Below are 224,519 nucleotides of genomic sequence, written 5' to 3'. Positions count from 1 at the left end.
CCAGGGGCTCGCGCGTGCCGCCCGCGCTGACGACCACATGGCGGCCCGCGAGGTCCGGGGCGGCCACGCCGCGGGCAAGTACCCGGCGGCAGACCTCGAAGATCTCGTCCGGCTCGGGCAGCCGCCCCTTGCCGGTGTCTACGCCGGTGAGCCGGCCGACGGCGGGCTCGATGACGACGGCCCCGCGGCGGCGCAGGGTCGCGACGTTCTCCTGGGTGGCGGGGTGCTCCCACATCTCGGTGTGCATCGCGGGCGCGAAGACCACCGGACAGCGTGCGGTGAGGAGGGTGTTGGTCAGCAGGTCGTCGGCGAGGCCGTGGGCCGCCTTGGCGAGCATGTCGGCGGTGGCCGGCGCTACGACGACCAGATCGGCGCCCTGCCCGATCCGTACGTGCGGAACCTCGTGGACGTCGGACCAGACCTCGGTCGAGACGGCGTGTCCGGAGAGCGCCGACCAGGTCGCGGCGCCGACGAAGTGCAGCGCGGACTCGGTGGGCACGACGCGTACGTCATGGTCCGACTCCGTCAGCCTCCGCAGCAGCTCGCACGCCTTGTACGCGGCGATGCCTCCACTGACCCCCAGAACGACCTTCGGCTTGTCCACTGCTGCGTCTCCCCGCACTCGGATGCGTACCTCCCCATGACACACCACAGGCCCGGCAGTCGCGCCGCCAGGCCTGTGGTGAAGAACGCAAAACGCTGAAGAACGTAAATCGCTACTGAGCCGGGCCCTCGATGGCCTCCGAGGTCAGCAGACCCGCGTTGATCTCCCGCAGGGCGATCGAGAGCGGCTTCTCGTGGACATGGGTGTCCACAAGCGGGCCGACGTACTCGAGCAGACCCTCACCGAGCTGCGAGTAGTACGCATTGATCTGACGCGCGCGCTTGGCCGCGTAGATCACGAGGCTGTACTTCGAGTCAGTCGCCTCGAGCAGCTCGTCGATCGGCGGGTTGATGATGCCCTCGGGCGCAGTGATGGAAGAGGACACGCTCTAGCCTTCCGAAGAAACTTCAGGGAAAAACAGAAAAAGATCAAACAACTTGCATCAAGGCTAGCAGCTCACGTGCTACGTCCTCGACGGAGGTGTTGACCAGGGTCGTATCGAACTCCGACTCGGCCGCCAGCTCCACCTTGGCCGCCTCCAGCCGGCGCTCGATGACCTCGGGCGGCTCGGTGCCCCGGCCGGTGAGACGGCGCACCAGCTCCTCCCAGCTCGGCGGGGCCAGGAAGACCAGCAGCGCCTCCGGCATGGACTCCTTGACCTGCCGGGCGCCCTGGAGGTCGATCTCCAGCAGGACGGGCTCGCCCGCCTCCAGGTGATCGAGGACCGCGCGGCGCGGCGTGCCGTAGCGGTGGCCCGCGAACTCCGCCCATTCCAGCAGCTCGCCATTGGCAATCAGCTTGTCGAATTCCTCGTCGGTGACGAAGAAGTACTCGACGCCGTGACGCTCGCCGGGGCGCGGCTTTCTTGTAGTGGCCGACACCGAGAGCCATACCTCGGGGTGGACCTTGCGCATATGGGCGACGACCGTGCTCTTGCCGACCCCGGAGGGGCCGGAGAGCACGGTCAGCCGCGGACGTACCTCTGCTGCCATGCAGCGATTATCCAGGTTCTCGGGAGTGCCCGAGAACGTCAGGCGGCGCCGCCGCCGAACTCGCGCTCGAGAGACGCGATCTGGTTCGAGCCGAGACCGCGCACGCGACGGCTCTCGGAGATGCCGAGCCTCTCCATGATCTGCTTGGCGCGGACCTTGCCCACGCCTGGCAGGGACTCAAGGAGAGCGGAGACCTTCATCTTGCCGATGACGTCGTTCTCCTGGCCCTGCTTGATGACCTCATGGAGCGAGGCGCCGGAGTGCTTGAGTCGATTTTTGACCTCGGCCCGCTCCCGGCGAGCCGCGGCGGCCTTTTCGAGCGCGGCTGCGCGCTGTTCAGGGGTAAGGGGCGGAAGAGCCACGCCTACGTCACCTCGGATGTCGAACTGTCGGATACGGACCGGTGAGGAACCTAGTCGCCCCACACCAGGCGAGCAACGAGCAACGCAGTGCACGTTCGCTCTTCGACGGAGACTAGCGGGCATGACCGCTCCAGTCAGCGAGAACAGACGAAAAGTCCTGGTCAGCATCGACCGACCAGGACATTTCTGACATATCGACCCGCTTTTTTGGCCGAGATTCTGCCAATGCGGCCGCTGCGGAGGTTTTCGAGGCCCCTCTGCGGAAGCGCTAGGCCCCCGAAACGGCCGATCGCACCTCGTCCGCGAAACGCGCCGCCGACTCCCGCAGCGCCGCCACGTCCGGACCGTGCCGCAGCACGCCGCGGCTCACGCTCGGCACGACATTGCCGACCGCCGCGCCGAAGACTCCGGGAAGGTCCGCCGGGGTCGCGCCCTGCGCGCCGATGCCCGGGGCCAGCAGCGGCCCGTTGATGTCGAGGTTCACACCCGCGTCGCCCAGCGTCGCGCCGACCACCGCGCCGACCGAGCCGAGCGGCTGCGCACCGGCGTTCTCCACGGTCATGTGGTCCAGCATCACCTGCGCGAGGGATCGCCCGTCCGCGGCGGTGGAGCGCTGCACCTCCGCGCCCTCCGGGTTCGAGGTGAGGGCGAGTACGAACACGCCCGCGCCGGAGACCGCGGCCGCGTCCAGCGCCGGACGCAGCGAGCCGAAGCCCAGGTACGGCGAGAGGGTCACCGCGTCCGAGAAGAGCGGCGAGTCCTTGTCGAGGAAGGTCGCGGCGTACGCGCCCATCGTCGAGCCGATGTCCCCCCGCTTGGCGTCCATCAGCACCAGCGCGCCCGCCGCCCGCGCCTCCTCGACCGTCTTTTCCAGGACGGCGATGCCGCGCGAGCCGAAGCGCTCGAAGAACGCCGACTGGGGCTTCAGGACGGCGACCCGGTCGGCCAAGGCCTCCACGGTCGTACGCGTGAAGCGCTCCAGGCCGGCGATGTCGTCGTTCAGGCCCCAGGCGGTCAGCAGGGACGCGTGCGGGTCGATGCCGACGCAGAGCGGGCCACGGGTGTCCATGGCGTGGCGCAGGCGTGCGCCGAACGGTTCGAGGGTCACTTGGCTGCCTTCCGGGTCTCGGCGCCGACGGCCTCGGCGAGGGTGGGGTACGGGGAGGCCTTGAGCCGGGCGGCCAGGCCCTTGTGGATGGCGCGGGCGTAGAAGGGGCCCTCGTAGATGAAGGCGCTGTAGCCCTGCACAAGCGTGGCGCCCGCGAGGATGCGCTGCCAGGCGTCCTCTGCGTTCTCGATGCCCCCGACGCCGATGAGCGTGATCCGGTCGCCCACGCGCGCGTACAGGCGGCTCAGCACCTCCAGGGAGCGCGCCTTGACCGGCGCTCCGGACAGCCCGCCGGTCTCCTTGGTCAGCGCCGGATCGGACTTCAGGCCGAGGCCTTCGCGCGCGATGGTCGTGTTGGTGGCGATGATGCCGTCCAGGCCGAGCTCGAGGGCCAGGTCCGCGACCGCGTCCACGTCTTCGTCCGCGAGGTCCGGCGCGATCTTGACCAGGAGGGGGACGCGGCGGTCTTCGACGCTGCGATCGGCCGCCTCGCGTACGGCCGTCAGCAGCGGGCGCAGCGATTCGGTCGCCTGGAGGTTGCGCAGGCCGGGCGTGTTCGGCGACGAGACATTGACGACCAGGTAGTCGGCGTGGCGCGCCAGGCGCTCGGTCGACGTCACGTAGTCGGCCGCCGCCTCCGCCTCGGGCACGACCTTCGTCTTGCCGATGTTGACGCCCACGACGGTCCTGAAGACCGCCTTCCGGGAGGCCAGCCGCTCGGCGACGGCCGCCGAGCCCTCGTTGTTGAAGCCCATGCGGTTGATCAGCGCACGGTCCGGTACGAGCCGGAACAGCCGCTGCTTGGGGTTGCCCGGCTGCGGCTGTGCCGTGACCGTGCCGATCTCGATGTGGTCGAAGCCGAGCATCGACATGCCGTCGATGGCGACGGCGTTCTTGTCGAATCCTGCGGCGAGGCCGAACGGGCCGTGCATGCGCAGACCGAGCGCCTCGGTGCGCAGCTCCTTGTAGCGGGGCGCGAGCACTGCCGCGATGAACGTACGCAGGACGGGGATGCGGACCGCGAGCCGGATCCAGCGGAAGGCCAGGTAGTGGGCCTGCTCCGGGTCCATCCGCTTGAAGAGGAGCTTGAAGATGAACTTGTACATGGTGGTGTCCTCACAAAGAGGGGGACACCGTTTCCGGTGTCCCCCTCCCCGATTGCTAGTCGCGGGCCGCGGTCAGGTGTTCTGCGTGTTCCTGGAGTGAACGCACACCCACATCCCCGCGGTTGAGCGCGTCGATGCCCTGGACAGCGGCAGCGAGCGCCTGGACCGTCGTCAGGCAGGGCACGGAGCGCGCCACCGCCGCCGTACGGATGTCGTAGCCGTCGAGACGGCCGCCGGTGCCGTACGGGGTGTTGACGATGAGGTCGACATCGCCGTCGTGGATGAGCTGGACGATGGTCCGCTCGCCGTTCGGGCCCAGGCCCTCGCTCTGCTTGCGCACGATGGTGGCGTTGATGCCGTTGCGCTTGAGCACCTCGGCCGTGCCGGACGTGGCGAGCAGCTCGAAGCCGTGCGCGACCAGCTCACGGGCCGGGAAGATCATCGAGCGCTTGTCGCGGTTGGCGACGGAGATGAACGCGCGGCCCTTGGTGGGCAGCGGACCGTACGCGCCCGCCTGGGACTTGGCGTACGCGGTGCCGAACACCGTGTCGATGCCCATGACTTCACCGGTGGAGCGCATCTCCGGGCCGAGGACGGTGTCAACGCCGCGGCCGTGGATGTCGCGGAAGCGCGACCACGGCATCACGGCCTCCTTGACGGAGATCGGCGCGTCCATCGGGAGCGTCCCGCCGTCGCCGTTCGATGGCAGCAGGCCCTCGGTGCGCAGCTCGGCGATGGTCGCGCCGAGCGAGATGCGGGCGGCGGCCTTCGCCAGCGGCACGGCGGTCGCCTTCGAGGTGAAGGGGACGGTGCGCGAGGCACGCGGGTTGGCCTCGAGGACGTACAGGATGTCCCCGGCCATCGCGAACTGGATGTTGATCAGTCCGCGCACCCCGACGCCGCGCGCGATGGCCTCGGTCGAGGCCCGCAGCCGCTTGATGTCGAAACCGCCGAGCGTGATCGGGGGCAGTGCACAGGCCGAGTCGCCGGAGTGGATGCCGGCCTCCTCGATGTGCTCCATCACGCCGCCGAGGTAGAGCTCGGTGCCGTCGTAGAGCGCGTCGACGTCGATCTCGATCGCGTCGTCGAGGAAACGGTCGACCAGCACCGGACGGGTGGGGCTGATCTCGGTGGACTGGGCGATGTACGACTCGAGGCGGGCCTCGTCGTACACGATCTCCATGCCGCGCCCGCCGAGCACGTACGACGGGCGTACGAGGACGGGGTAGCCGATCTCGTCGGCGATGGCCTTGGCCCCGGCGAAGGTGGTCGCGGTGCCGTGCTTGGGGGCCGGGAGACCGGCTTCGGCGAGCACCTGGCCGAAGGCGCCGCGGTCCTCGGCGGAGTGGATGGCCTCGGGCGAGGTGCCGACGATCGGCACGCCGTTGTCCTTGAGCGCCTGCGCGAGACCCAGCGGGGTCTGGCCGCCCAGCTGGACGATCACACCGGCGATCGGGCCGGCCTGCGACTCGGCGTGGACGATCTCCAGGACGTCCTCCAGGGTGAGCGGCTCGAAGTAGAGCCGGTCGGAGGTGTCGTAGTCGGTGGAGACGGTCTCGGGGTTGCAGTTGACCATCACGGTCTCGTAGCCGGCGTCGCTGAGCGCGAAGGAGGCGTGGACGCAGGAGTAGTCGAACTCGATGCCCTGGCCGATGCGGTTGGGCCCCGAGCCGAGGATGATCACGGCGGGCTTCTCGCGCGGCGCGACCTCGCTCTCCTCGTCGTAGGAGGAGTAGAAGTACGGGGTCTTCGCGGCGAATTCGGCGGCGCAGGTGTCGACCGTCTTGTAGACCGGGCGAATGCCCAGCGCGTGCCGGACCTCGCGTACGACGTCCTCGCGCAGCCCGCGGATCTCGGCGATCTGGACGTCGGAGAAGCCGTGGTGCTTTGCGTCCGCGAGCAGCTCGGGGTCGAGCTTCTCGGCGGAGGCGAGCTCGTCGGCGTACTCCTTGATCAGGAAGAGCTGGTCGACGAACCAGGGGTCGATCTTCGTCGCTTCGAAGACCTCTTCGGGGGTGGCGCCCGCGCGGATGGCCTGCATGACGGTGTTGATCCGGCCGTCGGTGGGGACCTTGGCGGCCAGCAGCAGCCCGCCCTTGTCGCCGGGATCGCCGGTGAAGGAGAACTGCGAGCCCTTCTTCTCCAGCGAGCGCAGGGCCTTGTTGAGCGCCTCGGTGAAGTTCCGGCCGATCGCCATGGCCTCGCCCACCGACTTCATGGTGGTGGTGAGGGTGGCGTCGGCGGACGGGAACTTCTCGAAGGCGAAGCGCGGCACCTTGACGACGACGTAGTCGAGCGTGGGCTCGAAGGACGCCGGGGTCTTCTCGGTGATGTCGTTGGGGATCTCGTCGAGGGTGTAGCCGACGGCGAGACGGGCGGCGATCTTGGCGATCGGGAAGCCGGTGGCCTTCGACGCCAGCGCCGAGGACCGCGACACCCGCGGGTTCATCTCGATGACGATGATCCGGCCGTCGTCGGGGTTGACGGCGAACTGGATGTTGCAGCCGCCGGTGTCCACGCCGACCTCGCGGATGATCGCGATACCGACGTCGCGCAGCCGCTGGTACTCACGGTCCGTCAGCGTCATCGCGGGCGCGACGGTGATCGAGTCGCCGGTGTGCACGCCCATGGGGTCGAAGTTCTCGATGGAGCAGACGACCACGACGTTGTCGTGCTTGTCGCGCATCAGCTCCAGCTCGTACTCCTTCCAGCCGAGGATGGACTCCTCCAGGAGCACCTCGGTGGTCGGCGAGAGTGTGAGGCCCTGTCCCGCGATACGGCGCAGCTCGTCCTCGTCGTGCGCGAAGCCGGAGCCGGCGCCGCCCATGGTGAAGGAGGGGCGGACGACGACCGGGTAGCCGCCCAGCTCGTCGACGCCCGCCAGGACGTCGTCCATGGAGTGACAGATGACCGAGCGGGCGGACTCGCCGTGGCCGATCTTGGTGCGGACCGCCTCGACGACGCCCTTGAACAGGTCGCGGTCCTCGCCCTTGTTGATCGCCTCGACATTGGCGCCGATGAGCTCGACGCCGTACTTCTCGAGCACACCCTGCTCGTGCATGGAGATCGCGGTGTTGAGCGCGGTCTGGCCGCCGAGGGTGGGCAGCAGCGCGTCGGGGCGCTCCTTGGCGATGATCTTCTCGACGAACTCCGGGGTGATCGGCTCGACGTACGTGGCGTCGGCGATCTCCGGGTCGGTCATGATCGTCGCCGGGTTGGAGTTCACCAGGATGACGCGCAGGCCCTCGGACTTGAGGACGCGGCAGGCCTGGGTGCCGGAGTAGTCGAACTCGGCGGCCTGGCCGATGACGATCGGGCCGGAGCCGATGACCAGGACGGACTGGATATCGGAGCGCTTAGGCACGCTGGCCCTCCATCAGGGATACGAAGCGGTCGAAGAGGTACGCGGCGTCGTGCGGGCCCGCGGCCGCCTCGGGGTGGTACTGGACGCTGAAGGCCGGCTGGTCGAGCAGCTTCAGGCCCTCCACCACGTTGTCATTGAGGCAGACGTGGGAGACCTCGGCGCGGCCGTAGGGGGTCTCGGAGACCTTGTCGAGCGGCGCGTCGACGGCGAACCCGTGGTTGTGGGCGGTGACCTCGACCTTGCCGGTGGAGCGGTCCTGCACGGGCTGGTTGATGCCGCGGTGGCCGTACTTCAGCTTGTACGTGCCGAAGCCGAGCGAGCGGCCGAGCAGCTGGTTGCCGAAGCAGATGCCGAAAAGGGGGGTCTTGCGCTCCAGTACGCCCTTGACCACGGTCAGGTCGGCGGTCGCCGGGTCGCCGGGACCGTTGGAGAGGAACACGCCGTCGGGGTTCACGGCGTACACGTCATCGACCGTGGCGGTGGCGGGCAGGACGTGCACCTCGATGCCGCGCTCGGCCATCCGGTGCGGGGTCATGCCCTTGATGCCGAGGTCTATGGCGGCGACGGTGAAGCGCTTGGTCCCGATCGCCGGGACGACGTACGCCTCGGTGGTGGCCACCTCGGCGGAGAGGTTCGCGCCCTTCATCCGGGGCGCTTCCTGCACCCGCGCGAGCAGCGTGGCCTGGTCGGCGAGCGCATCGCCGGAAAAGATGCCGACGCGCATCGCGCCGCGCTCACGCAGATGGCGGGTGAGCGCACGGGTGTCGATGCCGCTGATGCCCACCACGCCCTGGGATACGAGCTCGTCGTCCAGGGAGCGCTGGGAGCGCCAGTTGGAGGGCACCCGCGCGGGGTCGCGGACGACATAGCCGGCGACCCAGATCCGCTTGGACTCGTCGTCCTCGTCGTTGACGCCGGTGTTGCCGACGTGCGGGGCGGTCATCACGACGACCTGGCGGTGGTACGAGGGGTCGGTGAGCGTCTCCTGGTAACCGGTCATGCCGGTGTTGAACACCGCCTCGCCGAAGGTCTCCCCCACGGCCCCGTAGGCGCGGCCGCGGAAGGTGCGGCCGTCCTCCAGGACGAGTACGGCGGGAGACGCCCCTTGCCTCTTCGAGGCGTGCCCCGGATTGGAGGTCGTCATCGTGCGGTGCCTTCCGTCGTGCTGTTCAGAGTGCTCATGGTGTTGATCGCCTCGACCCAGGCGGCCTGCTCGGCCGCGTGGTCGGAGCGGAAGCCGGAGTCGATCAGCTTGTCGCCGTGCGCCCAGGTGACGATCAGCAGTCCGCCCTCGGCGAGGACCTTGCCCGCGATGCCCTTGTCCAGCCTGGCCTCGCGCAGGGCCGCCTGCGGGACGAAGAAGTCCCGCGCCCCGGGGCGTACGACCTCGAGGCCCGCGTCCGTGAGCCTGAGCTCGACCCGGCTGCGTGCGCCCAGGCCGTGGGCGACGATCCGGTCCAGCCACTGCCCTGCGGTCGTGGAGCCGTGGTAGCGGCCGGTCAGCTCAAGTTTCGCCTCGCCCGGCGCCTCGGGCACGGCAGGCAGCTCGGGCAGGTCGGACTGGAGGCTGCCGCGCCACTTCCATCCCTGGCGCATCAGCCAGTAGACGAACGCGATGAACAGCAGCAGTCCGACGACCCAGCCGATGCGGGCGGCCCAGTCGGTCACATCCGCCGACTTCTGCTCGGCGGCGATTTGGATGAGAGATGTCACGCGAGCTTCCCGTCGACGACCGTGGCCCGGCCCCGCAGGAAGGTGTGGGTCACGCGTCCCGGCAGCTCACGGCCCTGGTAGGGGGTGTTGCGGCTGCGGGAGGCGAAGCCCGCGGGGTCCACGAGTCCACGGTATGCCGGATCGACGAGCGTGAGGTTCGCGGGCTCACCTGCCGAGACGGGGCGGCCGTGGCCGTCCAGACGGCCGATCTGCGCCGGGCGGAAGGACATCCGGTCGGCGACCGCGGCCCAGTCGAGCAGCCCGGTCTCGACCATCGTCTGCTGGACGACGGAGAGCGCGGTCTCCAGGCCCACCATGCCCATGGCGGCCGCGGCCCACTCGCAGTCCTTGTCCTCGTGCGGGTGCGGGGCGTGGTCGGTGGCGACGCAGTCGATGGTGCCGTCGGCGAGGGCCTCGCGCAGGGCCAGGACGTCCGCCTCTGTGCGCAGCGGCGGGTTCACTTTGTAGACCGGGTTGTACGTACGTACCAGCTCGTCGGTGAGCAGCAGGTGGTGCGGGGTGACCTCGGCGGTGACGTTCCAGCCCTTGGACTTGGCCCAGCGGACGATCTCGACCGAGCCTGCCGTCGAGAGGTGGCAGATGTGGACACGGGAACCGACGTGGGCGGCGAGGAGGACATCGCGGGCGATGATCGACTCCTCGGCGACGGCCGGCCAGCCGCCGAGTCCGAGCTCGGAGGAGACGATGCCCTCGTTCATCTGGGCGCCCTCGGTGAGGCGGGGCTCCTGGGCGTGCTGGGCGACGACGCCGTCGAAGGCCTTCACATACTCCAGCGCACGGCGCATGATCACGGCGTCGTCGACGCACTTGCCGTCGTCGGAGAAGACCTTCACGCCGGCGGCGGAGTCGTGCATCGCGCCGAGCTCGGCGAGCTGCTTGCCCTCCAGGCCCACGGTGACGGCGCCGACGGGCTGCACGTCGCAGTAGCCGGACTCCTTGCCGAGGCGGTAGACCTGCTCGACGACGCCTGCGGTGTCGGCGACGGGGAAGGTGTTCGCCATGGCGTGTACGGCGGTGAAACCGCCGACAGCGGCCGCCTTGGTGCCGGTGAGGACGGTCTCGGAGTCCTCGCGGCCGGGCTCGCGCAGGTGGGTGTGCAGGTCGACGAGACCGGGCAGCAGGATCTGTCCCTCGGCCTCGACGACGGTCGCGTCGCCGGCCTCGATTCCCGTACCGACCTCAGCGATGGTCTCGCCGTCGATCAGGACGTCCTGCGCCTCGCCGCCCAGCACCTTCGCGCCACGAATAAGGATCTTGCTCATGGTTACTTCTTCTCCTCGGTGCGGGTGGGGCTGACGGCGGGCTCGTTGCCGCCCAGAAGCAGATACAGGACGGCCATGCGGGTCGAGACGCCGTTGGCGACCTGCTCGACGGCCGTGCAGCGGTCGGAGTCGGCGACCTCGGCGGTGATCTCCATGCCGCGGTTCATCGGGCCGGGGTGCATGATGATGGCGTGCTCCGGCATCCGGGCCATGCGGTCGCCGTCCAGGCCGTAGCGGCGCGAGTACTCACGCTCGGTCGGGAAGAAGGCGGCGTTCATCCGCTCGCTCTGCACACGCAGCATCATCACCGCGTCGGACTTCGGCAGCACCTCGTCGAGTGCGAACGACACCTCGCACGGCCAGTTCTCGACGCCGATCGGCACCAGGGTGGGCGGAGCGACCAGCGTGACCTCGGCGCCGAGGGTGTGCAGCAGCAGGACGTTGGAGCGGGCCACCCGGCTGTGCAGCACATCGCCGACGATCGTGATCCGCCGCCCGTCCAGGCCACGCCCTATCCCGGCGTCCGCGCCGACCAGCCGGCGGCGCATGGTGAAGGCGTCGAGCAGCGCCTGCGTGGGGTGCTCGTGGGTGCCGTCCCCGGCGTTGACGACCGCGCCGTCGATCCAGCCGGAGGTGGCGAGCCGGTAGGGGGCTCCGGACGCACCGTGCCGGATGACGACGGCGTCCGCGCCCATCGCCTCCAGGGTCAGCGCGGTGTCCTTGAGGGACTCGCCCTTGGAGACCGAAGACCCTTTGGCGGAGAAGTTGATGACGTCGGCGGAGAGCCGCTTGGCGGCGGCCTCGAAGGAGATCCGGGTCCGCGTCGAGTCCTCGAAGAAGAGGTTGACCACGGTGCGGCCGCGCAGGGTCGGCAGTTTCTTGATCGGCCGGTCGGCGACCCGGGCCATCTCCTCGGCGGTGTCGAGGATCAGCACGGCGTCGTCGCGGGTGAGGTCGGCGGCCGAGATGAGGTGGCGCTTCATCTGGGTGTGCTCCGTTGTCTGGAGTTCGGGCGTCCGGGGTTGTCACCCGGACAGCACGGCGGCATGCGGGCGCGCAGGTGGCACGTCCGTACGGAATTCGGAGGCGTACGGAGGAGTGCTACTGCTCGCCGGCCGGGGCGGTCTCGCGGACACCGAGCAGCACGGTGTCGCGACCGTCCTCCTCGGCGAGCTGGACCTTGACCGTCTCCCGCAGCGACGTGGGGAGGTTCTTGCCGACATAGTCGGCGCGGATCGGGAGTTCGCGGTGGCCGCGGTCGACCAGGACGGCGAGCTGCACGGCGCGCGGCCTGCCGATGTCGCCGAGGGCGTCGAGCGCGGCGCGGATGGTGCGACCGGAGAAGAGCACGTCGTCGACGAGGACGACCAGCCGGCCGTCGACGCCGTCACCGGGGATCTCGGTGCGGGCCAGCGTGCGGGCGGGCCGCAGGCGCAGGTCGTCGCGGTACATGGTGATGTCGAGCGAGCCGACCGGGATCTTGCGGCCGGTGATCTCTTCGAGCTTGTCGGCCAGCCGGCGGGCGAGGTAGACACCGCGGGTCGGAATGCCGAGAAGCACCACGTCGTCGGCGCCCTTGGCACGTTCGACGATCTCGTGGGCGATGCGGGTCAGTACCCGCGCGATGTCGGGGGCCTCGAGAACGGGGCGTGCCGCATCGGAGCTGTTGTGCGTGTCCATATGAAACGGACCTCCTTCTCCGCCTCACGGGACGGACGTTAAAGGACGTCTAAATTGCGCCACCCACGTTACCAGGGCCTTGCGGGGCCCCGGTCGCGGACCCCGGTCCCGCCGCAGGCGGAGACCGTACGGACCTTTTCGGCTTGACGCACCCAAGTAACGCTGCGTAACCTCACAGTGAGTGACCAGCCGCGCGGCGGAGCCGCACGTCGACACAGTGTCCGGGGAGCTATATGTCCAGCGAATACGCAAAACAGCTCGGGGCCAAGCTCCGCGCCATCCGCACCCAGCAGGGGCTTTCCCTCCACGGCGTGGAAGAGAAGTCCCAGGGCCGCTGGAAGGCCGTTGTAGTCGGTTCGTACGAGCGTGGCGACCGTGCAGTGACCGTGCAGCGCCTCGCCGAGCTGGCGGACTTCTACGGCGTCCCGGTGCAGGAACTGCTTCCTGGCACCACGCCGGGCGGGGCCGCCGAGCCGCCGCCGAAGCTCGTCCTGGATCTGGAGCGGCTGGCCCACGTGCCGCAGGAGAAGGCGGGCCCGCTGCAGCGCTACGCCGCCACGATCCAGTCCCAGCGCGGCGACTACAACGGCAAGGTGCTGTCGATCCGCCAGGACGACCTGCGCACCCTTGCCGTCATCTACGACCAGTCGCCGTCGGTCCTGACCGAGCAGCTCATCAGCTGGGGCGTGCTCGACGCGGACGCGCGGCGCGCGGTCACCCACGAAGAGGGCTGACGCCACTTCAGGAGAAACGTCACGTCGGAGGGCGAACCCGCTATGTGCAGGTTCGCCCTCCGTTGCGTCCGGCCCGGACATGCACCAGGCCCGAAGCGGAAGATTGTTCGTCTTCCGCTTCGGGCCTGGTGGAGCCGGGTGCGCGCTAGTCGCGACGCAGGCTCGGCTTGAGGTCCTTGAAGCGGCCGAGCATGCCGTTCACGAACGACGGGGACTCGTCGGTGGAGAACTCCTTGGCGAGCTGCACCGCCTCGTCGATCACCACCGCGTCCGGGGTCTCGTCCACCCACACCAGCTCGTACGCGCCGAGCCGGATGATGTTGCGGTCGACGACCGGCATCCGGTCGAGGGTCCAGCCGACCGCGTAGGTGGCGATGAGGTCGTCGATCCGGTCCGCGTACTGCGCGTACCCCTCGACGAGCTGCATCGTGTACTCGCCGACCGGCGGCTGCCGGTCGTCGGTCCGCGCGTGCCGCACCCAGTCCGCGAGGACCGTCTGCACGGACGCACCGCGCTGGTCGGCCTCGAAGAGGATCTGAAAGGCGCGCTTACGGGCCTTGTTCCGGGCAGCCACGGTTAGCTGTTCACCCGGCCGAGGTACTCACCGGAGCGGGTGTCGACCTTGATCTTCTCACCGGTGGTGATGAAGAGCGGGACACCGATCTCGTAGCCGGTCTCCAGCGTGGCGGGCTTGGTGCCACCGGTGGAGCGGTCGCCCTGGACGCCGGGGTCGGTGTGCTGGATGGTCAGCTCGACGGCGGCGGGCAGCTCGACATAGAGCACCTCGCCCTCGTGCTGGGCGACGCTGGCGGTGAAGCCCTCGATCAGGAAGTTCGCGGCGTCACCGACGGCCTTGCGGTCGATGTGCAGCTGGTCGTATGTCTGCATGTCCATGAAGACGAAGTAGTCGCCGTCCATGTACGAGAACTGCATGTCGCGGCGGTCGACGGTGGCCGTCTCGACCTTCACGCCGGCGTTGAAGGTCTTGTCGACGACCTTGCCGGAGAGCACGTTCTTGAGCTTGGTGCGCACAAAGGCAGGGCCCTTGCCGGGCTTGACGTGCTGGAACTCGACGACGGACCAGAGCTGGCCTCCGTCGAGCTTGAGCACCATGCCGTTCTTGAGGTCGTTCGTGGAAGCCACGGTTGCGGAATCTCCTGGACTGACGCTGGTGGACGACCGAGGACGCGCGCTCAGCTGAGCTAGAGCGCGAGCAGCTCCTTGGTCGTGATGGTGAGTAGCTCGGGTCCGCCGTCCGCCTCCTGGCGCACGACGAGCGTGTCATCGATCCGGACACCGCCCCGGCCCGGGAGGTGGACCCCCGGTTCGACGGTGACCGGCACACAAGCGTCCAGTTTACCCATGGCCGCAGGGGCAAGCTGCGGGTCCTCGTCGATTTCGAGCCCGACACCGTGCCCGGTGAGCGGCGGGAGGCCTTCGCCATGGCCCGCGGCGTCCAGGATCTGGCGGGCCGCATGGTCCACATCGCGATACGCGGCGCCCGGTGAGAGAGACTCCCGGGCGGCCCGCTGAGCGGTGAAGACAATGTCGTACAGCTCGATCTGCCAGTCCGCCGGGGTCGTCCCGATCACAAACGTACGGCCGATCTCGCAGCGGTAGCCGCGGTAGTTGGCACCCACGCAGACGGCGAGGAAATCCCCCTCCTCGACCCGGCGGTCGGTGGGACGGTGGTCGCCGCGGCCCGAGTTGGGTCCGGTGGCGACCGAGGTCGGGAAGGCGGGCCCGTCGGCGCCGTGGTCGACGAGCCGGCGCTCCAGCTCCAGGGCGAGATGCCGTTCGGTGCGGCCCACCAGGATCGACTCCAGCAGTTCACCGAGGGCCTGGTCGGTGATCTCGGCCGCGATCCGCAGACAGGCGATCTCCTCCTCGTCCTTGACGATCCGCTGCTGCTCGACGGCGAGGCCGAGGTCGGCGAGACGCAGCCGGGGCGCGACCGAGCCGACCGCCCGGTGCCTCGCGACGGTCAGATGATGCTCCTCGACGGCGAGGCACTCGACGCCTACGGTCCGCGCGAGTTCGGCTGCCGCGACCGCCGGGTCGCCGGCCGAGGTCGGCAGGACGGTCAGCCGCAGCTGCTCGTCGGTGTGGCCGTCGGCGGGGTCGTCGGTGGGTGTACTGGGGCAGAGAAGGTTGTCTTCGCCGGGGCCGAGCAGCAGCACGGCGCCGGGCGGCACGCCGCCCGCGAGATAGCGGACGTTGGCGGGACGGGAGACCAGGACCCCGGCGCTGCCGGTGGCCGCGCACCGGTCGCGCAGCCGGTCGCGGCGGATCCCATACACCTCTGACATGTCACGAGCCTACGAGCGTGGGCGCGGCTCGGCCTGGTCAGCGCGTCCGACCGGGGGTGCGCACGGGGGGGGTCGGGCAGGTGCCTGGCACGGGTGTGCCCGGGCTACCAGTTCGGCGGGCTCGCGATGGACCGGGCCAGTACGTCGTCGAGCACCCGGGCCGTGGTCTCCACGTCGTACTTGGAGTTGTCGATTATCGGCAGCCCGGATCCGTACCAGCCGGCCATCCGGCCGTGGATGCTGGCGACTTCCTCGTCCGACAGGCGGCGGTTGCCGCTGCGCTCGGCGTTGCGCTCCAGCACGATCTCGAGACCGGGGAGCAGGACGACGGGCAGCAGGCCCGGGCCGACATGGCGCTTCCAGCCGCCGAGGCCGACGACCGGCCGGTCCGGGAAGACCGCGTCGTCCAGGATGCAGGAGATGCCGTTCGCCAGGAAGTTGCGGGCGGCGAAGCCGCAGGTGCGGCGGGCGAGGCGGTACTGCGCCTCGGAGTGCTCGTTCCAGCCGGACTGGGGGTCGGCGAAGCCGGAGCAGACCCATTCGCGTACGTCGTCGAGGCTGATGTGCGCGGTGGGGACGCGGCGGCTGGTGGCCCAGTGCCGGGCCACGGTCGTCTTGCCCGCGCCTGCCGGGCCGATCAGCAGGACGGCGAGGGTGGTCACGCCGGTGCCGCTGTCGGCGGGCGGCGGGGCGGGTATGGGAACCGGGCCGCCGGGCGGCAGCTGGATGTGCCCGGTCGTCTCACGGGATGCCGGCGCGGAGGCGTGCTGGGATGCGGGACCTGACCAGCCGGGGGCGGGATGCCCGCCGTGCGGACGACTCTGCGGGGGCGGAGGGCCCGCGGGAGCCGCGGGCAGCTGTCCCTGCGGCGGATGCCCGGGAGGCGGTCCGGCAGGCGGCCGGCCCTGCGGCGGAGGTCCGGCGGGCCGGCCCTGCGGGTGCCGAGGCTCGGCGGGAGCGGCGGGAGGCGGTCCGGCGGGCGGCCGGCCCTGCGGCGACGGTCCGGCAGGCGGCCGGTCCTGAAGCGGAGGACCGGCGGGAGCCGCGGGAGGCGGTCCGGCGGGAGCACCCGGCGGCGGCCCCGGGTGCTGGGCGCTGTGTGTCCATCCGGCCGGTCCGTGCCCCGGTCCGTGGGGCGGCGGCAGCGGAGCCCCCACTGCGTGCTGCATCCGGTGCCACTCCGTCTCGTACGACTGACGCTGGTCAGGCGGCACTCGGCCGCCTTGCTACCGAACGGTACCTTTCCGTCCGCCCCCCGTGGGAACGGCCGGGGAAGGTCCAAAGTGCCCTGTCAGTCAGTCAATTCCTCGGCCAGGGCGCGCAGAGCGAGACGGTACGAGCCGATGCCGAAGCCTGCGACCGTGCCGCTGGCGACCGCCGCGACCACCGACGTGTGCCGGAATGCCTCACGCGTGTACGGATTCGAGATGTGCACCTCGATCAGCGGAGCGGTCCGCTGGGCGGCCGCATCGCGCATCGCGTACGAGTAGTGCGTGAAAGCACCGGGGTTGAGAACGACCGGAATTGAGCCGTCTGCGGCCTCGTGCAGCCAGCGGATCATCTCGCCCTCGTCGTTCGTCTCGCGTACGTCGACGTCGAAGCCGAGCTCCTTGCCGAGCTGCTGGCAGGTCTCCACCAGACCCGCATAGGAGGTCGCGCCGTAGACGTCGGGCTCGCGGGAGCCGAGCCGCCCGAGGTTGGGGCCGTTGAGGACGAGCACCCGGCGGGTCATGCGGACACCTCTCCGTACGCGGCGAGCAGCACCGCCGGGTCCGGACCCTCCAGCACGGTCGGCTTGGCGAGGCCGTCGAGAACGATGAAGCGCAGCAGATTGCCGCGGGACTTCTTGTCGACCTTCATGGTCTCCAAGAGCTTCGGCCACTGGTCGCCGCGGTAGGTGAGCGGCAGTCCGACGGACTCCAGGACGGAGCGGTGCCGGTCCGCGGTCGCGTCGTCCAACCGGCCTGCCAGACGGCCCAGTTCGGCGGCGAAGACCATGCCGACCGAGACGGCCGCGCCGTGCCGCCACTTGTAGCGCTCGTTCTTCTCGATGGCATGGGCGAGCGTGTGCCCGTAGTTGAGGATCTCGCGCAGCCCGGACTCCTTGAGGTCGTTGGAGACGACCTCGGCCTTCACCCGGATCGAGCGCTCGATCAGCTCGGCGGTGTGCGGACCGGCGGGAGTGCGCGCGCCCTGCGGGTCGGCCTCGACCAGGTCGAGGATCGCCGGGTCGGCGATGAAACCCGCCTTGATGATCTCGGCCATACCGCTGACGTAGTCGTTGACGGGCAGCGAGTCCAGCGCGGCGAGATCGCACAGCACCCCGGCGGGTGGGTGGAAGGCGCCCACGAGGTTCTTGCCCTCGGCGGTGTTGATGCCGGTCTTGCCACCGACGGCCGCGTCGACCATGCCGAGCACGGTCGTCGGCAGAGCGATCCACCGCACGCCCCGCAGCCAGGTCGCTGCCACGAAGCCCGCGACGTCGGTGGTGGCGCCGCCGCCGACGCCGACGATGACGTCGCTACGGGTGAAGCCGGTCTGGCCGAGTGCCTTCCAGCAGTACGCGGCGACCTCGACGGTCTTGGCCTCCTCGGCGTTCGGCAGCTGGATCGCGATCGCCTCGTACCCCTGGGAAGCCAGGTCCTCGCGGATCGCGTCGCCGGTGCCGGCCAGCGCCTCGGGGTGCAGCACGGCGACCCTCTGGGCGCGGCCGATCAGCCCGGGGAGCTCGCCGAGCAGCTGCCGGCCGACCAGCACCTCGTACGGATCGGAGCCTTCCGTACCGCCGACCTGAATACGGGTCACAGCCTGGTCCGTCATGCCTGCTTCTCCAGCTTCAGGGCGTCGAGGACCGCTTGGGCGACCTCTTCGGGGGTGCGGTCGTCCGTGGCGACGACAACGCGGGCGACTTCGGTGTACAGGTGGCGGCGTGCGTCCATCAGCTCCCGCCACTGGCGGCGCGGATTGACGGCGAGCAGCGGCCGCGCCTGGTTGAGGCCGACCCGCCTGACCGCCTCCTCCACGTCCAGCGAGAGATAGACGACGGGCAGCCCGGCCAGCAGCTCACGGGTCGAGTCGTCGAGGATCGCGCCGCCGCCGAGGGCGAGCACGCCCGGGTGCTCGGCGACCGCGGCTCGTACGGCCTGCCGTTCGAGCTCACGGAAGTACAGTTCGCCCTCGTCGACGAAGATGTCCGCGATCTCCCGGCCCTGGGCCGCGACGATGTCGGCGTCGGTGTCCCGGTAGGGCACGCCGAGCCGCTCGGCGAGCAGCTCGCCGACGGTGGACTTGCCCGAGCCCATGGGCCCGACCAGGACGATCAGCGGCGTCAGCGGCGCGTTCACCGGATGTGCAGGCTGTCGAGGTAGGACCGCACATTGCGGCTGGTCTCGGTCACGCTGTCGCCGCCGAACTTCTCGGCGACCGCGTCCGCGAGCACGAGCGCGACCATCGCTTCGGCGACGATCCCCGCGGCCGGGACGGCACACACGTCGGAACGCTGGTGATGGGCGGCCGCGACCTCGCCGGTGGCGACGTCGATGGTGGCCAGCGCGCGCGGCACGGTCGCGATCGGCTTCATCGCCGCCCGTACACGCAGCAGCTCGCCCGTCGACATGCCGCCCTCCGTACCGCCGGAGTGGCCGGAGGTGCGGCGGATCCCGTCCGCGGTCGGCACGATCTCGTCGTGCGCCTTCGACCCGGGCACCCGCGCGAGCTCGAAGCCGTCGCCGACCTCGACGCCCTTGATCGCCTGGATGCCCATGAGCGCGGCGGCGAGGCGGGCGTCCAGCCTGCGGTCCCAGTGCACGTGCGAGCCGAGGCCGACCGGCACTCCGTACGCCAGCACCTCGACCACACCACCAAGGGTGTCGCCGTCCTTGTGAGCCTGGTCGATCTCCGCGACCATCGCCTTCGACGCGTCCGCGTCCAGGCAGCGCACCGGGTCGGCGTCGAGCTTCGCCTCGTCGGAGGGCTTGGGGTAGACGCCGTACGGAGCCTTCGCCGCGGCCAGCTCGACGACATGGGAGACGATCTCGATGCCCGTCGTCTCCTTGAGGTACGAGCGGGCGACCGCGCCCAGCGCGACGCGCGCGGCGGTCTCGCGGGCGCTGGCCCGCTCCAGGATCGGCCGGGCCTCGTCGAGTGCGTACTTCTGCATGCCCGCCAGGTCGGCGTGACCGGGCCGCGGGCGGGTCAGCGGGGCGTTACGGGCCAGCTGCGCGAGCTCGTCGGGGTCGACCGGGTCGGCCGCCATGACCTTCTCCCACTTCGGCCACTCGGTGTTGCCCACCATCACCGCGACCGGCGACCCCATGGTCAGCCCGTGCCGTACGCCGCCGAGGAAGGTCACCTCGTCACGCTCGAACTTCATCCGCGCACCGCGCCCATAGCCGAGGCGTCGCCGGGCAAGGTGATCCGCCACCATCTCCGTGGTGATCGGCACACCGGCGGGAAGACCCTCCAGCGTCGCCACCAGTGCGGGTCCGTGCGACTCCCCCGCCGTCAGCCAACGCAACCTGCTCAACGGTAATCCTCCTGCTCGCGCCTGGAACTGCCACGGCGCGACCGGGTGCGCGGCCCTGGCACGCCTGACTCGATCCTCCCACGTCCGGAGCCGTGACCTGGTCTCCGGTCCATCAGCCGGACGTCCGGGCCCGCCTCAGCCTCAGCCTCGCCAGCAGCACGATCACGACAATGCCGACGGCCGGTCCGGCGTACACCTGGAGGGTCACCATGCGCAGAAGGAACCTGACGATGATCTCCAGGGCGTCCCCGGCGAGATTCACGCGGTTCCGCTGCTGGTCAGCGCCTTCTCGCCGGCCGCCCGCATGGCCGCGAGCGGCGCGGGAGTCCGCCCCGTCATCTGCTCGACCTGGAGTACCGCCTGGTGGACCAGGAGGTCGAGGCCGCCGACGACGTCCCCGTCGTGCCGCGACCAGGCGGCGGCGAGTGCGGTCGGCCAGGGGTCGTACAGCACGTCGAAGAGCGTCCCGGCGCGGTCCGGTACGGCGTGCGCCAGATCGTCGGTGACACCGGCCGGAGTGGTGGCGATGACCAGCGGCGCCCTCAGCGCCACGTCGGCCTCCGCCCAGTCGGCGATGTGCACCTCGACGCCGAGCCGCTCGCCCCAGCCCCGCATCTCGCCCGCCCGGGCGGCACTGCGTACATAGGCGGTGACAGGCCCCGTACAGATCCGCGAGAGCGCGGCGAGAGCGGACGAAGCTGTCGCGCCCGCGCCCAGCACAGCGGCCGATTCGACCTTGTCGACGCCCCGCTCGCGCAGTGCGGCGATCATGCCGGGGATGTCGGTGTTGTCGCCGATGCGGCGGCCGTCCTCGGTGAAGACGACGGTGTTGACGGCTTCGACCGAGGAGGCGGTGTCGCTGATGGCGTCGAGCAGCGGAAGGATCGCGCGCTTGAGCGGCATCGTCAGCGACAGCCCGGCCCAGGAGCTGTCGAGCCCCGCCAGGAACCCCGGGAGCCCTGCCTCGTCCACCTCGAAACGGTCGTACGACCAGTGGGTGAGGCCGAGTTCCGCGTAGGCCGCGCGGTGCAGCACCGGGGAGAGCGAGTGGACGATCGGCGATCCCAGGACCGCCGCCCGCCGCTTCGGAGTGCTCACTGGCCGTTCTTCTCCTGCTGTTCTTCGTACTTCCTACGGTTGCGCTCGTGGTCCTCGTTGGTGACCGCGAAGAGCGTCTCGTCCTCGGTGATCGACACGAAGTAGTACCAGGGGCCGGACGCCGGCTTGAGAGCCGAGCTGAATGCGGACTGACCCGGGTTCCCGATCGGACCTGGCGGCAGACCCTTGATGTCGTACGTGTTGTACGGATCCTTTATCTTCCGCAGATCGTCGACCGCGCCGAGGTCGAGCTTGCTGTCGCTCTTGATGTAGTTGATCGTGGAGTCGAATTCGAGCCGGCCGACCGTCTCGGCGTTGTTCGGCTTGAGGCGGTTGTAGACGACCCGCGACACCTTGTCGAAGTCGTGCTTGTACTTGCCTTCGGCCTGTACGAGGCTCGCGACGGTGAGCACCTGGAGCGGCGACTCGAGGCCCAGCCTGTCGGCCTCCGCCTTGAGGTCCTTCCTGCCGAACTCATCGTTGGCCCGGGCCACCATCTTCTGCAGGACGGCTTCCGGTTTCATGCCCTTGACGACGGGATAGCTCGCGGGGAACAGGAAGCCTTCGAGCGGATCCTTGATGTCCCGGTTGTCGGCGGCCCAGTCCGGCAGACCGAGCCGCTTCGCATTCGCCTTGGCGGCGGCCTTGGTGGTCCCTGCCTTGACCTCCAGGCGCTTGTCGATCTGCTCGTAGACCCAGACGTTCCGCTTGCCCTCGGGGATGATCAAGTTGTTGCGGCTGGCCGGATTGAGCATCAGTTCGACGGCGCTCGCTCCCGACATCCCCTTCTTCAGGATGTAGACGCCCGCCTGGATGGACTTGCCCTTCGGGTCGTCGTTGGCCGCCGAGACGAAGGCGCCCGAGCTTTTGACGACACCAGCCTCCTTGAGGATGGTGCCGATCTCCCCGAGGCCCGCGCCCTTGGGGATCTCGACCTGGGCCGAGCCGCTTCCGGCGCCGGTGAAGTCCTCGGGCGCGCCGAACTGGCCCTGCCAGAACTGGTAGCCGAAATAGCCGACGCCACCGAGGCCGCCGGCGAGCACCAGTGCGACGACCAGGCACGCGCAGCCGTTCTTGCTCTTCTTCTTGGTCTTGCCGCGGCGCTCACGGCCGCCGCCCCGGCGCGTCTCGCGCGGGTCGTCGTCGTACTCACCGTCGTCGTCCCGGCCGTCGTCGCCGGTGAAGAAGGGGTGGGTCTCCTCCTGGGACGCCTCGGCATCCCAGTCGGTGGTGGGCTCGGGCTCCGGCCGGCGGCGGCCGGGGGGCTGCGGCGGCGGGTAGGCCTCGGGCGTGGCGTAGTAGTCGCCGTTCCGGCCGCCATAGCCGGGCTGCTGACCGCCGTAGGTGTCGGCCGGATCGGCTCCGTACGGCATGGCCGCCTGCTGGCCGGTGTCCCAGCCGCCGTCGTACTGCTGCTGGCTGTACTGCTGCTGGTTGTACTGCTGCTGTTGTTGCTGGTTGTATTGCTGCTGTTGCTGGCTGTACTGCTGCTGTTGCTGCTGGTTGTACTGCTGGTACGGGTCGGGCTGGGTGCCGTACTGCTGCGGCTGCTGCGGGTACTGCTGCTGCGGCTGGCCGCCGTACGGAGTGTCGCCGGCTGCGGCCTGCTGTCCTCCCCATCCCTGGTCCCCGTACAAAGGGTCCTCGGGATGCCACGGTTCGGAGCCGGGGCCCCGGCCATACTCAGTCATCGATCCCCTAGGGCCGCGAGGCAGACGCTGCACGGTGCCGGCCTCTTTGCTGTGCGGCAGCTGTTCGAACACCGCCGCATCGCGCGGAACGTTACCGTATCGCGATCAGACAACCACTTCGACGCCCTCGCCCGGAGCAGCACCTGACGCCCGTTCGGACTCCAGAGCGTTCTGAAGGATCACCACAGCGGCAGCCTGATCGATGACAGATCGGCCCTTTTTGGACTTCACGCCCGAAGCGCGCAGGCCCTGACTGGCCGTCACTGTGGTCATCCTCTCGTCGACCAGTCGGACCGGAATGGGGGCGATGCCGCGCGCGAACTCCTGGGCGAAGCCGCGGATCTTGACCGCGGCCGGGCCTTCCCCGCCGCTGAGCGAGCGGGGCAGGCCGACGACAACTTCGATCGGTTCGTACTCCTCGACGAGCTGCTTCAGCCGCCGGTGAGCGGCCGGGACGTCGCGCCCCGGCACGGTCTCGACCGGAGTGGCGAGGACCCCGTCGGGGTCGCACGAGGCGACCCCGATCCGGGCGTCCCCGACATCGAGCGCGAGGCGGCGTCCGCGGCGCACAGCGTCAGGCCGTCTCAGCGACGAGACGCTCGACGGCGGCGGCAGCGTCGCCGATGGCGTCCGGGTTCTGGCCGCCGCCCTGGGCGACGTCCGGCTTGCCGCCACCGCCGCCGCCGAGGGTCTTGGCAGCGGTACGGACCAGGTCGCCGGCCTTGAGACCGCGCTCGCGGGCGGCCTCGTTGGTGGCAATGACGGTCAGCGGGCGGCCATTCGCCACGGTGAACAGGGCCACGACCGCCGGGCGGTCGCTGGGGATGCGGCCACGGACGTCGAGGACCAGCTTGCGCAGGTCGTCGGCGGAGGTGCCGTCCGGCACCTGGCCGGTGACCAGGGCCACGCCCCGTACATCCTTGGCGCCCGAGGCGAGACCGGCGGCGGCGGCGAGCACCTTCTCCGCGCGGAACTTCTCGATCTCCTTCTCGGCGTCCTTCAGCTTGGCGAGCATGCCGGAGATCTTCTCGGGGAGCTCCTCGGGACGGCCCTTGACCAGCTCCTGGAGCTGGGCGACGACCGTGTGCTCCCTGGCGAGGAAGTTGTAGGCGTCGACGCCGACGAGGGCTTCGATACGGCGCACCCCGGAGCCGATCGAGGACTCGCCGAGCAGCTTCACCAGGCCCAGCTGGGCGGTGTTGTGCACATGCGTGCCGCCGCAGAGCTCCTTGGAGAAGTCGCCGATGGTGACGACACGCACCCGCTCGCCGTACTTCTCCCCGAACTCGGCGATGGCGCCCTGCTTCTTGGCCTCGTCGATGCTCATGATCTCGGCCTGGACGTCGAGCTCCCGGGTGAGGACTTCGTTGATCTTCTGCTCGACGTCGGTGAGGACCGTGCCGGGTACGGCGGCGGGCGAGCCGAAGTCGAAGCGGAAGCGGCCGGGTGAGTTCTCCGAGCCGGCCTGCGCGGCCGTCGGGCCGAGAGCGTCGCGCAGCGCCTGGTGGGTGAGGTGCGTGGCGCTGTGGGCGCGGGCGATGGCGCGGCGGCGCTTGATGTCGATGGCGGCGTAGGCGGAAGCGCCGACGGTCACCTCGCCGACCTGTACCGAGCCCTTGTGGACGGAGACGCCCGGGACCGGCTGCTGCACATCGCGGACGTTGATGACGGCGCCCGTGTCGAGCTTGATGCGGCCCTGGTCGGCGAGCTGGCCGCCGCCCTCGGCGTAGAAGGGGGTGCGGTCGAGGACGACCTCGACCTCGTCGCCCTCGGAGGCGGCCGGCGACGGCATACCGTCGACCAGCAGGCCGACGATGGTCGACTCGCCCTCGGTGTGGGTGTAGCCCGTGAACTCCGTGGTGCCGGACTGGTCGGCGACGAGCCGGTAGGCGGACACGTCGGCGTGACCGGTCTTCTTGGCCCTGGCGTCGGCCTTGGCCTGCTCCCGCTGCTGCTTCATCAGGCGGCGGAAGCCGTCCTCGTCCACCGAGAGGCCCTGCTCGGCGGCCATCTCCAGGGTGAGGTCGATCGGGAAGCCCCAGGTGTCGTGGAGCAGGAAGGCCTTGTCGCCGGCGAGTACCCTGCCGCCGCCGGACTTGGTCTCGGTGATGGCGCTGTCGAGGATGTTGGTGCCGGCCTTCAGCGTCTTGAGGAACGCGGCCTCCTCGGCGAGGGCCACGGCCTCGATCCGCTTGCGATCGGTGATCAGCTCCGGGTACTGCTCGCCCATGGTCTTGATGACCACGTCGGCCAGCTCGGCGACGACGGGCTCGGTGGCGCCCAGGAGGCGCATATTGCGGATGGCGCGGCGCATGATGCGGCGCAGCACGTAGCCACGGCCCTCGTTGCCGGGGGTGACGCCGTCGCCGATGAGCATCACGGACGTACGGATGTGGTCGGCGACCACGCGCAGGGAGACGTCCGAGCCGTGCTCGGCGCCGTAGCGCACGCCGGTCAGCTCGGTGGCCTTGTCCATGACGACGCGCAAGGTGTCGGTCTCGTACATGTTCTGTACGCCCTGCAGGATCATCGCGAGGCGCTCGAGGCCGAGGCCGGTGTCGATGTTCTTGGACGGCAGCTCGCCGAGGATCGGGAAGTCCTCCTTGCCCTCGCCGGCGCCGCGCTCGTACTGCATGAAGACCAGGTTCCAGATCTCCACGTAGCGCTCGTCGTTGACGGCCGGGCCGCCCTCTTCGCCGAATTCCGGGCCGCGGTCGTAATTGATCTCGGAGCAGGGTCCGCAGGGTCCGGGGACGCCCATCGACCAGAAGTTGGGGCCCATGCCCAGGCGCTGGATGCGCTCGGCGGGCACGCCGATCACGTCGCGCCAGATCTGCTCGGCCTCGTCGTCCTCCTTGTAGACCGTGATCCACAGGCGCTCGGGGTCGAGGCCGTAGCCACCGTCCGCCACGGAGCTGGTGAGCAGCTCCCAGGCGTACTTGATGGCGCCTTCCTTGAAGTAGTCCCCGAAGGAGAAGTTGCCGCACATCTGGAAGAACGTGCCGTGCCGGGTGGTCTTGCCGACCTCTTCGATGTCCGGCGTACGCACGCACTTCTGCACGCTGGTGGCGCGCGGGGACGGCGGCTTGGCCTCGCCGAGGAAGTACGGCTTGAACGGCACCATGCCCGCAGGGACCAGCAGCAGAGTCGGGTCGTCCGCGATGAGCGACGCCGAAGGCACGACGGTGTGCCCGCGCTCCTCGAAGAAGCTCAGCCAGCGGCGGCGGATTTCAGCCGACTCCATCAGTGGTCCTCATTCCGGTTGTACGAGTTGTAGGAGTGCTTGTTGTCGGGGTGCTTGGGGTAGTCGATCGCGGCCGGGCGTCGCTGCGCGGGCAGTTCGGGGTCGGCGGATGCCTGCAGGCCGAGCGCTTCACCCAGTTCGGCCTCGCGCTTGACCATGCCGGACCTGACGTCGAGTGCGAAGTCCTTGAGCTTGTGGCCCGCATCGATCGCCTTGTTCGCGGCCTGCGCGGCGAGGCTCTCGGGGGTCAGCTGCTTCAGCTTGCGGTTGACCTTGGTGGTGGCCCAGACACCGGCTGCGGCGCCCGCGGTGAACCAGAACGTGCGGCGGAACATCGTGCCTCAGCCTTTCCGCTTCTTGCGTCGGGGAGCCGGCACCGTGCGGCCGACGACCACCGTGCGACGGGACGGCGCGGGCGCGTCCTCGCTTTTGCGGCTCATGGCCCGGCGTACGCCATAGCCGAAGGCGGCGACCTTGACCAGTGGGCCGCCGAAGGTCGAGGCGACCGTCGTGGAGAGGGCGGAGGCGTTGGAGGTGACCTCCTGGACGTCCGTCGCGATGGCGTCGACCCGGTCGAGCTGGGTCTGTGCGGAGCGCACCGTCGCGGAGGCGTCGGCAAGCAGCGGCACTGCCTGCTCGGTGACCTCCGCCACGAGTTTGGTGGTCGCCCTGAGCGTCTGTGCCAACCTCACCAGCACCACGGCGAGGAAGGAGACCAAGATCGCCCAGAACACGGCCACCAGGATCCCGGCAACCTCTCCACCGGTCACTCTGCACCGCTCTCTGCTCGTCGATGGATACGTCGAAAATCGTCCTCCGACCCTATCGCGCCCAGGGTCGCACCCCATACCGCATTAGGGCCGGGGACGACGGGAGTTACGCAAGGCGATTGTACGGAGTGCTTACGAGTAGGCACGCTGCGTGTCTCATGCGAAGCGGTCATCGCTGCAGAGCTGAACCGGTTCGTGGGCAGGGCCGAAGAACTGGCGAGCTCGGCCGCCTTCTCGACGACTCCCGTCTGGTCACCGTCGCCGGAGCGGGCGGCGTCGGCAGATCTCGGTGTGTGGGAACGCGGTCGGCATGCCGCTCTTCGGCTCCGGCTACTTCAGCGCCCCGCGCGCCTGTGCGAGCAGCAGGCGGGCGAAGTACTGGGGGCCGAGCGCTATGCGGCATGTGCACGGGAGGGGCGCGAGCTCTCCCTCGACGCGGCGGTGAGACGCGCGCCTGCCACGCAGGACCGGCCGAGTCCGCAGCCGGGACGGCAGCGCTCGGTCCGCCCGGCGGCCCTGGAAACGCGAGAGCCCGCCGACTCCCCCACCGGTAAGGGCGGGGAAGCGGCGGGCTGAAGCGCTGTGAGCTACGCCTTGATCAGCGGGCGTAGTACTCGACGACCAGCTGCTCGTCGCAGATGACCGGAACTTCCTTGCGGTTCGGGTCGCGGTCCAGGCGGAACGCCAGGGCCTTCAGGTTGACCTGCAGGTAGCGCGGGGTCTCGCCGTCGGCGGCGAAGCCACCCTCACGCGCGACCTGGAAGAGAGCCTTCTCGCGGGAGCGCTCGCGGACCATCACGACGTCGTCGGGACGGACGCGGAAGGACGGCTTGTCGACCTTGCCGCCGTTGACCTCGATGTGGCCGTGGACGACCATCTGACGGGCCTGGTAGATGGTGCGGGCGATGCCCGAACGCAGGACCAGGGCGTCGAGACGGCGCTCGAGCTCGACGACCAGCGCCTCGCCCGTCTTGCCCTCGGCCTTCTTGGCGCGGTCGTAGGCGCGCGCCATCTGGCGCTCGCTGATGTCGTACTGCGCGCGCAGGCGCTGCTTCTCGAGCAGACGGACCTTGTAGTCCGAGTTCTGCTTGCGGCCACGGCCGTGCTCGCCCGGCGGGTAGGGGCGGGCTTCGAAGTACTTGACGGCCTTCGGCGTCAGTGCGATACCGAGCGCACGAGACTTCTTGACCTTGGGACGCGACTGGTTAGGCACGTTCTCCAGACCTCCGTTGTAGGTTAGGTTAGGCTCACCTTACTCAAGGAGATCGCATGTCTCGCCCTGGGAACACCAAGCGCATCACGGACAGCACAAAGAACGTCGACGCTGCACAGAGCATCGAGGCGACGGAGGTCCGATCAGCTCATGGTCAGCCGCGTCCCAGCGGGCTTGAAATCACTCGGATGCCGTCAGCAGCCGAGCGCACACGAACTCTCGTACAGAGTACATCCTCCGCGGTACTGCTCATCCCGGGGGTGGAGGCGGCACGTCCCGAGCAGCTGACACCGCAGGCCCGGGACGTGGGTCCGGACGGAGAGGTGTTCCTGCTCTTCCCCGCGGACTCACCGGCCGTACGCGCCGCCACGCACGCGCAGGACGACGAGCTGTCCGCTGTGCTGGAGATCACCGATGTCGCGCCGGTCTCTGTGCCCAATCGTATCCGCGGCCGCGCCTGGGTCTCCGGCTGGCTGACCTGCGTGCCCGGCCTGGCCGAGCCCGGCCGGATGATGGTGCGCCTCGAGGTCGGCGAGGCATGTGTGGACGATCTGTGGGGCGCCGACGAGGTCGAGCCGGAGGAGTTCGCGCGGGCGTCCGTCGACCCTCTCGTCGCGCACGAGACGGAGCTGCTGCAGCATCTGGACTCCGTGCACAGCGACCAGGTGCGGGGGCTGTGCGGACTGCTCGGCGAGAGGGCGGACGAGGCGTACGCGAAGGATCGGCGGGCGGTGCCGCTGGCGCTGGACCGGTTCGGGCTGCGGGTGCGGTTCGTCGGCGAGCGGTGCTTCGACGCGCGCTTTGACTTCCCCACGCCGGTGCGCGACATCACCGGACTGCGCCGGGCCATGCACACGCTCTTCGAGGCCGCCTCCCACACATCCGGCCCGTCCGGCGATTGAGGAGGACCGGCGTCCGGGGCCGAGCTACTCTCCGCGCAGCCGCTCACGGACCTTCTCGACCACATCGGCGTACCGCGCCTCGGCGCCATAGCGCGTGGGCTCGTAGTAGTGCTTGCCGTGCACCGCGTCGGGGGCGTACTGCTGGGCGGCGATCGCACCGGGCACGTCGTGGGGATAGACGTACCCCTGGGCGTGACCGAGCTTGGCCGCGCCCTTGTAGTGGCCGTCGCGCAGGTGCGGCGGGACGGGGCCTGCCAGCCCGGCCCGCACATCGGCGAGCGCCGCGCCTATCGCTGTGGTCGCGGCGTTCGACTTGGGCGCGAGCGCGAGCGCGATGGTGGCGTGGCTGAGGGTGAGCGCGGCCTCGGGGAAGCCGATCATGGCCACGGCCTGGGCGGCGGCGACCGCGGTGGGCAGCGCCGTCGGGTCGGCGAGGCCGATGTCCTCGCTCGCCGAGATCATCAGCCGGCGCGCGATGAACCGCGGGTCCTCCCCCGCCTCGATCATGCGGGCCAGATAGTGCAGCGCGGCGTCCACGTCGGAGCCGCGGATGGACTTGATCAGGGCGCTCGCCACGTCGTAGTGCTGATCGCCGTCGCGGTCGTACTTCACCGCCGCGCGGTCGACGGTCTCCTCCAGGGTCTGGAGGCTGATCTCCTTCTCGCTCTTGTCCATCGCGGCTCCCGCGGCCGCCTCCAGGGCGGTCAGCGCCCGGCGGGCGTCGCCTCCCGCGATCCGCAGCAGATGCGCCTCGGAGTCCTCGGGGAGGGTGACGGCGCCGCCGAGGCCCCGCTCCTCGGTGAGCGCCCGGCGGAGCAGTCCGCTCAGGTCCTCGTCGGTCAGCGACTCCAGCGTGAGCAGCAGGGAGCGCGAGAGGAGTGGGGAGATGATCGAGAAGTACGGATTCTCGGTGGTGGCGGCGATCAGCGTCACCCAGCGGTTCTCCACGGCGGGCAGCAGCGAGTCCTGCTGGGCCTTGGAGAAGCGGTGGATCTCGTCGAGGAAGAGGACGGTCTCCTTGCCGAAGCCGCCCGCGGCCCGGCGGGCGCCGTCGATGACCGCCCGGACCTCCTTGACGCCCGCGGTGATCGCGGAGAGCTCCACGAAGCGTTTGTTGGTCGCTTTGGAGACGACGTACGCGAGGGTCGTCTTGCCGATGCCGGGCGGGCCCCAGAGGATCATCGAGGAGGGTCCGGCGGGGCCGCCGCCGCCCTCGCCGACGAGTCGGCGAAGCGGCGATCCGGGCTTCAGCAGATGCTGCTGGCCGACGACTTCATTGAGGGTGCGCGGGCGCATCCGGACGGCCAGGGGGCTGGCGGACGGGTCCTTCTCCTGGCGTTCTTCCGCGGCGGCGGTAAAGAGGTCGGGCTCCACGTCATGAAGCCTAAGTCAGAGCACTGACAACGCCCTCGGGGCCCGTCAGCCGGTCCAGAAGTCCCACCAGCGGGTCAGGATGAGCATCCCGATGATGCCGGTCCACAGCACCGGCGGCATCCAGTGGAACTCCAGCAGCCCCTTGCGCAGGCCTTCGGGGACCTTGATGATCCGGTGCTTGATGTTGTGCAGGGTGACGTAGCAGAACATCACGATGGTGGCGACCCAGGCCAGCGAGCACCACAGGCACAGCGCGTTGATGCTGTACAGCGACTGGTACTGGAGCCAGGTGCAGAAGCCGACGCCGAAGAGGGTGCCGGCGTTGAGGCCGAGCCAGTACCAGCGCCGGTAACGCGCACCCGCGAGAAGCGCGACACCGATGGCGATCACCATCGCGTACGTGACAAGCCCGAGCATCGGATTCGGGAACCCGAACGCCGACGCCTGCTCGCTCTTCATGATGTTCCCGCAGGACACCACCGGATTCAGACTGCACCCCGGCGTGAAGGACGGGTCCTCAAGCAGCTTGAACTTGTCGATCGTGATGACCCACGAAGCCAGCAGCCCGGCCGCACCCGTGATCACCAGAAGCCACGCGAGGCCACGACTGCCGCCGATCGTGCCCTTGGAGCCGTTGTCGCGCTCGGAGGAGACGTCGTCCACTGCTGCAGTCGTCATATCGCCGTTCCATCGCTCAGTAGCCTGCTGTGGCACGGTCATTCTGCCGCACCCGCACCCGTGTCCACCGTTCGATGGACATAAGGATGTACGGACGGTCGTCCCGCTGGACTCAGCCCGCAAGCAGGCTGACGACCATGACAGAACTCGCGGTGAACGTACGCGGACTTCGCAAGCGGTACGGCGAAGTGACGGCGGTGGACGATCTCGACCTGGGCATCCGCCGGGGAGAGGTCTTCGGCATTCTCGGCCCCAACGGAGCGGGCAAGAGCACGACAGTGGAGATCCTTCAGGGGCATCGCACCCGGGACGCGGGCGAAGTGACCGTCCTGGGAGCGGATCCCGCGACCGGAAACCGCCTCTGGCGGTCCCGGATCGGCATCGTCTGGCAGGACGAATCCGCGCCCGCGGAGTTGACGGTGCAGGAGATGGTGTCCCATTTCTCCCGCTACTACCCGAATCCGCGTGATCCCGAAGAGGTCATCGCGCTGGTGGGTCTGGAGAAGAAGGCGACGAGCCGGATCAAGGCGCTCTCCGGCGGGCAGCGGCGCCGGCTGGACGTGGCGCTCGGTGTGATCGGCGGCCCCGAACTGCTGCTGCTCGACGAGCCGACGACCGGCTTCGACCCGGCCGCCCGCCGCCAGTTCTGGGAGCTGATCCGCAATCTCGCGGACGAAGGCACCACGATCGTCCTCACCACGCACTACCTGGAGGAGGCAGAGGTCCTCTCCGACCGGCTCGCGGTGATCGCGGCGGGCAAGGTGGTGGCCGGGGGCACCCCTGCCGGTCTGCGCGAGGAGTACGGGACACACGCCACGGTGGCGTGGACAGAGCCGGACGGCTCGCCCCGCAGCGAGCGGACGGCGACCCCGACCCGTACCGTCGCCGAACTCATCCACCGTTTCGACGGCGAGATCCCGGGGCTGCTGATCACCCGGCCCACCCTTGAGGACGTCTATCTGCGGCTCACCGGACAGGAGGCGGCGAAATGACCACGGTCACGGACCGGCACAGCGACGTACGCGGTGCATCGGCGCAGCTTCCGGGCGCCTGGCGGCTGGGTCTGCTGCGCGGCGGCCTCGAGGTGCGGGCGTTCTTCCGCCGGCGCGAACAGGCCATTTTCACGTTCGCGTTCCCCATCGTGTTCCTCTTCCTCTTCGCGTCGATCTTCAGCGACGACGTGGAGGGCGCGGGCATCACCGCGTCACAGCTCTATGTGCCGGCGATGATCGCGGCGGGCATCATGTCGACGAGTTTCCAGTCGCTGGGCATCTCCATCGCGATCGAGCGGGACGAGAAGCAGTTGCGGCGGCTGCGCGGCACTCCGATGCCGCCCGCCGCGTACTTCCTCGGCAAGGTGTGGCTGGTGCTGGTCACCGGCCTGCTGGAGACGGCGGCACTGCTGCTGGTGGGAGTGGTGTTCTACGATGTGGATCTCCCGGCCGGCGCCGGTGACTGGCTCACCTTCGGCTGGATATTCGTCCTCGGGCTCACCGGATGCGCGCTGCTCGGGATCGCGATCAGCAGTGTGCCGAAGTCCGGGCAGAGTGCCACCTCCGTCGTCGTACTGCCGTTCCTGGTGCTGCAGTTCATCTCCGGGGTGTACATCGCGATCGGCACCATCCCTGACTGGATGCTGAACATCGGCGCGCTGTTCCCGCTGAAGTGGATGTGCCAGGGCCTTCGCGGGGTGTTCCTGCCGGAGTCGGCCGCCGTGCTGGAACAGGCGGGCGGCTGGGAATACGGCCGAATCGCGCTGATACTGAGCGCCTGGTGCATCGGAGGACTGGTTCTGTGTCTGCTGACCTTCCGCTGGAAGAGCCGGCGCGACGGCTGAGCGAGCTGGACGGGTTGACTGAGTTGGGCGAGCGGGCCGGGGCGCGAGACGCACACGTGTGGGACCGCAGTTTCCTGCCCTGGGACCTGTACTTCGCGTTCGTGTGGACGGCGACGCTGATCTTCACGCTTGGCGCGCCGAGCTTCAGCGATCCCGTCCGTACGACAGCGGCCGCGCTCTTTGTGCTGCTCGCGCCCTGGTACGTGTGGGCCGGGCGCCCCGAACTGGTTGGGCAGGGCGAGGACGAGCGGCGCTCGACGCGCTACATCGCCGGGGCGGTGCTGCTCTTCCTGCCGCCCGCCATCCTGGTGGGTGAGATGCGGCTCGCGACCTTCGCCCTCGCCCCGCAGTGCTTCATGCTGCTTCGGATGCGGCCCGCTCTGACGGCGGTTGCGGTGATCAACATTGTCCCGGTGGCGGGGTGGGTCGCGCTCTGGCGGCCCGACGGCCCGTCCGTCTTCTTCAACTCCCTGTTCGCCGTGGTCACTCTGGTCTTCTCAGCGGTCTTCGGCAGCTGGATCATCCAGATCATCGAGCAGAGCAAGGAACGGGCCGCGCTGATCGCCGAGTTGGAGGCCAGCCGGGAGGAGATCGCGCGGCTCTCGGCCGAGCGGGGCCGGCTGGCCGAGCGGGAGCGGATGTCCCGGGAGATCCATGACACGCTCGCCCAGGGGTTCACCAGTCTGCTGATGCTGGTTCAGGTGGTCGACTTGGAGCTGGAGCGCGATCTGCCGCAGGCGCGCCGCCATCTGGATCTGATGGCCGGCACGGCCCGGCAGAACCTCGCCGAGGCGCGCGCCCTGGTCGCCGGCGGCGCACCCGTCGATCTGAACGGCAGCTCGCTGCCGGACGCGCTGCGCAGGCTGGCCGCGCGCCATGCCGCAGCCGCGTCCGTAGAGGTCACAGGCGCGGCACGGCCGCTGGCGCCGGGGATTGAGGTGGTGGCGCTGCGCACCTGCCAGGAGGCCCTCGCCAACGCCGCGAAGCACGCGGGCCCCAAGGCCGCGGTGGCCATCGCGCTCGCGTATGACGATGCCGCGCTGCACGTGTCGGTACGGGACACCGGCTGCGGCTTCGACGATTCCGTGTCGCGGCGGGGGTACGGGCTCAACGGGGTGCGGGCCCGCGCGGCGGAGGTGGGCGGCAGCGCGGAGGTGCGCAGCGCGCCCGGCCGCGGCACGACCGTCTCCGTACGGCTCCCACTGCCGCAGCCATCGCCGCAGCCCGACAGGAGCCGCACGTGATCCGCATTCTGCTCGCCGACGACCATCCCGTCGTACGGGAGGGCCTGCGCGGGATGCTCGGCGCAGAGCCCGATCTGACAGTCGTCGGCGAGGCGTCGAGCGGACCGCAGGCCGAGGCGCTCAGCGCCGAACTACGCCCGGACATCGTGCTGATGGACCTGCGGATGCCGGGCGGCGGAGGCGTCGAGTCGATCAACCGGATGCGGCTGGCGGGCCTGCCCTGCCGGGTGATCGTCCTGACGACGTACGAGACGGACACCGACATCCTGCGCGCTGTCGAGGCGGGCGCGGCGGGCTATCTGCTCAAGGATCTGGCCCGCGGGGAACTGGCCGACGCGGTACGGGCGGCGGCGCGCGGCGAGACCGTACTGGCCCCTTCGGTGGCCGCGCGCCTGGTCGACCAGCTGCGCAGCCACCCGGAGCGGCCGCGGCTGTCGGAGCGCGAGAAGGCGGTGCTGCGGCTGGTTGCGGAGGGGTGCACGAACGCGGAGATCGGGCGGCGGCTGTACATCGGCGAGTCGACGGTGAAGACGCATCTGCTGCGTGTCTTCGGAAAGCTGGGGGTGGACGACCGCACGGCGGCGGTGACGAGCGCGATGCGGGAGGGGTTGCTGTGACAGGGGGCGGGTCGCCTGCGGCGGGCCTGTTCCCCACCCGGCCCCTTCCCGAACTGGGGGCAAGCCCCCAGACCCCCGCACGCCCTTCGGGCGTTGTCCTCAATCTCCCCCAGACTTCGTCCGGGGGGGGACCCCCGACGGGCTGCATGTGCAGCCCCTCCGGCGATTGAGGAGCGGGGGTCCGGGGGCAGCGCCCCCGGAATGGACGTCAGGCCAGGCGGTCGCGGATCGCGGTCACCGCGTCCGCCAGCGCCACCGGCGACTGCTCGCCGGACTCCATGTCCTTGAGCTGGACGACGCCTTCGGCGAGGTCGCGCTCACCGGCGACGATCGCGTACCGCGCCCCCGAGCGGTTCGCGCTCTTCATCGCGCCCTTGAGGCCCTTCCCGCCGTAGCTGAAGTCGGCGGCGACCCCCGCCCGGCGCAGCTCGGTGACCACGCCGAACAGCACACGCCTCGCCTCCTCGCCCAGCGGCACCGCGAACACGCTTGTCGTGGCGGGGAGTTCGAGCTCGATGCCCTCCGCCTCCAGCGCCAGGACCGTGCGGTCCACGCCGAGCGCCCAGCCGACCGACGGCAGCGCCGGGCCGCCGATCATCTCGGAGAGGCCGTCGTAGCGGCCGCCGCCGCCCACCGCCGACTGCGAGCCGAGACCGTCGTGGACGAACTCGAAGGTGGTACGGGTGTAGTAGTCGAGGCCGCGCACCAGCTTCTCGTCGTCCTCGTACGCGACGCCCGCCGCGGTCAGCAGCTCACGAACTTCCTCGTGGTACGCCTTGCACGCGTCGCACAGGTAGTCGCGCAGCATCGGCGCGCCCGCCAGCTGCTTCTGGACCTCCGGGCGCTTGTCGTCGAGGACCCGCAGCGGGTTGATCTCGGTCCGGCGCCGGGTGTCGTCGTCCAGCTCGAGCCCGCGCAGAAAGCCCTGCAGCGCGTCCCGGTAGACAGGGCGGCACTCCTTGTCGCCCAGGGAGTTCAGCAGGATGCGGAACTGGCGCAGCCCGAGCGAGCGGTACGCCTGGTCGGCCAGGATGATCAGCTCGGCGTCGAGGGCGGGGTCCTCCGCGCCGATCGCCTCGGCGCCGACCTGCGAGAAGTGCCTGTAGCGGCCCTTCTGCGGACGCTCGTAGCGGTAGTACGAGCCCGAGTACCAGAGCTTGACCGGCAGATTGCCGGCCTTGTGGAGGTTGGCCTCCAGCGCCGCGCGGAGCACGGACGCGGTGCCTTCGGGGCGCAGCGCGAGCTTGTCGCCGCCCTTGGTCTCAAAGGCGTACATCTCCTTGGAGACGATGTCGGTGGACTCGCCGACGCCGCGCGAGAACAGCTCGACGTTCTCGAAGCCGGGCGTCTCGATGTAGCCGTAGCCGGAGTTCTTCAGCGGCGCGGAGATCGCATCGCGCACCGCCAGGTACTTCGCGGACGCCGGCGGGATCAGGTCGTACGTGCCCTTGGGGGCCTGAAAGGTGCTCACGGGAAACTCTCGTCACATTCCTCGTCGGGGAGCTTCGACGCTCCCGAGGCCGGCGGCCACATCGCGTAGATACGGATTGGCGGCGCGCTCGCGGCCGATGGTCGTCTGGGGGCCGTGGCCGGACAGCACCACGGTCGAGTCGTCGAGCGGCAGGCACACACGCGCCAGCGACTCGAGCATCTCGGCCATGTCGCCGCCGGGCAGGTCCGTGCGTCCGATGGAGCCGGCGAACAGCAGGTCGCCCGAGAAGAACACGGACGGCACGTCCGCGGACTCGGGCATCCGGAAGGTCACCGACCCCTTCGTATGGCCGGGCGCATGGGCGACCGAGAAGTCGAGACCGGCGAGGCGCAGCTCAACGCCGTCGGTCAGTTCCTTGACGTCGTCCGGCTCCCCCACGGTCAGCTCGCCCATCAGCGGCATCCCGATCGACCGGCCCAGCGACTTCTCCGGGTCGCTCATCATGTACCGGTCGGCGGGGTGGATCCACGCCGGTACGTCATGGGCTCCGCACACCGGAACGACGGAGGCGACGTGGTCGATGTGGCCATGGGTGAGGACGACGGCGACGGGCTTGAGCCGATGCTTCTTGAGCGCTTCCTCGACGCCTTCGGTGGCCTGGTGGCCCGGGTCGATAATCACGCACTCCTCGCCTGCGGCAGGGGCGACCAGGTAACAGTTGGTCCCCCAGGCCCCGGCGGGGAACCCGGCAATAAGCACGATCGTCCTCTGTGTGGTCGTCGAGAGGGAATTGCTGCATCGAATTGCAGCAGATCAGAGCCTACCGGCGCTGCTCGTCCCACAGCCAACCCGTATACGGTACGGGGCACACTCGGCCGTACGACGTACAAGGAGAAGACCCGGTGGTCAGCAGCGATCAGCGGCGGCGGCAGCTCGCCAGGGAGAAGTTCGAGCGCCAGCAGCAGCGTCGGCAGCAGTCACGTAAGAGGAAGCAGCGGAACACGATCATCGCGGCCGCGCTCGCCGTGGTGCTCGCCGCGGGCGCCGCGGCCTATGCCTCGGTCGGGCTGTCCGACGGGGACAAGGCCGACGGCTCGGCGGCGGGCGACAGCCAGTCCCCCAGCGCCACGCCGTCCCAGAGCGAGAGCACCGCGCCCGAGCCCGCCATGTCGATCGACAAGAAGGCGAAGTACTCGATGGCGCTGACGACGAACCACGGCGACATCAAGATCACGATGGACGCGGCGAAGACCCCGCGCACCGTGAACTCCTTCAAGTCTCTGGCGGACAAGGGCTTCTTCAACGGCACGAAGTGCCACCGGCTGACCACGCAGGGCATCTTCGTGCTGCAGTGCGGCGACCCGAAGGGCGACGGCACCGGCGGGCCCGGCTACACGATCCCCGACGAGAATCTGACCGCGCTGGGCAAGGCGGGCGCCGACGGCACCGTGACGTATCCGGCCGGGACCGTGGCGATGGCCAATACCGGTCAGCCGCACTCCGGCGGCAGCCAGTTCTTCCTCGTCTACAAGGCCACCAAGCTGCCGCCCAGCTACACGCCGTTCGGAACCATGGACGCGGCGGGCCTGAAGGTCGTCGAGGGCGTGGCTAAGGGCGGCGTCTCGGGCGGGGCGCAGGACGGGGCTCCGAAGAAGGCCGTCACCATTGAGAAGGCGGCCGTACCGAAGGTGTGAGCGGGGGAATTCGGCCGTGCTGAGTGCGGACAGCCGGGCAGCCGGTCGCCTAGATTGGCGTTGTGCAGCGCGGGCCTCGATTCGCGCTGTGGAAGGCGGGCGAGGCCCGTCCAGGAAACTGTGGACGATGCCCGGGGGGCGAACCCCCTCGCAGGCATCAGGTGGAGGAGGCGCTGTGAGCAGCGACCCGTGGGGCCGTGTCGATGAGACGGGCACCGTGTACGTGCGTACTGCCGATGGCGAGAAGGTCGTCGGATCGTGGCAGGCCGGTTCTCCCGAGGAGGCTCTGGCCTATTTCGAGCGCAAGTACGAGGGCTTGGTGGTCGAGATCGGCCTCCTCGAGCGGCGGGTGAAGACCACCGATCTCTCGGCCAAGGACGCCCAGACCGCCATCGACCATCTGCGCCAGCAGGTGGACGAGCATCACGCCGTGGGTGACCTCGACGCGCTGGGCAAGCGCCTCGACGCGCTTGTCGCGACGGTCGAGAAGCGCCGCGAGGAGCGCAAGGTCCAGAAGGCGAAGCAGAACGACGAGGCGCGGCACGCCAAGGAGGCCCTGGTCACCGAGGCCGAGGGCCTGGCCCAGAGCGAGCAGTGGCGCGCGGCCGGTGAGCGGCTGCGGGCGCTGGTGGACACCTGGAAGGGCCTTCCCCGGCTCGACCGGAAGTCCGACGACGAGCTGTGGCACCGCTTCTCGCACGCCCGCTCGGCGTTCTCCAAGCGCCGCAAGGCGCACTTCGCCTCGCTGGACGCGCAGCGCGAGGAGGCCCGTAAGGCCAAGGAGAAGCTGGTTGCCGAGGCCGAGTCGCTCTCCGGCTCCACCGACTGGGGCACGACGGCCGCCCGCTACCGCGAGCTGATGGCGGAGTGGAAGGCCGCGGGCCGTGCCCAGCGCGAGTCCGAGGACGATCTGTGGAACCGTTTCCGCGGTGCGCAGGACGTCTTCTTCGCCGCGCGCAGCGGCGTCTTCGCGGAGCGCGACGCCGAGCAGGGCGAGAACCTCAAGCTCAAGGAGGAGCTCGCCGCCGAGGCCGAGAAGCTGGTGCCGGTGACGGATCTGAAGGCGGCGCGTGCCGCCTTCCGTTCGATCAACGAGCGCTGGGAGGCCATCGGCCATGTGCCGCGGGACGCGCGTCCCAAGGTCGAGGGCCGGATGCATGCGGTGGAGCGGGCGCTGCAGGAGTCCGAGGAGAACGAGTGGCGCCGGACGAACCCGGAGGCGCGTGCGCGTGCCGAAGGTCTGACGGGCCAGCTGCAGGCGGCCGTGGACAAGCTGCGCGGGCAGATCGACGCGGCGCGCGCGGCGGGCAACAACACCAAGGCGGACAAGCTCGCCAAGGAGCTCGAGGGCCGGCAGGCGCTGCTCGATCAGGCGCTGAAGGGCCTTGAGGAGTTCGGCGGCTGACAGCCACGTGAAAGGGCCCCCTGTACGTCGCGTACAGGGGGCCCTTTCGTACGTCCGCTGCGGGCGGCGCGTCGTACGTCGGCTACGGGCGGCGCGCCGAGGTCACCCGGTACACGTCGTAGACGCCCTCCACGCCCCGTACCGCCTTCAGTACGTGCCCGAGGTGCTTCGGGTCGCCCATCTCGAAGGTGAAGCGCGAGGTGGCCACCCGGTCGCGGGAGGTCTGGACGGCCGCCGAGAGGATGTTGACGTGCTGGTCGGACAGCACGCGCGTGACGTCCGAGAGGAGCCTGGACCGGTCGAGCGCCTCGACCTGGATGGCGACCAGGAAGACCGAGGACTGGGTCGGCGCCCACTCGACGTCGAGGATGCGTTCCGGCTGCTGCGAGAGCGAGTCGACGTTCACGCAGTCCGCGCGGTGAACCGATACGCCACTGCCGCGCGTGACAAAGCCGATGATGGGGTCGCCGGGGACGGGCGTACAACAGCGGGCGAGCTTGACCCAGACGTCCTCGACGCCCTTGACGACCACGCCGGGGTCGGCGTTGGCACGCCGCTTGCGGCCGCGCGCGGGCGGTGCGCTCTCGGCGATGTCCTCGTTGGCCGCCTCCTCGCCGCCGAGGGCCTGCACCAGCTTCTGGACGACGCCCTGCGCGGCCACATGGCCCTCGCCGATCGCCGCGTACAGGGACGAGATGTCGGGGTAGCGCATTTCGTGCGCGAGCGTGACGAGCGAGTCGCCGGTGAGGATGCGCTGGATCGGCAGGTTCTGTTTGCGCATCGCCCGCGCGATGGCGTCCTTGCCCTGCTCGATCGCCTCGTCGCGGCGCTCCTTGGAGAACCAGGCGCGGATCTTGTTGCGTGCCCGGGGCGACTTGACGAAGCCCAGCCAGTCGCGCGAGGGGCCCGCGCCCTCGGCCTTGGAGGTGAAAACCTCCACCAGGTCGCCGTTGTCGAGGGTCGATTCGAGCGGTACGAGCCGCCCGTTGACCCGCGCCCCTATGGTCCGGTGGCCGACTTCCGTATGGACGGCGTACGCGAAGTCGACGGGCGTCGCGCCTGCCGGAAGCGCTATGACGTCGCCCTTCGGCGTGAAGACGAAGACCTCGTTGCGGGAGAGGTCGAAGCGCAGGGACTCCAGGAACTCGCTGGGGTCCTCGGTCTCCTTCTGCCAGTCCAGCAACTGGCGCAGCCACGCCATGTCATTGACGGCATCGTCCTTGCCGGCCCGCTTCGGCACGTCCGTACGCACCTTGGAGGCGCCGGCAGAGGGCTCCTGCTTGTACTTCCAGTGCGCTGCGATGCCGTACTCGGCGCGGCGGTGCATGTCGAAGGTGCGGATCTGCAGCTCGACGGGCTTGCCGTTGGGACCGATCACCGTGGTGTGCAGCGACTGGTACATGTTGAACTTGGGCATCGCGATGTAGTCCTTGAACCGGCCGGGGACCGGATTCCATCGCGCATGGACGGTGCCGAGCGCCGCGTAGCAGTCGCGGACGGTGTCGACGAGGACGCGGATGCCCACCAGGTCGTAGATCTCCGCGAAGTCGCGGCCGCGGACGATCATCTTCTGGTAGACGCTGTAGTAGTGCTTGGGCCGTCCGGTGACGGTGGCCTTGATACGGGCGGCGCGCAGATCGGACTGGACCTCGTCGGTCACTATGGCCAGATACTCGTCGCGCTTGGGCGCGCGCTCGGCGACGAGCCGCACGATCTCGTCGTACATCTTGGGGTAGAGGATCGCGAAGGCGAGGTCCTCCAGCTCCCACTTGATGGTGTTCATGCCCAGCCGGTGGGCCAGCGGCGCGTAGATCTCGAGGGTCTCGCGGGCCTTCTTCTCCTGCTTCTCCCGCTTGAGATAGCGCATGGTGCGCATGTTGTGCAGCCGGTCGGCGAGCTTGATGACCAGGACGCGCGGGTCCTTGGCCATGGCGACGACCATCTTGCGTACGGTCTCGGCCTGCGCGGCCTCGCCGAACTTGACCTTGTCCAGCTTGGTGACGCCGTCGACGAGGAGGGCGACCTGGTCGCCGAAGTCGCGGCGCAGGGTGTCCAGGCCGTACTCGGTGTCCTCGACGGTGTCGTGCAGCAGCCCGGCCATCAGGGTCGCCGGGTCCATGCCTAGCTCGGCGAGGATGGTGGTGACGGCGAGCGGGTGCGTGATGTACGGGTCACCGCTCTTGCGCTTCTGGCCGCGGTGCCAGCGTTCGGCGACCTGGTAGGCGCGCTCGATCTGGCGGAGCGTGGAGGTCTCGATCTTGGGGTCGTTGCTGCGCACTATCCGCAGCAGCGGCTCCAGGACGGGGTTGTACGGCGAGGAGCGCTGGACGCCGAGGCGGGCGAGGCGGGCGCGCACACGGTTCGACGAGCCGCCGGTCCTGGGCACGGCCGCGGGCGTGGGCCGGGGGGCGGGCGTGGGAGCAGGAGTAGGGGCGGGAGTGGGAGCGGAGACGGGGGCCGCACCGTTCGCACGCTCCGGGGCCGCACCGTTCGCACTCCCCCTGGGGGCACCTCCCAGCGGTAGCTGGGGGACCTCGGCCGGGGGGACCCCCGTCTCGCTACGCTCGGGCGCCGCCGGCTTCGGCTTCTCGGCCGGCCTCTTCTCGGGCGTGACAGGGGCTGCCGCGGCCTTTTCGGCCATCTGGTCGGGCTGCGCGGCGGCGCGGTGGGCCTCGTCTGGCAAGAGCGCTCCTCGTGCGGTTCCGGGTCCCCCGGTCAGGTCCGGAGAAGCCATGGTATCGACCTCGGCGTCCCGGTGCTCATGAGGCCGTGGGTCCGGACATGACAGGTGAGACACACGAGCCTCTTCTGACGCCCTCTCGTCACTGCGCGCGACCGTCCGATCGCAGCGGACGGGGCGCCGCGTGATCGCAGCCGGAGAGAACGATGGGCGCCCCCGGGAAGATTCCCCGGGGGCGCCCATCGGTACAACGACGCGTGGCGTCAGAGCGTGATCAGAGCCTCCAGCGGGGCCCCGCGCAGCGCCGGCTCCAGGCGCGCCCGGCCGCCGAGGAAGCCGAGCTCCATCAGGACCGCGACGCCCGCGACATCGGCTCCGGCGCGCCGGATCAGCTCCAGCGACGCCTCGGCGGTGCCTCCGGTGGCAAGCACATCGTCGATGACCATGATGCGGTCGCCCGCCCGCAGGTCCTCGGCGTGCACCTCGATCTCGGCTTGGCCGTACTCCAGCTCGTACGCCTGCGAGAGCGTCGCTCCGGGGAGCTTGCCCGCCTTGCGTACGGGAATGAAGCCGAGCCCGGCGCGGACGGCGACCGGAGCGCCCAGGATGAAGCCGCGCGCCTCCAGACCGACGATCTTCGTGGCCTCATGGCGCGCGCACAGCCCGGCGAGCACGTCGGTGAGGGCCCCGAAGGCCTCCGGGTCCGCGAGCAGGGGCGTGATGTCCTTGAACATCACCCCCGGCTTCGGATAGTCGGCGACGTCCCGGATACGGCTGAGCAGCAGCTCCTGCGTGCCGACCGTCATCGGCGCCTGCCCGAGGGGCGGCCGCGGCCGCGGCCACGCGGGGCCACGACGGCGCCGGCCGTCGCGGCGTCGTCCGGCACCACGTCCTGCGGCTGACCGGAGTCGTCCGCCGACTCGCCCTTCGCGGCGGCCGCCGCGCGCTTGGCGAGCACCCGCTTCCTCAGGGCCTTCATCTGCGGCTCGCGCTCCTTGAGGTCGGCGACGAGCGGAGTGGCGATGAAGATCGAGGAGTACGCACCGGCCGCCAGGCCGACGAACAGCGACAGCGAGATGTCGTTCAGCATGCCGGCGCCGAGGACACCGCCACCGATGAACAGCAGGCCCGCCACCGGCAGCAGCGCGACGACCGTGGTGTTGATGGAACGCACCAGGGTGCTGTTGATGCTGCGGTTGGCGACGTCGCTGTAGGTCCAGCGGGTCTGCTTGGTGATGTCCTTCGAGCCCTCCTTGAGGGAGTCGAAGACGACAACCGTGTCGTAGAGCGAGTAACCGAGGATCGTGAGCAGACCGATCACGGTGCCCGGCGTGACCTCGAAACCGACCAGCGCGTACACACCGACGGTGATCGTGATGTCGTGGATCAGGGCGATCAGGGCCGCGACCGCCATGCGCCACTCGAACGCGATCGCGAGATAGATCACGACGAGGAACATGAAGATCCCGAGGCCGGTCCATGCCTTGTTGGCGATCTGCTCGCCCCAGCTGGGTCCGACGAGCTCGGCGTTGATCTTCTCCGAGTCGACCTTGAGGCTCTCGGAGAGCTCGGTCTTGACCTTGTCGGCCTGCTGGGTGTCGAGCTCGCTGACCTGGATGCGCAGTCCGCCGTTGCCGAGCTTCTGGACGATCGCAGGGTGCCCGGAGGCCTCCTCCGCGGCGTTCTGTGCCTGGGAGACCGAGGCACTCGTCTTCGGGGTGTTGAAGACGGCACCGCCCTTGAACTCGATGCCCATGTTCAGGCCTTGCACCGCCAGGCCGAGGATGGCGGTGATGGTGATCAGGATCGAGAGGCCGTACCAGATCTTCCGCTTGCCGATGAAGTCGTAGCCGACCTCACCGCGGTAGAGCCGGGCGCCGAGATTGCCGAGTCGCGACATCTCACGCCTCCTTCGGGTCGGTGGGGGCGGAGGCGCGGCGGGAGCGGCGCAGCGGGGGCTTGGCACCGAGCCGCTTCGGGTCCAGTCCGGACCACGGGTGGCCGTTCGCAAAGAACCTCTTGCGGGCGAGGAGCGTCATCACCGGCTTGGTGAAGAGGAACACCACGACGACATCGAGCAGGGTGGTCAGACCCAGCGTGAACGCGAAGCCCTGGACCTTGCCGACGGTGACGATGAACAGCACCGCGGCGGCCAGGAACGACACGAAGTCGGAGACCAGGATGGTGCGCCGGGCGCGCGGCCAGGCACGCTCGACGGCGGGCCGCAGCGTACGGCCCTCGCGGATCTCGTCCCGGATGCGTTCGAAGTACACGATGAACGAGTCCGCTGTGATGCCGATCGCGACGATCGCACCGCAGACCGCCGGCAGGTTCAGCGCGAAGCCGATGGCCGGGCCGAGCAGCGCCATGATCGTGTACGTCAGGATCGCGGAGACCATGAGGCTGAGGATCGCGATCAGGGCCAGGCCGCGGTAGTACGCCACCAGGTAGATGATGACCAGCGCGAGGCCGATCGCACCGGCGATCAGACCCGCCTTGAGCTGCTCGCCGCCGAGCGCGGCCGTGACGGTGGTGACGCTCTGCTCCTCGAAGGAGAGCGGGAGCGCGCCGTACGACAGGATGTTGCCCAGGTCCTGCGCGGACTCCTGGGTGAAGTTTCCGGAGATCTCGGCGTTGGCGCTCAGCGCTGTGCGCACCGAGGGCGCTGAGACCACTTCGCCGTCGAGGACGATGGCGAACTGGTTCATCGGCGCCTGCTGCTGCGAGAGCCTGCTGGTGATCTTCTGGAACTTCTTGGCACCGCTGCTGGTGAAGTCCATCGTGACGATCCACATGCCACGCTGCTGGTCCAGCTGGCCCTTGGCGTCGTCGACGTCCTTGCCGTCGACCTCGGCCGGACCGAGGAGGTACTTCTCCCACTGGCCGTCCGAGTTCTGGCCGCAGCCGAGGGTCGGCTGGCTGGGCTTGACGTTCTCACCGACCTCGACGCGGGCCTTCTTGTTCGTGCAGTCGAGGGCCAGGAACGCCTTCTGCAGCTTGTCGGCGGCCGCCGTGTCGCCGGAGGGGGGCGGCTTCGGGGTCTCGGAGGACTTCGGCTTGCCCGACCCGGAGGCGGTCGGCGTGGGTGTCGGTGCCTTCAGGGCGTCGGTCACCGCGCGGCCCTGCGCGGTCGCAGTCGGCGAAGGGGTGCCGGACGGCGGGTCGGCCGTCTGCTTGCCGTCCTTGGCCTTGTCCTTGGCCTTGTCCGATGCCGAGGGGCTCGGGGAGGGCTGCGGAGAGGTGGGGCCGCCGGGGGCGACGGTCAGCACGGGCCGGAAGAAGAGCTGGGCGGTGGTGCCGACCTGCTCGCGGGCCTGCTGGGAATTCGTCCCCTTGGGGATGTTGACGATGATGTTGTCATCGCCCTGAGTCTGGACCTCGGCCTCGGAGACGCCCAGACCATTGACGCGGCGCTCGATGATGCCGACCGCGGTGTTCATGTTGGTCTCGTTGACGCCGTTCACTTGGCCGGGCTGGTTCTTCGCCTTGAGCGTGATGGTCGTACCGCCCGCCAGGTCGATGCCCAGACGCGGCTTGAGCTGACCCGCCCAGAACATCCCGCCCGTGAGCGCGACCATGGCGATCAGAATCAGTACCAGGGTGCGCCCCGGCCTGCTCTGAGCCCCCGCGGGCCGTCGGCCCCTATTCGGTGCTGCCACCTTCTCGTTTCTCCCTGTCCAACCGCCCCGCGCCGGGTGTGCGCCGAAGCGGCCACGAAGTGTTGTGGGGACCTGCCCCCGCAGAAATCAACACGACCGAGGGACCGCCGGGGCGCCGGTGGGCGCCCTTGCGGTCCCCTCGCATGGCTACTTCGCGTCGGTCTCGCCGTCGGCCTTGCCGTCCTTGGGCTCGACGTCGTCCTTGGGCTCGACGTCGTCCTTGGGCTCGACGTCGTCCTTCGGCTCGGCTTTGTCCTTAGGCTCGGCGACGTCGGCCGCGGGAGCCTCGGGCTTCTTGCCCAGGTCGATCTTGGCGTCGTCCGAGGAGTCGGCGGTCTCGGTCAGCGAGGAAGCGTCGTCCGGCACGACGGGGCCGTCGACCTTGAGGTGGCCGTCGCCGTGCACGATGCGGTTGTACTCCGCGTCGTCGAGGACCGCTCCGATGGAGTTCTTGGCGTAGACGGCGTGGACGCCGGGAGCCACCTCAAGGAGGACGGTGTCGTCGTGAAGCTCCTTGACGGTGGCGTACATGCCTCCGATCGTCCGGACGCCGGTGCCCGGCTGCATCTGGTCACGCATCTGGGCGGCCTGCTGCTGCTTCTTCTTGGCCGACCGGGTCATCAGGAACATGGCCCCGATGAGCACAATGAAGGGGAGGAGGGTCACGAGACTCACGGGACGGAACTTCCTTCGCACGACCGCACTGACGAGGCGGCCTTATCTACGGGGGTGGGTACGCCGACCTGTAGGGGCGGCATCGGCGGAGTCTAAGCGAGTCCGCATCATTGGAACAACGCCCAGCATCCCACCGTGGTTCCTGGCCCGGCGACACTCCTCGCCGTCACGTCCCGAACAGCCCCTGTTGTCCCCTTGCGCCGGGGGCCTGCTGCGGCGGTACGAGTCCGAGGTGGGCCCAGGCGGCAGGGGTGGCGACCCTGCCACGGGGGGTCCGGGCCAGCAGTCCCTCCCGTACCAGGAAGGGCTCGGCCACCTCCTCGACCGTCTCGCGCTCCTCCCCGACGGCCACCGCGAGGGTGGACAGACCCACCGGGCCACCGCCGAACAGCCCCAGCAGCGCCTGGAGCACGGCACGGTCGAGGCGGTCGAGTCCGCGGGCGTCGACCTCGTACACCTTCAGGGCTGCGGCGGCCACCTCGCGCGTGATCAGGCCGTCCAGCTTGACCTGGGCGTAGTCGCGGACGCGGCGCAGCAGACGGTTGGCGATGCGGGGCGTGCCCCGGGAGCGGCCGGCGATCTCGGCGGCGCCGTCGGCCTCTATGTCGACTTCGAGGAGCTGGGCGGAGCGGTGGATGACGCGCTCCAGCTCGGCGGGGTCGTAGAACTCCATGTGCGCGGTGAAGCCGAAGCGGTCGCGCAGCGGGGGCGGCAGCAGCCCGGCCCTGGTGGTGGCGCCGACCAGGGTGAACGGAGGGAGCTCGAGCGGGATGGCGGTGGCCCCCGGGCCCTTGCCGACGATCACGTCGACCCGGAAGTCCTCCATGGCCATGTAGAGCATCTCCTCGGCGGGCCGGGACATCCGGTGGATCTCGTCGAGAAAGAGCACCTCGCCCTCCTGGAGGGAGGAGAGGATCGCGGCCAGGTCGCCGGCGTGCTGGATGGCGGGGCCCGAGGTGATGCGGATCGGGGCGTTCATCTCCGCCGCGATGATCATGGAGAGGGTGGTCTTGCCGAGGCCGGGTGCGCCGGAGAGCAGGACGTGGTCGGCGGTGGCGCCGCGCGCGAGGGCCGCTTTCAGGACAAGGTCCAGCTGCTCGCGGACCCGCTCCTGGCCGACGAACTCGTCGAGCGACTTCGGCCGCAGCGCCGCCTCGACCGCCTGGTCCTCGCCGTCGGCTGACCCGCCGACGAGCCGCTCGGCGGCGATGTCGTCGGTCGGCGGTGCGGTGTCGTCCCAGTTCACAGTCGATTGCCTCGCGAGTTCGGCGGTCAGAGCGGTCAGGCGGTCAGGCGGTCAGGCGGTCAGAGCGGTCAGAGCGGTCAGAGGGGTCGCAGGTCAGCGGGTGCGGTTCAGAGTCTGGAGGGCGGCCTTGAGGAGCTGGCCCACATGCGGTGTGCTCTCGGCGGCCTCGGCCTGTGGCGCGACCGCGGCGACCGCCTCGTCGGCCTCACGGGTGGCATAGCCGAGGCCGATCAGCGCGGCGTGCAGCTGATCGCGCCAGGTCATCGGGGCTGCGGCCGCTGTGCCCATGCCCTGCCTGCCGATGTGCGCGCCGACCGGCTCGCCGAGCCGGTCCTTCAGCTCGAGCAGCAGCTTCTGCGCGCCCTTCTTGCCGATGCCTGGGACGGCGGTCAGCGCCTTCTCGTCGCCGGTCGCGACGGCGACGCGCAGGGCGTCCGGGGTGTGTACGGCGAGCATGGCCTGGGCCAGCCGGGGCCCGACGCCGCTCGCGGTCTGCAGCAGCTCGAAGGCCTGGCGCTCGTCGTCGTCCGCGAAGCCGTAGAGCGTGAGCGAGTCCTCCCGTACGACCAGGGAGGTGGCGAGCTTGGCCTCCTTGCCGATACGGAGCTCGGAGAGGGTGTTCGGCGTGCACTGGACGGCCATACCGACGCCGCCGACCTCGATGACAGCGGTCGTGGGGGCGAGGGCGGCGACCGGGCCGCTCACAAAGGCGATCATGCGGTACGGCCTTTCGATGCGTGCAGGGCGACGGCTTGCTGGAGGCGGTTTTGCGCGGGGGCGCGCCAGATGTGACAGATGGCGAGGGCGAGGGCGTCCGCCGCGTCGGCCGGCCTGGGCGGGGCATCGAGCCGCAGCAGCCTGGTGACCATCGCCCCGACCTGTGCCTTGTCGGCCCGGCCGCTGCCGGTGACGGCGGCCTTGACCTCGCTCGGGGTGTGCAGGGCGACGGGGATGCCCCGGCGGGAGGCGCAGAGCATGGCGACCGCGCTGGCCTGGGCGGTGCCCATGACCGTACGCACATTGTGCTGGCTGAACACCCGCTCCACCGCGACGACTTCGGGCCGGTGCTCGTCCAGCCACTGCTCCATGCCCTGCTCGATGGCGACCAGCCGGCGGCCCAACTCGGCGTCCGCCGGGGTCCGTACGACACCTACGCCGAGCATGGTCAGGGGACGGCCCGCGACGCCCTCGACCACGCCGACGCCGCACCGCGTCAGCCCTGGGTCCACGCCCAGTACCCGCATTGTGCCCCCTCCCCCCTTTGCGGCTAAACCGCCGCCGCTCTCGCGGAGGGGGCTGCTCGCCATCGTGGTTTCTCAATTGATGGTTTCGGCCCTCAGGCTAACCGGCGCCTCTGACAACGACGGCGGGCCGACGGGGTGTGTCCCGTCGGCCCGTTCACGCATCGAGGGTCAGGCGTCGACCTTCTCCATGACCTCGTCCGAGACGTCGAAGTTGGCGAAGACGTTCTGCACGTCGTCGCTGTCCTCAAGCGCGTCGATCAGCTTGAAGATCTTGCGCGCGCCCTCTTCGTCGAGCTCGACCTGCATCGTCGGAAGGAAGTTGGCCTCGGCCGAGTCGTAGTCAATGCCCGCCTCCTGGAGCGCGGTGCGGACCGCGACCATGTCGGTGGCCTCGCTGACGACCTCGTACGACTCACCCAGGTCGTTGACCTCTTCGGCACCCGCGTCAAGGACCGCGCCAAGGACGTCGTCCTCGGTCAGCTCGCCCTTGGGGACGATCACGACGCCCTTGCGGTTGAAGAGGTAAGAGACGGAGCCCGGGTCGGCCATCGAGCCGCCGTTGCGGGTCATCGCGACACGTACGTCGGAGGCGGCACGGTTGCGGTTGTCGGTGAGGCACTCGATGAGCACCGCGACGCCGTTCGGGCCGTAACCCTCGTACATGATCGTCTGGTAGTCGACACCGCCCGCTTCAAGACCGGCGCCGCGCTTGACCGCGGAGTCGATGTTCTTGTTGGGGACGGAGCTCTTCTTCGCCTTCTGGATGGCGTCGACGAGCGTCGGGTTGCCCTCGGGGTCGGCGCCGCCCGTGCGGGCGGCGACCTCGACGTTCTTGATCAGCTTCGCGAAGAGCTTGCCGCGCTTGGCATCGATCACGGCCTTCTTGTGCTTCGTCGTAGCCCATTTAGAGTGGCCGGACATCTGCCTGTCTCCTTCGCGTAACCCACTACTGCTGCGTTCGGCAGAGATCCTACCGGGATCACGTCACCCGGCCGCGCGCACCATGTCCACGAAGAGGCCGTGCACCCGGTGGTCGCCGGTGAGTTCCGGGTGGAAGGAGGTCGCCAGGGCATTGCCCTGCCGTACGGCGACGATGTGGCCGTCGTGCTCGGCGAGCACCTCGACCTCGGCGCCCACGGACTCGACCCAGGGGGCGCGGATGAAGACGCCGTCGACCGGTCCATCGGTCACGCCGGCGACCTCGACGGCCGCCTCGAAGGACTCGTTCTGCCGGCCGAAGGCATTGCGGCGGACGATCATGTCGATGCCACCGAGCGTCTCCTGGCCCGAGCGCGGGTCGAGGATCTTGTCGGCGAGCATGATCAGGCCGGCGCAGGTTCCGTAGACGGGCAGGCCCGCCGCGATCCGCTCGCGCAGCGGCTCCATCATGTCGAACAGCACCGCGAGCTTGGACATGGTGGTGGACTCGCCGCCGGGGATGACGAGGCCGTCGACCTCGGCGAGCTCCTCGGGGCGCCGGACCGGCCTGGCCACGGCGTCAGCCGCGGCCAGGGCGATCAGGTGCTCCCGTACATCGCCCTGCAGGGCGAGAACCCCGATGACAGGGGTGCCGGGAGTGGTCATTACCAGCCCCGGTTCGCGTAGCGCTCGGCCTCGGGAAGGGTGTCGCAGTTGATGCCGACCATGGCCTCGCCGAGGTTGCGGGAAGCGTCCGCGATGATCTTGGGGTCGTCGTAGAAGGTGGTGGCCTTCACGATGGCCGCGGCGCGCTTGGCCGGGTCGCCCGACTTGAAGATGCCGGAGCCGACGAAGACACCCTCGGCGCCGAGCTGGCGCATCAGCGCCGCGTCGGCCGGGGTGGCCACACCACCGGCGGAGAACAGCACGACCGGCAGCTTGCCGAGCTCGGAGACCTCCTTGACGATCTCGTACGGGGCGCGGAGCTCCTTGGCGGCGGCGTACAGCTCGTTGTTGTCGAAGCCGCGCAGCTTGGCGATCTCGTTCTTGATCTGGCGCAGGTGACGGACGGCCTCGACGACGTTGCCGGTGCCGGCCTCGCCCTTGGAGCGGATCATGGCCGCGCCCTCGGCGATACGGCGCAGCGCCTCACCGAGGTTGGTGGCACCGCACACGAAGGGAGTCGTGAAAGCCCACTTGTCGCTGTGGTTGACCTCGTCGGCCGGGGTCAGCACCTCGGACTCGTCGATGTAGTCGACACCCAGCGACTGGAGGACCTGGGCCTCGACGAAGTGGCCGATACGGGACTTGGCCATGACCGGGATGGAGACGGCGTCGATGATCTCTTCGATCATGTTCGGGTCGGACATCCGGGCCACGCCGCCGTCCTTGCGGATGTCGGCGGGGACCCGCTCCAGGGCCATGACGGCCACGGCGCCCGCGTCCTCGGCGATCTTCGCCTGCTCGGCGTTGACCACATCCATGATCACACCGCCCTTGAGCTGCTCGGCCATGCCGCGCTTGACGCGCGCGGTGCCGGTCTCGGGGGCCTGCGGGGTGGTGGGGAGCGTGCTGGACACGGATGGACCTCACTCGATGACGACGTTGTGATGCGTCCCCGATCGAACAGCCGGGGACCAGTCCACTGCAAGGGCCAATGAACAGCCGGTGGATCGTTTTGAACCCCCAGATACCGAGCGTCAGGAAACCGAAGGTCAGGTACGAGCGTCAGGAACCGAAGGTCAGGTGCCCGGGCGGTCGGCGAGGGCGGTCGGCGGTTCGTCGTCCATCTCGAAGGCCAGCGGGAAGGGCGCGTGCCCCGCCAGCCGGAACCAGCGGACCTTGCGGTGGCGGCGCAGGGCGCGGGCCGCGCGCACCGAGTCGTTGTGGAACCGGCGCGCCATCGGGACCCGGCGCACCGCCTGCGCGAGCTCACCCGCGGCCTCCTCGCCGCCCGGCACCTCGCGTACGGCCTCGACCTGCGCCGGCTCCCCGAAGACGGCCCGCAGCGCCGCGCTGAGCTCGCTCTCGGCGACCTCGCGCTGCTCCTCCTCGGCCTGGCGGGCGGCGTGGGCGGCCTCGTACAGCACGATCGACGCGGCTGGATCGAGCACGCCGGAGGTGGCTAGTTCCTGGGTGACCGAGGCGCGGCGCAGGAGTTGGGCGTCGAGCGCGGCGCGGGCGGCGTCGATACGGGAGTGCAGCCGGTCGAGCCGGCCTGCGGTCCAGCTCAGATACAGGCCGATCGCGACGAGGGCGACGACGATCCAGATGAGGGTTTCGGTCACGGGCGGCAAGGCTACCGGGGACGGGGCGGCGGCCTGCGTGGGGCGTCGCGCCCGAGTCGGCGATCAACGCGGACCACCAGGGGCGCTCCCCCGCGGCTCCCCGGGCAACCCGCGCCCCCCGGGCACCCGCGAGCACTCCGTACCCAGCGAAGCCCGGCTCAGTCCCGCGCGAGCCCGAACCGTGCCCTGAACCCCTGCGTCCGGTCGTCCGCCGCCACCACAGCCGCGCCGTGCGTCACCGTTTCGTACACCGCCAGGATGTCCGCCCCCACCGTCGACCAGTCGAAGCGCCGCACATGCGCGCTCCCCCGCGCCCGCAGCTCCGCCCGCCTCTCCGGGTCTCCCAGCAGCCGTACAGCCGCCACCGCCAGCGCGTCCGCGTCCTCGTTGGCGAACAGCTCGCCCGCCGCGCCCTGGTCCAGGACCTGCGCGAACGCGTCCAGGTCGGAGGCGAGCACCGGCGCGCCCGCCGACATCGCCTCGACCAGGATGATGCCGAAGCTCTCACCCCCGGTGTTGGGTGCGACGTACACATCGACGCTGCGCAGCAGCAGCGCCTTGTCCTCGTCGCTGACCATGCCGAGGAACTCGACCCGCGAGCGCATCTCCTTCGGCAGCGAGGCGACCGCCTCCTCCTCGTCGCCGCGCCCCGCGACCAGCAGCCGCACGTCCGGGCAGGCCTCGACGATCTTCGGGAAGGCCGCCATCAGCACAGGCAGACCCTTGCGGGGCTCGTCGATGCGCCCTATGAAGCCGATCGTGTTGCCCTGCCACTCCGCCTTCGGCTCGGCCTTGTCGAAGAAGCCGACGTCGACGCCGTTCGGGATGACGACCGCGTCGCCGCCCAGGTGCTCGACGAGCGTCCGGCGGGCGTATTCGCTGACCGCGATCCGGGCGCTGATCTTCTCCAGCGCGGGCTGCAGGATCGGATACGCGGCGATCATCGCGCGGGAGCGCGGATTCGACGTGTGGAACGTCGCGACGATCGGCCCCTGCGCCGCCCAGCAGGCCAGCAGCCCCAGCGACGGCGAGGTCGGCTCATGGATGTGGATCACGTCGAACATGCCGTCGTGCAGCCAGCGCCGCACCCGCGCGGCCGACAGGAAGCCGAAGTTGAGCCGGGCGACCGAGCCATTGTACGGGACCGGAACGGCCCGGCCCGCCGAGACGACGTACGGCGGCAGCGGCGTCTCGTCGTCCGCCGGCGCAAGGACCGACACCTCGTGGCCGAGCCGGATCAAATGCTCCGCAAGGTCTCTGATGTGGAATTGGACGCCGCCCGGTACATCCCAGGAGTACGGGCAGACGATGCCGATCTTCACAGCGGCCGCTCCTCAAGGTCGGCGAGCCACAGCCGCTGCAGCATGTGCCAGTCCTCCGGGTGCTCGGTGATTCCCGTGGCGAAGGCATCGGCCAGCGCCTGTGTCATGGAGGACGCCTTCTCGGCCCGGGTACCTGTCTCGGGTACCTCGACCGGTGCGTGGATCCGCCCGCGCATGAGCGGAGCTTCGTCGTACCACAGCGTCACCGGCATCAGCAGCGCGCCGGTCTGCTGGGCCAGCAGCGCCGGTCCGGCCGGCATCCGGGCAGTCTCCCCGAAGTACTTCACCTCGACGCCCGAGGCCGACAGATCACGGTCGGCGACCAGGCAGACCAGGCCGCCGGAGCGCAGCCGCCGGGCCAGCGTGCCGAAGGCCTCGCCGCCGCTGTGCGGCAGCACCTCCATGCCGAGGCTCTCGCGGTAGGCCACGAACCGGTCGTAGAGCGTTTCGGGCCTGAGGCGTTCGGCGACCGTGGTGAAAGGGATGCGCAGGATCCGGGTGGCCCAGACGCCCGCGAGGTCCCAGTTCGCCAGGTGCGGCAGCGCGAGAACCACGCCGCGCCCCGCCGCGAGCCCGTCCTTCAGATAGTGGGCGCCCTTGATCTGCACGTTCTCCTCGACGCGCTCGGCGCTCCATGTGGGCAGCCGGAAGGACTCCATCCAGTACCGCATGTACGAGCGCATGCCGGCCTTCGACAGCTCGGCGAGACGCTCCGGGCTCGCGTCGGGCACCACCCGGGCGAGATTGGACTCCAGCCGCAGCACGCTCTTGCCGCGCCGCTTCCACGCGATGTCCGCGATGGACCGGCCGAGCGCGGCGGCCACCGGCTCCGGCAGCTTCTTGACCGTGCTCCAGCCGAGTCCGTACAGCCCGTCGGTCAGCCGGTCCCGCATCACGTCGCCTCAGCCTCGTTCCCCTGCCCCGCGGCGGCATCGGCCTCCGCGGACTCCCGTCGTACCGTCACGACCCTCTGTCCAAGTGTCACCAGGCTGCCGACGGCGACGATCCACAGCGCGATCGGCAGCAGTACGTCGATCCCGGGCACCCCGAAGTCATGCAGTCCCGCGAGTCCGGCGGCGACCAGGGAGATCACCAGTCGCTCCGCCCGCTCGATGAGACCGTTCACCGCGACCGGCAGGCCGATCGATTCGCCACGTGCCTTGGTGTACGACACGACCTGGCCGCTCGCCAGACAGAAAATGGCGACGGCACACAACACGTTGTCGTTTCCGGTGCCCGCGTACCAGAGGGCGAAACCGGCGAAGATCGCGCCATCCGCGACCCGGTCGAGGGTCGAGTCCAAAAATGCGCCCCAGCGGCTCGAAATCCCCGCCTGCCGCGCCATATTGCCGTCGACGAGGTCCGAGAAGACGAACAACGTGATGACGATCGTGCCCCAGAAGAACTCTCCCCGGGGGAAGAAGACCAGCGCACCCGCCATCACTCCGGCCGTGCCCACGAGGGTGACCGCGTCGGGACTCACCCCGCGTCGGAGCAGAAAAGCGGCGAACGGTGTGAGGACACGCGTGAAGAATGCACGCGCGTACTTGTTCAGCATGGCCTTCCCGAGGGTCGGTGGGCCGCATGGCCCCATCGGCCACCGGCTGGCCCATCGTAGCCAGGACCGACGCGCTCCAGCGCCGCGCACCCGCCTCCCGCCGTCGCGTACGACGTATGGACGCACCGTGACGGGAGTGGAAAGCTCGAAAGACGACCGCGGGCATCGCCGGAGCTGCCCCCGGACGCTGTCCGGGACCTCCCTCATGGCTCCCCGCGCCCGCGGCCTCTCTCCTCACCGGGCAATCGATCGGGAGGCAAGATCATGGGCGACAAGGCGAACGCACATCCCGGAGCCGCCGGCAGGGCAGCTACGGCCGACCAGCCCTCATCCGTACGGAACGTGGTGCTGGTCGGCCACAGCGGATCGGGAAAGACGACGTTGATCGAGGCCCTCGCGCTGACCGCGGGAGCGGTCAACCGGGCGGGCCGGGTCGAGGACGGCGGTACGGTCTCCGACTACGACGAGATCGAGCACCGGCAGCAACGTTCCGTACAGCTGTCGCTGGTCCCCGTCGAATGGGGCGGGTACAAAATCAATCTGCTGGACACTCCCGGATATGCCGACTTCGTCGGGGAGCTGAGGGCCGGTCTGCGAGCCGCGGACGCGGCCCTTTTCGTTGTGTCGGCGGCGCAGGAGGCCGATGCGGTCGCGAGTACGACCCGCATGGTGTGGGAGGAGTGCGCGGCGGTCGGAATGCCGCGCGCGATCGTCGTCACGCATCTGGAGACCGCGCGCACCGATTTCGAGGAGCTGACCCGGGTCTGCGGAGGCATTTTCGGCGGTGACGACCCCGATGCCGTACTGCCGCTGTATCTGCCGCAGTACGGGGCGCAGAATCCTGACGGCCATGCGCCGGTCACCGGTCTGGTCGGACTGCTCTCGCAGAAGATCTTCGACTACTCCTCCGGCGAGCGGAAGGAGATCCCGCCCGATCCTGAGCAGACGGCGCAGATCGAGGAGGCCCGCAGCCGGCTGATCGAGGGGATCATCTCCGAGAGCGAGGACGAGACGCTCATGGACCGCTATCTCAGCGGCGCGGAGATCGACCTCAACACGCTGATCGAGGACCTGGAGAAGGCCGTCGCGCGCGGCATCTTCCATCCGGTGCTGGCGGCTGCCCCCGCGCCCGAGGGCGCCAGGCAGGGGCTCGGCACGGTCGAACTCCTCGAGCTGATCACCCGCGGCTTCCCGACCCCGCTGGAGCCGGCGGCACCTGTCGTCACCACCCCGCAGGGCGCGGCGCGCCCGCAGATCACCTGCGACCCGGACGGGCCGCTGGTGGCCGAGGTGGTCAAGACCGCGTCCGACCCGTATGTCGGCCGGATCTCTCTCGTCCGGGTCTTCTCCGGCACCCTGCGACCCGACGAGACCGTGCATGTGTCGGGGCACGGCCTCGCCGACCGCGGTCACGAGGACCATGACGTCGACGAACGGGTCGGCGCGCTCTCCGCGCCCTTCGGCAAGCAGCAGCGGCCGCTGGGCCAGGTCATCGCCGGAGACCTCGCCTGTGTCGCCAAGCTGGCCCGCGCCGAGACCGGGGACACGCTCTCCTCGAAGGACGACCCGCTGCTGATGGAGCCCTGGACGATGCCTGATCCGCTGCTGCCGCTCGCGATCCAGGCGCACAGCAAGGCGGACGAGGACAAGCTCTCCCAGGGGCTTTCGCGGCTGGTCGCCGAGGATCCGACGATGCGGCTCGAGCAGAACCAGGCCACGCACCAGGTGGTGCTGTGGTGCCTGGGCGAGGCGCACGCCGACGTAGCGCTGGAGCGGCTGCGCAGCCGGTACGGCGTCCAGGTCGACGTCGTGCCGTACAAGGTCTCGCTGCGGGAGACCTTCGGCGAGGCGTCGGCGGGCCGCGGCCGGCATGTGAAGCAGTCCGGCGGCCACGGCCAGTACGCGATCTGCGAGATCGAGGTGGATCCGCTGCCCGCGGGGTCCGGCATCGAGTTCGTCGACAAGGTCGTGGGCGGTGCGGTGCCGCGGCAGTTCATCCCGTCGGTGGAGAAGGGCGTACGCGCCCAGGCGGCGCGCGGCGTCGCGGCCGGGTACCCCCTCGTCGACGTACGGATCACGCTGCTGGACGGCAAGGCGCACTCGGTGGACTCCTCCGACGCGGCCTTCCAGACGGCGGGCGCGCTGGCGCTGCGCGAGGCGGCCGCGGACGCGCGTATCCATCTGCTGGAGCCGGTGGCCGAAGTGCGGGTGCTGGTGTCGGACGAGTATGTGGGCCCGGTGATGAGCGATCTGTCGGGGCGTCGCGGCCGGGTGGTCGGCACCGAGCAGGCAGGAGGGGCGCGCACGCTGGTACGGGCCGAGGTGCCGGAGATCGAGATCGGGCGGTACGCGGTCGATCTGCGGTCGATCTCGCACGGGACCGGGCAGTTCAGCCGCTCGTACGCACGCCATGAGGCGATGCCGCCACAACTGGCAGAGAAGCTCCGCGAACAGGCCGAGAACGGGTCGTAGTTGAGGATGCCGCCCGCCAGATCGCCCTACGGCGGGCGGCATTTCAACGCCCACTGACGCAGGCGGCTCGCCCCCGATACGCTGTGGTGCCCAGCTCAGAAGGTGTGCGGGGCGCGGTAGTTGGGAACAGGCCGCAGTGCGGATGCTTGCGGCGATGGGGGCGGTAGTGGCGAACAACGTTTTCGACTTCACTCCGGGAGCTCAGGTCCCGCTCCTGGGCTCGGCCGGGCAGACGGCTGCGACGCATGCGCTCGCCTCCGCCGCGTACCGCGACAGCCCCCTCGACGAGATACTCAAAGCCAACAGCGAGTGGCACAAGTCCGAGGTGAAGAAGGGCAAGTTCTCGCTCTTCGAGCCGAATCTGGGCGAGGCCTTCTCGCGGGCCGTGCAGGTGCGGATGCTCGGTGGAGCGCGCAAGGCGCTGATCCAGTCCTTCGGCACCGAGCCGCAGTCGGTGGTCGAGCACTGCCTGGCCGCCAACCGTATCCGCAAGGAGCGGGACACCAGGCTCACCGCCGTGACGGCGGTGTTCGGGCTGCTGTTCCTGCCCGGGCTGCTGCTCTGGCTGGCCGTCTTCCAGCTGCGCCGGACAATCGCGGGCGCGCAGAACAAGGGCGCCGGGGCGCTCGGCACACTGCTGCTCGTCGGCATCGGCGGCCTTGCCGTGATCTTCCTGATCAAGCTGCCGCTGGGCGGAATCTGGGCGTACTACATCCGCGGCATGATCGTCGCCCCGGTCGTCGGCTGGCTGCTGGCCAAGCGGATCTGCGAGTCCACGGCGAAGGACATGCGCGCCAGCTGGGATTCCCTGCTCTCGGGCGGCGGCATCGGCGCCAAGGTGCCCGAGGCGGTGCCTGGGCACCCCAATGAGACCGCGCGCGAGCAGCTGCGCCAGGGACTCGAGAAGCTCACCGCCGAGCAGCAGTCCAACTCGGTCTTCTACGCGGGACCCAAGGGCATACTCGGGATGGGCACCCGCTGGGGCAGCTGGCAGATGGCCGAGGAACTGGTCTCCAAGGAGCCGGGCAAGGACATCAACCAGTTCCGCAGCTGGGACGTGATACGGGTGGTCCACGACAAGCTGAAGATGCTGGAGCGCGGCCCGCTGAACTCCGGCGGCTTCCCCACCCCGTCCGTCAAGCACTGGATCGTGGCTCCGGTCGGCGAGAACGCCGGGGAGGTGTCCCGGCCGGACGGCCAGGACGTGGAAGCCTTCCAGGTCAAGGGCCACGAGATACAGCGGATCTGCAACCACCAGCAGTTCGGCGGCGGCAACCGCCACTATCTGGGCGTCCAGTTCACCCTCTGGGACGGCCAGTTGGTGATCACCATGATGATCACCGTCACCGTGCTCCACGAGACGCTGCGCGTCGAGGTGACGGGGCACGCCCTCGGCCCGGTGCACTCCCTGTTCACCACCAAGCCCGCGCCCAAGACCGTGACGGTGAGCAAGACGATCCGCTTCTGGGAGACCGTCGACCGGCAGCTGCCGCTGGTGGAGACACCCGAGGTGGTACGCCTCGCGGTGCGCGCGCCCTTCACCTGGTACCCGCCGCTGCTGGACTTCCTCGGCGGCAAGCTGGTCCTGCCCGAGCCCTTCGGACTGCGCCATGCCTGGGCGGAGAAGCCCTGGCGGCACCGGTTCATGGCGGACGACGCGATGCGCGCGGCCACGCCCGTGCTGCGCGTGACGCACGCGGCTGCGATGAAGGTGCTCGAGGAGAACGGCGTGGACACCGAGCGCTTCGGGAACCGCTCCATGGTCGTCAGCAGCTTCGTACAGGACCCGGCGCCACGCAACGCCGACCTCTACGACGCGTGAGCGCGACGCCTGGCCCGTCGCCTCAGGCGGGCCAGGCCTCCGCCAGCATCTTGCGCGTATCGGCCAGGAGCTGGGGCAGCACCTTGGTGTGTCCGACGACCGGCATGAAGTTGGTGTCCCCGCCCCACCTCGGCACGACGTGCTGGTGCAGATGCGCGGCGATGCCGGCCCCCGCGACCGCGCCCTGGTTCATGCCGATGTTGAAGCCGTGCGCCCCGGCGGCCTGCCGCAGCGCGGTCATCGCCTGCTTGGTGAACGTCGCGAGTTCGGCGGTCTCCGCGTCGTCCAGCTCGGTGTAGTCGGCGACATGGCGGAAGGGCACCACCATCAGATGCCCGCCGTTGTACGGGTAGAGGTTGAGCACCGCGTAGACGCGTGAGCCGCGGGCGATGACGAGCCCGTCCTCGTCCGACTTGGCGGGGATGGCACAGAAGGGACAGCCGTCGTCGGCCCCCGGACCGGTAGGCTTGTTCTCCCCCTGGATGTAAGCCATGCGGTGGGGTGTCCACAGGCGCTGGAACGCGTCCTGCGTCCCCACTCCGATCTGCTGCTCCGGCTCAAGCGTCATGTTGTGCAGCATATGACTTCGCCCGTACGCGGCGTGTCGTCGGGGTTGAGCCCGGCCGCCGGGCGGCGATGCTGGGCCGATGGACGTCGACGATGCCGCCGGCCGGGAGCGGCGCTGGGAGCAGCGCATCGAGCTGCCCCTCTTCGTAGCCTCGCTGCTCTTCCTCGGCGGATACACGGTAGTCGTGCTGGCGCACGACGCCGCCCCGGTGTTGTGGGATCTCGCGCTCGCGCTGATGCTGCTCACCTGGCTGATGTTCGCGCTCGACTACGCGGTGCGGCTGAAGCTGAGCGGAGAGGGACCTCGCTTCGTACGTACCCATTGGCTGGACACCCTCGTGCTCGTGCTGCCGCTGTTGCGGCCGCTGCGCATGGTGCGGGTCTACACAGCGGTGCAGCGGCGGCGCGGCGAGCCGCGACTGAGCCTGCACGCGCGCGTGATCACCTACGCGAGCATGTCGGCGACACTGCTCGGCTTCTCGGGCGCCCTCGCCGTCTATCAGGAGGAGCGCTCCGCCCCGGGCGCGACCATCCGTACCTTCGGTGACTCACTGTGGTGGGCCAGCTCGACGCTGACCACGGTGGGTTACGGAGATGTGGCACCGGTGACCACTCTCGGCCGAGTGATCGCGGTGGTGCTGATGGGCTGCGGGCTGGCACTGCTGGGCGCGGTGACCGGGTCGTTCTCGTCCTGGCTGCTGCAGACATTCGCGCGGGAGGACGAGAAGCGGTCCCCGGGGAACTGATGTCCCCGGGGACCGAATCCCCGCGTGCGCGGGGAGCAGAGATTCGCCAGCGCGTCGCCCCGCGGAATGCCGGGTCATCCCCGCATAAGCAGGGCGCACGTCACACCTGGACCCGGCGCTCCACCACATCAACGAGCTTCGCCAAGGCGAGGTCGCGGGGAATCCCGTTCTCCTGCGAACCATCGCGGTAGCGGAACGACACCGTGCCCGCGTTCATGTCGTCGTCGCCGACGATGATCATGAACGGGACCTTCATCTTCTGCTGGTTCCTGATCTTCTTCTGCATCCGGTCCGAGGAGGCGTCGACCTCTACCCGCAGGCCCTTCTTCTTCGCCTCGGCGGCGAACTCCTGCAGATACGGAACATGGGCGTCTCCGACCGGAATGCCGACCGCCTGCACCGGCGAGAGCCAGGCCGGGAACGCGCCCGCGTAGTGCTCGAGCAGCACCGCGAAGAACCGCTCGATCGAGCCGAACAGCGCGCGGTGGATCATGACGGGGCGCTGCTTGCTGCCGTCCGGACCGGTGTACTCCAGGTTGAAGCGCTCCGGCAGGTTGAAGTCCAGCTGGACGGTGGACATCTGCCAGGTGCGGCCGATGGCGTCCTTCGCCTGGACGGAGATCTTCGGCCCGTAGAACGCCGCGCCGCCCGGGTCCGGGACAAGCGGCAGGCCCTGCTTCTCTGCCACCTTGCGCAGGGTCTCGGTGGCCTCCTCCCAGATCTCGTCCGAACCGACGAACTTCTCCGGGTCCTTGGTGGACAGCTCCAGATAGAAGTCGGTGAGGCCGTAGTCGCGCAGCAGGTTCAGCACGAAGGTGAGCGTCGAGTCGAGCTCGTCCGCCATCTGCTCCTTGGTGCAGTAGATGTGCGCGTCGTCCTGGGTGAAGCCGCGGGCCCGGGTCAGGCCGTGCACGACGCCCGACTTCTCGTACCGGTACACGGTCCCGAACTCGAAGAGACGCAGCGGCAGTTCACGGTAGGACCGGCCGCGCGCGTCGAAGATCAGGTTGTGCATCGGGCAGTTCATGGGCTTGAGGTAGTAGTCCGTGCCCTCGTCGAGCTGCATGGGCGGGTACATGCCCTCGGAGTACCAGTCCAGGTGGCCGGAGGTCTCGAAGAGCTTCCCCTTGGTGGCGTGCGGGGTGTAGACGAACTCGTACCCCTCTTCCTCGTGCCGCTTGCGGGAGTAGTCCTCCATGACGCGGCGGACGACGCCGCCCTTGGGGTGGAAGACGGCGAGGCCGGAGCCGATCTGTTCCGGGATGGAGAAGAGGTCCAGCTCGTTGCCGAGCTTGCGGTGGTCGCGCTTCTCGGCCTCGGCGAGGAATTCGAGGTGCGCCTTGAGCTCTTCCTTGGAGGGCCAGGCGGTGCCGTAGATGCGCTGCAGCATGGGGTTCTTCTCGCTGCCGCGCCAGTACGCGGCGGCGTTGCGCATCAGCTTGAACGCCGGGATGTTACGGGTGGTGGGCAGGTGCGGACCGCGGCAGAGGTCCTTCCAGCACAGGTCGCCGGTCTTGGCGTCAAGGTTGTCGTAGATGGTCAGCTCGCCCGCGCCGACCTCGACGTCCGCGCCGTCGTCGGAGGACGCGGAGCCCTTGAGCCCGATCAGCTCCAGCTTGTACGGCTCGTCCGCCAGCTCCTCGCGGGCGGCCTCATCGGTGACGACGCGCCGCGAGAAGCGCTGGCCGCGCTTCTGGATCTCCTGCATCTTCTTCTCGATGGCCTTGAGGTCATCGGGGTGGAAGGGCTTCTCGACATCGAAGTCGTAGTAGAAGCCGTCCTTGACCGGCGGGCCGATGCCGAGCTTGGCCTCGGGGAAGAGCTCCTGCACGGCCTGAGCCAGGACGTGCGCGGTGGAGTGGCGCAGGATGTTCAGCCCGTCCTCGGAGGAGATCTCGACGGGCTCGACCTCTTCGCCGTCCTTGGTCTCGTACGCGAGATCCTTCAGCTCACCGGCGACGCGGGCGGCGATGACGGTGCGCTCGCCGGCGAAGAGCTCGGCTGCCGTGGTGCCCGTGGTCACCACGCGCTCTTCCCGCTCGGAATCGCGTTGGATGATCACACGGACGTCTGACACCGGTCTCTCCTGACTGAAGGGGTACGCCGCATTCGTACTGCGCGCGCTACGAATCGTACCGAGCGGCTGGGGTCCGTCGCGAAACGGTTTGCTCCCCCACCCCGCCCCTTCCCGTAACTGGGGGCAGGCCCCCAGACCCCCGTACACCTTCGGGCGTTGTCCTCAAACTCCCCCAGACTTCGTCCGGGGGGACCCCCAACGGGCTTGGATTTCCGCCCTGGCGGGCGGAAATCCAGCCTCGCCGCCGGGAAGACTCAGCCCGTCCGGCGACTGAGGAGCGGTCCCGGACGCGAAATCCAGCCCCGTGGGGGCGCCCTGGACGAAGTCTGGGGGAGTTTGAGGCGCGGAGCCCGGGACGGAGCCCCGAATCCAGCACCGCCGACGTTTGAGGCGCGGAGCCCGGGACGGAGCCCCGAATCCAGCACCGCCGACGTTTGAGGCGCGGGGTCTGGGGCGCAGCCCCGAAACCAAGCCCCCGGCGCTTGAGGCCCGGGGTCCAGGGCGGAGCCCCGAATCCAGCCTCGCCGGCGCTTGAGGCGGGGCGTCCTGGCCGAGCCCCGAAACCAAGCCCCACCGACGCATGAGGCGGGGCGTCCTGGCCGAGCCCCGAAACCAAGCCCCACCGACGCTTGAAGCGCGGGACCCGGGGCCGAGCCCCGAAACCAAGCCCCGCCGACGCTTGAAGCGCGGCGTCCGGGGCCGAGCCCCGAAACCAAGCCCGCCGACGCTTGAGGCCCCGGGTCCAGGGCCGAGCCCCTAAACCAAGCCCCGCCGACGCTTTCGGCCCGGGACCCACGGCCGAGCCCCGAAACCGAGCCCCGCCGGCGCTTGAGGAGCGGGGTCTGGGGCGGAGCCCCAGTTCGGGAAGGGCAACCCGCGCCGCGCGCCCCGTCACTCCTCCTGGCACGCCTCCTCAAAAAAGTCCAAATTCTCCTGCAGCGACTTCATCAGCCTGTCCCGCTCCGCCTCATCCACCTGCACCGGCACCACATTCGACGCGTCCGTCAGCCGCCGGAAGCCGCCGCGGCTCTCCAACCTGCCCACCACCCGGATCGGCAGTCCGACCAGGTGCGCATGGCCCGCCGTGCGGTACGAGTCCTCGTCCAGCGCCACCCGTACGTGTGGCACCTCCGCCCCCGCCAGCACCCGCAGCCGGACCGTCCCCGCGCCCCGCGGGCCCGAGCGGCGCATCCGGACCACCGTGCCCGTGATCCGGACCGGCACCGAGGGCTCGTCCGTCAGATAGCGCGCGCCCGCCTCTCGCAGCGCGGGCAGGTCACCGGGCGAGAACTCCACCGGTTCGTTCCGCGGCGCGCACCCTTCCGGCACCCCCGCCGCGGGCGACCACTCCAGGGCGATCCGCGCCCCCTCCGCCCCGCGCACCAGCGCGATGACCGCCTCCGTCAGCTCCCGGCTCACGCCCGCCTCGACGGCCGCGTCGAAGGCCTCCATGCCGCCGGTCGCCCGCTGGTAGTCGGCGGCCTCCCGGGTCGCCTGCAGCGCGTGGTAGAGCCGGACCACGACCGCGCGGCCGCTCTGCACCGGCACGAACGCGGTGAGGCTGCGTCCGCCAGGAGCGGGTCCCACCAGGACCCCTTCCAGCGAGGCCTGGGCCTGCCGCCGGTGCCGCGCGCCGTAGTAGCCCGCGCGGCCGCGCGCCGCGAGCGCTCCGGCCATCAGCATCTGCCGGGCGGCAGCCCGCAGTTGTTCCTGTACGGTCCACGAAACCGCGCCCGAAGGCCCCTGCGGCACATCGCGCCACCACCGGATCTCGTCGCTCGGCACGGTCAGCCCGACCAGCACTTCGCGGGCCGACGGCGCGGCGCTGCGCGCGAGCGCGGTCAGCGCCTCGCCCAGCAGATCCTCGCAGTCGGGAAAGGACCTGCTCTCAGGGACGAGCAGACTCGTCCCGCCCGCCGCATGCCCCGGCGGCGTCCAGCGCGCATAGCGCCCCGTCGTTCCCCCGCGCCGCCGCCACCCGTGCCGGTCGAGCAGCGCGCCCAGGACGACGGGGTCGACCTGGGCGGGGTCCAGCTCGCCGCCTCCGTACCAGGGTCCGGGCACATCACCGGTCGGGTGTGGTCGTACTGACTCGTCGAAAGGCCGGTGCATCAGGGTCTCCCTCCCACCCCGACCCGGGTCATGATCTCGCAGAGCGCCCGGTCGTCGAAGATCCGCGAGGTCGGGATCCGCACAGTGGTCCTGCGCCTGCCCGTCACCGGGTGGCCGGCCAGGTTGGTCCAGTAGCAGCAGTGCCGCAGATCGAGCCGGTCGTGACTGGCCCGCAGCCACTCGTCCTGTGTCCGGGGGACGAGCATCACGACCAGGATCTTGTGCACGGAGACCGGGGTACGGGCCAGCTTCACCAGGTGGTCGTTGTCGAGCGTGAAGGAGAAGGCCGGACCCGGAGGGTGCGGGGGGATCTGGTACGTGCACTTGAGCTGCACCTTGATGGTCACCTCGTCGTCGACGGCGTGACCGGCCGAACTGTGACTGACATGCCAGTCGATGCCGTTGTCCGGAAACGGCTGCGACAACGAGCAGCCGGCCGCGGCGGCGACCGCGTGCAGGTAGCCCACTTGGAGTGTTTCCATGCAGGCGGTGGTGGCGAGTGCGCCGCGCAGCGGTGCTGTCCGCTGCGGCAGCAGCCCTCCCGATTCGGGCTGCGCGAGCGCCATGGCTCCTCGTGCCTTCCGGGCTGTACCGATCAGTGTCCCCACGACGGGGCGTCAACTTCCCGGCACCCCATCTGTGTTGTCACCGCCCTGCGTACAGCGCAAACAGCCCGGGTATCACCGATTCGGGCAGGGGGACAACGCCATCTGCCAGGCATGTGCGAGGAGTTCGGGGATGACGCGCTGGTATGACGGCCCCCTGGCCGCATTTGACACAGAGACCACAGGAGTCGACGTCGAGGAGGACCGGATCGTTTCGGCCGCCGTCGTCGTCCAGGACATGACGGGCGGCCGGCCGCGCGTCACCCGCTGGCTGATCAATCCGGGGGTGCCCGTGCCGCCGGGCGCCACCGAGGTGCACGGGCTGACCGACGAACATCTGCAGCGCAACGGCCGCTGGCCCGCGCCGGTGATGGAGGAGATAGCGAGGGCGCTGGCCGAGCAGTGCGGCGCCGCCCGCCCGCTCGTCGTGATGAACGCGCCCTTCGACCTGACCATCCTCGACCGCGAACTGCGCCGCCACCGCGCCGCGTCGCTCGGCCGCTATCTGGAGAACGTCCCGCTGTGCGTGCTGGACCCGAGGGTCCTGGACAAGCATCTGGACCGGTACCGCAAGGGCCGCCGCACGCTCACCGATCTGTGCGCGCAGTACGAGGTCGTACTGGACGGAGCGCATGACGCGGCCGCGGACGCCACGGCGGCACTGGAGGTCACGCGGGCGGTGGGGCGCCGTTTCGCCTCCCGGATGGAGCGTCTTTCGCCGGCGGAGCTGCACACCCTGCAGGCGGTGTGGCACGCGGCTCAGGCGCGTGGCCTGCAGGCGTGGTTCGCCCGCAGCGGCACTTATGAGGTGGTGGACCCCGCGTGGCCGCTACGGCCCGAACTGCCCGCCGCGGCCTGACTCCGGGTGGCACCCCTCTGAAGGGCGCCACCCGGACGGACCGTCGGAAGGGCCGCCGGACCGGCCCGGCGTCAGCCGGTGAATCCCGCGGTGATGGAGGTGAACTGCCAGTTGCTCTGGCTGATCCCGGAGCAGTTGCTCACCACTCCGCCGCCGGGGCAGGGACGGTCACGGTTGACCGACCAGTACGCGAGGCGGGCGATGTGGTGGGAGTTGGCCCAGTCCTTGATCTGGGTCCAGGTCGCCGGGCTGGTGAGTTCCTGCTGGTCGCTGAGACCGTTCATGCCCGAGATGCCGATATGGGCGTAGGCGGTGGCGTCCGACCAGCCGAAGGTGCTCTTCAGCTTGGTCTTCAGCCCCTCGGTGGCGTTCACGGTGTTGCCGTACATGTCGGCGCCGCCGCCGAAGTCGAAGGGCATGATGGTGAAGACGTCGATGTCCGCCTGGAGCGCACCCGCCCGCTCGATGAGCCGGTTGCCCCACCAGGTCGGCCCGGTGGTGCTCGTGCCGAAGGTGAGGATCGTCCTCAGGCCGGGGTTGTTCTGCTTGACGATCTTCAGTGCGCCGAGAATCCGGTCCTGGACGACCTCGTTCTCGAACTCGTCGCTGTTCTCGATGTCGACGTCGATCGCCTTCAGCCCATAGGCGTTGATCACCTTTTGATAGGCGCCGGCCAGGGCCTCGGGCGTGGAGCAGTTCGGGCCGAGCTTGTTGCCGCTCCAGCCGCCGATGGACGGGACGATGTCACCGCCCGCGCCGCGGATCGCGTTGATGGTGGACTGATCGGTGCCACCGGCGAGCGGACGCGTGCCGTCCCAGGCGGGGTTGCAGCCGCCGGAGGAAAGGATGAAGGCCATGGTGAACCACTTGATGCCGGTGGCGCTCATCACCGAGGTGGCACTGGGCGGGTCGCCCCAGCCCAGATAGAGGTACGGGGCCGCCTGCTTGAAGCCGGTGCCGCCGCCACCGCCCGCGTCGGTCGTCACACTAAGGCGGACGAGGCCGGGGAGAGATTGCCGGCCGCGTCACGGGCGCGGACGGTGAAGCTGTACGAGGTGCTGGCCGCAAGGCCGCTGACGGTGGCGCTGGTGCCGGTCACCGTGGTCACGTTGGTGGTTCCGCGGTACACGTCGTAGCCGGTGACGCCGACATTGTCGGACGACGCGTTCCAGGCCAGCGAGACACTGGAGGACGTCTTGCCGGTGGAGCGCAGATTCGTGGGCGCCGTGGGTGCCTGGGTGTCGCCGCCTCCTCCGCCGCCGGGACCGTCGAGGCTGATGTCGTCGGCGTAGTAAGTGCCCTGCGCGTACCAGCCGTTGAGATGGATCTCGGCGGTGGTCTGGGCCGCGCCGGTGGTGAAGGAGACCGACAGCTGGGTGTAGGCGGTGGCGGACGGGGTCCAGGTCGACGGCCCGCCGGTCACGCCGAGGTACACATAGTTGCCGCGCACCCAACCCGAGAGCGTGTAGGCGGTGTTGGGCTGCACGGCGACGGTCTGGGTGCACTTGGCGTTGTCGCTCGCGCTCGCGGCGCCGGCCAGCGCCTTCGTACCGCTGTGCACGGGGCTGCTCACCACCGAGCCGAGTCCGCCGGTGCAGGACCAGCCGGAGAGGGAGCCTGTTTCGAAGCCGGGATTGCTGAGCAGGTTGGCGGCCTGGGCCGTGCCGGGCACGGAGAGGGTGGCGGCTGCGGCGAGCAGTGCCGCGCCGAGGCCGGCCAGTAGTCGATTTCGGATACGCACGTGACCTCCCAGTGAGGGGCGGGTGCGGGTCGACGGACCTGACGCTGCGCCACGATTGGTCTGGACCTGCGTGGCGGATTGAAGCGGAGCGACGCATCCCCGTCAAGAGAAGGCACGGGGCAACCAGCGTCGCCCGGTGGGGAGTTGAAGACCGTTGGCAAAGGAGCGGCAAAATCGCCGAAGATTGGTCTATGCCTTTCCGGGGGCCGGAGCGCGGCGAATCCCTTCCCGGCAGGTCATTGGTACAGCGCTCCCGCCCGCGGGGCCGTTGACGCGGTCGTGACACTTAAGTTTCTTGAGAAGCAGAGACACGGGACGTCCCTCCCCACCCCACACCTAGGAGAGCCGTGTCCACTGCAATCGGATCGAGATCTCTGCCGCCGCCCCGGCGCCGGCTCCTCGCCGTACTCACCGCACTCGTGCTCGCACTTGCCGGGCTCACCGGGCTGGCAGCCAATCCCGCACAGGCCGCGGGCCCGCTCACCGCCTCGTTCACCAGTGCCGACAACGGCTCCTGGTGGAAGGGCACCTACATCGTCAAGAACAGCACCGGGACCCCGGTCACCGGCTGGACCCTCGAATTCGATCTGCCGCCCGGGGTGACGATCAGCCAGCACTACAACGGGACGGCGACGGTCAGCGGTTCGCACGTGACCGTAACGCCCGCCTACTACAACACCACCGTCCCGGCGAACGGCACCACCGAGCCGTACAGCTACTGGTTCGTCGCCTCCGGACCGATCACCGCACCGACCGGCTGCCTCGTCAACGGCGACAAGTGCGACGGAAGCCCCGCCAGACCGCCGTCCGCACCGGGCGGCCTGGCCGTCACCGACACCACGGCCCGCACGGTGAGCCTGAAGTGGAACGCCGCGGCCCCCGGCGACTTCCCCGTCGCCTCCTACGAGGTACTGAGAGGCACCACCGTGGTCGCCGCCGTCGCCACGACCTCGGCCACCGTCCGTGAGCTGACCCCGGCCACGGCCTACAGCTTCGCCGTCCGCGCCAAGGACACCCGAGGCAACCTCGGACCGGTCGGCGCCGCGGTCACCGCGACCACCGTCGACCCGGCGAGCGACACCGTCCCGCCCACCGCCCTCGCCAACCTGCGCAGCACAGCGGTGACTTCCAGCACCGTCGCCCTGTCGTGGAACGCCTCCACCGACAACAACCGAATCGCGGCGTACGACGTCTACCGGGGCACGACCCTGGTCGCGGGCATCCCGGCGACCTCCCTCAGCACGACGATCACCGGCCTGGCGCCCGCCACCCGGTACGACTTCACCGTCAGGGCCCGGGACGCGGCCGACAACGCGTCCCCGGCGAGCAACACCCTGACCGTCACCACCGCCGACCCGGTCGGCGACGGCGGGCACGCGACCGTCGGATACTTCGTCCAGTGGGGCATCTACGGCCGCCAGTACTTCGTCAAGAACCTCGACACCTCCGGAGCCGCGGCCAAGCTCGATGTCGTCAACTACGCGTTCGGCAACGTCGATCCGGTCAACCTCACCTGCCTGAGCGGTGTCACCAAGGGCGTCTCGGGCAATCCGCAGGACCCCAATGAGGGCGACGGGGCCGGTGACGCCGAGGCGGACTACGGTCGTGCCTTCGCCGCATCGCAGTCGGTGGACGGGGTGGCCGACGACGGCTGGGCCAAGCTGCGCGGCAACTTCAACCAGCTGAAGAAGCTCAAGGCCAAGCACCCGCACCTCAAGGTCGTCATCTCGCTGGGCGGCTGGACCTACTCGAAGTACTTCTCCGACGTCGCCGCCACCGACGCCTCGCGGAAGAAGTTCGTGAAGTCCTGCATCGACCTGTACATCAAGGGAGACCTGCCCGCGTACAACGGCGCCGGCGGAGCGGGCGTCGCCGCAGGGATCTTCGACGGCATCGACCTGGACTGGGAGTGGCCCGGCTCACCCGACGGCCATCCCGGCAACCACTGGAGCACCGCGGACAAGGCCAACAACACCGCCCTGATCGCGGAGTTCCGCAGGCAGCTCGACGCCCTGGGCGGCGAGCACAAGCTGCTGACCGCCTTCACCCCGGCCGACCCGAAGAAGATCGACGCAGGCTGGGACCTGTCGAAGATCTTCGGCGATCTGGACATCGCCAATGTCCAGGGCTATGACTTCCACGGCGCGGGCAGCGCCAACTCCTGGGAGCCGAACCGCACCGGCCACCAGGCCAACCTCTACCCCGACGCCCAGTCTCCGTACGCCAACGACTTCAGCATCGACGGCGCCGTGAAGGCGTACACCACCGCCGGAGTGAGTCCGCGGAAGCTGACCATCGGCTTCCCCTTCTACGGCCGCGGCTGGAAGGAGGTCGCCGCCGGCGGCGTCAACGGCGAATGGCAGAGCGCCAATGGCGCGGCCCCCGGCCAGTTCGCGGAGGAGGCCGGTACGCGCGGGTACCAGAACCTCGTCACCGGCGTCCCGAATCTCACGGTCGTCCACGACACCCAGTCGGTGGCCACCTACGGCTATCAGGGCCCGGGAGGCCAGTGGTGGTCCTTCGACGACACCTGGTCCATCGGCCAGAAGGCGGCGTACATCAAGTCGAAGGGGCTGCTGGGCGGGATGATCTGGGAGATGTCGGGTGACACCCCGGGCGGAGCCCTGCTCGGTGCCCTGCACAGCGGACTCCAGTAACACCGCCAACGGCGCCCGAAAAGCGTAGAGGCCGGTCCGTCAGCTGACGGACCGGCCTCTCCCGGTGGGCGATACTGGGTTCGAACCAGTGACCTCTTCGGTGTGAACGAAGCGCTCTCCCACTGAGCTAATCGCCCGGGAACGGACTGAACCATACAGGCCCCCGCGGGCTTCCTTCAAACTCCCCCGAGGTACGCCGCAAGACCGCGCCGCCCGCCGCGCATCATCGCCGCGTGGTTGGCGCGAAAGACCGGCCGGCAGGGCAGCGCCAGCCGCCTCATCAGCGGCTTGCACACCTCCACCTCCTGTTCGTACAGCGCCCGGGTGCCGCTGCCGCGCGCCGTAAGCGTCCACCGCGCCCAGCCCTCCAGGTCCCCCGCCATCCCCACTTCGAGCACCCCGGCCGCCGGGTCGCGCCGCTGAGCGCGGGCGGTGACGAGCAGTTCGTACGGAAGGAAGGAGCGGAAGCGCGCGGTGCCGGTGATCTCGTCGAGCGCGGTGACCTCGCGGACCTGCGGCCACCACCGGGGGTATTCCTCGGCCCGTTCCAGCACCTCGTACACGGCGGCGGGTCCTGCGGTCAGATCCCAGACGCTGCGGAAGCGGTAGCGACACCAGTCCATGCTCCAAGTCTGCGCCTGCGGGGGCGTACTCACCCACGACCTGAGTATCCGCACCCATGCCGTGCGGTGTGGCGCGGGCCACACTCCGACCATGGAGAACGTTCCGCCACCCGCCGAGGAACTGGCGATCCTCGACCGCGAGCTGGTCCAACTGGACGCTCGCCGGGCCCAGTTGCTGGCCCGCAGAGCCTGGCTGCTCACCGCGATACTGCAGTCGCAGCCCGCCGCCCCGCCGGCGGCGCGGCCCTTCGGCGCGCCGCCGCCGCCGCCCGAGACGTCCCCGCCGAGCGTGCAGAATCTGCTGCTCACCCTCGGCGGGATTCTGCTGACCATCGCGGCGATCGCATTCACGCTGGTCAGCTGGGGACACCTGGGTATCGGCGGGCGCTCCGCGGTGCTCGGCGCGGTGACGGTCGCGGCACTGGCCGCCCCGGTCGCGCTGCTGCGCCGGGGGCTCGCCTCGACGGCGGAGGCGGTGGCCGGTCTCGGCCTGGTCCTGATGGTGCTCGACGCGTACGCCCTGCACCGGGTGGCGCTGCCGGACACCGGCGGGCTGGGATACGCGGCCTTCGCCTCGGCCGCGCTCGCCGCGCTCTGGTCCGCGTACGGTCTCTCGCTGGACCGGCTGCGCACTCCCCTGCCGGTGGCCGTGCTGACCGCTCAACTCCCGCTTCCGCTCTGGGCGCTGACCGCTTCCGCGGGCGCGCCGCCGATGGAGTGGGCCCTGCTGGCGACCGCCGCGCTCGATGTCGTGGTCGCGCTGTCGGCGAAGCGGGCGGGCGTCCGGGGAATCGCCACCACCGCTGCCGCGGCGACGGGCGGCTGGGCGCTGCTGATCGGCTGCTGGCAGTCGGTGACGGCGGCCACGCCGTCGGCCGCGGTCGCCCCTGCCGCACTGCTGCTCGCGGCGGCGGGTGTGGCGCTGTTCGCGGCCTTGCGGTCGCCTGCGGCTGCTACCGCCGCGTCCGTTGTAGCGGGCCTCGCGGCGATCGCGGCGGTCGGCGGCGTGGCTCGGGCAGGGGTGCCGGAGGGGTGGTCGGTCCTGGGGTATCTGCTGTGTGCGGTGGCTCTGTTGGGCCTTGTACGGATGGGAGTACCGCGGGGTCTGCGCCCGGGCCTGGCGAGCGCGTCGGCCGCGGTCCACGCCGCGGCGGCGCTCTCGGCGCTGCCCCTGGTCGCCCTCACCCTGGCGGGTCCGCTAACAGTCCTGGACACCATCTGGTCGGGCACGCCGACGGACGCCCGCGGGGCGCTGGGCCTGGATCTCCCGGAATCGGGCCTGCCGGCGACACCGCTGGTCCTGCTGATCGTGGCAGCGACCCTGACGACGGCCTCCCGCTGGTCACCCGCCACCGAGGGCTCGCCCGCCGGGGCTCTCGGAGCGGCCGCGGGAGCCGCCCCGCCTGCCGGAACCCCCGGCGCGGCCGGAGCCCCTTCCGGCACGGCCGCCGGACCCCCGGAGCGCCACCCCGGCCACGCCGCCGGGACACCGCCCACGCCTACCGGCCCGGCAAGCGACGCCCCCCGCCCCTCGGGCGCGTCCGCCCCGGAGGGCCACCCCGGCACGCCCGCCGGGCCCTCCCCCACGCCCACCGGCCCGGTCGGCCCGCCCACCCCGGACGCGGCCGCCCAGCCCGCCCGGGGGGCGGCTCCCGGCCTGGTGGCCCCCGGCCCCGGGCTGCGTAGCCTCGCCGTTCCCGTGGCCCTCGGGCTCGCATGGGCCGGCCTGCTCGTTGTGCCGCCCGCGCTGGACCTCGGGTACGCCGCGACCGTGGCGCTCCATGTGCTCCTGACCGTCGCCGCGCTGGCCCTCACCGTGCGGCCGGCGTGGATCGCCCGGCACGCCCCGTCCGGCCCCGTCGTCGGCCTCGGCTGCGCCCTCGGAAGCGGCGTCAGCGTCGCGCTGCTGTCCCTGGCCATGCGCCCGGCCACGTTCGCGGTGCTTGGCACCCTGGCCGCCGTCCTCACCACCGCCGCGGTCGCGACACGGGCCGGGCGCGCAGTGCAGGCCGTCCTCGCCTGCGCCGCCACCGGCTTCGCGACCGCCCTCGTCGGTGCTGTCGCCGGGGGCGCCGAACTCCCGCTCCACCAAGCCGCGTTGGTGCTCCTCGCCATCCCCGCCGCCGTGGCTCTCCTCGCCGCCCGGCTCGGCCGGCACCCCGTCGCACTCCCGATGGAGCTCACCGGTGCCGCCGCGGGCCTGCTCGCGGTCGGCCTCGCCGCCGGAGACCGCCCGACGCTCGCCCTGGTGCTGGCGCTCTGCGGCGTGATCGCCGCGGGCACGGCGGTGCGGGCCGAGCGCCGCCCGGCGGCCGGGTATCTCGCGGCGGTGCTGTTCGTGCTGGCCACCTGGGTACGGCTGTACGCCGCGGACGTCGCGAGCCCCGAGGCGTACACCCTCCCGGTGACCGTCCCCGCGCTCGCCGTCGGTGTGCTGCGCCGCCGCCGCGACCCGGAGGCGTCGTCCTGGACGGCGTACGGCCCCGGTCTCGCCGCGACGCTGCTGCCGAGCCTCCTCGCGGCCTGGGGCGACGAGCACTGGCTGCGTCCGCTGCTGCTCGGCGTCGCGGCCCTGGCCGTCACGCTCACCGGCGCCCGGCTGCGCCTCCAGGCGCTGCTGGTGCTCGGCGGCGCGGTGCTCGCCCTCGACGCGCTGCACGAGCTCGCGCCGTACGTCGTCCAGGTCGTCGGCGCGCTCCCCCGCTGGCTGCCGCCGGCGCTCGCCGGACTGCTGCTGCTCGCCGTCGGCGCGACCTACGAGCAGCGGCTGCGCGACGCCCGCAAGCTGCGCGACACCCTCGGCCGGATGCGCTGAGGGCCGCGAAAACGCCGAAGGCCCGGAGACGTCAAGTCTCCGGGCCTTCGGTCCTGGTGGGCGATACTGGGTTCGAACCAGTGACCTCTTCGGTGTGAACGAAGCGCTCTCCCACTGAGCTAATCGCCCGGGCGCACCGCAAACATTACCCGATGTCAGCGGGTCCCCCTGACCATTTTCCGGTCACTCCTTGATCTTCCAGGGCATCACGATCCCGAACTTCCAGAGGTAGATTCCGACCAGCACCGCGACGATCACGAGACCGATCGTGGTGAGGATGATGTTCCGTCGCCGCACCTTGGGATCGAGTGCTCGCTGCGCCGCCTCGGTCACTTTTCGCTTGGTCCAGCGCAGCACCAACTGCGCCCAGACGAACTCGGTCGCCCAGATCGCGATGCCGCCGAAGATCACCAGCCAGCCGGGGCCCGGCAGCGGCAGCATCACGATGCCCGCGCCTACGACCGCGAGGCCGACGATGAAGACGCCGACCTGCCAGCTCAGGTGCAGCGGCTTGGACCGCTTGATGAAGTGGGGCGCCTTCGAGCCGAGCTCCGGCTCCTCCGCGGCCACCACATCCACCACGTCGCCCGTCCCGTCCCCCGTCGCGGGTTTCGGGTCCGTCGCCGCGACGGCCTCCCCCCGCTCGTCACTCTCCGCATTCATGGACTCAAACCTACCGGATTGAACCCGATCACTGGAATGGCCGTATAACACAAAGTGAGGCACCGCCGTACGAGCGACATGAAGGATCACAAAACGGTCAGAGGGGTTTACAACGGCACCGTAGGTGGCATGTCGATTTCGCCGACGTGCGAACCCCCGAGCGCACACTGAGCGAAAGGCCCTGGCGCTTATGAACACCACGGTCAGCTGCGAGCTGCACCTGCGCCTCGTTGTATCGAGCGAGTCTTCACTGCCTGTACCCGCGGGCCTGCGGTATGACACGGCCGATCCCTATGCCGTGCACGCCACCTTCCACACCGGAGCCGAAGAGACGGTCGAGTGGGTCTTCGCCCGCGACCTTCTCGCTGAGGGTCTGCACCGGCCCACCGGCACGGGCGACGTCCGAGTCTGGCCGTCCCGCAGCCACGGCCAGGGCGTTGTCTGCATCGCGCTGAGCTCCCCGGAGGGCGAAGCCCTGCTCGAGGCCCCGGCGCGGGCCCTGGAGTCGTTCCTGAAGCGGACCGACGCCGCGGTGCCACCGGGCACCGAGCATCGTCACTTCGATCTCGACACGGAGCTTTCGCACATCCTGGCCGAAAGCTGAGCCAGGCAGCGACCTGCACGGCGCCGTCCTACTCGGGGAGACGGCGCCGCGCGGACAACCACATACGGAACACACCGGCGCCGTCACCGCGGATTCCATCGCGGCGACGGCGTCGCTGCGCTCTCGGCGCGAACCGCTAGAGTCAGCGCAATTCGGCGGGCACCGGCCCGCAGCAGGCCAGGGAGCGAATCGTGCTGATTCCCCATGACACCCGGATCGCCCTCAACACCGTCGTCGATCTGGTGAACACCGCACCGGAGAGCGAGCAGCAGGGCGACGGGCTCGCGGACGTCGCCGCGCTGTACGACTTCGTGCGCAGCCACGACGTCAGCGGCGTGGGCGAACTGAACCAGCGGGACCTCAAGGCGGTGCACGGCGTACGGACCCAGTTCGCGGAGATCTTCGCGGCGCCCGACGGCCGCACCGCGGCCGAGCTGGTCAATGAGCTGGTGGCGGCCGCGGGGACCACCCCGCAGCTCACCGACCACGATGGCTACGACTGGCATGTGCACTACTTCGCGCCGGGCGCGTCGGTTGCCGACCATCTTGCCGCGGACTGCGGGATGGCGCTGGCCTTCATCGTTGTCGCGGGCGAGCAGGAGCGGCTGCGGCGGTGCGACGCGCCGGACTGCGGGCGCGCGTTCGTCGATCTGTCGCGCAATCGCTCGCGCCGCTACTGCGACAGCCGCACCTGCGGCAACCGCCTGCATGTCGCCGCGTACCGCGCGCGCCGCAAGGAAGCGGCCGGCTGAGGCTCACAGCAGAAACAGATCGTGTACCGCGGCCATGAGCAGCAAGAAGCCGATCACCGCGAGGAAGATCATCAGGGGTGGCTGGGAGAGCGCGAAGAGGCAGCCACGCGGCTCTTCGGTCGGTGTGGGGGCCTGGCCCCGGGAGGTATCGAGCATCTCGGGGTGATGATGTCGCAGCCCGGCCCCTCATGATCGACCAACACGCCCCGCGACTGCGGGAGTTCATTCAGATCCCGTGCTCGATGCCGTGCCGGATGCTGTGCTAGATGCCGTGCTTCTTCAGGATCGCCTCGATGTCGCTGAAGTCGTCGCCGGAACCGGCGGCCTTCCGCTTGGCCACGGGCTGCGCGGCCGGACGGCCCGCCTGCCCGAGTGAGGGCGCGGACGACTCGGGCGCGACCGCCTCGCGCTGCGCCGACTTCGCGGCCTTGCGCTCCTTGCGGGTGCCGACGCCGCGCCGTTCGACGGCCCGGGTCGTCATGAAGAGCAGCCACGCGCCGCCCAGCAGGCCGAAGCCGATCCACGCGGACGGGCTGAAGGCCGTGTCGACGGCCCATTCGACGGCGCCGGTCAGCACCAGGCCGATCGGGACCAGGGAGTAGGCGGCTATCCGGGTCGCGGCCAGGAAACGCTTGCGGTACGCCGTGATCGCGGCGATGCCCAGGCCCGCCGCGGACACCGCGGAGAAAATGGTCTCGGCAATCATCCGGTCCTCCAGGCTTCGGCGGGCATGGTCGGTCGTCCCTATCCATCGTGCACCGTCCGGCGGCGTGCGGGCCACGGTCCCGTACGACCTCAGGGAGATCTCCGGGACGGCCTCCTCCCCAGGTCCCGGTCGGGGGTGCACGCCGCAGGGCTGGGAGACTGGTCCCATGAGCGACTCCACCAACGCCCGCCCCGTCGTACTCGACGTCTGGTGCGAGCTCCAGTGCCCCGACTGCCGCAGCGCCCTGGATGATCTGCGGGCCCTGCGCGAGCGCTACGGCGACCGGCTGGAGCTGCGGCTGCGGCACTTCCCCCTCGACAAGCACAAGCACGCCTTCACCGCCGCCCAGGCCGCCGAGGAGGCTGCCGAACAGGGCAAGGGCTGGCCGTATGTGGAGGCCGTGCTCGCGCGTACCGAGGAGCTGGCGGCGAAGGGCGAGCCGTTTCTGCTGGAGGTCGCGCGTGAACTGGGCCTGGACACCGAGGAGTTCGACACCGCCCTGATCGACGGGCGGCACATCCTGATCGTCGACGCCGACCACGCCGAGGGCAAGGCGATCGGCGTCACCGGCACTCCGACGTACGTCGTCGACGGCGAGCGCCTGGACGGCGGCAAGAGCCAGGAGGGGCTGCGGGCGCGCATCGAGGAGATCGCCGACCGACTGCTCGCCGGCTCCGGGTCCAACTCCTAGAGCAGCGGCTTGAAGAGGTTGACGGCGGTCGTTTCGTAGCCGAGCGACTCGTAGAGGCTGATCGCCGGGGTGTTGCCGGAGAAGACATGCAGTGCGAGCAGGCGCATCCCGGCGTCGAGCGAGACCCGCTCGGCGAGCAGCATCAGGGAACGCCCGTGGCCCTGTCCCCGATGTCCGTCGACGACTTGGACGTCGTACACGAACGACGCGTGCTCGCCGAAGCGGGCCTCGCGCCGCCCGACGAAGAGGTGGCCCACGATCACGCCGTCATGGACCAGGAAACGCAGCGAGGTCCCTGGGGTGGCGAGGCCGTCGGGCAGGCTCTCGAGGTGGTCGGCCTCGGACTTGGCGCGCGCCTCCTCGGCCGGAACGCCGCGGTCGATCCAGCTCTGTGCATAGCTCTCGACGGCCTGAGCCCGCCACTGTGCGAACTCCGCCTCGCTCATCGGACGGCCTTCGACGTGCGCGGGCAGAGCGGGCGGCTCCGCGGGAAGCGCCTTGCGCATGCTGCGGCTGCGTTCGATGTAGCCGAGTGCGCTCGTCAGCCGCCGCGCGGCGGTGGCGTCGGGCGGTACGGATGTCAGTACCTGGGTGCACCCCCAGCCGCGCAGCACCTCTTCGGCGGCGAGGGCGGCGACGGTCCCGCGTCCGCGCCGCCGGTCCGCCTCGTCGATCCGCAGCGAGCGTATGGCGCCGGCCTTGGCGCTGAGCGCCGGGAAAGTGGCGATCTCGATCCTGCCGACAGGACGGCCGTTCACGCAGATCTCGTACGTGCGTGACTTCGCGCCGTCGGCCTCGTGCTGAATCGGCCCGGTCGGCCGCAGGGTGGTGGTCATCAGGGGTGTTCTACCCGCCTCCGAGGCCACCCGTCACGAAGTTTTACGGAGCCTTCGGATCGCTGTCGGCGGCCGCGCGCTCCTCGAAGATCCGCATCGCCTTGGCGGTCACCGGTCCCGGCGCGTGCGCGAGCTCCCGCCCGTCGATCCGCCCAACCGCCTGTACGTCGCGGAGGGTGGACGTCAGGAAGACCTCATCGGCCCGGTCCAGCACGTCGAACGGCAGGTCGGCCTCCCTGGCACCCGCCCATTCCACGGTCAGCGCGCGGGTGATGCCCGCCAGACAGCCGGAGGAGACGGGCGGGGTGTACAACTCACCGTCGAGTACGACGAAGACGTTGGAGCCGGTGCCCTCGCAGAGCTCTCCGACGGTGTTGGCAAAGAGCGCCTCGGACGCCCCCTGCTCACTCGCCCTGACGAGTGCGACGACATTCTCCCCATACGACGTCGTCTTCAGCCCGGCCAGTGCGCCACGCTCATTGCGCGTCCAGGGAACGGTGATCACGGCCGTGGTGTCGGGGCGCCGCTCGGTCTCGCCCAGCGCGACGACGAGGGTCGGACCCTCGGTGCCGCGGTCGGAGCCGAGGGGCGAGGTACCGCCGGTGTACGTGATGCGCAGCCGGCCAAGAGCCATGGGGTTGGCTTCCAGCACGGCCGCGCAGGCGTGCCCCACCTCGTCGTGGTCCGGGTCCGGCAGGCAGAGACCGCGGGCCGAGCGGGTCAGCCGGTCGAGGTGCTGGGTGAGGGCAAAGGGCTGCCCGTGGACGGCCTTGATCGTCTCGAAGATGCCGTCGCCCACGGTCAGACCGTGGTCGAACACGGACACCCGGGCGTCGTCGGCGTCCGTGAGTGCGCCATTGAGCCAGAGCTTCATCTAGCTGGTCCTTCCGCTCGCCTCGTACGCTCCCGACGCTACCGTGAGCAGTCGGGAAGCCTTCAGCTCGGTCTCCTCCCACTCGCGCTCGGGGTCGGAGCCCCAGGTGATCCCGGCGCCGGTGCCGAAGCGGAGCACCGGCCCGCCGACCGGGGCGCGGTCGATCCAGAAGGTGCGTATGCCGACGGCGAGCTCGCCGGCGCCGCGGTCGGCGTCGACCCAGCCGATGCCTCCGCAGTACGGTCCGCGAGGCGCCGTCTCCAGCGCCTCGATGATCTTCAGAGCACTTGACTTGGGCGCGCCGGTCACCGAGCCCGGCGGGAAGGTGGCCGTCAGGAGCTCCTGCCAGCCCGCCTTGGGCCCCAGCTCCGCGCGCACGGTGGAGACGAGGTGCACAAGTCCAGGATGCGACTCGACCGCGCAAAGCGCAGGGACGGTCACCGTGCCCGTGGCACTCACCCGCCCCAGGTCGTTGCGGACCAGGTCCACGATCATCACGTTCTCCGCGTAATCCTTCTCCAGCAGATCGTCGACGGTGCGTCCGGTGCCCTTGATCGGCCCGGACTCGACGGTCTGCCCGTCCCGGCGCAGATACAGCTCGGGCGAGGCGGTGGCGATCTCCACGCCGTGCGCGGGCAGCCGAATGGTTCCGGCGTACGGAGCGGGGTTGCCCCGCGCCAGCAGGGCGGTCAGCGCGTCGACGTCGGCGGCGTCCGGGTCGGGCAGCGGCGCGGAGAGAATTCGGCAGAGGTTCGCCTGATAGACCTCGCCCGCCGCGATGTGCTCGCGGATGCGCCGGACGCCGGCGGAGTACGCGGCGCGGTCCAGCGAGGACGTCCAGTCGCCCGCCGCCGGGCCCCGCCACCGCCCCGGCACGGGCTCAGGCACCGGCTCCGTACGCACATCGCCGAAGCGGGCGCAGGTCAGACCGCCCTCGAAGTCTGCGGCGACGGCCCAGAAGCCGGCGGAGTCGAGTGCTTCGGGGTCGCTGGTGACATCCCTGAGGTCTGATGCGAGGAGGCTGCCGAAGCGGGCCAAAGGAGCGAGGTCATGCACGTCTGTGAGTCTATGGCGGGCGCCGATGTGCCGCTGCGGCGTGAACACACCTCAGCACGCTGCGGAAACGCGTTTTTGTGCTGGCCCAGGAATCCGCTAGAGTTCAACACGTCGCCGGGCCGCGGGAGCGGGCCGGAACCGACAAGCGGACGTGGCTCAGTTGGTAGAGCATCACCTTGCCAAGGTGAGGGTCGCGAGTTCGAATCTCGTCGTCCGCTCGAAGGGGGATCTTCCCGAACCCCTGCACTCAGGGTGGAGTGGCCGAGAGGCGAGGCAACGGCCTGCAAAGCCGTCTACACGGGTTCAAATCCCGTCTCCACCTCCAAGGACGATTAGCTCAGCGGGAGAGCGCTTCCCTGACACGGAAGAGGTCACTGGTTCAATCCCAGTATCGTCCACTGGATCCGTAAGGATTCGCGCGCGATTAGCTCAGCGGGAGAGCGCTTCCCTGACACGGAAGAGGTCACTGGTTCAATCCCAGTATCGCGCACGCAGCACAACGCAAGATCGTCCCGCGCGATTAGCTCAGCGGGAGAGCGCTTCCCTGACACGGAAGAGGTCACTGGTTCAATCCCAGTATCGCGCACCAGCCAGAACCCCCGGCCGCATCGACGGCCGGGGGTTCTGTCGTTGCCGGGGCCAAGCCCCTCACCCCGTGAAGAGCTGGGTGGCCTTGCGGATCAGCTCGTACAGGCCGTAGCCGAACGGGACGGCGACCCAGAGCCAGACCGCGGCGCCGAGCGCCCTACGACTCCTGGTGCTGGGGCTGCGACGTTCATGCAGAGGACCACCCACAGGCACCAGAACTGCGGGGTGCGCAGGGCGTTCCTCGCGGAGACGTGGGCGGTGGTGATCAGGGCGCGGGTCTGCTGCTTCGGCTGCGGGCCTGGGTGCTGCCAGCCCTGTGGCGGTACGCGTACGAGCGCGACGCCGAGGGACATGAACACGGCGTACGCCAGACCGTGGACAAGGAAGGCGGTGGCGATGCCGGAGCTGTCCGAACCGAAGGTCTCCAGCATCTGGGTGGACCAGGGCGACGCGATCAGCGCGCCGCCGCCGAAGCCCATGATGGCGATTCCGGTTGCCATGCCGGGGCGGTCCGGGAACCACTTGATGAGGGTGGAGACCGGGGAGATGTAGCCGATGCCGAGGCCGATGCCGCCGATGAAGCCGTAGCCGAGGACGACGAGCCAGTACTGGCGGGTGGCGGCGCCGAAGGCGGCGATCAGGAAGCCGGAGGAGAAGCAGACGAGGGAGACGAACATGGCCCAGCGCGGGCCGTTGCGTTCGACGAGGGTGCCGCCGAAGGCCGCGGAGAGGCCGAGCATGACGATGCCCAGCTGGAACGGGAGAGCGCTGGCGGTGCCGGAGAGGCCGAGCGATGACTCGAGCGGGGGCTTGAACACGCTCCAGGCGTAGGCCTGTCCGATGGCGAGATGGACCGAGAGCGCGGCCGGTGGGACGAGCCAGCGGCTCCAGCCCGGGGGTGCGACTGTGCGGGACCTGTCGAGGAAGGTCATGGTTCCGCACCATAGACATCGGCCATGTCCATGACTAGGTCGCGGACGAAATCCCGTCGACGGTATGCAAGTTGTCGGTATGCAATGCGGGCCCGGGCGGAGTGCCCGGGCCCGCAGCGCGGTTTCAGCGGTGGTTCAGGTGGCGGTTCAGGAGGGGGTTCAGGAGGAGAAGAGCATCCGGCCGAAGCCCTTCTGGCGGTGGTGTCCGCCGTGATGAGGGGCGCCCCAGGCGGGCGCGGGGGCGACCGGGTAGGCCTGCGCGGCGGGCGGCGGGGGCGGGGCCTGGGTCCACTGCGACTCGAGGCGGGTCAGGGACTCCAGCTCGCCGTAGTCGAGGAATATCCCCCGGCAGCCGCTGCACTGCTCGATCTGGACGCCGTTGCGGTTGTAGGTGTGCATCGCTGCATGGCACTTGGGACACTGCATGGTCTGCTCAGCTCCTCGCCGTTCGGTCGACGTCGCCGGGATGCATGCCCGGTGACGAGGAGTTCAGACTACGACCCAGGCTCGAACTCCAACTCGGCCGGGAGGGCCGCGATTCGGGCGCAGGCGTCGATCACGGCCTCCTCGACGTCGTCCGGATCGCGGTGTTCCGCGGCGGATTTCGCCAGGGCGAGGGCGGCGGTCTGGATGGTCAGTGCGCGGGCGGGGACGTCGAGTTGGGGCCACGGATCGGCGTCTGCGCGGACCGCCTGGCCGTCTGCGGCTGTGTACGCCCCGAGGAACCGCTGCCAGATCTCTGGGGGCAGCAGACCGGCGGCGTACCAGGCGGCAGGGCGGGCCAGGTCCCAGGCGGGGTCGCCGAGGCCGAGATCGTCGACGTCGATCAGCAGCCAGGGGCCGGCAGGGGCAGGGTGGCGGACGAGCTGGCCCAGGTGGAGGTCGCCGTGGCAGAGGGTGCTGTTGCGTGGCGACGGGGCCTCGTCGCGTGCCCAGGCGGGGAGCCGCTCCCAGGCACGCTGGACGGTGGCGGCCGCGGGGTGGTCCGCCGCCGCGCGCATCCGCGCGAGGGCCCGGGCGGCCTTGGCGGGGCCGCGCATGGGCGGGAGGGGGCCGGGGAGTTCGACGGGGTCGACGCGGTGGAGCCGGGCGAGCAGCGCCCCGGCGTCCTCCCAGGGGGCGGCGTCGGGGTCCGTGGGGTCCACGGGCACGCCGTACGGCCAGGCCGTGACGGGCCGGCCGCGGACATCCCGTACCCGGAGCGGGAGCGGTGGAAGCAGGATCCCGTCGAGGCGCGGGTGCGCGGCGACGGCGATGCGGGCGCGGTGTCCGTCCGGGTCGGTGCCGGGTGCGTGCGCCTTGGCGACGGCGTCCCCGTGCCGTACGACAGCGCCGTCGTCCCGGTCCGCGAGCACGGCCTCGTCCCGCCCACAGGCCCGGCAGGCGGGGCGCGGACCTGGCAGATGCGCGGCGTCGCGGGCGGCGTCGGCGAGCGCGCGTACGACGGATGCGGTCACGGTGTCCCCCGGGGGTGGTGCGGTCCGGCTGGGAGCGTACGCGGTGGGGCGGGGGGCTGTTTCCCCTACCCGCCCCTTCCCGAAACTGGGGGCTGACGCCCCCAGACCCCCCGGAGGGGGCAAGGTTACGTGGGGGCTGACGCCCCCACACCCCCAAGGCGCCGGCTTCGCGGCGCAGAACCCGCACCCCCAGAGCGTGAAGGGTCACGCGGGCTTCGCGGCGCGGAGCACCGCACCCCTGGGCGTGAAGGGTTACGTGGGGGCTGACGCTCCCGACTCCGAAGGCGCGAGCTTCGCGGCCCAGAGCACCGTTACGTGAGGCTGACGACCCCGCACCCCCAACGCGCCGGCTTCGCGGCCCAGATACCCCCCAACGGGTGTGAAGGGGTTACGTGAGGGGCTGACACTCCCCACTTCCGAGGCGCCGGCTTCGCAGCGCGGAACCCGCACCCCCGGTCGCGCCGGCGAGGGGCCGCGAGTGGACGTGGGCAGCGCGATGGCCGGTCAGCTCCCCAGCTGACCGGCCAAACGCTGCCGTCCGCCGCACCCCCGTCCCCACGGGGTTGTTGGCCGGATGTCCCCGTCCCGGACCGCTCTTCCGGGCCCGGGGCGCCGCTCAGCGCCCCAGCATCACGCCCACGGACGACGCTTGTGTGACCACCGCTTCCCAGCCGCCGAAGGCGACCACCAGCAGTGCCGCCAGAGGAAGGACCATGGCCGTCGCCACCAACGGGTGGCGCCTGCCTGACGGACGGCCGCCGAACGCGGCAAATGCCTTGCGTCCCTGCGTGCGGATGATGGTCCGCGATGCCGTGTCCGCCATGGTCCCTCTCCTGTTCGTATGGGCAGCGGCGGGTGTCTGACCTCGGGGGACGAGTGCTGCACCCGCCGCTTGAATTCAAGATTAGGCAAGCGACAAGGCCCGGTCGTCATGCCCGCGTACCCATTGCCGGGCCTCCCGGAGGATGAGCCGCCACCCAGCGGCGTACTCCCCTGGGTGGAGACGCCGACCTAGGTCTTGGGGTCTTCCCGGAGGGGACGCTCCGAGGAGTCCTCACGCGGCACCGGCTGCTCGACCAGCGCCAGCACCCGGGTGGCCATGAAGCGGGCCGTCCGCACCACCCCGCCGCTGCGGGTGACTTCGCTCACTTCCACCACCCCCCTGCGCACCGCCGTCTCGACCCTGCGACCCGCCCGGCTGGCCACCACTTCGTACGTACGAGTCGTGTCTCCCGCGTCCACGACTATCTCCACGCGGTCACCCTTCACTGATCCAATCCCCCTTCTGCGACGGACCTTTGAGATCTCGCACGGCCCCCGGGGCGACGGATCCGCCATCCCCTGACCACTCTTCAAGTTTCCCACCCGGCACTGACAATCGATCGGGCCGTGAGGGCGCGGCCTATGAGCACACCGGGGCGGGGGTACGTAAGCTGTGCCACGTCAAACGGACGACCGTGGCAGCGGGGGTGGGGTCTCCCCACCGTAGGTAGGGGACGGACATGGCGATGATGCGGCTCCGGCGCGAGGATCCGCGTGTCGTCGGCTCGTTCAGGCTTCACCGGCGGCTCGGTGCGGGTGGCATGGGCGTCGTCTACCTCGGCTCCGACCGCCGCGGCCAGCGCGTCGCGCTGAAGGTGATCCGGCCGGATCTGGCCGAGGACCAGGAGTTCAGGTCTCGGTTCGCGCGCGAGGTGTCCGCCGCGCGGCGGATCCGCGGCGGCTGTACGGCACGGCTGGTGGCCGCCGATCTCGAGGCGGACCGCCCGTGGTTCGCCACCCAGTACGTCCCCGGTCCCTCCCTGCACGACAAGGTCGCCGAGGACGGCACCCTGCTGGCCGCCGAGGTGGCCGCGATCGGCGCTGCGCTCTCCGAGGGCCTGGTCGCGGTGCACGAGGCCGGTGTCGTGCACCGGGATCTGAAGCCGTCGAACATCCTGCTCTCCCCCAAGGGCCCCCGGATCATCGACTTCGGCATCGCCTGGGCGACCGGCGCGAGCACGCTGACGCATGTCGGCACTGCGGTGGGCTCGCCCGGTTTCCTCGCGCCGGAGCAGGTGCGCGGCGCTGCGGTAACCCCGGCCACGGACGTCTTCGCGCTGGGCGCGACGCTCGCGTACGCGGCGACGGCCGACTCGCCCTTCGGACACGGTAGTTCGGAGGTCATGCTGTACCGGGTGGTGCACGAGGAGCCGCAGCTGTACGGGGTCCCGGACGCGCTGGCTCCGCTCGTCCGGGCCTGTCTGGCGAAGGACCCCGAGGAGCGCCCGAGCACGCTGCAACTGTCAATGCGGCTCAAGGAGATCGCGGCACGGGAGGCCCAGGGACTGTCTGAGGCCCGGCCGCCGGCTCAGCGCGAGCGCGTCGAGCAGGACCGTCCGACCTCGCGCTACACGGAGCGGACGGAACGCGCGGCGCGGACGGAACGCACGGAGCGGCGTACGGCGGGCACGTCCGCGCCGCGCCCGCAGCCGTCGCGCACCGGCGGCACCCGCCCCCAGCCGCCGCGCAACACCTCCCGCAACACCTCCCGTACGAACGGCCGTCAGGGCACCAGGTCCGGCGTCCGCACGACGTCGACCGGCCGGCGGCCCGCCAACCCGCGGCTGCTGCGGCAGCGCATCATCGTCTTCTTCGTGGTGACGCTGATCGTGGCCCTGGGGATCGCGGCGGCCCAGCAGCTGTAGGCCGACCGGGGCTCAGGACTGCGGGCGGCCCGTCGCCACCGCGTAGAACGCGACCGCCGCGGCGGCGCCCACATTGAGCGAGTCCACTCCGTGTGCCATCGGGATCCGCACCCACTCGTCGGCGGCGACGAGCGCCTGGGTGGAGAGCCCGTCGCCCTCCGCGCCGAGCATCAGCGCGACCCGGTCGAGCCGGTGCGGGGCCGCCTCGTCGATCGCGGCGGCCTTCTCGTCGGGGGTGAGGGCGAGCAGCTTGAAGCCCGCTTCCCGTACGGATTCCAGGCCTCTCGGCCACGATTCGAGGCGGGCGTACGGGACGGAGAAGACCGCGCCCATGGAGACCTTTACGGACCGGCGGTAGAGCGGGTCCGCGCAGTCCGGCGAGAGCAGCACCGCGTCCATGCCGAGGGCGGCGGCGCTGCGGAAGATCGCGCCGATGTTGGTGTGGTCGTTGACCGACTCCATGACGACGACGCGACGGGCCGACTGGAGGAGATCGTCGGCCGTCGGGAGGGGTTTGCGCTGCATGGAGGCGAGCGCGCCGCGGTGCACGTGGTAGCCGGTGACGCGTTCGGCGAGCTCGGGGCTCACCGCGTACACGGGGGCCGGGAGCTCGTCGATGACGTCGCGCATGACGTCGACCCATTTGGCGGAGAGCAGCATCGACCGCATCTCGTAACCGGCGTCCTTGGCCCGTCGGATGACCTTTTCGCCCTCGGCGATGAACAGGCCTTCCGCGGGCTCGCGCTTGCGCCGGAGCTCGACGTCGGTCAGGCCGGTGTAGTCGCGCAGGCGCGGGTCGTCGGGGTCTTCGACAGTGATGAGATCAGCCACAGGGTGATACTGCCTTCTCCGGGGTGCGGTGCCAACGGCTGGGCGGAGGTCTGTTACTGGCGGTTACGCGCTACGCGTTGCGCCGTGCAGACTGCGGGCCGACGGTGACGACTTCGCCAATCACAATGACCGCCGGCGGGCGTACGTCCTCGGCCCGCACCGTCTCGGCCACGGTCGCCAGGGTCGCGTCGACGCGGCGCTGGGCCGCCGTGGTGCCCTCCTGGATCAGGGCCACCGGGGTCTGGGGGCTCTTGCCGTGGGCGACGAGGGTCTGCGCGATCGCGGCGATCTTGTCGACGCCCATCAGGACGACGAGCGTGCCGCGCAGCCCCGCGAGGGATGCCCAGTCGACCAGCGAACGCTCGTCATCGGGGGCGACATGGCCGCTGACCACCGTGAACTCGTGCGCGACACCGCGGTGGGTGACCGGGATGCCGACAGCGCCGGGGACGCTGATGGAACTGGAGATGCCGGGGACGACCGTGCACGGGATGCCGGCCTCGGCGAGGGCTTCGGCCTCCTCCATGCCACGGCCGAAGACGAAGGGGTCGCCGCCCTTGAGGCGTACGACCGCCTTGCCCGCCCTCGCGTGCTCGATCAGGGCGTTGTTGATGGCCTCCTGGGCCATGTAGCGGCCGTACGGGATCTTCGCGGCGTCGATCACCTCGACGTGAGGCGGGAGTTCGTCGAGGAGGTCGCGCGGGCCGAGGCGGTCCGCGATGACGACGTCCGCCTCTGCGAGGAGGCGGCGGCCGCGGACGGTGATCAGGTCCGGATCGCCGGGACCGCCACCGACGAGGGCAACGCCGGGGGTCCTGGTGCGGTGGTGGGGGGCGGCGAGCGAGCCGTCGCGCAGCCCCTCGACGATGGCGTCGCGCACGGCGGCGGAACGGCGGGGGTCGCGCCCGGTCAGCACCGCGACGGTCACGCCCTCGGACCGCCCGGTGGCCGGGGTCCAGGCGGTGGCGGCGCTCGCGTCGTCGGAGCGTACGCACCAGGTGCGGGTGCGCTCGGCCTCGGCCGAGGCGCGCTCGTTCGCCTCGACGTCGGGGGTGGCGATGAGGGCGTACCAGGCGTCGGCGAGGTCGCCCTCGGCGTACGGACGCCGCTCCCAGCGGATCTCGCCGGCCGAGGCCATCGCCTCGACGGAGGGGGTCGCGTCCGGTGACACGAGGACGATCTCGGCGCCGGCCGCAATGAGCGCGGGGAGCCGGCGCTGGGCGACCTGGCCGCCGCCGAGTACGACGACGCGGCGTCCGGTCAGGCGGAGTCCGACGGGGTAGGCGGGGTGCTCGGCATGCTCGGCCATGACGGTGCGGGCTCCTCGGGCGGGGTGATGCGTGTACGGAGCCGCTGCGGCGGTGAAGCGGCTGGTGGGGCGGGGTGCGAAGTCCCGGCGCCCACCTTACGGGCCGGGGGCGGTGGGGGCACGGTGCCCCCTGCCCCCACCCCCGCCGCGCTACTTCTCGGTCACGCCCGCCGAGTCGAACGTCGCCACCTCGTGCATCGCTCTCGCCGCGCTCTGCACCACCGGCAGCGCCAGCAGCGCACCCGTGCCCTCACCCAGACGCAGGTCCAGGTCGACCAGCGGGCGCAGGCCCAGCTTGTTGAGGGCTGCCACATGGCCGGGCTCGGCGCTGCGGTGGCCCGCGATGCAGGCCGCCAGCGCCTCGGGGGCGATCGCACGGGCGACCAGCGCGGCCGCGCCCGCCGAGACGCCGTCCAGCACCACCGGCGTACGCAGCGACGCGCCACCGAGGATGAAGCCGACCAGCGCCGCGTGCTCCAGGCCGCCGACCGCCGACAGGACGCCGACGGGGTCCGCCGGGTCCGGCGCGTGAAGCTGCAGCGCGCGGCGCACGACGTCGACCTTGCGCGCGTGCATCTCGTCGTTGATGCCCGTGCCGCGACCGGTGATCTCACCCGGGTCGATGCCGGTGTAGACGGCGATCAGGGCCGCCGAGACCGTCGTGTTCGCGATGCCCATCTCACCGGTGAGCAGCGCCTTGTTGCCCGCCGCCACCAGGTCCCGCGCAGTCTCGATGCCGACCTCGACCGCCGAGAGGACCTCCTCGCGGGTCAGCGCGGGGCCGGTCGTGAAGTCCGCCGTACCCGGCCGGACCTTGCGCGGCAGCAGACCCGGCGTGGCGGGCAGGTCCCCGGCCACACCCACGTCGATCACGCAGACCTCCGCGCCCACCTGCGTGGCGAACGCGTTGCAGACAGCACCCCCGCCGAGGAAGTTGGCCACCATCTGGGCCGTCACCTCCTGCGGCCACGCCGTGACCCCCTGCGCGTGCACCCCGTGGTCGCCCGCGAAGATCGCGACCGCGGCCGGCTCCGGGATCGGCGGCGGGCACAGCCGGGACAGGCCGCTCAGCTGCGCGGAGATGATCTCCAGCATGCCGAGCGCGCCCGCCGGCTTGGTCATCCGCTTCTGCCGCTCCCACGCCTCGCCGAGCGCCTTCGCGTCCAGCGGGCGGATGTTGGAGACGGTCTCCTGGAGCAGATCGTGCGGCTCCTCGCCGGGCAGCGCGCGGCGGCCGTACGTCTCCTCGTGGACGACCCACGACAGCGGACGGCGCTTGGACCAGCCCGCCTGCATCAGCTCGGGCTCCTCCGGGAACTCGTCGACGTAACCCACGCAGAGATACGCCACGGCCTCGAGGTGCTCCGGCAGCCCCAGCGCGCGCACCATCTCGCGCTCGTCGAAGAAGCTGACCCAGCCGACGCCGAGGCCCTCGGCGCGGGCGGCGAGCCACAGGTTCTCGACGGCGAGCGCGGAGGAGTACGGGGCCATCTGCGGCTGGGTGTGCCGACCCAGCGTGTGGCGGCCGCCCCGCGTCGGGTCGGCGGTGACCACGATGTTCACCGGGGTGTCGAGGATCGCCTCGATCTTCAGTTCCTTGAACTGCTTCGCCCGGCCCTTCGGCAGCGACTTGGCGTACGCCTCGCGCTGACGTTGCGCGAGCTCGTGCATCGTGCGCCGGGTCTCGGCGGAGCGGATGACGACAAAGTCCCAGGGCTGCGAGTGGCCGACGCTGGGCGCGGTGTGGGCGGCCTCAAGGACGCGGAGCAGCACGTCGTGCGGGATGGGGTCGCTGCGGAAGCCGTTGCGGATGTCCCGGCGCTCGCGCATGACGCGGAGTACGGCTTCGCGCTCGGCGTCGTCGTAACCGGGTGCCGGCGCGCCGACGACCGCGAGCGGCTCGGGCGCGGGCTCCGGTTCGGGTGCCGGAACGGACTCTTCGGTCACGGCGACCTCCTCGGCGACCTCGACGACCTCGGCGATTTCGGGAGCCGCGACAGGCTCGGCCTCGGCAGCGGGCTCGGGGGTGGGCTCCGCGAGCAGTTCCGCACCGCCGTCGCGTGGCGCGGGCAGGGACACGGGGACGACCGCCTCGTGCACGGGCTCGGGCGCGACCGCCTCGGGCTCGGGCTCGGCGACCGCTTCCGCGACTTCCTGTACGGGCTCGGACTCGGGCACCGCTTCGGGCTCCGGCTGGGCTTCCGGCTCGGGCGTGGGCTCGACCATCACGGCGACCGGCGTCGGCGCCAGGTGGGGCGCGGCGGGGAGCGATCCCTCGACGGGCACGAACTGCCCGGCAGCCGAAGGCTCCGGCTGCGGCTCTGGTTCCGGCTGCGGCTCGGGTGCCGGGGCAGGGGCCTCGGCGACCTCCGGAGTGACTGGCGCGGCAGGTGTGACTGGAGCGACCGGCGTGGGCTCTGGGACGACCGTTTCTGCTGGTGCCGGAGGCGGCGTGTGGGACTGCGGAGGCTGTGGGTCCCAGGGGGTCCCGGCCTGCGGCGGGATCTCGCCCAGCTGCGGCCCCGGCAGCACGGCGCCCGCCTCGTCGCGCGGAATGTCGAGGTACTCCAGACCCGCCGTGGGCGGCCCGGGAGTGTGTACGGACATGGCGTGCGGCGGCGTCCCCGCCGGACCGCGGTCGGCGAGAGAGCGCACCACGCCGCCCGTGCTGTCGGGCATCGGCGGGCCCATGTGCAGCGGGCGTCGCGCGGGCGGAGGCGTCGGCGTGGCCGATGAGGGTGGGACGCGTACGGCACTGAGGTCGACGGAGCCGGAGTCACGGCCCCCGGCCTCGTGCGCGCCGGACTCGTTCGCGTCGTGGACGGGCACGACCGGCTCGGCGACGGGCTCCTGCGCCGGAGCGAACTGCTCCTGCGCGAAGGCGGGTGCGGCGAGATCCGGAGCCGCGAACTCCGGGGCCGCGAACTCCGGGGCAACGGGCGCCTGGACCTGCACCTGCGCGGGCACCTGCACGGGCACCTCGACATGAGGCTCGGAGACAAAGGGCTCGGACCCGTGGTACTCAGAAACGACGTGCTCAGCAACGAGATGCTGAGGAACGAGGTGCTGAGGAACGAGGTGCTCAGCAGCGACGTGCTCCGGACCGGGCGTCTGAGCCACCGGCACCGGCATCGCCACCGGAGCCTGGCCACCGGCCCCCAGCCCCACCGGGCCCTGCTGGACAGGCTGTACGGGCTGCGCCGACTGCGGGTCGCTCCAGGCCCCCTGCGCCCCCGGCATCAGCAGCAGATCGTCTTCTTCCGGACCGTTCTCGGAGGGTTCGAGGAAGGTGTACGCGCCCGGAGCGGGGATGCCCGGCTGCTCCACCATGCCTGCGTTCTCCGGCAGCCCCTCGCCCGGGATCTGGCCGGTGTCAGTCATGCGTACCCCTCGCCCATCGCTTGTGCTCCTTCGCCCATCGCCCGGGACATCCGATCGCGGCACACCTGACGCCCGTCAACAAGAACGAGCGTGTGCGCCGAGCGGCACGATGACCCACGGACCCCAAGCATTCTCGCGGCCGTTCGCCGCCGCGGCAGGGAGATCCGCCACGGTCCGCTGTGGGCTGCGCCACGTTGCGCTTCCCCCGGTTCCGACGTACCACATACGGGAGCCAAAGCGCCCCCTTTTTCCGGACATTGACGAACGAAGCGACGAACGACCGGGTGCGGTACAACGATCGGCCAGCCTACCCCGCGCCGCGCGGCGGCAGGGTCAGGGGGCGCGGTCCAAGCGCCTGCCGGAGAGCAGAAAGACGACGGAACGCTCCCGCTCCGCCCAGTCCGCGGTGTCCAGTTCCACGGACTGCAGCAGTGCGCACTCCACCGCGTATCCGCCCGCGGCCAGCGCCGCGCCGATCGCCTCTGCCTCGTCCCGGGTCGAGGCATGGGTCACGATGCGCTGCGGGCGCCGGTCGGCGCAGGCGGTCACCACCGGCACTCCCCCGCCCCCGATCCGTACGACATCTGGTTCGGGCAGCCGCTCCAGAACATGCGGCGCCCGGCCCTGGACGACCTGGAGCTGGACTGCCGAGTGCCTGGCCGTGGCGTCGGTGCGAGCACAGGCGGCCGGGTCGGCGTCGACTGCGATGACCGCGGCGCCGAAGCGGGCCGCCTCCGCCGCGAGCGCGCCGCTGCCGGAGCCGATGTCCCACACCAGGTCGCCGATGCGAGGGCCGAGACGAGCCAGTTGGGCGGCGCGCAGCTGCACCGACTCACCCTCGCCGAGGCCTTCTCCGTACGACTGTCCGTACGCCTGGGAGGGCAGCGCCCAGCCGCGCACCACCGGCGGGTAGCCGGGTTCGTGGCCCGCGATCCAGCCCCCGCCGGGCACCGCAGGGGTTCCCGCGCCGCCGATGACGATGACGACATTCGGGTCGCGCCAGGCATGGTCGGCGGCCTTGTCGGAGGTGATGACGGTGACCTGCTCACGGTCGGTGCCGAGTTCCTCGCAGATGACGAAGGTCCGGTGCACGCCTTCAAGAAGCAGGGCGAGCTCGGCGGGGCCGGCGCCCGGGGAGGTGAGGACGGCGACTTTGGGGTGCGCCCGGCACACATTGACGGCGCGGCGCAGCGTACGGCGGTGGGCGACGACGATCTGGGCGTCGTCCCACGGCATCGCCGCCCTGGCGAAGGCGGTGGCGACGGACGAGACGGCGGGCACGACCTCGACCTCCAGGCCGTGCTCCGGGGCGCGCAGGGTGCGTACGACGCCGAAGAAGCCGGGGTCGCCGTCGGCGAGGACGACGGCGCTGCCACGGTGGCTCGCGATCCGCCGGGCGGCGAGGTCGACGCTGCCGAGCCGGATGCGCTCGGCGCCCTTGGGCACCTCGGGGAGGGCCAGGTGGTGGGCCGCTCCTGCCACCAGGGTGGCGGCGGAAAGGGCGGACCTGGCCGCAGCGGTGAGCGGCGATCCGTCCCAGCCGATCACCGTGACCCGGTCGGCCATCGTTGTCAGTCCCTTGGTGTCGTCGCAGGTCGGGCCCCGCACGGGTGCAGGCAGGGTGAGAGTACCTGGCTCGGCGGTGGTCGGGCCTGACCGGCTGCCGTCAGTTCCAGTCGGTGAAGGAGGCGTAGCCCGCGTCCGCCATCTGGTCGGCGACGCCCTCGAGGTCCTCGGGCAGCAGGCTCCAGACGATGAGATCGGTGCGGATGTCGGCCCAGCCGCCGTCCTCCGTCTGCGTACGCGCTATCCAGGCGTTACGCAGCACGCCCTCGCTGATGCAGCCGATCTTCTGCGCGACCTGCTGGGAGGCGGTGTTGTCGGCGGCCGTACGCAGTTCCAGGCGCTCGAACCTCTGGTCGCGGAACAGCCACTGGGCCACGGCCAGCACCGATTCGGTGGCGTAGCCCTCGCCGCGCGCCCAGGGGGCGGTGACATACGCGACCTCGGTGGCGAGCGTGCGCCAGTTGGTGTTCTGCAGATGGACGGTGCCGACGAGCCGCTGGGTGAGGAACTCAGTGACGGCCAGAACGATTCCACGGCCTTCGGAGCGCTCTGCAGGAGCGATCCTGCGGACCCATTCCCCGGCGTGGGCGGCGGTGTACGGGTGCGGCACCGAGGTCCAGGCGGTCACCTGTTCGTCGTTCATCATCTCGGTGTGCGCCGGGATGTCGGCTTCTTCGAAGGGGCGCAGCACCAACCGCTCCGTGCTGATGGACACGTCCGGGAAGGTGGTAGTCATGCGCAGCTCCAAGCCGAAGACCGTCGTAAGGGTCGTAGCCGTAAAGGCACAGCATGCAGCATCGGGTGGGGGATGTGCATGGCCGGGTGGGCCCTCGACGAGGCCCCGCGCACCGGAACGCGGTGCGCGGGGCCTCGTTCAAGGGCCTTGCGGCGAGCGCTACTTGACGGCGCCGAAGGCCGCGACGATGGAGCCGGCGTACTTGTCGTCGATGAACTTCTTCACCTCGGGGGAGTTGAGGAGCTTCGCGAGCTTCTCCACGCGGGCGTCCTTCTCGTTGCCCTCCTTGACGGCGAGGAAGTTGGCGTACGGGTTGCCGTCGGCCTTCTCCAGCGCCAGGGAGTCCTGGGCGGGCTTGAGGTCGGCCTCGATGGCGTAGTTGCCGTTGATGACCGCGGCGTCGACGTCGTTCAGGGCGCGGGGCAGCGTGGCGGCCTCCAGCTCCTTGAACTTCAGGCCCTTGCTGTCCTTGATGTCGGAGAGCTTGGCGTCGGTGCCGGCGCCGTCCTTGAGGGTGATCAGGCCATTGTCGGCGAGCAGCTTGAGCGCGCGGCCCTCGTTGGTGGTGTCGTTCGGGACGGCGATGGTCTGGCCGGCCTTGATCTCCTTGATGTCCTTGGACTTCTTGGAGTAGAGGCCCAGGGGCTCCAGGTGGACGTTGACGACCGGGACGATGTGGGTCTTGTTCTTCTTGTTGAAGTCGTCGAGGTACGGCTTGTGCTGGAAGAAGTTGGCGTCGACCTGGCCGCTCTCGGTGGCGGTGTTCGGCAGGACGTAGTCCGTGAACTCCTTGACCTCGAGGTTCAGTCCGGCCTTCTTCGCCAGGTTGTCCTTGATGTAGTTGAGGATGTCGGCGTGCGGCGTCGGGGACGCGGCAACGACCAGCGCCTTGGACTCGTCGGCCTTGGCGCCGGAGTCGGACGTGGCGGCCGGGTCGGACGCGGTGCCGCAGGCGGTGAGGCCGAGGGAGAGAGCGGCGGCAGCGGCGGCAACGGTGAGCTTGATGTTCTTACGCACGAAGAGTGCCTCTTTCTGGTGGAGCGGAACGGCGCCCGGACAAGGAGTGCGGGCTGTGCGGGATGAGGTCAGGAAGCTGTACGGCCCCGGCGCGCCAGGAGTCGTACGACGCCGTCACCGATGAGCTGCACGGCAGTGACGAGGGCGATCAGGATGACGACCGTGATGAGCATGAACTGGGTCTCGAAGCGCTGGAATCCGTAGGTGACGGCCTTGGATCCGAGCCCCTCGCCGCCGACCGCGCCGGCCATCGCCGAGTAGCCGACGAGCACGATCACGGTGGTGGTGACGGCGGAGACGAGCGAGGGCAGGGCCTGCGGCAGCAGCACCTTGCGGACGATCGTCGGGATGGAGCCGCCCATCGACTGGACGGCCTCGACCAGTCCGTGGTCGACCTCGCGGATCGCCGTCTCGACGAGTCGCGCGAAGAACGGAATGGCGCCGACGGCGAGCGGCACGATCATCGCGGTGGGGCCGATGAAGGTGCCGACGACCAGCGTGGTGAAGGGGATCAGCGCGATCAGCAGGATGATGAACGGCAGCGAGCGGCCGATGTTCACGATCACGCCGACGACCTTGTTCACCGGGGTGTTCTGCAGCAGTCCGCCCTTGTCGGTGAGGACGAGCAGCACACCGAGAGGCAGTCCGCCGGCGACGGTGACGAGGGTGGACCACAGCACCATGTAGAGGGTGTCGACGGTGCCCTGGCTCAGCAGCGGCTGCATCTCCGACCAGGTCACTTGGCACCTTCCTTGACCAGTGCGGGGCCGCCCTGCGCGGGGAGGGCGACCGGCTCGGCGGGGGCGTCGGCGTCGACGACATCGACCTGGAGGCCCTGCTCGCGCAGGAAGCCGACCGGGACGACGTTGTCCTCGTACCGGCCCGGGAGTTCAATGCGCATCCGGCCGATCTGCTTGCCGGCGACGGTGTCCATCGCGGCACCCAGGATCGAGATGTCGATGTTGTACGTACGCGAGAGCTGGGAGATCACCGGCTGGGTGGCCGCCTCGCCGTGGAAGGTGACGTCGATGACCGTGCTCTCGGGTCCTGAAGCCTCGCCGTCCACCGGGAACAGCTCCCGTGCCAGCTCGGAGCCGGGGGTCGCGAGCAGTTCGCTCACCGTGCCGGATTCGATGATCTTCCCCTTCTTCATCAGGGCTGCCGAGTCGCAGATCGTCTTGACGACGTCCATCTCGTGCGTGATCAGCAGAACGGTCAGTCCGAGCTGCTGGTTGAGGTCGCGGAGCAGCTGGAGGATCGAGCGGGTGGTCTCGGGGTCCAGGGCGCTGGTCGCCTCGTCGGAGAGCAGCACCTTGGGGTCGCCGGCGAGCGCCCGGGCGATGCCGACGCGCTGCTTCTGGCCACCGGAGAGCTGCCCGGGGTACGCCTTGGCCTTGTCGGCGAGGCCCACCAGGTCGAGGAGTTCCAGGGCCTTGCGCGAGCGCTCGGCGCCCGGGATCCCGAGGATCTCCAGGGGCAGTTCGACGTTGTCCTTGACGGTGCGCGAGGACAGCAGGTTGAAGTGCTGGAAGACCATGCCGATGCGGCTGCGTGCCTCTCGCAGTTCCTTGGTGGCGCGCCGGCCACGGCCGGCCAGCGCGGTGAGGTCCTGGCCGGCCACGGTCACGGTGCCGGAGGTCGGGCGCTCCAGCAGATTGACGCAGCGGATGAGCGAGGACTTTCCGGCGCCGCTCTGGCCGATGACTCCGAAGACCTCGCCCTCACGGACGTGCAGGTCGACACCGTCCAGGGCGGTGACCTGGCGGCCTCGCGACTCATAGACCTTGGTAAGGCCCGTAGTGGTGATCACAGGGGGTTTCCGTCACTGTCGAGTGCACGGCGGGGTGTCCGCCGGGCACGGGGCATTCAGGTTCGGACAGTCGGGCGCGGCACGGCTGACTCGGCTGGTGGCCGGTGGGCAACGTGCTCGGGGCAGGCTCGGTCCGATGCGGTCCTGGCGGTGCATCGGATTCGGCTCGGCTGTCGGGTCTCGCTTCGGGGCGCGAGGCTCAGGCAGGGGCCCTCAGAAGGCGCACATTCGACACATACAACGAGCACCGGGCGTCGTGATCGCCTCGGTCGCAAGGGTGCGGCTGCTCATCGTGGTCATGGCGGCAAGTAAAACAGACAGGAGTACGGAGCAATCAGGACTGTCCGAATAACGGACAGTCCTGACGCGCCATGTGGACAGGCTCAGCCGGCCGTGACGATCTCCACTCCCGCGCCCGTGACCTGCACGGACACGGCCGAGAGGTCATGGACGACCACATCGGCGAGCAGCTCGGACGGCTCGTGCGTTGTGGCCAAGGCCACGGTTCGCATGCCCGCGGCGTGCCCTGCGGCCAGCCCCGCCGGGGCGTCCTCGAAGACCACACAGCGCGCCGGGTCCACGCCGAGTGTCCGCGCCCCGAGCAGGAAGGGCTCCGGGTCGGGCTTGCCGCGCTTGATGTCGTCGGCGGCGATCAGGTTCTTGGGCCGGATGCCGACCTCTTCGAGCCGGGCCTCGGCCAGCCGCCGGGTCGCGGAAGTAACCACGGCCCAGCGGTCGGCGGGCAGCTGCGCCAGCAGTTCGGCGGTGCCCGGAAGCAGGACGACTCCCCCGGGCACGTCCTCGACCTCGAGCTGTTCGATACGGGCCACCGCCTCGGGCACCACGTCCGCGGGCAGCAGATCGGCGGCTATCTCGGCGGCGGGGCGGCCGTGCAGCTCGACACGGGCGAAGTCCTCCGCCGCGATTCCGTACTCCTGCGCCCACCTGGTCCAGCAGCGGTGGACGGACTCCAGCGAGGAGATGAGGGTTCCGTCGTTGTCGAACAGCAGCGCTTCGGCGTGGATCTTCATGGTCGTCGACCCTACGGGCCCCGCACGGGGCCGCGCGCATCAGGCCTTTTGGCCCGTAATACGCTCGGGGCCATGCTTGACGCCCTGACGGTCGCGGTCGCCGTGACCGCGCTCGCCCTCGCCGCCTGGTGCGGCTTCGCCGCCTACCGCGACCATCCCACCAAGGACTGGCACTTCATCGGCATGGCCGTGGTGTCGGTGCTGGCGCTTGCGCAGCTGGTGGTCGGGATCGTGCAGCTGGCGCGCGGTGAGAAGGCTCACGAAGGCACCGCGATCTTCATCGCGTATCTGATCGGCTCGTTCGCGGCGGTCCCGGCGGCCGGCTTTCTCTCCCTGGCCGAGCGGACCCGCTGGGGGTCGGCAACGGTCGCTGCGGGCGCCGTGGTTCTCGCCGTGCTCGAAGTGCGGCTCTACGACATCTGGGGAGGCTGACGATGGCCGAGTCCGCCACCGAGGAGCAGGACCACAAGCACCGGACCAAGCTGGTGCAGGGACCCGGACTCCTGCTGGTCTGGCTGTACGGAGTGATGTCCGTCGGCGCCGTCTCCCGCTCGGTCTACCAGATCCTCACCGACTACGGCTCGGCGCCGCTGGCCCACACACTCTCCGCTGTGGCGGCCGTGGTGTACGCGTTCATCACCTACACCCTCGTACGCGGCGGGGAGACGGCCCGCAGGGCGGCGCTGGTGTGCTGCGCCGCCGAGCTCGCGGGCGTACTGATCGTCGGGACCTGGACGGTTGTCGAGCCGTCCGCCTTCCCCGACTCGACGGTCTGGTCGGGGTACGGGATGGGCTACATCTTCATCCCGGTGCTGCTGCCGGTCACCGGAATGCTCTGGCTGCGCAGGTCCCGGCAGGGCCAGGGCGCCTAGGCGCTGGCGACGTATGCCCGCGCCGACGCCTCCTTCTCCAGCGTGACCAGTGTGAGTTTCGGGCCGACCTGCTCGCTGGCCACCGGCACATAGCCGCGGCTGCGGTACAGCCGCAGATTGCTCTCGCTGCGGTGCCCGGTGAAGAGCTGGAAGCGCTTGGCGCCCGGCTCCCCCGCGAAGCGCTCCTCGATCGCGTCGAGCAGCCGCCCGCCCAGGCCATGGCGCTGCATCCGCGGATGCACGATCAGCTTGGCGATCCGGGCCGTGCCGCCCTCGTCGACCCTGCCGCGCACGGAGGCGACCACCTCGTCGCCGAGCCTGGCCACCAAGGCGTGGCCCTGGGCTATTTCGGCCCGTAGATCCTCGAGTGACTGGGTGAGGGGCTCGATTCCGTAGTCGCCGTAGAGCTCGGCCTCGGTCTGGTAGCACAGATACTGCAGCTTGAAGATGTGCTCCGCGTCCTGTGCTCTTGCCGCTGAGATGGTCACGCTCATGCCCATGTGCGCATGCCTCCCGCTCACCTGTCCGCCGGTTGTCTACCGCTCCTTTCCCCCGAGTTCAGGAGCTGCAACCTCTGCCGTCAGCATTCTGCGCAGGCATCCCAGGCAGCGGGAACGCATCGGCCCCAGACTCCCTTGTGAGATTCCCAACTCTCCTGCGATTTCTCGGTAGGTGGGGTCGTCGGGGGACAGCATCGCGGTCAGCAGCCGGGGGCAGTTCCCCGGGGTGCGGGCGACCGCTGCCCTAATGACGCGGCGCCGCTCGGATCTCAGCGCGGCCCGTTCGGGGCTGCCCGCCGGGTCCGAAGGGTCATGGCGGTACGGGAGTTCCCGGGCGGCTGTGCGACGGGCGCGGCGGGCTTCGGCGCGTACGGCCGACCTGACCCAGCGGGCGGCGTCCGGCGGCAGACCCTCCCCGCCGAGCCGCTCGAGGAGCCGTACCCAGACGGCCTGTTCGAGGTCACGGGCCTCCATCGCGGCCGCCGGCGCCTCCGCCCTCGCCTCGGCGCTCACCAGCGAGCGCAGCGCGCTGACCACATGGGCGGCGGTTTCGTGGCGAAGGGTCATGCCCTGCGGGACGTGCTGCCGCGCGGCGGCGGTTGCCGCGCGACAGCACACTCACCCGTACGGACGGACGGGCGCCGTCAGCCGTCAGCCGTCAGCCGTCAGCCGTCAGCCGTCAGCCGTCAGCCGCGGAAGTCTGCGGCGGCGAGCAGCCCGGTGTCGGCGTTGTCGGTGAAGATGCCGTCGATGCCGGTCTCGAAGTAGACCTTGAACGCGCCGAAGACGTCGCCGTACGCGTTCGGGTCGGTGCCGCGCCGGAAGTCGGCGGGCAGGAAGGCGTTCTCATTGCGCATCGTGTACGGGTGCAGGATCAGGCCCTTGGCGTGGGCGTCCCGTACCAGCGTCGTCGGCGTACCGAGCTTGCCGCTCGCGTCCTTGGGGATGATCAGGTCGAGGACGGGCCCGATGCCCTGGGCGAAGCCCGCGATCCACTTCAGGCCCTCGGGCTTGACCAGATCGGCGACCGTGCGCGGGTCACCGGCCTCACGGAAGTCCCATGGGCGGTCGTCCGCGGTCCAGAGCAGGACGACACGCGGCGAGGAGACGAGCTTGGCCATCCGCTCCATGCTGCTCGGCTCGAACGACTGGAGGAAGACCGGGGAGTCGTGGCGGTCGCGTCCGTACCGGCGCAGCAGCTTGGCCAGCCGCTCCTCAAGACCGAGACCGAGCTTGCGGAAGTACGTGGGGTGCTTGGTCTCGACATGGAGCCAGACGGGACGGCCGCGCCGGCGGCCCTCCTCCTCCGCCCAGCGCAGCACCTCCTCGAAGGTGGGCACGGCCCAGCGGCCGTCGTAGAGGGTGTTCTCCTGACGGGTGCCGGGTATCCGCTCCTTGGCGCGCAGCGTCTTCAGCTCGGCGAGTGTGAAGTCCTCGGTGAACCAGCCCGTGAGGCTGACGCCGTCGACGGCCTTGGTGGTCTTGCGGGAGGCGAACTCCGGGTGCGCGGCGACATCCGTGGTACCCGTGATGTCGTTCTCGTGACGGCATACGAGATGGCCGTCCTTGGTGGGCACCAGGTCCTGCTCGATGACGTGCGCGCCCATGTCGAGGGCCAGCTGGTAGGAGCCGATGGTGTGCTCGGGCCGGTAGCCGCTGGCGCCGCGGTGGGCGATGACGGTCGGACGGGGCAGATCCCGGTACGAGGATCCATGGCCGCCCTGGCGCTCGCCGGCCTCCGCGCGCGCCGCGGTGGCGCCGCCGATGCCGAGAGCTGCCGTGCCGAGCACCGCCGCTCCTAGTACCGTCCGGCGACCCGGACTTGTGTCAGCACCCTGTGTCATCGACTTTCCTCCGTCTGTCCCGCGTGTGATGTCCCGCACCTGTCCAGCGACGCCCGATGCTAGGCGGCAACGCCTTACCTACGGCAGACCCTGGGCGAACTCAGCGAAAACTCACGTCAACACTGCGTATCCGCTCCGTGAACCCGATGTGCGATCAGGTTGACCCACGAGTATCGTCCTCACCTGCAGAGACTTAGCCTGCCGCCACCGTCCGCCCCCACGACACCGTCCATGACACCGGAGGACCCGTTGTCCCGCTTGTCGCTCATCAAGGCAGTGCTCGGCCCGATCCTGCGCCTGATGTTCCGCCCCCGCGTGGAAGGTGCCGAGAACATTCCCGGGACCGGTCCAGTCATCCTCGCCGGAAACCACCTGACGTTCATCGACTCCATGATCATGCCGCTGGTGTGCGCCCGTCCGGTCTACTTCATCGGCAAGGACGAGTACGTCACGGGCAAGGGCTTCAAGGGCCGGCTGATGGCCTGGTTCTTCACCGGCTGCGGCATGATCCCGGTCGACCGCGACGGCGCCAACGGCGGTGTGGCCGCGCTGATGACGGGCCGCCGGGTGCTGGAGGAGGGCAAGATCTTCGGCATCTACCCGGAAGGCACCCGCTCCCCCGACGGCCGGCTCTACCGTGGCCGTACGGGCATCGCCCGGCTGACGCTGATGACCGGCGCGCCGGTGGTCCCGTTCGCGGTGATCGGCACGGACAAGCTCCAGCCGGGCGGGGCGGGACTGCCGCGGCCGGGCCGGGTGACGGTCCGCTTCGGCGAGCCGATGGAGTTCTCGCGCTACGAGGGGATGGACCGCGACCGCTATGTGCTGCGGGCGGTGACGGACTCGGTGATGGCGGAGGTCATGGAGCTGTCGGGGCAGGAGTACGTGGACATGTACGCGACCAAGGCAAAGGCGGCCTGACCGCCGCGGGGGCGTTGTCGGCGTGAAGGGCGGGCCCCGGTCGGGGCCCGCCCTCGCGGTGCGAGGACTTTCGGCCTTACGGGTGTTCGAGGCCGTCCTCGAGTTGCTGACCGCGCAGCAGGAACCACGCCGCCACCGCGGTGGCCAGGAGTACCGCCGCGCCGATGCCGGACGCGAGGCGCAGGCCGTCCGTGAACGCCTCCTGCGCGGCGGCCATCAGATCGGCGGCCTGCCGGCGCGGCAGCGTCGTCGCCGCCTCGACCGCGCCGCCGAGCGACTCGTGGGCCGCCGACGCCGTACCGGCCGGGACACCCGCCGGGGCCGTGAACCCGCGGTACACGCCGGTGACGATGGAGCCGAGCAGCGCGATACCGAGTGCCGCGCCCAGTTCGTACGCCGTCTCCGAGACAGCGGACGCGGCGCCCGCCTGCTCCTTCGGAACGCTCGACAGAATGACGTCCGCGGTGACGGTGAAGGAGAACCCGGCGCCGACACCGACGACCAGCAGGGCCGCGCCGAGCAGTGGATAGCCGGTGGACTGGTCGAGCAGGGTCAGCACGGCGAGGGCGAGTCCGACGGCGGCGAGACCGCCGGCCACCACGGACCGTACGGAGAACCGGCGGGCGACGGTGCCCGCGATCAGACCGGTGGCCACCGCGCCGATCGCGGCGGGCAGTTCGGCAAGGCCCGCCTCCAACGGCTCCCGGCCCTGGACCAGTTGCAGGAACTGGGAGAGGAAGAAGACCAGGCCGGACAGGCCGAGGATGGTGAGCAGATCGGCGAGAACGGCGGCGGAGAAGCCGCGGTGCCGGAACAGCCGCATGTCGAGAAGCGGTGTCGGCAGCGTCAACTGCCTGCGTACGAAGCCGTACAGTGCACCGAGGCCTATCGCCGCCGCGCCGCCGGCCTCCCAGCTCGCGCCGTGTGTCGCCGCCTCCTTGACGGCGTAGACCACACCGACCATGCCGACGAGGGACAGTACGACGCTGATCAGGTCCCAGGGGCCGGCCACCGGGTTCTTCGACTCCGGCAGCAGCTTGACGCCGACGAGCACCAGGACGGCCATGACGGGCAGGTTGATCAGGAAGACCGAGCCCCACCAGAAGTGCTCCAGCAGGAAGCCGCCGACGACCGGCCCGACGGCCGCGCCCGCCGAGGCCATCGCACCCCAGATGCCGATCGCGAGGCTGCGCTCCTTGGGGTCGTGGAAGATGTTGCGGATCAGCGCGAGGGTGGACGGCATCAGAGTCGCGCCGGCGACGCCGAGCAGCGCCCTGGCCAGAATCATCATCTCGGGGCTGGTGGCGTACGCGTTCAGGACAGAGACCGCGCCGAACGCGACAGACCCGAGCAGCAGCAGCTTCTTGCGGCCGATGCGGTCGCCGAGGCTGCCCATGGAGACGAGCAGACCCGCGATGACGAATGAGTAGACGTCACCGATCCACAGCAGCTGGGTACCCGAGGGCTTGAGGTCCTCGCTGAGGAAGGGGGTGGCGAGGCCGAGGACGGTGGCGTCGACGGCCACCAGGAGGACGGCCAGGACGAGTACCGCGAGCGCGAGCCAGCGCCCGGGGCGGTATACGGTTTCGTCCGTCCCGCTCGTGCGCTGGAGGGTGCTGCTCATTTCTCCACACTCCGTCGTGCTCCGCCGAGCAGCAGCTCGGCGATCATGTACTGGAAGTCGTTCTTGGCGACCCGGCCGTCCATGACGGCCCAGGCGCAGCTGCCGATGAGGCCGTAGAGAGCCTCGGTCAGCCATGCGGGCGTCAGGTCGATCCGGAACTCGCCCTGTTCCTGGCCACGCCGGAAGAGCGCAGACACCCGGGCATCGAGCCTGGCCCAGCCCTCGTTGACCTGCTCACCCTCGAAGAGCTGGTTCTCGGTGACGAGAAAGGCCAGCAGATCGGCCACGGGCTCCATCTCGGCGATGAGCCGCCGCAGCCCGTCACCGGCCCCGCCCTCCTCGAGCCGCGCCCGGTCGAGCGCGGCCTCGAACTCCTGGATACCGAGCGCTTCCAGGGCTTTGACGAGGGCGTCCCGCCCGGCGAAGTGCCGATGAAGGGTGGCCCGCCCGATGCCTGCGGCCCTGGCGACCTCGTCCATGGTGGCGGTGGACTTACGGGCGAGCAGGGCGGCGGCTTCGTGCAGCACGTGTGTCCGGTCGACAGGCATGAGACGACTATACCCCAGATGAGACATCTCTGTCTCATCCGGGGCTTGACTGTCTCACGACAGCGTTCGTGCAGGAATGCCGAAAGCCGCCTGACCGGAGATAAACCTCTTCCGGTCAGGCGGCTGAAGGTCAGCCGACGGGCAGACAGTCGGGCCGGAGCCCCGGGTCGGCGGGGCCGGACCGTCCCAGGGCATTGAGCACCCACTGGGCGACGACCGCATCCTTGGGGGCCTGGTCGTGCTCCGAGGTGTTGACCGGACAGGCGTCCTGGAGCAGCACGTTGGTGACGTACCGGTCAGAGCCCGTGAGATACGCGCTGGTGTACGGCACCACGACCTCGTCGTACCGAGTCGCGATCTGGGTGTAGTCGGGGCCGGCCGGAGCCTCGGGGTCGGCGTTGAGCTTCGTCAGCAGCGGGGAGCCCGCAGTCTGGTCCGCACAGGCCGGGCAGACGGTGGCACCGGCTGCGAGCGCCAGCGGGTTGCTGGTGCCGTGGTTGGACGGCACGATGCCGACCAGATCGTCGACCTTTGTCGCACCACCGAGGAACTTCACGTAGTAGCGCGGCATCATGCCGCCCTGGCTGTGGCCGACGATGTCGACCTTCTTGGCGCCCGTGCGGCTGCGCACGGTGTCGGCGAAGTCGCGCAACTGTGCCGCCGAGTCGGGGATCGGGGCGGTGGCCGCTTCCCCGTAGTCGAACGCGAAGACGCAGTAGCCCTCGGCAGCCAGCTTCGGCGAGAGCGTGGCCCAGTTCTCCGCCATCGTCTTGAAAGTGCCGTTGACCAGGATGACCGGCTGCGGATGGGCCGCGTCCGGCTTGCAGGTCCAGTCATTCGCACCGGGCGGGGCGACGGCAGTGTCCGCGGCCGAGGCGGATCCGGATGCGGCGAGTCCCGCGGCGCCGAGAACCGCCACCGCGGCGGCGGAGACCAGCGGGCGGATGATGGTGCGTAGACGCATGACGTGGGGGCCTTTCCGTGCACCGGTCGACGCGGAAGCGTTCGGCAATGCCGACCGGGATACGGAATATTTGCTTCCAAGTTACTGACACGTCAAGACTCGCGCCGTCGGCAAATGTCACACCGGCCAGGACGTATGCCCTGGCCGGTATGGCTGCGACTCGCGTACGAAGATCAGCGCTTGGCGTCCGCCCACGCCCGCTGTGCGGCCAGATCGGCCTTCACTTCGGCGAGTTGGACGGCCACGGCGGAGGGCGCCGTGCCCCCACGGCCGCTGCGCGAGGCGAGCGCACCGGGCACATTGAGAACCTTGCGGACATCTGGCGTCAGATGCGGAGAAATTTTGACAAACTGAGCATCCGTCAGTTGGTCCAGTTCGATCCCCTGCGCCTCGCACTCCTTCACGCACTCGCCCGCGACCTCGTGCGCCACCCGGAACGGCACGCCCTGTCTGACCAGCCACTCGGCGATGTCGGTGGCGAGAGAGAAGCCGGCCGGGGCCAGCTCCTCCATCCGCTCCCGGTTGACCGTGAGGGTCGCCATCATGCCGGTGAACGCCGGGAGCAGGACCTCCAGCTGGTCACAGGAGTCGAAGACCGGCTCCTTGTCCTCCTGGAGGTCGCGGTTGTACGCGAGGGGCAGCGCCTTCAGGGTGGCGAGCAGCCCGGTGAGGTTGCCGATCAGGCGGCCCGACTTGCCGCGTGCCAGTTCCGCGATGTCCGGGTTCTTCTTCTGCGGCATGATCGACGAACCCGTCGAGAAGGCGTCGTGCAGGGTCACGAAGGAGAACTCCTTCGTGTTCCAGATGATGACCTCCTCCGCGATCCGGGAGAGGTTCACCCCGATCATCGCGGTGATGAAGGCGAACTCCGCCACGAAGTCACGCGACGCCGTGCCGTCGATGGAGTTCCCGGCGCTGCCGTGCTCGAAGCCGAGGTCCTTGGCCACCGCCTCCGGGTCAAGGCCGAGGGAGGATCCCGCCAGAGCGCCCGAGCCGTACGGGGAGACCGCCGTGCGCTCGTCCCACTGGCGAAGCCGCTCCGCGTCCCTGGACAGCGACTGGACATGGGCCAGCACATGGTGCGCGAAGAGCACCGGCTGCGCGTGCTGGAGATGCGTGCGGCCCGGCATCGCCACATCGGGGTGCGCCTCGGCCAGACCCACCAGCGCGTCCTGGAGATCGGCGATCAGGCCGCCGATGATCCGCGCGTGGTCCCGCAGAAACATCCGGAAGAGCGTCGCGACCTGATCGTTCCGCGAGCGCCCGGCCCGCAGCTTGCCGCCGAGGTCGGGGCCCAGCCGCTCCAGCAGGCCGCGCTCCAGCGCCGTGTGCACGTCCTCGTCGGCGATCGTGCCGACGAAAGAGCCGTCCGCCACATCCGCTTCGAGCCGGTCGAGCCCGGCGAGCATCCGGGCCAGCTCGTCCTCGGTGAGCAGCCCCGCCTTGTGCAGCACGCGCGCGTGAGCGCGGGACCCCGCGATGTCGTACGGCGCGAGCCGCCAGTCGAAGTGGACGGACGCGGACAGCTTGGCCAGCGCCTCGGCGGGACCGTCGGCGAAACGGCCGCCCCAGAGCCGGACGTCACCGCTGTTGCTGCTCACTGCTGTGCTCCTCAAGGCTGTGGATGTACGACCGCCTCCCCACCCCGGGGGTGAGGAGGCGGAGATCACGCTACTGCTCAGATCAGGTCCCGCTTGGCGGCGATCTTCGACGACAGGCCGAAGAGTTCGATGAAGCCCTGCGCCTTCGACTGGTCGAACGTGTCGCCCGAGTCGTACGTGGCGAGGTTGAAGTCGTACAGCGACTCCTCGGACTTCCGGCCGGTGACGATGGCGCGGCCGCCGTGCAGGGTCATCCGGATGTCGCCGGTGACGTGCTGGTTGGCCTCGTTGATGAAGCCGTCCAGGGCACGCTTCAGCGGCGAGAACCACAGGCCGTCGTAGACCAGCTCGCCCCAGCGCTGCTCGACCTGCCGCTTGTACCGGGCGAGCTCCCGCTCGACCGTGACGTTCTCCAGCTCCTGGTGCGCGGTGATCAGCGCGATCGCGCCGGGCGCCTCGTACACCTCACGGGACTTGATGCCGACAAGACGGTCCTCGACCATGTCGATCCGGCCGATACCCTGCCCGCCGGCCCGCTCGTTGAGCTGCTGGATCGCCTGCAGGACGGTGACGGGCTTGCCGTCGATGGCGACCGGGACACCCTCCTTGAAGGAGATGACGACCTCGTCTGCCTCGCGCGGCTCCGCCGGGTTCGAGGTGTACTCGTAGATGTCCTCGATCGGCGCGTTCCAGATGTCCTCCAGGAAGCCGGTCTCGACGGCCCGCCCGAAGACGTTCTGGTCGATGGAGTACGGCGACTTCTTGGTGGTCGCGATCGGGAGCTGCTTCTCCTCGCAGAAGGCGATCGCCTTGTCCCGGGTCATCGCGTAGTCACGGACCGGGGCGATGCACTTCAGGTCCGGGCCGAGCGCGGAGATACCGGCCTCGAAGCGGACCTGGTCGTTTCCCTTGCCGGTGCAGCCGTGGGCGACGATGCCCGCGTTGTGCTTCTTGGCGGCGGCGACGAGGTGCTTGACGATCGTCGGCCGGGAGAGGGCGGAGACCAGCGGGTAGCGGTCCATGTAAAGGGCGTTGGCCTTGATCGCCGGAAGGCAGTACTCGTCGGCGAACTCGTCCTTGGCGTCCGCCACCTCGGCCTCGACGGCACCGCAGGCGAGCGCGCGCTTGCGGATGACGTCCAGGTCCTCGCCGCCCTGGCCGACGTCCACGGCAACGGCGATGACCTCGGCGCCCGTCTCCTCGGCGATCCAGCCGATGGCGACGGAGGTGTCCAGACCGCCCGAGTAGGCGAGTACGACGCGCTCGGTCACTGGTTTCTCCTTACGGTGCAGTCGCTGATGGGTATAACTATGCAGACCTCCGTATGTTTTGTCAATGTGCTCTGTGGGCGCGCACGTATTCGGCGGCGCCGGGCCATGCACCGCGCCTACGATCGGCGCTTCGCACACACGACCGGCCATCGACACGGCCGACGCCGCCGCCTGGACAGCCCTCGACATCGGCATACGCGAGCGGGCACAGCCGCAACCGGCCCTCCTTCCCTCCCGCGCCCGGATCGACGGCCGACGCATCGCGTGGGACCGGAACGAGGGGCTGAAGGTGATACGCCGGGGCCATCCTCCGCTCAGCGAGAACGAGCTCGTCCTCGCGCTGTGCCACCTCGGCGGCCGGATCCGCGAAGCCGTGATCGACCGGGGAGCGGACATCCCCGAGCTGCTGCCCATCGCCACCGTGCGCGACAGTGCGTACGACGAGGTGCTGGGCCCGCTGCTGGGCTCCCGCCAGCCACGGGTGCGCTCCGCGGGGGTCACCGCGCTGCGCCGGGCCGGTTGTCCGGCGCAGGCCCAGCCCTTCTTCTCCGACCGATCCGGTCTGGTACGCGCCTGTGCGCGCTGGTTGCTTCGGCAGCACGGCACCGATCCGCTGCCGCTCTACCGTGCGCTGTGCGCCGACCCCTCCGACCGGGACCTGCGCCCGCCGCGCCGCTGGGGCTGGCCGAGTGCGGCTCGCGTACGGACGCCGTACTGCTGGTGCCGCTGCTCGGTCACCCGTCCGGGGAGGTCCGCGCCGGTGCGGTCGCCGGTCTGCGTGTGCTCGACCGGGCCGACGCCGAACTGCTGCTGCCGCTGCTGGACGACCCCTCACCTTCTGTGGCCCGGGAGGTCACCACCGCCCTCCTCCCGTCCGCGGACCGGCTGCCCGAGGCGTGGCTGACGCTGCGGCTCACCGCGGACCGCCCCGTCCACACCAGAAAGGCGGTCTTCCGGCTGCTGCGCGCGCAGGGCGGCGTCGCCCAACTCCGGGCGGCAGTGCAACTGCTGACCGACCAGGACCCCAGGCTGAAGGCGCTGGCCGGTCCGGCGATCCCGCTGTGGGTGGTGCCGCCGGCCGGAGTGCCGCGCGGCGACGCCGAGGTGGCCGCGCTCCTGGACCGCTGCACGCATCTGTTCAGCGACTACGTACTGGCACGGCTGCGGCGGGAGTTGGGTATCACCGGGTGAAATCGAACGCGGCGGACGTCCCCGATCACCAATAATCCATGGCATGGGAAAGATCTATGAGCGGATAGACGGCCGACTGCGCACCTTCATCGAAGAGCAGCAGATGTTCTTCACCGCCACCGCACCACTCGGCGGTGACGGCACGATCAACCTGTCCCCCAAGGGCCTCACCGGCTCCTTCGCGGTCCTCGACGAGCGGACCGTCGCCTACCTCGACTTCGCCGGCAGCAACGCCGAGACCATCGCCCACCTCCGGGAGAACGGCCGCATCACCCTGATGTGGTGCGCCTTCCAGGGTCCGCCGAACATCGTGCGCGTGCACGGCCGCGGTGAGCCCGTCTTCCGTGACGACCCGCGCTTCAAGGAACTCCTCGCCCGCTTCCCCGACATCGATCCGAGCAGGCACGGGCTGCGCGCGATCATCGTGGTGACAGCCGAACTCGTCCGCGACACCTGCGGATACGCAGTGCCCTTCATGACGTACGACGAGGACCGGGATCTGCACGCCAGGCGGTTCGAGCGCGAGGACGACGAGAGTCTCGACAGCTACTTCCACAAGAAGGAGCACATCTCCAGCAGCATCGACGGGCTACCGGGGCTGCCGCTTCCGCTGCCGCCGACACCCTGAGCCGTATCACGCTTTACTGACCGGGCCGGCGACTCACAGATTGCACAAGCGCCCTTCGCATTGAACTCCACGCGCCTCCCATGCGTATCCCCGTACGCGAAAGTGGTACAGCCGAGGAGCAGTCGTGGCGATGTTGCAGAGCGGTCGGGCCGCAAGACGCCAGACCATGCGGGCGATCCGCCCCCGGCGTGACCCGGCGGTGGCGCTGCTGGCCGTCGCCTGGGCAGGGGCGGTGGCCGTGCTGTCCCTGTGGTGGCAGAACACGGCGGTGGTGCACATGACCACCGCCGAGTGGCTGATCGGTGCCGGCAGGATCACCGGTCTGCTGGGCGGATACATGATCGCGCTGGTGGTGCTGCTGATGGCACGCGTCCCGGCTCTGGAACGGCGGGTGGGTTCCGACCGGGTGACCCGCTGGCACGCGATGAGCGGCCGCTACGCCATCAGTCTGATCGTCACGCATGTCGTGCTGACCGTCTGGGGGTACGCCGTCCAGGCCCGTACCGGCCTCGTGGAGCAGACCGTCACCGTCGTCGTCGACTTCCCCGAAATGATCAAGGCGGCGATCGGGACCGGGCTCCTGCTGCTCATCGGCTTCGTCTCGGCCGGGGCGGTACGCCGGCGGATGGCGTACGAGACGTGGTACTACCTGCACCTTCTCACCTATGTCGCGGTGTATCTGACGTTCTGGCACCAGCTGGCGACGGGTGCCGAGTTCGTGGCGAACCCGACGGTGCGCACCGTCTGGTACGTGCTGTACGGAGCGGTCGGCGCACTGTTGCTCTGGTACCGCGTCCTCTCCCCCGTGCGGCTCAATCTCTGGCACCGGATGCGGGTCGAGTCGACCGTGGACGAGGCACCGGGTGTGGTCTCCGTGCTGATCACCGGGCGACGGCTGCACCGGCTCGGCGCCGAGGCGGGCCAGTTCTTCCGCTGGCGGTTCCTCACCAAAGGGCTGCGCTGGAGCGCCAATCCGTACTCGCTCTCCGCCCCGCCCCGCCCCAATCTGATGCGTATCACCGTCAAGGCGGTCGGCAAGCACAGCACGGCCCTCTCCCGGCTGGAGCCGGGGACGCGGGTCTGGGCGGAGGGCCCGTACGGCGCCATGACCGCCGGCCGCCGGAGCCGCAACAAGGTGCTGCTGATCGCGGGCGGCGCCGGAATCACCCCGCTGCGGGCACTGTTCGAGACGCTGCCCGGCGGCCCCGGCGACCTGACGCTGCTCTACCGGGCCAGCAATAGGCAGGACCTGGCGCTCTGGGACGAGTTGCAGCAGATCGCCGAGCGCCGGGACGCACAGCTGATGTACGCGGTGAACGGTCCGGACGGGGCACGGCCCGAGATCACCGCCGAGCGGCTGAAGGAAGTGCTGCCCGACATCGACGCGCACGACGTCTATCTCTGCGGGCCGCCCGGTCTCGCCGAGGAGTCGTACCAGGCACTGCGCGAGGCAGGAGTGCCGTCCCGCCGGATCCACCACGAGTCCTTCGAGATGTGAGGCCGTCCTTGAAGAGGAAACATCCGCTTCGCCGGATCATGATCGGCGTCGCCGCCACCGCGTCCAGTGTCGTCCTGCTGCTCGCACTGAAGCAGCCGGGCAACACCGTGGCCGAGGCGTCGTCGCAGGCAGGCTCTCAGGTGCCGCCCGCCGGCTCGGCGTCCGCCGGGAACGGCGCCGTGGCCGCGGGGGGACAGACGGTGCTCGGTGACGTCGCCGGCACGCAGTACGGCGACGTCCAGGTCCAGCTCACCCTCAGCGGCGGCAGAATCACCGGGGCGCAGGCGGTGAAGGCGCCCAGCGCCGACGCCAACAGCCGGGAGATCGCCGCCGACGCGATCCCCAAGCTCAACCAGGCCGTGCTGACGGCGCAGAGCGCACAGATCGACGCGGTCTCCGGGGCCAGCTACACCAGCGAGGGCTACATCAAGTCCCTGCAGAGCGCACTCGACAAGGCCGGGGCCGCCGGGGCGGTGGGCTCCGGTGCCGGGGATTCCGGCAGCGACGGGTCCGGCGCGCAGGCCGGGGCACAACCCGGAGCAGGGACGCAGCCCGGAGGGGACTCGGGTTCCGGTGCGGCCTCGGGCTCGGACTCCGGCTCGGGCTCGGGCTCCGGCTCCGGTGGCGCCCCGGCGGCGAAGACCGTCCTCGGCGACGTGGCCGACACCCAGTACGGCCCGGTGCAGGTCCGGATCACGGTCAGCGGCGGCAAGGTCACCGCGGCCGACGCCGTCAAGGCACCCGACTCCGACGCCAACAGCCGGCAGATCGCCGCCAACGCTGTGCCCAAACTGAACCAGGCAGCGGTCAGGGCACAGAGCGCGCAGATCGACGCGGTCTCCGGGGCCAGCTACACCAGCGAGGGCTACATCAAGTCCCTGCAGAGCGCGCTCGACAAGGCGGGTCTGTGATGCCCGGCGGCCCGGAGCGCGTGCGCCATGTCGAGCACTCCATGGGCACGGTCTTCTCGTTCGACATCCGTATCGCCGACAGCAGCGACTCTCCCAGGGTGCGCGCCGGACTCGCCGCCGCCGTGGCCGGTCTGCACCGCGTGGACGAGACCTTCTCGACGTACCGTCGTGGCAGCCAGCTCAGCCGGCTCGCCCGCGGCGAACTCTCGCTCGGAGACTGTGTCACCGAGGTCGCCGAAGTACTCGATCTGTGCGCGGACGCGGAGCGCGAGAGCGACGGCTGGTTCACCGCCCGGTACGCCGGCGAGCTGGATCCGACCGGTCTGGTCAAGGGCTGGGCGGTGGAGTGCGCGGTCCGCATGCTCGCCTCGTCCGGTGCGGATTCGGTCTGCCTCAACGGAGGCGGCGACATCCAGCTGTACGGCGGCCCCTGGCGGGTGGGCGTCAGTGACCCGCTGCACCCGGGCGGGCTCGTCACGGTGATCGAGGCCGACGAGGGCCTCGCCGTCGCCACATCGGGCCCGGCCGAGCGCGGCTGCCACATTCTCGATCCGCACACGCGCCGGCCACCCGCCGAGGTCCTGGCGTCGATGACCGTCGTCTGCCCGGGGCTGACCCACGCGGACGCCCGGGCGACCGCCGCATACGCCATGGGCGGGCGGGCCCGCGACTGGCTGGAGGAACTGCCCGATACCGAGGGCTTTGCGGTCAATGCCGACGGCAGCACCTGGCGGACCAGCGGATTCGCCCGCCACACCGCGAAGTTGACTGCCTGACGACCGGACCGCCGACGGCCTCAGCGGTCGTTCTGGGCCAGGCGCAGCAGATGGTCCGCGAGCGCCTGGCCGCCGACCGGGTCGCGGCTGATGAGCAGGAGCGTGTCGTCGCCCGCGATGGTGCCGAGGATGTCGTGCAGTTCGGCCTGGTCGATGGCCGAGGCGAGGAACTGGGCAGCGCCCGGCGGCGTACGCAGCACCACGAGGTTGGCCGATGCCTCGGCCGAGATCAGCAGTTCGCCGGAGAGGCGACGCATGCGCTCCTCCTTCGCCGACTCGCCGAGCGGGGCATGCGGGGTGCGGAAGCCGCCCTCGCTGGGCACGGCGTAGATCAGCTCGCCGCCGGTGTTGCGGATCTTCACCGCGCCCAGCTCGTCGAGGTCGCGGGAGAGCGTCGCCTGGGTGACGCTCAGTCCGTTGTCCGCGAGGAGCTTGGCGAGCTGGCTCTGCGAGCGCACCGGCTGCCGGTTGAGGATGTCCACGATCCGGCGGTGGCGGGCCGTACGGGTCTGCGGAACGGCGGGCCCGCCGTGCTCGGTGTCCTGCGCCTCGGTCATCGTCGTCTCATTCTCCGGATCGTCCATCCCCGCTTGCTGCGTCGAGAACGCCGGGCAGGGCCCCGAGGAACGCGTCCACCTCGGCCTCGCCGATGACCAGTGGAGGCATCAGCCGTACGACATCGGGGGCAGGCGCGTTCACCAGGAAGCCGGCGCTCTGAGCCGCCTGCTGCGCCTGGGGCGCGAGGGGCTCGGTGAGCACGATACCCAGCAGCAGGCCCGCGCCACGGACATGGGAGACCAGCGGGTGGCCCAGGGATTCGATTCCGTCCCGCAGTTTCTCGCCGAGGCGCTTGACCTCGTCGAGGGTTCCACCGGCCGCGAGGGTGTCGAGTACGGCGAGTCCGGCGGCGCAGGCGACCGGGTTCCCACCGAAGGTGGTGCCGTGCTGGCCGGGCTTCAGCAGCTCGGCGGCCTCGCCGAAGGCGATGGTCGCGCCGATGGGGAGCCCGCCGCCGAGCCCCTTGGCGAGCGTGACCAGATCGGGCTCGACGCCCTGGTGGGCCTGGTGCTCGAACCAGTGTCCCGTCCGGCCGATGCCCGTCTGGACCTCGTCGAGCACAAGCAGCGTGCCGGTGGCCCGGGTGATCTCCCGGGCGGCCTCCAGATAGCCCTTGGGCGGGACGACCACACCGTTCTCGCCCTGGATCGGTTCGATGATCACAAGCGCGGTCTCTTCTGTGACCACGGCCCGCAGCGCTTCGGCGTCTCCGTACTCGACGTGCGTGACGTCCCCGGGCAGCGGCAGGAACGGCTCCTGCTTTCCCGGCTGGCCGGTGAGCGCCAGCGACCCCATGGTGCGGCCGTGAAAGCCGCCGACGGTGGCGACCATGTGCTTACGGCCCGTCAACCGGCCGATCTTGAAGGCGGCTTCGTTGGCCTCGGCACCCGAGTTGCAGAAGAAGACGCGTCCGGGGCGGCCGAAGAGCTGGATGAGGCGCTCCGCCAGTGCGACGGGCGGCTCGGCGACGTAGAGGTTGGAGACATGGCCGAGGGAGGCGATCTGCCGGGAGACGGCCTCGACGACGGCGGGGTGGGCGTGGCCCAGCGCGTTCACGGCGATGCCGCCGACGAAGTCGGTGTACTCGACGCCGTCCGCGTCCCAGACCTTGGCGCCCTCGCCGCGGACGAGCGACAGCTTCGGCGTGCCGTAGTTGTCGGTCATCACGCCCTGCCAGCGCTGCGCGAATTCCTGGTTACTCATGATTCCCCCTGTCCGTCGGGCACGACCATCGTGCCGATGCCCTCGTCGGTGAAGATCTCCAGCAGGATCGAGTGCGGGACGCGGCCGTCGAGCACGCGGGCGGTGTTGACCCCGTTGCGTACGGCGAACAGGCACCCCTCCATCTTGGGGACCATGCCGCTGGAGAGGTCGGGCAGCAGCTTCTCCAGCTGGCTCGCGGTGAGCCTGCTGATCACCTCGTCGCTGCTCGGCCAGTCCTCATAGAGCCCCTCCACATCGGTGAGCACCATCAGCGTCTCGGCGCCAAGCGCGGCGGCGAGCGCGGCCGCGGCGGTGTCGGCGTTGACGTTGTAGACGTGGTGGTCGTCGGCGGAGCGGGCGATGGAGGAGATGACCGGGATACGGCCGTCGTCCAGCAGTGCCTCGATGGCACCCGTGTCGATCTTGGTGATCTCGCCGACCCTGCCGATGTCGACCAGTTCGCCGTCGATCTGCGGCTGATGCTTGGTGGCAGTGATGGTGTGGGCGTCCTCGCCGGTCATGCCGACGGCGAGCGGACCGTGCTGGTTGAGCAGCCCGACGAGCTCGCGCTGGACCTGGCCGGCCAGCACCATCCTTACGACGTCCATGGCTTCGGGCGTGGTGACCCGCAGGCCCGCCTTGAACTCGCTGACCAGGCCCTGCTTGTCGAGCTGGGCGCTGATCTGCGGGCCGCCTCCGTGCACGACGACCGGCTTGAGCCCGGCCTGGCGCAGGAAGACGACGTCCTGGGCGAAGGCCGCCTTGAGGTCCTCGTCGATCATGGCGTTGCCGCCGAATTTGATGACGACAGTCTTGCCGTTGTGCCGGGTCAGCCAGGGCAGCGCCTCGATGAGGATCTGGGCTTTGGGCAGTGCGGTGTGCTTACGAGTGCTCATGAGTCCTCAGGAGGAGTACGCGCTGTTCTCGTGGACGTAGTCGGCGGTGAGGTCGTTGGCCCAGATGACGGCGGACTCGGACCCGGCGGCGAGGTCGGCGGTGATCTTCACCTCGCGGTAGCGCATATCGACGAGCTCACGGTCCTCACCTACGCCGCCGTTCTTGCAGACCCATACGTCGTTGATGGCGACGTTGAGCCGGTCGGGCTCGAAGACGGCCTTCGTGGTGCCGATGGCGGACAGCACCCGGCCCCAGTTGGGGTCCTCGCCGTGGATGGCGCACTTGAGGAGGTTGTTACGGGCGATGGAGCGGCCCACCTCGACGGCGTCGTCCTCGGTCGCGGCGTTGATCACCTCGATGCGGATGTCCTTGGACGCGCCTTCGGCATCGCCGATCAGCTGGCGGGCGAGATCGTCGCAGACGCTCTTGACGGCCTCGGCGAACTCCTCGTACCGGGGCGTGATCTCGCTGGCTCCGGAGGCGAGCAGCAGCACGGTGTCGTTGGTGGACATGCAGCCGTCGGAGTCGATGCGGTCGAAGGTCAGCCGGGTGGCGTCGCGCAGGGCCTTGTCGAGGGTCGCGGCTTCCACGTCGGCGTCGGTGGTGAGGACGACGAGCATGGTGGCGAGGCCGGGGGCGAGCATGCCCGCGCCCTTGGCCATCCCGCCGACGGTCCAGCCCTCGCCGTCGACGACGGCGGTCTTGTGCACGGAGTCGGTGGTCTTGATGGCGATGGCGGCCTTCTCACCGCCGTGCGGGGAGAGTTCGGCGGCGGCCTGCTCGATGCCGGGCAGCAGCTTGTCCATGGGCAGCAGTACGCCGATGAGCCCGGTCGACGCGACGGCGACCTCGCCGGCGCTGTGCCCGGCCAGGACCTCGGCGGCCTTCTCTGCGGTGGCGTGGGTGTCCTGGAAGCCCTTGGGGCCCGTACAGGCGTTGGCGCCGCCGGAGTTGAGGACGACGGCGGTGACTTCGCCGCCGCGCAGGACCTGCTCGGACCAGAGGACGGGGGCGGCCTTGACACGGTTGGAGGTGAAGACGCCCGCGGCGGCGCGGCGCGGACCGTTGTTGACCACGAGGGCCAGGTCCGGATTGCCGTTCTCCTTGATCCCGGCGGCGATGCCCGCCGCCGAGAATCCCTTGGCTGCCGTGACGCTCACTGCATCTCCTTGATCGCTTCTCCGCCCGCGCCGGGGGTACCGCCCGCCGAAGGCAGGGGGAGCAGCGGCGCGGCTTTCGGGGTTGTCTGCAGCCCGGCGGCTGCGCGTGCGTCGCTCACGGAGCGACTCCAGTCGTGGAAAGTCCGGTGTCCTCGGGGAGCCCGAGGGCGAGGTTCATGCTCTGCACCGCGCCGCCTGCGGTGCCCTTGGTGAGGTTGTCGATGGCGCTGATCGCGATGATGCGGCCGGCTGCCTCGTCGTACGCGATCTGGATGTGGACGGCATTGGATCCGTACACGGACGCGGTGGAGGGCCACCGTCCTTCGGGCAGCAGGCAGATGAACGGCTCGTCCTGGAAGGCCTTCTCGTACGCGGCCCGTACGGAATCGGCCGTCACGCCCTTCTTCGCCTTCGCGCTGCACGTGGCGAGGATGCCCCGGGGCATCGGCGCGAGGGTCGGCGTGAAGGAGACGCTGACCCGCTCCCCCGCCGCCGCGCTGAGGTTCTGGATCATCTCGGGGGTGTGCCGGTGGCCGCCGCCGACGCCGTAGGGGGTCATGGAGCCCATGACCTCGGAGCCGAGCAGATGCGGCTTGGGCGCCTTGCCCGCGCCGGAGGTGCCGGACGCGGCGGTGATGACGGCCTCGGGCTCGGCGAGCCCGTCCGCGTATGCGGGGAAGAGCGCGAGCGAGACGGCGGTGGGATAGCAGCCGGGCACCGCGATGCGCTTGGCCCCCGCCAGGGCGGCACGGGCACCCGGCAGTTCGGGGAGGCCGTAGGGCCAGGTCCCGGCGTGCGGCGAGCCGTAGAACGCCTCCCAGTCGGCGGCGTCCTTCAGCCGGAAGTCGGCCCCCATGTCGACGACGAGCACCTCGTCGCCGAGCTGCTCGGCGACAGCGGCGGACTGCCCGTGCGGGAGGGCGAGAAAGACGACGTCGTGCCCGGCGAGCACCTCGGCGGTGGTCGGCTGGAGCACCCGGTCGGCAAGCGGCATCAGATGGGGCTGCAGGCCGCCGAGGCGCTGCCCGGCATTGGAGCTGCCGGTGAGGGCGCCGATCTCGACGCCGGGGTGGGCAAGGAGCAGCCGGAGCAGGTCCCCACCTGCGTAGCCGCTCGCTCCTGCCACTGCTGCTCGTACCGCCATCGAACCCTCCTCGTCGACGGCATGACTATACGCAGATCCGTAGATTTATGCAATCCCACCGAGCCGCCCGCGCCGCCCCAATCCGGGGCCCGCGGCGTTTCATGTCCGCCGTGGCCGCGGGCAAAGGGGGGGCCGATCGCCGTATTTGACGTATTCGACGTACCCGTGATCAGCGCAACCCACCCGCTCCGCTAGCATGTTCGAGCTCGAAACGATCACGTTGAAATATGACAAATCGGCTGAAAAATTGATATCTGCGGTAACGCGAGTGCTTTCGCGAATAGACGGCGGCCTTCGGTTGGCTGCATGGCGTCAACCACGCGTCATGCTGTGGGGCGCGGTCAGTGCGGTGGCCCTCGGATTCCTCATTGCACTGGAGATTGCCGCGCGTCGGTACGGCGAGCCGGGGCCGATCACCGACCAGGCGCGAGAGGTGATATTCGCCCCCAAATCGGGGACGGTGTTGTACGCCAGTATGGCGTTGATGATGGTGGTGCTCACCTGGCGGCAGCGGTTCATCGCGGTCGGCGCCGCGATCGGCATCGACGTCGTCTTCTCGCTCGTGCGGTGGGCTGTCGACGCCGAGATGATGTTCGGCAACGGCGCGTTGTGGGTGACTTTGGCCTGTGCCGTCATCGCCGTCACGCGCCGCACCGGCCGGGAGCGTGTCCTGCTGCTGAAAGGCGTCGGACTGGCCCTGCTGCTGGTGGCCGGCCGCAAGACCGGCTACACCTGGCTGCTGATCACGTCGAAGACCCGCCCGGCGGTGCTCGACCAGTATGTGGCGACCGCCGATCACGCGTTGGGCAACCCGTCGTGGCTGGTAGGCCGGATTGTCGCGGCCACCGGCACGGTCGGCTTCCACGTTCTCGACTGGGTCTACGTTCAGCTCGCGGTGGCCGCGGTCGTCGTCGCGCTGTACCAGCTGCGCAACGTGGCGGTCGAGCGCCGCTTCCCGGGCCATCATCTGGTGCGCACGTTTCTGGTCATCGGCCTGCTCGGGCCGGGCATCTACATGATCTTCCCGGTGGTCGGACCGATCTTCGCCTACGGCGCCGACGGGGGGCACTGGGCGGTGGCCAACCTGTGGCCGGACACGCCGCCGCCGGTCAGTACCCCGCACCCGATGCCCTTCGACGAGATCACTCCGCGCAACTGCATGCCCAGCCTGCACACGGCGTGGGCTACCGCGATCTTCATTCATTCCCGCAAGGGCCCGCGGGCTCTGCAATTCGTAGGCGCGTTCTGGCTGATCGCAACGCTCGGCGCGACGCTGGGCTTCGGCTACCACTACGGCGCGGACATCGTCGCCGGCGTGGTGTTCACGCTCACGATCGAGACGGGGCTTCGCTCGCTCGGCCGCGGCTGGGACCGGCCGGGAATTCAGCTGGTCGTCTACGGCGCCGCGGTCTTCGTTGCGCTCTTGGCGTCGTATCGCTATCTGTCAATGGAGATGGCCGAACATCCGTGGGTGTTCGGGCCGCTGCTCAGTCTGGCGATGACCTCAGTGCTCTACGGCTACGTACGGACGACCAAGCTGTGGGAACGGGAGGCCGCGTCGGCGCATCTGCCGGAACCGCGACGCGAACCGCAGCCCGAACTGGTTTGAGTCATGTTGCAGCGGGTCGTGGGCTGAGCGCCTCCCGGGTGAGGCCGGGTTGGTTGGTTCTGACCGCGCTTCCGTGAAGGCTCCGCCTGCGCCCCTCATCTTGCGGCGTCGGCGGCGGCTCGAGGCCTGCGTCTCGGCGTGACTCGGCCTGTGGCCCGGCGGTCGGCCCGCGGTCTGCATCCTGCGGTCCTGGGAGGTCGTCTCCGTCCCGGGCGTGACGGGGCCGCAGGGGCTTGCCGCGCCCGTGGGGCCCCAAGGGGTGTCCGGCTAGGAGCCGGGCGACGCCTGGGCGGCGGTAAGGGCTGTCGCGATCAGTGGGCCCAGGCGCTCGGACAGGCCGTCCGGCGGGGTGCGCTGGAGGTACAGCAGGGCGAAGACCGGGCCGGTCACCAGGGCGTGGACGGTCGGGGCGTCCGGACGGGACGGCGGGGGCGGCAGTTCGCCGCGGGCGACTGCGCGGTCGAGCAGGCTCTCGATGTCGGCGAGCTCGCGGGTGACGAACCGCTCCCGGAAACGGACTCCCAGGGCGCTGTCGGGCCCCAGGTCCGCCAGGAGGCCGAGCACCGCCGCAGAGGCCGCCGGGCTGGTCAGATGGTCCACGATCTCCTGGACGAGCGCCGTGAGGTCCCTGGCGAGACTGCCCGTGTCGGGTCTGCCCGGCAGCTCCGGTTCATGGATCGCCGCAGCGAACACCATCTCCTGCTTGGTCGCATGGCGCCGGTAGATCGCCGCCTTGCCGATCCCCGCCCGCTCGGCCACCGCGTCCATCGTCAGCCCGGCGTAGCCGTCCCGGGCGAGGAGCTCGCGCGTGGCGTCGAGGATCGCCGCGTCCACCCGCGCGTCCCGTGGTCGTCCCGTGGTTGCCATAGCCACCAGATTACGATAATCCTAGTTCCGAAACTAACAGTCTCGAAAGCTGCATGGGGGTCGTCGTGGGGAACACAGCCGTACGCGCGGGGCGCATCCTGGTCTTTCTGGGTGCCCTGCACCTTCTCGTCCTCGGCGCGCAGAACACCGGGCACCTCGACGCCTGGTTCAGCGGTGCCCTGTGGGGCCTGCCGCGCGAGGAGTTCATCGAGCCGCGCGGCGCGGGCGGCGCGTTCTGGATCTCGATCGGGAGCTTCGCCGTACCGCTGCTGCTGCTCGGCCTGCTCGTCTCGTGCCTCGGCCGGCAGGGCGTGCGGGTGCCGTCGTCCGTCGGCTGGGGCCTGGCCGTGTGGAGCGCCGTCGGCACCGTCGTCGTCGAGCCGACGCCGATGGTCCTGGTCCTGATCCCCGCCGTGCTGCTCATCCGGCAGAAGGAGCAGATCACGAACGGCCGCACAGGAGCTGGCAGGCCCCCAGGCACACCGGTGTGACCGAGTTCCTGAGTTGGCCCGTGAGCGCTTGAGTTGGCCTGGCTGTGTCGGGGGCGGCCCGCAGGCCAGCGGTCACCTCTCTCACCGTGGGCGTGGTCGAGCAGGGGCTCACGAGATCATGGTGCGCCCGACGGCCCAGGGGCACCGATCGCGGAGGCGGGCCACCGCCGCCGTGCGATGCTGGTGCGCATGACCCTGGAGGACCTTGTACGGCTGCGCCGCGCCCGGGACATGATGGACCGCGACTACGCGCGGCCGCTGGACGTTCCGGCGCTGGCGAACGTCGCCCTCATGTCGCCCGGGCATTTCTCCCGCAGCTTCCGCGCCGCCTTCGGGGAGACGCCCTACAGCTATCTGATGACCCGCCGTGTCGAGCGGGCGAAGGCGCTGCTGCGGCGGGGCGACATGAGCGTGACAGAGGTCTGCTTCGCGGTCGGATGCTCCTCGCTGGGGTCGTTCAGCTCGCGCTTCACCGAGCTGGTCGGCGAGAGCCCCAGCGCCTACCGGGCCCGCCGCCACGAGGCCGGCGCCGCGATCCCGGCGTGCGTCGCCAAGATCCTCACACGACCGGTCAGGAACGGAGAAGCGGAATCCGCCGCCGCCTCGTAGCGTCGAGGGCATGAACATCAAGCTCGCACAGTGCTTCATCGCAGTCGACGACCATGACAAGGCGCTCGCCTTCTACCGCGACGTCCTTGGCCTGGAGGTACGCAACGACGTCGCGTTCGAGGGGATGCGCTGGGTGACCGTTGGCTCACCCGCGCAGTCGGACGTGGAGATCGTCCTCGAACCGCCGCTCGCCGACCCCAACGCCTCGCCGGCCGACAAGCAGGCGATGGCGGAACTGCTGGCCAAGGGCATGCTGCGCGGCGTGATTTTCTCCACCGACGACTGCGACGCCACCTTCGAACGCATCCGGGCCGCCGGCGGGGAGGTGTTGCAGGAGCCGATCGACCAGCCGTACGGCGTCCGCGACTGCGCCTTCCGCGACCCGGCCGGCAACATGCTCCGCTTCACCCAGCCCCGCAAGCGGTAGGAACCGCCCGCGGTAGGAACCGCCTGCGGTAGGGTCCCGGCCCGCGTTCACCGCGGTCGTATCGGCGAAGACGCCCGCGGAGATGCCGGCCGGGATCGAGCGGGAGGGCGGGCGGTGGCAGGTGGGCGAGGGGCCGCCCGAAGCGGTGCAGGAGGCCCACGCGCCGGCCGAGCGGCTCGGCGGCCACTTCCTCGACCACTTCACCGACGTCGACAGGGCGCTGTGCACGGCCGAAGGGTCGACGATCGCCGACGATCGGGCGCCATCTGCGCCGCCCGCCCGACCGCGAACTGATGTGCGCCGGCCGCTGGTTGGTCTGACGCCTCGGCCGGGCGCGCCGCGTGGCCGAGGCCCGGAGGCGCCACGGGCCGAAGCGGGGTGGATGCCTTGGTTGTGGCGCCGAGCGCGACCCCGGCCGGCGTCAGCCCGGACGGACGTCGCGCCACCCCGGCCGGCACCGCCGATCAGGTGGACAGCGGACCGTTGCCGCGACCGCGCCGACGAAGTAGAACCAGACGTACTGCCCGCAGCTGGGCAGATCGAGCCAGGCGACGCCGACGGAGACCGCGAAGGCGGCCCCGCCCAACAGATGGAGACACGATGAGCATGGCCACGAGGACGGACACGCAGTCGCCTGCGCTGCACGCTGCCGACAGCCACGAACTGATCCGCGTGCACGGCGCGCGCGAGAACAACCTCAAGGACGTCAGCATCGAGATCCCGAAGCGTCGGCTGACGGTGTTCACCGGCGTCTCCGGCTCGGGCAAGAGCTCGCTGGTGTTCAACACGATCGCCGCGGAGTCGCAGCGGATGATCAACGAGACCTACAGCGCCTTCGTGCAGGGCTTCATGCCGACGCTGGCGCGGCCCGAGGTCGACGTACTCGAAGGGCTGACCACCGCGATCACGGTCGACCAGCAGCGGATGGGCGCCGACCCCCGCTCCACAGTCGGCACCGCCACCGACGCCAACGCGATGCTGCGCATCCTCTTCAGCCGACTCGGCAAACCGCACATCGGCCCGCCCGGGGCGTACGCCTTCAACGTCCCCTCGGTCCGGGCGAGCGGTGCGATCACCGTCGAGCGCGGTGCCAAGAAGGCGGTGAAAGCGACCTTCACCCGCACCGGCGGCATGTGTACGCGGTGCGAGGGCCGGGGCACGGTCTCCGACATCGACCTCACCCAGCTCTACGACGACTCCAAGTCGATCGCCGAGGGTGCGTTCACCATCCCCGGCTGGAAGTCCGACAGCTTCTGGACCGTGCGGGTCTACGCCGAGTCGGGCCTCCTCGACCCGAACAAGCCGATCGGCAAGTTCACCGAGAAAGAGATGCAGGACTTCCTCTACCGGGAGCCGACCAAGGTGAAGGTCGAGGGCGTCAACCTCACCTACGAGGGGCTGATCCCCAAGCTCCAGAAGTCGATGCTCTCCAAGGACAAGGAGGCGATGCAGCCGCACATCCGGGCGTTCGTGGACCGGGCGGTCACCTTCACCACCTGCCCCGAGTGCGACGGCACCCGGCTCAGCGAGGGAGCCCGGTCGTCGAAGATCAAGCGGATCAGCATCGCCGACGCCTGCGCGATGCAGATCAGCGACCTGGCCGAATGGGTCCGCGGCCTCGACGAGCCGTCGGTGGCGCCGCTGCTCACCGCGCTGCAGCAGGCCCTCGACTCGTTCGTGGAGATCGGCCTCGGGTACCTCGCGCTCGACCGGCCGTCGGGCACGCTGTCGGGCGGCGAGGCGCAGCGCGTCAAGATGATCCGCCACCTCGGCTCCTCGCTCACCGACGTCACCTACATCTTCGACGAGCCCACCATCGGCCTGCACCCCCATGACATCCAGCGGATGAACGACCTGCTGCTGCGGCTGCGGGACAAGGGCAACACGGTGCTCGTCGTGGAGCACAAGCCGGAGACGATCGCGATCGCCGACCACGTCGTCGACCTCGGCCCCGGCGCCGGTACGGCGGGCGGCACCGTCTGCTTCGAGGGCACCGTCGAGGGGCTGCGGGCCGGCGGCACCATCACCGGCCGCCATTTCGACGACCGGGCAGCCCTCAAGGAGACGGTGCGGAAACCCACCGGCACCCTGGAGATCCGGGGCGCGACGACGCACAACCTGCAGGGCGTCGACGTCGGCATCCCGCTCGGGGTGCTTGCCGTCGTCACCGGCGTCGCCGGCTCCGGCAAGAGCTCGCTCGTGCACGGGTCGATCCCCGCCGGCGAGGGTGTGGTCTCGGTCGACCAGGCAGCGATCAAGGGCTCGCGGCGCAGCAACCCGGCGACGTACACCGGACTGCTCGACCCGATCCGCAAGGCGTTCGCGAAGGTCAACGGCGTGAAGCCGGCGCTGTTCAGCGCCAACTCCGAGGGCGCCTGCCCCAATTGCAACGGCGCCGGCGTCATCTACACCGACCTGGCGATGATGGCCGGCGTCGCCACCACCTGCGAGGAGTGCGAGGGGAAGCGGTTCCAGGCAGCGGTGCTCGAGTACCACCTCGGCGGCCGCGACATCAGCGAGGTGCTCGCGATGCCGGTGACCGAGGCGGAGGAGTTCTTCGGCTCCGGCGAGGCGAGCACGCCTGCCGCGCAGCGCATTCTCGGCCGGCTCGCCGACGTCGGGCTCGGCTACCTCAGCCTCGGCCAGCCGCTCACCACGCTGTCCGGCGGCGAGCGGCAGCGGCTCAAGCTGGCCACCCACATGGCCGAGAAGGGCGGCGTCTACGTCCTGGACGAGCCGACCGCCGGCCTGCATCTCGCCGACGTCGAGCAGCTGCTCGGCCTGCTCGACCGGCTCGTCGACTCCGGCAAGTCGGTCATCGTCGTCGAGCACCACCAGGCGGTCATGGCGCACGCCGACTGGATCATCGACCTCGGCCCCGGCGCCGGCCACGACGGCGGCCGGATCGTCTTCGAGGGCACACCCGCCGACCTCGTCGCCGCCCGCTCCACCCTCACCGGCGAACACCTTGCGGCCTACGTCGGCACCTGACCGAGGCTCTCGCGGACCCCGGCGGATGTCGCCGCCGGGGTCCACTTCGTCCGAGCCGCTCGACACGGCGAGTCGCCTCGCAGACGGCCACACCCCGCCTTTTGAAGCTGAGCGCTTCGCTCGGCGAACCCTGCCAACTGAAGCGCTCAGTCACACGCCTACGGCTCGACAATGTGCCGCAGATAGGCGTGCGGGTCGGCGAGGTAGCGGCGCCAGTGGTCCACGACACCGAGCTCCCGCCAGGCGACCCTCCGCATGCCGTGCTCGCCGACCTCGATGATGTCCGCGCCCGGCAGGGCGGTCAGCAGCGGGGAGTGCGTGGCACAGATGACCTGGCCGCCCTCCTTGGTCAACCGGTCGATGTGCCCGATCAGTTCGAGGCACGAGGAGAACGAGAGCGCTGCCTCCGGCTCGTCCAGGACATAGAGCCCGGCGTGGAGGAACTTCCCCCGGAACGCCGCGAGAAAGCCCTCACCATGGCTGACCGAGTCCGGCGAGAACCCCTCCCTGCCCAGGGCGTCCAGGGCGGTCTCGGCCCGCAGGAAGAAGCCCTTGCGGGCCGACCAGCTGGTTACCATGCGGCGCCCGCGCGCGGCCGCGTCGAACCTCATCCGCTCGCCGAGCGCCGACTTGCCACGCGGGGAGGCGTAGCGCCAGTCGTGGGAGCCGCCGTAGGAGTCCAGACCGAACCCCTCCGCCAGCGCCTCGACCAAAGTCGACTTCCCCGAGCCGTTCTCACCGACCAGAAAGGTCACCGGCGCGGTGAAGCGCAGCCCTTCGTCGAGCAGCTGCCGGACGCACGGCACCGACCAAGGCCAGGCGTTGTCGTCGTACGAGGAGAGATGCGCATACGCGCGTTCGACAATCACCCGCCCAGTGTCGCCCAGGACTTGGAAGCCGTACGGCCCCCAGCGGCCGGCGCCGGCACTGATCGAGAAACTCCTACGCGTCTTCCGACCGGGGCCTGCGGCTGAGCGCGGAGGGCAGGACTCGCGCGATGAGCAGCGCGACGTCGTCGTGGTCGCCGGGGTGGCGCAGGGTGTGCAGGAGCAGCTCGCAGGTTTCGTCCAGGGAGCGGTGGGGGTCGTCCAGGAGGGCGAGCAGGTTGTCCAGGCATGCGTCGATGGGCCGGTCGCGCCTCTCGACCAGCCCATCGGTGTACAGGACGAGCTGGTCGCCCGGGTGCAGGGCGAGCGTGGTGGTGTGGAAGTCCCCCTCGCCGACGCCCAGCGGGGTTCCGGTGGGCAGCTCGAGCAGTTCGTGCTTTCCGTCAAGGCGAAGAAGGGCTGGGGGCAGGTGGCCGGCGAGGGAGATGCGGCACTGCGCGCCGTGCGGGTCGTAGACGGCGTAGACGCAGGTGGCGATGGTGTCCTGCTCCAGGTCCTCGGTGATGTGGTCGAGGTGCTGGAGAACCTGGACGGGGTCGAGGTCGAGGCCGGCCAGGGTGCGGGTGGCGGTGCGGAGCTGGCCCATGGTGGCGGCGGCGCTGACGCCGCTGCCCATGACGTCTCCGACGACGAGGGCGGTCTTGTCGCCGCCGAGCGCAATGACGTCGAACCAGTCGCCGCCGATCTCGCTGGCTGCCTGGGCGGGCAGGTACCGGGACGCGACAACCAGCCCCGGCCGTTGCGGTGGCGGGTGAGGCAGCAGGCTGCGCTGGAGGGTGAGAACGATGCGGCGTTGCTGCTGGACGGCGCGGTGCCGCTCGGTGACGTCCACGCTGGAGGTCACCACCCCCAGCACCTTTCCGTTGGGAGCTTCGAGCCGGTGAAACGAGATCGACCAGGCATGCTCGTTGTCCGGGTCGGCGGGGGTGCGGCCGACGGTGTACTGGTCAGAGACCGGGGTGCCAGTAGCCAAAACCTTGCGCATCGTCGCTTCGAAGGACTCGTCCAAGAAGGGCAGCACCTCATGGACGTGCCGGCCCACATGCTCGGCGGCAGGCACGCCGTTCATCCGCTCCTCCGCCGGGTTGACCGAGACGTACCGAAGGTCGGTGTCCAGTACACCCAGTCCGATCGGCGACTGGGACACCAGTCGGGCGGACAGTGCCAGGTCCCGTTCGACCTGCCGTAGCGTTGCCTGATCCGCGGCCAGACCCAGGGCGTAGTGGTCCCCCTGGTCGTCCTGCAGCCGCATGTTGCGGAACTCCACCAGCCGGGTGCTGCCGTCCTTGTGCCGGACGGGGAAGACTCCGGCCCAGCTGCCGCCGCCTTCCATGACGTGGGCAAAGAGGTTCAGGACGGCCTCCTGGTGCTCCTCATGGATCAGCAAGTGGCCCGCGAACTCGCCGAGGGCCTCCTCGGCGCTGTAGCCGAACAGGTCCTCGGCCTGCGGGCTCCAGAGATCGATCCTGCCCTCGGCATCGAGGAGAACGGCCGCCACGCTCAGCACATCGAGGAGGCCACCAGACGCGGTCGGAGCGACGCTCACCGTGTCGGGACCGCCCCGGAAGGACTCGGCTGCACACATCCCAGGCCCTCCTCACTGCACGCGCCGCCACCCTGCGGTGTCAGGGCGCCGACCCGAGCCCGCGGCTCGGCTTGCGTGGCTCTGCCTCCCCCATCGTCTCCCTCCAGGGTCCCGCTCGCGCAGCTGTGGCCGTCGTCGGCCCGACATCCGGCGCTCACGCCGGAGACCAGGCAGGTTCGGCTCGATAAATCCCTGCAAATGCTACTGAATGGCGAAAGACCGGGCTAAGCCAGTCATCCCGCCGGCATCCACGCCACCACGGGACGGTCCGACCTCCGTGCCGCCCGCCACGGTGGGGCAGGGCCCTGTCCAGAGGGGGTGGGTCACGAGATATCTTGATGTCGAGCAATGTTGCAGACGTGGAGCGGAGCACCCGGTGACTGACTCGACCATCATCTATACACACACTGACGAGGCGCCCGCCCTGGCGACGCATTCGTTCCTGCCTGTCGTCCAGGCGTACGCCTCGACCGCCGGGGTCAGTGTCGAGACCCGTGACATCTCTCTGGCGGGGCGGATCATCGCCAGCTTCCCTGAGCGTCTTGAGGAGAGCCAGCGCATCGATGACGCACTGGCTGAGCTCGGCGAGCTGGCCAGGACTCCCGGGGCGAACATCATCAAGCTGCCGAACATCTCGGCTTCGATTCCGCAGCTGAAGGCTGCGATCGCTGAGCTGCAGCAGCAGGGCTATGCGCTGCCGGACTACCCGGACGACCCGAAGTCCGACGAGGACCGGGACGTCCGTGCGCGCTACGACAAGATCAAGGGCAGTGCCGTCAACCCGGTGCTGCGCGAGGGCAACTCCGACCGCCGTGCGCCGGCGTCGGTGAAGAACTATGCCAAGGCGCACCCGCACAAGATGGGCGCGTGGGTGTCCGACTCGAAGACGAACGTCTCGCACATGGACGCCGACGACTTCCGCTCCACCGAGAAGTCCGCGGTCATCGCCGAGGCCGGCTCGCTGCGCATCGAGCTCGCGGGGGACGACGGCAGCACCACCGTCCTGCGTGAGTCGGTTCCCGTGCTCGCGGGCGAGGTCGTGGACGCGTCCGTCATGCGCGTGGCGGCCCTGCGCGCGTTCCTTGACAAGCAGGTCGCACGCGCCAAGGCCGAGGGAGTGCTGTTCTCGGTGCACTTGAAGGCCACGATGATGAAGGTCTCCGACCCGATCATCTTCGGCCACGTGGTGCGGACCTTCTTCCCCAAGACGTTCGCCGAGCACGGCGAGGCGCTCGCCGCCGCCGGCCTGAGCCCGAACGACGGACTCGGCGCCATCCTCAAGGGCCTGGAGCCGCTGCCCGAGGGCGCGGAGATCAAGGCGTCCTTCGAGGCCGAGATCGCCGACGGCCCCGCACTGGCGATGGTCGACTCCGACCGCGGCATCACCAACCTGCACGTACCGAGCGATGTCATCGTCGACGCCTCCATGCCGGCCATGATCCGCACCTCCGGTCACATGTGGGGCCCGGACGGCAATGAGGCCGACACTCTCGCGGTCCTCCCCGACAGCAGCTACGCCGGGATCTACCAGGTCGTCATCGACGACTGCCGCGCGAACGGCGCCTTCGACCCGTCGACGATGGGCTCGGTGCCCAACGTCGGCCTCATGGCGCAGAAGGCCGAGGAGTACGGCAGCCACGACAAGACCTTCGAGATCCCTGCCCCGGGTGCGGTGCGGGTCGTCGACGAGGGCGGCAACGTCGTGCTCGAGCAGGTGGTGGGCGCCGGCGACATCTTCCGCATGTGCCAGACCAAGGACCTGCCGATCCAGGACTGGGTCAAGCTCGCCGTCACCCGCGCCCGCGCGACCGGCGAGCCGGCGGTGTTCTGGCTGGACGAGGGCCGCGCGCACGACGCGACCCTCATCGAGAAGGTCAAGACCTACCTCGCCGAGCACGACACCGAGGGCCTGCAGATCGAGATCATGTCGCCGGTCGAAGCGACCGCCTTCTCCCTGGAGCGCATCCGCCGGGGCGAGGACACGATCTCGGTCACCGGCAACGTGCTGCGCGACTACCTGACCGACCTGTTCCCGATCCTCGAGCTCGGCACGAGCGCGAAGATGCTCTCGGTCGTCCCGCTCATGAATGGTGGCGGACTGTTCGAGACCGGCGCAGGCGGCTCCGCGCCCAAGCACGTCCAGCAGCTCGTCAAGGAGAACTACCTGCGCTGGGACAGCCTGGGCGAGTTCCTCGCGCTCGCGGTCAGCTTCGAGCACCTCGCGCAGACCACGGGCAACGCGCGCGCTCAGGTTCTCGCCGACACGCTCGACCGCGCGACCGGCAGCTTCCTCAATGAGAACAAGTCGCCCAGCCGCCGAGTAGGTGGCATCGACAACCGCGGCAGCCACTTCTACCTGGCGCTCTACTGGGCGCAGGAGCTGGCGAAGCAGACCGAGGATGCACAGCTCGCGGAGGCGTTCGCCGCCCTCGCCAAGTCGCTGACCGAGCAGGAGCAGACGATCCTCGACGAGCTGCTCGCGGTGCAGGGCTCACCGGCCGACATCGGCGGCTACTACCAGCCCGACGCGTCGAAGGCCTCGGCCGTCATGCGCCCGTCGACGACCTTCAACCAGGCCATCGCGACCCTCGGCTGACGCGACAGCTGAGGAAGGGGGAGGGTGCAGACGACCGCCCTCCTTCCGCACCTGTACCTGTACTGTTCCGCCCCGGTCGGCATCACGCCCGGCCGGGGCGGTCCCGTCTTCGTTCCCGGACATCAGGTTCGTTCCTGGACGTCATGTTCGTTCCTGGACATCAGGCAGACGGGATATGCGTGAAGCGACCGGCGACATGGAGGTCGGCCTCGATCCTCGCGGCCGTGGCCCGCAGCTCCGGGAGCACCTCGGTCAGACACTGCGCGGCGGTGCGCCGGCTGCTGTGCATGGCGACGTTGACGGCGGCCACCGCCCGCCCCGCACGGTCGCGCACCGGTACGGCGAGGGAGCACAGCCCCTCCTCCAGTTCCTCGTCGACCAGGGCGTATCCCTCCTGCCCCACACGGTCCAGGAGCGTGGCGAGCTCCGCCGGGGCGGTGACCGTGTGCGGGGTCAGGGCCCGCAGTTCTGTACGGGCCAGCCAGGCGGCCCGGTCCTTGGGCGGCAGGTCCGCCAGCAGCACCCGCCCCATCGAGGCCGCGTAGGCGGGGAAGCGGGTACCGATCGTGATGTTGACGCTCATGATGCGGCCTGTGGCGACGCGCGCCGTGTACTGGATGTCGTCGCCGGTGAGCACCGCCAGGGACGCGGAATCATGCACTGACTGGACCAGCGCGGCCAGATGCGGTGTGGCGATGGCGGGGAGTGTCGTACGGGACAGCGGCGGACAGCCGAGCGCCAGTACCTGTGGGGTGAGACGGAAGGTCCGGTCCCATGAGGCGACGTAGCCGAGGTGTTCGAGGGTGATGAGGGCGCGCCGGGCGGTGGCTCTGGCGAGTCCGGTGGCCTCGGCGACGGCGGTGAGCGACAGTTCCGGCCTGCCTTCGCCGAAAGCGGTCAGTACGGTCAGGCCACGGGCCAGGGACTCCACGAACTCCGCGCCGAGCTCCTGCTTGGAGGCGGTGGTCCAGGATGCGAGTCCCGCCGGGGGCGCCGACGGTGCGGGGCGGGCCTGCCGCAGCTCCCGTTCCATGGCGGCCACGGCCTTGCGCACCCGGGGCAGCAGTGACTGCCGCAGTGAGCCGACGCTGTGCCGGCTGGTGTGGCTGACCGCGCTCACGGCGCATACGACCTGGCCGTCAGGGCTGTGCACGGGCACGGCGAGTGCGATCAGGCCGGGCTCGATCAACTGGTCGTCCAGGGCCCAGCCCTGCTTGCCCGCCCGGGCAGCACGCTCTTCCAGGCCGGGGCCGCCGTCGGTTGCGGTCCGCGGCGGTACGGCGGGAAAGCCGCGGTCCTCGGGGTCGGCCGCCCGGCGCTCGCGCCACCGTGCCCACTCCTGCTCACTCCAGCCGGCCGCGAACAGCGGCCCTGGCGCGGTGCGTTCGGCGGGCAGCAGGTCGCCGATGCGGAAGGTGAGCGACATCGCTCGGCGGCGGGTGGTCTGGTGCACGAAGCGGATGCCGTCGCCGTCGGGCACGGCCAGCGACACCGACTCGTCGAGTTCCTCTGCGAGCTGTTCGGCGAGCGGGCCGAGCAGCCGGGGCAGCTGGAGGCTTGCCAGATAGGCGTTGCCCAGTTCCATCAGGCGTGGGGTGAGGGCGGCGGAGTGGCTGTCCAGCCGGAGGTACCCCATGCGCGCGAAGGTGGCGGCGATGCGGTCCACCGTGGAGCGGGCGAGGCCGGTCGTGCGGACGAGGTCGCTGAGGCTCGTCCGGCCGCCCGCGTCGCTGATTTCACGCAGTACGGCGATCCCGCGCATCAGCGGGCCGACGGCCTCGGCCGGCGGCGAGGCATCGGTCGACGTCATGGCTGTCATCGGCTCTCCGGTACGGATCTCGCGGTACTCGCACAGCATGGGCGTTGACACACGTGGCGGGTGAACGCACACTCAGGGCGGCAGTTAATGAACTCTAGTTCATCTGACGAACAAACGGAACGACTCCGTACCCCCGTCGGTGTGCGACAAGGAATCCCTTCATGGACAAAGTCAAACAGAGCGCGGCCGAGGCAGTCGGTGACATCGCGGACCATGCGTCGCTCGCCGTCGGCGGCTTCGGCCTCAGCGGAGTGCCGAGCACACTGATCGAGGCGGTGCACGCGCTGGGTGTCGGCGGACTGAGCGTGGTCTCCAACAACTGCGGCGTGGACGGCGCAGGGCTCGGCGTCCTGCTCGCCGAGGGCCGGATCGCCCGCGTCACCTGTTCGTACATCGGCGAGAACAAGGAGTTCGCCCGCCAGTACCTCGGTGGCGAGCTGGAGGTCGAGCTGGTGCCCCAGGGCACGCTCGCCGAACGGCTGCGCGCGGGAGGCTGCGGCATACCCGCCTTCTACACCCCGGCCGGTGTCGGCACCCAGGTCGCCGACGGCGGACTGCCCTGGCGCTACACCCCCGGCGGCTCCTCCCGGCCGGAGGCCGGGACAGCCGCCGTGGCCCTGTCATCCCCGGCCAAGGAGATCCGCGTCTTCGGCGGGCGCGAGCATGTCCTGGAGTACGGCATCACCACCGACTTCGCGCTCGTAAGGGCGGCCAGGGGCGACCGGCACGGCAACCTCGTCTTCAACAAGGCCGCCCGCAACTTCAACCCGCTCGCCGCGATGGCCGGGCGGATCACGATCGCAGAGGTCGAGGAGCTGGTCGAGCCCGGCGAGCTGGACCCGGACGCCGTCCAGTTGCCCGGCGTCTTCGTCCAGCACGTGGTGGCGCTCACCCCCGAACAGGCCGCGGCCAAGGACATCGAGAAGAAGACGGTGCGAACCTGATGGCCTGGACGCGCGACCAGATGGCCGCCCGCGCGGCCGCCGAACTGACCGACGGCTCCTACGTCAACCTCGGGATCGGGCTGCCCACCCGGGTACCGGGCTTCCTGCCTCCCGGCGTGGATGTGGTGCTCCACTCGGAGAACGGCATCCTGGGCGTCGGCCCGTACCCCTACGAGGACGAGGTCGACCCGGACCTGATCAACGCGGGCAAGGAGACCGTCACCGTCCTGCCCGGCTCCGCATACTTCGACTCCGCGCTCTCCTTCGGCATGATCCGCGGCGGCCATATCGACGCAGCGATCCTGGGCGCGATGCAGGTGTCCGCCACCGGCGATCTGGCCAACTGGTCCGTCCCCGGAAAGATGATCAAGGGTATGGGAGGGGCGATGGATCTGGTCCACGGCGCCCGCCGGGTGATCGTCCTCACCGACCATGTGGCCAAGGACGGCTCCCCGAAGATCGTCCAGGAGTGCACCCTCCCGCTGACCGGCACCGCGTGCGTGCACCGCGTCATCACCGACCTCGGCGTCCTCGACATCACCGACGCGGGACTGGTACTCGTCGAGACGGCTCCCGGAGTCACCCCGGACGACGTACGGCGAAAGACAGCCGCACCGCTGACCGACACCACCCGTGCAAGGAGCTGACATGACCGGCCGCCTGCGTGACGTCTACGTCGTCGACGCCGTCCGTACGCCGATCGGCAAGTACGGCGGAGCCCTGTCCGGTGTGCGCCCCGACGACCTCGCCGCCGGTGTGCTGGGTGCGCTCGTCTCCCGTACGCCCGACCTCGACCCGGGCCGGATCGACGACGTCTTCTTCGGCAACTCCAACGGCGCGGGCGAGGACAACCGCGATGTCGCCCGCATGGCCGTGCTGCTCGCCGGGCTGCCCGTCACCGTGCCGGGCAGCACCGTCAACCGGCTCTGCGGCTCCGGCATGGAGGCCGTGATCCAGGCGGCCCGCGCCATCGCGGTCGGCGACGCATCCATCGCCGTCGCGGGCGGCGTCGAGTCGATGAGCCGCTCCCCCTGGGTGGTGCAGAAGCCCGGACGCGGCTTCCCCGCCGGGCATCAGCAGATGTACTCGACCACCCTCGGCTGGCGGATGGTCAACCCGCGCATGCCCGAGGAGTGGACGGTCCCCCTCGGCGAGGGCGCCGAACTGGTCGCCGAGCGCTACGGAATCGACCGCGCGGCGCAGGACGCCTTCGCGCTGGCCAGCCACCGGAAGGCGGCACGCGCCTGGCAGGAAGGACTGTACGACGGCGAGGTCGTCCCCGTCGACGGCGTGGAACTGGCCCGCGACGAGTGCATCAGAGACGCCACTTCACCAGAGGCGCTGGCCAAGCTGAAGCCCGTGTTCCGGGCACACGGCACGGTCACGGCGGGCAACTCGTCCCCGCTCAACGACGGCGCCGCAGCCCTCCTGCTCGTGGACGAGGACGGGCTGCGCGCCACCGGCCGCGAGCCGCTTGCGCGGATCGGCGCCTCGGCCGTCACCGGCATCGAGCCCCAGTACTTCGGCGCGGGACCGGTGGAAGCCGTACAGCGCGCGCTGAAGAAGGCCGGGCGCGGCCTCGGCGGGCTGCACACCGTCGAACTCAATGAGGCCTTCGCCGCCCAGGCGCTCGCCTGTCTGAGCCAGTGGCCCGGACTCGACCCGGAGATCGTCAACCCGCGCGGTGGCGCCATCGCCATCGGCCATCCGCTCGGCGCCTCGGGCGCCCGGATCACCGGCGCCGTCGCCCACCAGCTCGCCGGAGCGGGCTCCGGGACAGGCCTCGCGGCGCTGTGCATCGGCGTCGGGCAGGGCCTGGCTCTCGTACTGGAGAGGTAATGCCAAGACCCGGACGACGCCGGTCCGTTCGCACCGGTCCGGTCCGGCACCGCGGCCGAGTCACCACCCTGCCGACGCACCTGGAGGAACACTGATGCACACCACCGTCGGCATCATCGGCGGCGGCCCCGCGGGCCTGCTGCTGGCCCGGCTGCTGCACAACGCCGGTATCGACAGCGTGGTCCTGGAGCGCCGCGACCGCGGCTACGTCGAGCGGCGGCAGCGGGCCGGCATCCTGGAACAGGCCACCGTCGACGCGCTGCGCGCCGCGGGCGCCGGGGAGCGCATGGACCGCGAGGGCATGCCCCATGACGGCATCGAGCTGCGCTTCGACCGCCGCTCCCACCGCATCGACTTCCCCGCCCTCACCGGCGGCCGGAGCGTGATGGTCTACGCGCAGACCGAGGTGGTCAAGGACCTCATAGCGCTCCAGCTCGCCGACGGCGGCCCGCTGCTGTTCGACGCCGAAGTGCGGGGCGTGGACGGGGCCGACACCGACAGGCCCTCCGTCCGGTACGTACACGAAGGCCGCGAGCAGACTCTGACCTGTGATTACGTCGTCGGATGCGACGGCTTCCACGGTGTGGCCAAAGGCGCCGTCCCCGAGTCCGTACGGACGACGTACGAGCGGGTCTATCCGTACTCGTGGCTGGGCATCCTCGCCGAAGCCCCGCCCGTGTACGACGAGTTGATCTACGCGCATTCCGGGCGCGGCTTCGCGCTGGCGAGCATGCGCTCCCCGTCCGTCAGCCGGCTCTACCTGCAGGTCCCGGGCGGCACCGACCCGGCCGACTGGCCTGACGAGCGGATCTGGGACGAGCTGGACGCCCGCTTCGCCACCGACGCCGATCCCGGCTGGAAGCTGGAGCGTGGCCCGGTCACCGGCAAGGCGGTCCTGCCGATGCGCAGCCATGTGACCGAGCCGATGCGGTACGGGAGGGTGTTCCTGGCGGGCGACGCGGCGCACATCGTCCCGCCGACCGGTGCCAAGGGTCTCAACCTGGCCGCCGCCGATGTGATCGTCCTCGCCCGGGCGCTGATCCACGGGCGGGACGCCGGCTCTACCGAACTGCTCGACGCCTACTCCGACACGTGCCTGCGCCGCGTCTGGCGGGCCGAGCACTTCTCGTACTTCATGACCACGATGCTGCATACCGATCCGGCCCAGTCCGCGTTCGAGACCCGTCTGCAGCTCGCCCAGCTCGACCGCGTGGCGGCCTCGCCGCACGCCGCGGCCGAACTGGCGGAGAACTACACGGGGTTGCCGCTCCCGGGGTGAGCCTCACCGGCGGGTGGCGGGCGACGCGCTCACCGTAGAGGCCCCGGCAGAGGTGCTTCGGCGTCCGCCGAGCCGGGCCGCGAGTGGGACGAAGGCGATGGCGGTGGCGCCGAGCAGTCCCGTCAGGGCGAACGTCGTGAACCCCCAGCTCTCGTTGCCGCCCGCCGCGAAGACGCCCCCCAGCCAGGGGCCGACGATCGCGCCGGTCCGGCCGACGCCGGTCACCCAGCCGAGCCCGGCGACGCGTTCGCTGCCCCGGTAGACGGTGTTGGTGGCCGCGTAGACCATCACCTGGGCACTGAACAGCCAGATGCCGGTGACAGCGACCACGACATACGTCGCCGCCAGCGGCAGGTGCCCCTTCAGCAACAATGCGCCGACCGCGGTGAGGACGAACCAGATGGCCGAGACCCTGACCGCGCCGAAGCGGTCGGCGGTGCGGCCCGCGATAAGCATGCCCACAATGCCGCCCGCGTTGATGACCAGCAGGAAGCTGACGGAGGAGGACAAGCCGTAGCCGGAGGCGCGAATCATCTGCGGCAGCCAGGTGCTCACGCCGTAGACGAGGAGCAGACCGCAGAAGGACGCGATCCACAGCAGCGGGGTCGCCCAGCGCGCCTCGGGCCTGAAGAGGGCGAGTACCGCGTCGAACCGCCCCTTGGCCCCGGCAGCCGGTGCCTCGACCAGGGTGGGCCGGGGCAGCCGTAGCGGTCGGCGACGGCGTCCGCCTTCGCCTGGTCGCCGCGCGCGAGCAGGACGCCCGGCGATTCGGGAAGCAGTCTCAGCAGGAGCGGCACGGCGATCACCGCGGGAAGCACACCTGCCCAGAACACCCAGCGCCAGCCGGCGGACGGCGCCAGCGTCAGGCCGAGGGCCGTGGCCACCATGCCGCCCGCGTGGTACGAGGTCATCAGCAGGCCGGTGGTCAGCGCGGCGCGGCGCGGAGGCGCGAACTCCATCACCATGGCCAGACACAGCGGCATGAGCCCGCCGAGCCCGAGCCCGGCGACGAACCGGCCGGCCCCGAAGAGCGCCGGAGACCCGGCCGTCGCACAGAGCGCGGACCCGAGGGAAAACACGGTGACGCTGCCGACCAGCATGGGGCGGCGGCCGAGCCAGTCGGTGATGTTCCCGGCGGTGAGTGCGCCGATGAGCATGCCGAAGGTGGTCCAGCTGCCGATGGTGCCCGCGCTCGACGGCGTCAGGCCGAGTCCTGGGTCGTCGAGCATGTGCGGCATGACGGCGCCGTAGATGTTGACGTCCATGCCGTCGAAGAAGACGGCCAGCCAGCACAGGGCAAGGACGGGAAGCACTGTGCGGAAGGTGTGCGGAGAAGGGTGGGAAGAGGGCGGGGATGGTGCGCCCGCCGCGCCGGTGGAAGTCATATCAGTCCCTGGATACGAGCGGCTTGTTCGTCTGGTGAACTTCAATTCACTGTCGGGGTCGCATGAGTGACCGGCGGGGCGGGCGGGGTGTCAATGAGCCTGCGCGCGGAGTTTTCCTCGGAGACGGCGGTCCGGCCGGGCGCGGTGGTCGACGCGCCCGGCCAGACCGTGTCGGTTCCGGAACCGGATACGGATCAGTCGGCGACCAGGCGGTCGCTGATCCGGCTTGTCCCCTCGCTGCGTTCGCGCTGCCGGCGGATCACATACCGGCCTGGTGCGATACCCGTACCGCCGTGTTCCGGGTGGATCAGATAGACGATCGCCGTGGTCTCGATCATCCCGAGAGCCAGGCCCTGGGGATCGACGACCCTGGCGGTCCAGTAGCAGGTGCCGGGGTCGGCCGCGAGCGTGTGCGGGTTGCCGCCCGCGGCGCTGCGCAGCAGCTCGATGCCGGCGGAGGGAACCTCCCGCCAGCGCGCGTGCTCCGACACCGTGACGCCTTCGAGAAGCGCGTGCGGGATGACGATCAGATCGCCCTGAGCCTGGAGCCCGTCGACGACGGGGATCGTCACCTCGCGCTCCAGGTGGTCGAGGACATCGAGGCCGGTCCGGGTGGTGAGATCGGCAAGGGTCATGGTCGTGGTCATTTGCATCACCTTGGGTGCTCGAAGAGTGCTGGAAGAAGTGCTGGAAGAAGTGCTGGACGAGTGCTGGAAAGTTGCTCGGGCAGGCGCGGATCAGGTGCGCCGGACAAGCTGGGAGTACTGGGCGCCGGTCAGGCCGTAGGACCATCCGGCGGCCGTGACGGGGTCGTCGATGTTCGCGGGGACGCTCAGGCCGTAGCGACGGCGCTGCCCGTCGGGTTCGACGGAGCCGTTGACGACAAGCAGTACGCGCGCGGGCGTGCCCCAAACCTGACGAGGTACGTGAAAGAGATGCAGGTCCGAGCCGGGGTTTCCGGGGTCGCCGGCCGTGGCGACGAGTTGCAGGCCGGCTTGTTCGATGTAGGAGTCCCAGCCGATGCGTTCGATGGCGCAGCGGCGCACTTCCACGTTCGTCTCACGGTGGATCCGTTCGACGGTCGGTTCCGTGAGCACCCAGGCCGGCACGTGGGTTCCGTGCAGGACGTGCAGCTGCGCGCCGTCCGCGAACCGGACGGCGGGGCCGTCCTCGTGGTGCAGCCGCAGCTCGCCGTGACGACCGTTGGGCAGTGGTTCAGTGTGCACCTCGGTCGGCCGCTCAGCCATGACGCACAGCCCCTTGTGGGGCCACCACCAGCCGGCCGACCGGGCCAGTTCCGCCCAGAGGCCGAGTTGGTGCGCGTCGCCGCCGTGGTAGGTGGCCGACCCGATGCGTACGTGTACGTCGTAGTGGGCGACCCAGTAGGCGTCGTGCTGGCCGTACCAGGTGAGCCCGAGCGAGTCGCCTGCCGCGGGCAGCAATGCCGCCCGCACCGGATTGCGGAACGCGTCGCGCAGCGATGCGCCCAGCGATTCGTGCACCACGGCATCGAGCACGCTGTGCAGCGGGATGTCGGCTTCGAGAGCGTCCTCGGGAGACATGGCCTGTGCCGCCCGGAGCCCGGAGGAACTCCAGCTCCAGCTCGACGGCGAACGGCCGATCCGCGCGTCCATGCGGGTCCGCAGATCCGACAGCAGGGACGCCAGCCGGGCGGCGAGTGGCCAGTCGGCCCCGTGCGTGGGCGCAGAACCGGCCCGCAACCGGGAGGGGGTGAAGCTGCTCGGATCGTCAAGCGCCGTTGCCAACGCGGCAGTTGGAGAGGGCACCCAGATGAACCGTGGCCCCGGTTCGTCGATCAAGCGGTACAGCTCGGTGACAGCGGCCTCGGCACTCGCCCGGTCGGCCGGATCTGTGGATGTGCCGTGCCTCAGCCACTCGTCACGTACGGCGCACGCCAACAGCACGCGTTCATCGAGAGGGAGGGGTTTCGTGCCGCGGAACATTGTCCCGCGCGGAGTCGTCACGGCGCTCACCGGAGGGTGGCGGTGTCCGCCTTTCCGTTAGTCATGCCGTGGATCGTGGCAGGCGCGGCCGCGGCCCGCAAGCCAGTTTCCGGCGCCGCCCACCCCGCCCACCGCCACGCGAAGAAATCTTCCGGCCCGGCCGCGTCCGGTGTCGATCCGGCCGGAAGCCGTTCGTATAGAGGGTGAGAGGCGGGCACGAGGCCGGCCACCACACGGAGGAGAGACGCCATGCAGCAGTACCTGCTCAGCATCTACCAGCCCGACGGAGACCCGCCGCCGCCCGAGGTTCTGGAACCGATCATGCGGGACCTGGAGGCCGTGAATGCCGAGATCAGGGCGGCCGACGCCTGGGTGTTCTCCGGCGGCCTGTACCCGCCGAGCACGGCCACCGTGGTGCGGCTGAAGGACAGTGAGCTGCTCACCACCGACGGCCCGTACATCGAGGGCAAGGAGCACATCGGCGGGTTCACCGTCATCCAGGCGCCCGATCTCGACGCCGCGCTCGAGTGGGGCGGCAAGCTCGCCCGGGCGATCACGCTCCCGATCGAGGTCAGGCCGCTGCAGTACGGAACCTGTGGGTGACATCCGGCATGCCGGAGGTGCCCGCGTCGGTGACGGAGCGCGTGTTCCGCGAGGAGTACGGTCGCGCGGTCGCCGTCCTGGTCCGCGTCTTCGGTGACATCGGCATCGCCGAAGAGGCGGTCCAGGACGCGTTCACCACGGCGCTGCAACGGTGGCCGACGGCGGGGGTGCCGCCGAGCCCGGCCGGGTGGATCATCACCACCGCGCGCAACCGGGCGGTCGACCGCCTGCGCCGGGAGGCATCCCGTCAGGACCGGCATGCCCAGGCCGCGCTGCTGCACGCCCCCGGCGCGCCGGCCCAGGAGGAGGATCCCGTGCACGACGACCGGCTGCGCCTGATCTTCACCTGCTGCCACCCGGCGCTCGCCCCCGCATCCCGGGTCGCCCTGACCCTGCGGCTCCTCGGCGGGCTCACCACCACGGAGATCGCCTCCGCATTTCTGGTCGCAGAGCCCGCCATGGCCCAGCGGCTGGTCCGCGCCAAGGGCAAGATCCGCGATGCGCGCATCCCCTACCGGGTCCCGCGCGAGGCCGACCTCCCGGACCGCCTGCGGGCCGTGCTCGCCGTCGTCTACCTCATCTTCAACGAGGGCTACAAAGCCAGTTCGGGCGAGCGCCTCGTCCGCGAGGACCTCTGCGCGGAGGCCATTCGCCTCGGCCGGCTGCTGGCCGACCTGATGCCCGACGAACCGGAGGTCAAGGGCCTGCTCGCGCTGATGCTGCTCACCGACTCACGCCGGGCCGCCCGCACCACGCCCGACGGCGGCCTCGTCCTGCTGGCCGACCAGGACCGCACCCGGTGGGACCACGCGCTCATCGCCGAGGGCCAGGCGCTGGTCCGCCAGTGTCTGAGGCGCGATCAGCCCGGCCCGTACCAGATCCAGGCGGCGATCAACGCGGTCCACAGCGACGCGCCGATCGCGGCGGCCACCGACTGGGGCCAGATCCTCCGGCTGTACGACCAGCTGCTCGCCCTCGCCCCGAACCCGGTCGTGGCTCTCAACCGCGCGGTCGCGGTGGCCGAGCTCGACGGCCCGGCCGCGGCACTGGTCCTGGTCGACGACATCGACCTCGACGGACACCACCTGTTCCACGCCATCCGCGCCGACCTGCTCCGCAGGCTGGGCCGCGACAAGGAGGCGGCCCGGGCGTACGAGGCGGCGCTCGCCCGCACCGCGAACGAGGCCGAGCGCGCGTTTCTGCGACGCAAACTCGAGGCGCTCGGCGGAAGTGACTGCGCGCCGTAAACCCCCTGCCGGCCGTCCCCGGCGAGCGGCTCCAGCCGTCGGCCGTGGACCCACACGCGCAGGATCAGGCGGCCGTCTCCAGGCGCAGGCTCCAGCGGCCCGCCTGACCGGTCAGGGCGACGGTCGACAACGGGCGGACGTCCACGTTCCAGTACGACGAGGGCGGCGCTTTGAGGGCGTACACCAGTGCCGCTCGTACGACAGCGGGTTCGGCGACCGCGACGAGGGAAGCACCGTCGTCGGCGGGCCTCGTGTCCAGCCAGCCCCCTATGCGCGAGATGAACGCCAGCAGCGGCTCGCCGCCGTGCGGCGCGGAGCGCGGGTCGGCCAGCCAGGCGTCGACGGCCGCCGGTTCACGGGCCGTGACCTCCGCGAGCGTGAGGCCGCGCCAGCGGCCCATGTCGCAGTCGCGCAGCGCGGGCTGGGCGAGCGGAGCGAAGCCGAGTGCGTCGCCGGTCGCCCGGCTGCGGGCGGTCGGCGAGCAGTAGCGCAACTCGGCGGCGCTGAGCGGCACCAGCCGGTACGCGTTGAGCTGCACCTCGTGCCAGCCGGCCTGGTCGAGCGGCCGGTCGTCATCGAACCGCTCGGTGAGCAGGGAGGAACTGCGCGCGGCGGCGACCAGCGTGATCCGGACACTCATGGCGAGATCGTGGATGCGAAAGCCCCGCAGGTCAAGGGGGGATTTGTCCATCCTGGCCGCGATGCTGGGGATGGTGGCCGAGTTGCTCATGATCGCCCGGTCCCGGACGGCTGACGGCGCTCAGCCCAGCACCTCGTCGCAGGCCTTTCGCAGCCGTCGTACACCCTCGGCGATCTCGGCGGGGCCCGCCACTCCCGCGAAGCTCAGCCGGACGTGTCCGGCCGGAGGTTCGGCGCAGAAGTAGGGGCGGCCGGGGGCCAGTGCCACGCCCGCGCGCAGAGCTGCGGCGAGCAGGGTGGCCTCGTCCGCGCCGTCGGGGAGGCGCAGCCAGAGGTGGTAACCGCCGGAGGGGATGTACGGGAGGGACAGCTCGGGCAGTCCGAGGCGCAGCGCCGCGGTCATGGTGTCGCGACGGGCCTTCAACTCGGCCGCCACGGTGCGCAGATGGCGGTTCCAGGCCGGTGATCCGACCAGTTCCAGGGCCGCTTCCTGGAGGGGACGGGGGACGAAGAAGGTGTCGACGACATGGATGGCGCGCAGCCGTTCAAGCACCGGGCCGCGAGCCGCCAGCATGCCCACCCGCAGGCTGGGCGAGGTCGCTTTGGTGAGCGAGCTGACGTGCACGACGACGCCGTCGCGGTCGTCCGCGGCGAGCGGGCGCGGCAGGGGGCCCGCGTCCTCGTGGACCATGCGGCGGGCGAAGTCGTCCTCGACGACGAAGGCTCCGGCCTCGCGCGCGATACGCAGCACGTCGGGGCGGCGATCGGGCGAGAGCACCGCGCCGGTGGGGTTCTGGAAGAGCGGCTGGCAGACGAAGACCCGGGCTCCGGTGGCCTTGAAGGCGGCGGCGAGCAGTTCCGTACGGACTCCCTGGGGGTCCACCGGGACCGGCACTGGACGCAGCCCGGCGGCGCGGGCGATGGCCAGCATGCCCGGGTAGGTGGGGGACTCGACGAGGACGGGTGCGCCGGGCGGTGCGAGTGCGCGCAGGGCGGTGGTCAGCGCGGACTGGCCGCCCGCCGTGATCAGTACGTCGGCGGCGCCGATGCTGTCGCCGAGGCCGCGGGCGAACCACTCGCGCAGTTCGGGCAGCCCGTCGGTGGGCGGCCGCCCCCAGGCCCCGGGCCGCCGTCCCGCCCGGGCCAGCGCGGCGGCCATCGCCCGCTCCGGCTGGAGCGATGCGTGCAGATAGCCGCCGTTGAACTCCACGACACCCGGCGGCGGCGCGGCCAGCGTGGCCAGCACCCCGGAGGCGTCCACGGCGCGCGGCACCAGCTCGGTGGCCGTGTCCGCGCTGAGGGTGACCTCCTGCCAGGAGGTGTCCCCCGGCGTCGGGGCGGTGTCGGTACGGGGCTGCGCCCGGTACGCACCGGCGCCGGGGCGGGTGACGACCAGGCCCTCGGCGGCGAGCTGGGCGAGCGCGCGGGAGACGGTCACCGGCGAGACCCGGTACCGCTCGACCAGTGCCCGGCTCGACGGCAGCTTCCCACCAGGTGAGTAGCGGTCCAGCTCTCGCTTCAGGGCATTTGTCAATTCCGCCACACTGCTACGCTCTTGCATGACAGCACAGGATAGCGCTACCCGCACCAACTCGATAGCGGTCAGCAGCGGCACCCTCCTCGCCGCACTCGGCGTCATCGCGTTCTCGCTCACCTTTCCGTCCACCGTCTGGGGCCTGGAGAGCTTCGGCCCCTGGTCCCTGGTCGCCGTACGGAGCGCCCTCGCCGCCCTGATCGTCGGCGGTTTTCTGCTGGTGATGCGGATACCGCTCCCCGACCGCCGGCACTGGGCGGGCCTCGTCGTGGTGGCCGGGGGTGTGGTGGTGGGCTTTCCGCTGCTGACGACGCTCGCGCTGCGGACCTCCACCACCTCGCACGCCGCCGTGGTGGTGGGGCTGCTGCCGCTGGCCACCGCCGCCTTCGCGGCCGTCCGCACCGGCCGCCGCCCCTCGCGCACCTTCTGGCTGGCCGCGCTCGCCGGCGCGGCCGTGGTGATCGCCTTCACCGTGCAGCAGAGCGGCGGCGCGCTCCAGACCGGTGACCTGTATCTCTTCTGCGCACTGCTGGTCTGCGCGGCCGGTTACACCGAGGGCGGCAGGCTGGCCCGCCATATGCCGGGCTGGCAGGTGATCGGCTGGGCACTGATCCTCTGCCTGCCGCTCGCGCTGGCGGGATCGGCGGTCGCCCTGGCCTTCGAGCCGGTCCGGCTGACGGCGCACGGCGTGATCGGACTGCTCTGGGTCGCGGCCGGTTCAACCTTCTTCGGTCTGTACGTCTGGTACCGGGGCATGGCCTCCATCGGCATCGCCAAGGCCAGCCAGCTCCAGCTCGCTCAGCCGCTGCTCACCCTTGTCTGGTCGGTGTCCCTGCTGGACGAGCGGCCCTCCCCCGCCGCCCCGGTTGCGGCCGTGGCCGTCCTGGTGTGCATCGCGGTGACACAGCGGGCCCGAAGCTGAGGGTGCAACTCCCGGCCCCGGCCGTAGACTCGAAGCACGGACCACCGCCTTCGAGGAGGCCACTCCCGATGCAAGCAAACGTGGGCGACACGCTGCTGGTACACGGCAGGACCGTGGGACAGCACGACAAGACCGCCGAAGTCGTCGAGGTACTGGGGCAGAAGGGCAACCCCCCGTACCGCGTGCGCTTCGACGACGGGCATGAGGCGCTGCTGTCTCCGGGCCCCGACACTGTTGTGCGCCACCACGAGCAGACCTGACCCGGACCCCTCGACCAGCCCCCTGACCCGGCTCGTCCCTCAGGCGGGCGGCAGCAGTCTGGTCGGATAGTGGTCGGCCACCACCCTGGCCATCGCCCCGACCGGATCCCTCATGACCTCTTTGGCCGAGAAGAAGCAGTGGCCGCTCACTTCGGCGTACGTGCGCGCCAGCGTGAGATGCCGGGAGAGCTCGGCGGGGTCCTGCCAGGGAGCGGGCTGGGCGGGGTCGCCCGCCTTGTAGAGGGCCTCACCGGCGTAGAGACGGACGCCCGTGCCCCGTACGACGTCGCTCCACCAGGGCAGCAGCTTGGCGTAGTCGGCCGGGCCGAAGCCGATGTGCCAGTACAGCTGCGGTACGACGTAGTCGATCCAGCCCTGCTTGATCCACTTACGGGTGTCGGCGTGCAGATTGTCGTAGGTCTGCACGCCCGCCGTGGTGTCCGAGCCGAGCGGATCGGTGGCGACATTGCGCCACACGCCGAACGGGCTGATTCCGAACTTGATGTCCTTCTTGGCCTTCTTGATCCGGTCGGCCATCTCTCTGATCAGCCGGTCGATGTTGTCCCGCCGCCAGGCGGCCTTGTCCGGGAAGCCCGCGCCGTACCGGGCGTAGGTCTCGTCGTCGTCGAAGACCTGGCCGGCCACCGGATACGGATAGAAGTAGTCGTCGAAGTGGACCGCGTCGATGTCGTAGCGGCTGACGGCGTCCGTCATCGCGTCCTGGACGAAGGTCCGGACCTCGGGGATGCCGGGGTTGTAGTACAGCTTCCCGCCGTACGGCAGAACCCACTCGGGGTGCACCCGGGCCGGGTGGTTCTCGACCAGACGGGACGGGTCGGTGTGGGTTGCGACGCGGTACGGGTTGAACCAGGCATGCAGTTCAAGACCGCGCAGATGGGCCTCGCGCACGGCGGTGCCCAGCGGGTCCCAGCCGGGGTGCTGCCCCTGTACGCCGGTGAGGTACTGCGACCAGGGCTCGTGCGGCGAGGGCCACAGGGCGTCCGCGGTGGGCCTGACCTGGAGGACGACGGCGTTCAGTTTGCGGGCGACGGCGGTGTCGAGGTGGTCGAGGAGTTCGCAGCGCTGCTCGTCTGCGGTGCGGCCGGGCAGGGACGGCCAGTCGCGATTGGCGACGGTCGCGAGCCACATGCCGCGGAACTCCGGGAGCGGCTTGTGCCGGCGGCGCGCGGCGCCGGCCGACGAGCCGACGGGCCGGGCGGCGGCGTCGCCGCCCGTTGCCAGCGCGGCCAGTACTCCGGCCGCCGTCAGCACGAACCCTCTTCTACCGATACGCCCCATATGTCACCCCGTTCGCGCTCGGTGCCGGTCACCGCATCCGCCCAGCATGCCCGCCCCTGACCACCGCGCACAGATGCATCCGGAGTAACGTCGTGGGGTCGAGGCGGGCACCGGAACCATACGGGGGCGCCTGCCGCAGAGATCAGCGAAAGGCACGAGGTGACGGACTCAATGGCCGACATTGCACGCGTCGGAGTCGTGGGCTGCGGCCAGATGGGCGCAGGCATCGCGGAGGTGTGCGCCCGCAGTGGCCTCGAGGTGAAGGTCGCCGAGACCACGGGCGAGGCTCTGGAGATCGGTCGCACCCGGCTCTACAACTCCCTCTCGAAGGCCGCCGAACGCGGCAAGATCACCGAGGAGGAGCGCGACGCGACGCTGGACCGGCTCAGCTTCACCACCGACCTCGGGGAGTTCGCCGACCGCGATCTCGTCATTGAGGCCGTCGTGGAGAACGAGCAGGTCAAGACCGAGATCTTCCAGGTGCTCGACCAGGTGGTGACCCGCCAGGACGCGATCCTCGCCTCCAACACCTCCTCCATCCCCCTGGTGAAGCTGGCCGTCGCGACCTCCCGGCCCGACCAGGTCATCGGCATCCACTTCTTCAACCCCGCCCCGGTGCAGAAGCTCGTCGAGCTGATCCCGGCGCTGACCACCTCCGAGGAGACGATCAAGCGCTCCGAGGCCGTGGTGCAGAACGTGCTGGACAAGCACCCGATCCGCGCCCAGGACCGCTCGGGCTTCGTGGTGAACGCCCTGCTCATCCCGTATCTGCTCTCCGCGATCCGGATGTTCGAGTCGGGCATCGCCAGCCGCGAGGACATCGACAACGGCATGGAGCTGGGCTGCGCCCACCCGATGGGTCCGCTGAAGCTCTCCGACCTGATCGGCCTCGACACCGTCGCCTCGGTCGCCGACTCGATGTACGCGGAGTTCAAGGAGCCGCTGTACGCCGCTCCCCCGCTGCTGCAGCGGATGGTGGACGCGGGCCGCCTCGGACGCAAGACGGGCTCCGGGTTCTACCCGTACTCCTGATTCACACGGAGTGTGCGGGGCGTGCCCGCATATGCCCTGCGCACACGCTCCCGCCCTCCGACCAGGGCGAGTTGACTCGGTTCCGCTCAGTCAAGGGTCCGCAGTACAACTTTGTCGAAGAGGAGCCAATCCGTGACCACCGACCCTGATCATTTAGTGGTCGTCGAAGAGTTCGCTGAGTTACGCCGCAGCCTCGACGTCGGCCTTGCCCGGATCGACGGGCATCTGGCACTGCTCGCACAGCGCAACGACCAGATCGACCGGGATCTCACCGATCTGGCCGCGCGCGTCGGGGCACTCGAGCACGCCAGGTGGCCGCTGCCCGCCGTCGCCGCGCTCACTGCGCTGGGAGCGCTGGCCGTCACCGTGTGGCAGGCGCTGGGCCGCTAGCCGCCGGGGGTCAGCCCAGCCGCAGATGGTGGAGCATCAGCAGCCCGGCCGCCATGTTGGCGGCCGGGACCTCACCCCGGGCGATCATGTCGGGCACCAGCTTGAGCGGTATCCACTCGCGGCGCGACGACTCGAAGTCGTCCTCGGGGTGCCCGATGTACGTGGCGTCCTCGGCCCAGTAGAGATGGTGCCGGGCATCGGTCAGGCCGTTGGACGGTTCGACGGTCAGGAGGTGCTGGAGGGGGCCGGGGCGCCAGCCCGTCTCCTCCTCCATCTCCCGGGCCGCGGCGGCCTCTACGTCCTCGCCGTCCTCGACTACGCCCGCCGCGAGCTCCCAGCCCCAGCTGTTGGTGATGAAACGGTGCCGCCAGAGCATCAGCACCTCGTTGGCCCTGTTGACCGCTGTCGCTACGGCGACCGGGCGGAGCCGGATGAGGAAATGGTCCAGGTGCCGGCCGTCGGGGAGCACGACGTCCGCGAGGTTGACCCTGAACCAGCGGTTTTCATAGACAGTTTGTTCGCTTAAGTTCGTCCACTGCACTTTTCTGCCACCTTCCGACAAGTAGATGGCAATATCGCAGCAGGAGCTCGGTCAGAGGGGAACGCGCAGCGCCCCGTCGATGAGTTCGGCCGCCTCGTCGGCATTGCTGCAACCGCTCGCCACGAGATGCTCGCGCACCGCGCGCAGCCGGTCCCTGAGCCGCTGCGACTCCATCCCCCTCGCCCGCTCCACCATCTCCGCAGCCGTCCGCGCCGCCCGGTCCACCTCGCCCTGGCGCAGCTCGATCTGGCTGAGCATGGCGAGCCGGTGGACCCGGCCGCGGTCGTGCGCCGGAGTGTCGACGGCCGCCGTGGCGTGCTCGCGTGCCCCCGGCAGATCACCGAGGCTGAGCAATGCCTCCGCGACCTGGACGTTCACCAGCCCCGGCTGGACATAGCCGGTCTCGTCCGGCTCGGACCCGGGACGGATCCGCTCCGCCTCCGACTCCGCGCGCCGGATGCACCGCAGCGCGCTGCCGCCGTCGCCGAGATGTGCGTACGCCTTCGCCTGCATCGCGTACAGATCGGCGGCCAGCGCCGGAGTGAGCTGGCGCCCGGCCGCCCGCAGCGCCGCCTCCGCGAAGGCCACCGCCTGCCGGTGCTCGGCCATGAACAGCGACTGGTTGACCAGCAGCGCGATGACATACGCGCCAAGCCCCCGGTCGCCACTGGCCTTTGCGAGCCGCAGCGCCTGATGGAAGTAGCGCTGGGCGAGGCCGTGCGCATCGGAGTCGTACGCGCAGATGCCGGCGACCGCCACCAGACCGCCTGTCGCACGGTGCAGTTGGCGGCCCAGCGCGTCGCTGTAGGCGCCGCGCAGCAGGGGCGCGGTCTCGGCGTTGAGGAAGCCGACTATCCGGGCGCGGGTGGCGATGCCGCCCGCCTTGCGGTACATCAGCTCGTAGTGCGCCCTGGCGGCGCGCAGCATTTTGATGTCGGCCATGCTGACGCGCGTCTGTCCGGAGCGGGAGACATCGGAGTCCTCCGGAGGGTTCTCCCACTCCCATACGGGCATCACCGCGGGCGTGCCGGTGACCGCGGGCGCCCCTATGATGTGCGGCCGTTGCTGTTCGTCGGAACGCCACAGCGCGGTGGCGCGCTCCACGAAACCGGAGAGCGGCGAGCCGGGCGGCGTGACCGACTCGCCGGACACGCCCAGGCCGATATCGCCCAGCGTTATGGCCCGGTGCAGCCGGTTCGCGAGCACCTCGCAGATGAGGTCGGGCACCTGGCCGCGCGGGCGCTGGCCCTTCAACCACCGTGCCACGGCCGTGTGTTCGTACCGCAGTGACAGGCCTCTGGCCCGGCCCGCCTGATTGACGCGGGCGGCGAGGCCCGCGTTGGAGATGCCTGCCTCGTCGAGCAGGGCGTCGAGCAGGGTATTGGGCTGCATGTGGGCCCTCCGTTGGCTCGGTCCGCTCAGCGTAGTAGAGGGGGATTCGCACGGGGTGTGATTGGAGTGCCCCGATCTGTGCCTCGCGCGCTCTGCCGCCGTACCGTTCGCGCCGGTTGACTGAAATGCCTCTCATGGAGGCGGCCGGGCCGCCGGCTCCCCCTCGTACAGTGCGGCGGCCCTCGATCGCGTCGTCTGCCCTGCTGATCTGCCCGACACTCCGCGGCAGGGCGGGCGGCGCCGGCCGCACGGCAATCCCTTGGTTGCCGATCGCTGCACATGGCTGCAGATGACAGCTAGCGATTGGAGGGTTCCGGCCGGGTACGGCGCAGGGCGGTGTCCCCGCACTGCGCCGGCACCCGCGAGCGGTCGTTGCGCAGCACCAACAGCGCCACATCGTCGGCGATCCGCCCACCGGTGTGCCGCAGCAACTCCGAGTGAACGGTGGTGATCACGGCGGCGGGCGAGACCGGTGAGCCGAGCGCGGCATCGGCGAGCACGGCTTCCAGACCGAAGAACTTCCCCGACGCGTCTCGGGCGTCCGCCGCCCCGTCCGTGTGCAGGAACAGCGCCTCGCCGGACAGCAGCCGCGCACACCGGTGCACCGGCAGTTCGGCGGGGAGCGGAAACATGCCGAGCGGCGGCAGCGGATCGCCGCAGGCGAGCGGCTCCGCCCCATGGCGACCGAGCCGATACGGCCATGGATGACCGCAGTTGAGAGCCACCACGCTCCCGTCCGTCCCGATCTCCAGCAGTAGTACGGTGACGAACTCCTCCGCCGACGGGCAGTGCGGCTCTCCCCCGCCGGCCGCCGGATGCTCGTCCCTGGCCCGCTCCCGCAGATACCGCTGCATCGCCCGGTCCAACCGCCCGAGGACACCGCCCAGTTCGGGCTCGTCGTGGGCGGCCTCCCGGAAACTGCCGAGCACCGCCGCGACCGCCCCGATCGCGGCGAGACCATGGCCGCGGACATCGCCGATGACGATGCGGACGCCGTAAGGGGTGGCCACCGCCTCGTACAGATCACCGCCGATCGCGGCACCGCGGCTCACCGAAAGCTGGCCCGCGGCAAGAGCGAGGCCGTCCAGGCGCGGCGGCGGCGGACGCAGCAGCACTCGCTGGGCGGCGTGGGCGACCGCGCGGACACGTCTGAGCTCGCGGCTCAACTGCCGCCTGATGCCGAGCACAAGCGCGGTGCCGACCGTGAAGAACACGACGCCGGTGACGATCCGCTGGCCCAGGCTCTCGGGCTCGTCGGCCGGGCAGGCGATCTTCCAGGTGAGGGCCGCGACGCCCCAGGCTGTGGGAAGCAGCAAGGGGAGCAGCCGCCCTGCCCGTGAATCCTCCGCGCGCGCTGCCCTCGCCCACCGCGAGACGGGAAAGGCACCCCGAGACCTGATACGGATCATGCGGATGGTCCCCTCGTAGACCTGTCCGGCGCGCAGGCCCGCCCCTACGGCTGGGACGATTCTGTCGATCGACCCGGCCCGAAAGGAACGACGCCCCACGTTCTCACCCGAATGAGTGAGCTGGCGCCCCAGGCCCGCGAATGCGTAAGGGGCGCACCCGGTGTCCGGGCGCGCCCCTCAGGGATCGGGAACGGTCAGGCCCCGCGCAGCACCGCCCCGGTGCGCTCGGCGGCGAGTGCGACGGCGGCGTCGCGGGCGGCCGACGCCTCCTCGACGGTCAGCGTCCGGTCCGGGGCGCGGAACCGCAGGGCGTACGCGAGGGACTTCTTGCCCTCGCCGATCTGCGACCCGACAAACACATCGAAAAGCCGGATGGATTCCAGCAGTTCACCCGCGCCCTCGGTCAGCACCTTCTCGACCTCGGCGGCCGGCACGTCCTCGGACACGACCAGCGCGACGTCCTGGGTCGCCACCGGGAAGGTGGAGATCCGCGGCGCCCGGAGGGTGCCCTCACCGGCCCGCTGAAGAAGGTCGAGCTCGACCTCCATGGCGCAGGTGCGCTCCGGCAGTCCGAGCGCCTTGATGACGCGCGGGTGCAGTTCGCCGGCGTGGCCGACGAGGGTCTCCTCGCCGTTCACGGTGGCGTACAGCGCAGCGCAGCGGCCCGGGTGCCACGGGGCGTGCTGGTCGGCGCGGACGATGAGTTCGGCGCCGGCCTCGCGGGCGACCGTACGGGCGGACTCGACCGCGTCGGCCGAGTCGGCCGGGCGACCCTTGCCCCACCAGCCGGCCTGCTCGCGCGCTCCGGCCAGGACGGTGGCGACGCGGCGCGGCTGGTGCGGCAGCGCCGCGTTCAGCGCGGCGATCTCCTCATCGGTGGGACGGCGGTCGACGGGCAGCGGGCCCGGGACCGTCTCCTCGCCGGTCGGCCGGAAGACCAGACCCGTCTCGAAGAGGGCCAAGTCGTGCGAGCCACGGCCGTCGTTGCGCCGCAGCGCGCCGAGCAGGCCCGGCAGCAGCGTGGTGCGCAGCGCCGGCTCCTCGTCGGAGAGCGGGTTGACCAGCTTGACGACGGTGCGTCGCGGATCATCCGCTTCCAGGCCGAGCTGGTCGAACACGGCCTCGCCGATGAACGGGTAGTTCGGCGCCTCGACATAACCGGCACCGGCCAGCGCGCGGCCGATGCGGCGGTGCAGCCGCTGGCGGCCGGTGAGCCCGCGGCCGGCTGGCGGCTTGGGCAGCGTGGAGGGCAGGTTCTCGTACCCCTCCAGCCGGATGACCTCTTCGGCGAGGTCGTTCGGCTCGGCGAGGTCGGGACGCCAGGACGGGACGGTGACGACCAGTTCGTCCTGCCCGTACACGTCGCAGCCGACCTCCTGGAGGCGGCGTACGACGGTCTCGCGGCCGTAGTGGACACCCGCGACACGGTCGGGGTGGTCGGCGGGCATCGAGACCGTACGCGGCGCGGACGGCGCGATGATCTCGGTGACACCGGCCTCCGCGGTGCCGCCGGCGAGCAGCACCAGCAGGTCGACGGTCCGCTGCGCGGCGGCAGAGGCGGCCTGCGGGTCGATGCCGCGCTCGAAGCGCTTGGACGCCTCGGAGGCGAGCTTGTGGCGCCGGGCCGTACGGGCGATGGATACGGCGTCGAAGTGCGCAGCCTCGATGACGACCTCGGTGGTGGCACCGGCGGTGATTGGGGTCTCCCCTGCTCGAGCGGAGTCGAGAGCTTGGGGAAGGTCGGCGATCTCGGTGTTGGCGCCGCCCATGACGCCCGCGAGGCCGATCGGCCCGCGGTTGTCGGTGATCACCAGATCCTCGGCGTCCAGCACCCGCTGCACGCCGTCGAGGGTGGTGAGCTTCTCGCCGGCCTCGGCGCGGCGGACCCCGATCGGCCCGTCGAGACGGGTCCGGTCGTAGGCGTGCAGCGGCTGGCCGACTTCGAGCATCACGTAGTTGGTGACGTCGACGGCGAGCGAGATCGGGCGCATCCCGGCCTTCTGCAGCCGGCGCTGCAGCCAGATCGGGGAGCGGGCCTCGGGCTCCAGGCCGACGACCGTGCGCGCGGTGAAGCGGTCGCAGCCGATCGGGTCGGAGACCTTGACCACGTAGCCGAAGGAGTTCGCTGCGGGCACGTCCAGCAGCGCCGGGTCGCGCAGCGGCAGGCCGTACGCGATGGCGGTCTCGCGGGCGACGCCGCGCATCGAGAGGCAGTAGCCGCGGTCGGGCGTGACGGCGATGTCGAGGACCTCGTCGACGAGCTCGAGCAGCTCGATGGCGTCGGTGCCGACCTCGTGCTCCGGCGGCAGCACGATGATGCCGCTGCCGTCGTCACCCATGCCGAGCTCGTCGCCGGAGCAGATCATGCCGTGCGAAGTCCTGCCGTACGTCTTGCGCGCGGCGATCGCGAAGTCACCGGGCAGCACGGCGCCGGGCAGGACCACGACGACCTTGTCGCCGACGGAGAAGTTGCGCGCGCCGCAGACGATCTCCTGCGGCTCGCCGGTGCCGTTGGCCATGCCGACGTCGACGGTGCAGAAGCGGATGGGCTTCTTGAACTCCGTCAGCTCCTCGATGGTCAGCACCTTGCCGACGACGAGCGGGCCCTTGAGGCCGGCGCCGAGCTGCTCGACCGTCTCGACCTCGAGACCTGCCGCGATGAGCTTGGTCTGTACGTCGCGGCCGGTCTCCGTGGCCGGCAGGTCGACGTACTCCCGCAGCCAAGAAAGCGGGACCCGCATCAGATCTCCATCCCGAACGGCCGGGTGAACCGGACGTCGCCCTCGACCATGTCTCGCATGTCTTCGACGTTGTGGCGGAACATCAGCATCCGCTCGATGCCGAACCCGAAGGCGAATCCGCTGTACTTGTTGGGGTCGACGCCGCAGGCGATGAGCACCTTCGGGTTGACCATGCCGCAGCCGCCGAGCTCGATCCAGCCCTCGCTGCCGCAGGTGCGGCAGGGCCGGTCCGGGTTGCCGACGGACTCGCCGCGGCACACGTAGCAGACCATGTCCATCTCGGCGGACGGCTCGGTGAAGGGGAAGAAGTTCGGCCGGAGCCGGGTCTTCATGCCCTCACCGCCGAAGAGCGCCCGGACCATGTGGTCGAGGGTGCCCTTGAGGTCCGCCATGGTCAGGCCCTCGTCCACGGCGAGCAGCTCGACCTGGTGGAAGACGGGGGTGTGGGTGGCGTCCAGATCGTCGGTGCGGTAGACGCGGCCGGGGCAGATGACATACACCGGCGGCTCGCGGTCCAGCATGGAGCGGACCTGCACGGGCGAGGTGTGCGTACGCAGTACGACGCCCGAATCGCCGTCGCCGTCCGCGCCCGCGACGAAGAAGGTGTCGTGCTCACCGCGGGCGGGGTGGTCCGCGGCGATGTTCAGCGCGTCGAAGTTCAGCCACTCGGTCTCGACCTCGGGGCCTTCGGCCACCTCGTAGCCCATGGCCGTGAAGATGTCCTCGATGCGCTCGGAGAGCGTGGTCAGCGGGTGGCGGGCGCCGGCCGGAACGCGGTCGTAGGGCAGCGTGACGTCCACTGCCTCCTCGACCAGCACCCGGGCGTCGCGCTCGGCCTCGAGCTCGGCCTGGCGGGCGGCGAGCGCCTTGCTCACGGCGCCGCGGGCCTGGCCCACGCGCTTGCCGGCCTCGGCCTTGGCCTGCGGCGGCAGTGCGCCGATCTCCCGGTTGGCGAGCGCGAGGGGCGAGCCGCCGCCGGTGTGCGCGACCTTCGCGTGGGCGAGCTCGTCGAGGTCGCCGGCGGCGGCGAAGGCGGCGAGCGCCTCGTCCCGCATGCGCTCGATCTCTTCCGGTTTCAGTGCCTCGACCTCAACAGGGTCGTACGACTTATTGGGTGCGGACATCTCTTCCCGTACTTCCGATGGGCTGGCTGGGGCCCCCGCTCGTCGACCGAGGACGCAAAGGTGCCAAAGGTCGAGTCTAACGGGGTGTGGAGAGGCGAATGAGCCCGCGGGCGGCTAGGCCAGGTAGGCCGGGGCGCCGACGGGCAGAATAAATCGGAACTCGGCGCCGCCGCCGGGTCCGCGGCCTACGGTGATCGTCCCGCCGTGCGCCTCGACGATGCCCTTGACGATGTAGAGGCCCAGGCCGGTGCCGCCGCGCTTGCTCCCCCGCCAGAAGCGGGTGAAGACACGGCCCATCGACTCCTCGGGGATGCCGGGGCCTTCGTCGCTCACGGTGACGGCCGTACCCTTCTCGTCGTCCTTCGCCGATGCCGGCGCCACCTCGATGGTGACCGTTCCGGCGCCGTGGCGCACCGCATTTTCCAGCAGGTTGCCGAGCACCTGGTCGATCTTGTCCGGGTCGGCCCACAGATCGGGCAGCCGGCGCTGGATGCGTACGAAGAAGCGGTCGGGAGACTGGCCACTGGCTATGTGCGCCTGGATGTGGCGTCCGACGGCGGCCGCGATGTCGATCGGCTGGCGGCGCACTTCGAGCCGTCCGGAGTCGATACGGGAGATGTCGAGGAGCTCGGCGATGAGCCGGGTGACGCGGTTGGCGTCGGCGTCGACCGTCTCCAGCATCAGCCGCTTCTGGTCGTCGGTGAAACGCTCCCATTTGGCGAGCAGCGTCGCCGTGAAGCCCTTCACTGAGGTGAGCGGGGAACGCAGCTCATGGGCGACCGTCGCTATCAGCTCGGCGTGACTGCGTTCGGTGCGACGCCGGGCCTCTGTGCCGCGCAGGCTGATGACGAGGCGGCGTACCGGCCCGGTGGGGCGCTCGCGCACATAGCGGACGGCGACGAGGACCTCGCGGCCGCCGGGCAGCAGCAGATTGCGCTCGGGCTGGCCGACGCGAGTGGCGAGTCCGCCGTACGGATCGGTCAGCGTCCACCAGCGGCAGCCCTTGAGGTCCTCCAGCGGCAGCGCGCGCTCCAGCGGCAGGCCGAGCGCTTCGCCCTTGGACACCGCGGTGATCCGTACGGCCGCGTCGTTGAAGCAGATCACGCGGCCGGTCTCGTCGGCGACGACAAGTCCGTCGGGGAGGTCGTCGGGGTCGATCCCGAACTCGTCGAGGCCGCCGGACTGGCACAGCAACGCCCCGTGTGTCTCCGCGAGCCTGCTCGTCCCGACAGCCATCCCCGTACCCCACCTCTCCCGCCGCCGCAGTGGGCCCCCGAGCCCGTCACACTACTAGCTGGAAGTGACGGAGCGGACCCCCTGAGCGAGTACTCCCCACTCAGTGAGTACCCACTGCGCGCTGGGCACGCGCCGAGGCATAGAGGCATACGGCTGCGGCGGTCGCGAGGTTCAGGCTTTCGGCTTTTCCGTGGATCGGTACGCGCACGACGGCGTCCGCGAGCGCACGGGTCTCCTCCGGCAGCCCCCAGGCCTCGTTGCCGAAGATCCATGCGGTGGGTCCGCCCATGGTCCCGGCGTCGAGCTCGTCGTCCAGGTCGTCGTCGCCGGCGCCGTCGGCGGCCAGTACGCGCACTCCGGCGTCGCGCAGCCCCCGCACCGCCTGCTCGACGGGGACGCCGACGGCGACCGGCAGATGGAAGTGCGAACCGACCGACGCGCGCACCGACTTGGGGTTGTAGAGGTCGACGGAGGCGTCGGTGAGGACGACGGCGTCGGCGCCCGCGGCGTCCGCGCAGCGCAGCACCGTGCCGGCGTTCCCGGGGTCGCGTACATGCGCGAGTACGGCGACGAGCTTCGGCCGCGCCGCCAGGATCTCCTCGAACGGCGAGTCGAGGAACCGGCAGACGCCGACCAGGCCCTGCGGGGTGACGGTCTGGGAGACCTCGGCGAGCACCGCGTCGGAGGCGTGGTGCACCCGGGCCCCGGCGGCACGGGCGGCGTCGACGATGTCCGCGTACCGCTCGGCGGCCTCGACGGTGGTGAAGAGCTCGACCAGGGTGGGCTCACCGCTGGGGCCGCGATGGGCGACCGCTTCCCGCACGGCCTGCGGCCCCTCGGCGATGAACAGGCGCTCCTTGCCCCGGAAGGCGCGCTTGGCAAGCCGCCGGGCGGCGGTGACGCGCGGGGAACGCGGGGAGATCAGCTCGGGGGCCATGTGCCTGCGGCTCTCTGATTCGGGTCCGGGGCCGGCCCCGGAAGGGCCTGCACGCGGGGCGGTGGGGCGGGGGCGTCCCCCGGATACAGCACAGAACGCACCGGACCCGCAGGCCGAAGGCCTGCGGGTCCAAAAGCGGTCCGGCTGGACGCGGCCGTCAGGCCGCCGACGCGGCCTTCGGGGCGTTGACGTCGCTCGGAAGCGCCTTCTGGGCAACCTCGACGAGCGCGGCGAACGCGCCGGCGTCGTTGACCGCGAGCTCGGCCAGGATCTTGCGGTCCACCTCGATGTTGGCGGCCTTCAGACCCTGGATGAGGCGGTTGTACGTCATGCCGTTCTGGCGGGCAGCGGCGTTGATGCGCTGGATCCACAGCTGACGGAAGTCGCCCTTGCGCTTCTTACGGTCGTTGTAGTTGTAGACCAGGGAGTGGGTGACCTGCTCCTTGGCCTTGCGGTACAGGCGCGAACGCTGACCGCGGTAGCCGCTGGCCTGCTCGAGAATCGCCCGGCGCTTCTTGTGGGCGTTGACTGCCCGCTTGACGCGTGCCACTTGTTAACTCCTTGTAGCGGGGCTGGGATTGAGAGTTCGACTCACCCCGGCCCGGAAACGAATTGGTCCCGGTCTCGGCGCGTGTCCCCGGTCACCGGGGACACATACGTCACTTGCCGAGAAGCTTCTTGATGGTCTTCGAGTCACCCGGGGCCATCTCGGCGTTGCCGGTGAGGCGACGCGTCAGCTTGGACGACTTGTGCTCCAGCAGGTGGCGCTTGCCGGCGCGCTCACGGAGCACCTTGCCGGAGCCGGTGATCTTGAAGCGCTTCTTGGCACCGCTGTGCGTCTTGTTCTTCGGCATAGCGCCGTTATCTCCTCGTCAGTGGCGCTCCCCCGGTGCGGACACCGGACAACGGGAGCGTCAGATCTTGGTTTGTGGGTTCCGGGCGGGACCCGGGGCTGCCTGGGTGGCAGCCCCATCAGGTCACGCCTCGGAGTGCGTCTCGGAAGGGGCCTCGGCCGGGGCCTGGGCGGCCTCGTCCGTGGACTCCTCGTGCGCGTAGCCCTGACGCTCCGCCTTGCGGGCGGCCTGAGCCTCACGCGCCTCGGCCATGGCCTCGGTCTTCTTCTTGTGCGGGCCAAGAACCATGATCATGTTCCGGCCGTCCTGCTTCGGGTTCGACTCGATGAATCCAAGGTCCTCGACATCGGAAGCGAGCCGCTGCAGCAGGCGGAACCCAAGCTCGGGGCGGGACTGCTCACGACCACGGAACATGATCGTGATCTTGACCTTGTCACCCTGCTTGAGGAACCGGACGACGTGACCCTTCTTGGTGTCGTAGTCGTGCGGGTCGATCTTCGGCCGGAGCTTCATCTCCTTGATGACCGTGTGCGCCTGGTTCTTGCGCGCCTCACGGGCCTTCATGGCCGACTCGTACTTGAACTTCCCGTAGTCCATGAGCTTGCACACAGGCGGACGGGCGTTCGCCGCGACCTCGACCAGGTCAAGGTCGTACTCCTGCGCAAGCTCGAGGGCCTTGGCAAGCGGAACAATCCCGACCTGCTCGCCGCTGGGACCGACAAGTCGCACTTCGGGAACGCGAATCCGGTCGTTGATGCGGGGCTCGGCGCTGATGGATCCTCCTAAGTAGCACCACGCGGATGTCTGGCAGGCAGCCGCGTAACGTCTGTTTCGTGAGACCAACCGCACCGGAACGTGAAAAATGCCCCGGACGGTACACAGGCGGGAGCTCCTCGAATACCGGAACACCGCCGCGTGCTACCGCGGGGCTTATCGGGCGGCTCCATCGTCCGTACGGAACGATGGGCGCCACCTGACCGGTGACCCGCCGTCCCGGAGGACAGCCAGGTGGGAGATCGGAGCCTCCACTTGTGGGCCGGGCACACAGGTGTCCGGCCGGTCGTTACACAAGGTTAGCAGCTCTGGCCGGAAGCGGCTAACCGGTGGCCGGAGCCCGGCCGTCTGCGGCGGGGCATATCGTGTGCGTCATGAGTGACGCGACCACCCCCAATGAGTCCCCCGGCTTCGACGACATGACCCGCGACATCGCGGAGGTCCCCGCCGTCGAGGTGATCGTCACGGTCGCGGTGAATCTGATGAGCGCGGCCGCCGTGAAGCTCGGTCTGACCGAGGACGGCGCGGAGCACAAGGACCTGGACGAGGCGCGGAAGCTGGTGCACGCGCTGGCGGGTCTGATGGACGCGAGCGCGACCGAGATCAGTTCTTTCCACGCGGCGCCGCTGCGCGACGGGCTGAAGTCGCTGCAGCTGGCGTTCCGCGAGGCGTCGCTGGTCCCGGACGAGCCGGGCCAGGGACCGGGCGAGAAGTACACCGGCCCGGTGTACGGCTGAGCCTGAATCCTTCCTTCAACCGCGTACGAAGAGGGGCTCGCCCGGCGGGGTGGCCTCGGCCGGGAGCAGTGCCAGGTCGAGGCCCCGCACCAGGCGGGCCCTCAGTACGTCGTCGGCGGCCAGCGTCTCGGCGACGCGGCGGGCCGCCTGGGCCGGGACCGCGTCCGCGGCGAGGACCAGGGCGAGGATGCCGTCCGCGCGGCCGGGGCCGAGGTGGGCGCGGAGCACCGCGGGCTCGGCGGCGACCGCGTCCCGTACCGCCGTGGTGACCGCCGGGTCGTCGAGCGGGTCGGCGCTGGTGCGGCCCTCGGAGAGGGCGAGCAGCGCGCTGCCGGTCAGCTGGTAGGGGACGGGACCCGCGACGTCGAGCAGCAGCGTGTCGGCCTGCTCGTGGGCGACGGCCTGCAATGCCTGGTGCAGCGGTACGGCCACGGGGCGCGCGTGCGGGTCCCAGCGGGCCAGCGAGTCGATCGAGGTGAACGCGGGCAGCGCACGGCGGTCGCCCGCCGTCAGCGTGGGGATCGCCATGTCGCTGGTCTTCTCGCGGCGCAGGCCGTTCTCGTCCTCCTCGACCTCGCCGAGCATGGCGACGACCGGGACCAGCAGCCGGGCGTCCTTGAGGGCTTCGAGCACCGGCTGCTGAGCCGTACGGTCCGCGGACCAGGCCGCGAGGGCCGCCGTCAGCCGGGGATCGGCGGTGCCGTCGTCGTCGGAGAAACCGGGGTCAGGGATGTTCTTGAGCGCCACGCGACGAGCCTAACCTCCCTGGTATGAGTGCCAGTGTCTCGGTCGCCGTGCCCGGCCTGTCGTACGGCGAGCAGCGGGCGTATCCCTCGGCGAGCATCGTGAAGGTCTCGATCCTGGCCGCGCTGCTGCTGGAGGGGCGTCCGCTGACCGCGCGGGAGCGGGAGTTGGCGCAGGCCATGATCGTACGGAGCGACAACGACGCGGCGACGGCGCTGTGGGAGACGATCGGCGGCGCGCCGGGGCTGGACGCCGCGCATGCGCGGCTCGGGCTCACACAGACGCGGGCCGAGACGGCGTGGGGGCTGACGCGGACCACCGCGGCGGATCAACTCGCGCTGATGCGGGCCGTGTTCGACGGCCCGTACGCGTATCTCCGGGCCCTCATGGGCCAGGTGGTCGAGGGGCAGGACTGGGGGGTGTCGGCCGCGGGCGGCGCATGGGCACTCAAGAACGGCTGGATGCCGATGCGGGAGACGGGGCTGTGGGTCGTGCACTCGGTGGGGCGGGCCGACGGCCGGCTCATCGCGGTGCTCACCGAAGGGCATGAGACGAAGGAGGAGGGCATCGCGTGCGTCGAGGCGGCGGTGCGGGAGGCGGTCAGGCGCCTCTGACGCGCCCGCCGCGCCAGAGCACGACCGCGCCCGCCAGCACGAGCGCGCCGATGCCGCCCGCGAGCGGGGCGAGCCAGCCGGCCGGCTCCACGTCCTTCTTCACGGCCGCGGGTCCGGGGCCGAAGTACTCCTTGTCGTAACCCGAGGAGGCGGCCCTCAGGCCGGCGGGGCGCAGCTTCGCGCCCGCCTTGATCGCGGCGGCCGGGTCGACGATGCCGTAGCCCTTGGCGTCGTCGCGGCCGCCCTTGGGGCCGTTGCGGGCGGAGTCCGCGAGGAGCTTCTTGATCTGGGCGGGGGTCAGGCCAGGGTGGGCGGCGCGGACCAGGGCGACCGCGCCGGAGACGAAGGCGGAGGCCGCGCTGGTGCCCCAGCCCTGGTAGTACTTCTGGTCGGGGTCGGCCATGACGATGTCGACGCCGGGGGCGCTGACGGTGGCGTACCAGCGGCGGGTGGAGAAGGCTGCGTGAGTGCCGAAGCGGTCGACGGCTGTCACGGCGATCACGCCGGGGTAGGCGGCGGGGTACGAGATGTGGTCGCCCTTCTCGCCGCCGTTGCCGGCCGACGCGACGACGACGGAACCCTTGGCGAGCGCGTACTGCACGGCGGCGTCCTCGCCCGCCTCGGGGTGCGCGGACTCGCTGTCGTCGCCGAGGGAGAGGTTGATGACGTCGGCGCCCTGGTCGGCGGCCCAGCGGATGCCCTGGGCGAGAGCGTTGCCGCGGGAGTTGCGGGCCTTCTCGCGGGCCTTGTCGGTGCCTTCGAGGATGACCCGTACGGGGAGGATCTTCGCCTCGGGCGCGATGCCCATGACGCCGTCCTCGCTGCCCGGGCCGTGGCCGTGGGCGGCGATGATGCCGGCCATGGCGGTGCCGTGGCGGGCCCAGGCGCGTTCGCCGCGCTGGGCGCCGAAGCCGATGAAGTCCTTGCCCTGCAGGACCGAGCCCGTGAGGTCGGGGTGGCGGTCGTCGACGCCCGTGTCGAGGACCGCGACGGTGATGCCTTCGCCCTTGGTGGTGCGCCAGGCCTGGTCGGTGTTCATGGAGCTGAGCGCCCACTGCTGGGTCCGTATGCCGTCCGCGTGCGCGGGCGTCGCCGGCAGGAGCGCGAGGGCGGCGGCCGCGAGGGCGGCGGCGATGCGGTGGCGGGGACGGGGGCGGAGGACGGGGCGGCGGGTCATTCGGGCTTCTCCGTGGCCGTGCTGACGGTCTTGCGCAGTCCGCCCTGGATACGGTCCGCGATGCCCTTGGCCTCATGGCCGAGGCCCGCCTGGGCGGGTGCGGACGTCGCGCCCTTGGCCTTGGCCTCGTCGGCGGGCTGCGGGTCGGTGACGGTACGGCCGTCGGCGAAGCCGGACACGGCGTAGACGACGACGGGCGCCTCGGTCAGGACGTTCACGGTCCAGCTGGCGCGCTGCCGGTCGCCGAAACCGGCGGCGACGGTGCCCTTGGCCGGGAGGGTGCGGGGCATCAGGTCGGGGCGCTCGTCGAGGCCTTCCGCGGTGAAGCGGGAGGCCAGCGCGTGCATGGCGGCCGCGTCGGCCTCGGTGAAGACCAGCCCGACCGTGGTGACGCTGCTGGCCGTCGCGTCGGCGTAGGTGGCACGCAGCACGCGGGCGCAGCCGACCGGCTGCAACGTCGTGACCAGCAGCGGGTCGAGGGCGCTCGCGCAGTCGCCGTCGGGCGCGACAGCGATCCGGGTCCAGACCCGGTCCGCGCCGCCGGGTCCCGCGTCCTCGCCCTTGAGGGTGCGGGGGAACAGGGTGTCGACGGGGACGCTGTGCCAGAGGGTGCGGGTCGCGGTGTACGAGGTACGGGCGGTGGCGTCGGCGCTGGAGTCGCCGGTCAGCCAGCTGCCGGTGGCCGCGCCGCCGATCAGGCCGAGCCCGAGGACGACACAGGCGACGGCGCCGAGGGTGCGCGCGGGGTGCCGGGTCCGTACGGGACGGAGCCGGGTGGTCATCTCGGCCGGGCTCTCCGGCGGCGCCCAGGACCGGCCGCCGGCTCCGGGGCCGGGGTGCGCGGGTCGTGCGCCGGGCCGGGGCGTGAGGTCGACGGACCCGACGGCCCTGCGCCGCGAAGGCGGACCGGCGGGCCGCGGCGGCACCTCGGACGGCAGTTGCGGCACCTCGGGCGGCAGCGGCGCGGAGCCGGTACGGGAGCCGGGGGGCGCGGCGACGGGCCGCAGCCGTGCGGTGGTCTCGACGGGCGGGACGGGGGGTGCGGAGGCCTCGGGCCGGGGTGGGGCGGGGCGCTCGGCGGCGGCCGGACGCGGAGGCGCGGGGGCGCCGGAGCGGGCGGGCGCTACCTCCGGACGCGGCGGCACACCGGACGACGGTTGCGGCGCGGGCGCACTCGGCGGCGGAACGGCAGGCCGGAGCCCGCTCGGGGACGCGCCCGGGCGGGTTGGGGCGGGGCGCTCGGCGGCGGCCGGACGCGGGGGCGCGGGGGCGCCGGAGCGGGCGGGCGGTACCTCCGGACGCGGTGGGACACCGGACGACGGTTGCGACGGCAGCGGGTAGGAGGAAGGGCGGCGCCCGCCGTCAGCAGGCCCGTACACGGCGTCCGGCTCGGGCAGCCCGGCAGAGCCGCTGCCCGAAGACGCGGACCGCATGTCAGCGGACCGCATGTCAGAGGTGGCCGCGGCCGGCTCGGTCCGACCGGAGCCGCCGAACTCGGACGCGGGCCGGATCGCAGGAGCGGTCGGCCGAGCCTGGGCGTCGGTGGACGGCTCGCCCGCCGGTGTCTCCGGATGCCGCGGGGCCGGAGGCGGGAGCACCGGCTCCGGGGAAACCAGCTTCGTGATGCTCGATGCCCGCAGCGTCCTCGGGGCCGGATCCGGCGGGACCAGCTCCTCCGTGATGCGGGACGTGCTCGGCGTCGGCTCCCCGTCGTCGGGCTGAGGCGAGGCCGGGCCGGGAGGACGCTGCGCCTCCGTGCTCATCCCGCCCCCTGAATTCTCGTCCACGTACACCAACGGATCGCCTCTCGGGGCAGGCCCGTTCGTCACCGCGTGTGCGTCACTCTACGGGCTGGAACACGCGCCGCGGCAACGAGACCAGGGGTCCGGGGGGATCTGCGCAAAACGTCCCCCTACCCTGCGGTAATTCGGTCTGGCAAGCTCAGGCCATGACTCCCCGTGCCGCTGACCGGGCCCGCTACGACAGGGCCACCGCCCATCTCGATGCGCCGCTCGCAGTCGTCGATCTCGACGCGTTCGACGCCAACGCCGACGATCTGGTGCGCAGAGCGGGCGGCAAGCCCATCCGGCTGGCGAGCAAGTCCGTGCGCTGCCGGGCACTCCTTGAACGGGTGCTGGCGCGGGACGGGTTCGCGGGGATCATGTCGTTCACGCTGGACGAGTCGCTGTGGCTGGCGCGGGCCGGGTTCGACGACGTACTGCTGGCCTACCCCTCGGCGGACCGGTCCGGGTTCGCGGAGCTCGCGGGCGACCCCAAGCTCGCGGCCGCCGTGACGGTGATGGTCGACGACGCGGCGCAGCTGGAGCTGATCGACTGCTCGCGGGCCGGCGGCAGGGAGGAGATCCGGGTCTGTCTGGAACTCGACACCGCGCTGCACCTGCTGGGCGGCAGGGTACGGATCGGGGCCCGGCGTTCGCCGCTGCGTGAGCCCGCCCAGCTGGCCGAGCTGGCGCGGTCGATCGCGCGCCGCCCGGGCTTCCGGCTGGTGGGGCTGATGGCGTACGAGGGACATGTGGCGGGTGTCGGGGACGCCGTGGCGGGCAGTCCGCTGCGTTCACGGGCCGTCCGGCTGATGCAGTCCGCGGCCCGTAAGGAGCTGGCGGCCCGGCGGGCCGCGGTGGTGCGAGCGGTGCGGGCCGTGACGCCGGACCTGGAGTTCGTCAACGGTGGCGGCACCGGCAGCGTCCAGCACACCGCGGCCGAGGACGCGGTGACCGAGATCGCCGCCGGGTCCGGGCTGTACGTCCCGCGGCTGTTCGACAACTACACCTCGTTCACGGGGCGTCCCGCCGCGCTCTTCGCCCAGCCCGTGGTGCGCAGGCCGGGCGTGGGCGTGGTGACGGTGCTCGGCGGCGGCTACCCGGCATCGGGTGCGGCCGGCGCGGACCGGCTGCCCGTCCCGTATCTCCCGGAGGGGCTGCGCTACGACCCGCAGGAGGGGCCCGGCGAGGTGCAGACCCCACTGCTCGGCTCGGCCGCCGACGATCTGCTGATCGGCGACAAGGTGTGGTTCCGGCACGCCAAGGCCGGGGAGCTGTGCGAGCGCTTCGACACGCTGCAACTAATCGAGGGCGACCGGGTGACGGGGACCGCGCCCACGTACCGGGGCGAGGGCCGCACCTTCCTCTGAGGCGGCCCGCCGGACCGCCCGGAGGCCGTTTGTCCTCGTGTCTTCAATCGCCGGACGGGCTCGTTATGGGCCGATGCTGCTGCCGACTCCGCCGCTCGTGGAGTCGCCGATCGGGCGGATGCTCGCGGCGATCTTGTCCATGTCGGCGAGCTTCGGCCCGTCCGGACCCGCGTCGAAGGCGAAGCGGACGACGATCATCGCCCCGGTTCCCACCGTCGAGGGGAAGGCCAGCGACTGGACATACCCGCCGGGGCCCGCTCCGGTGGTGACCCGCCAGCGCACCAGATAGCCCGCCCGCCCGGCGACGGCGATGGACTGGGACTTGAGCACGGCGTGGGACTTGATGCCGCCGTGGATGCGGGTGCCGAGGGTGTCTTCCTCGTACGCCTTGTCCGCCGCCGTCACGATGTCCTGTTTGGCGAGCACCGCGGGCGAGTTCACATCGGTCTGGGTGGCGGTGATCGACGACACCCGGCCGTGCCGGCAGAGCGAGGAGCCGCCTCCCGGGCAGTCGTAGGTCTCGTCCGTCACCATCGTGGTGCCCTCGTCGAGGGAGCTGTCGGACTTCTCCCAGCCCTCGGGGACGGCCATCGTGATGCCGTTGAGCTGGTCGGTCAGCAGCGCGGAGTCGTCGCCCGCGGGCGGGGTGGCGGCCCGGCTGTTCTTCGGGTCCGCCGTCGTCGGGGCCGGTTCGACAACGCTCGGCGCGGACTCGGGCTTCGTATCCCCGTCGTCCTTCCCGAGCAGCACCGCGCCGGTGGCGACCGCCGCGACGAGCACCACGCCCGCGGTGCCGAGCGCCACCAGCCGCGCCTTGCCGCCGGCTCCGGGTGCCGCCTGCTGCATCGGCACGGTCGGCGGACCGAACCCGACGGCCTGGGCCGGAGCCTGGGCTTGGGCCGGGGCCTGCGCCTGGACCGCGCGTGTGTGCGCGGTCCAGGCGGCCCCGTCCCACCAGCGCTCGCTGCCGGGCACGTTGGGGTCCGGGTACCAGCCCGCCGGGGTCGTCATGCTCATCCGGCCACCCTAGGCGGGCCGCTTCCGTGCTTCTACACGGGAGTGCTTCTACACGGGAGTGACGTACGCGCCCGCGATTCCGCCGTCGACGAGGAAGTCGGTGGCGTTGATGAACGAGGAGTCGTCGCTGGCGAGGAAGGCCACGGCGGCGGCGATCTCGTCCGCCTCCGCGAACCGTCCGGCCGGGATGTGGACCAGGCGGCGCGCGGCGCGCTCCGGGTCCTTGGCGAACAGCTCCTGCAGCAGCGGGGTGTTGACCGGCCCGGGGCACAGCGCGTTCACCCGGATCCCCTCGCGGGCGAACTGCACGCCGAGCTCGCGCGACATGGCGAGCACGCCGCCCTTGGACGCGGTGTACGAGATCTGGGAGGTCGCCGCGCCCATGACGGCCACGAACGACGCGGTGTTGATGATCGAGCCGCGGCCCTGGCGCTGCATGTAGGGGATGGCGGCCTTGCAACACAGGAAGACGGAGGTGAGGTTGACCTCCTGGACGCGCTTCCAGGCATCCAGGCCGGTGGTGAGGATCGAGTCGTCGTCGGGCGGCGAGATGCCCGCGTTGTTGAAGGCGATGTCGACGCTGCCATAGGTGTCGTACGCGGTCTTGAACAGCGCCTCGACCTGCTCGGCGTCGGTGACGTCGACGCGTACGAACGTGCCGCCGACCTCGTCGGCCGCGGCCTTGCCCGCGGTCTCGTCGATGTCGGCGCAGACGACGTTGGCACCCTCGGTGGCGAGGCGGCGCGCGGTGGCCAGGCCGATGCCGCTGCCGGCGCCGGTGATGACGGCGGTACGGCCGACGAGGCGGCGGCAGATGTTCTGGGCGGTCATTGCTTCAGGCCTCCGTGCTGATGAAGACGTTCTTGGTTTCGGTGAAAGCGGTGAGGGCGTCGGGGCCGAGTTCGCGGCCGAGACCGGACTGCTGGTAGCCGCCGAACGGCGTCGAGTAGCGGACGCTGGAGTGGGAGTTGACGGAGAGGTTGCCGGCGGCGACGGCGCGGGAGACGCGGATCGCGCGGCCCACGTCGCGGGTCCAGATGGAGCCGGACAGGCCGTACTCGGTGGCGTTGGCGAGCCGGATCGCGTCGGCCTCGTCGTCGAAGGGGAGGACGACGGCGACCGGGCCGAAGACCTCCTCGCAGGCGGCGGGGGCGTTTGGCGCGAGGTCGGTGAGGACGGTCGGCGGGAACCAGAAACCGGGGCCTTGTGGGGCGGTGCCGCGGATCGCCTTCAGCTCGTCGGGGACGTACGCACGGACCCGCTCCAGCTGAGCCTGCGAGATCAGCGGGCCCATCTGGGTGTTCTCGTCGGCCGGGTCGCCGACGACGACGGACTCGATCGCCGGGGCGAGAAGGTCGAGGAAACGGTCGTACACCGAGCTCTGCACCAGGATGCGGGTGCGGGCGCAGCAGTCCTGGCCGCTGTTGTCCAAGAAGGACATGGGGGTGGCGGCGACCGCGGCTTCGAGGTCGGAGTCGGCGAAGACGATGTTCGGGCTCTTGCCGCCGAGTTCGAGGGTCACGCGCTTCACGCGGTCCGCGCACTTGGCCATGATCTGCTTGCCGACGCGGGTGGAGCCGGTGAACACGATCTTCGCGACGCCCGGGTGCTCGACCAGCGCGTTGCCCGCTTCGTCGCCCGCGCCCGGCAGCACCTGGAAAAGGTGCTCGGGCAGGCCTGCCTCCAGGGCGAGTTCGGCCAGCCGCAGCGCGGTGAGCGGGGTGGTCTCCGCGGGCTTGAGGAGGACGGCGTTGCCGGCGGCGAGGGCCGGGGCCGTGCCCCAGGCGGCGATCGGCATGGGGAAGTTCCAGGGCGCGATCACGCCGATGACACCGAGCGGTTCGAGGATGGTGATGTCGAGGCCGCCCGCGACGGGGATCTGACGGCCATTCAGGCGCTCGACTCCCCCGGCCGCGAAGTCGAGGAGGTCGCGGACGTTCCCCGCTTCCCAGCGGGCGTTGCCGATGGTGTGCCCGGCCTCCCGCACCTCCAACTGGGCGAGTTCTTCCAGGTGTTCGTCGACGACCGCGGCGAAGCGCCGCAGCAGCCTGGCCCGGTCGGCGGGTGCGGCGGCCGCCCAGCCCTGCTGGGCCTTTGCGGCCCGTGCGACGGCGGCGTCGACCTCGGCGGCCGTCGTCGCCCGGACGGTCTCGACGACCTGCCCGGTCGCGGGGTTGAGCACCTCGTGGTACGCGTACGGCAAGGCGTGCCTCACAGACGTTCGAAGGAGCGGCGGAGCTCCCAGTCGGTCACCGCGGCATCGAAGGCTTCGAGCTCGACCCGCGCCATGTTGCGGTAGTGCGCGACGACTTCGTCGCCGAATGCGGCCTTGGCGATGGGACTGTTCTCCCAGAGTTCGGCGGCTTCGCGCAGCGTGGTGGGCACCTGCGCGTATCCGGCGGTGTACGCGTTCCCGGTGCACTCCTCCGGCAGTTCCAGCTGCTGCTCGATGCCGTACAGACCGGCCGCGACCAGACCGGCTACGGCCAGGTGGGGGTTGACGTCGCCGCCCGGCAGCCGGTTCTCGAACCGCATCGAGCGGCCGTGGCCGACGACGCGCAGCGCGCAGGTGCGGTTGTCGTAGCCCCAGGCGACGGCGGTCGGCGCGAAGGAGCCGGGCTGGAAGCGCTTGTACGAGTTGATGTTGGGCGCGTACAGCAGCGAGAAGTCACGCAGCGCCGCCAGCTGTCCGGCCAGGAAGTGGCGCATGACCTGCGACATTCCGCCGGGTCCGTCGCCCGCCATGACGTTCGCGCCGGTCTCGTCCTGGAGCGAGAGGTGGATATGACAGGAGTTGCCCTCGCGCTCGTTGTACTTGGCCATGAAGGTGAGCGAGACACCCTCCTGGGAGGCGATCTCCTTCGCGCCGGTCTTGTAGACGGCGTGCTGGTCGCAGGTGACCAGGGCTTCGTCGTACTTGAAGGCGATCTCGTGCTGACCGGGGTTGCACTCGCCCTTGGCGGACTCGACGACCAGGCCGGCGGTCGCCATCTCGTTTCGGATCCGGCGCAGCAGCGGCTCGATGCGGCCGGTGCCGAGGACGGAGTAGTCGATGTTGTACTGGTTGGCCGGGATGAGATCGCGGTAGTTGCGGTCCCAGGCCTCCTCGTAGGTGTCCTTGAAGACGATGAATTCGAGCTCCGTGCCGACGTGCGCCGTGAAGCCGTGCTCGGCGAGGCGGTCCAGCTGCCGGCGCAGGACCTGGCGGGGCGCGGCGACGACGGGTGAGCCGTCGTTCCAGGCGAGGTCGGCGACGAGCAGCGCGGTGCCCTCGTTCCAGGGAATACGGCGCAGTGTGGTGAGGTCGGGGTGCATGGCAAAGTCGCCGTAGCCGCGTTCCCACGAGGACATCTCGTAGCCGTCTACGGTGTTCATCTCGGTGTCGACGGCGAGGAGGTAGTTGCAGCCCTCGGTGCCGTGTTCCAGGACCTCGTCCAGGAAGAAGGGTGCGGCGAACCGCTTGCCCTGGAGCCGCCCCTGCATATCGGGGAAGGCCAGGACGACTGTGTCGATCTCGCCGCTCGCGACGAGGGCGCGAAGCTCCTCGACCCCGAGCGGGGGTTTGCGGTCTGCCACGGGATTACGCCTCCTTGGGTCAGCCGGAAGCCATAAGGTATTACTGAAGACCATTGCATGGGAAGAGGGAACAGCGACGTGGCGAAGAAGAACGACGCGGCCGACCCGCTGACGCCCGTGCTGCGCCCTGTGCGCGCGGGCAACGGCTTCGAGGAAGCACTGGAGCAGATTCTTCAGCTGCTGCGCCTCGGACTGGTCGCCGGCGGGGAGCGGCTGCCCGCGGAGCGCGAGCTCGCGGAGCGGATAGGGATCAGCCGGGTCACGCTGCGCGAGGTACTGAAGGTGCTCACCGACCAGGGGCTCGTGGAGAGCAGGCGCGGCCGCTACGGCGGAACGTTTGTACTGCACCGCCCCGACACCCACGGCGAGGACGAGCTGCGCCGACGCGTGGCGGAGGTGGACGTCGAGGACACCCTGCGCTTCCGCGAGGTGCTCGAGGTGGGGGCCGCCGGGCTGTGCGCCGCGCACGGGCTGTCCGACGAGGGCGCGGAACGGCTGCGTACGGCCCTGGCCGCGACGCACGACGCGCCGCTCACCGAGTACCGGCGCCAGGACACACTGCTGCATCTGACCCTCGCCGAGCTCTCCGGCTCCCCCACGCTGACCGCGCAGTACGCAGCGGTGCGCGCCACGCTGAACGATCTACTGGACTGCATTCCGCTGCTCGTACGCAACCTCGAACACTCGCAGCACCAGCACACGGCGCTGGTCGACGCGGTGCTCGAGGGGGACGCGGACGCGGCGCGCGAGGTGATGCGGGAGCACTGCGAGGGGACGGCGGCGCTGCTGCGCGGCTTCCTCTCCTGACGCTCTCCTGCACTACTCGCCTGCTCCTCGCCCGCCCCTCTGGTGACCCTCCCCTGCTCCTCGCTCGCCCCTCTCGTGACCCTCTGCTGACCCTCGACTGACCCTCGACGGCGACCGAACCGTAACCGCAGCTTTACGCACAGGGCTTGCGCATCACCGATACCTGCCGCAAAGGTGTCCGCACAAACCATTGACCTCTGCCAGGAGCGACTCATGGCCGAAGGCACCACCACACGCGAACAGTCCCCCGCCGACGACGCCTATCTGAACCGCCGCACCCTGCGCAGGGGCAGCGCCGGCTGGCTGCTCCTCACGGGGCTCGGCGTCGCCTATGTCGTCTCCGGCGACTTCTCCGGCTGGAACATCGGCCTGTCCAAGGGGGGCTTCGGCGGGCTCGCGATCGCCACCCTCCTGATGGGCGCGATGTACGCCTGTCTCGTCTTCGCACTCGCCGAGCTGTCGGCGATCCTGCCGACGGCGGGCGGCGGCTACGGCTTCGCCCGCCGCGCGCTCGGCACCTGGGGCGGGTTCCTGACCGGCACCGCGATCCTCATCGAGTACATACTCGCGCCCGCGGCGATCGCCATCTTCATCGGCGACTACGTCGAATCGCTCGGTCTGTTCGGCCTGGAGTCCGGCTGGCCGGTCTATCTGGCCTGCTTCGCGATCTTCATCGGCATCCATCTGTGGGGCGTCGGCGAGGCGCTGCGCTTCAGCCTGGTGGTGACGGCGATCGCGGTCGCGGCGCTGCTGATCTTCGCGGTCGGCGCGTTCACGGACTTCAGCGCGGGCGGTCTGGACGACATCCCCGTCGACAAGGACGCGTTCGGCTCGGGCTCCTGGCTGCCGTTCGGCCTGCTCGGCATCTGGGCGGCGTTCCCCTTCGGCATGTGGTTCTTCCTCGGTGTCGAGGGCGTGCCGCTGGCGGCGGAGGAGGCGAAGGACCCGGTGCGCTCGATGCCGCGGGCGCTCGCCATCTCGATGGGGATCCTGGTGCTGCTGGCCGTGCTGACGTTCTTCGCCTCGACTGGCGCGCAGGGCTCCGCCGCGATCCAGGAGGCCGGAAATCCGCTGGTGGTGGCGTTGCAGGGGAGCGGCGATCCGACGCCGCTGAGCCGCTTCGTCAACTACGCGGGCCTGGCGGGCCTGGTTGCGTCCTTCTTCTCGCTCATCTACGCGGGCTCGCGCCAGCTCTTCGCGCTCTCCCGGGCCGGCTATCTCCCGCGCTTCCTCTCCCTCACCAGCCGGCGCAAGTCGCCGTACCTCGGGCTGCTGATCCCTGGTGCGATCGGCTTCGCGCTGGCGGCGGGGACGGGCAACGGCGCGCGGATGCTGAACATCGCGGTCTTCGGCGCCACGATCAGTTACGCGCTGATGGCCCTGTCGCACATCGTGCTGCGCCGCCGCGAGCCGGAGCTCCCGCGCCCGTACCGCACGCCCGGCGGCACGCTCACCTCGTCCGTCGCCTTCATCCTTGCGCTGTCCGCGCTGGTGGCAACGTTCCTGGTGGACAAGGACGCGGCCTTCATCGCGCTGGGCGTCTACGGCGTCGCACTCGCCTACTTCGCGATCTACAGTCGCCATCATCTGGTGGCGCGGGCTCCGGAGGAGGAGTTCGCGGCGCTGGCGGCGGCCGAGGCCGAACTCGAACGGGACTGAACCCAAAACAGGACGCAAAGGAACGCAACAGAACGGAGTCACTGTGTCCAAGCCGCTCATCGGCGTCACCACGTACCTGGAGCCGGCCGCGTGGGGCGTGTGGGAGATGCCCGCGGCGCTGCTGCCGGCCGGATACCCCCGCCTGATCCAGGCGGCCGGCGGCCTCGCGGCGCTCCTCCCGCCCGACGACCCGGCCCAGGCAGAGCCGGTCGTGTCCCGGCTGGACGGCCTGGTGATCGCGGGCGGAGCGGATGTCGAGCCCGTACGGTACGGGGCCGAGCCCCACGAGCGTACGGGCCCGCCGGCGCGGGACCGGGACGCGTGGGAACTCTCCCTGATCCGGGCGGCGTTGGCGTCCGGGACGCCGCTGCTGGGGATCTGCCGGGGCCTGCAACTGCTGAACGTTGCGCTCGGCGGGACGCTGGTCCAGCACCTGGACGGGCACGTCGGGGGTGTGGGCGTCTTCGGCGCCCACACCGTCAAGCCGGTCCCGGGGACGCGGTACGCGGAGATCGTCCCGGAGGAGTCGTCGGTCCCGACGTACCACCACCAGTCGGTGGACCGCCTGGCCGACACCCTCGTGGCGAGCGCACACGCGGAGGACGGCACGGTGGAGGCGGTGGAGCTGTCGGGAGCGGGGTGGGCGCTGGGGGTCCAGTGGCATCCGGAGGCGGGGGACGACATGCGGGTGATGTCGGCGCTGGTCGCCGCGGCGAGGCCTTGACGGGTCCTTTCCCGTAACCGGGCTCCGCCCCGGACCCCGCGCCTCAATCGCCGGCGGGGCTGTTTTTCGGGGCTCCGCCCCGGACCCCGCTCCTCAATCTCCCCCAGACTTCGTCCGGGGGGACCCCCAGGGGCTCCATTGGAGCCCGTCCGGCGATTGAGGACAACGCCCGAAGGGCGTACTGGGGGTCTGGGGGCTTGCCCCCAGTTCGGGAAGTGGAGGTCCCCCCACGCCCGCCAGGGCGTAGGGGGAGGGGTGGGGAACAAGCCCGCCGCAGGCGACCCGCGCCCCCGGGGATCCGGCGTCAGCCGGACGTCGGGCGTCCCCTCGTCAGCGTGAGCAGATCCCGCGCCGGGCCCGTCGGCCGGTGGGACGTCGGCCAGACCGCGCGGAGAGCGCGCCGGAGGTCGACGGAGGCCAGCGGGATGCTCGTCAGGCGGCGCGCCGTCAGTTCCTCCGTGATCGCCAGTTCGCTCAGGACCGCCGGTCCCGCACCACTCACCGCCGCTGCCTTGACCGCCGTCGTGGAGGCGAGTTCGAGCAGCGGTTCGGCCAGGCCGCCGCAGTCGGACAGGGCCGAGTCGAGGACCTGACGGGTGCCCGAACCCCGTTCGCGCAGGATCAGCGGCGCGGCGGCCAGCTCCGCCGGGGTCAGCGGGGCGCGGCGGCGGGCCCATGGATGGCTCGGGGCCACGACCACCAGGAGGCGGTCGTGACCGATGACCGCCCCGTCGAGGCCGTCCGGCACGGACAGGCCCTCCACGAAGCCCAGGTCCGCCTCGCCCGCGAGCAGGCGCTGAGCCACCGCCGCGGAGTTCCCGGCCAGCAGCGAGACCGCCGTGCCGGGGCGCCCGGCCCTGAGCGCGATCAGCCACCCCGGCAGCAGGTACTCCGCGATGGTCATCGAAGCCGCCACCCGCAGCCGCGAATCGCGCCGCCCTCGCAGCGCCTGCGCCCCCGCGTCGAACGCCTCCGCCGCCTCCACGACCCGCAGCGCCCAGTCCGTGACCAGCGCCCCCGCGTCCGTCAGCCGGGACCCGCGCGGGGAGCGGTCGACCAGAGCCACCCCCAGCTGGCGCTCCATCGAGCGGATCCGGCTGCTCGCGGCCGGCTGGGTGATGCCGAGCTCGCGCGCCGCCCGCCCCAGGCTGCCGTGCCGCGCGACGGCCAGCAGCAGCTCGAGCGCGCCCAGGTCCGGCACCCGGTGCGCCAACGGCACCCGTTGTTCATCCTCGTCGCTCATAAATCCAGCTTATGGGGCCATAGGTGAGAGATCCCTGGTGGGGAGTCCTGGCCCAGTTGAGAGTGAAGACATGGTCACCGCCGTGCAGCCCCACCCCCGCCGCCGCACTGCCGCGTCCACCCTCACCACCGTACGGCTGCCCGTCCTCCGCCACCTCGGCCCCAACTGGTACGCGACCGTCATGGGCACCGCCATCGTCGCGAACGCCGGCGCCGCCCTGCCCGTCGGCATCCCCGGCCTGCGGACGGCCTGCACCGCGGTGTGGACGCTGTCCGCCGCGCTGCTGGCCGTCGTCCTGGCCGCCCGCGCCGCGCACTGGGCCTACCACCGTGACCAGGCCCGCGCCCACCTTCTCGACCCGGCGGTCGCGCCCTTCTACGGCTGTCTGTCGATGGCGCTGCTGGCCGTCGGCATCGGCACCCTGACCGTGGGCCAGGACGTGATCGGCGAACCCGCGGCCGTGGCGACGGCGACCGCGCTCTTCTGCGCCGGCACCCTCACAGGGCTCGCCGCCGCCGTGGTCGTCCCGTATCTGATGGTCGTACGCCACAAGGTCGCGCCCGGCACGGCCTCTCCCGTGTGGCTGCTGCCCGTCGTAGCCCCGATGGTCTCCGCGTCCTTCGGCCCTCTCCTGGTCCCGCAGCTGCCTGCCGGGCAGTGGCGGGAGGCGATGCTGCTGGGGAGCTACGCGATGTTCGGGGTCAGCCTGCTGGCCTCGCTGCTCATCCTGCCGATGGTCTTCGCCCGGCTCGTCCACCACGGCCCGCTGCCCCTCGCGCTGACCCCCACCCTCTTCCTGGTGCTCGGCCCGCTCGGCCAGTCGACCACCGCGGTCAGCAAGCTGGCGGACGTGGCCCCGGGCGCGATCCAGGCACCGTACGCCGAAGGGCTCGCCGCCTTCGCCGTGATCTACGGCATCCCCGTGATGGGCTTCGCCCTGATGTGGCTGGCGCTTGCCGGTGCGATGGTCGTGCGGGCCGCGCGCGACGGCATGCCGTTCGCACTGACCTGGTGGGCCTTCACTTTCCCGGTCGGCACCTGCGTGACCGGCGCGGAGGGCCTTGCGCGCCACACCGGCCTGGCGGCCATCGAATGGCTCGCGGTCGGCCTGTACGCGTTCCTCGTCGCCGCATGGGCGGTGACCGGCGTCCGTACGCTGCGCGGCCTGTTCGGCGGAGCGCTGCTCGCAGCGCCTGTGAAGACCGGCTCGACGGGTGTGGGCGCGCACCGATGCCGGTACGCGCCCACATCATGATTCAGCTGACAGCCGTCAGAAGGACGGCCGTCGTCAGAAGTTCGTGAGTTTGAGCAGGGGCTCCTTGGTGCCGTCGCCGTCCTGGGACGGCCAGGTCCAGTCGAAGCTGCCGGCAGCCTGCAGTGCCGCCTTGACCGTCTGGGGCGATGCGGCGGGGTTGTTGGCCAGGTACAGGGCTGCGCCACCCGCGACGTGGGGCGCGGCCATCGATGTGCCGGACATCGTCGTGTAGCCGCCGGTGTTGGAGGTGGAGCGGATGCACACGCCCGGCGCGATCAGGTCGATGTCGGAGCCGTAGTTGGAGAAGTTGGCGAAGGTGTCGTCCACGTCGCTGCGGCACGTCGGCTGGGCAAGACCCCCCGGTTTGCCGTTGAAGTCGGCAAGGGCGCTGACGGTGATCACTTCGTCGTATGCGGCGGGGATCATGTTCTTGGCGTCGGAGTGGTCGTTGCCGGCCGCCACCGCGTACGTGACGCCGGCGGCGACGGAATTGCAGATCGCCCGGTGCATGGCGTCGTTGTTGGTCTTGCCGCAGTTGCCGTCGTCGGTGCCCGATCCGCCCAGGCTCATATTGGCAACCTCGATCTCGTCGGCGTGCTCGGTGACGTGGTCGATGCCGCAGATGACGTTCGAGATGCTGCCGCTGCCGAGGGGGCTGAGCACCTGCACCGGCCAGAGCCGGACGCCCGGTGCCGTACCGACCACGCCGGTGCCGTTGTCCAGGGCGCCGATGGTTCCGGCGACATGCGTGCCATGGCCGTGGAAGTCGGAGGGGGGCAGCAAGGACAGCCAGCAGCTCTTGCCGCCGGCCCGGTACACGTTCAGGTCGGGGTGGTTCGGGGCGATCCCGGTGTCGATGACCGCGACGTCGGCGTTCACCCGGGTGTCCACACCGTCGATCGCCGCGGTGGGGCTCTGGTCGGCCTCCACCCGGTCCACGCCGGTCGGGGTCGACTGGGCGGTGGCATGCACCACCCGGTCGGGCTCCACCGAACTCACCCGGGGGTCGTCGGCGAGCTTGGCTGCGACGCTGGCGCTCATGGACGCCGAGTAGCCGTGAAGGGCGTAGCGGTACACGTGCTTCACCCTGGCACCCAGGGTGGATGCCTGCTCGACAGCCGCGTCCACAGCCTCGTTCATATCGGCACCCTCGGGGGCGGCTGTGTCCTTGAGGGTCACGATGTACCCGCCGGGGATCTGGTCGGAGTGTGCGGGCGCCTTGGCCACCGCGGGGGTCGGTGATGCGGCCGCAAGCACGAGCGCAAGGAGGGCGATACCGAAAATTTTGGGCATCCCGGACCTTTCTTGAGGGCATGTGAGAGCCGAGACTCAACCCGGTGTTTCTGGGGAGTGCATGGCATGTCTGCTTCGCTACCGCGTTCACAGCTAGCAGGTTTGCGGCAGTGCGGCAGCCCGACATCCGGCGGTCACCGGATTCTCTGACCACCTGTCAACCATGTGGTCGCGTCCGGCCCTCGCCGCTACGACGATCGGTCCGCCCGCCCTCAGCCGGTGGCACGGGCAGGTTTCAGCCCAGCTCCCGGGTTGCTCGTCGCAGCGCCGCGCCGAGCACCGAAGGCGCCTGGGCCAGCGACGGCCCGTACCAGGTCAGATGCCGGCCGCTGACCAGCGCGGCCGGCATCGCCGGAAATGCCTCGGGCCCGTCGTCCGCCGCGAAGCGGTACGGCTCGTCGGGCAGGACCGCCAGCTGGGCGCCGCTGTCCCGCAGTTCGTCCACCGGGATGCGCGGATAGCGCTCGGCGTGCTCCGCGTACACGTTCCGAACGCCGAGCCGGGCCAGCAGATCACCGGCGAAGGTGTCGCGGCCGAGCACCATCCACGGCCGCCGCCAGACCGGCACGACCGCCCGCCACTCGCCCACCGGCGCGACCGCGGACCACGCCTGCCGCGCCTCGTCGAGCCAGCGCGGCCGGGCCTGCCCGCAGACGGCTGCCAGCACCCGCTCCAGCTCGCGGAACGCCTGCTCGAGGTGTCGTATCTCCGTCTCCAGCACCTCGATGCCCGCAGCCCGCAACGCGGCCAGATCGGGCGCGCGGTTCTCCTCCTCGTTCGCGATCACCAGATCGGGTCTCAGCCCGATCACCGCCGCCACGTCCGGGTTCTTGGTGCCCCCGATCCGTACGACATCGAGCTCGGCGGGGTGGCTGCACCAGTCGGTGGCCCCGACCAGCCGTCCGGGCGCGCTGACGGCCACGGCCTCGGTCAGCGAGGGCACCAGCGACACGACGCGCACGCGGCCGCCCCTCAGCGCCGGGGCTCGGGGCCCGCGTCGTCGATGTGGTCGGCGACCGATACGACGAGGATCCGGGTGTCGGGGGCGGTGGCGCGCCACCGGTGCCGTACGCCGCCGGAGAGGAAGAGGGTGTCGCCGCGCGCCAGCCGGTAGGCGCGGCCCTCCGCCTCGACCTCCGCGGCGCCGTCGGCGACGTACATCAGCTCGTCGTTGCGGTGCTGGAATTCGCGTCCCGGATCATGCTCCCCGGTGAATTCCAGAGCCTGCAGTTGGTGGTGCCCCCGCACGAGCCGACGGGGCCTTGTGCCCGGCGGCCGTGCCCCTTCCGCTGCCGCGCGTACGACATTGACGGTGCGCGCTGCGTCGGACGCGGCGAGCAGCCGGCCGGTCGTGGTCTCCAGGGCGTCCGCGACCCGCTGGAGGGAGCGCATGCTGGGGCGGGCCCGCTCATTCTCGACCTGGCTGAGGAAGGGCACGGAGAGGCCGCTGCGCGCCGCGACCGCGGCGAGCGTGAGGTCCAGGGCACGGCGGCGCCTGCGCACAGCGGCGCCCACCCGAAGGGGTTCGGTCTCCTTCGGGTCCTTCGGGCCCATCGCATCCATCGCGTCCATCGCGTCCTTCGCGCCTTTCGCGTCCATCTGCCGGGCTCCCCTTCCCTGGTCCAGTCTCACCTTACGCAGCTTCCTGCCCGGGCTTCCCTGCAAGTCCATCCCTGTGCGGGCCGGCCGGCCCGCAGACCGGAAAGCCACAAGGGGTGGCTCCGCCACTGGCGGGGCCACCCCTTGTACATGTTGCGGGCTACTGCGGAGCCATCTTTTCCGCGATGCCCGGGTTCTGCTTCATCCAGGCCTTCACTGCTGAACTCTGGCGAGGGGAGTCCACTTGTCGGCGAGGCCCGGGTACTCCTTGAGCCAGGCGCGGACCGCGTCCTGCTCCTTGCCCTTGCCCGTCGTCTGGATCCTGGCTTCAAGGTCCGTGAGCTGCTTCTCGGTCATCTTGAAGTTCTTGAGCCACTTGCCGACCTGCGGGTTCTCGGCGGAGAAGCCCTTGCGGGCCAGGGTGTGCACGCCGTCGCCCTTGCCCCAGGAGCCCTTGGGGTCCTTGAGCTTCTTCAGGTCGTAGCTGCTGTACGCCCAGTGCGGCGACCACAGCGTGGTGACGATGGGCTCCTTCTTGTCGTACGCACGCTTCAGCTCGGCCAGCATGCCGGGCGTCGAGCCGTCGACGACCTTGTACTCACCCTCCAGGCCATAGTCCTGCAGGACCTTGTCCTTGAGGATGCCCATCATTCCGGCGCTCGGCTCGATGCCGATGATCCGGCCCTTGAACTGGCCCGACTTGCCCTTGAGGTCCTCCAGCGAGTCGATGCCCTTCATGTACGAGGGGACAGAGAGTTCCAGCGAGGTGGGGCCGTACCAGGAGCCCATGTCTTCCAGCTTGTTCTGGTACTTCTTCCAGTACTGGGCGTGGGTGACGGGCAGCCAGGAGTCGGTCTCGAAGTCGACCTGGCCGCCGGCCAGACCGGTGTAGAGCGCTCCGGCCTCCAGCTGCTTGGGCTCGACCAGGTAGCCGCGCCGCTCCAGCATCTCCTTCCAGAGGAAGGTGGAGGCGATGCCCTCGTCCCAGGGGATGTAGCCGATGGAGACCTTCTTGCCCTGGCCGACGTTCGAGGCGTCCGAGGCGCCGGCGGACTTGGTCTTGCCGAACATGCCCATGCCGCCCGCGACGAGCGCGAGGACGACGACGCCCACGACGGCGACGGCTGGCTGCGGACGGTGGTTCCAGATCTTCAGCCCGCCGGTCAGGGACTTCGCCTTGGCGAGGGCGCGGCGGCCGAGCGGCGAGACCTGGCGGCCCAGCGCACCGGTCATCCGGTCCAGGTACATGGCGAGGATGACGATGGAGATTCCGGCCTCGAAGCCGAGACCGACGTCGACATTGCCGATGGCCCGGTAGACGGCGGCGCCGAGGCCGCCGCCGCCGACCATGCCGGCGATGACCACCATGGACAGGCCCAGCATGATTACCTGGTTGACGCCGGCCATGATCGTGGGCAGGGCGAGCGGGAGCTGGACGCGCAGCAGGGTGTTGCGCGGCGTCGTGCCGAAGGCCTCGGCGGCCTCGACGAGCTCCTTGTCGACCTGGCGGATGCCGAGCTCGGTCATCCGTACGCCGGGCGGCAGGGAGAAGACGATCGTCGCGATGATGCCGGGGACCACGCCGACGCCGAAGAAGATGACGCCGGGGATCAGATAGACCATGGCCGGCATGGTCTGCATGAAGTCGAGCACCGGCCGGGTGATCCCGCTGACCGTCTTGGAGCGGGAGGCCCAGACGCCGAGCGGGATCGCGATCACCAGCGTGACGATGGTGGCGACGAGCACCAGCGAGAGGGTCGCCATCGCGTCGTCCCACAGCTCGATGGAGTCGATGAGCGCGAAACCGGCGAAGGCGAGGACGCCCGCGGACAGGCCGCGCAGCCACCAGGCGACGACGGCGAGTATGCCTGCGAAGAGCAGCGGCTCGGGGCTGGACAGTACGGCGTCGATGCCGTCGTACATGCCGGTGACGAGTGAGCTGATGGCGTCGAACACCCAGGAGAGATGGGACTGGAGCCAGTCGACGCCGCTGTCGACCCAGTCGCCGAGATGAAGCCTAGGCACTGGCCACCGCCTTGGTGACACCCTGCGCGGGGCCCGCGGTCTGCGGCGGAATCGCTGCCGGGGTCATCGGCTCACCGAGGACCGCGAGCAGCCGTGCGCGCGGTACGACGCCGATCAGCTCCCCCTCGTCGTCGATGACGGCGACGGCGACGCCGCTGCTGGAGCAGGGCGTGAACAGCTCGATGATCGGGGTGTCCGCACCGACGGTGACGGGCGCGGCGGCCAGCACGTCCCTGGCGTTACGCAGCTCCTTGCCGCTGTCCGTGCGGGTGCCGAATGCGGTCTGCGGGTCGGCCATGATCGCGCCGGCGGTGAGCACCCGGGAGCGGTCGACGTCCTGGGTGAAAGAGGCGACGTAGTCGTTGGCCGGGGTGACGAGGATGTCCTCGGCGGTGCCGAGCTGGACGATCCTGCCGTCCCGCATCACCGCGATCCGGTCGCCGAGGCGCATGGCCTCGTTGAGGTCGTGGGTGATGAAGACGATGGTCTTCTTCAGTCGCTGCTGCAGTTCGAGGAGCTGATCCTGCATATCGCGGCGGATCAGCGGGTCGAGCGCGCTGAAGGACTCGTCCATCAGCAGCAGATCGGCGTCGGTGGCGAGCGCGCGGGCGAGGCCGACGCGCTGCTGCATACCGCCGGAGAGTTCGTCGGGCCAGGACTTCCCCCAGCCGGCCAGACCGACCAGCTCAAGGGCCTCGGCGGCGCGCCGGTCGCGCTCGGGGCGCGGGACGCCCTGCGCTTCGAGGCCGTATCCGGCGTTCTCCAGCACGCTGCGGTGCGGGAAGAGCGCGAAGTGCTGGAACACCATGCTGATCTTGGCCGAGCGTACGGTGCGCAGCTCGCGGGGGCTCAGTGCGGTCAGGTCCTGGCCGTCGAAGAGGACTCGTCCGGCGGTGGGCTCGAGCAGTCCGTTCAGCATGCGCAGCAGCGTGGACTTGCCGGACCCGGACAGACCCATGACGACGAATATCTGGCCCGGCTCGACGGCGAACGTGGCATCGATCACCGCTGCTGTCGTACCGTCGGCGCGCAGCTCGTCGCGGTCACTGCCGCCTTCGAGCTTGCGTACCGCTTCGTAGGGTCGTCTGCCGAACACTTTGTACAAGTGCTCGGCTTGCAGCCTGGACACATACACCTCACGCGTTGAACCGAAACGGCCCGCCAACCCCCGCATGGGGTCTCCCCGCCGAAGTCAGGGGAAGGGCCGTGGAGCAGGGCGGGTTCGGCCCGCTTTCCCGGCGAATGTGTTGAAATCGCCACGCCGCTCCGGGCCCGCGCCTGCCCATGGCCTTCCAGGGCAAACGCAACAGTGATCCACCTCACGAGGGCGGCGATCCATCGCACGAAGGGCGGCGCACGGGGTGGCTGTCAGTGGGGTGCGGCATCATCAGGTCTGTGACGCGACGCCTGATGCTCCTCGACACCGCTTCCCTGTACTTTCGCGCCTATTTCGGCGTCCCGGATTCGGTCCGGGCCCCCGACGGCACCCCGGTCAACGCCGTGCGCGGGCTGCTCGACTTCATCGCGCGGCTGGTCCAGGACCATCGCCCCGACGACCTTGTGGCCTGCTGGGACAACGACTGGCGGCCGCAATGGCGGGTGGAGCTGATCCCTTCGTACAAGGCGCATCGCGTCGCTGTGGAGACGGCGACGGGTCCTGACGAGGAGGAGATCCCGGACACCCTGACACCCCAGGTCCCGGTGATCATGGACGTGCTCGACGCGCTGGGCATCGCGCGCGTCGGGGCCGACGGGTATGAGGCGGACGACGTCATCGGCACCCTCACCGCGCGTGCGACCGGCCCGGTCGACATCGTCACCGGCGACCGCGACCTGTTCCAGCTGGTCGACGACGCGCGCCGGCGGCGGGTGCTGTATCCGCTCAAGGGCGTCGGAACGCTCCAGGTGACGGACGAGGCATGGCTGCGCGAGAAGTACGGCGTCGACGGCCCGGGGTACATCGACCTGGCGCTGCTGCGCGGCGACCCGAGCGACGGGCTGCCGGGCGTGCCCGGGATCGGCGAGAAGACCGCGGCCAAGCTGCTGGACACCTTCGGCGATCTGGCCGGGATCATGGCCGCCGTCGACGACCGGACCGCGAAGCTGACGCCCTCGCAGCGCAAGCGGCTGGACGAGGCCAGGGACTATGTCGCGGTCGCGCCGAAGGTCGTACGGGTCGCGTCCGACGTGCCGCTGCCCGACTTCGACCCCGCGCTGCCTTCCGAGCCCCGCGATCCGGCGACGCTCGACGAGCTGGCCGCCCAGTGGGGGCTCGGCGGCGCCCTGACGCGACTGCTGTCCACACTTCAGCACTGAGGTGTTAACTTAGGCTAGCCTAAGCAGCGCACGAGCCCAGGGGAGACCGCCGTGGCAGAACGACCGGCCCGCAAGGCACCGAAGCCCTACGAGGCGCGGGTGGTGCGCACCGAGCGGATCACCCCACACATGGTGCGTGTCGTCCTCGGCGGTGAGGGGCTGGCGGGATTCGGTCTCGACGGGTTCACCGATCACTACATCAAGCTGCTGTTCGCGCCCGTGGGCGTGACGTATCCGGAGCCGTTCGACATCGAGCGGATCCGCGAGGAGTTCCCGCGCGAGCAGTGGCCCGCCAACCGCACCTACACGGTACGGAGTTGGGACCCGGCCCACCGTGAGCTCGCGGTCGACTTCGTGGTCCACGGCGACGAGGGCCTGGCGGGCCCGTGGGCGGCGCGGGCGCGCGTGGGCGACACGATCAGGATCCAGGGCCCTGGCGGCGGCTACGCCCCGGACCCGGCGGCCGACTGGCATCTGCTGGTGGGCGACGAGAGCGCGCTGCCCGCCATCGCCGCCTCGCTGGAGCGGATGTCGGCGGGCGCGCACGTCCATGCCTTCGTCGAGGTCGCGGGCCCCGAGGAGGAGCAGAAGATCGTCACGCCGGACGGAGTGGAGATCAACTGGCTGCACCGCGGGGCGCGGCCGGTGGGCGAGGCGTTGGTGGCGGCGGTGAACGCGCTGGACTTCCCCGAGGGCGACGTCTGCGCGTTCGTCCACGGCGAGGCGGGCTTCGTGAAGGAGCTGCGCCGCCATCTGCGACTGGACCGGCAGATTCCGCGCGAGCGGCTGTCGATCTCCGGGTACTGGCGGCTCGGCCAGTCGGACGAGGCGTGGCGCGCGGTCAAGCGCGAGTGGAACGAACAGGTGGAGCGCGAACAGGAGAAGGCGGCCTGACGCTCGCTCCCTTCGGCCCCCGGTTGCGCTCGCTCCCATTGGCCCCCGGTTGCGCGATGCGGCCGGGGGCTTTCGCGGTGCGGCGGGGGTTTTCGCGATGCGGCGGGGGCTTTCGCGATGAGGCGCGGGCTTTCGCGATGAGGTGTGGAGTTTCGCCAAGCAGCGGGTGCTTTGTCGACCGCCAGGGCCCAAGTCCGCCCTTGCCAACGCCATGGCCCAACTGGCGACCCACGCCCGGATAGCCGCCTCGCCGCTGACCGTCATCCGGTCACGTGCAACCATCTGCGGACCCGGACCAATCCGCCGCTCCATGGGCTCCGAATGCCTGGTGGAATCTGTCCGGACGACATGCCCGCACAGTGGAGGAAAGCCGCGTGAACCAAGCCGTACACATCGGCGGACCCGCCTCGGCGGGGCCCGATCTGCAGCAGCTGCTCGGCCTGGTGGCCCGAGGCGACCAGGAGGCTTTCTCCCGGGTGTACGACGCGGTCTGCGGTCCGGTCCTGGGGCTGGTGCGCGCCGTGCTGCGCGACCCGGCCCAGTCCGAGGAGGTGACGCAGGAGGTGCTGATCGAGGTGTGGCGTACCGCTGCGCGCTTCCAGCCGTCCCGCGGATCGGCGATGACCTGGATACTCACGCTCGCCCACCGCCGCGCCGTGGACCGGGTCCGGTCGGCCCAGGCGGCCACCGACCGCGAGCGGCGGGCGGCACTCCTGGAGCAGACCCCCGCGTACGACGAGGTCACCGAACAGGTCGAGGCCCGGCTGGAGCGTGAGCAGGTACGGCGCTGTCTGCGCGGCCTGACCGAGCTGCAGCGGCAGTCGGTGACACTCGCGTACTACCGCGGGCTGGCCTACCGGGAAGTGGCCGAATTGCTCTCCGTGCCGCTCGGCACGGTCAAGACACGACTGCGCGACGGGCTCATCCGGCTGCGCGACTGCCTGGGGGTGAGCGCATGAACGCCGCTGATCTGCACACGCTGACCGGCGCCTATGTGCTGCACGCGCTGTCGCCCGACGAGCGCGCCGAGTTCGAACGGCACCTTCTGCTCTGCCCGGTCTGCGCCCAGGAGGTGCGCGAACTGGCTGCCACCGTCGGCAAGTTGGGACTCGCTATGGCCGTGACGCCGCCGCCTGCGCTCAAGCAGCACGTGCTGCGGAGGATCTCCGCCGAGCGCCAGGAGCCGCCCCGCGTCTCGCGGGCCCGCCGAGGTGCGGCCCGCCGCGGCCGGGCGGCGTCGCGCTTCGTGCTGGCGGCCTGTCTCGCCGCCGCCGTCGCTTTCGGCGGGGTCGCCGCCTGGCAGCACCAGGAGGCGCGGGACGCACGCGAGGACGCGCAGCGCTCACAGCGGCAGGCCGAGGAGCTGGCCTCGGTGCTCGCCGCGCCCGACGCCAGGGTGAGCGCAACGAAACTGCCGGAGGGGGCACGCGGCACGGTCGTCGTCTCGCACAGCAGGAACAAAGCGGCCTTCCTCACCTCCGGGCTGCCCAAGCCGCCGCAGGGCAAGGTCTACCAACTCTGGTTCGAGGACGGGGGAAAGATGCGTCCCGCCGGTCTGATGGACCCCGCCGTCACCGACAACGCCGTACTGATGGACGGACCGGTGGGCGCGGCTTCGGGCATGGGCCTGACCGTCGAACCGGCGGGCGGCTCCCCCGAGCCGACCACCGATCCGCTCGCCCTGATGCGCTTCCCCACCTGATGCGCTTCCCCACCTGATGCGCGTTCTGATGCGCGTTCCCGCCTGATACCCGTTCCCCTGGACGCCTTTCGCCGACTGCTGCATTTCCCCGCCTGATGCACTTCCCACCCGAGGAAGGACGGCTCATGAGCGTTGCGGTCATGCTCTTCACCTCCGATCTGCGACTCCACGACCAGCCGGCGCTGCGCGCAGCCCTGCGCGGCGCCGATGCGGTGGTGCCGCTGTTCGTGCTCGACCGGGGCGTGCACCGGGCGGGCTTCGACGTGCCCAACCGCCGTGCCTTTCTTGCCGACTGCCTGGCCGCGCTGGACGCCGGGCTGCGCGAGCGCGGCGGCCGGCTGGTGATCCGTACCGGCGAAGTCACCGAGCAGGTCTGCCGGGTGGTCGCCGAGAGCGGGGCCCGCTCAGTGCATGTCGCGGGAGGCGTCAGCTCCTATGCCGTACGCAGGGAAGCGCGGCTGCGCGAGGCGCTGGAGGCGGTCCGGTGCGCCCTGCACGTCCATGAGGGGGTGGTCACCGCGCTGCCACCGGGGCGCGTGACGCCCACAGGACGCGACCACTTCGCGGTGTTCACGCCGTACTTCCGCAGGTGGGAGGCGGCCGGGCTGCGTGAGGCAGTGGCCGCGCCGCGCATCGTGCCGGTCCCGGAGCTCGCCGGCCATCCGCTCCCGCGGCGCACCGCGGTCGCCGGGGTGTCGCCCGGGCTCGCCAGGGGCGGCGAGCCGGAGGCCCGACGGCGGCTGAGCGGCTGGCTGGCCGACGAGAGCGGCGGCATCGCGGCGTACGAGCGGCGGCACGACGATCTGCCGGGCGACGCAACCTCACGGCTCTCGCCCCATCTCCACTTCGGCACGCTCTCCGCCGCCGAAGTCGTCCAGCGGGCACGCGGCAAGGGCGGCCCGGGCGCGGACGCGTTCGTACGGCAGCTGGCCTGGCGGGACTTCCACCACCAGGTCCTCGCCGCCCGGCCCGATGCGGCGCACGCCGACTACCGTGCCCGCGGCGACCACTGGCGCAGGGACGAGAAGGAGATCGCCGCCTGGAAGAACGGCAGGACCGGCTGCCCGATCGTGGACGCGGCGATGCGCCAGCTGCGGCACGAGGGGTGGATTCCGGGCCGCGCGCGGCTGCTGGCGGCGAGCTATCTCACCAAGACGCTGTACATGGACTGGCGCATCGGCGCCCGCCACTTCCTGGATCTCCTGGTGGACGGGGACATCGCCAGCAACCAGCTCAACTGGCAGTGGGCGGCGGGCACCGGGACCGACGCCCGCCCCAATCGCGTCCTCGATCCGCTCGCGCAGGCGAAGCGGTTCGACCCGCACGGGGATTACGTACGCCGCTGGGTCCCGGAGCTCGCGCAGCTGGCCGGGGCCGCCGTCCACGAGCCGTGGAAGCTCGACGGCCTGGAACGGGCCAGGCTCGACTACCCGGACCCGCTGGTGGAAGTGGCGGAGGGGCGGGCGCGGTTCGAGCGGGCGCGCGGCCTGGACTGATCCGCGCGGCTCAGGAGGCCATCTCTTCCTTGGTCAGCAGCACTTGCTGCACATCCAGACAGCCCGCGCGGAAACCGGTCTCCGAGATGGCGAGATAGAAGGTCCACATCCGGCGGAAGGTCTCGTCGAAGCCGAGAGCTTCGACGTCGGCTGCGCGCTGAGTGAAGCGTTCACGCCACAGCCGCAGCGTCTCGGCGTAGTGCGGGCCGAAGCGGACCCGCTCGGCCGGCCGCAGCCCGGTGCAGCGGGTGACGATCTGCCCGATCGTCTCGGTCGATGGCAGCAGCCCGCCCGGGAAGATGTACTTCTGCGTCCAGGCGTACGTGCTGCGGGACGCCGCCGGCATCTCGTGCGGCATCGTGACCGTCTGGAGGGCGACCCGGCCGCCGGGCGCAAGCAGCCGGTCCAGCGTCACGAAGTACTGCGGCCAGTGCTCCTGGCCGACGGCCTCGATCATCTCCACGCTGACGATCGCGTCGTAACGGCCGAGCACCTTGCGGTAGTCGCGCAGCAGCACGGTAACGCGGTGCTCAAGACCGGCCTCGCCGACGCGCCGCCGAGCCAGTTCCTGCTGCTGCCGCGAGAGCGTGACGGTCAGCACGCGCGCGCCGCGCCGTGCCGCCCGGATCGCCAACTCGCCGGAGCCGGTGCCGATTTCGAGCAGCTGAGTGCCCGCGCCGACCCCCGCCAGGTCGAGCAGCCGGTCGATCTTGCGGTGCTGCGCGGCGGGCAGCAGGTGCTGCTCTGCCGGGAAGCCGCGGAAGAGGGCGGAGGAGTACGAGAGGGTCTCGTCGAGGAAGAGCGCGAACAGTTCGGTGAGCAGTTCATTGGGCAGGTCGTAGGGCAGGTCATCGGTGCGGTGTTCGGCAGGCTGCCGGGGCGGCCGGGCTCCGCGCAGCCGCCGGCGCGGCCCGGGGACGAGTGTGGCCGCGTGTTCGGCGAACACGGTCAGCACACCGACGAGGTCGTGGGCCTCCCACTCGCCCGCCATGTACGACTCGCCGAGGCCGACGAGGCCGCCGGAGCCGATGCGCCGGAGGAACGCGTGCGGGTCGTGCACCACCATGAGCGGTCCGCCCCGGCCGATCGGGGCGCCGCCGGCGAGGCGCACCCGTAGCGGCAGCCTGCCGACGGCACGCCGGACGAACCGTTCAGCGGCGGCCGTCCGCATCCGGGGCGCTCGGGGCAGGGTGGCCACATCGGGCCACCGCCGGGCGTCGACGGACGCGGTTCGCTCAGACACCGAGGACGCGGGGGACGCTGGGGACGCCGGAGACACGGACACGCTCACTTCACACCCTCCAGGGAAAGCTGACGGGGACGGAGTTGATTCGGTGCGATGGCGGCCCCGGATTGGTCGAGTGGGAGATCTTTCGGGCGTGAGGACTTGGGCCCCGTACGGACATGGGCGTGTGACGCCGGTGAAACAGCTCGTCCCTAATTTCTGTCACCCGACAGGAAACAGCGACAGGGGCTGCCATGACCGCCACCGCAACCACGGACGTACGGCCCGATCCTCCGGAGACGGGCCAGGGCGGCGACGCAGCCGCGCTGGCCGGCTTCGGCTACCGGCAGGAGCTGCACCGCAGCATGGGGCGGTACGCCTCCTTCGCCGCCGGGTTCTCCTTCATCTCCGTCCTCACCACCGTCTTCCAGTTCTTCGCGTTCGGCTTCTCCTTCGGCGGCGCGGCCTTCTTCTGGACCTGGCCCGCCGTGCTCGTAGGCCAGTTGCTCGTCGCGGCCTGCTTCGCCGAACTCGCCGCCCGCTACCCGCTGTCGGGCGCGATCTACCAGTGGTCGACGCGGCTCAGCACCCCGTCCTTCGGCTGGTTCGCGGGCTGGATCATGGTGATCGGCCAGGTGGTCGTGGTCGCCGCGGCAGCCCTGGCACTCCAGGTCGTATTCCCGGCGATCTGGTCCGGCTTCCAGCTGTTCGGCGGCGACCCGTCGCCGATCACGCCCTCGGGCGCCGCGAACGCCGCGCTGCTCGCGGTCGTACTCCTCGCCCTGACAACGCTGGTGAACCTCCTCGACAACCGCGTCATGTCGGCGGTGAACCGCATCGGCGTGACCGCCGAGATCATCGGGGCGGTACTGATCGTCGTACTCCTCCTCACCCACTCCGAGCGCGGCCCGGGCGTCACCCTGCACACCGGCGGCCAGGGCGGGGCGATCGGCGCGCTGCTCGTCGGCTCCTTCACCGCGGCGTACGTCCTCATCGGCTTCGACAGCGCGGGCGAGCTGAGCGAGGAGACCCGCAGCCCCCGCCGTACCGCCCCGCGCACGATCCTGCTCGCGCTCGCCTCGGCCGGTGTCCTCGGCGGGCTGCTGCTGCTCGGCGGGGTACTGGCCGCGCCGAGCCTGACGGACGGGCGGCTCGCGACGGAGGGTCTGTCGTACGTGCTCACCAGCAGCCTCGGCGACGGCGTCGGCAAGGCGCTGCTCGTCGATGTGGTGATCGCGATCGCCGTGGCGACCCTGGCGATCCAGACGGCGGGAGCCCGGATGCTCTTCTCGATGGCGCGCGATGGGGTGCTGCCCTGCTCGGCCCGCCTCGCGAAGGTCTCCCCGCGCACCGGAATGCCGGCCGGACCCGCCCTGGTCGTGGGCGCCGCGGCGGCAGCACTCGGCCTGCTCAACCTCGCGTCGCCGGAAGCTTTCCTCGCCATCGGCACGACCTGCATCGCGATGCTGTACCTGGCGTACGCGATGGTGACGGGCCCGATGCTGGTCCGCCGCCTGCGCGGAACCTACGGCTGCGACACAGGCCTGGACGAGGCGGGCAAACCCCTGTTCTCACTGGGGCGTTGGGGCCTGCCGGTGAATGTACTGGCCCTCGTCTACGGCCTGGCGATGACGGTCAACCTCGCCTGGCCGCGGGCCGCGGTGTACGACCCGTCGGGCGGCCACTGGTACTTCCAGTGGTTCACGGTGCTGTTTGTGCTGGTCACAGTGGGAGTTGGGTTCACGTGGCGACTCCTGAGGGCACAACACGGGCACTCGGTGCCGGAATCGACCCCTTCGGCAGCCCTCCCAGAACCGACTCGATAGCGTCCGCGGTTGTGTCCTCACCGGTCGACCAGAGCCCCGTGTACTTGTCCAGCGTGATCGACGGCTTCGAATGACCGAGGCGCACCTGGACGACCTTCACGCTCGCGTTCTTCTCGATGAGGCACGAGGCGTAGAAGTCGCGCAGCCCGTGGAGCGTCAGTTTCGCGGGCACGCGCACGTCCGACTCAGCCTTGGCCGGCGCGGCGTTCACGGCGTCGCGGATCGTCTTCCAGACACGTGCCCTGGTCACCACCCAGGAGCTTGCCGGCCGCCTCGGGGTGACCGGCAGCCACATCCTGCGCCTCGCTGCACAGCACGGCGTCACACCCGCCGCACGGGGGGCTGTGGCACCCAGACGACGCCGAGCACCTCACCCGGACCCGCAGAAGGGCCGCCCGATGCCGAAGACCGAGACCGCGCCCGATCCGGCGCTGACGATGACCGACGCCGAGGTGCGCGCCGCGCCGGCTTCGCCGCGAAGGCCGAGGAGATCCGCGGCAGTGCGCAGTGGTTGAGAGCCACAAGGCCGAGCAGCTCGCCGCGCTGTACGACACGCACGTCAAGGAGATTGCCGGGGCGTACGAGCGGGTGACCGAGCGCCGGCAGTCTCGCCTGGCCTACCTGGAAAGCCTCGTGCCGTCCGGCACGGGCGTGCCCGAGGACGCCAACCCTGCCGACCGTGCCGTTCTGATCGCGGCGTTCCGCGGGGCGCTGGAGCAGACCAAGGGCGCGAGTCGGCAGGAGCGTGAGCAGCTGCTGGCTGAAGCCGTCCGGTACGGCGACGACGCCATGCAGCCGCCGTGCTCCAGCACGCGTCCAACAGCGGTGACGTGGCCCTCGTCAACAGCTGGGTGGCGCAGACGCATGGTGTGCGCGGCTACAGCGACGAAAAGCGGCAGTTGATGAACGCCCTGAACAGCGGCCCGCGCAAATCGGGTTGGGACTACAAGGACTTCCACACGCCGCAGCCTCCCGCCGAGCTCAGGAGCCTGTCCGCCTGACCCCTGCCCGTCCTTCGGGGCGGGCATTTCTTCAACCCACTGGTCGCCTCAGGCAATCGAAGCGGTTGCCCGGACTGTCCGGAGATGCACGCGCGCGTGAGCCCGCGGCCGTGATGGTCGGGGGCTCTGTGCTGTCCGGATGCGTCCTGATCCGTCCGGATGGACGCTGGTGGTATGGCTGAAGAGGCGCCCGTGGTCGTGCATCCCGTGTCGCCGGATGGTGGCAGGGTGGTGACGGTCCGCGGTGATCGGATCGGCGTGGCGTTTCACCTGCTCGACGTGGTGGAGTTCCTGCGCCGTGCAGGCCTGCCGGAGGCGGACACTGCGATCGACGACCCGGAGCTGATCGAGTGGCGGGGCGGCGGCCCGGATGTGTGGCCCGAGCCGCCGCCGTGACTCTGGTCAGTACTGTTCGTACGGCGCCTTCGTCGTCCAATTCGCAGTGTTGTTGTACTCGCAATAGCTCCGCGCGGTCCAGCCCGGTAGAGCATAGATCGAGTTCCCGTAGCAGGCGGTCAGCTCGGCGGGGCCGGTGGTCAGGACACATCCCGGGGCCCCGGCCCGGCGCGCGTAGCGTCGTCCTGTCCGCGCTGGACGAGCTTCTTGACGTGCGGCAGCTCGGGCAGACCCGTCCAACGGCCCCCAGTGAGACCGCTTCCCTCTGCTGGGCCCCACAAGGGCAACACGATGCGCCACCTGGCCAACGGCAGGGCACCGAGTGCGGCGCAGAAGGCTGCCGTCACCGCCGGAGCTGCGTGGCGGTGGCGGATGCCTCGGGGAGCACAGCGTTACGACGGCCGCGCGCACAAACGCCGTGTGCGGGCCGGACACGGTCAGCGTCGCAACGGGGCCTGGACACCGCCCAGTTTCGGGAGGGGGCGGGGTGCGGAAACCCAACCGCCCCCTCGTTACCGAACCGCGCCCACAATCCTCAGCGCCGCGTCCGCCGTCGCCCCCGCAAACGCCCCCACCGCCCTCTCCGGGTCCGATCTGTGGACCAGGATCACGCCCTCGATCAGCCCGAACACCAGGTCCGTACGGAGCACCCGCTCCCCCTTGTCCAGCGCACCCCCCGCCGCCGTCGCCCCCAGCAGCTCCCCGTATGCCGCCTTCAGGTCCGTCCGCACCCGGTGGAAGCTCGTGAAGCGTTCGCCCCGGACCTCCGGGAGCAGGTACAGCGCGCCCAGGTTGTGCGGGCCGCCGCACAGCAGTTCCACGTCCGCGCGGCACAGCTCCCACAGGCGTTCCTCCGCGGGGCGCGCGTCGTCCTCGAGCAGCCGGAGTGCGAGCGTCAGGGACGGGGCCACCGTCGACTCGAGGAGCTCAGCGAGCAGGTCCTCCTTGCCGCTGAAGTAGTGGTACATCGTCGCCTGCCGCATACCCGCGCGCTCCGCGACAGCCCGGGTCGTGGTCGCCGCGTAGCCGCTCGTGGTGAACAACTCCGCTGCGGCCAGGAGGAGTTCGTCCCGCGCGGACATCCCGCTGTCCGGCCGCTGCGTCGCGCGCGGCCGGCCGACCCGTCGTCCCGTGGTGGTGCTCATGCTGCCGATCGTCGCACACGCCCCGGACACCCCCTGCGCCGCGATCACGGTGAGCGTTCCGTAACCGTGCGGCAACGGACGGGCAATGGCACAGACTCCCTCTCCCCCTAATTTCTGTCACGCGACAGAAACGACCGCCGAGCCGGAGGAGGCACACCGCCATGGCGACCGCGACGAGGACGACATACGGGGCCCGCGAACATGCCCGCGCCCAGGACGGCGCGCGCGCCGAGGCCATGCCCGTGGTGCCTGCCACCGACTGGCCCGAGCCGCCCTGCGAGGCCGGGCAGCTGGTGTGGGCGGAGACCGTCGCCGGCGGCAACTACACGCACCGCGTCCTCGCCCGGGGCACTGAGCTGCGCCTCACCGACCTGGGCGGGGACGCCTGCGCCCATCTGCTCCTGTACGTCGACGGCCGCCCCTGGGAACGCCTCAACGCCGCCGACACGGTCAAGGTCCAGTGGAACGCCTACCTCCGCACCGGCGGGCTCCTGCTGTCCGACCAGGGGCGAGTACTCGCCACCCTGATCGCCGACACCGCCGGCCGCCACGACGCGCTGTGCGGTACCTCCACTCTCGTACGGAACACCCACCGGTACGGAGACGGAACCCCCCAGTCCGCGTCCCCCGCAGGCCGCGAGCTCCTCACACTCGCCGCGCTCAAGAACGGCCTGGAGCCGCGCGATCTGCCGCCCTCCCTCTCCTTCTTCCAGGGCGTGGAGGTACGCGACGACGGCACCCTCGACTTCACCGGCTCCGCGGGACCCGGCGCCTCCGTCACGCTCCGCGCCGAGCAGGATCTGACCGTGCTGATCGCAAACGTCCCGCACCCGCTGGACCCGCGCCCGGAGTACGTCAGCACCCCGCTGGAGGTGCTGGCCTGGCGCGCCGCCCCCACCACGCCCGGCGACCCGCTCTGGGAGGCCACTCCCGAGGGTCGCCGCGCCTACGCGAACACCGCTGATTTCCTTGCCGCAAGGGGCCAGTCATGACAGTCGTACCGGCACGCGCCGCCTGGTCCGCCGTCGTCCGCGCCGACGAGCGGCTGACCATCACCGATCTGCACGGCAACCAGGCCGTGGACTTCCTCGTCTACGACGCCCATGACACCGCCGTCCGCTACAGCGCCGCCGACACCGTCCACGCCCAGGGCAACATCTTCCTCACCACGGGCAGCGTGCTGATGTCGAACGAGCACACCCCGCTGATGACCGTCACCGAGGACACCTGCGGCCGCCACGACACGGTCGGCGGAGCCTGCTCAAAGGAGTCCAACACCCTTCGCTACGGCCACCACACCTGGTCGCAGCACGCGTGCGTCGACAACTTCCTCGCGGAGGGTGCGCGTTACGGCCTCGGCAAGCGCGATCTGGTCTCCAACATCAACTGGTACATGAACGTCCCGGTCGAGAAGGACGGCACCCTCGGCATCGTGGACGGGATATCCGCCCCGGGGCTGCGGGTGACCTTGCGCGCCGAGACGGACGTCCTGGTGCTCGTCTCCAACTGCCCGCAGATCAACAACCCTTGCAACGGCTTCGAGCCGACCGCCGTGGAGATGACGATTGGGACGCCGGCATGACCTTCGACACGCTGCTGGTCGCCAACCGCGGCGAGATCGCCGTACGCATCATCCGCACCGCCCGCCGCCTCGGGCTGCGTACGGTCGCGGTCTTCTCCGACCCCGACCGCTCCGCGCCCCATGTCCGGCTCGCCGACGAGGCGGTACGGCTCGGGCCTGCGCCCGCCAAGGAGTCGTACCTCGACGCCGATCTCGTGCTCAGAGCCGCGAAGGACACCGGCGCGGGCGCCATCCATCCCGGCTACGGCTTCCTCTCCGAGGACGCGGACTTCGCACGCCGCTGCGAGGACGCCGGGATCGTCTTCGTCGGGCCGACCGCCGAGCAGTTGGAGCTCTTCGGCGCGAAGCACACCGCACGGGCCGCAGCCGAGGCCGCCGGAGTCCCGCTTGCCCCCGGTAGCGGGCTGCTGACCGGGCTCGACGCCGCGCTGGTGGCCGCGGACCGGATCGGCTTTCCCGTCATGCTCAAGGCCACGGGCGGCGGCGGAGGCATCGGCATGCAAGCGGTGTACGACGCCGAGGGCCTGGCCGACGCGTGGGAGCGTGTGCAGCGCGTCGCCGCGGCCTCCTTCTCCTCGGCCGGGGTCTTCCTCGAGCGACTCGTCGAGCACGCCCGCCATGTCGAGGTGCAGGTCTTCGGCGACGGAGAGGGCCGGGTCGTCACCTTCGGCGACCGCGACTGCTCGCTCCAGCGCCGCAACCAGAAGGTGGTCGAGGAGGCCCCGGCGCCGGGCCTGACCGATTCCGTACGCTCGCAACTATCGGCATCCGCACGGGAGTTGTGCGCTTCGGTCGGCTACCGCTCGGCCGGCACGGTCGAGTTCGTGTACGACGCGGCCCGCGAGGAGGCGTACTTCCTGGAGGTCAACACCCGCCTCCAGGTGGAACACCCGGTGACCGAGGAGATCTACGGCGTCGACCTCGTCGAGTGGATGCTGCGCCTCGCGCAGGGCGAGACCTCGGTCGTACGAGAGCCCGGCGCTCCGCGCGGCCATGCCGTGGAGGCGCGCCTCTACGCCGAAGACCCCAGCCGCGACCACCGCCCGAGCGCCGGGCTGCTGACCCGGGTGGCCTTTCCCCCGGAGCCCCCGGGGCCCTCAGGTCCCTCGGACCCCTCAGGCGTTCGCGTCGACGCGTGGATCGAGACGGGGACGGAGGTCACGACGGCGTACGACCCGATGCTGGCCAAGGTGGTGGCGTACGGAACCGATCGCGCCGACGCCCTCGCCCGGCTGGACGCCGCGCTGGCGGCGACGCGCGTCGACGGCATCGAGACGAACCTGGGCCTGGTGCGGGCGGCGCTCGCGGACGCGTCCGTACGGGCCGCCGAACACACCACCGCGACCCTGGCGACCGTCGCCGACCCCACGCCACGTATCGAGGTCATGGCATCGGGCACCCTCACCACCGTCCAGGACTGGCCGGGCCGCACCGGCTACTGGCAGGTCGGCGTCCCACCGTCCGGACCGATGGACGACCTCTCCTTCCGTCTCGGGAACCGGGCGCTCGGCAACGACGAGGGCGCGCCCGGCCTGGAGTGCACGCTCCAGGGCCCGACGCTGCGCTTCAGCCACGCGACGACGGTCTGCGTGACGGGCGCGCCCGCGCCGGTGACAGTGGACGGCGAACCGGCCGCGCAGTGGGAGCCGTTCACCGTCCCCGCGGGCGCGTCGCTGGCGATCGGCGCGCCCGCCGACCGTGGCCTGCGCACCTATGTCCTCTTCGCGGGCGGCGGCCTGGACGTGCCCGACTTCCTGGGCAGTGCGGCCACGTTCACGCTGGGCCGCTTCGGGGGGCACGGCGGCCGTCAGCTGCGCACGGGCGACGTCCTCCACGGCGGCGCGGCCACGCCGCCGGGCGCGCCCGTCCCGCACTCCGACCGCCCTTCCTTCAACGATGTCTGGCACATCGCGGCGGCCGAAGGCCCGCACGCGGCGCCGGAGTTCTTCACCGCGGAGGACATCCACGACTTCTACGCCGCCAAGTGGAAAGTCCACTTCAACTCGGCGCGCACCGGGGTACGGCTGATCGGCCCGAAGCCGCGCTGGGCACGCACGGACGGCGGCGAGGCGGGCCTGCACCCCTCCAACATCCACGACACGCCGTACTCGGTCGGCGCCGTCGACTACACCGGCGACATGCCGGTCCTGCTGGGCCCGGACGGCCCGTCGCTCGGCGGCTTCGTCTGCCCGGCGACGATCCTCAAGGCCGAACGCTGGAAACTGGGACAGCTGCGCCCGGGAGACGCGGTCACCTTCCTGCCGGTGACGGCCGACGGCGCTCCGCGCCCGGACATCGTCGACGGCGGGATTCTGGGGCGGGGCGATTCGGTCACGTACCGCCGCAGCGGAGACGACAACGTACTGGTCGAGTACGGCGAGATGCAGCTCGACCTCGCTCTGCGGATGCGAGTCCACGCGCTGGCAGAGGCGGTGGCGGCGGAGGGCCTGCCGGGGGTGGTGGACCTGACCCCGGGCATCCGCTCGCTCCAGATCCACACCGACCCCGACATCCTCCCGCAGGGGACGCTGCTGTCCGTGCTGACCCGCATCGAGTCCAGGCTCCCGCCCACCGATGCCCTTGTCGTCTCTTCTCGCACGGTCCATCTCCCGCTGTCCTGGGACGATCCGGCGACCCGGGAGGCGATCACCCGCTATATGGCGGGGGTACGGGACGACGCGCCCTGGTGCCCGTGGAACATCGAGTTCATCCGCCGGGTCAACGGCCTCGACTCGGTCGACGACGTGTACCGCACGGTCTTCGACGCGGAGTACCTCGTACTGGGTCTGGGCGACGTCTACTTGGGCGCCCCGGTCGCCACTCCGCTGGATCCGCGCCACCGCCTGGTGACGACGAAGTACAACCCGGCGAGGACCTGGACCGCGGAGAACTCGGTCGGCATCGGCGGCGCGTATCTGTGCGTGTACGGCATGGAGGGGCCGGGCGGCTATCAGTTCGTGGGCCGGACGACCCAGGTGTGGTCGCGCTGGCAGGAACGACCCTGGCTGCTGCGCTTCTTCGACCGGATCAAGTGGTACCCGGTGGATGCGGAGGAACTCCTCGAGCTTCGGGCTGACATGGCGGCGGGCCGGTTCACTCCGCGTATCGAGGAGGGGACTTTCTCGCTGGCGGACTACCAGCGCTTCCTCGCCGACAACGCGCCGTCGATCGCCACCTTCCGCACCCGCCAGGCACGCGCCTTCGCCGAGGAACGCGACGCCTGGGAGGCCTCGGGCGAATTCGCCCGAGCGGCCACGTCCACCGCGCTCCCGGCCCCTGCCGCCGAACTGGACGTCCCACCGGGCGGCCAAGTGCTGGAGGCCGAATTCGCGGCATCGGTCTGGCAGTTGAACGCCGAACCGGGAGCGGAGGTCTCAGCGGGCCAGCCGCTGCTGACCCTGGAGGCCATGAAGATGGAATCCCGCATCCACGCCCCGTACGCGGCGTGTGTCACCCGCTTCCTGGTCGCGCCCGGCACCCAGGTGGAGGCAGGTACCCCGCTGGCCATCCTGACCCCGACGAACCCCTGACCGGGGCGGAGTCTTTCCCCCACCCGCCCTCCCCCAGAGCTTCGCCTGGGAGGTACCCCCATCCCTGAACCGGGGCTCCGCCCCGGACCCCGCGCCTCAATCGCCGGCGGGGCTGAAAGATTGAGCCCGTCCGGCGATTGAGGACTGGGGGTCTGGGGGCGAGCCCCCAGTTCAGGGAAGGGGCGGGGTGGGGGACAAATCCCCAGCCCGCACTCCAGCCGCCCGCACCCCAAGGAGCCACCCCCCATGCCCACCCCCGCCCTCACCCGCATCCGCGCCGCCTACGACCTCATCCACCGCACCCACCGCCCCGACATCTGGATCACCCTCCGCCCCCGCGCCGACGCCGAAGCCGACGCCCGCGACATCGATGACCGACTCGCCGCCGGCGCGCACCTCCCCCTCGCCGGGCGCACCCTCGCCGTCAAGGGCAACATCGACGTCGAGGGCCTCCCCACCACTGCCGGCTGCCCCTCCTACGCGTACGACCCGCCCACCGACGCCCCCGCCGTCGCCCGGCTCAAGGCCGCCGGCGCCGTCGTGCTCGGCAGCACGAACATGGACCAGTTCGCCACCGGCCTGGTCGGCACCCGCTCGCCCTATGGCGCGGTGCACAGCGCCACCGACCCCACCCGCGTGGCCGGCGGATCCAGTTCCGGATCCGCCGTCGCCGTCGCCCTCGGCATCGCCGACATCGCGCTCGGCACGGACACCGCAGGCTCCGGCCGCGTCCCCGCGGCGTTCAACGGCATCGTCGGGCTGAAGCCCACCCGCGGCCTCGTCCCCACCGACGGCGTGGTCCCGGCCTGCGCGAGCCTCGACTGCGTCAGCGTTTTCGCCCGTACGCTCCAGGACGCCGAGCTCGCCCTCGCCCTCATCTCCACAGGCCCGGCCCGCGAGCTAGCGCCCCGCGCACCCGGCCCCTGGCGGATCGCCGTGCCGCCGAGCGCCCAGCTGGGACCGATGGACCCCGGCTGGGAGGAGGCGTACGAGGCCGCGGCCGCGCGCCTCGCCGGCGCCGGGGCCCACCTGACGCTCCTGGATCTCACGCCCTTCACCGACGCCGCCACGATGCTCTATGAAGGCGCGTTCGTCGCCGAGCGCTACACCGCCGTGGGCGCATTCATCGACAAGGCGACAAATGACCTCGACCCCACCGTCGCCGCCATCATCCGCCGCGCCCGCGACATCCCCGCCCACCAGCTCTCCGCCGACCAGGCCCGCCTCGCCGCCCTCCGCGACCAGGCCATGGCCGCCCTCGCCGCCACAGACGCGGACGCGCTCCTGCTGCCCACCGCCCCCGGCCACCCCACCCTCGACGACGTCGCCGCCGACCCGATCGGCGCCAACGCCCGCCTCGGCCGGTTCACCAACTCCACGAACCTCTTCGACCTGGCCGCGGTCGCAGTCCCGGCAGGCGACGTGGACGGCCGCCCGTTCGGCGTCATGCTGGTCGGCCCGGCAGGCACGGACGACCGCCTCGCCCGGATCGCGGCACACCTCACCCCGCCCACCCGCCTCGCTGTCGTCGGCGCCCACCTCACCGGCCAGCCCCTCAACCCGCAACTCCTCGCCCTCGGCGCGACGTTCAAGGCCACGACCACCACCGCCCCCGCCTACCGGCTCGTCGCCCTGCGCACCGACCCGCCCAAGCCCGGCCTCGTCCACGTAGGCACGGACAACGGACAGTCAATCGAGGCCGAGATCTGGGAGCTGCCCCCGGAAGGCCTCGGCGCGCTCACCGCCGCCCTCCCCCGCCCCATGGCAATCGGCCGGGTAGAGCTCGCCGACGGCACCACCGCCCCCGGCTTCCTCTGCGAACCCGCCGCCCTCGACGAGGCCGAAGACATCACCGAGTACGGCGGCTGGCGGGCCTACAGGAACAGTTGACTCGACCCCAAGACGCCTGTCCCACTGGGCATATGCGCCCTCGGCTGCGGCTGGTCACCCGCGACCACGCGGACAGCTACTGCCTGTGGGGCGAGCCGCTCGCCGATCCCGATCGTGCGCGAGGAAGTCGCCAAGCGGGACGCGGTCACGTCCACCGCGTGACGCCTGCGTAGACAGCCCTCCACACCCGGCGGAGGATGGAGGAAAGGGGCATTTATAGGGACGAAAGGTGTGAATCACTATGGCTGAACACCCGGACTGCGCCCTTGTACGCCAGGGTTACGCAGCGTTCGTGTCGGGTGACATGGAGACACTCGGCTCCCTGATGACGAAGGACGTCGTCCACCACGTGCCGGGCAACAACCCGCTCTCCGGCCACCACAAGGGCCTCGATGCCGTTCTCCAGCTGTACCGCACGCTCGGCGAGGAGACCGACGGCACGATGCAGATCCAGCTGGAAGCGGTGCTGGCCGACGGGCGCGGGCACGCCATGTCACTTCACACAATGCGGGCCGACCGGGGCGACCACGGCATCGAGATCCGGGAGGGCCTCTTCTTCACCATCGTCGGCGGAAAGATCACCGACATCGACGAGTGCTCCGAGGACCTCGACGAAGAGGACAGGTTCTGGGGCTGACCGCCCAGAGCCGACCGGACGCTGATGGCCCGGTTCACCGCCTTGCGGTGAACCGGGCCGTCGTACTTATCGCCGCTCAGCCCACCGAGCTGTACGCCACTACACCCCGCAGCAGAGCGTCGACCGCCTTGCGGGCGTTCTTGGCGACTGTGCTGCCCTCACGTGGTGCCGCCGCCGCGATCTGTCCGAGCACATCGATCACTTGCTTGCACCAGCGCACGAAGTCTCCGGCGGGCATCTCGGCCTCGCGCAGCACCTCGTCCAGGCTCCGGTCGGATGCCCACTGGTACGCGGCCCAGGCGAAGCCGAGATCGGGCTCGCGCTGTCCGACGCCCTCCGCCTGGTTGATCTTGAACTCTTCCTCCAGGGCGTCCAGTCGGCCCCATATGTGGATCATCTCGCCGAGCGCGGCCTTCACCTTGCCCGCCGGGACCTTGGGCGCGACCGCGTCGTCCGCCTGGCGCGCCTCGTACACCAACGCCGAGACGCACGCGGCCAGTTCGGCCGGGCTCAGCCCCTCCCACACACCGTCGCGCAGGCACTCGCTGGCCAGCAGATCCAGCTCGCCGTAGAGCCGCGCGAGCCGCTTGCCGTGTTCGGTGACCTCGTCGCCGCGCAGATAGTCCAGCTCGGTCAGCAGCGCCACGATCCGGTCGAAGGTACGGGCGATGGTGTTCGTCCGGCCCTCGATGCGCCGCTCCAGCTGCCAGGTGTCGCGCTGCAGCCGGTGGTACCGCTCCGCCCATCGCGCATGGTCCTCGCGCTCGTCGCAGCCGTGGCAGGGATGCGCGCGCAGCTCGGTGCGCAGCCGCGCGATCTCGCGGTCGTCGGCGGCGGCCGCCCGCTGCTTGCGGTGCCGCTCGGGCACGATGTGCCCGGCCTTCGTCCGCAGCGCGGAGGCCAGATCGCGACGGGACTGCGGCGAGCGCGGGTTGAAGGACTTCGGGATCCGCATCCGCTCCAGCGCCTCGACCGGCACCGGGAAGTCCATCGACGCCAGCCGCTTGACCTGCCGTTCGGCGGTCAGCACGAGCGGCCGTGGTCCGTCGTGGTACTCGAAGCCGCCGCGGTGTCCGTTGGTCCGGCCCGCCGGGATGCCCGGGTCGATGACGAGCGCAAGGCCCGCGAACTTGCCGGTGGGAACGTGGATGACATCGCCGGGCTTCAGCTTCTCCAGCGAGGAGGCCGCGGCGGCCCGCCGCTGGGCCGCGCCCTGCTTGGCCAGTTCCGTCTCGCGGTCCTTGAGCTCGCGGCGCAGCCGCGCGTACTCCTCGAAGTCGCCCAAGTGGCAGGTCATGCCCTCGCGGTAGCCCACGAGTCCCTCTTCGTTCTTCTGCACCTGGCGGGAGATGCCGACGACCGACTTGTCCGCCTGGAACTGCGCGAACGACGTCTCGAGCAGCTCGCGGGAGCGGTGCCGCCCGAACTGGTGCACAAGGTTGACCGCCATGTTGTACGAGGGCTTGAAGCTGGAACGCAGGGGGTAGGTGCGGGTGCCCGCGAGTCCCGCGAGCGCGGCCGGGTCCATCGCCCGCTGCCACAGCACCACGGCGTGGCCCTCGACGTCGATGCCGCGCCGCCCTGCCCTGCCGGTGAGTTGGGTGTACTCGCCGGGGGTGATGTCGGCGTGCTGCTCGCCGTTCCACTTGACGAGCTTCTCCAACACCACGGAGCGAGCAGGCATGTTGATGCCGAGCGCCAGCGTCTCGGTGGCGAAGACGGCCTTCACCAGACCGCGTACGAAGAGCTCTTCGACGACTTCCTTGAACGTCGGCAGCATGCCGGCGTGGTGCGCAGCGATGCCGCGCTCAAGGCCTTCCAACCACTCGTAGTAGCCGAGGACATGCAGATCCTCGGTGGGGATGGCGGCGGTCCGCTCCTCCACGAGCTCGCGCACCTTGAGCCGCGCGTCGTCGGCGTTCAGCCGCAGTCCCGCGTACATGCACTGCTGCACGGCGGCCTCGCAGCCCGCCCGGCTGAAGATGAAGGTGATCGCGGGCAGCAGCCCTTCGGAGTCGAGCCGCTCGATGACCTCGGGCCGCCCGGGCGTCCAGATCCGGCTGCGCTGGCGCCGCTCCCGCTCACGGTCCGCCTCGCGCACCATCTTGCCGCGGCGGCGGTCACGGGGGTTGTACGTGCGCTGGTTCTCCATCCGCGCCAGGCGTACGAGATCGGGGTTGACCTCGCGCCGGGCCGAGCCGCGGCCGCCGTGGTCGGTCTCCTCCTCGAAGAGGTCGTACATCCGGCGGCCGGCCAAGACGTGCTGCCACAGCGGGACGGGCCGCTCCTCGGAGACGATCACCTCGGTGTCCCCGCGGACGGTGTCCAGCCAGTCGCCGAACTCCTCCGCGTTGGAAACAGTCGCCGACAGTGACACCAGCGTCACCGACTCGGGGAGGTGGATGATCACTTCCTCCCACACGGCGCCGCGGAAGCGGTCGGAGAGGTAGTGCACCTCGTCCATCACCACATAGCCGAGGCCGAGCAGCGACTGCGAGCCCGCATAGAGCATGTTGCGCAGCACCTCGGTGGTCATCACGACCACGGGTGCTTCGGAGTTGACGCTGTTGTCGCCGGTGAGCAGGCCGACCTTGTCCGCGCCGTAGCGCCTGACGAAGTCGGTGTACTTCTGGTTGGACAGGGCCTTGATGGGCGTGGTGTAGAAGCACTTGCGGCCCTGCTGAAGGGCCAGGTGGACGGCGAATTCGCCGACGATGGTCTTGCCCGAGCCGGTGGGCGCGGCGACGAGCACGCCCTTGCCCGCCTCCAGGGCCTGACAGGCCTCGATCTGGAAGGGGTCCAGGTCGAATTCGTACATCGCACGGAAGGGGGCCAGCGCAGTGGCCTCCTCAACAGCGCGGATGCGGGCGGCGGCATAGCGCTCAGCGGGAGAGAGGTCCTCGGTCATCTTGCTCACGAGCCTACCCGTCACCTCTGACAGTGAGCCCGATCTTTAATTGACCGGGGCAATCACCGGGCAATCACCGTGCGATCACTGGTCGATCGCTGGGGCACGTGCCGGAGCGAGCACCCGCACGGCGCCCGGAACGCACTCCGCGGTCAGCGGCAGCGCTCCCATCGGTTCGCCGTCGGCATACCCGGTGACTCCCTCCGCCTGGAGCGTGATCGTGCGGACGCGGCGGGTTGTCACCTTGGGGTGGCTGAGGTGCGTCCCCTTGTAAACCTGCGGAAAGACCTTGAGCAGGGTCGTACGCGTACAGTCCCCGACCACGGTCACGTCGAACAGCCCGTCGTCCATGCGCGCACCTGAGCAGATCCGCATGCCGCCGCCGTAGGAGGATCCGTTGCCAACGGCGACGAGGGTGGCCTCGATCTCGCGCACCTCCCCGTCGTCGAGGGTGATGCGGTACGGGACGGTCTTGAAGGCCGCCAGCTCGGCGACCATCGCGAGGTCGTACTTGAAGCGCCCGCTGGGCCACCGCATGCGGTTCCCGCGGTCGTTGACCCGCGAGTCGAACCCGGAGGCGAGGATGGTCCCGAACCACTTCTGCCCCACGCGCCCGAGGTCCACCTCCCGGATCTGCTCGCCCTTGAGCGCCTCGGCCACGATCCGCCCGGCGGCGGCAGGCTCCCGCACGGGCAGCCCGAGCGCACGGGCGAAGTCATTGCCGGTCCCCACGGCGACGACACCGAGCGGCGTCCGGGTCCCGGCGACGGCTTGCAGGGCGAGCGACATCATCCCGTCCCCACCGACGGCTATGAGAGCCCCGGTCCCGCCGCCGACGGCTTCGCGCGCCCGCCGCAGGGCATCGTCGGCGTCCTCGCCGAGGACGGTACGCACGGAAAACCCGGCCTCGCGCAGCACACGAGCGGCCGGCTGCGCGGCATGAGCGCCCCGGCCGCGTCCCGCGGTGGGATTGACGAAAAGGGTGATCTCGCTGGTCACTGGGGGTCCCCCTGGACGGAGTCTGGGGGCAGGACCATACAAGATCAGGTGATGTCGTCGTAACCGTTGAGCCGGTGGGAACGTCCCTCGGCCTCACCGCTCGCCTGCTCCGGCAGCGCCCTGGAGGCTGATACGGCCTCGATCTCGCCGACAGCCTCGGGAGCGAGGTCGAGGTCGGATGCCTCGTCGTCGTCGAGTTCAGCGTCGGGGTCGTTGCGGCGTCGCCGCCGGTCGTTGAGCAGCGAGACGCCCACGGCGATGAAGTACAGCACGATGATCGGTCCCGCCAGCGCGATCATGCCCAGGGGGTCGGTGGACGGGGTGGCGATCGCCCCGAAGACGAAGATGCCCATGACGACACCGCGCCACCAGCCGGCCATCCGGCGCCCGGTCACGACGCCGGCCACGTTCAGCATGATCAGCAGCAGCGGCAGCTCGAAGGAGAACCCGAAGATCAGCACCATGCGGACGGCGAAGTCCAGGATCTTGTCGACCTCGAGGAAGTTCGCGGCGGTGTCCGGGGTGATGCTCAGCAGCACACTCATGCTCACCGGCATGATCACGAACGCGAGATAGGCACCCGCGGCGAAGAGCGGAACGGCCGCGGCGGCGAAGAAGTAGGTGTACTTCTTCTCGTTCTTGTGCAGGCCCGGGGCCACGAAGGCCCACAGCTGGTACAGCCAGACCGGGCAGGCCGCGATGATGCCCGCCATCATGACGACCTTCACCGTGGTGGTGAAGGGCGACAACAGGTCGGTGTACACGATCGTGGCGCACTTGCCGCCGGTCTGAAGCTGTCCCTGTTCACAGGCGTGGACCGGCGAGGCCAGGATCCGCATCAGGTCCTGGCTGTAGAACGCGGCCACGATGGACGCGATCGTGACCGCCAGCATCGCCTTGGCAAGCCGGTTGCGCAGCTCACGCAGATGGTCCGCGAGTGGCATGCGCCCTTCGGGGTCCTTCTCCTGCTTCTGTTTCGAGCGGGCAGGCTTGAGCAACCCACGTCCTCATCTCGTGCGGCAGGCCGTGATCGGCGGCCTTGGGGTCAGCGCTGGGGGGTGGTGTCGGTGGGCTCGTTCACGGGGCGAGCGCTCGTCACGTCGCCGGGCGACGCCTGGATCGTACGAGGGGCGGCCTGACTCTGGGCCGGGTCCTGCGGCGGGTCGGCCGGAGTGGCGGCCGGCTGGCCCTCGGACTTCATCGCCTTCGCTTCGCTCTTCAGGATCCGGGCGGACTTACCCAGCGAACGGGCCATCTCGGGAAGCTTCTTGGCCCCGAAAAGCAAGACGACGACGAGAAGGATGAGACTGATCTCGAGGGGACCGATCTGTCGGAACATAGCTGGTGTCTACCTTCTCACCGAGGCGGCATGGGGCTGAGCTGCTGATCGCGGTGGACTGGTGTCCGAACCGCAACCGGCTGCGATCGTAACTCTCACGGGTAAACGCAGGGCAATCCCCTTGCATACTCCCGTCGCGGCCGGCGCCTCATTGCCTGTTGCCGCCACTTATCAGCCTACCGCCCGAGTCGCCCACGCATCAGGGTGCACCCGCCCTACCGCAAGGCCTCGCCCGTACGCGCCAGATCCGTCGCCGCCCTCTCCAGATCCTCCGCCGCACGGTTGATCCGCTCCGCCGTGCGGGCCACCTCACGGCCCAGGCGCTGGGCCTCGATGAAGACCCGGATACCGAGGACGCCGAGCACGGCGATCCCGACGAAGCCGAGGGCGATGGCGAGCATGGGCCAGAGCATGGGCAGAGCCTAGACGTCTCAGAGGGAGGAGTGGAGGCGCAGCGTCCGCACGCCGCCGCCGGTGAGGAGTTCGACGATGCGCTCCCCCGCCGGTTTGCGGACCGCGGACCCGCACTCCGGGCAGGTGAAGGAGTAGAACGTGGTCCGCGCGCTCGCGCCGATCGCCAGTCGCAGGGCCCCCGCCGAGAGCTCGAAGCGGGCGCGGCAGTCGGGACAGGCGGCCTTGAAGAGGACCGGTCCCACATGGGCCGCGAATCCTGACATCACAGACATATGGCGCGAGTCTCCCTATTCCTGACCGTCGTAGGCCGTGAGCGCCTCGCGCGCCGCCAGCCGGGCGCTGTCCGCCAGGTCCTGCGGCGAGACGATCCGCCCGTCCTGCCCCAGCCGCAGCGCCAGCCGGCGCAGCGAGGCAGGCTCAGGTGTACGCAAAGTGATCCGCAGACCGCCGTCCGGCAGCTCGTCCGCGCTGTCGTGCGGGTAGTACTCCGCGACCCAGCGTCCCCCGGGGCCGACCTCGACCACGACCTCGGGGTCGTCCGCGGACGGCTGCACAAGCCCCTCCGACAGATCGCGCAGCTCCAGCTCGGGCGGGGCCGCGGGCGCGTCCAGCAGCCTGATCTCCGCCACCCGGTCGAGGCGGAAGGTCCTGCGCGCCTCGGAGAGACGGCACCAGGCCTCCATATACGTATGTCCCACGGCGAAGAGCCGGATCGGGTCGACCTCGCGCTCGGTGAGCTCGTCGCGCGCGGGCGAGTAGTACTTCAGCCACAGGCGCCGTCGCTCCGAGATCGCCCGGTCGACGTCGGCGAAGACGCCGCCCTCGGACTCGAAGGTCACCGACAGCCGGGAGCTGGCGCCCGCCGTCTCGCCCGCCGCGGCCTCCAGCTTGGCGGTGGCCCGCAGCAGCGCTTCCCGGTCGCTCTCACGCAGCCCCGGCAGCGTGGCCACGGCCCGCGCGGCGACCAGCAGCGCGGTCGCCTCGTCGGCAGCGAGCCGCAGCGGCTCGGCGACATCGTCGGGGTTGTGCCACCAGATGCGCTCACCGTCGGTGTCGATGTCCAGCAGATCGCCGCCGCGGAAGCTCGTCCCGCACATCGGCAGTACGTCGAGGTCGGAGATCAGCTCGTCCTCGGTGATCCCGAAGGCGCGGGCGACGTCGCCGACGCGCGCGCCGGGGCGCTCCCGCAGATAGGTCACCAGCGAGAGCATCCGCCGGGTCTGGTCAATGGCATTGGCGGCCATGGTTGTACGAGTCCCCCCTCAGCCCTTGGCCACGGCGCGCAGCCGGTCCACCACATCGGCCCGCAGATCTGCGGGCTCCAGTACGACGACGTCCGGGCCGAACTCCACGAGCCAGGCGTCGAGCCCGTGTCCGTACGGAATCTCCAACTCGTCCCAGCCCTCCCCCAGTTCCCGTATCGACTGCGCCCTGGACCGCAGCGGATAGCCGCAGCCGGTGCGCAGCCGGATCCGCGCGGAGCGGGTCGCGGTCTCCCCGGCCCAGCTCTCGACGGTCTCCCGGACGGTGACGACGTCGGGCACGGGCGCGGTGAAGGAGCCGGCGCGCGAGCGGACCCGGCCGGTGATGCGGGAGAGCCGGAAGACCCGCTCGGCGCCGCGGTCCCGGTCCCAGCCCGCCAGATACCAGTGGCCGCGCCAGCACTCGAGCGTCCATGGCTCGACATGGCGCGGCTCGGGGCGCGCGGCATTCGCCTTGCGGTAGTCGAAGACGACCGGGCGGCGGTCGCGGCAGGCGAGCATCAAAGGCTCGAAGGCGGCCTCATGGACGGGGATGCGGGGTTCGAGTGCGCTGTGGTGCGCCTCGTACGAATCCTCGGCCTCGGGCATGCCGGCCGCGCGCAGCTTCTGCAGGGCGCCGCTGGCGGCTCCGGCGAGCCGCGCCTGCTGCCAGACCTTGGCGGCGAGGCCGAGCGCGGCGGCCTCCTCGGCGTCGAGCGTGATGGCGGGCAGCCGGTTCGAGTCGCGGCGGGCGAGATAGCCGGTGTCGCCGTCGAGATTCTCCACCGTCTCGATGACCAGGCCGAGTTCGCGCAGATCATCCTTGTCGCGCTCGAACATCCGGTTGAAGGAGTCGTCGGAACCTGCCTCGAGGTAGGCCTCGATGGAACCGCGCAGTTCGCGCTTGCTGAGCGGGCGGCGGGTCCCCAGCAGGCACAGCGCCAGATTCATCAGCCGCTCGGCCTTGGCAATGGCCATCGACGCCCTTCCTCAAAGTGTTTCCAATCGTTGACCGTACCGCTCGGGAGCGCCGGGGCAAAAGCCGAGGGCCCATGCCACAAGGCATGGGCCCTCGTTCACTGTCCGTACGTGGTCAGACGGCGACCAGGTCGCAGACGAAGATCAGCGTCTCGCCGGGGGCGATAGTGCCGCCACCGGCGCCGCGGTCGCCGTACGCGAGGTGCGCGGGGATGATCAGCTGGCGACGGCCGCCGACCTTCATGCCCTGCACGCCCTGGTCCCAGCCGGAGATGACCTGGCCGACGCCGAGCTGGAACTGCAGGGGAGTGCCGCGGTTCCAGGACGCGTCGAACTCCTCGCCGGTGGAGAAGGCCACGCCAACGTAGTGGACGGAGACGGTGTCGCCCGCCTTGGCCACCGGGCCGTCCCCCTCCCAGATGTCCTTGATCTCCAGGTCGGCCGGCGGCTCGCCACCCGGGAAGTCGATCTCGGGCTTCTCGATGCTCACTGAACTGCTCCTCTAAATGATGAACGGGGCAACCAGGACAGTCTTACACCTTCGTGCCGACCCCATTGGTGCTTACACCTTGGTGCTCAGACCTTGGTCAGCAGGTCCACGGCGAAGACCAGCGTCGAGTTCTTCGGGATGCCCTGCTGCTCCTTGTCCCCGAATGCCTGGTCCGGCGGGATGACGAGCAGGATGCGACTGCCGACCTTCTTGCCGACGATGCCGTCCTTGAGGCCCTTGAGCGTCACCTGCGCCAGCGGGAACGTCTGGGTCTTTCCCGCCTGATAGGTGCTGTCGAACTTCTTGGCGCCGTCCCAGAGATACGCCTCGTACTTCACGACGACGGTGTCCTTCGCCGTCAGCACGGGGCCCGTGCCCTCCAGGACGTAATTGGAGACGAGCTTCTTCGGCGCGTCGGCGGACTTGGGGAAGGTGACCGAGGGGGCCTTGCCGTCGGTGTTGGTGCCCACCTTCGGCAGGTCGATGTTGTCCTGGGCGACCTCGGTGCCCTTGGCGGACAGCGGCACGGGGGTGGACTTCAGGATGTCGATGACGAAGACGAGGGTCGCGTTCGGCTTGATGTCGCCCTGGCCCTGCGCGCCGTAGCCGAGCTCCGGCGGGATCGACATCTCGATACGGCTGCCGACCTTCTGGCCCACGAGGCCCTTGTCCCAGCCCTGGATGACGCCGCCGGCGCCCAGCGTGAGGTCGAACGGCTGCTTGCGGTCGAAGCTGTTGTCGAAGGGCTTGTCCGAGTCCCAGCTCTGGCCGAGGTAGTTGACCTGGACCGGGTCGCCCTTCTTCAGCGTCGCGCCCTTGCCCTCGCTGATCGTCTCGACCTTCAGCTCCTTGGGCGGATCACCTTCGCCCTTCGCCAGTGTCGGCTTCTCGCCGAACTTGGCTCCGGCGGTGATCGCGGGCAGTCCGTTCTTGGACGAGATGGAGTCGGAGCCCTTGTCGTCGCTGCCGCACGCCGCTGTGGACAGCAGCAGCAGGGGGACGACGAGAAGGCCGGCAAGTCGGCGCACGTGTTCCTCAGATCTCAGACGGCACAGTAGTTGCCCGACACTCTAGGGCGTGCCAAGGGCCCCGCACGAGGAACGTACGGGGCCCGAGTGGCGTTCCACCGGCTGGTGGTCTACATGCCGGCGATGAGCTTCTCCACCCGGTCGTCGACCGACCGGAAGGGGTCCTTGCACAGCACGGTGCGCTGCGCCTGGTCATTGAGCTTGAGGTGCACCCAGTCGACGGTGAAGTCCCGCCGTTGCTCCTGCGCCCGGCGGATGAAGTCGCCGCGCAGCCGGGCCCGGGTGGTCTGCGGGGGCACGGACTTGCCCTCGAAGATCTTCAGGTCGTTGCAGATCCGGGCGGCCTGGCCCTTGCGCTCCAGCAGGTAGTACAGCCCGCGCCTGCGGTGGATGTCGTGGTAGGCGAGGTCTATCTGGGCGACTCGCGGATGCGACATGGTCATGTTGTGCTTGGCGCGGTAGCGCTCGATGAGCTTGTACTTCATGACCCAGTCGATCTCGGTGCCGATCCGGTCGAGGTCCTCGGCCTCGATCGCGTCGAGCGTGCGGCCCCAGAGCTCCAGGACCTGCTCGACCGTGCCGGTGCGGATACCGCGCCGCTCGACGAAGTCCACGGCCTTCTCGTAGTACTCGCGCTGGACTTCGAGGGCGGAGGCCTCGCGGCCGCTGGCCAGGCGCACCTTGCGCTGGCCGGTGATGTCGTGGCTGACCTCGCGGATCGCCCGGATGGGGTTCTCCAGGGTCAGATCGCGCATCACGGTGCCCGCCTCGATCATGCGCAGTACGAGATCGGTCGCGCCGACCTTCAGCAGCATCGTCGTCTCGGACATGTTCGAGTCGCCGACGATGACATGGAGGCGGCGGTAGCGCTCTGCGTCGGCGTGCGGCTCGTCGCGGGTGTTGATGATCGGGCGCGAGCGGGTGGTGGCGGAGCTGACGCCCTCCCAGATGTGCTCGGCGCGCTGACTGACGCAGTAGACCGCGCCCCGCGGGGTCTGCAGCACCTTGCCCGCGCCGCACAGCAGCTGACGGGTGACCAGGAACGGAATGAGGATGTCCGCCAGCCGGGAGAACTCTCCGTGGCGGGCGACGAGATAGTTCTCGTGGCAGCCATAGGAGTTTCCCGCCGAGTCGGTGTTGTTCTTGAAGAGATAGACGTCGCCCGCGATTCCCTCCTCGTGCAGGCGGCGTTCGGCGTCGACGAGCAGGCCTTCGAGAATGCGCTCGCCGGCCTTGTCGTGGGTGACCAGTTCGGTCACGTTGTCGCATTCGGGAGTTGCGTATTCCGGATGCGAACCCACGTCGAGGTAGAGGCGGGCGCCGTTCCGCAGGAAGACATTGCTGCTGCGGCCCCATGAGACAACACGGCGGAAGAGGTAGCGCGCCACTTCGTCAGGTGACAGTCGGCGCTGTCCCCTGAACGTGCACGTGACGCCGTACTCGTTCTCCAGCCCGAAAATGCGGCGGTCCATGTCTGAACATTACGCCTCACGGCCTGAGCTGAAACCGGGTTCGGCAGCACCGTTTCGATCATTTTCCGATGAGCCTGCGATGTCCTTGGTACGGCCGGGAACTGCGAGGACCCGCTGAGTGCCCGTCAGAACCAACAGTGCGGCGATCCCTCCGGCTCCCGCGACGGCGAAGCTCCAGGCGGTGCCGCCGAGCTCGACCGCCGGACCTGCGACAGCGGTTCCGACCGCGGCGCCGACGCCGAAGGTGGTGACGAGCCAGGAGAACGCCTCGGTGACGGTGCCGCTCGGGGCGTGCCGGTCGACGACGATGAAGGCGCAGGCGATCGCGGGCGCGAGGAAGAGGCCGGAGACGGCGGCGAGCGCGGTCATGGCGACCACACCGGGAGTGAGAGCGAGCGGCAGATAGCCGAGCGCGAGCAGGCCGACGATGACGCGGAGGCGGCGTTCCGGGGCGCCTGCCCACTGGCGGGCGCCGTAGGCCACGCCACCGATGAGCGCACCGAGGCCGAGCGCCGCCATCAGCCAGCCGTACACCGACTCACGGCCCTGGTCGTCGGCGTACGCGACTCCGGCGACGGTGATCGAGCCGAGCGCCAGGCCGACGAAGAAGAAGGACCCGAGGAGGGCGAGCAGGCCGGGCGAGCGCAGTGCGCCCAGCCAGTGGGCCTCGCGGGGTGCGGAGCGCCAGCCGCGGGAGGGCTTGGAAAGTACGACGGAGAGCGCGCCGAGGACGCCGATGACGTTGATGACGAGGAGGGCGGCGCCGGCCGACCAGAGCGAGACGAGCAGGGTGACCAGCAGCGGGCCGACGGTGAACATGATCTCCTGCGCGACGGCGTCCATGGCGTAGGCCCTGTGCAGCCGGTCCTCGCCGCCCAGGACGCTGGGCCACAAGGCGCGCAGTCCGCCCTCGAGGGGCGGCGTGAAGACGCCCGCGACGGCGGCGGCCGCGTACGCGACGGGCAGCGCGCCGATGCCGGCGGCGGCGAGGAGCACCATGCCGAGCGCGGAGACGACGGCGGCGGGGAACTGGACGCGCGGCTGCCCGTGCAGGTCGACGGCGCGGCCGAGGAGGGGCTGGCCTATCGCGGTCGCTATGCCGTACACGGCGGCGAGCCCGCCGGCGAGGCTGTAGCTGCCGCCCTCGGCGCGGGTGAACAGGACTATGGCCACGGGGGCGGTGGCGTTGGGCAGCCGCCCCACGAGCGTCCCGGTGAGAAGCCGTGCGGCGTGCGGCGCCTTGAGGATGTCTGCGTAGCCGGTGGCTCCCGCGGCCATGTTCCGCCCCTCTCCCCCGGCGCGACCCGAGGTTTTACGTATAACGTCTTCGGTCATACGTACCATGTCGACAGTCCGCGGGTCCACCGCGGAGGCGTACCTGAACAAGTGGCTTGCGGCTGAGGACGGCACCGATGGCACACGGGTCCCCACAGGACCACCCCGCGGCGGCGGGCCAGGGGGCGGCGCCCCCGCCGGTCGGGCCCCGCGCCGGCACCCCCCGGCCCACCAGCCGGGATGTCGCCCGCGTCGCCGGTGTATCGCAGGCCACCGTGTCCCTCGTCCTCGGCGAGAAATGGCGCGGCCGGGTCTCCGAGCGCACCGCCGGGCTCGTACGGGATGCCGCGCGGCAACTCGGGTACCGGCCCAACCTCGCCGCGCGCAATCTGCGGCTCGGGCGGACCAGGACCGCGCTGCTCGTGGTGCCGGCCCTCACCAACGAGTTCTTCGCCCGCGTCTACACGGGCGCGGCCACCGTCGCTTCCGAGCACGGATTCGGCGTGGTGCTCTACCCCTCCCCCGAGGGCGTCGGCCCCGCAAAGGACCCCTTCGCCTCGGCCCGCGCCGCGCTCGACGGCGTGATCGCGTCCTCCATGGCCGCGCAGGCCCTGGCCGCCATCCGCGGTACGGATCTCCCGCTGGTGATGCTCGACAGCGACCCCGCCGACCCGGGCGCCGCGGCCCACGTCAATCTCGACATCGCCGACGGCATGCGGCAGATGTCGGCCCATCTGCTGGCGCTCGGCCATCGCCGCTTCGTCCATCTCGCATCCGCCGTGTCCTCCTGGACCTTCGACGTACGGGCCCGGGCACTCGCCACGGCGCTGCGCGACATCCCCGACGCGGTCGTACGGACCGTGCCCGCACCCCTCGACGTGGCTGGCGCGCGCGAGGCCGCGGAGCGGGCACTCACCGGTCCGGGGCCGCGGCCCACCGCGATCGTGTGCGACGACGACATCCTGGCCGCCGGGGCCTGCAAGGCGGTACGGCGACTGGGCCTGCGGGTTCCCGACGACGTGTCCGTCACCGGCTTCGACGACCTCGCGCTCGCCACCGCGGTGGAGCCGGAGCTCACCACGGTCAGCCTGCCCGCGGAACGGGTTGGCGAGCGCGGTATGTCCGCCCTGCTCGCGGTCCTCGAAGGCCGTCCGCCCGAGGAGGGCGACCTCCCGGTCGAACTGGTCGTACGCGGCTCGTCAGCCCCCGCACGGACCGTCTGAACTCATCCGGATGGTCCGTACCCAGCGGCCTTGAGCCCACGACACCCGCCGTGGAACGATCACGATCATGACGAGTACGGCCGAGACCCCGATCGACGCGACGCTGATCGGGACGGTCCCCGCAACAGGCTCCGTAACACCTCACTCCAGGGACCGGCTGATCGTCAGAACCGATGAGCGGCTGGAGATCCACGACGCGGAGACCTTCCTCTCCGGCACCCTCACCCCCGCGCAGACCCTGCGACTGTCTCCGTGCGCCGCGGCCACCCCGCTGCCCGGCGGAGCCCTCGTCGTCGCCGAGGGCTCCAGGATCCGCGTCGTCGGCCCCGACGGTGCCACCCGCTGGGAGCTGCGGCACGCAGGCTGGCACGGCGGGCACCGGGACCCGCGCCCGCCCGGCCCGCCCGCCGTGAGCCCGGACGGCAGTCTCATCAGCGTCCTGGTGCCGACGCTCGCCACCGGCGAGCGCGCCGCGATACTGGTCCAGGACACCTCGCCACGGCATCGCTACGCGCGGGACACCCTGCTCCTCCTCGACGCCGCGTCCGGCGACGTCCGGGCCCGCCGCCCGATCGGGGCGGTCGCCTCGGACGTGACGCAGCGGTGGCATCCGGACGGCTCGCTGCTCGCGCTCTCCTGCTGGACGGCCTGGTACAGCTGGTCGACCTGGTGGATCGAGCCGCGCCACGACGGGCTGCACATCCGCGGCGGCACGATGATGCGCGAGGTGATCGACTTCCTGCCCGCCGCGTCCCGGGTGCTTACCATCCGGCGCGCCGAGGGGATCGCGCACAACGACGACCGCGACGAGCTCGCGTCCCACGATGTGGGCGCCGACGACCCGGCCGTGCTGTTCGACCTCGGCGAGCTGGCGGTCGACCGCGACAACGACGAGTTCGCCGACGCGCACCTGATCGACGGCGCGCATGTCCTGGTCACCGGCCGGATCTATCTGCCCGGGCGGCCGGTGTCGGTACGTCACTGGCTGTGCGACGCGGTGACGCTCCGCCCACTGGGCCGGGTGCGGTATCCGGTGGCGGTCGGCGGCGATGTGACCCCCCTGGGCGACGGCACCTGGCTCACCCGGGACCGCTCCCGCCTCCATCGCTGGGCGCTCCCCTGACCTGGCCATACGGCTGCGCCCCGGTCCGCACGGGCGGTCCGGGGCGCAGCCGGGTCAGCGGCCGGGGCCGGGGGGCTACTCCTCGCCGCCCTCGGTCTCCTCGGTCTCCTCGGTGTCCGACGGCGCGTCCGTCGGCGTCGACGCGGCACCATCGGCCTCCAGCAGCCGGGACAGCTGTCGTCCGACGATGCGCTTGAACTTCCGGGCCTGCGGTCGCGTACGGTCCAGCACCGCGACCTCCAGCCGGTCCGCGGGGATCTCCCGCTCGCTGCCGTTGGTCTGGTTGGACAGGGCCTGTACGGCCAGCTTCAGGGCCTCGGCCAACGACATCCCGTCGCGGTGCCGCTGGTCGAGGAAGGTGCTGATCTGCTCGGCGCTGCCGCCGACCGCGACCGAGCCGTGCTCGTCCACGATCGATCCGTCGTGCGGCAGCCGGTAGATCTGGTCGCCCTCGGGAGTGGCGCCGACCTCGGCGACGACCAGCTCCACCTCGTACGGCTTCTCGGCCGCGCTGGAGAAGATCGTGCCCAGCGTCTGGGCGTAGACATTGGCGAGACCGCGGGCCGTCACATCGTCACGGTCGTAGGTGTAACCGCGCAGGTCGGCGTAGCGCACGCCGCCGATCCGCAGGTTCTCGTACTCGTTGTACTTGCCGGCGGCGGCGAAGCCGATCCGGTCGTAGATCTCACTGAATTTGTGCAGCGCACGGGACGGGTTCTCACCGACGAAGACAATGCCGTCGGAGTACTGCAGCACGACGAGGCTGCGACCACGGGCGATGCCCTTGCGGGCGTATTCCGCCCGATCGGCCATGGCCTGCTGGGGTGACACATAGAACGGCGTCGACACCGGCTATCCGTCCCTTTCTGTCAGTAGCGAGGGGGCACCTCCCAGCGGTAGCTGGGGGAGCATCTCAGAGCAGCGCGGCGCGCGGGCCGTCGGGCTGTTCGAGGCGGCGCTCCAGGATCGAGCGGGCGATCTCGGAGGACTCGGCCTCGGTGAGCCTGCGGAAGCCCTCGTCGGTGATGACGGTGACGATCGGATAGATCCGCCGGGCCACATCGGGCCCGCCGGTCGCCGAGTCGTCGTCGGCCGCGTCGTACAGCGCCTGGATGACCAGGGTGGTGGCCTGCTGCTCCGTCAGGTCCTCGCGGTAGAGCTTCTTCATCGCTCCGCGGGCGAAGATCGAACCGGATCCGGTGGCCGCGAATCCATGCTCCTCGGAGCGGCCGCCTGTGACGTCGTACGAGAAGATCCGGCCCTTCTCGCGGTCGACGTCGTACCCCGCGAAGAGCGGCACCACGGCCAGGCCCTGCATGGCCATGCCGAGGTTGCCGCGGATCATCGTGGAGAGCCGGTTCGCCTTGCCCTCCAGGGAGAGTTGGGCGCCTTCGACCTTCTCGAAGTGCTCCAGCTCCAGCTGGAAGAGCTTGACCATCTCCACGGCGAGGCCAGCGGTGCCGGCGATGCCCACGGCCGAGTACTCGTCGGCCGGGAAGACCTTCTCGATGTCGCGCTGCGCGATCATGTTGCCCATGGTCGCCCGCCGGTCACCGGCGAGCACCACACCGCCGGGGAACGTCGTCGCGACGATGGTCGTGCCGTGCGGTGCCTCGATGGCGCCCTGTACGGGCGGCAGGATGCGCTTGCCGGGCAGCATCTCCGGGGAGTGCTGGCCCAGGAAGTCCATGAACGAGGACGAGCCGGGCGTCAGGAAGGCTGCCGGCAGACGCCCGGTGCTACGAGGGTTGGCTTCCACGCGTTTCCTTCCGGATAGGCGGCGGCCCGCCGTGTTCGGGCGCGGGCCGATCTTTCGAACTGTGCACGGACCTTACCCGCGCCGTCGCCGGTCATCCGTCCCGGTGCCACCGGCTTTCGCCGACGACCCGGGACGGACAACGGGCTTTACTGCCCGCCCTTTTGGACGAAGGAACGCACGAAGTCCTCGGCGTTCTCCTCGAGGACGTCGTCGATCTCGTCCAGTACGGAGTCGACGTCGTCCGACAGCTTGTCCTGGCGCTCCTTGAGGTCCTCCGAAGCCTGCGCCTCCTGCGTCTGCTCCTCGGTCTCCTCAGTGGAACGCGTGGCTTTCTGCTGCCCGCCGCCGGTGTCCTTGGTCGCCATATCCCTCACCCCGCTCGGTTTGCCCTGACGTGAGTTCGTTCGGTCAAGATCAGACCCTACAAGCAGGGTCCGACATCGGCCCCGCACTTGCCTCAACGTCCGGGGACCACCTCGATGATTCCCGGACGAGAACCATTTCAGCCCCCGGACAGCACCCGGACCAGGTCTTCCGCGGTGCGGCACCGGTCCAGCAGCTCCTTGACGTGGTTGCGCGTACCGCGCAGCGGCTCCAGGGTCGGCACCCGCTGCAGCGAGTCACGGCCGGGCAGATCGAAGATGACCGAGTCCCAGGAGGCCGCGGCCACATCGTCGGCGTACTGCTCCAGGCAGCGGCCGCGGAAGTACGCCCGGGTGTCCTCAGGGGGCTTCGTCCCGGCCCGTACGACGTCGGGCTCGTCCAGCAGCCGTTTCATCTTGCCGCGGGCCGCCAGCCGGTTGTACAGGCCCTTCTCGGGGCGTACGTCGGCGTACTGGAGGTCCACCAGGTGCAGCCGCGCCGCGTCCCAGCCCAGGCTGTCGCGCCGCCGGTAGCCCTCCATGAGCTCCTTCTTGGCGATCCAGTCCAGCTCGCCGGACAGGCTCATCGGGTCGTTCTCGAGCCGGTTGAGGGTGTCTTCCCAACGGACCAGGACGTCCTTGGTCTGGTCGTCGGCGTCGGCGCCGAAGCGCTCCTCGACGTACTTGCGGGCGAGCTCGAAATATTCCATCTGGAGCTGGACTGCGGTGAGTGTCCGGCCGCTGCGCAGCGTGACCAGGCGCTTGAGGGTCGGGTCGTGGGAGACCTGGTGCAGGGTGCGTACCGGCTGGTCGACCGCCAGGTCAACCGCGATGAAGCCGTCCTCGATCATCGACAGGACCAGGGCCGTCGTGCCCAGCTTGAGGTAGGTCGAGATCTCGGACAGGTTCGCGTCGCCGATGATCACATGCAGCCGGCGGTACTTCTCGGCGTCGGAGTGGGGCTCGTCGCGGGTGTTGATGATGGGCCGCTTCAGCGTGGTCTCGAGCCCGACCTCGACCTCGAAATAGTCGGCCCGCTGGCTGAGCTGAAAGCCGTGTTCATGGCCGTCCTGGCCGATTCCGACCCGTCCGGCACCGGTGACGACCTGCCGGGACACGAAGAACGGCGTCAGGTGGCGCACGATGTCCGAGAAGGCGGTCTCCCGCTTCATCAGGTAGTTCTCGTGCGTGCCGTAGGACGCGCCCTTGTTGTCGGTGTTGTTCTTGTACAGGTGGATCGGCTGGGCGCCGGGGAGCTGGGCCGCGCGCTCGGCGGCCTCCGCCATGATCCGCTCGCCCGCCTTGTCCCACAGGACGGCGTCGAGCGGGTTCGTGACCTCGGGTGAGCTGTACTCGGGGTGCGCATGGTCGACGTACAGTCGTGCACCGTTGGTGAGGATCACATTGGCCAGGCCGATGTCCTCGTCGGTGAGCTGGCTGGAGTCGGCGGCCTCGCGGGCGAGGTCGAAGCCGCGGGCGTCCCGCAGCGGATTCTCCTCCTCGAAGTCCCAGCGGGCGCGCCGCGCCCTGTGCATCGCCGCCGCGTAGGCGTTGACGATCTGGGACGAGGTGAGCATGGCATTGGCGTTCGGGTGGCCAGGAACGGAGATGCCGTACTCCGTCTCGATGCCCATTACTCGCCGTACGGTCATGCGGCCCTCCTTGCCCGGCGGCGCTCCCCTCCGGGAACGGCGCTCAAGTACCGCTGTCTCTCCGGTGCCTGTGCGGTGCCCGTCCCCGCACTGCGCGACTCGGTGGTACCGAAGAGCCTAGAACGCCTCTGCACTGGTGGGGAGATCAATTTCGTCATTGCTCCGGCTATGGCTGGACCTGTCGGAAAAGCATTCGGCTGCGGATGCCCCGTCCCCCTGCCTTCGGCGAGGGGATCTCCAGCATCCGCAGCCGGTCTGCGTTCTACAGGTACTGACCGGTGTTCGCCACCGTGTCGATGGAACGTCCGGTGTCCGCGCCCTGCTTTCCGGTGACAAGGGTGCGGATGAACACGATCCGCTCGCCCTTCTTTCCGGAGATCCGGGCCCAGTCGTCCGGGTTGGTCGTGTTCGGCAGGTCCTCGTTCTCCTTGAACTCGTCCACGCATGCCTGGAGGAGGTGGGAGACCCGAAGGCCCTTCTGGTTGTGGTCGAGGAAGGCCTTGATGGCCATCTTCTTGGCCCGGTCGACGATGTTCTGGATCATCGCGCCGGAGTTGAAGTCCTTGAAGTACAGGACTTCCTTGTCGCCATTGGCGTACGTGACCTCGAGGAAGCGGTTCTCCTCGGATTCCGCGTACATCTGCTCGACGACGGACTGGATCATCCCGTGCGCCGCGGCTTCCTTGGAGCCATTGTGCTCGGACAGGTCGTCCGAGTGCAGCGGCAGCGAGGCCGTCAGGTACTTGGCGAAGATATCCTTTGCGGCCTCCGCGTCCGGACGCTCGATCTTGATCTTCACATCGAGCCGGCCGGGGCGCAGAATCGCGGGGTCGATCATGTCCTCGCGGTTGGAGGCGCCGATGACGATGACGTTCTCCAGACCCTCCACACCGTCGATCTCGGCGAGCAGCTGCGGGACGATGGTGTTCTCCACGTCCGAGCTGACGCCGGAACCACGGGTGCGGAAGAGGGATTCCATCTCGTCGAAGAAGACGATGACGGGGGTGCCCTCGCTCGCCTTCTCCCGGGCACGCTGGAAGACCAGGCGGATGTGCCGCTCGGTCTCACCGACGTACTTGTTGAGGAGCTCGGGGCCCTTGATGTTGAGGAAGTAGCTCTTCCCCGCGGGCTGGCCGGTCACCTCGGCGACCTTCTTGGCAAGGGAGTTGGCGACGGCCTTCGCGATCAGCGTCTTGCCGCATCCGGGCGGGCCGTAGAGCAGGATGCCCTTCGGCGGCCGCAGTTCGTGCTCCTTGAAGAGGTCCGGGTGGAGGTACGGAAGCTCGACCGCGTCGCGGATCATCTCGATCTGGCCGCCCAGACCGCCGATCTTGTCGTAGTCGACGTCCGGGACCTCTTCGAGGACGAGCTCTTCGACCTCGCTCTTCGGGATCACTTCATAGACGTAGCCGGAGCGGGGCTCGAGCAGCAGGGCGTCGCCGGGACGGATGGTGGTGTCCAGCAGCGTGTCCGCAAGCCGCACCACCCGTTCCTCGTCGGTGTGCCCGAGCACCAGGGCGCGCTCGCCGTCCTCGAGGATCTCCTTGAGGGTGACGATGTCCCCGGCGCGCTCGAACTCCATGGCCTCGACCACATTGAGCGCCTCGTTGAGCATGACTTCCTGGCCCCGCCTGAGCTCGTCGAGCTCGACGCTGGGGCTGACATTCACCCGGAGCTTGCGGCCCCCGGTGAAGATGTCACAGGTGCCGTCCTCATTGGCCTGCAGGAAGACACCGAAGCCGGCCGGCGGCTGTGCGAGCCGGTCGACCTCCTCCTTGAGGGCCACGATCTGGTCGCGGGCCTCACGGAGCGTGTTGGCGAGCCGCTCGTTCTGTGCGGAGACGCCGGCCAGGTTGGTCTGCAACTCGACGATCCGCTCTTCGAGAATCCTCGTATGACGCGGAGAGTCGGCGAGCTTGCGGCGCAGGACGGCGATTTCCTGCTCGAGATAGGCAACCTGACCGGCGGGGTCTTCAGACCCTCGCCCCGGCCGGATGCCGCGGTTGATGTCGTCGTCGTGGGCTGCCACGGTCCTCACCTCCTCCATGGGGAGCTGGACGCTTCCTGACCCTACCTGGGCGGGTGGTGATTGAAACCCCTAGATCACAAAGACGGTAGGGGTGTGTCCGATCTTCACCCTTGCGCTCTCCCTCACGCCAGGGGAATACCCACCCATCAACATCGGAAAGCGGGCGGTTGTATCGTCGAAGCGTTCAACACCCGTCAGGGCTGGCACGACTTGCTTCACATTGCTACACCCGACGAAGGAAACGGCAGGAGATATGACCGTGCAGCACGAGGCTCCCACCGCAGGCGTCGGGGAGGCCCTGGAAGTCTGGATCGACCAGGACCTCTGCACCGGGGACGGGATCTGTGCGCAGTACGCCCCCGAGGTATTCGAGCTGGACATCGACGGGCTCGCGTATGTGAAGAGCGGCGAGGACGAACTGCTCCAGAACCCGGGCGCCACAACGCCCGTACCGCTGCCGCTCCTGAAGGACGTCGTGGACTCCGCGAAGGAGTGCCCCGGCGACTGCATCCATGTGCGTCGCGTTTCGGACAGGGTAGAAGTCTACGGCCCCGACGCAGAGTGACAAATCACATACTGCGCGCTTGCGCCGGGGCGCTGCGGACGAACTTCCCGCCCTGCCACCGCCAATTGACCTTCTCCTGCTCGTCGGGGCAGCAGCTCGGCACGTCCGGCGAGGAGTAGCCGAGCAACGTCGCCGTAACCGCTCGATCACGTACGGCGAAGTCTTTGACGGACTGCTTCTGCGAGGGCTCGAGCAGCGTCGCGACGACGCGTGGACCCGTACCCCTGCCCTGGGTCAGGACGTACACGCCGCTCGGCGGAGTGCCGGAGCCGGCGTCGCAGCGGGCCACGGCCACGGTCTCGGGGCTGCCGTCGCCGTCGAGATCGCCCGAAGCCTTGCCGGTCACGACGGTCTTCGCCCCGCCGCACTCCAGCGGGAGCTGCACGCCTGCCGGATCGGGGGCCGCGGCGGCAGCGCTGCCCGTGCCGGGTGCGCCCGCCTGGGACGCGGTGGCAGCCCTGGGCTGCAGCAGTCCGGCAGCCGCGACGACCGCGGCCATCGCCGTCGCCGTGGCCAGCCAGTGCACCGGGCGGGCGTGGGTGTGCGCGAGGTCCGGGACGGCGGAGGTCTGCACGCGGGATGTCTCCTGTGACGGCGGTCCGGTGGGGGTGGCCTGCATCGTGCCATACGTCACAGTGGGTGCGGAACAGCGGGGTCCGAATGCGCTCGTCAAGAAACGGTCAACGTAAGGACGCCGCCGCCGAGTTCCCTGCGATGTCGCGGGAACTCGGCGGCGGCGTGCGTGCGTTGTGCGGGTTCAGCCCTTGTTGGGGCCTTCGTAGTCCTCGCCGTAAGCGCCCTTGGCGGGACGGCGGCGGCGCATCGGGGGCTCCACACCGTCGGCGAGACGGCGGGCGGTGACGAGGAATCCGGTGTGGCCGATCATCCGGTGGTCGGGGCGGACGGCCAGGCCTTCGACGTGCCAGTTGCGGATCATCGACTCCCAGGGCTGCGGTTCGGCGAAGCAGCCGATCTCGCGGATGGATTCCACGGTCCGCGCCAGCTGGGTGGTGGTCGCGACGTAGCAGCAGAGGATGCCGCCGGGCACGAGCGCCTTGGAGACGGCCTCCAGGCACTCCCAGGGGGCGAGCATGTCCAGGATCACGCGGTCGACGTCGGCGTCGGTCAGGTTGTCCTGGAGGTCGCCGACGGTGAGCTGCCAGGCGGGGTGCGGGCCGCCGAAGTAGCGCTCCACGTTCTGCTGGGCGATCTCGGCGAAGTCCTCGCGGCGCTCGTAGGAGTGCAGCATCCCGTGGTCGCCGATGGCGCGCAGCAGGAAGGCGCTGAGCGAGCCGGAGCCCACCCCCGCCTCGACGACGCGCGCGCCGGCGAAGATGTCGGCGAAGGCCAGGATCTGCCCCGCGTCCTTGGGGTAGACCACGGCGGCGCCGCGGGGCATGGACAGGACGTAGTCGGGGAGCAGGGGGCGCAGCGCGAGGTAGGCGACGTTTCCCGTGGTACGGACAACACTGCCCTCGGGAGCACCGATCAGCTCGTCGTGCGGGAAGGAACCCTTGTGGGTGTGGAAATTCTTCCCGGCCTCGAGCGTGAACGTGTAGTGGCGTCCCTTGGGGTCGGTGAGCTGGACCTGGTCCCCGACCTTGAAGGGCCCGCGTCGGCGGGCGGCACCGGTCGGTTCGGACATGTGACCAGCCTACCGGCCCCTGTCGGCCCCGGGGACCACGAGGACCTGGGCACCCCGCCCCGGCCGCCGGGCGAGCGCCCCCTGAACCGACCGAGCGCTCGCGTCGGCGGCGAGTGAGCCGCCCCGTGGGGGTCCCCCGCCGAAGGCAGGGGGAGAACCGAGCCTCTAAGAAGCAGCAGGCCGCGCCATCGCTGCTACGAAGGCGCGCTCCACGTCCGCCGTGGACAGTACGCCGTAGATCTCGCCCGTCTTCTCGACCACCAGGTACTCCGTCGCCGGGGACGCCCTCAGCTTGTCGAGGAGGGCCTCGCCCGCGAGTTCGGCCGAGACCTTCATCCCCTCCGTCAACTCCTGGGCGAGGCCGCTGACCGCGACCCACGGCCGGCGGTGTTCCGGGACGCCGACGATCGCCGTCTCGCGGACCAGGGCCTTCGGCTCGCCGTGGCCGTCGACGACGACCAGTGCGCGGGCGCCCGCCTCGTTGGCGCGGCGCAGGGCCTCGGAGAGCGGGGTGTCGGACTCGACGGGGACGGCGCGCCTGGTGAGCGTACGGGCCTCCAGCTCGGGGAGGTGTTCGCGCAGCCGGGCCATGCGCAGGCTGTTGCCCGCACCGGTCCAGATGATCGCGGCCAGAATCGCGGCGAGCAGCGCGTCGGTGACCGTCTCCATGCCGCCGATGTCCTCGGTGGCGTTGCCGAGGGCGCCGGTGTGGGTGAGCAGCGGCAGACCGATGAGTACGGCGACGGCCAGCGCCCGGCCGACCCAGGCCGCGGCGACGGTGCCCGCCATCGGCTTGCCGGTGATCTTCCAGACGACGGCACGAAGCATCCGGCCGCCGTCGAGCGGCAGCCCGGGCAGCAGATTGAACGCGGCGACGATGAGGTTGGAGATCATCAGGCCGGCCAGCAGCACACCCGGGACCGTGCCGGGCTCCACGGCCTGCATGCCGAGGTAGAAGACGCCTGCCAGCACGAGCGAGAGCAGCGGGCCGACGAAGGCGAGGATGAACTCGCGGCCCGGGGTCTCGGACTCCTTCTCGATCTCGGAGACGCCGCCGAAGAACTGCAGCTGGATGCGGCGCACCGGCAGTTTGAAGCGCAGCGCGGCGATGGTGTGGGCCAGTTCGTGGACGAGTACGGAGGCGTAGAAGGCGACCGCGAAGAAGAGGGAGACGAGATAGCGCGCACCGCCGAGTTCGGGGAGCACGCGGTCGAGCTGACCGCCGAAGACCCAGGTGATGAGGGCCGCGACGATGAACCAGCTGGGGGCGACGTAGACCGGCACGCCGAAGGGACGGCCCATCAGAATGCCGCCGCCAGGGCCGTCGGAGCGCCGCGGCTTGCCGCCCTCGGGGTCCGCTCCCCCCGTACCGGACTGCGGCCGCTTGCGCTCACCGCTCGTGTCGTCCTCTTTCACGGGTCCCCTTCATTGCGAATACGTCGCTCGCTCGATCATGCAGTGCGCGAGGGTCTGAGGTCGATGGTATTCCGCTCGCTGTCAGTGGCGGGCCGTAGGGTCTGAGTCATGAGTACGAGTCAGCAGCCCACATCGCTGTCGCCGTCGCGGGCGAGCGACTTCATGCAGTGTCCCCTGCTGTACCGCTTCCGGGTGATCGACAAGCTGCCCGAAAAGCCCAGCGAGGCGGCTACCCGCGGCACGCTGGTGCATGCGGTGCTGGAGCGGCTCTTCGACGCCCCGGCGGCGGAGCGCACGGCTCCGCGCGCCAAGGCGCTGATCCCCGGCCAGTGGGACCGGCTGCTCGAGACCAAGCCGGAGCTGGGCGAGTTGTTCGCCGAGGACGCCGAGGGCGAGCGGCTGACGCGCTGGCTGGGCGAGGCGGAGCAGCTGGTGGAGCGGTGGTTCTCGCTGGAGGATCCGACCCGCCTGGAGCCCGCAGAGCGGGAGATGTTCGTCGAGACGGAGCTGGAGTCGGGGCTGCGGCTGCGCGGGGTCATCGACCGGGTCGATGTGGCGCCCACCGGCGAGGTGCGGATCGTCGACTACAAGACGGGCAAGGCCCCGCGCCCGGAGTACAGCGAGGGCGCGCTGTTCCAGATGAAGTTCTATGCGCTGGTGATCTGGCGGCTGAAAAGCATTGTGCCGCGCCGGCTTCAGCTGGTGTATCTGGGCAGCGGCGATGTGCTGACGTACGACCCGGTCCCGGAGGACCTGGAGCGTATGGAGCGCAAGCTGCTGGCGCTGTGGGAAGCGATCAGACAGGCCACCGAGTCGGGTGACTGGCGACCGCGGCCGACGAAGCTGTGCGGCTGGTGCGACCACCAGGCGGTGTGTCCGGAATTCGGCGGCACTCCCCCGATGTATCCGCTGAGCATTTCCCCGACCGCTTCGGCCGAGGATGGCCAGGGCAGAATGGGCCCGGTCTAAACGAAGGAGTACCCGTGGCTATCCGCGTCCTACTGGTCGACGACCAACCGCTGCTGCGCACCGGCTTCCGGATGATCCTGGAGGCGGAGCAGGACCTCGCGGTCGTCGGCGAGGCCGGGGACGGCCTCCAGGCCCTCGACCAGGTGCGGGCGCTGCAGCCTGATGTGGTGCTGATGGACATCCGGATGCCCCGGATGGACGGCGTCGAGGCGACCCGGCAGATCACCGGCCCCGGACGCGACGGACCGGCGAAGGTGCTCGTGCTGACCACCTTCGACCTTGATGAGTACGTGGTGGAGGCGCTGCGGGCCGGCGCGAGCGGCTTCCTGCTGAAGGACGCGCCCGCCAATGAGCTGGTCCAGGCGATCCGGGTGGTGGCGGCGGGCGAGGCGATGCTGGCGCCGAGCATCACGCGCCGACTGCTCGACAAGTACGCGGACCATCTGCCGTCCGGCGAGGAGCCGGTCCCGGACACGCTGCACACGCTGACCGACCGCGAGGTGGAGGTGCTCAAGCTGGTCGCGCGGGGGCTGTCCAATGCCGAGATCGCCGCGGATCTGTTCGTCAGCGAGACCACCGTCAAGACGCATGTGGGCCATGTGCTGACGAAGCTGGGCCTGCGCGACCGGGTGCAGGCCGCGGTGTACGCGTACGAAAGTGGTCTGGTGCGCCCCGGCGCGCAGTGATCGCACCGGCATGACGAAACGCAGTCGGGGGGGGGGGCCGGGCCCCCCCCCCCCGCCCCCCGCGTGCTACGGGTAACGCGGGGGGGGGTCGGTGGGGCGTGCGACGGCCCAAAACGGGACGGGGGGGGGGGGGTTGTGGCACCCCGCGGCGCCCCG

211 protein-coding genes, 7 tRNA genes and 5 pseudogenes (1 of these 223 only partly in view) are annotated in these 224,519 nt (G+C 70.4%); 74 read left to right on the top strand and 149 right to left on the bottom strand.

Annotation, left to right across the window (positions count from 1 at the left end):
- From coaBC to pyrR, 12 genes are all read right to left on the bottom strand, one after another.
- Positions 1–604 carry the 5' portion of a bifunctional phosphopantothenoylcysteine decarboxylase/phosphopantothenate--cysteine ligase CoaBC gene (coaBC, locus tag ACZ3H8_RS23095; RefSeq protein WP_467404653.1) on the bottom strand. Its footprint begins 599 nt before the window's first position, so 604 of the gene's 1,203 nt are visible here — the first part of the coding sequence; the start codon lies at positions 602–604; the stop codon falls past the left edge of the window.
- Between the two features lie 112 nt (positions 605–716).
- Positions 717–989: a DNA-directed RNA polymerase subunit omega gene (gene rpoZ / locus ACZ3H8_RS23090; RefSeq protein WP_005319902.1), complete on the bottom strand. Its 273-nt coding sequence runs from the start codon at positions 987–989 to the stop codon at positions 717–719.
- Between the two features lie 43 nt (positions 990–1,032).
- On the bottom strand, positions 1,033–1,596 hold the full coding sequence (gene gmk / locus ACZ3H8_RS23085) for a guanylate kinase (protein WP_467404651.1): 564 nt from the start codon (positions 1,594–1,596) through the stop codon (positions 1,033–1,035).
- Between the two features lie 38 nt (positions 1,597–1,634).
- Positions 1,635–1,958 carry an integration host factor gene (locus ACZ3H8_RS23080; protein WP_005319887.1) on the bottom strand — a complete coding sequence of 108 codons (324 nt, stop codon included), beginning with the start codon at positions 1,956–1,958 and terminating at the stop codon, positions 1,635–1,637.
- Between the two features lie 268 nt (positions 1,959–2,226).
- Entirely contained in the window at positions 2,227–3,066 is an 840-nt protein-coding gene (gene pyrF / locus ACZ3H8_RS23075; RefSeq protein ID WP_467404650.1) for an orotidine-5'-phosphate decarboxylase, read from the bottom strand.
- On the bottom strand, positions 3,063–4,172 hold the full coding sequence (locus tag ACZ3H8_RS23070) for a quinone-dependent dihydroorotate dehydrogenase (RefSeq protein ID WP_467404647.1): 1,110 nt from the start codon (positions 4,170–4,172) through the stop codon (positions 3,063–3,065). The genes pyrF and ACZ3H8_RS23070 overlap by 4 nt, the downstream gene beginning before the upstream one ends.
- A 55-nt stretch (positions 4,173–4,227) precedes the next feature.
- The gene (gene carB, locus ACZ3H8_RS23065) at positions 4,228–7,536 is read right to left on the bottom strand and encodes a carbamoyl-phosphate synthase large subunit (protein ID WP_467404646.1); all 3,309 of its coding nucleotides are present in this window, start codon (positions 7,534–7,536) and stop codon (positions 4,228–4,230) included.
- Positions 7,529–8,680 (bottom strand): glutamine-hydrolyzing carbamoyl-phosphate synthase small subunit, encoded by a 1,152-nt coding sequence (gene carA / locus ACZ3H8_RS23060; RefSeq protein ID WP_467404645.1) that lies wholly within the window; start codon positions 8,678–8,680, stop codon positions 7,529–7,531. The genes carB and carA overlap by 8 nt, the downstream gene beginning before the upstream one ends.
- Positions 8,677–9,249 (bottom strand): PH-like domain-containing protein, encoded by a 573-nt coding sequence (locus ACZ3H8_RS23055; protein WP_467404642.1) that lies wholly within the window; start codon positions 9,247–9,249, stop codon positions 8,677–8,679. The genes carA and ACZ3H8_RS23055 overlap by 4 nt, the downstream gene beginning before the upstream one ends.
- The gene (locus tag ACZ3H8_RS23050; RefSeq protein ID WP_356231972.1) at positions 9,246–10,532 is read right to left on the bottom strand and encodes a dihydroorotase; all 1,287 of its coding nucleotides are present in this window, start codon (positions 10,530–10,532) and stop codon (positions 9,246–9,248) included. The genes ACZ3H8_RS23055 and ACZ3H8_RS23050 overlap by 4 nt, the downstream gene beginning before the upstream one ends.
- A 2-nt stretch (positions 10,533–10,534) precedes the next feature.
- The gene (locus ACZ3H8_RS23045; RefSeq protein ID WP_467404641.1) at positions 10,535–11,515 is read right to left on the bottom strand and encodes an aspartate carbamoyltransferase catalytic subunit; all 981 of its coding nucleotides are present in this window, start codon (positions 11,513–11,515) and stop codon (positions 10,535–10,537) included.
- A gap of 118 nt (positions 11,516–11,633) precedes the next feature.
- The gene (gene pyrR, locus ACZ3H8_RS23040) at positions 11,634–12,212 is read right to left on the bottom strand and encodes a bifunctional pyr operon transcriptional regulator/uracil phosphoribosyltransferase PyrR (RefSeq protein WP_307664653.1); all 579 of its coding nucleotides are present in this window, start codon (positions 12,210–12,212) and stop codon (positions 11,634–11,636) included.
- A gap of 233 nt (positions 12,213–12,445) precedes the next feature.
- Here pyrR and bldD point away from each other — a divergent pair, with 233 nt between their 5' ends.
- Positions 12,446–12,946 (top strand): transcriptional regulator BldD, encoded by a 501-nt coding sequence (gene bldD / locus ACZ3H8_RS23035; RefSeq protein WP_266489365.1) that lies wholly within the window; start codon positions 12,446–12,448, stop codon positions 12,944–12,946.
- A 145-nt stretch (positions 12,947–13,091) separates the two neighbouring features.
- Here bldD and nusB read toward each other — a convergent pair whose 3' ends face one another.
- The 15 genes from nusB to ACZ3H8_RS22960 all read right to left on the bottom strand — a co-directional run bounded on the left by nusB (position 13,092) and on the right by ACZ3H8_RS22960 (position 26,583).
- Positions 13,092–13,520: a transcription antitermination factor NusB gene (gene nusB, locus ACZ3H8_RS23030; RefSeq protein ID WP_467404637.1), complete on the bottom strand. Its 429-nt coding sequence runs from the start codon at positions 13,518–13,520 to the stop codon at positions 13,092–13,094.
- Positions 13,521–13,522: 2 nt separating this feature from the next.
- A complete protein-coding gene (gene efp / locus ACZ3H8_RS23025; RefSeq protein WP_307664651.1) occupies positions 13,523–14,089 on the bottom strand; it encodes an elongation factor P in 567 nt (188 codons plus the stop codon).
- Between the two features lie 59 nt (positions 14,090–14,148).
- A complete protein-coding gene (locus ACZ3H8_RS23020) occupies positions 14,149–15,255 on the bottom strand; it encodes an aminopeptidase P family protein (protein WP_467404635.1) in 1,107 nt (368 codons plus the stop codon).
- A gap of 104 nt (positions 15,256–15,359) precedes the next feature.
- Positions 15,360–16,424 (bottom strand): P-loop nucleotide/nucleoside kinase family protein, encoded by a 1,065-nt coding sequence (locus ACZ3H8_RS23015; RefSeq protein ID WP_467404632.1) that lies wholly within the window; start codon positions 16,422–16,424, stop codon positions 15,360–15,362.
- A gap of 122 nt (positions 16,425–16,546) precedes the next feature.
- Positions 16,547–16,987 carry a type II 3-dehydroquinate dehydratase gene (gene aroQ / locus ACZ3H8_RS23010; RefSeq protein ID WP_467404630.1) on the bottom strand — a complete coding sequence of 147 codons (441 nt, stop codon included), beginning with the start codon at positions 16,985–16,987 and terminating at the stop codon, positions 16,547–16,549.
- Positions 16,984–18,075, bottom strand: a complete 1,092-nt coding sequence (aroB, locus tag ACZ3H8_RS23005; RefSeq protein ID WP_307664647.1) for a 3-dehydroquinate synthase — start codon at positions 18,073–18,075, stop codon at positions 16,984–16,986. Before aroB ends, aroQ begins: the two co-directional genes overlap by 4 nt.
- Positions 18,072–18,557, bottom strand: coding sequence for a shikimate kinase (locus ACZ3H8_RS23000; RefSeq protein ID WP_373430251.1), 486 nt, complete (start codon positions 18,555–18,557; stop codon positions 18,072–18,074). The genes aroB and ACZ3H8_RS23000 overlap by 4 nt, the downstream gene beginning before the upstream one ends.
- Positions 18,558–18,595: 38 nt before the next feature.
- Positions 18,596–19,780 carry a chorismate synthase gene (gene aroC / locus ACZ3H8_RS22995; protein WP_467404628.1) on the bottom strand — a complete coding sequence of 395 codons (1,185 nt, stop codon included), beginning with the start codon at positions 19,778–19,780 and terminating at the stop codon, positions 18,596–18,598.
- 112 nt (positions 19,781–19,892) lie between these two features.
- Complete coding sequence (locus tag ACZ3H8_RS22990) at positions 19,893–20,042, bottom strand: hypothetical protein (protein WP_467404625.1); 150 nt, start codon at positions 20,040–20,042, stop codon at positions 19,893–19,895.
- Positions 20,039–20,878 (bottom strand): shikimate dehydrogenase, encoded by an 840-nt coding sequence (locus ACZ3H8_RS22985; protein WP_467404623.1) that lies wholly within the window; start codon positions 20,876–20,878, stop codon positions 20,039–20,041. Before ACZ3H8_RS22985 ends, ACZ3H8_RS22990 begins: the two co-directional genes overlap by 4 nt.
- Positions 20,875–22,569 carry an endolytic transglycosylase MltG gene (mltG, locus tag ACZ3H8_RS22980; RefSeq protein WP_467404621.1) on the bottom strand — a complete coding sequence of 565 codons (1,695 nt, stop codon included), beginning with the start codon at positions 22,567–22,569 and terminating at the stop codon, positions 20,875–20,877. The genes ACZ3H8_RS22985 and mltG overlap by 4 nt, the downstream gene beginning before the upstream one ends.
- A 105-nt stretch (positions 22,570–22,674) precedes the next feature.
- Complete coding sequence (gene ruvX / locus ACZ3H8_RS22975; protein WP_307664642.1) at positions 22,675–23,139, bottom strand: Holliday junction resolvase RuvX; 465 nt, start codon at positions 23,137–23,139, stop codon at positions 22,675–22,677.
- Positions 23,140–23,143: 4 nt separating this feature from the next.
- Positions 23,144–25,813 carry an alanine--tRNA ligase gene (alaS, locus tag ACZ3H8_RS22970; protein WP_467404618.1) on the bottom strand — a complete coding sequence of 890 codons (2,670 nt, stop codon included), beginning with the start codon at positions 25,811–25,813 and terminating at the stop codon, positions 23,144–23,146.
- A complete protein-coding gene (locus tag ACZ3H8_RS22965) occupies positions 25,813–26,148 on the bottom strand; it encodes a DUF6167 family protein (RefSeq protein WP_356231736.1) in 336 nt (111 codons plus the stop codon). The genes alaS and ACZ3H8_RS22965 overlap by 1 nt, the downstream gene beginning before the upstream one ends.
- 6 nt (positions 26,149–26,154) lie before the next feature.
- On the bottom strand, positions 26,155–26,583 hold the full coding sequence (locus tag ACZ3H8_RS22960) for a DUF948 domain-containing protein (RefSeq protein ID WP_398991471.1): 429 nt from the start codon (positions 26,581–26,583) through the stop codon (positions 26,155–26,157).
- Between the two features lie 195 nt (positions 26,584–26,778).
- Between ACZ3H8_RS22960 and ACZ3H8_RS22955 the strand changes: the two genes are divergently transcribed.
- Entirely contained in the window at positions 26,779–27,159 is a 381-nt protein-coding gene (locus ACZ3H8_RS22955; RefSeq protein WP_467404615.1) for a hypothetical protein, read from the top strand.
- A 22-nt stretch (positions 27,160–27,181) separates the two neighbouring features.
- Here the strand turns inward: ACZ3H8_RS22955 and rpsD are convergent, their stop codons facing one another.
- Entirely contained in the window at positions 27,182–27,796 is a 615-nt protein-coding gene (rpsD, locus tag ACZ3H8_RS22950; RefSeq protein WP_307664636.1) for a 30S ribosomal protein S4, read from the bottom strand.
- A 188-nt stretch (positions 27,797–27,984) separates the two neighbouring features.
- Here rpsD and ACZ3H8_RS22945 point away from each other — a divergent pair, with 188 nt between their 5' ends.
- Positions 27,985–28,698 (top strand): DUF2470 domain-containing protein, encoded by a 714-nt coding sequence (locus ACZ3H8_RS22945; protein ID WP_467404611.1) that lies wholly within the window; start codon positions 27,985–27,987, stop codon positions 28,696–28,698.
- Between the two features lie 24 nt (positions 28,699–28,722).
- Here ACZ3H8_RS22945 and ACZ3H8_RS22940 read toward each other — a convergent pair whose 3' ends face one another.
- Positions 28,723–30,072, bottom strand: a complete 1,350-nt coding sequence (locus tag ACZ3H8_RS22940) for a replication-associated recombination protein A (protein ID WP_467404608.1) — start codon at positions 30,070–30,072, stop codon at positions 28,723–28,725.
- 45 nt (positions 30,073–30,117) lie between these two features.
- Positions 30,118–30,750 carry a vitamin K epoxide reductase family protein gene (locus ACZ3H8_RS22935; RefSeq protein ID WP_467404607.1) on the bottom strand — a complete coding sequence of 211 codons (633 nt, stop codon included), beginning with the start codon at positions 30,748–30,750 and terminating at the stop codon, positions 30,118–30,120.
- Positions 30,751–30,887: 137 nt separating this feature from the next.
- Between ACZ3H8_RS22935 and ACZ3H8_RS22930 the strand changes: the two genes are divergently transcribed.
- From ACZ3H8_RS22930 to ACZ3H8_RS22915, 4 genes are read left to right on the top strand one after another with little or no spacing between them, the layout of a single operon-like run.
- Complete coding sequence (locus tag ACZ3H8_RS22930) at positions 30,888–31,742, top strand: ABC transporter ATP-binding protein (protein WP_467404605.1); 855 nt, start codon at positions 30,888–30,890, stop codon at positions 31,740–31,742.
- Positions 31,739–32,587 carry an ABC transporter permease gene (locus ACZ3H8_RS22925; protein ID WP_467404603.1) on the top strand — a complete coding sequence of 283 codons (849 nt, stop codon included), beginning with the start codon at positions 31,739–31,741 and terminating at the stop codon, positions 32,585–32,587. Before ACZ3H8_RS22930 ends, ACZ3H8_RS22925 begins: the two co-directional genes overlap by 4 nt.
- A complete protein-coding gene (locus tag ACZ3H8_RS22920) occupies positions 32,545–33,831 on the top strand; it encodes a sensor histidine kinase (RefSeq protein WP_467404600.1) in 1,287 nt (428 codons plus the stop codon). Before ACZ3H8_RS22925 ends, ACZ3H8_RS22920 begins: the two co-directional genes overlap by 43 nt.
- The gene (locus ACZ3H8_RS22915; protein ID WP_356234557.1) at positions 33,828–34,448 is read left to right on the top strand and encodes a response regulator transcription factor; all 621 of its coding nucleotides are present in this window, start codon (positions 33,828–33,830) and stop codon (positions 34,446–34,448) included. Before ACZ3H8_RS22920 ends, ACZ3H8_RS22915 begins: the two co-directional genes overlap by 4 nt.
- A gap of 208 nt (positions 34,449–34,656) precedes the next feature.
- Here the strand turns inward: ACZ3H8_RS22915 and hisS are convergent, their stop codons facing one another.
- Together hisS and ACZ3H8_RS22905 are read right to left on the bottom strand one after the other, a co-directional pair.
- The gene (gene hisS, locus ACZ3H8_RS22910) at positions 34,657–35,919 is read right to left on the bottom strand and encodes a histidine--tRNA ligase (RefSeq protein WP_467404597.1); all 1,263 of its coding nucleotides are present in this window, start codon (positions 35,917–35,919) and stop codon (positions 34,657–34,659) included.
- Positions 35,920–35,931: 12 nt separating this feature from the next.
- A complete protein-coding gene (locus ACZ3H8_RS22905) occupies positions 35,932–36,639 on the bottom strand; it encodes an MBL fold metallo-hydrolase (protein WP_467404594.1) in 708 nt (235 codons plus the stop codon).
- Positions 36,640–36,782: 143 nt separating this feature from the next.
- Here ACZ3H8_RS22905 and ACZ3H8_RS22900 point away from each other — a divergent pair, with 143 nt between their 5' ends.
- A complete protein-coding gene (locus ACZ3H8_RS22900; RefSeq protein WP_467404592.1) occupies positions 36,783–37,574 on the top strand; it encodes a peptidylprolyl isomerase in 792 nt (263 codons plus the stop codon).
- A 175-nt stretch (positions 37,575–37,749) separates the two neighbouring features.
- Positions 37,750–38,979: a DUF349 domain-containing protein gene (locus tag ACZ3H8_RS22895; RefSeq protein WP_467404590.1), complete on the top strand. Its 1,230-nt coding sequence runs from the start codon at positions 37,750–37,752 to the stop codon at positions 38,977–38,979.
- A gap of 82 nt (positions 38,980–39,061) precedes the next feature.
- Here the strand turns inward: ACZ3H8_RS22895 and ACZ3H8_RS22890 are convergent, their stop codons facing one another.
- The 15 genes from ACZ3H8_RS22890 to pgsA all read right to left on the bottom strand — a co-directional run bounded on the left by ACZ3H8_RS22890 (position 39,062) and on the right by pgsA (position 54,569).
- Complete coding sequence (locus ACZ3H8_RS22890; protein WP_467404588.1) at positions 39,062–41,662, bottom strand: RelA/SpoT family protein; 2,601 nt, start codon at positions 41,660–41,662, stop codon at positions 39,062–39,064.
- 260 nt (positions 41,663–41,922) lie between these two features.
- The gene (locus ACZ3H8_RS22885; RefSeq protein WP_398991454.1) at positions 41,923–42,465 is read right to left on the bottom strand and encodes an adenine phosphoribosyltransferase; all 543 of its coding nucleotides are present in this window, start codon (positions 42,463–42,465) and stop codon (positions 41,923–41,925) included.
- The gene (secF, locus tag ACZ3H8_RS22880) at positions 42,462–43,559 is read right to left on the bottom strand and encodes a protein translocase subunit SecF (protein ID WP_467404585.1); all 1,098 of its coding nucleotides are present in this window, start codon (positions 43,557–43,559) and stop codon (positions 42,462–42,464) included. The genes ACZ3H8_RS22885 and secF overlap by 4 nt, the downstream gene beginning before the upstream one ends.
- A gap of 1 nt (position 43,560) precedes the next feature.
- Positions 43,561–45,318: a protein translocase subunit SecD gene (gene secD, locus ACZ3H8_RS22875; RefSeq protein ID WP_467404582.1), complete on the bottom strand. Its 1,758-nt coding sequence runs from the start codon at positions 45,316–45,318 to the stop codon at positions 43,561–43,563.
- 147 nt (positions 45,319–45,465) lie between these two features.
- Positions 45,466–45,993, bottom strand: a complete 528-nt coding sequence (yajC, locus tag ACZ3H8_RS22870; protein WP_467404581.1) for a preprotein translocase subunit YajC — start codon at positions 45,991–45,993, stop codon at positions 45,466–45,468.
- 166 nt (positions 45,994–46,159) lie between these two features.
- The gene (gene ruvB, locus ACZ3H8_RS22865; RefSeq protein WP_467404579.1) at positions 46,160–47,239 is read right to left on the bottom strand and encodes a Holliday junction branch migration DNA helicase RuvB; all 1,080 of its coding nucleotides are present in this window, start codon (positions 47,237–47,239) and stop codon (positions 46,160–46,162) included.
- A gap of 93 nt (positions 47,240–47,332) precedes the next feature.
- Complete coding sequence (gene ruvA, locus ACZ3H8_RS22860; RefSeq protein WP_467404576.1) at positions 47,333–47,956, bottom strand: Holliday junction branch migration protein RuvA; 624 nt, start codon at positions 47,954–47,956, stop codon at positions 47,333–47,335.
- Entirely contained in the window at positions 47,953–48,483 is a 531-nt protein-coding gene (gene ruvC, locus ACZ3H8_RS22855; protein WP_467404573.1) for a crossover junction endodeoxyribonuclease RuvC, read from the bottom strand. The genes ruvA and ruvC overlap by 4 nt, the downstream gene beginning before the upstream one ends.
- Before the next feature lie 168 nt (positions 48,484–48,651).
- Entirely contained in the window at positions 48,652–49,404 is a 753-nt protein-coding gene (locus ACZ3H8_RS22850) for a YebC/PmpR family DNA-binding transcriptional regulator (RefSeq protein WP_389188300.1), read from the bottom strand.
- A gap of 63 nt (positions 49,405–49,467) precedes the next feature.
- On the bottom strand, positions 49,468–50,067 hold the full coding sequence (gene pdxT, locus ACZ3H8_RS22845; protein WP_467404570.1) for a pyridoxal 5'-phosphate synthase glutaminase subunit PdxT: 600 nt from the start codon (positions 50,065–50,067) through the stop codon (positions 49,468–49,470).
- Complete coding sequence (pdxS, locus tag ACZ3H8_RS22840) at positions 50,067–50,981, bottom strand: pyridoxal 5'-phosphate synthase lyase subunit PdxS (RefSeq protein WP_467404569.1); 915 nt, start codon at positions 50,979–50,981, stop codon at positions 50,067–50,069. The genes pdxT and pdxS overlap by 1 nt, the downstream gene beginning before the upstream one ends.
- A 162-nt stretch (positions 50,982–51,143) precedes the next feature.
- Positions 51,144–51,689, bottom strand: coding sequence for a hypothetical protein (locus ACZ3H8_RS22835; RefSeq protein ID WP_467404566.1), 546 nt, complete (start codon positions 51,687–51,689; stop codon positions 51,144–51,146).
- A 158-nt stretch (positions 51,690–51,847) separates the two neighbouring features.
- Entirely contained in the window at positions 51,848–53,011 is a 1,164-nt protein-coding gene (locus tag ACZ3H8_RS22830; protein ID WP_467404564.1) for a glycosyltransferase family 4 protein, read from the bottom strand.
- Positions 53,008–53,904 (bottom strand): phosphatidylinositol mannoside acyltransferase, encoded by an 897-nt coding sequence (locus ACZ3H8_RS22825; protein ID WP_467404563.1) that lies wholly within the window; start codon positions 53,902–53,904, stop codon positions 53,008–53,010. Before ACZ3H8_RS22825 ends, ACZ3H8_RS22830 begins: the two co-directional genes overlap by 4 nt.
- Positions 53,904–54,569 (bottom strand): phosphatidylinositol phosphate synthase, encoded by a 666-nt coding sequence (gene pgsA / locus ACZ3H8_RS22820; RefSeq protein ID WP_467404560.1) that lies wholly within the window; start codon positions 54,567–54,569, stop codon positions 53,904–53,906. The genes ACZ3H8_RS22825 and pgsA overlap by 1 nt, the downstream gene beginning before the upstream one ends.
- A 264-nt stretch (positions 54,570–54,833) precedes the next feature.
- Here pgsA and ACZ3H8_RS22815 point away from each other — a divergent pair, with 264 nt between their 5' ends.
- Together ACZ3H8_RS22815 and ACZ3H8_RS22810 are read left to right on the top strand one after the other, a co-directional pair.
- Entirely contained in the window at positions 54,834–57,041 is a 2,208-nt protein-coding gene (locus tag ACZ3H8_RS22815; protein WP_467404559.1) for an elongation factor G-like protein EF-G2, read from the top strand.
- A 166-nt stretch (positions 57,042–57,207) separates the two neighbouring features.
- Positions 57,208–58,863 (top strand): hypothetical protein, encoded by a 1,656-nt coding sequence (locus ACZ3H8_RS22810; RefSeq protein ID WP_467404558.1) that lies wholly within the window; start codon positions 57,208–57,210, stop codon positions 58,861–58,863.
- A 22-nt stretch (positions 58,864–58,885) separates the two neighbouring features.
- On the opposite strand, the gene ACZ3H8_RS22805 is transcribed toward ACZ3H8_RS22810, so the two are convergent.
- Positions 58,886–59,443: an HIT family protein gene (locus ACZ3H8_RS22805; RefSeq protein WP_467404555.1), complete on the bottom strand. Its 558-nt coding sequence runs from the start codon at positions 59,441–59,443 to the stop codon at positions 58,886–58,888.
- A gap of 67 nt (positions 59,444–59,510) precedes the next feature.
- Here ACZ3H8_RS22805 and ACZ3H8_RS22800 point away from each other — a divergent pair, with 67 nt between their 5' ends.
- Complete coding sequence (locus tag ACZ3H8_RS22800) at positions 59,511–60,176, top strand: potassium channel family protein (protein ID WP_467404554.1); 666 nt, start codon at positions 59,511–59,513, stop codon at positions 60,174–60,176.
- A 100-nt stretch (positions 60,177–60,276) separates the two neighbouring features.
- Here ACZ3H8_RS22800 and thrS read toward each other — a convergent pair whose 3' ends face one another.
- The 3 genes from thrS to ACZ3H8_RS22785 all read right to left on the bottom strand — a co-directional run bounded on the left by thrS (position 60,277) and on the right by ACZ3H8_RS22785 (position 64,931).
- Positions 60,277–62,253 (bottom strand): threonine--tRNA ligase, encoded by a 1,977-nt coding sequence (thrS, locus tag ACZ3H8_RS22795; protein WP_467404551.1) that lies wholly within the window; start codon positions 62,251–62,253, stop codon positions 60,277–60,279.
- A gap of 891 nt (positions 62,254–63,144) precedes the next feature.
- Positions 63,145–64,365, bottom strand: a complete 1,221-nt coding sequence (locus ACZ3H8_RS22790; protein ID WP_467404548.1) for a hypothetical protein — start codon at positions 64,363–64,365, stop codon at positions 63,145–63,147.
- Positions 64,365–64,931 (bottom strand): DUF4365 domain-containing protein, encoded by a 567-nt coding sequence (locus ACZ3H8_RS22785; RefSeq protein WP_307664608.1) that lies wholly within the window; start codon positions 64,929–64,931, stop codon positions 64,365–64,367. Before ACZ3H8_RS22785 ends, ACZ3H8_RS22790 begins: the two co-directional genes overlap by 1 nt.
- A 172-nt stretch (positions 64,932–65,103) precedes the next feature.
- Here ACZ3H8_RS22785 and ACZ3H8_RS22780 point away from each other — a divergent pair, with 172 nt between their 5' ends.
- Positions 65,104–65,829, top strand: a complete 726-nt coding sequence (locus tag ACZ3H8_RS22780; protein WP_467404546.1) for an exonuclease domain-containing protein — start codon at positions 65,104–65,106, stop codon at positions 65,827–65,829.
- Between the two features lie 71 nt (positions 65,830–65,900).
- On the opposite strand, the pseudogene ACZ3H8_RS22775 reads toward ACZ3H8_RS22780, so the two are convergent.
- A pseudogene (locus ACZ3H8_RS22775) lies at positions 65,901–67,582 on the bottom strand (fibronectin type III domain-containing protein).
- A gap of 335 nt (positions 67,583–67,917) precedes the next feature.
- On the opposite strand from ACZ3H8_RS22775, the gene ACZ3H8_RS22770 reads away from it, so the two are divergent.
- Positions 67,918–70,227, top strand: a complete 2,310-nt coding sequence (locus ACZ3H8_RS22770; protein ID WP_467404544.1) for a glycosyl hydrolase family 18 protein — start codon at positions 67,918–67,920, stop codon at positions 70,225–70,227.
- Between the two features lie 65 nt (positions 70,228–70,292).
- Here ACZ3H8_RS22770 and ACZ3H8_RS22765 read toward each other — a convergent pair.
- Positions 70,293–70,364 (bottom strand) — tRNA-Val (locus ACZ3H8_RS22765).
- A gap of 39 nt (positions 70,365–70,403) precedes the next feature.
- Positions 70,404–70,850, bottom strand: a complete 447-nt coding sequence (locus ACZ3H8_RS22760) for an SRPBCC family protein (protein WP_398991404.1) — start codon at positions 70,848–70,850, stop codon at positions 70,404–70,406.
- Between the two features lie 91 nt (positions 70,851–70,941).
- Here ACZ3H8_RS22760 and ACZ3H8_RS22755 point away from each other — a divergent pair, with 91 nt between their 5' ends.
- Positions 70,942–73,665 (top strand): SCO7613 C-terminal domain-containing membrane protein, encoded by a 2,724-nt coding sequence (locus ACZ3H8_RS22755; protein ID WP_467404541.1) that lies wholly within the window; start codon positions 70,942–70,944, stop codon positions 73,663–73,665.
- Between the two features lie 54 nt (positions 73,666–73,719).
- Here the strand turns inward: ACZ3H8_RS22755 and ACZ3H8_RS22750 are convergent.
- Together ACZ3H8_RS22750 and ACZ3H8_RS22745 are read right to left on the bottom strand one after the other, a co-directional pair.
- A tRNA-Val gene (locus ACZ3H8_RS22750) sits at positions 73,720–73,794 on the bottom strand.
- Between the two features lie 54 nt (positions 73,795–73,848).
- Positions 73,849–74,328, bottom strand: coding sequence for a TIGR02611 family protein (locus tag ACZ3H8_RS22745; RefSeq protein WP_467404540.1), 480 nt, complete (start codon positions 74,326–74,328; stop codon positions 73,849–73,851).
- A 190-nt stretch (positions 74,329–74,518) separates the two neighbouring features.
- On the opposite strand from ACZ3H8_RS22745, the gene ACZ3H8_RS22740 reads away from it, so the two are divergent.
- The gene (locus ACZ3H8_RS22740) at positions 74,519–74,932 is read left to right on the top strand and encodes an SsgA family sporulation/cell division regulator (RefSeq protein WP_003959770.1); all 414 of its coding nucleotides are present in this window, start codon (positions 74,519–74,521) and stop codon (positions 74,930–74,932) included.
- 191 nt (positions 74,933–75,123) lie between these two features.
- Positions 75,124–75,684: a CGNR zinc finger domain-containing protein gene (locus ACZ3H8_RS22735; protein ID WP_467404537.1), complete on the top strand. Its 561-nt coding sequence runs from the start codon at positions 75,124–75,126 to the stop codon at positions 75,682–75,684.
- A 3-nt stretch (positions 75,685–75,687) separates the two neighbouring features.
- Here ACZ3H8_RS22735 and ACZ3H8_RS22730 read toward each other — a convergent pair whose 3' ends face one another.
- Complete coding sequence (locus tag ACZ3H8_RS22730; protein WP_398991396.1) at positions 75,688–75,840, bottom strand: hypothetical protein; 153 nt, start codon at positions 75,838–75,840, stop codon at positions 75,688–75,690.
- 106 nt (positions 75,841–75,946) lie between these two features.
- On the bottom strand, positions 75,947–76,390 hold the full coding sequence (locus tag ACZ3H8_RS22725) for a hypothetical protein (RefSeq protein ID WP_467404808.1): 444 nt from the start codon (positions 76,388–76,390) through the stop codon (positions 75,947–75,949).
- 166 nt (positions 76,391–76,556) lie between these two features.
- On the opposite strand from ACZ3H8_RS22725, the gene ACZ3H8_RS22720 reads away from it, so the two are divergent.
- Positions 76,557–77,081 carry a DsbA family protein gene (locus tag ACZ3H8_RS22720; RefSeq protein ID WP_467404534.1) on the top strand — a complete coding sequence of 175 codons (525 nt, stop codon included), beginning with the start codon at positions 76,557–76,559 and terminating at the stop codon, positions 77,079–77,081.
- Here ACZ3H8_RS22720 and ACZ3H8_RS22715 read toward each other — a convergent pair.
- From ACZ3H8_RS22715 to ACZ3H8_RS22705, 3 genes are read right to left on the bottom strand one after another with little or no spacing between them, the layout of a single operon-like run.
- Positions 77,078–77,917, bottom strand: a complete 840-nt coding sequence (locus tag ACZ3H8_RS22715) for a GNAT family N-acetyltransferase (RefSeq protein ID WP_467404532.1) — start codon at positions 77,915–77,917, stop codon at positions 77,078–77,080. The two genes, ACZ3H8_RS22720 and ACZ3H8_RS22715, sit on opposite strands and share 4 nt — an antisense overlap.
- A gap of 43 nt (positions 77,918–77,960) precedes the next feature.
- Complete coding sequence (locus tag ACZ3H8_RS22710; protein ID WP_467404529.1) at positions 77,961–78,791, bottom strand: aminotransferase class IV; 831 nt, start codon at positions 78,789–78,791, stop codon at positions 77,961–77,963.
- A complete protein-coding gene (locus tag ACZ3H8_RS22705) occupies positions 78,792–79,847 on the bottom strand; it encodes a chorismate-binding protein (RefSeq protein WP_467404526.1) in 1,056 nt (351 codons plus the stop codon).
- Positions 79,848–79,992: 145 nt separating this feature from the next.
- On the opposite strand from ACZ3H8_RS22705, the gene ACZ3H8_RS22700 reads away from it, so the two are divergent.
- From ACZ3H8_RS22700 to ACZ3H8_RS22680, 5 genes are all read left to right on the top strand, one after another.
- Positions 79,993–80,065: transfer RNA gene (locus ACZ3H8_RS22700), tRNA-Gly, on the top strand.
- A gap of 33 nt (positions 80,066–80,098) precedes the next feature.
- Positions 80,099–80,172 (top strand) — tRNA-Cys (locus ACZ3H8_RS22695).
- 1 nt (position 80,173) lies between these two features.
- Positions 80,174–80,245, top strand: a tRNA-Val gene (locus tag ACZ3H8_RS22690).
- Positions 80,246–80,265: 20 nt separating this feature from the next.
- Positions 80,266–80,337, top strand: a tRNA-Val gene (locus tag ACZ3H8_RS22685).
- Positions 80,338–80,361: 24 nt separating this feature from the next.
- A tRNA-Val gene (locus ACZ3H8_RS22680) sits at positions 80,362–80,436 on the top strand.
- Between the two features lie 59 nt (positions 80,437–80,495).
- Here the strand turns inward: ACZ3H8_RS22680 and ACZ3H8_RS22675 are convergent.
- The 6 genes and pseudogenes from ACZ3H8_RS22675 to ACZ3H8_RS22650 all read right to left on the bottom strand — a co-directional run bounded on the left by ACZ3H8_RS22675 (position 80,496) and on the right by ACZ3H8_RS22650 (position 84,093).
- Entirely contained in the window at positions 80,496–80,630 is a 135-nt protein-coding gene (locus ACZ3H8_RS22675) for an MFS transporter small subunit (RefSeq protein ID WP_467404806.1), read from the bottom strand.
- Positions 80,579–81,367 (bottom strand): annotated as a pseudogene (locus ACZ3H8_RS22670) (MFS transporter); the annotation flags it as partial. The pseudogene ACZ3H8_RS22670 and the gene ACZ3H8_RS22675, both read right to left, overlap by 52 nt.
- 159 nt (positions 81,368–81,526) lie before the next feature.
- On the bottom strand, positions 81,527–81,793 hold the full coding sequence (locus ACZ3H8_RS22665) for a TFIIB-type zinc ribbon-containing protein (protein ID WP_467404523.1): 267 nt from the start codon (positions 81,791–81,793) through the stop codon (positions 81,527–81,529).
- Positions 81,794–81,861: 68 nt separating this feature from the next.
- Complete coding sequence (locus tag ACZ3H8_RS22660) at positions 81,862–82,824, bottom strand: phosphotransferase family protein (protein ID WP_467404522.1); 963 nt, start codon at positions 82,822–82,824, stop codon at positions 81,862–81,864.
- Between the two features lie 616 nt (positions 82,825–83,440).
- Positions 83,441–83,647, bottom strand: a complete 207-nt coding sequence (locus ACZ3H8_RS22655; protein ID WP_356231938.1) for a hypothetical protein — start codon at positions 83,645–83,647, stop codon at positions 83,441–83,443.
- 188 nt (positions 83,648–83,835) lie between these two features.
- Positions 83,836–84,093 (bottom strand): hypothetical protein, encoded by a 258-nt coding sequence (locus ACZ3H8_RS22650; RefSeq protein WP_467404519.1) that lies wholly within the window; start codon positions 84,091–84,093, stop codon positions 83,836–83,838.
- A 233-nt stretch (positions 84,094–84,326) separates the two neighbouring features.
- Here ACZ3H8_RS22650 and ACZ3H8_RS22645 point away from each other — a divergent pair, with 233 nt between their 5' ends.
- Positions 84,327–85,511: a serine/threonine-protein kinase gene (locus ACZ3H8_RS22645; protein WP_467404518.1), complete on the top strand. Its 1,185-nt coding sequence runs from the start codon at positions 84,327–84,329 to the stop codon at positions 85,509–85,511.
- Positions 85,512–85,523: 12 nt separating this feature from the next.
- Here ACZ3H8_RS22645 and ACZ3H8_RS22640 read toward each other — a convergent pair whose 3' ends face one another.
- The 9 genes from ACZ3H8_RS22640 to ACZ3H8_RS22600 all read right to left on the bottom strand — a co-directional run bounded on the left by ACZ3H8_RS22640 (position 85,524) and on the right by ACZ3H8_RS22600 (position 97,192).
- On the bottom strand, positions 85,524–86,342 hold the full coding sequence (locus tag ACZ3H8_RS22640; RefSeq protein ID WP_398989727.1) for a TrmH family RNA methyltransferase: 819 nt from the start codon (positions 86,340–86,342) through the stop codon (positions 85,524–85,526).
- Between the two features lie 70 nt (positions 86,343–86,412).
- Entirely contained in the window at positions 86,413–87,651 is a 1,239-nt protein-coding gene (gene cobA, locus ACZ3H8_RS22635) for a uroporphyrinogen-III C-methyltransferase (RefSeq protein WP_467404515.1), read from the bottom strand.
- Between the two features lie 150 nt (positions 87,652–87,801).
- Positions 87,802–91,032, bottom strand: coding sequence for a nicotinate-nucleotide--dimethylbenzimidazole phosphoribosyltransferase (cobT, locus tag ACZ3H8_RS22630; RefSeq protein WP_467404513.1), 3,231 nt, complete (start codon positions 91,030–91,032; stop codon positions 87,802–87,804).
- A 333-nt stretch (positions 91,033–91,365) separates the two neighbouring features.
- On the bottom strand, positions 91,366–92,598 hold the full coding sequence (gene cbiE / locus ACZ3H8_RS22625; RefSeq protein WP_467404805.1) for a precorrin-6y C5,15-methyltransferase (decarboxylating) subunit CbiE: 1,233 nt from the start codon (positions 92,596–92,598) through the stop codon (positions 91,366–91,368).
- A gap of 100 nt (positions 92,599–92,698) precedes the next feature.
- Complete coding sequence (locus ACZ3H8_RS22620; protein WP_467404511.1) at positions 92,699–93,334, bottom strand: GNAT family N-acetyltransferase; 636 nt, start codon at positions 93,332–93,334, stop codon at positions 92,699–92,701.
- Between the two features lie 159 nt (positions 93,335–93,493).
- A complete protein-coding gene (locus tag ACZ3H8_RS22615; RefSeq protein WP_467404508.1) occupies positions 93,494–94,351 on the bottom strand; it encodes a MetQ/NlpA family ABC transporter substrate-binding protein in 858 nt (285 codons plus the stop codon).
- 68 nt (positions 94,352–94,419) lie between these two features.
- Positions 94,420–95,091, bottom strand: a complete 672-nt coding sequence (locus ACZ3H8_RS22610) for a methionine ABC transporter permease (RefSeq protein ID WP_467404506.1) — start codon at positions 95,089–95,091, stop codon at positions 94,420–94,422.
- Positions 95,088–96,161 carry a methionine ABC transporter ATP-binding protein gene (locus ACZ3H8_RS22605; RefSeq protein ID WP_467404504.1) on the bottom strand — a complete coding sequence of 358 codons (1,074 nt, stop codon included), beginning with the start codon at positions 96,159–96,161 and terminating at the stop codon, positions 95,088–95,090. The genes ACZ3H8_RS22610 and ACZ3H8_RS22605 overlap by 4 nt, the downstream gene beginning before the upstream one ends.
- 383 nt (positions 96,162–96,544) lie before the next feature.
- Positions 96,545–97,192 carry an HAD-IA family hydrolase gene (locus tag ACZ3H8_RS22600; RefSeq protein ID WP_467404502.1) on the bottom strand — a complete coding sequence of 216 codons (648 nt, stop codon included), beginning with the start codon at positions 97,190–97,192 and terminating at the stop codon, positions 96,545–96,547.
- A gap of 72 nt (positions 97,193–97,264) precedes the next feature.
- Between ACZ3H8_RS22600 and ACZ3H8_RS22595 the strand changes: the two genes are divergently transcribed.
- Both ACZ3H8_RS22595 and ACZ3H8_RS22590 read left to right on the top strand, forming a co-directional pair.
- Positions 97,265–97,624, top strand: coding sequence for a hypothetical protein (locus ACZ3H8_RS22595; RefSeq protein WP_467404500.1), 360 nt, complete (start codon positions 97,265–97,267; stop codon positions 97,622–97,624).
- A gap of 2 nt (positions 97,625–97,626) precedes the next feature.
- Positions 97,627–98,064, top strand: a complete 438-nt coding sequence (locus tag ACZ3H8_RS22590) for a hypothetical protein (protein WP_398989708.1) — start codon at positions 97,627–97,629, stop codon at positions 98,062–98,064.
- Here the strand turns inward: ACZ3H8_RS22590 and ACZ3H8_RS22585 are convergent.
- The 3 genes from ACZ3H8_RS22585 to ACZ3H8_RS22575 form a co-directional block, all read right to left on the bottom strand.
- Positions 98,061–98,564 carry a GNAT family N-acetyltransferase gene (locus tag ACZ3H8_RS22585; RefSeq protein ID WP_307664580.1) on the bottom strand — a complete coding sequence of 168 codons (504 nt, stop codon included), beginning with the start codon at positions 98,562–98,564 and terminating at the stop codon, positions 98,061–98,063. The genes ACZ3H8_RS22590 and ACZ3H8_RS22585 overlap by 4 nt on opposite strands.
- A gap of 36 nt (positions 98,565–98,600) precedes the next feature.
- Positions 98,601–99,131: a sigma-70 RNA polymerase sigma factor region 4 domain-containing protein gene (locus ACZ3H8_RS22580; protein ID WP_467404496.1), complete on the bottom strand. Its 531-nt coding sequence runs from the start codon at positions 99,129–99,131 to the stop codon at positions 98,601–98,603.
- 119 nt (positions 99,132–99,250) lie between these two features.
- Positions 99,251–100,408, bottom strand: a complete 1,158-nt coding sequence (locus tag ACZ3H8_RS22575) for a glycerophosphodiester phosphodiesterase (protein ID WP_467404493.1) — start codon at positions 100,406–100,408, stop codon at positions 99,251–99,253.
- A gap of 231 nt (positions 100,409–100,639) precedes the next feature.
- Between ACZ3H8_RS22575 and ACZ3H8_RS22570 the strand changes: the two genes are divergently transcribed.
- Positions 100,640–101,329: a lysophospholipid acyltransferase family protein gene (locus tag ACZ3H8_RS22570; RefSeq protein ID WP_307664577.1), complete on the top strand. Its 690-nt coding sequence runs from the start codon at positions 100,640–100,642 to the stop codon at positions 101,327–101,329.
- 76 nt (positions 101,330–101,405) lie between these two features.
- Here the strand turns inward: ACZ3H8_RS22570 and ACZ3H8_RS22565 are convergent, their stop codons facing one another.
- From ACZ3H8_RS22565 to ACZ3H8_RS22545, 5 genes are all read right to left on the bottom strand, one after another.
- Positions 101,406–102,953 (bottom strand): MFS transporter, encoded by a 1,548-nt coding sequence (locus ACZ3H8_RS22565; protein ID WP_467404490.1) that lies wholly within the window; start codon positions 102,951–102,953, stop codon positions 101,406–101,408.
- A complete protein-coding gene (locus ACZ3H8_RS22560) occupies positions 102,950–103,501 on the bottom strand; it encodes a TetR/AcrR family transcriptional regulator (protein WP_467404488.1) in 552 nt (183 codons plus the stop codon). The genes ACZ3H8_RS22565 and ACZ3H8_RS22560 overlap by 4 nt, the downstream gene beginning before the upstream one ends.
- Before the next feature lie 130 nt (positions 103,502–103,631).
- Positions 103,632–104,465 carry an alpha/beta fold hydrolase gene (locus ACZ3H8_RS22555; protein ID WP_467404485.1) on the bottom strand — a complete coding sequence of 278 codons (834 nt, stop codon included), beginning with the start codon at positions 104,463–104,465 and terminating at the stop codon, positions 103,632–103,634.
- Positions 104,466–104,638: 173 nt separating this feature from the next.
- On the bottom strand, positions 104,639–106,066 hold the full coding sequence (gene argH / locus ACZ3H8_RS22550; RefSeq protein ID WP_398989694.1) for an argininosuccinate lyase: 1,428 nt from the start codon (positions 106,064–106,066) through the stop codon (positions 104,639–104,641).
- A gap of 77 nt (positions 106,067–106,143) precedes the next feature.
- On the bottom strand, positions 106,144–107,337 hold the full coding sequence (locus ACZ3H8_RS22545) for an argininosuccinate synthase (protein ID WP_398989692.1): 1,194 nt from the start codon (positions 107,335–107,337) through the stop codon (positions 106,144–106,146).
- Positions 107,338–107,970: 633 nt separating this feature from the next.
- Here ACZ3H8_RS22545 and ACZ3H8_RS22540 point away from each other — a divergent pair.
- The 5 genes from ACZ3H8_RS22540 to ACZ3H8_RS22520 all read left to right on the top strand — a co-directional run bounded on the left by ACZ3H8_RS22540 (position 107,971) and on the right by ACZ3H8_RS22520 (position 112,341).
- Positions 107,971–108,528 (top strand): hypothetical protein, encoded by a 558-nt coding sequence (locus tag ACZ3H8_RS22540; protein WP_467404483.1) that lies wholly within the window; start codon positions 107,971–107,973, stop codon positions 108,526–108,528.
- Between the two features lie 43 nt (positions 108,529–108,571).
- Positions 108,572–109,156: a pyridoxamine 5'-phosphate oxidase family protein gene (locus ACZ3H8_RS22535; RefSeq protein ID WP_467404480.1), complete on the top strand. Its 585-nt coding sequence runs from the start codon at positions 108,572–108,574 to the stop codon at positions 109,154–109,156.
- A 130-nt stretch (positions 109,157–109,286) separates the two neighbouring features.
- Positions 109,287–110,654 carry a ferredoxin reductase family protein gene (locus ACZ3H8_RS22530; RefSeq protein WP_467404802.1) on the top strand — a complete coding sequence of 456 codons (1,368 nt, stop codon included), beginning with the start codon at positions 109,287–109,289 and terminating at the stop codon, positions 110,652–110,654.
- A 38-nt stretch (positions 110,655–110,692) separates the two neighbouring features.
- Entirely contained in the window at positions 110,693–111,565 is an 873-nt protein-coding gene (locus tag ACZ3H8_RS22525; protein WP_467404479.1) for an FMN-binding protein, read from the top strand.
- Positions 111,565–112,341, top strand: a complete 777-nt coding sequence (locus ACZ3H8_RS22520; RefSeq protein WP_467404476.1) for an FAD:protein FMN transferase — start codon at positions 111,565–111,567, stop codon at positions 112,339–112,341. The genes ACZ3H8_RS22525 and ACZ3H8_RS22520 overlap by 1 nt, the downstream gene beginning before the upstream one ends.
- Positions 112,342–112,361: 20 nt before the next feature.
- On the opposite strand, the gene ACZ3H8_RS22515 is transcribed toward ACZ3H8_RS22520, so the two are convergent.
- The 6 genes from ACZ3H8_RS22515 to argC are packed head-to-tail and all read right to left on the bottom strand — an operon-like array spanning position 112,362 to position 117,303.
- Positions 112,362–112,898, bottom strand: a complete 537-nt coding sequence (locus tag ACZ3H8_RS22515; protein ID WP_307664567.1) for an arginine repressor — start codon at positions 112,896–112,898, stop codon at positions 112,362–112,364.
- Positions 112,899–112,905: 7 nt separating this feature from the next.
- Positions 112,906–114,102 (bottom strand): acetylornithine transaminase, encoded by a 1,197-nt coding sequence (locus ACZ3H8_RS22510; RefSeq protein ID WP_467404473.1) that lies wholly within the window; start codon positions 114,100–114,102, stop codon positions 112,906–112,908.
- Positions 114,099–114,998, bottom strand: coding sequence for an acetylglutamate kinase (argB, locus tag ACZ3H8_RS22505; protein WP_467404471.1), 900 nt, complete (start codon positions 114,996–114,998; stop codon positions 114,099–114,101). Before argB ends, ACZ3H8_RS22510 begins: the two co-directional genes overlap by 4 nt.
- A gap of 6 nt (positions 114,999–115,004) precedes the next feature.
- Positions 115,005–116,159: a bifunctional glutamate N-acetyltransferase/amino-acid acetyltransferase ArgJ gene (gene argJ, locus ACZ3H8_RS22500; RefSeq protein WP_467404468.1), complete on the bottom strand. Its 1,155-nt coding sequence runs from the start codon at positions 116,157–116,159 to the stop codon at positions 115,005–115,007.
- A complete protein-coding gene (locus ACZ3H8_RS22495) occupies positions 116,156–116,278 on the bottom strand; it encodes a hypothetical protein (protein ID WP_467404465.1) in 123 nt (40 codons plus the stop codon). The genes argJ and ACZ3H8_RS22495 overlap by 4 nt, the downstream gene beginning before the upstream one ends.
- Positions 116,275–117,303, bottom strand: coding sequence for an N-acetyl-gamma-glutamyl-phosphate reductase (argC, locus tag ACZ3H8_RS22490; RefSeq protein WP_467404463.1), 1,029 nt, complete (start codon positions 117,301–117,303; stop codon positions 116,275–116,277). The genes ACZ3H8_RS22495 and argC overlap by 4 nt, the downstream gene beginning before the upstream one ends.
- 325 nt (positions 117,304–117,628) lie before the next feature.
- Here argC and ACZ3H8_RS22485 point away from each other — a divergent pair, with 325 nt between their 5' ends.
- Positions 117,629–118,912, top strand: coding sequence for a phosphatase PAP2 family protein (locus ACZ3H8_RS22485; protein ID WP_467404800.1), 1,284 nt, complete (start codon positions 117,629–117,631; stop codon positions 118,910–118,912).
- Positions 118,913–119,179: 267 nt separating this feature from the next.
- Here the strand turns inward: ACZ3H8_RS22485 and ACZ3H8_RS22480 are convergent, their stop codons facing one another.
- The gene (locus ACZ3H8_RS22480; protein ID WP_467404461.1) at positions 119,180–119,779 is read right to left on the bottom strand and encodes a TetR/AcrR family transcriptional regulator; all 600 of its coding nucleotides are present in this window, start codon (positions 119,777–119,779) and stop codon (positions 119,180–119,182) included.
- 65 nt (positions 119,780–119,844) lie between these two features.
- Between ACZ3H8_RS22480 and ACZ3H8_RS22475 the strand changes: the two genes are divergently transcribed.
- The 4 genes from ACZ3H8_RS22475 (at position 119,845) to ACZ3H8_RS22460 (ending at position 124,297) form a co-directional block, all read left to right on the top strand.
- Positions 119,845–120,270 carry a DUF6463 family protein gene (locus ACZ3H8_RS22475; protein ID WP_467404458.1) on the top strand — a complete coding sequence of 142 codons (426 nt, stop codon included), beginning with the start codon at positions 119,845–119,847 and terminating at the stop codon, positions 120,268–120,270.
- Between the two features lie 189 nt (positions 120,271–120,459).
- On the top strand, positions 120,460–120,879 hold the full coding sequence (locus ACZ3H8_RS22470; protein WP_467404456.1) for a helix-turn-helix domain-containing protein: 420 nt from the start codon (positions 120,460–120,462) through the stop codon (positions 120,877–120,879).
- A gap of 10 nt (positions 120,880–120,889) precedes the next feature.
- The gene (locus ACZ3H8_RS22465; protein WP_467404453.1) at positions 120,890–121,306 is read left to right on the top strand and encodes a VOC family protein; all 417 of its coding nucleotides are present in this window, start codon (positions 120,890–120,892) and stop codon (positions 121,304–121,306) included.
- 600 nt (positions 121,307–121,906) lie between these two features.
- Positions 121,907–124,297, top strand: coding sequence for an ATP-binding cassette domain-containing protein (locus ACZ3H8_RS22460; RefSeq protein ID WP_467404451.1), 2,391 nt, complete (start codon positions 121,907–121,909; stop codon positions 124,295–124,297).
- A gap of 158 nt (positions 124,298–124,455) precedes the next feature.
- Here the strand turns inward: ACZ3H8_RS22460 and ACZ3H8_RS22455 are convergent, their stop codons facing one another.
- A complete protein-coding gene (locus tag ACZ3H8_RS22455) occupies positions 124,456–125,166 on the bottom strand; it encodes an AAA family ATPase (protein ID WP_467404449.1) in 711 nt (236 codons plus the stop codon).
- A gap of 73 nt (positions 125,167–125,239) precedes the next feature.
- Complete coding sequence (locus tag ACZ3H8_RS22450) at positions 125,240–126,769, bottom strand: PP2C family protein-serine/threonine phosphatase (RefSeq protein ID WP_467404446.1); 1,530 nt, start codon at positions 126,767–126,769, stop codon at positions 125,240–125,242.
- A 376-nt stretch (positions 126,770–127,145) separates the two neighbouring features.
- On the opposite strand from ACZ3H8_RS22450, the gene ACZ3H8_RS22445 reads away from it, so the two are divergent.
- Complete coding sequence (locus tag ACZ3H8_RS22445; protein ID WP_467404443.1) at positions 127,146–129,365, top strand: NADP-dependent isocitrate dehydrogenase; 2,220 nt, start codon at positions 127,146–127,148, stop codon at positions 129,363–129,365.
- Between the two features lie 160 nt (positions 129,366–129,525).
- Here ACZ3H8_RS22445 and ACZ3H8_RS22440 read toward each other — a convergent pair whose 3' ends face one another.
- Entirely contained in the window at positions 129,526–131,184 is a 1,659-nt protein-coding gene (locus tag ACZ3H8_RS22440) for an IclR family transcriptional regulator domain-containing protein (RefSeq protein WP_467404798.1), read from the bottom strand.
- A gap of 161 nt (positions 131,185–131,345) precedes the next feature.
- Between ACZ3H8_RS22440 and ACZ3H8_RS22435 the strand changes: the two genes are divergently transcribed.
- The 4 genes from ACZ3H8_RS22435 (at position 131,346) to ACZ3H8_RS22420 (ending at position 135,246) form a co-directional block, all read left to right on the top strand.
- A complete protein-coding gene (locus tag ACZ3H8_RS22435; protein WP_467404441.1) occupies positions 131,346–132,128 on the top strand; it encodes a CoA transferase subunit A in 783 nt (260 codons plus the stop codon).
- Positions 132,128–132,775 (top strand): CoA transferase subunit B, encoded by a 648-nt coding sequence (locus ACZ3H8_RS22430; protein ID WP_467404439.1) that lies wholly within the window; start codon positions 132,128–132,130, stop codon positions 132,773–132,775. The genes ACZ3H8_RS22435 and ACZ3H8_RS22430 overlap by 1 nt, the downstream gene beginning before the upstream one ends.
- A gap of 1 nt (position 132,776) precedes the next feature.
- Positions 132,777–133,967 (top strand): thiolase family protein, encoded by a 1,191-nt coding sequence (locus ACZ3H8_RS22425; protein ID WP_467404436.1) that lies wholly within the window; start codon positions 132,777–132,779, stop codon positions 133,965–133,967.
- Between the two features lie 94 nt (positions 133,968–134,061).
- The gene (locus tag ACZ3H8_RS22420) at positions 134,062–135,246 is read left to right on the top strand and encodes a 4-hydroxybenzoate 3-monooxygenase (RefSeq protein WP_467404434.1); all 1,185 of its coding nucleotides are present in this window, start codon (positions 134,062–134,064) and stop codon (positions 135,244–135,246) included.
- 3 nt (positions 135,247–135,249) lie between these two features.
- Here ACZ3H8_RS22420 and ACZ3H8_RS22415 read toward each other — a convergent pair whose 3' ends face one another.
- The 5 genes and pseudogenes from ACZ3H8_RS22415 to ACZ3H8_RS22395 all read right to left on the bottom strand — a co-directional run bounded on the left by ACZ3H8_RS22415 (position 135,250) and on the right by ACZ3H8_RS22395 (position 138,616).
- A complete protein-coding gene (locus ACZ3H8_RS22415; protein ID WP_467404797.1) occupies positions 135,250–135,801 on the bottom strand; it encodes an MFS transporter in 552 nt (183 codons plus the stop codon).
- An 18-nt stretch (positions 135,802–135,819) separates the two neighbouring features.
- Positions 135,820–135,933 (bottom strand): annotated as a pseudogene (locus tag ACZ3H8_RS22410) (hypothetical protein); the annotation flags it as partial.
- An 80-nt stretch (positions 135,934–136,013) separates the two neighbouring features.
- A pseudogene (locus tag ACZ3H8_RS22405) lies at positions 136,014–136,475 on the bottom strand (MFS transporter); the annotation flags it as partial.
- A 350-nt stretch (positions 136,476–136,825) separates the two neighbouring features.
- Positions 136,826–137,278 carry a hypothetical protein gene (locus ACZ3H8_RS22400; protein ID WP_467404431.1) on the bottom strand — a complete coding sequence of 151 codons (453 nt, stop codon included), beginning with the start codon at positions 137,276–137,278 and terminating at the stop codon, positions 136,826–136,828.
- Between the two features lie 90 nt (positions 137,279–137,368).
- Entirely contained in the window at positions 137,369–138,616 is a 1,248-nt protein-coding gene (locus ACZ3H8_RS22395; RefSeq protein ID WP_467404429.1) for a DUF6745 domain-containing protein, read from the bottom strand.
- A 228-nt stretch (positions 138,617–138,844) separates the two neighbouring features.
- On the opposite strand from ACZ3H8_RS22395, the gene ACZ3H8_RS22390 reads away from it, so the two are divergent.
- Together ACZ3H8_RS22390 and ACZ3H8_RS22385 are read left to right on the top strand one after the other, a co-directional pair.
- Positions 138,845–139,198, top strand: a complete 354-nt coding sequence (locus ACZ3H8_RS22390; RefSeq protein WP_467404427.1) for a YciI family protein — start codon at positions 138,845–138,847, stop codon at positions 139,196–139,198.
- A gap of 8 nt (positions 139,199–139,206) precedes the next feature.
- Entirely contained in the window at positions 139,207–140,445 is a 1,239-nt protein-coding gene (locus tag ACZ3H8_RS22385; RefSeq protein WP_467404425.1) for an RNA polymerase sigma factor, read from the top strand.
- A gap of 64 nt (positions 140,446–140,509) precedes the next feature.
- Here the strand turns inward: ACZ3H8_RS22385 and ACZ3H8_RS22380 are convergent, their stop codons facing one another.
- Both ACZ3H8_RS22380 and ACZ3H8_RS22375 read right to left on the bottom strand, forming a co-directional pair.
- Entirely contained in the window at positions 140,510–141,085 is a 576-nt protein-coding gene (locus tag ACZ3H8_RS22380; protein ID WP_467404794.1) for a histidine phosphatase family protein, read from the bottom strand.
- Between the two features lie 120 nt (positions 141,086–141,205).
- The gene (locus ACZ3H8_RS22375; RefSeq protein ID WP_467404423.1) at positions 141,206–142,645 is read right to left on the bottom strand and encodes an aminotransferase-like domain-containing protein; all 1,440 of its coding nucleotides are present in this window, start codon (positions 142,643–142,645) and stop codon (positions 141,206–141,208) included.
- Between ACZ3H8_RS22375 and ACZ3H8_RS22370 the strand changes: the two genes are divergently transcribed.
- Entirely contained in the window at positions 142,644–143,540 is an 897-nt protein-coding gene (locus tag ACZ3H8_RS22370; protein ID WP_467404420.1) for a DMT family transporter, read from the top strand. The two genes, ACZ3H8_RS22375 and ACZ3H8_RS22370, sit on opposite strands and share 2 nt — an antisense overlap.
- Before the next feature lie 68 nt (positions 143,541–143,608).
- Positions 143,609–143,800 (top strand): DUF1918 domain-containing protein, encoded by a 192-nt coding sequence (locus tag ACZ3H8_RS22365; protein WP_307664545.1) that lies wholly within the window; start codon positions 143,609–143,611, stop codon positions 143,798–143,800.
- 39 nt (positions 143,801–143,839) lie between these two features.
- Here the strand turns inward: ACZ3H8_RS22365 and ACZ3H8_RS22360 are convergent, their stop codons facing one another.
- Positions 143,840–145,099 (bottom strand): glycoside hydrolase family 10-like protein, encoded by a 1,260-nt coding sequence (locus ACZ3H8_RS22360; RefSeq protein WP_467404419.1) that lies wholly within the window; start codon positions 145,097–145,099, stop codon positions 143,840–143,842.
- A 171-nt stretch (positions 145,100–145,270) separates the two neighbouring features.
- Between ACZ3H8_RS22360 and ACZ3H8_RS22355 the strand changes: the two genes are divergently transcribed.
- Positions 145,271–146,131: a 3-hydroxybutyryl-CoA dehydrogenase gene (locus ACZ3H8_RS22355; protein ID WP_307664543.1), complete on the top strand. Its 861-nt coding sequence runs from the start codon at positions 145,271–145,273 to the stop codon at positions 146,129–146,131.
- A gap of 132 nt (positions 146,132–146,263) precedes the next feature.
- Positions 146,264–146,521: a hypothetical protein gene (locus ACZ3H8_RS22350; protein ID WP_307664542.1), complete on the top strand. Its 258-nt coding sequence runs from the start codon at positions 146,264–146,266 to the stop codon at positions 146,519–146,521.
- Between the two features lie 10 nt (positions 146,522–146,531).
- Here the strand turns inward: ACZ3H8_RS22350 and ACZ3H8_RS22345 are convergent, their stop codons facing one another.
- From ACZ3H8_RS22345 to infC, 10 genes are all read right to left on the bottom strand, one after another.
- Positions 146,532–147,062: an NUDIX hydrolase gene (locus tag ACZ3H8_RS22345; RefSeq protein ID WP_398989626.1), complete on the bottom strand. Its 531-nt coding sequence runs from the start codon at positions 147,060–147,062 to the stop codon at positions 146,532–146,534.
- 51 nt (positions 147,063–147,113) lie between these two features.
- Complete coding sequence (locus ACZ3H8_RS22340) at positions 147,114–148,454, bottom strand: transcriptional regulator (RefSeq protein ID WP_467404415.1); 1,341 nt, start codon at positions 148,452–148,454, stop codon at positions 147,114–147,116.
- Positions 148,455–148,750: 296 nt separating this feature from the next.
- Positions 148,751–149,770 (bottom strand): PP2C family protein-serine/threonine phosphatase, encoded by a 1,020-nt coding sequence (locus ACZ3H8_RS22335; RefSeq protein ID WP_467404413.1) that lies wholly within the window; start codon positions 149,768–149,770, stop codon positions 148,751–148,753.
- Between the two features lie 287 nt (positions 149,771–150,057).
- A complete protein-coding gene (gene pheT / locus ACZ3H8_RS22330; protein ID WP_467404410.1) occupies positions 150,058–152,604 on the bottom strand; it encodes a phenylalanine--tRNA ligase subunit beta in 2,547 nt (848 codons plus the stop codon).
- Positions 152,604–153,728, bottom strand: a complete 1,125-nt coding sequence (gene pheS, locus ACZ3H8_RS22325) for a phenylalanine--tRNA ligase subunit alpha (RefSeq protein WP_467404409.1) — start codon at positions 153,726–153,728, stop codon at positions 152,604–152,606. Before pheS ends, pheT begins: the two co-directional genes overlap by 1 nt.
- A 114-nt stretch (positions 153,729–153,842) precedes the next feature.
- Positions 153,843–154,964, bottom strand: a complete 1,122-nt coding sequence (locus ACZ3H8_RS22320; protein ID WP_467404406.1) for a sensor histidine kinase — start codon at positions 154,962–154,964, stop codon at positions 153,843–153,845.
- Between the two features lie 100 nt (positions 154,965–155,064).
- Positions 155,065–155,901: a TrmH family RNA methyltransferase gene (locus ACZ3H8_RS22315; protein WP_307664535.1), complete on the bottom strand. Its 837-nt coding sequence runs from the start codon at positions 155,899–155,901 to the stop codon at positions 155,065–155,067.
- A gap of 157 nt (positions 155,902–156,058) precedes the next feature.
- On the bottom strand, positions 156,059–156,451 hold the full coding sequence (rplT, locus tag ACZ3H8_RS22310; RefSeq protein ID WP_307664534.1) for a 50S ribosomal protein L20: 393 nt from the start codon (positions 156,449–156,451) through the stop codon (positions 156,059–156,061).
- 109 nt (positions 156,452–156,560) lie between these two features.
- Positions 156,561–156,755 carry a 50S ribosomal protein L35 gene (rpmI, locus tag ACZ3H8_RS22305; RefSeq protein ID WP_142216133.1) on the bottom strand — a complete coding sequence of 65 codons (195 nt, stop codon included), beginning with the start codon at positions 156,753–156,755 and terminating at the stop codon, positions 156,561–156,563.
- Between the two features lie 123 nt (positions 156,756–156,878).
- A complete protein-coding gene (gene infC, locus ACZ3H8_RS22300; RefSeq protein ID WP_467404792.1) occupies positions 156,879–157,598 on the bottom strand; it encodes a translation initiation factor IF-3 in 720 nt (239 codons plus the stop codon).
- 305 nt (positions 157,599–157,903) lie between these two features.
- Here infC and ACZ3H8_RS22295 point away from each other — a divergent pair, with 305 nt between their 5' ends.
- Positions 157,904–158,266 (top strand): DUF1844 domain-containing protein, encoded by a 363-nt coding sequence (locus ACZ3H8_RS22295; RefSeq protein ID WP_307664532.1) that lies wholly within the window; start codon positions 157,904–157,906, stop codon positions 158,264–158,266.
- A 15-nt stretch (positions 158,267–158,281) separates the two neighbouring features.
- On the opposite strand, the gene ACZ3H8_RS22290 is transcribed toward ACZ3H8_RS22295, so the two are convergent.
- Positions 158,282–159,013, bottom strand: coding sequence for an SseB family protein (locus ACZ3H8_RS22290; protein WP_467404402.1), 732 nt, complete (start codon positions 159,011–159,013; stop codon positions 158,282–158,284).
- 23 nt (positions 159,014–159,036) lie between these two features.
- Here ACZ3H8_RS22290 and ACZ3H8_RS22285 point away from each other — a divergent pair, with 23 nt between their 5' ends.
- Positions 159,037–159,624, top strand: a complete 588-nt coding sequence (locus tag ACZ3H8_RS22285) for a serine hydrolase (protein ID WP_467404400.1) — start codon at positions 159,037–159,039, stop codon at positions 159,622–159,624.
- Here the strand turns inward: ACZ3H8_RS22285 and mycP are convergent.
- Positions 159,611–160,801, bottom strand: coding sequence for a type VII secretion-associated serine protease mycosin (gene mycP / locus ACZ3H8_RS22280; protein ID WP_467404397.1), 1,191 nt, complete (start codon positions 160,799–160,801; stop codon positions 159,611–159,613). The genes ACZ3H8_RS22285 and mycP overlap by 14 nt on opposite strands.
- Positions 160,798–161,946, bottom strand: a complete 1,149-nt coding sequence (locus ACZ3H8_RS22275) for a hypothetical protein (protein WP_467404395.1) — start codon at positions 161,944–161,946, stop codon at positions 160,798–160,800. The genes mycP and ACZ3H8_RS22275 overlap by 4 nt, the downstream gene beginning before the upstream one ends.
- Positions 161,947–162,232: 286 nt before the next feature.
- On the opposite strand from ACZ3H8_RS22275, the gene ACZ3H8_RS22270 reads away from it, so the two are divergent.
- Both ACZ3H8_RS22270 and ACZ3H8_RS22265 read left to right on the top strand, forming a co-directional pair.
- Positions 162,233–162,523: a hypothetical protein gene (locus tag ACZ3H8_RS22270; protein WP_467404392.1), complete on the top strand. Its 291-nt coding sequence runs from the start codon at positions 162,233–162,235 to the stop codon at positions 162,521–162,523.
- A gap of 226 nt (positions 162,524–162,749) precedes the next feature.
- A complete protein-coding gene (locus ACZ3H8_RS22265; protein ID WP_467404391.1) occupies positions 162,750–163,952 on the top strand; it encodes an amino acid deaminase/aldolase in 1,203 nt (400 codons plus the stop codon).
- Positions 163,953–164,015: 63 nt separating this feature from the next.
- Here ACZ3H8_RS22265 and ACZ3H8_RS22260 read toward each other — a convergent pair whose 3' ends face one another.
- Genes ACZ3H8_RS22260 through ACZ3H8_RS22245 form a run of 4 tightly spaced genes read right to left on the bottom strand, consistent with a single transcriptional unit; the run spans position 164,016 to position 168,545 of the window.
- The gene (locus ACZ3H8_RS22260) at positions 164,016–164,969 is read right to left on the bottom strand and encodes a DUF2510 domain-containing protein (protein ID WP_467404389.1); all 954 of its coding nucleotides are present in this window, start codon (positions 164,967–164,969) and stop codon (positions 164,016–164,018) included.
- A gap of 48 nt (positions 164,970–165,017) precedes the next feature.
- Entirely contained in the window at positions 165,018–165,800 is a 783-nt protein-coding gene (locus ACZ3H8_RS22255) for a 3-oxoacyl-ACP reductase (protein ID WP_467404386.1), read from the bottom strand.
- Positions 165,801–165,804: 4 nt separating this feature from the next.
- Positions 165,805–167,214 (bottom strand): aldehyde dehydrogenase family protein, encoded by a 1,410-nt coding sequence (locus ACZ3H8_RS22250; RefSeq protein WP_467404790.1) that lies wholly within the window; start codon positions 167,212–167,214, stop codon positions 165,805–165,807.
- Positions 167,181–168,545, bottom strand: coding sequence for a glutamine synthetase family protein (locus tag ACZ3H8_RS22245; protein ID WP_467404384.1), 1,365 nt, complete (start codon positions 168,543–168,545; stop codon positions 167,181–167,183). The genes ACZ3H8_RS22250 and ACZ3H8_RS22245 overlap by 34 nt, the downstream gene beginning before the upstream one ends.
- 57 nt (positions 168,546–168,602) lie before the next feature.
- On the opposite strand from ACZ3H8_RS22245, the gene ACZ3H8_RS22240 reads away from it, so the two are divergent.
- The 3 genes from ACZ3H8_RS22240 (at position 168,603) to ACZ3H8_RS22230 (ending at position 171,735) form a co-directional block, all read left to right on the top strand.
- Complete coding sequence (locus ACZ3H8_RS22240; protein WP_467404381.1) at positions 168,603–169,352, top strand: FadR/GntR family transcriptional regulator; 750 nt, start codon at positions 168,603–168,605, stop codon at positions 169,350–169,352.
- Positions 169,353–169,565: 213 nt separating this feature from the next.
- Positions 169,566–171,011, top strand: coding sequence for an ethanolamine permease (gene eat, locus ACZ3H8_RS22235; RefSeq protein WP_467404380.1), 1,446 nt, complete (start codon positions 169,566–169,568; stop codon positions 171,009–171,011).
- A gap of 43 nt (positions 171,012–171,054) precedes the next feature.
- Complete coding sequence (locus ACZ3H8_RS22230; protein ID WP_467404378.1) at positions 171,055–171,735, top strand: gamma-glutamyl-gamma-aminobutyrate hydrolase family protein; 681 nt, start codon at positions 171,055–171,057, stop codon at positions 171,733–171,735.
- 304 nt (positions 171,736–172,039) lie between these two features.
- On the opposite strand, the gene ACZ3H8_RS22225 is transcribed toward ACZ3H8_RS22230, so the two are convergent.
- Positions 172,040–172,978, bottom strand: coding sequence for a LysR family transcriptional regulator (locus ACZ3H8_RS22225; protein ID WP_467404375.1), 939 nt, complete (start codon positions 172,976–172,978; stop codon positions 172,040–172,042).
- 70 nt (positions 172,979–173,048) lie between these two features.
- Between ACZ3H8_RS22225 and ACZ3H8_RS22220 the strand changes: the two genes are divergently transcribed.
- On the top strand, positions 173,049–174,233 hold the full coding sequence (locus ACZ3H8_RS22220) for a TDT family transporter (RefSeq protein WP_467404374.1): 1,185 nt from the start codon (positions 173,049–173,051) through the stop codon (positions 174,231–174,233).
- Between the two features lie 33 nt (positions 174,234–174,266).
- Here the strand turns inward: ACZ3H8_RS22220 and ACZ3H8_RS22215 are convergent, their stop codons facing one another.
- The 5 genes from ACZ3H8_RS22215 to ACZ3H8_RS22195 form a co-directional block, all read right to left on the bottom strand.
- Positions 174,267–175,526 (bottom strand): S8 family serine peptidase, encoded by a 1,260-nt coding sequence (locus ACZ3H8_RS22215; protein ID WP_467404373.1) that lies wholly within the window; start codon positions 175,524–175,526, stop codon positions 174,267–174,269.
- A gap of 235 nt (positions 175,527–175,761) precedes the next feature.
- Positions 175,762–176,487, bottom strand: coding sequence for a helical backbone metal receptor (locus ACZ3H8_RS22210; RefSeq protein WP_467404370.1), 726 nt, complete (start codon positions 176,485–176,487; stop codon positions 175,762–175,764).
- 11 nt (positions 176,488–176,498) lie between these two features.
- Positions 176,499–177,089: a helix-turn-helix domain-containing protein gene (locus tag ACZ3H8_RS22205; protein WP_398989755.1), complete on the bottom strand. Its 591-nt coding sequence runs from the start codon at positions 177,087–177,089 to the stop codon at positions 176,499–176,501.
- A gap of 249 nt (positions 177,090–177,338) precedes the next feature.
- Entirely contained in the window at positions 177,339–179,150 is a 1,812-nt protein-coding gene (locus ACZ3H8_RS22200) for an ABC transporter permease/substrate binding protein (protein ID WP_467404369.1), read from the bottom strand.
- A complete protein-coding gene (locus tag ACZ3H8_RS22195; protein ID WP_467404366.1) occupies positions 179,143–180,279 on the bottom strand; it encodes a quaternary amine ABC transporter ATP-binding protein in 1,137 nt (378 codons plus the stop codon). The genes ACZ3H8_RS22200 and ACZ3H8_RS22195 overlap by 8 nt, the downstream gene beginning before the upstream one ends.
- A 281-nt stretch (positions 180,280–180,560) precedes the next feature.
- On the opposite strand from ACZ3H8_RS22195, the gene ACZ3H8_RS22190 reads away from it, so the two are divergent.
- From ACZ3H8_RS22190 to ACZ3H8_RS22170, 5 genes are all read left to right on the top strand, one after another.
- Complete coding sequence (locus tag ACZ3H8_RS22190) at positions 180,561–181,466, top strand: 5'-3' exonuclease (RefSeq protein WP_467404787.1); 906 nt, start codon at positions 180,561–180,563, stop codon at positions 181,464–181,466.
- A 51-nt stretch (positions 181,467–181,517) separates the two neighbouring features.
- Complete coding sequence (locus ACZ3H8_RS22185; RefSeq protein ID WP_467404364.1) at positions 181,518–182,360, top strand: siderophore-interacting protein; 843 nt, start codon at positions 181,518–181,520, stop codon at positions 182,358–182,360.
- A 374-nt stretch (positions 182,361–182,734) separates the two neighbouring features.
- Positions 182,735–183,319: a sigma-70 family RNA polymerase sigma factor gene (locus tag ACZ3H8_RS22180; RefSeq protein WP_307664514.1), complete on the top strand. Its 585-nt coding sequence runs from the start codon at positions 182,735–182,737 to the stop codon at positions 183,317–183,319.
- Positions 183,316–184,062, top strand: a complete 747-nt coding sequence (locus ACZ3H8_RS22175) for an anti-sigma factor (RefSeq protein ID WP_467404361.1) — start codon at positions 183,316–183,318, stop codon at positions 184,060–184,062. Before ACZ3H8_RS22180 ends, ACZ3H8_RS22175 begins: the two co-directional genes overlap by 4 nt.
- 125 nt (positions 184,063–184,187) lie before the next feature.
- The gene (locus ACZ3H8_RS22170; RefSeq protein WP_467404359.1) at positions 184,188–185,558 is read left to right on the top strand and encodes a cryptochrome/photolyase family protein; all 1,371 of its coding nucleotides are present in this window, start codon (positions 184,188–184,190) and stop codon (positions 185,556–185,558) included.
- A 10-nt stretch (positions 185,559–185,568) separates the two neighbouring features.
- On the opposite strand, the gene ACZ3H8_RS22165 is transcribed toward ACZ3H8_RS22170, so the two are convergent.
- Positions 185,569–186,849, bottom strand: coding sequence for a class I SAM-dependent methyltransferase (locus ACZ3H8_RS22165; RefSeq protein ID WP_467404356.1), 1,281 nt, complete (start codon positions 186,847–186,849; stop codon positions 185,569–185,571).
- A gap of 188 nt (positions 186,850–187,037) precedes the next feature.
- On the opposite strand from ACZ3H8_RS22165, the gene ACZ3H8_RS22160 reads away from it, so the two are divergent.
- Positions 187,038–188,609 (top strand): amino acid permease, encoded by a 1,572-nt coding sequence (locus ACZ3H8_RS22160; protein ID WP_467404355.1) that lies wholly within the window; start codon positions 187,038–187,040, stop codon positions 188,607–188,609.
- On the opposite strand, the gene ACZ3H8_RS22155 is transcribed toward ACZ3H8_RS22160, so the two are convergent.
- Complete coding sequence (locus ACZ3H8_RS22155) at positions 188,524–188,859, bottom strand: tyrosine-type recombinase/integrase (protein WP_467404353.1); 336 nt, start codon at positions 188,857–188,859, stop codon at positions 188,524–188,526. The two genes, ACZ3H8_RS22160 and ACZ3H8_RS22155, sit on opposite strands and share 86 nt — an antisense overlap.
- Before the next feature lie 257 nt (positions 188,860–189,116).
- Here ACZ3H8_RS22155 and ACZ3H8_RS22150 point away from each other — a divergent pair, with 257 nt between their 5' ends.
- Positions 189,117–189,512 carry a hypothetical protein gene (locus tag ACZ3H8_RS22150; protein WP_467404350.1) on the top strand — a complete coding sequence of 132 codons (396 nt, stop codon included), beginning with the start codon at positions 189,117–189,119 and terminating at the stop codon, positions 189,510–189,512.
- A 272-nt stretch (positions 189,513–189,784) separates the two neighbouring features.
- Positions 189,785–190,006 carry a hypothetical protein gene (locus ACZ3H8_RS22145; protein WP_467404348.1) on the top strand — a complete coding sequence of 74 codons (222 nt, stop codon included), beginning with the start codon at positions 189,785–189,787 and terminating at the stop codon, positions 190,004–190,006.
- Positions 190,007–190,518: 512 nt separating this feature from the next.
- Here the strand turns inward: ACZ3H8_RS22145 and ACZ3H8_RS22140 are convergent.
- Positions 190,519–191,151, bottom strand: a complete 633-nt coding sequence (locus ACZ3H8_RS22140; protein WP_467404344.1) for a TetR/AcrR family transcriptional regulator — start codon at positions 191,149–191,151, stop codon at positions 190,519–190,521.
- Positions 191,152–191,312: 161 nt separating this feature from the next.
- Between ACZ3H8_RS22140 and ACZ3H8_RS22135 the strand changes: the two genes are divergently transcribed.
- The 5 genes from ACZ3H8_RS22135 (at position 191,313) to ACZ3H8_RS22115 (ending at position 198,790) form a co-directional block, all read left to right on the top strand.
- Positions 191,313–192,143, top strand: a complete 831-nt coding sequence (locus tag ACZ3H8_RS22135) for an urea amidolyase associated protein UAAP1 (RefSeq protein WP_467404343.1) — start codon at positions 191,313–191,315, stop codon at positions 192,141–192,143.
- Positions 192,140–192,733, top strand: a complete 594-nt coding sequence (locus ACZ3H8_RS22130) for an urea amidolyase associated protein UAAP2 (RefSeq protein ID WP_467404341.1) — start codon at positions 192,140–192,142, stop codon at positions 192,731–192,733. Before ACZ3H8_RS22135 ends, ACZ3H8_RS22130 begins: the two co-directional genes overlap by 4 nt.
- Positions 192,730–196,263 (top strand): 5-oxoprolinase/urea amidolyase family protein, encoded by a 3,534-nt coding sequence (locus tag ACZ3H8_RS22125; RefSeq protein ID WP_467404338.1) that lies wholly within the window; start codon positions 192,730–192,732, stop codon positions 196,261–196,263. The genes ACZ3H8_RS22130 and ACZ3H8_RS22125 overlap by 4 nt, the downstream gene beginning before the upstream one ends.
- A 246-nt stretch (positions 196,264–196,509) precedes the next feature.
- Positions 196,510–198,153, top strand: a complete 1,644-nt coding sequence (locus tag ACZ3H8_RS22120) for an allophanate hydrolase (protein WP_467404336.1) — start codon at positions 196,510–196,512, stop codon at positions 198,151–198,153.
- A gap of 241 nt (positions 198,154–198,394) precedes the next feature.
- Positions 198,395–198,790 carry a nuclear transport factor 2 family protein gene (locus ACZ3H8_RS22115; protein WP_467404333.1) on the top strand — a complete coding sequence of 132 codons (396 nt, stop codon included), beginning with the start codon at positions 198,395–198,397 and terminating at the stop codon, positions 198,788–198,790.
- Positions 198,791–198,866: 76 nt separating this feature from the next.
- Here the strand turns inward: ACZ3H8_RS22115 and ACZ3H8_RS22110 are convergent, their stop codons facing one another.
- From ACZ3H8_RS22110 to ACZ3H8_RS22055, 12 genes are all read right to left on the bottom strand, one after another.
- A complete protein-coding gene (locus tag ACZ3H8_RS22110) occupies positions 198,867–201,698 on the bottom strand; it encodes a DEAD/DEAH box helicase (RefSeq protein WP_467404786.1) in 2,832 nt (943 codons plus the stop codon).
- Positions 201,699–201,782: 84 nt separating this feature from the next.
- Positions 201,783–202,697, bottom strand: coding sequence for a diacylglycerol kinase (locus tag ACZ3H8_RS22105; protein WP_467404331.1), 915 nt, complete (start codon positions 202,695–202,697; stop codon positions 201,783–201,785).
- 44 nt (positions 202,698–202,741) lie between these two features.
- Positions 202,742–203,641, bottom strand: coding sequence for a twin-arginine translocase subunit TatC (tatC, locus tag ACZ3H8_RS22100; RefSeq protein WP_467404784.1), 900 nt, complete (start codon positions 203,639–203,641; stop codon positions 202,742–202,744).
- A gap of 101 nt (positions 203,642–203,742) precedes the next feature.
- Positions 203,743–204,036, bottom strand: a complete 294-nt coding sequence (tatA, locus tag ACZ3H8_RS22095; RefSeq protein ID WP_467404329.1) for a Sec-independent protein translocase subunit TatA — start codon at positions 204,034–204,036, stop codon at positions 203,743–203,745.
- 215 nt (positions 204,037–204,251) lie between these two features.
- Positions 204,252–204,449 (bottom strand): hypothetical protein, encoded by a 198-nt coding sequence (locus tag ACZ3H8_RS22090; RefSeq protein WP_467404327.1) that lies wholly within the window; start codon positions 204,447–204,449, stop codon positions 204,252–204,254.
- An 18-nt stretch (positions 204,450–204,467) separates the two neighbouring features.
- On the bottom strand, positions 204,468–204,722 hold the full coding sequence (locus ACZ3H8_RS22085) for a hypothetical protein (protein WP_467404325.1): 255 nt from the start codon (positions 204,720–204,722) through the stop codon (positions 204,468–204,470).
- Between the two features lie 15 nt (positions 204,723–204,737).
- On the bottom strand, positions 204,738–205,694 hold the full coding sequence (locus ACZ3H8_RS22080; protein ID WP_467404322.1) for a helix-turn-helix transcriptional regulator: 957 nt from the start codon (positions 205,692–205,694) through the stop codon (positions 204,738–204,740).
- Between the two features lie 18 nt (positions 205,695–205,712).
- On the bottom strand, positions 205,713–206,669 hold the full coding sequence (locus ACZ3H8_RS22075; protein WP_398989550.1) for a helix-turn-helix transcriptional regulator: 957 nt from the start codon (positions 206,667–206,669) through the stop codon (positions 205,713–205,715).
- 115 nt (positions 206,670–206,784) lie between these two features.
- A complete protein-coding gene (locus tag ACZ3H8_RS22070; RefSeq protein ID WP_307664499.1) occupies positions 206,785–207,159 on the bottom strand; it encodes an FKBP-type peptidyl-prolyl cis-trans isomerase in 375 nt (124 codons plus the stop codon).
- Between the two features lie 86 nt (positions 207,160–207,245).
- A complete protein-coding gene (locus ACZ3H8_RS22065) occupies positions 207,246–208,187 on the bottom strand; it encodes an FKBP-type peptidyl-prolyl cis-trans isomerase (protein WP_467404319.1) in 942 nt (313 codons plus the stop codon).
- A 110-nt stretch (positions 208,188–208,297) separates the two neighbouring features.
- The gene (gene pafA, locus ACZ3H8_RS22060; RefSeq protein WP_215091400.1) at positions 208,298–209,659 is read right to left on the bottom strand and encodes a Pup--protein ligase; all 1,362 of its coding nucleotides are present in this window, start codon (positions 209,657–209,659) and stop codon (positions 208,298–208,300) included.
- 9 nt (positions 209,660–209,668) lie between these two features.
- The gene (locus tag ACZ3H8_RS22055) at positions 209,669–210,937 is read right to left on the bottom strand and encodes an MFS transporter (protein WP_467404316.1); all 1,269 of its coding nucleotides are present in this window, start codon (positions 210,935–210,937) and stop codon (positions 209,669–209,671) included.
- A gap of 134 nt (positions 210,938–211,071) precedes the next feature.
- Here ACZ3H8_RS22055 and ACZ3H8_RS22050 point away from each other — a divergent pair, with 134 nt between their 5' ends.
- Both ACZ3H8_RS22050 and ACZ3H8_RS22045 read left to right on the top strand, forming a co-directional pair.
- On the top strand, positions 211,072–212,157 hold the full coding sequence (locus tag ACZ3H8_RS22050; RefSeq protein ID WP_467404314.1) for a LacI family DNA-binding transcriptional regulator: 1,086 nt from the start codon (positions 211,072–211,074) through the stop codon (positions 212,155–212,157).
- Positions 212,158–212,224: 67 nt separating this feature from the next.
- Positions 212,225–213,280 (top strand): hypothetical protein, encoded by a 1,056-nt coding sequence (locus ACZ3H8_RS22045; RefSeq protein WP_467404312.1) that lies wholly within the window; start codon positions 212,225–212,227, stop codon positions 213,278–213,280.
- A gap of 75 nt (positions 213,281–213,355) precedes the next feature.
- Here ACZ3H8_RS22045 and prcA read toward each other — a convergent pair whose 3' ends face one another.
- From prcA to arc, 6 genes and pseudogenes are all read right to left on the bottom strand, one after another.
- Positions 213,356–214,129: a proteasome subunit alpha gene (gene prcA / locus ACZ3H8_RS22040; protein ID WP_398989541.1), complete on the bottom strand. Its 774-nt coding sequence runs from the start codon at positions 214,127–214,129 to the stop codon at positions 213,356–213,358.
- 64 nt (positions 214,130–214,193) lie between these two features.
- Entirely contained in the window at positions 214,194–215,009 is an 816-nt protein-coding gene (gene prcB / locus ACZ3H8_RS22035; RefSeq protein WP_467404782.1) for a proteasome subunit beta, read from the bottom strand.
- A pseudogene (locus ACZ3H8_RS22030) lies at positions 214,991–215,071 on the bottom strand (endonuclease VII domain-containing protein); the annotation flags it as partial. The gene prcB and the pseudogene ACZ3H8_RS22030, both read right to left, overlap by 19 nt.
- Positions 215,072–215,185: 114 nt before the next feature.
- Positions 215,186–215,404 (bottom strand): ubiquitin-like protein Pup, encoded by a 219-nt coding sequence (locus ACZ3H8_RS22025; protein ID WP_356228986.1) that lies wholly within the window; start codon positions 215,402–215,404, stop codon positions 215,186–215,188.
- Between the two features lie 137 nt (positions 215,405–215,541).
- Positions 215,542–217,053 carry a depupylase/deamidase Dop gene (gene dop / locus ACZ3H8_RS22020; protein ID WP_398989534.1) on the bottom strand — a complete coding sequence of 504 codons (1,512 nt, stop codon included), beginning with the start codon at positions 217,051–217,053 and terminating at the stop codon, positions 215,542–215,544.
- A gap of 262 nt (positions 217,054–217,315) precedes the next feature.
- Positions 217,316–219,082: a proteasome ATPase gene (gene arc / locus ACZ3H8_RS22015; RefSeq protein WP_307664492.1), complete on the bottom strand. Its 1,767-nt coding sequence runs from the start codon at positions 219,080–219,082 to the stop codon at positions 217,316–217,318.
- A gap of 253 nt (positions 219,083–219,335) precedes the next feature.
- Here arc and ACZ3H8_RS22010 point away from each other — a divergent pair, with 253 nt between their 5' ends.
- Complete coding sequence (locus tag ACZ3H8_RS22010) at positions 219,336–219,647, top strand: ferredoxin (protein WP_467404308.1); 312 nt, start codon at positions 219,336–219,338, stop codon at positions 219,645–219,647.
- 4 nt (positions 219,648–219,651) lie between these two features.
- Here the strand turns inward: ACZ3H8_RS22010 and ACZ3H8_RS22005 are convergent, their stop codons facing one another.
- The 3 genes from ACZ3H8_RS22005 to ACZ3H8_RS21995 all read right to left on the bottom strand — a co-directional run bounded on the left by ACZ3H8_RS22005 (position 219,652) and on the right by ACZ3H8_RS21995 (position 222,708).
- The gene (locus ACZ3H8_RS22005) at positions 219,652–220,221 is read right to left on the bottom strand and encodes a hypothetical protein (protein ID WP_467404306.1); all 570 of its coding nucleotides are present in this window, start codon (positions 220,219–220,221) and stop codon (positions 219,652–219,654) included.
- 183 nt (positions 220,222–220,404) lie between these two features.
- Positions 220,405–221,292: a tRNA (adenine-N1)-methyltransferase gene (locus ACZ3H8_RS22000; RefSeq protein ID WP_142216178.1), complete on the bottom strand. Its 888-nt coding sequence runs from the start codon at positions 221,290–221,292 to the stop codon at positions 220,405–220,407.
- A 165-nt stretch (positions 221,293–221,457) separates the two neighbouring features.
- Complete coding sequence (locus tag ACZ3H8_RS21995) at positions 221,458–222,708, bottom strand: site-2 protease family protein (RefSeq protein ID WP_467404302.1); 1,251 nt, start codon at positions 222,706–222,708, stop codon at positions 221,458–221,460.
- A gap of 108 nt (positions 222,709–222,816) precedes the next feature.
- Between ACZ3H8_RS21995 and ACZ3H8_RS21990 the strand changes: the two genes are divergently transcribed.
- Together ACZ3H8_RS21990 and ACZ3H8_RS21985 are read left to right on the top strand one after the other, a co-directional pair.
- Positions 222,817–223,677, top strand: a complete 861-nt coding sequence (locus tag ACZ3H8_RS21990; RefSeq protein WP_467404301.1) for a RecB family exonuclease — start codon at positions 222,817–222,819, stop codon at positions 223,675–223,677.
- 14 nt (positions 223,678–223,691) lie between these two features.
- The gene (locus ACZ3H8_RS21985; protein ID WP_307664487.1) at positions 223,692–224,363 is read left to right on the top strand and encodes a response regulator; all 672 of its coding nucleotides are present in this window, start codon (positions 223,692–223,694) and stop codon (positions 224,361–224,363) included.
- Positions 224,364–224,519 lie beyond the last annotated feature (156 nt).

The sequence above is a fragment of the Streptomyces sp. NPDC002868 genome (assembly GCF_055563295.1).
Note: the sequence above shows the minus strand (reverse complement) of the source record. Positions and strands in the feature narration are given on the sequence as shown.

What these genes read in the sequence shown, in the direction of transcription:
- ACZ3H8_RS22850 (WP_389188300.1), bottom strand. Translation starts at nt 49,404, where the DNA reads ATGTCCGGCCACTCTAAATGGGCTACGACGAAGCACAAGAAGGCCGTG.
- ACZ3H8_RS22425 (WP_467404436.1), top strand. Translation starts at nt 132,777, where the DNA reads ATGACCGGCCGCCTGCGTGACGTCTACGTCGTCGACGCCGTCCGTACG.
- ACZ3H8_RS22220 (WP_467404374.1), top strand. Translation starts at nt 173,049, where the DNA reads ATGGTCACCGCCGTGCAGCCCCACCCCCGCCGCCGCACTGCCGCGTCC.
- ACZ3H8_RS22260 (WP_467404389.1), bottom strand. Translation starts at nt 164,969, where the DNA reads ATGAGCATGACGACCCCGGCGGGCTGGTACCCGGACCCCAACGTGCCC.
- ACZ3H8_RS22170 (WP_467404359.1), top strand. Translation starts at nt 184,188, where the DNA reads ATGAGCGTTGCGGTCATGCTCTTCACCTCCGATCTGCGACTCCACGAC.
- ACZ3H8_RS22885 (WP_398991454.1), bottom strand. Translation starts at nt 42,465, where the DNA reads ATGACGGTCGGCACGCAGGAGCTGCTGCTCAGCCGTATCCGGGACGTC.
- ACZ3H8_RS22435 (WP_467404441.1), top strand. Translation starts at nt 131,346, where the DNA reads ATGGACAAAGTCAAACAGAGCGCGGCCGAGGCAGTCGGTGACATCGCG.
- ACZ3H8_RS22265 (WP_467404391.1), top strand. Translation starts at nt 162,750, where the DNA reads ATGACTCCCCGTGCCGCTGACCGGGCCCGCTACGACAGGGCCACCGCC.
- ruvA (WP_467404576.1), bottom strand. Translation starts at nt 47,956, where the DNA reads ATGATCGCCTTTGTGAGCGGCCCGGTCGCCGCCCTCGCCCCCACGACC.
- ACZ3H8_RS22510 (WP_467404473.1), bottom strand. Translation starts at nt 114,102, where the DNA reads ATGAGTAACCAGGAATTCGCGCAGCGCTGGCAGGGCGTGATGACCGAC.
- ACZ3H8_RS22025 (WP_356228986.1), bottom strand. Translation starts at nt 215,404, where the DNA reads ATGGCGACCAAGGACACCGGCGGCGGGCAGCAGAAAGCCACGCGTTCC.
- pafA (WP_215091400.1), bottom strand. Translation starts at nt 209,659, where the DNA reads ATGGACCGCCGCATTTTCGGGCTGGAGAACGAGTACGGCGTCACGTGC.
- ACZ3H8_RS22560 (WP_467404488.1), bottom strand. Translation starts at nt 103,501, where the DNA reads ATGCCTGTCGACCGGACACACGTGCTGCACGAAGCCGCCGCCCTGCTC.
- ACZ3H8_RS22935 (WP_467404607.1), bottom strand. Translation starts at nt 30,750, where the DNA reads ATGACGACTGCAGCAGTGGACGACGTCTCCTCCGAGCGCGACAACGGC.
- alaS (WP_467404618.1), bottom strand. Translation starts at nt 25,813, where the DNA reads ATGGAGTCGGCTGAAATCCGCCGCCGCTGGCTGAGCTTCTTCGAGGAG.
- ACZ3H8_RS22010 (WP_467404308.1), top strand. Translation starts at nt 219,336, where the DNA reads ATGACCGTGCAGCACGAGGCTCCCACCGCAGGCGTCGGGGAGGCCCTG.
- ACZ3H8_RS22225 (WP_467404375.1), bottom strand. Translation starts at nt 172,978, where the DNA reads ATGAGCGACGAGGATGAACAACGGGTGCCGTTGGCGCACCGGGTGCCG.
- pheT (WP_467404410.1), bottom strand. Translation starts at nt 152,604, where the DNA reads ATGCGGGTCCCGCTTTCTTGGCTGCGGGAGTACGTCGACCTGCCGGCC.
- ACZ3H8_RS22485 (WP_467404800.1), top strand. Translation starts at nt 117,629, where the DNA reads ATGCTGTGGGGCGCGGTCAGTGCGGTGGCCCTCGGATTCCTCATTGCA.
- ACZ3H8_RS22370 (WP_467404420.1), top strand. Translation starts at nt 142,644, where the DNA reads ATGACAGCACAGGATAGCGCTACCCGCACCAACTCGATAGCGGTCAGC.
- ACZ3H8_RS22175 (WP_467404361.1), top strand. Translation starts at nt 183,316, where the DNA reads ATGAACGCCGCTGATCTGCACACGCTGACCGGCGCCTATGTGCTGCAC.
- ACZ3H8_RS22460 (WP_467404451.1), top strand. Translation starts at nt 121,907, where the DNA reads ATGAGCATGGCCACGAGGACGGACACGCAGTCGCCTGCGCTGCACGCT.
- ACZ3H8_RS22240 (WP_467404381.1), top strand. Translation starts at nt 168,603, where the DNA reads ATGGGAAGAGGGAACAGCGACGTGGCGAAGAAGAACGACGCGGCCGAC.
- pgsA (WP_467404560.1), bottom strand. Translation starts at nt 54,569, where the DNA reads ATGCTGAACAAGTACGCGCGTGCATTCTTCACGCGTGTCCTCACACCG.
- pheS (WP_467404409.1), bottom strand. Translation starts at nt 153,728, where the DNA reads ATGTCCGCACCCAATAAGTCGTACGACCCTGTTGAGGTCGAGGCACTG.
- ACZ3H8_RS23015 (WP_467404632.1), bottom strand. Translation starts at nt 16,424, where the DNA reads ATGCAGCACGCAGTGGGGGCTCCGCTGCCGCCGCCCCACGGACCGGGG.
- ACZ3H8_RS22145 (WP_467404348.1), top strand. Translation starts at nt 189,785, where the DNA reads ATGGCTGAAGAGGCGCCCGTGGTCGTGCATCCCGTGTCGCCGGATGGT.
- bldD (WP_266489365.1), top strand. Translation starts at nt 12,446, where the DNA reads ATGTCCAGCGAATACGCAAAACAGCTCGGGGCCAAGCTCCGCGCCATC.
- ACZ3H8_RS22470 (WP_467404456.1), top strand. Translation starts at nt 120,460, where the DNA reads ATGACCCTGGAGGACCTTGTACGGCTGCGCCGCGCCCGGGACATGATG.
- ACZ3H8_RS22590 (WP_398989708.1), top strand. Translation starts at nt 97,627, where the DNA reads ATGGCCGAGTCCGCCACCGAGGAGCAGGACCACAAGCACCGGACCAAG.
- ACZ3H8_RS22930 (WP_467404605.1), top strand. Translation starts at nt 30,888, where the DNA reads ATGACAGAACTCGCGGTGAACGTACGCGGACTTCGCAAGCGGTACGGC.
- ACZ3H8_RS22535 (WP_467404480.1), top strand. Translation starts at nt 108,572, where the DNA reads ATGGGAAAGATCTATGAGCGGATAGACGGCCGACTGCGCACCTTCATC.
- ACZ3H8_RS22045 (WP_467404312.1), top strand. Translation starts at nt 212,225, where the DNA reads ATGACGAGTACGGCCGAGACCCCGATCGACGCGACGCTGATCGGGACG.
- ACZ3H8_RS22255 (WP_467404386.1), bottom strand. Translation starts at nt 165,800, where the DNA reads ATGACCGCCCAGAACATCTGCCGCCGCCTCGTCGGCCGTACCGCCGTC.
- ACZ3H8_RS22420 (WP_467404434.1), top strand. Translation starts at nt 134,062, where the DNA reads ATGCACACCACCGTCGGCATCATCGGCGGCGGCCCCGCGGGCCTGCTG.
- ACZ3H8_RS22725 (WP_467404808.1), bottom strand. Translation starts at nt 76,390, where the DNA reads ATGATTGCCGAGACCATTTTCTCCGCGGTGTCCGCGGCGGGCCTGGGC.
- ACZ3H8_RS22480 (WP_467404461.1), bottom strand. Translation starts at nt 119,779, where the DNA reads ATGGCAACCACGGGACGACCACGGGACGCGCGGGTGGACGCGGCGATC.
- ACZ3H8_RS22715 (WP_467404532.1), bottom strand. Translation starts at nt 77,917, where the DNA reads ATGACCACCACCCTGCGGCCGACCGGGCCGATTCAGCACGAGGCCGAC.
- aroQ (WP_467404630.1), bottom strand. Translation starts at nt 16,987, where the DNA reads ATGACCCGCCGGGTGCTCGTCCTCAACGGCCCCAACCTCGGGCGGCTC.
- ACZ3H8_RS22380 (WP_467404794.1), bottom strand. Translation starts at nt 141,085, where the DNA reads ATGAGTGTCCGGATCACGCTGGTCGCCGCCGCGCGCAGTTCCTCCCTG.
- ACZ3H8_RS22430 (WP_467404439.1), top strand. Translation starts at nt 132,128, where the DNA reads ATGGCCTGGACGCGCGACCAGATGGCCGCCCGCGCGGCCGCCGAACTG.
- ACZ3H8_RS22515 (WP_307664567.1), bottom strand. Translation starts at nt 112,898, where the DNA reads ATGACCGAGGCGCAGGACACCGAGCACGGCGGGCCCGCCGTTCCGCAG.
- ACZ3H8_RS22665 (WP_467404523.1), bottom strand. Translation starts at nt 81,793, where the DNA reads ATGCAGTGTCCCAAGTGCCATGCAGCGATGCACACCTACAACCGCAAC.
- ACZ3H8_RS23020 (WP_467404635.1), bottom strand. Translation starts at nt 15,255, where the DNA reads ATGTCAGAGGTGTATGGGATCCGCCGCGACCGGCTGCGCGACCGGTGC.
- cobT (WP_467404513.1), bottom strand. Translation starts at nt 91,032, where the DNA reads ATGACTGACACCGGCCAGATCCCGGGCGAGGGGCTGCCGGAGAACGCA.
- ACZ3H8_RS22525 (WP_467404479.1), top strand. Translation starts at nt 110,693, where the DNA reads ATGATCGGCGTCGCCGCCACCGCGTCCAGTGTCGTCCTGCTGCTCGCA.
- ACZ3H8_RS22965 (WP_356231736.1), bottom strand. Translation starts at nt 26,148, where the DNA reads ATGTTCCGCCGCACGTTCTGGTTCACCGCGGGCGCCGCAGCCGGTGTC.
- ACZ3H8_RS22400 (WP_467404431.1), bottom strand. Translation starts at nt 137,278, where the DNA reads ATGACCACGACCATGACCCTTGCCGATCTCACCACCCGGACCGGCCTC.
- ACZ3H8_RS22160 (WP_467404355.1), top strand. Translation starts at nt 187,038, where the DNA reads ATGACCGCCACCGCAACCACGGACGTACGGCCCGATCCTCCGGAGACG.
- ACZ3H8_RS22450 (WP_467404446.1), bottom strand. Translation starts at nt 126,769, where the DNA reads ATGTGTGCAGCCGAGTCCTTCCGGGGCGGTCCCGACACGGTGAGCGTC.
- argC (WP_467404463.1), bottom strand. Translation starts at nt 117,303, where the DNA reads ATGGCGGTACGAGCAGCAGTGGCAGGAGCGAGCGGCTACGCAGGTGGG.
- ACZ3H8_RS22530 (WP_467404802.1), top strand. Translation starts at nt 109,287, where the DNA reads ATGTTGCAGAGCGGTCGGGCCGCAAGACGCCAGACCATGCGGGCGATC.
- ACZ3H8_RS22390 (WP_467404427.1), top strand. Translation starts at nt 138,845, where the DNA reads ATGCAGCAGTACCTGCTCAGCATCTACCAGCCCGACGGAGACCCGCCG.
- ACZ3H8_RS22945 (WP_467404611.1), top strand. Translation starts at nt 27,985, where the DNA reads ATGCCGTCAGCAGCCGAGCGCACACGAACTCTCGTACAGAGTACATCC.
- ACZ3H8_RS22620 (WP_467404511.1), bottom strand. Translation starts at nt 93,334, where the DNA reads ATGACTACCACCTTCCCGGACGTGTCCATCAGCACGGAGCGGTTGGTG.
- dop (WP_398989534.1), bottom strand. Translation starts at nt 217,053, where the DNA reads ATGACCGTACGGCGAGTAATGGGCATCGAGACGGAGTACGGCATCTCC.
- ACZ3H8_RS22000 (WP_142216178.1), bottom strand. Translation starts at nt 221,292, where the DNA reads ATGTCCGAACCGACCGGTGCCGCCCGCCGACGCGGGCCCTTCAAGGTC.
- ACZ3H8_RS22585 (WP_307664580.1), bottom strand. Translation starts at nt 98,564, where the DNA reads ATGGGCATGAGCGTGACCATCTCAGCGGCAAGAGCACAGGACGCGGAG.
- ACZ3H8_RS21990 (WP_467404301.1), top strand. Translation starts at nt 222,817, where the DNA reads ATGAGTACGAGTCAGCAGCCCACATCGCTGTCGCCGTCGCGGGCGAGC.
- pdxT (WP_467404570.1), bottom strand. Translation starts at nt 50,067, where the DNA reads ATGACCACTCCCGGCACCCCTGTCATCGGGGTTCTCGCCCTGCAGGGC.
- ACZ3H8_RS22190 (WP_467404787.1), top strand. Translation starts at nt 180,561, where the DNA reads ATGCTCCTCGACACCGCTTCCCTGTACTTTCGCGCCTATTTCGGCGTC.
- ACZ3H8_RS22360 (WP_467404419.1), bottom strand. Translation starts at nt 145,099, where the DNA reads ATGGGGCGTATCGGTAGAAGAGGGTTCGTGCTGACGGCGGCCGGAGTA.
- aroB (WP_307664647.1), bottom strand. Translation starts at nt 18,075, where the DNA reads ATGACGGACCAGGCTGTGACCCGTATTCAGGTCGGCGGTACGGAAGGC.
- ACZ3H8_RS22440 (WP_467404798.1), bottom strand. Translation starts at nt 131,184, where the DNA reads ATGACAGCCATGACGTCGACCGATGCCTCGCCGCCGGCCGAGGCCGTC.
- ACZ3H8_RS23070 (WP_467404647.1), bottom strand. Translation starts at nt 4,172, where the DNA reads ATGTACAAGTTCATCTTCAAGCTCCTCTTCAAGCGGATGGACCCGGAG.
- ACZ3H8_RS22785 (WP_307664608.1), bottom strand. Translation starts at nt 64,931, where the DNA reads ATGGCGCTCGCGCAGCCCGAATCGGGAGGGCTGCTGCCGCAGCGGACA.
- ACZ3H8_RS22580 (WP_467404496.1), bottom strand. Translation starts at nt 99,131, where the DNA reads ATGACCCTTCGCCACGAAACCGCCGCCCATGTGGTCAGCGCGCTGCGC.
- ACZ3H8_RS22600 (WP_467404502.1), bottom strand. Translation starts at nt 97,192, where the DNA reads ATGAAGATCCACGCCGAAGCGCTGCTGTTCGACAACGACGGAACCCTC.
- ACZ3H8_RS22085 (WP_467404325.1), bottom strand. Translation starts at nt 204,722, where the DNA reads ATGTCTGTGATGTCAGGATTCGCGGCCCATGTGGGACCGGTCCTCTTC.
- ACZ3H8_RS22355 (WP_307664543.1), top strand. Translation starts at nt 145,271, where the DNA reads ATGGCCGACATTGCACGCGTCGGAGTCGTGGGCTGCGGCCAGATGGGC.
- ACZ3H8_RS22595 (WP_467404500.1), top strand. Translation starts at nt 97,265, where the DNA reads ATGCTTGACGCCCTGACGGTCGCGGTCGCCGTGACCGCGCTCGCCCTC.
- ACZ3H8_RS22140 (WP_467404344.1), bottom strand. Translation starts at nt 191,151, where the DNA reads ATGAGCACCACCACGGGACGACGGGTCGGCCGGCCGCGCGCGACGCAG.
- ACZ3H8_RS22925 (WP_467404603.1), top strand. Translation starts at nt 31,739, where the DNA reads ATGACCACGGTCACGGACCGGCACAGCGACGTACGCGGTGCATCGGCG.
- ACZ3H8_RS22790 (WP_467404548.1), bottom strand. Translation starts at nt 64,365, where the DNA reads ATGCACCGGCCTTTCGACGAGTCAGTACGACCACACCCGACCGGTGAT.
- ACZ3H8_RS22205 (WP_398989755.1), bottom strand. Translation starts at nt 177,089, where the DNA reads ATGGATGCGATGGGCCCGAAGGACCCGAAGGAGACCGAACCCCTTCGG.
- ACZ3H8_RS23050 (WP_356231972.1), bottom strand. Translation starts at nt 10,532, where the DNA reads ATGAGCAAGATCCTTATTCGTGGCGCGAAGGTGCTGGGCGGCGAGGCG.
- gmk (WP_467404651.1), bottom strand. Translation starts at nt 1,596, where the DNA reads ATGGCAGCAGAGGTACGTCCGCGGCTGACCGTGCTCTCCGGCCCCTCC.
- ACZ3H8_RS22055 (WP_467404316.1), bottom strand. Translation starts at nt 210,937, where the DNA reads ATGGCCGCGGGAGCCACCGGCTACGCAGACATCCTCAAGGCGCCGCAC.
- mltG (WP_467404621.1), bottom strand. Translation starts at nt 22,569, where the DNA reads ATGACTGAGTATGGCCGGGGCCCCGGCTCCGAACCGTGGCATCCCGAG.
- ACZ3H8_RS22800 (WP_467404554.1), top strand. Translation starts at nt 59,511, where the DNA reads ATGGACGTCGACGATGCCGCCGGCCGGGAGCGGCGCTGGGAGCAGCGC.
- ACZ3H8_RS22385 (WP_467404425.1), top strand. Translation starts at nt 139,207, where the DNA reads ATGCCGGAGGTGCCCGCGTCGGTGACGGAGCGCGTGTTCCGCGAGGAG.
- ACZ3H8_RS22555 (WP_467404485.1), bottom strand. Translation starts at nt 104,465, where the DNA reads ATGCGTCTACGCACCATCATCCGCCCGCTGGTCTCCGCCGCCGCGGTG.
- cobA (WP_467404515.1), bottom strand. Translation starts at nt 87,651, where the DNA reads ATGGCCGAGCATGCCGAGCACCCCGCCTACCCCGTCGGACTCCGCCTG.
- ACZ3H8_RS22645 (WP_467404518.1), top strand. Translation starts at nt 84,327, where the DNA reads ATGGCGATGATGCGGCTCCGGCGCGAGGATCCGCGTGTCGTCGGCTCG.
- ACZ3H8_RS22575 (WP_467404493.1), bottom strand. Translation starts at nt 100,408, where the DNA reads ATGACACAGGGTGCTGACACAAGTCCGGGTCGCCGGACGGTACTAGGA.
- ACZ3H8_RS22125 (WP_467404338.1), top strand. Translation starts at nt 192,730, where the DNA reads ATGACCTTCGACACGCTGCTGGTCGCCAACCGCGGCGAGATCGCCGTA.
- ACZ3H8_RS22320 (WP_467404406.1), bottom strand. Translation starts at nt 154,964, where the DNA reads ATGGCTGTCGGGACGAGCAGGCTCGCGGAGACACACGGGGCGTTGCTG.
- ACZ3H8_RS22465 (WP_467404453.1), top strand. Translation starts at nt 120,890, where the DNA reads ATGAACATCAAGCTCGCACAGTGCTTCATCGCAGTCGACGACCATGAC.
- mycP (WP_467404397.1), bottom strand. Translation starts at nt 160,801, where the DNA reads ATGACCCGCCGCCCCGTCCTCCGCCCCCGTCCCCGCCACCGCATCGCC.
- ACZ3H8_RS22730 (WP_398991396.1), bottom strand. Translation starts at nt 75,840, where the DNA reads ATGCTCGATACCTCCCGGGGCCAGGCCCCCACACCGACCGAAGAGCCG.
- cbiE (WP_467404805.1), bottom strand. Translation starts at nt 92,598, where the DNA reads ATGGCCGACCGGGTCACGGTGATCGGCTGGGACGGATCGCCGCTCACC.
- ACZ3H8_RS22760 (WP_398991404.1), bottom strand. Translation starts at nt 70,850, where the DNA reads ATGGACTGGTGTCGCTACCGCTTCCGCAGCGTCTGGGATCTGACCGCA.
- ACZ3H8_RS22215 (WP_467404373.1), bottom strand. Translation starts at nt 175,526, where the DNA reads ATGCCCAAAATTTTCGGTATCGCCCTCCTTGCGCTCGTGCTTGCGGCC.
- ACZ3H8_RS22120 (WP_467404336.1), top strand. Translation starts at nt 196,510, where the DNA reads ATGCCCACCCCCGCCCTCACCCGCATCCGCGCCGCCTACGACCTCATC.
- tatA (WP_467404329.1), bottom strand. Translation starts at nt 204,036, where the DNA reads ATGTTCCGACAGATCGGTCCCCTCGAGATCAGTCTCATCCTTCTCGTC.
- argB (WP_467404471.1), bottom strand. Translation starts at nt 114,998, where the DNA reads ATGAGCACTCGTAAGCACACCGCACTGCCCAAAGCCCAGATCCTCATC.
- ACZ3H8_RS22285 (WP_467404400.1), top strand. Translation starts at nt 159,037, where the DNA reads ATGAGTGCCAGTGTCTCGGTCGCCGTGCCCGGCCTGTCGTACGGCGAG.
- carA (WP_467404645.1), bottom strand. Translation starts at nt 8,680, where the DNA reads ATGACGACCTCCAATCCGGGGCACGCCTCGAAGAGGCAAGGGGCGTCT.
- ACZ3H8_RS22755 (WP_467404541.1), top strand. Translation starts at nt 70,942, where the DNA reads ATGGAGAACGTTCCGCCACCCGCCGAGGAACTGGCGATCCTCGACCGC.
- secF (WP_467404585.1), bottom strand. Translation starts at nt 43,559, where the DNA reads ATGTCGCGACTCGGCAATCTCGGCGCCCGGCTCTACCGCGGTGAGGTC.
- ACZ3H8_RS22115 (WP_467404333.1), top strand. Translation starts at nt 198,395, where the DNA reads ATGGCTGAACACCCGGACTGCGCCCTTGTACGCCAGGGTTACGCAGCG.
- ACZ3H8_RS22365 (WP_307664545.1), top strand. Translation starts at nt 143,609, where the DNA reads ATGCAAGCAAACGTGGGCGACACGCTGCTGGTACACGGCAGGACCGTG.
- ACZ3H8_RS22520 (WP_467404476.1), top strand. Translation starts at nt 111,565, where the DNA reads ATGCCCGGCGGCCCGGAGCGCGTGCGCCATGTCGAGCACTCCATGGGC.
- ACZ3H8_RS22825 (WP_467404563.1), bottom strand. Translation starts at nt 53,904, where the DNA reads ATGCGGGACCGGCTGACCGACGGGCTGTACGGACTCGGCTGGAGCACG.
- eat (WP_467404380.1), top strand. Translation starts at nt 169,566, where the DNA reads ATGGCCGAAGGCACCACCACACGCGAACAGTCCCCCGCCGACGACGCC.
- ACZ3H8_RS22315 (WP_307664535.1), bottom strand. Translation starts at nt 155,901, where the DNA reads ATGGCCCCCGAGCTGATCTCCCCGCGTTCCCCGCGCGTCACCGCCGCC.
- ACZ3H8_RS22710 (WP_467404529.1), bottom strand. Translation starts at nt 78,791, where the DNA reads ATGAAGCTCTGGCTCAATGGCGCACTCACGGACGCCGACGACGCCCGG.
- ACZ3H8_RS22720 (WP_467404534.1), top strand. Translation starts at nt 76,557, where the DNA reads ATGAGCGACTCCACCAACGCCCGCCCCGTCGTACTCGACGTCTGGTGC.
- pyrR (WP_307664653.1), bottom strand. Translation starts at nt 12,212, where the DNA reads ATGGACACGCACAACAGCTCCGATGCGGCACGCCCCGTTCTCGAGGCC.
- ACZ3H8_RS22075 (WP_398989550.1), bottom strand. Translation starts at nt 206,669, where the DNA reads ATGGCCATTGCCAAGGCCGAGCGGCTGATGAATCTGGCGCTGTGCCTG.
- ACZ3H8_RS23045 (WP_467404641.1), bottom strand. Translation starts at nt 11,515, where the DNA reads ATGAAGCGCCACCTCATCTCGGCCGCCGACCTCACCCGCGACGACGCC.
- ACZ3H8_RS22780 (WP_467404546.1), top strand. Translation starts at nt 65,104, where the DNA reads ATGACGCGCTGGTATGACGGCCCCCTGGCCGCATTTGACACAGAGACC.
- ACZ3H8_RS22080 (WP_467404322.1), bottom strand. Translation starts at nt 205,694, where the DNA reads ATGGCCGCCAATGCCATTGACCAGACCCGGCGGATGCTCTCGCTGGTG.
- ACZ3H8_RS22340 (WP_467404415.1), bottom strand. Translation starts at nt 148,454, where the DNA reads ATGCAGCCCAATACCCTGCTCGACGCCCTGCTCGACGAGGCAGGCATC.
- ACZ3H8_RS22130 (WP_467404341.1), top strand. Translation starts at nt 192,140, where the DNA reads ATGACAGTCGTACCGGCACGCGCCGCCTGGTCCGCCGTCGTCCGCGCC.
- ACZ3H8_RS22570 (WP_307664577.1), top strand. Translation starts at nt 100,640, where the DNA reads ATGACACCGGAGGACCCGTTGTCCCGCTTGTCGCTCATCAAGGCAGTG.
- ACZ3H8_RS22815 (WP_467404559.1), top strand. Translation starts at nt 54,834, where the DNA reads ATGGGCGACAAGGCGAACGCACATCCCGGAGCCGCCGGCAGGGCAGCT.
- ACZ3H8_RS22745 (WP_467404540.1), bottom strand. Translation starts at nt 74,328, where the DNA reads ATGAATGCGGAGAGTGACGAGCGGGGGGAGGCCGTCGCGGCGACGGAC.
- ACZ3H8_RS22050 (WP_467404314.1), top strand. Translation starts at nt 211,072, where the DNA reads ATGGCACACGGGTCCCCACAGGACCACCCCGCGGCGGCGGGCCAGGGG.
- ACZ3H8_RS22135 (WP_467404343.1), top strand. Translation starts at nt 191,313, where the DNA reads ATGGCGACCGCGACGAGGACGACATACGGGGCCCGCGAACATGCCCGC.
- ACZ3H8_RS22295 (WP_307664532.1), top strand. Translation starts at nt 157,904, where the DNA reads ATGAGTGACGCGACCACCCCCAATGAGTCCCCCGGCTTCGACGACATG.
- ACZ3H8_RS22565 (WP_467404490.1), bottom strand. Translation starts at nt 102,953, where the DNA reads ATGAGCAGCACCCTCCAGCGCACGAGCGGGACGGACGAAACCGTATAC.
- ACZ3H8_RS22090 (WP_467404327.1), bottom strand. Translation starts at nt 204,449, where the DNA reads ATGCTCTGGCCCATGCTCGCCATCGCCCTCGGCTTCGTCGGGATCGCC.
- ACZ3H8_RS22375 (WP_467404423.1), bottom strand. Translation starts at nt 142,645, where the DNA reads ATGCAAGAGCGTAGCAGTGTGGCGGAATTGACAAATGCCCTGAAGCGA.
- ACZ3H8_RS23000 (WP_373430251.1), bottom strand. Translation starts at nt 18,557, where the DNA reads ATGGGCTCGGGCAAGTCCACCGTCGGCGAGCTGCTCGCCGAGCGGCTC.
- ACZ3H8_RS22655 (WP_356231938.1), bottom strand. Translation starts at nt 83,647, where the DNA reads ATGGCGGACACGGCATCGCGGACCATCATCCGCACGCAGGGACGCAAG.
- tatC (WP_467404784.1), bottom strand. Translation starts at nt 203,641, where the DNA reads ATGCCACTCGCGGACCATCTGCGTGAGCTGCGCAACCGGCTTGCCAAG.
- rpmI (WP_142216133.1), bottom strand. Translation starts at nt 156,755, where the DNA reads ATGCCGAAGAACAAGACGCACAGCGGTGCCAAGAAGCGCTTCAAGATC.
- ACZ3H8_RS22270 (WP_467404392.1), top strand. Translation starts at nt 162,233, where the DNA reads ATGTCAGCGGACCGCATGTCAGAGGTGGCCGCGGCCGGCTCGGTCCGA.
- ACZ3H8_RS22110 (WP_467404786.1), bottom strand. Translation starts at nt 201,698, where the DNA reads ATGACCGAGGACCTCTCTCCCGCTGAGCGCTATGCCGCCGCCCGCATC.
- ACZ3H8_RS22740 (WP_003959770.1), top strand. Translation starts at nt 74,519, where the DNA reads ATGAACACCACGGTCAGCTGCGAGCTGCACCTGCGCCTCGTTGTATCG.
- ruvC (WP_467404573.1), bottom strand. Translation starts at nt 48,483, where the DNA reads ATGCGGGTACTGGGCGTGGACCCAGGGCTGACGCGGTGCGGCGTCGGC.
- ACZ3H8_RS22805 (WP_467404555.1), bottom strand. Translation starts at nt 59,443, where the DNA reads ATGCTGCACAACATGACGCTTGAGCCGGAGCAGCAGATCGGAGTGGGG.